This window comes from Actinopolyspora lacussalsi (genome assembly GCA_030803735.1).
In the GTDB taxonomy this organism is placed as follows: Bacteria; Actinomycetota; Actinomycetes; order Mycobacteriales; family Pseudonocardiaceae; genus Actinopolyspora; species Actinopolyspora lacussalsi.
Genome location: JAURUC010000001.1, coordinates 3,337,726 through 3,566,054, shown reverse-complemented (window position 1 = coordinate 3,566,054; position 228,329 = coordinate 3,337,726). Strand labels below are relative to the sequence as shown.

207 protein-coding genes, 1 tRNA gene and 5 pseudogenes (2 of these 213 only partly in view) are annotated in these 228,329 nt (G+C 67.2%); 128 read left to right on the top strand and 85 right to left on the bottom strand.

All coding sequences use genetic code 11. The features are described 5' to 3' along the window. The 10 genes and pseudogenes from leuS to J2S53_RS15965 all read left to right on the top strand — a co-directional run. Positions 1-1,169, top strand: the end of a protein-coding gene (gene leuS / locus J2S53_RS16010) for a leucine--tRNA ligase (protein ID WP_456241657.1). It extends 1,744 nt beyond the left edge of the window; 1,169 of the gene's 2,913 nt are visible here — the last part of the coding sequence; its start codon lies off the left edge, out of view; it ends in the stop codon at positions 1,167-1,169. A 170-nt stretch (positions 1,170-1,339) separates the two neighbouring features. After that, positions 1,340-1,573, top strand: coding sequence for a hypothetical protein (locus J2S53_RS16005; RefSeq protein ID WP_456241655.1), 234 nt, complete (start codon positions 1,340-1,342; stop codon positions 1,571-1,573). After that, positions 1,570-1,914, top strand: a complete 345-nt coding sequence (locus tag J2S53_RS16000) for a type II toxin-antitoxin system PemK/MazF family toxin (RefSeq protein WP_456241656.1) — start codon at positions 1,570-1,572, stop codon at positions 1,912-1,914. The genes J2S53_RS16005 and J2S53_RS16000 overlap by 4 nt, the downstream gene beginning before the upstream one ends. 14 nt (positions 1,915-1,928) lie before the next feature. Beyond that, positions 1,929-2,219, top strand: a pseudogene (locus J2S53_RS15995) (class I tRNA ligase family protein); the annotation flags it as partial. Positions 2,220-2,389: 170 nt separating this feature from the next. Further along, a complete protein-coding gene (locus J2S53_RS15990; RefSeq protein ID WP_456241655.1) occupies positions 2,390-2,623 on the top strand; it encodes a hypothetical protein in 234 nt (77 codons plus the stop codon). Next, entirely contained in the window at positions 2,620-2,964 is a 345-nt protein-coding gene (locus tag J2S53_RS15985; protein ID WP_456241656.1) for a type II toxin-antitoxin system PemK/MazF family toxin, read from the top strand. Before J2S53_RS15990 ends, J2S53_RS15985 begins: the two co-directional genes overlap by 4 nt. A gap of 14 nt (positions 2,965-2,978) precedes the next feature. After that, positions 2,979-3,269 (top strand): annotated as a pseudogene (locus J2S53_RS15980) (class I tRNA ligase family protein); the annotation flags it as partial. A gap of 170 nt (positions 3,270-3,439) precedes the next feature. Further along, positions 3,440-3,673, top strand: a complete 234-nt coding sequence (locus tag J2S53_RS15975; protein ID WP_456241655.1) for a hypothetical protein — start codon at positions 3,440-3,442, stop codon at positions 3,671-3,673. Between the two features lie 153 nt (positions 3,674-3,826). Further along, positions 3,827-5,701 (top strand): DUF262 domain-containing protein, encoded by a 1,875-nt coding sequence (locus J2S53_RS15970; RefSeq protein WP_456241654.1) that lies wholly within the window; start codon positions 3,827-3,829, stop codon positions 5,699-5,701. A 759-nt stretch (positions 5,702-6,460) separates the two neighbouring features. Next, positions 6,461-6,958 carry a calcium-binding protein gene (locus tag J2S53_RS15965; protein ID WP_456241653.1) on the top strand — a complete coding sequence of 166 codons (498 nt, stop codon included), beginning with the start codon at positions 6,461-6,463 and terminating at the stop codon, positions 6,956-6,958. 115 nt (positions 6,959-7,073) lie between these two features. Here J2S53_RS15965 and brnA read toward each other — a convergent pair. Together brnA and J2S53_RS15955 are read right to left on the bottom strand one after the other, a co-directional pair. Further along, positions 7,074-7,286: pseudogene (gene brnA / locus J2S53_RS15960) on the bottom strand (type II toxin-antitoxin system BrnA family antitoxin); the annotation flags it as partial. A 128-nt stretch (positions 7,287-7,414) separates the two neighbouring features. After that, positions 7,415-8,143 (bottom strand): CPBP family intramembrane glutamic endopeptidase, encoded by a 729-nt coding sequence (locus J2S53_RS15955; RefSeq protein WP_456241652.1) that lies wholly within the window; start codon positions 8,141-8,143, stop codon positions 7,415-7,417. 196 nt (positions 8,144-8,339) lie between these two features. Between J2S53_RS15955 and J2S53_RS15950 the strand changes: the two genes are divergently transcribed. From J2S53_RS15950 to J2S53_RS15930, 5 genes are all read left to right on the top strand, one after another. After that, positions 8,340-9,080: a MerR family transcriptional regulator gene (locus J2S53_RS15950; RefSeq protein ID WP_456241651.1), complete on the top strand. Its 741-nt coding sequence runs from the start codon at positions 8,340-8,342 to the stop codon at positions 9,078-9,080. 149 nt (positions 9,081-9,229) lie between these two features. Beyond that, positions 9,230-11,194, top strand: coding sequence for an acyl-CoA dehydrogenase family protein (locus J2S53_RS15945; RefSeq protein ID WP_456241650.1), 1,965 nt, complete (start codon positions 9,230-9,232; stop codon positions 11,192-11,194). A 266-nt stretch (positions 11,195-11,460) separates the two neighbouring features. Further along, positions 11,461-11,793, top strand: a complete 333-nt coding sequence (locus J2S53_RS15940; RefSeq protein WP_456241649.1) for a hypothetical protein — start codon at positions 11,461-11,463, stop codon at positions 11,791-11,793. Between the two features lie 5 nt (positions 11,794-11,798). Continuing rightward, positions 11,799-12,419 (top strand): DUF3558 domain-containing protein, encoded by a 621-nt coding sequence (locus J2S53_RS15935; RefSeq protein ID WP_456241648.1) that lies wholly within the window; start codon positions 11,799-11,801, stop codon positions 12,417-12,419. 72 nt (positions 12,420-12,491) lie between these two features. Beyond that, on the top strand, positions 12,492-13,805 hold the full coding sequence (locus J2S53_RS15930; RefSeq protein ID WP_456241647.1) for a hypothetical protein: 1,314 nt from the start codon (positions 12,492-12,494) through the stop codon (positions 13,803-13,805). Between the two features lie 126 nt (positions 13,806-13,931). On the opposite strand, the gene J2S53_RS15925 is transcribed toward J2S53_RS15930, so the two are convergent. Then, positions 13,932-14,696, bottom strand: a complete 765-nt coding sequence (locus J2S53_RS15925; RefSeq protein WP_456241646.1) for a TetR/AcrR family transcriptional regulator — start codon at positions 14,694-14,696, stop codon at positions 13,932-13,934. 125 nt (positions 14,697-14,821) lie between these two features. On the opposite strand from J2S53_RS15925, the gene J2S53_RS15920 reads away from it, so the two are divergent. The 3 genes from J2S53_RS15920 (at position 14,822) to J2S53_RS15910 (ending at position 20,110) form a co-directional block, all read left to right on the top strand. Beyond that, positions 14,822-16,972 (top strand): MMPL family transporter, encoded by a 2,151-nt coding sequence (locus tag J2S53_RS15920; RefSeq protein ID WP_456241645.1) that lies wholly within the window; start codon positions 14,822-14,824, stop codon positions 16,970-16,972. Between the two features lie 292 nt (positions 16,973-17,264). Further along, a complete protein-coding gene (locus J2S53_RS15915; RefSeq protein ID WP_456242806.1) occupies positions 17,265-17,600 on the top strand; it encodes a glutaredoxin family protein in 336 nt (111 codons plus the stop codon). An 872-nt stretch (positions 17,601-18,472) separates the two neighbouring features. After that, on the top strand, positions 18,473-20,110 hold the full coding sequence (locus J2S53_RS15910; RefSeq protein ID WP_456241644.1) for a phosphoenolpyruvate--protein phosphotransferase: 1,638 nt from the start codon (positions 18,473-18,475) through the stop codon (positions 20,108-20,110). 47 nt (positions 20,111-20,157) lie between these two features. On the opposite strand, the gene J2S53_RS15905 is transcribed toward J2S53_RS15910, so the two are convergent. Next, entirely contained in the window at positions 20,158-20,835 is a 678-nt protein-coding gene (locus J2S53_RS15905) for a response regulator (protein ID WP_456241643.1), read from the bottom strand. A gap of 11 nt (positions 20,836-20,846) precedes the next feature. After that, complete coding sequence (gene macS, locus J2S53_RS15900; protein ID WP_456241642.1) at positions 20,847-22,076, bottom strand: MacS family sensor histidine kinase; 1,230 nt, start codon at positions 22,074-22,076, stop codon at positions 20,847-20,849. 553 nt (positions 22,077-22,629) lie between these two features. On the opposite strand from macS, the gene J2S53_RS15895 reads away from it, so the two are divergent. Then, positions 22,630-23,826, top strand: coding sequence for a GGDEF domain-containing protein (locus J2S53_RS15895; RefSeq protein WP_456241641.1), 1,197 nt, complete (start codon positions 22,630-22,632; stop codon positions 23,824-23,826). A 386-nt stretch (positions 23,827-24,212) separates the two neighbouring features. On the opposite strand, the gene J2S53_RS15890 is transcribed toward J2S53_RS15895, so the two are convergent. After that, positions 24,213-25,364 (bottom strand): AI-2E family transporter, encoded by a 1,152-nt coding sequence (locus tag J2S53_RS15890; RefSeq protein ID WP_456241640.1) that lies wholly within the window; start codon positions 25,362-25,364, stop codon positions 24,213-24,215. 930 nt (positions 25,365-26,294) lie between these two features. Here J2S53_RS15890 and J2S53_RS15885 point away from each other — a divergent pair. Continuing rightward, positions 26,295-26,972: a hypothetical protein gene (locus tag J2S53_RS15885; protein WP_456241639.1), complete on the top strand. Its 678-nt coding sequence runs from the start codon at positions 26,295-26,297 to the stop codon at positions 26,970-26,972. 221 nt (positions 26,973-27,193) lie between these two features. Continuing rightward, entirely contained in the window at positions 27,194-28,651 is a 1,458-nt protein-coding gene (locus J2S53_RS15880) for a hypothetical protein (RefSeq protein ID WP_456241638.1), read from the top strand. A 217-nt stretch (positions 28,652-28,868) separates the two neighbouring features. Here J2S53_RS15880 and J2S53_RS15875 read toward each other — a convergent pair whose 3' ends face one another. Further along, positions 28,869-30,230, bottom strand: coding sequence for a glycosyltransferase 87 family protein (locus tag J2S53_RS15875; RefSeq protein WP_456241637.1), 1,362 nt, complete (start codon positions 30,228-30,230; stop codon positions 28,869-28,871). Positions 30,231-30,729: 499 nt separating this feature from the next. Here J2S53_RS15875 and J2S53_RS15870 point away from each other — a divergent pair, with 499 nt between their 5' ends. Beyond that, positions 30,730-31,581, top strand: a complete 852-nt coding sequence (locus tag J2S53_RS15870; RefSeq protein WP_456241636.1) for a GGDEF domain-containing protein — start codon at positions 30,730-30,732, stop codon at positions 31,579-31,581. Between the two features lie 238 nt (positions 31,582-31,819). On the opposite strand, the gene J2S53_RS15865 is transcribed toward J2S53_RS15870, so the two are convergent. Then, positions 31,820-33,997 (bottom strand): putative bifunctional diguanylate cyclase/phosphodiesterase, encoded by a 2,178-nt coding sequence (locus J2S53_RS15865; protein ID WP_456241635.1) that lies wholly within the window; start codon positions 33,995-33,997, stop codon positions 31,820-31,822. Positions 33,998-34,355: 358 nt separating this feature from the next. Between J2S53_RS15865 and J2S53_RS15860 the strand changes: the two genes are divergently transcribed. Continuing rightward, on the top strand, positions 34,356-35,174 hold the full coding sequence (locus J2S53_RS15860; RefSeq protein ID WP_456241634.1) for a lysozyme: 819 nt from the start codon (positions 34,356-34,358) through the stop codon (positions 35,172-35,174). Between the two features lie 180 nt (positions 35,175-35,354). Here J2S53_RS15860 and purL read toward each other — a convergent pair whose 3' ends face one another. The 5 genes from purL to J2S53_RS15835 form a co-directional block, all read right to left on the bottom strand. Continuing rightward, positions 35,355-37,688, bottom strand: coding sequence for a phosphoribosylformylglycinamidine synthase subunit PurL (purL, locus tag J2S53_RS15855; RefSeq protein WP_456241633.1), 2,334 nt, complete (start codon positions 37,686-37,688; stop codon positions 35,355-35,357). After that, positions 37,685-38,371: a phosphoribosylformylglycinamidine synthase subunit PurQ gene (purQ, locus tag J2S53_RS15850; protein WP_456241632.1), complete on the bottom strand. Its 687-nt coding sequence runs from the start codon at positions 38,369-38,371 to the stop codon at positions 37,685-37,687. Before purQ ends, purL begins: the two co-directional genes overlap by 4 nt. Further along, positions 38,368-38,607: a phosphoribosylformylglycinamidine synthase subunit PurS gene (purS, locus tag J2S53_RS15845; protein WP_092929888.1), complete on the bottom strand. Its 240-nt coding sequence runs from the start codon at positions 38,605-38,607 to the stop codon at positions 38,368-38,370. The genes purQ and purS overlap by 4 nt, the downstream gene beginning before the upstream one ends. A gap of 127 nt (positions 38,608-38,734) precedes the next feature. Next, positions 38,735-39,634, bottom strand: a complete 900-nt coding sequence (locus J2S53_RS15840; protein WP_456241631.1) for a MaoC family dehydratase — start codon at positions 39,632-39,634, stop codon at positions 38,735-38,737. Between the two features lie 207 nt (positions 39,635-39,841). After that, the gene (locus tag J2S53_RS15835; protein ID WP_456241630.1) at positions 39,842-41,179 is read right to left on the bottom strand and encodes a 3-oxoacyl-ACP reductase; all 1,338 of its coding nucleotides are present in this window, start codon (positions 41,177-41,179) and stop codon (positions 39,842-39,844) included. A gap of 125 nt (positions 41,180-41,304) precedes the next feature. Between J2S53_RS15835 and J2S53_RS15830 the strand changes: the two genes are divergently transcribed. The 9 genes from J2S53_RS15830 (at position 41,305) to J2S53_RS15790 (ending at position 51,777) form a co-directional block, all read left to right on the top strand. Beyond that, positions 41,305-42,582: an acetyl-CoA C-acetyltransferase gene (locus J2S53_RS15830; protein WP_456241629.1), complete on the top strand. Its 1,278-nt coding sequence runs from the start codon at positions 41,305-41,307 to the stop codon at positions 42,580-42,582. Between the two features lie 698 nt (positions 42,583-43,280). After that, positions 43,281-43,514, top strand: coding sequence for a hypothetical protein (locus J2S53_RS15825; RefSeq protein ID WP_456241628.1), 234 nt, complete (start codon positions 43,281-43,283; stop codon positions 43,512-43,514). A gap of 477 nt (positions 43,515-43,991) precedes the next feature. Then, entirely contained in the window at positions 43,992-44,882 is an 891-nt protein-coding gene (locus J2S53_RS15820) for an ornithine cyclodeaminase family protein (protein ID WP_456241627.1), read from the top strand. A 164-nt stretch (positions 44,883-45,046) separates the two neighbouring features. Then, on the top strand, positions 45,047-45,457 hold the full coding sequence (locus tag J2S53_RS15815) for a YunG family protein (protein WP_456241626.1): 411 nt from the start codon (positions 45,047-45,049) through the stop codon (positions 45,455-45,457). 19 nt (positions 45,458-45,476) lie between these two features. After that, on the top strand, positions 45,477-45,623 hold the full coding sequence (locus tag J2S53_RS15810; protein ID WP_456241625.1) for a PIN domain-containing protein: 147 nt from the start codon (positions 45,477-45,479) through the stop codon (positions 45,621-45,623). A gap of 64 nt (positions 45,624-45,687) precedes the next feature. After that, complete coding sequence (locus tag J2S53_RS15805; protein ID WP_456241624.1) at positions 45,688-47,556, top strand: NHL domain-containing thioredoxin family protein; 1,869 nt, start codon at positions 45,688-45,690, stop codon at positions 47,554-47,556. Positions 47,557-47,639: 83 nt separating this feature from the next. Beyond that, complete coding sequence (locus tag J2S53_RS15800; RefSeq protein WP_092632434.1) at positions 47,640-47,960, top strand: GroES family chaperonin; 321 nt, start codon at positions 47,640-47,642, stop codon at positions 47,958-47,960. Positions 47,961-48,125: 165 nt separating this feature from the next. Further along, entirely contained in the window at positions 48,126-50,603 is a 2,478-nt protein-coding gene (locus J2S53_RS15795) for a VanW family protein (RefSeq protein WP_456241623.1), read from the top strand. Between the two features lie 136 nt (positions 50,604-50,739). Next, positions 50,740-51,777, top strand: a complete 1,038-nt coding sequence (locus J2S53_RS15790) for a zinc-dependent alcohol dehydrogenase family protein (RefSeq protein WP_092978240.1) — start codon at positions 50,740-50,742, stop codon at positions 51,775-51,777. 214 nt (positions 51,778-51,991) lie between these two features. On the opposite strand, the gene J2S53_RS15785 is transcribed toward J2S53_RS15790, so the two are convergent. Beyond that, positions 51,992-53,836, bottom strand: coding sequence for an acyl-CoA dehydrogenase (locus J2S53_RS15785; RefSeq protein ID WP_092978242.1), 1,845 nt, complete (start codon positions 53,834-53,836; stop codon positions 51,992-51,994). 247 nt (positions 53,837-54,083) lie between these two features. Here J2S53_RS15785 and J2S53_RS15780 point away from each other — a divergent pair, with 247 nt between their 5' ends. From J2S53_RS15780 to J2S53_RS15725, 12 genes are all read left to right on the top strand, one after another. After that, entirely contained in the window at positions 54,084-55,115 is a 1,032-nt protein-coding gene (locus J2S53_RS15780; protein ID WP_456241622.1) for an ATP-binding cassette domain-containing protein, read from the top strand. After that, on the top strand, positions 55,112-55,912 hold the full coding sequence (locus tag J2S53_RS15775; RefSeq protein ID WP_456241621.1) for an ABC transporter permease: 801 nt from the start codon (positions 55,112-55,114) through the stop codon (positions 55,910-55,912). The genes J2S53_RS15780 and J2S53_RS15775 overlap by 4 nt, the downstream gene beginning before the upstream one ends. A gap of 119 nt (positions 55,913-56,031) precedes the next feature. Further along, positions 56,032-56,820 carry a MerR family transcriptional regulator gene (locus J2S53_RS15770; protein WP_456241620.1) on the top strand — a complete coding sequence of 263 codons (789 nt, stop codon included), beginning with the start codon at positions 56,032-56,034 and terminating at the stop codon, positions 56,818-56,820. Positions 56,821-57,023: 203 nt separating this feature from the next. Continuing rightward, complete coding sequence (locus J2S53_RS15765) at positions 57,024-58,118, top strand: hypothetical protein (protein ID WP_456241619.1); 1,095 nt, start codon at positions 57,024-57,026, stop codon at positions 58,116-58,118. A 235-nt stretch (positions 58,119-58,353) separates the two neighbouring features. Further along, complete coding sequence (locus tag J2S53_RS15760; protein WP_456241618.1) at positions 58,354-58,869, top strand: hypothetical protein; 516 nt, start codon at positions 58,354-58,356, stop codon at positions 58,867-58,869. A 43-nt stretch (positions 58,870-58,912) separates the two neighbouring features. Beyond that, a complete protein-coding gene (locus tag J2S53_RS15755) occupies positions 58,913-61,660 on the top strand; it encodes a M48 family metalloprotease (protein ID WP_456241617.1) in 2,748 nt (915 codons plus the stop codon). Positions 61,661-61,966: 306 nt separating this feature from the next. Beyond that, complete coding sequence (locus J2S53_RS15750; protein ID WP_456241616.1) at positions 61,967-62,926, top strand: CPBP family intramembrane glutamic endopeptidase; 960 nt, start codon at positions 61,967-61,969, stop codon at positions 62,924-62,926. Between the two features lie 261 nt (positions 62,927-63,187). Next, a complete protein-coding gene (locus J2S53_RS15745) occupies positions 63,188-63,661 on the top strand; it encodes a FluC/FEX family fluoride channel (protein ID WP_456241615.1) in 474 nt (157 codons plus the stop codon). Further along, positions 63,661-64,044 (top strand): fluoride efflux transporter FluC, encoded by a 384-nt coding sequence (locus J2S53_RS15740; protein ID WP_456241614.1) that lies wholly within the window; start codon positions 63,661-63,663, stop codon positions 64,042-64,044. The genes J2S53_RS15745 and J2S53_RS15740 overlap by 1 nt, the downstream gene beginning before the upstream one ends. A 223-nt stretch (positions 64,045-64,267) precedes the next feature. Beyond that, entirely contained in the window at positions 64,268-65,251 is a 984-nt protein-coding gene (locus tag J2S53_RS15735) for a mechanosensitive ion channel family protein (protein ID WP_130468647.1), read from the top strand. 208 nt (positions 65,252-65,459) lie between these two features. Beyond that, positions 65,460-65,789, top strand: a complete 330-nt coding sequence (locus tag J2S53_RS15730; protein WP_456241613.1) for a PadR family transcriptional regulator — start codon at positions 65,460-65,462, stop codon at positions 65,787-65,789. After that, complete coding sequence (locus J2S53_RS15725) at positions 65,786-66,148, top strand: DUF1048 domain-containing protein (RefSeq protein WP_456241612.1); 363 nt, start codon at positions 65,786-65,788, stop codon at positions 66,146-66,148. The genes J2S53_RS15730 and J2S53_RS15725 overlap by 4 nt, the downstream gene beginning before the upstream one ends. A 931-nt stretch (positions 66,149-67,079) precedes the next feature. Here J2S53_RS15725 and J2S53_RS15720 read toward each other — a convergent pair. After that, positions 67,080-67,493, bottom strand: a complete 414-nt coding sequence (locus J2S53_RS15720) for a hypothetical protein (RefSeq protein ID WP_456241611.1) — start codon at positions 67,491-67,493, stop codon at positions 67,080-67,082. 315 nt (positions 67,494-67,808) lie between these two features. Between J2S53_RS15720 and J2S53_RS15715 the strand changes: the two genes are divergently transcribed. Continuing rightward, on the top strand, positions 67,809-68,780 hold the full coding sequence (locus tag J2S53_RS15715) for a bile acid:sodium symporter family protein (protein WP_456241610.1): 972 nt from the start codon (positions 67,809-67,811) through the stop codon (positions 68,778-68,780). 206 nt (positions 68,781-68,986) lie between these two features. Here the strand turns inward: J2S53_RS15715 and J2S53_RS15710 are convergent, their stop codons facing one another. Then, the gene (locus J2S53_RS15710; RefSeq protein ID WP_456241609.1) at positions 68,987-70,786 is read right to left on the bottom strand and encodes a glycoside hydrolase family 9 protein; all 1,800 of its coding nucleotides are present in this window, start codon (positions 70,784-70,786) and stop codon (positions 68,987-68,989) included. 370 nt (positions 70,787-71,156) lie between these two features. Between J2S53_RS15710 and J2S53_RS15705 the strand changes: the two genes are divergently transcribed. The 3 genes from J2S53_RS15705 (at position 71,157) to J2S53_RS15695 (ending at position 74,311) form a co-directional block, all read left to right on the top strand. Then, the gene (locus tag J2S53_RS15705; protein WP_456241608.1) at positions 71,157-72,335 is read left to right on the top strand and encodes a metallophosphoesterase family protein; all 1,179 of its coding nucleotides are present in this window, start codon (positions 71,157-71,159) and stop codon (positions 72,333-72,335) included. 164 nt (positions 72,336-72,499) lie between these two features. Then, positions 72,500-73,300: an SDR family oxidoreductase gene (locus J2S53_RS15700; protein ID WP_456241607.1), complete on the top strand. Its 801-nt coding sequence runs from the start codon at positions 72,500-72,502 to the stop codon at positions 73,298-73,300. Between the two features lie 90 nt (positions 73,301-73,390). Continuing rightward, positions 73,391-74,311, top strand: a complete 921-nt coding sequence (locus J2S53_RS15695; protein WP_456241606.1) for a DNA-processing protein DprA — start codon at positions 73,391-73,393, stop codon at positions 74,309-74,311. A 9-nt stretch (positions 74,312-74,320) separates the two neighbouring features. Here J2S53_RS15695 and J2S53_RS15690 read toward each other — a convergent pair whose 3' ends face one another. Further along, positions 74,321-75,553: an oxygenase MpaB family protein gene (locus J2S53_RS15690; protein ID WP_456241605.1), complete on the bottom strand. Its 1,233-nt coding sequence runs from the start codon at positions 75,551-75,553 to the stop codon at positions 74,321-74,323. A 59-nt stretch (positions 75,554-75,612) separates the two neighbouring features. Here J2S53_RS15690 and J2S53_RS15685 point away from each other — a divergent pair, with 59 nt between their 5' ends. Continuing rightward, complete coding sequence (locus J2S53_RS15685; protein ID WP_456241604.1) at positions 75,613-76,257, top strand: TetR/AcrR family transcriptional regulator; 645 nt, start codon at positions 75,613-75,615, stop codon at positions 76,255-76,257. An 18-nt stretch (positions 76,258-76,275) separates the two neighbouring features. Here J2S53_RS15685 and J2S53_RS15680 read toward each other — a convergent pair whose 3' ends face one another. The 5 genes from J2S53_RS15680 to J2S53_RS15660 all read right to left on the bottom strand — a co-directional run bounded on the left by J2S53_RS15680 (position 76,276) and on the right by J2S53_RS15660 (position 80,680). Beyond that, on the bottom strand, positions 76,276-77,040 hold the full coding sequence (locus J2S53_RS15680; RefSeq protein WP_456241603.1) for a DUF2182 domain-containing protein: 765 nt from the start codon (positions 77,038-77,040) through the stop codon (positions 76,276-76,278). Between the two features lie 41 nt (positions 77,041-77,081). Further along, the gene (locus J2S53_RS15675; protein WP_456241602.1) at positions 77,082-77,741 is read right to left on the bottom strand and encodes a DUF1326 domain-containing protein; all 660 of its coding nucleotides are present in this window, start codon (positions 77,739-77,741) and stop codon (positions 77,082-77,084) included. Between the two features lie 117 nt (positions 77,742-77,858). Then, the gene (locus J2S53_RS15670) at positions 77,859-78,323 is read right to left on the bottom strand and encodes a GNAT family N-acetyltransferase (protein WP_456241601.1); all 465 of its coding nucleotides are present in this window, start codon (positions 78,321-78,323) and stop codon (positions 77,859-77,861) included. Between the two features lie 96 nt (positions 78,324-78,419). After that, positions 78,420-79,865 (bottom strand): MFS transporter, encoded by a 1,446-nt coding sequence (locus J2S53_RS15665; protein ID WP_456241600.1) that lies wholly within the window; start codon positions 79,863-79,865, stop codon positions 78,420-78,422. Between the two features lie 218 nt (positions 79,866-80,083). Then, positions 80,084-80,680 (bottom strand): TetR/AcrR family transcriptional regulator, encoded by a 597-nt coding sequence (locus J2S53_RS15660; protein ID WP_456241599.1) that lies wholly within the window; start codon positions 80,678-80,680, stop codon positions 80,084-80,086. A gap of 152 nt (positions 80,681-80,832) precedes the next feature. Between J2S53_RS15660 and J2S53_RS15655 the strand changes: the two genes are divergently transcribed. The 12 genes from J2S53_RS15655 (at position 80,833) to J2S53_RS15600 (ending at position 95,146) form a co-directional block, all read left to right on the top strand. Then, on the top strand, positions 80,833-82,440 hold the full coding sequence (locus tag J2S53_RS15655; RefSeq protein WP_456241598.1) for an AMP-binding protein: 1,608 nt from the start codon (positions 80,833-80,835) through the stop codon (positions 82,438-82,440). 19 nt (positions 82,441-82,459) lie between these two features. Further along, complete coding sequence (locus tag J2S53_RS15650) at positions 82,460-83,641, top strand: acyl-CoA dehydrogenase family protein (protein ID WP_456241597.1); 1,182 nt, start codon at positions 82,460-82,462, stop codon at positions 83,639-83,641. Continuing rightward, entirely contained in the window at positions 83,631-85,598 is a 1,968-nt protein-coding gene (locus J2S53_RS15645) for an alkyl/aryl-sulfatase (RefSeq protein ID WP_456241596.1), read from the top strand. Before J2S53_RS15650 ends, J2S53_RS15645 begins: the two co-directional genes overlap by 11 nt. Before the next feature lie 134 nt (positions 85,599-85,732). Then, positions 85,733-86,107, top strand: a complete 375-nt coding sequence (locus J2S53_RS15640; protein WP_456241595.1) for a hypothetical protein — start codon at positions 85,733-85,735, stop codon at positions 86,105-86,107. Continuing rightward, positions 86,104-87,015 (top strand): hypothetical protein, encoded by a 912-nt coding sequence (locus J2S53_RS15635; RefSeq protein WP_456241594.1) that lies wholly within the window; start codon positions 86,104-86,106, stop codon positions 87,013-87,015. Before J2S53_RS15640 ends, J2S53_RS15635 begins: the two co-directional genes overlap by 4 nt. Positions 87,016-87,029: 14 nt before the next feature. After that, the gene (locus tag J2S53_RS15630) at positions 87,030-87,518 is read left to right on the top strand and encodes a hypothetical protein (protein ID WP_456241593.1); all 489 of its coding nucleotides are present in this window, start codon (positions 87,030-87,032) and stop codon (positions 87,516-87,518) included. Beyond that, positions 87,515-88,045 carry a DUF3558 family protein gene (locus J2S53_RS15625; protein ID WP_456241592.1) on the top strand — a complete coding sequence of 177 codons (531 nt, stop codon included), beginning with the start codon at positions 87,515-87,517 and terminating at the stop codon, positions 88,043-88,045. Before J2S53_RS15630 ends, J2S53_RS15625 begins: the two co-directional genes overlap by 4 nt. Positions 88,046-88,165: 120 nt before the next feature. Next, a complete protein-coding gene (locus J2S53_RS15620) occupies positions 88,166-89,209 on the top strand; it encodes a S66 family peptidase (protein WP_456241591.1) in 1,044 nt (347 codons plus the stop codon). Positions 89,210-89,572: 363 nt separating this feature from the next. Beyond that, the gene (locus J2S53_RS15615; RefSeq protein WP_456241590.1) at positions 89,573-89,767 is read left to right on the top strand and encodes a hypothetical protein; all 195 of its coding nucleotides are present in this window, start codon (positions 89,573-89,575) and stop codon (positions 89,765-89,767) included. Positions 89,768-90,485: 718 nt separating this feature from the next. Next, complete coding sequence (locus J2S53_RS15610) at positions 90,486-92,489, top strand: ATP-binding protein (protein ID WP_456241589.1); 2,004 nt, start codon at positions 90,486-90,488, stop codon at positions 92,487-92,489. A gap of 726 nt (positions 92,490-93,215) precedes the next feature. Continuing rightward, complete coding sequence (locus J2S53_RS15605) at positions 93,216-93,902, top strand: hypothetical protein (RefSeq protein ID WP_456241588.1); 687 nt, start codon at positions 93,216-93,218, stop codon at positions 93,900-93,902. Positions 93,903-93,943: 41 nt separating this feature from the next. Continuing rightward, positions 93,944-95,146, top strand: coding sequence for a DNA adenine methylase (locus tag J2S53_RS15600; protein ID WP_456241587.1), 1,203 nt, complete (start codon positions 93,944-93,946; stop codon positions 95,144-95,146). A gap of 378 nt (positions 95,147-95,524) precedes the next feature. Here the strand turns inward: J2S53_RS15600 and J2S53_RS15595 are convergent, their stop codons facing one another. Both J2S53_RS15595 and J2S53_RS15590 read right to left on the bottom strand, forming a co-directional pair. After that, positions 95,525-95,674, bottom strand: coding sequence for a hypothetical protein (locus J2S53_RS15595; RefSeq protein WP_456241586.1), 150 nt, complete (start codon positions 95,672-95,674; stop codon positions 95,525-95,527). Between the two features lie 1,751 nt (positions 95,675-97,425). After that, entirely contained in the window at positions 97,426-98,793 is a 1,368-nt protein-coding gene (locus tag J2S53_RS15590; RefSeq protein ID WP_456241585.1) for a hypothetical protein, read from the bottom strand. A 114-nt stretch (positions 98,794-98,907) separates the two neighbouring features. Here J2S53_RS15590 and J2S53_RS15585 point away from each other — a divergent pair, with 114 nt between their 5' ends. The 4 genes from J2S53_RS15585 (at position 98,908) to J2S53_RS15570 (ending at position 101,358) form a co-directional block, all read left to right on the top strand. Then, positions 98,908-100,146: a helix-turn-helix domain-containing protein gene (locus J2S53_RS15585; RefSeq protein ID WP_456241584.1), complete on the top strand. Its 1,239-nt coding sequence runs from the start codon at positions 98,908-98,910 to the stop codon at positions 100,144-100,146. Next, on the top strand, positions 100,143-100,721 hold the full coding sequence (locus J2S53_RS15580) for a flavoprotein (protein ID WP_456241583.1): 579 nt from the start codon (positions 100,143-100,145) through the stop codon (positions 100,719-100,721). Before J2S53_RS15585 ends, J2S53_RS15580 begins: the two co-directional genes overlap by 4 nt. A gap of 80 nt (positions 100,722-100,801) precedes the next feature. Further along, positions 100,802-101,104, top strand: a complete 303-nt coding sequence (locus J2S53_RS15575) for a hypothetical protein (RefSeq protein WP_456241582.1) — start codon at positions 100,802-100,804, stop codon at positions 101,102-101,104. Then, on the top strand, positions 101,101-101,358 hold the full coding sequence (locus J2S53_RS15570; protein WP_456241581.1) for a hypothetical protein: 258 nt from the start codon (positions 101,101-101,103) through the stop codon (positions 101,356-101,358). Before J2S53_RS15575 ends, J2S53_RS15570 begins: the two co-directional genes overlap by 4 nt. 219 nt (positions 101,359-101,577) lie before the next feature. Here J2S53_RS15570 and J2S53_RS15565 read toward each other — a convergent pair whose 3' ends face one another. Continuing rightward, positions 101,578-101,970, bottom strand: a complete 393-nt coding sequence (locus J2S53_RS15565) for a GntR family transcriptional regulator (RefSeq protein ID WP_456241580.1) — start codon at positions 101,968-101,970, stop codon at positions 101,578-101,580. A gap of 144 nt (positions 101,971-102,114) precedes the next feature. Here J2S53_RS15565 and J2S53_RS15560 point away from each other — a divergent pair, with 144 nt between their 5' ends. From J2S53_RS15560 to J2S53_RS15520, 9 genes are all read left to right on the top strand, one after another. Next, entirely contained in the window at positions 102,115-102,615 is a 501-nt protein-coding gene (locus J2S53_RS15560; protein WP_456241579.1) for a hypothetical protein, read from the top strand. A gap of 11 nt (positions 102,616-102,626) precedes the next feature. After that, the gene (locus J2S53_RS15555; RefSeq protein ID WP_456241578.1) at positions 102,627-102,965 is read left to right on the top strand and encodes a WhiB family transcriptional regulator; all 339 of its coding nucleotides are present in this window, start codon (positions 102,627-102,629) and stop codon (positions 102,963-102,965) included. A gap of 196 nt (positions 102,966-103,161) precedes the next feature. After that, a complete protein-coding gene (locus J2S53_RS15550; RefSeq protein ID WP_456241577.1) occupies positions 103,162-104,775 on the top strand; it encodes an FtsK/SpoIIIE domain-containing protein in 1,614 nt (537 codons plus the stop codon). A 43-nt stretch (positions 104,776-104,818) separates the two neighbouring features. After that, entirely contained in the window at positions 104,819-105,241 is a 423-nt protein-coding gene (locus J2S53_RS15545; protein WP_456241576.1) for a hypothetical protein, read from the top strand. Beyond that, positions 105,241-107,001, top strand: coding sequence for a replication initiator (locus J2S53_RS15540; protein WP_456241575.1), 1,761 nt, complete (start codon positions 105,241-105,243; stop codon positions 106,999-107,001). The genes J2S53_RS15545 and J2S53_RS15540 overlap by 1 nt, the downstream gene beginning before the upstream one ends. Positions 107,002-107,024: 23 nt before the next feature. Continuing rightward, positions 107,025-107,240 carry a helix-turn-helix domain-containing protein gene (locus J2S53_RS15535; RefSeq protein ID WP_456241574.1) on the top strand — a complete coding sequence of 72 codons (216 nt, stop codon included), beginning with the start codon at positions 107,025-107,027 and terminating at the stop codon, positions 107,238-107,240. Further along, the gene (locus J2S53_RS15530; RefSeq protein WP_456241573.1) at positions 107,240-108,439 is read left to right on the top strand and encodes a tyrosine-type recombinase/integrase; all 1,200 of its coding nucleotides are present in this window, start codon (positions 107,240-107,242) and stop codon (positions 108,437-108,439) included. The genes J2S53_RS15535 and J2S53_RS15530 overlap by 1 nt, the downstream gene beginning before the upstream one ends. Before the next feature lie 31 nt (positions 108,440-108,470). After that, on the top strand, positions 108,471-109,382 hold the full coding sequence (locus tag J2S53_RS15525) for a hypothetical protein (RefSeq protein WP_456241572.1): 912 nt from the start codon (positions 108,471-108,473) through the stop codon (positions 109,380-109,382). Between the two features lie 21 nt (positions 109,383-109,403). Further along, a complete protein-coding gene (locus J2S53_RS15520) occupies positions 109,404-109,529 on the top strand; it encodes a hypothetical protein (protein WP_456241571.1) in 126 nt (41 codons plus the stop codon). A gap of 92 nt (positions 109,530-109,621) precedes the next feature. On the opposite strand, the gene J2S53_RS15515 is transcribed toward J2S53_RS15520, so the two are convergent. Next, a tRNA-Gly gene (locus J2S53_RS15515) sits at positions 109,622-109,695 on the bottom strand. Positions 109,696-109,775: 80 nt separating this feature from the next. On the opposite strand from J2S53_RS15515, the gene dcd reads away from it, so the two are divergent. Together dcd and J2S53_RS15505 are read left to right on the top strand one after the other, a co-directional pair. Beyond that, a complete protein-coding gene (gene dcd / locus J2S53_RS15510; RefSeq protein WP_092980713.1) occupies positions 109,776-110,357 on the top strand; it encodes a dCTP deaminase in 582 nt (193 codons plus the stop codon). A gap of 208 nt (positions 110,358-110,565) precedes the next feature. Continuing rightward, positions 110,566-111,972, top strand: a complete 1,407-nt coding sequence (locus J2S53_RS15505) for a sugar porter family MFS transporter (RefSeq protein WP_456241570.1) — start codon at positions 110,566-110,568, stop codon at positions 111,970-111,972. A gap of 173 nt (positions 111,973-112,145) precedes the next feature. Here J2S53_RS15505 and J2S53_RS15500 read toward each other — a convergent pair whose 3' ends face one another. Next, complete coding sequence (locus J2S53_RS15500; RefSeq protein ID WP_456241569.1) at positions 112,146-113,174, bottom strand: hypothetical protein; 1,029 nt, start codon at positions 113,172-113,174, stop codon at positions 112,146-112,148. Beyond that, the gene (locus tag J2S53_RS15495; protein ID WP_456241568.1) at positions 113,167-113,739 is read right to left on the bottom strand and encodes an RNA polymerase sigma factor; all 573 of its coding nucleotides are present in this window, start codon (positions 113,737-113,739) and stop codon (positions 113,167-113,169) included. Before J2S53_RS15495 ends, J2S53_RS15500 begins: the two co-directional genes overlap by 8 nt. A 181-nt stretch (positions 113,740-113,920) precedes the next feature. On the opposite strand from J2S53_RS15495, the gene J2S53_RS15490 reads away from it, so the two are divergent. Next, positions 113,921-114,781, top strand: a complete 861-nt coding sequence (locus J2S53_RS15490; protein WP_456241567.1) for an alpha/beta fold hydrolase — start codon at positions 113,921-113,923, stop codon at positions 114,779-114,781. 71 nt (positions 114,782-114,852) lie between these two features. Here J2S53_RS15490 and J2S53_RS15485 read toward each other — a convergent pair whose 3' ends face one another. Beyond that, positions 114,853-115,062 carry a hypothetical protein gene (locus tag J2S53_RS15485; RefSeq protein WP_092980843.1) on the bottom strand — a complete coding sequence of 70 codons (210 nt, stop codon included), beginning with the start codon at positions 115,060-115,062 and terminating at the stop codon, positions 114,853-114,855. Positions 115,063-115,224: 162 nt separating this feature from the next. Here J2S53_RS15485 and J2S53_RS15480 point away from each other — a divergent pair, with 162 nt between their 5' ends. Together J2S53_RS15480 and J2S53_RS15475 are read left to right on the top strand one after the other, a co-directional pair. Next, positions 115,225-116,061 carry a helix-turn-helix domain-containing protein gene (locus J2S53_RS15480; RefSeq protein ID WP_456241566.1) on the top strand — a complete coding sequence of 279 codons (837 nt, stop codon included), beginning with the start codon at positions 115,225-115,227 and terminating at the stop codon, positions 116,059-116,061. Next, positions 116,058-116,357 (top strand): DUF397 domain-containing protein, encoded by a 300-nt coding sequence (locus tag J2S53_RS15475; RefSeq protein ID WP_456241565.1) that lies wholly within the window; start codon positions 116,058-116,060, stop codon positions 116,355-116,357. The genes J2S53_RS15480 and J2S53_RS15475 overlap by 4 nt, the downstream gene beginning before the upstream one ends. A 51-nt stretch (positions 116,358-116,408) precedes the next feature. Here the strand turns inward: J2S53_RS15475 and J2S53_RS15470 are convergent, their stop codons facing one another. The 7 genes from J2S53_RS15470 to J2S53_RS15440 all read right to left on the bottom strand — a co-directional run bounded on the left by J2S53_RS15470 (position 116,409) and on the right by J2S53_RS15440 (position 128,878). Next, complete coding sequence (locus J2S53_RS15470) at positions 116,409-117,014, bottom strand: Uma2 family endonuclease (RefSeq protein ID WP_456241564.1); 606 nt, start codon at positions 117,012-117,014, stop codon at positions 116,409-116,411. 83 nt (positions 117,015-117,097) lie between these two features. After that, the gene (locus J2S53_RS15465; RefSeq protein WP_456241563.1) at positions 117,098-118,483 is read right to left on the bottom strand and encodes a TIGR02679 family protein; all 1,386 of its coding nucleotides are present in this window, start codon (positions 118,481-118,483) and stop codon (positions 117,098-117,100) included. Beyond that, the gene (locus J2S53_RS15460) at positions 118,480-122,520 is read right to left on the bottom strand and encodes a TIGR02680 family protein (RefSeq protein ID WP_456241562.1); all 4,041 of its coding nucleotides are present in this window, start codon (positions 122,518-122,520) and stop codon (positions 118,480-118,482) included. Before J2S53_RS15460 ends, J2S53_RS15465 begins: the two co-directional genes overlap by 4 nt. After that, positions 122,517-123,752 (bottom strand): TIGR02678 family protein, encoded by a 1,236-nt coding sequence (locus tag J2S53_RS15455; protein WP_456241561.1) that lies wholly within the window; start codon positions 123,750-123,752, stop codon positions 122,517-122,519. The genes J2S53_RS15460 and J2S53_RS15455 overlap by 4 nt, the downstream gene beginning before the upstream one ends. Beyond that, positions 123,749-125,263 carry a TIGR02677 family protein gene (locus tag J2S53_RS15450; RefSeq protein ID WP_456242805.1) on the bottom strand — a complete coding sequence of 505 codons (1,515 nt, stop codon included), beginning with the start codon at positions 125,261-125,263 and terminating at the stop codon, positions 123,749-123,751. The genes J2S53_RS15455 and J2S53_RS15450 overlap by 4 nt, the downstream gene beginning before the upstream one ends. Positions 125,264-125,477: 214 nt before the next feature. After that, positions 125,478-126,347 carry an NmrA family NAD(P)-binding protein gene (locus J2S53_RS15445; RefSeq protein WP_456241560.1) on the bottom strand — a complete coding sequence of 290 codons (870 nt, stop codon included), beginning with the start codon at positions 126,345-126,347 and terminating at the stop codon, positions 125,478-125,480. 272 nt (positions 126,348-126,619) lie between these two features. After that, positions 126,620-128,878, bottom strand: a complete 2,259-nt coding sequence (locus tag J2S53_RS15440) for a (Fe-S)-binding protein (protein ID WP_456241559.1) — start codon at positions 128,876-128,878, stop codon at positions 126,620-126,622. Between the two features lie 556 nt (positions 128,879-129,434). Between J2S53_RS15440 and J2S53_RS15435 the strand changes: the two genes are divergently transcribed. The 3 genes from J2S53_RS15435 to J2S53_RS15425 all read left to right on the top strand — a co-directional run bounded on the left by J2S53_RS15435 (position 129,435) and on the right by J2S53_RS15425 (position 130,964). After that, positions 129,435-129,935 (top strand): DUF1707 domain-containing protein, encoded by a 501-nt coding sequence (locus tag J2S53_RS15435; RefSeq protein ID WP_456241558.1) that lies wholly within the window; start codon positions 129,435-129,437, stop codon positions 129,933-129,935. A 121-nt stretch (positions 129,936-130,056) separates the two neighbouring features. After that, positions 130,057-130,380 carry a DMT family transporter gene (locus J2S53_RS15430; RefSeq protein ID WP_092929643.1) on the top strand — a complete coding sequence of 108 codons (324 nt, stop codon included), beginning with the start codon at positions 130,057-130,059 and terminating at the stop codon, positions 130,378-130,380. Then, the gene (locus tag J2S53_RS15425; RefSeq protein ID WP_456241557.1) at positions 130,377-130,964 is read left to right on the top strand and encodes a TetR/AcrR family transcriptional regulator; all 588 of its coding nucleotides are present in this window, start codon (positions 130,377-130,379) and stop codon (positions 130,962-130,964) included. Before J2S53_RS15430 ends, J2S53_RS15425 begins: the two co-directional genes overlap by 4 nt. 15 nt (positions 130,965-130,979) lie before the next feature. Here the strand turns inward: J2S53_RS15425 and J2S53_RS15420 are convergent, their stop codons facing one another. The 6 genes from J2S53_RS15420 to hisG all read right to left on the bottom strand — a co-directional run bounded on the left by J2S53_RS15420 (position 130,980) and on the right by hisG (position 134,955). Continuing rightward, the gene (locus tag J2S53_RS15420; protein ID WP_092980680.1) at positions 130,980-131,468 is read right to left on the bottom strand and encodes a MarR family winged helix-turn-helix transcriptional regulator; all 489 of its coding nucleotides are present in this window, start codon (positions 131,466-131,468) and stop codon (positions 130,980-130,982) included. Between the two features lie 241 nt (positions 131,469-131,709). Further along, positions 131,710-132,225, bottom strand: coding sequence for a nucleoside deaminase (locus J2S53_RS15415; RefSeq protein ID WP_092980678.1), 516 nt, complete (start codon positions 132,223-132,225; stop codon positions 131,710-131,712). Between the two features lie 33 nt (positions 132,226-132,258). Further along, the gene (locus J2S53_RS15410) at positions 132,259-132,672 is read right to left on the bottom strand and encodes a DMT family transporter (protein WP_456241556.1); all 414 of its coding nucleotides are present in this window, start codon (positions 132,670-132,672) and stop codon (positions 132,259-132,261) included. 53 nt (positions 132,673-132,725) lie between these two features. After that, positions 132,726-133,046 carry a DMT family transporter gene (locus J2S53_RS15405; protein WP_092980676.1) on the bottom strand — a complete coding sequence of 107 codons (321 nt, stop codon included), beginning with the start codon at positions 133,044-133,046 and terminating at the stop codon, positions 132,726-132,728. A 74-nt stretch (positions 133,047-133,120) separates the two neighbouring features. Continuing rightward, complete coding sequence (locus J2S53_RS15400) at positions 133,121-133,720, bottom strand: DsbA family oxidoreductase (protein ID WP_456241555.1); 600 nt, start codon at positions 133,718-133,720, stop codon at positions 133,121-133,123. A 368-nt stretch (positions 133,721-134,088) separates the two neighbouring features. Further along, entirely contained in the window at positions 134,089-134,955 is an 867-nt protein-coding gene (hisG, locus tag J2S53_RS15395) for an ATP phosphoribosyltransferase (protein WP_092980672.1), read from the bottom strand. A 301-nt stretch (positions 134,956-135,256) separates the two neighbouring features. Between hisG and J2S53_RS15390 the strand changes: the two genes are divergently transcribed. The 5 genes from J2S53_RS15390 (at position 135,257) to J2S53_RS15370 (ending at position 141,037) form a co-directional block, all read left to right on the top strand. Then, positions 135,257-136,039, top strand: a complete 783-nt coding sequence (locus tag J2S53_RS15390; protein ID WP_456241554.1) for a DUF4097 family beta strand repeat-containing protein — start codon at positions 135,257-135,259, stop codon at positions 136,037-136,039. Positions 136,040-136,617: 578 nt separating this feature from the next. Beyond that, positions 136,618-138,495, top strand: coding sequence for a molecular chaperone DnaK (gene dnaK, locus J2S53_RS15385; protein WP_456241553.1), 1,878 nt, complete (start codon positions 136,618-136,620; stop codon positions 138,493-138,495). 80 nt (positions 138,496-138,575) lie between these two features. After that, positions 138,576-139,241, top strand: a complete 666-nt coding sequence (gene grpE / locus J2S53_RS15380) for a nucleotide exchange factor GrpE (protein WP_456242804.1) — start codon at positions 138,576-138,578, stop codon at positions 139,239-139,241. 138 nt (positions 139,242-139,379) lie between these two features. Beyond that, complete coding sequence (gene dnaJ, locus J2S53_RS15375; RefSeq protein WP_092929733.1) at positions 139,380-140,576, top strand: molecular chaperone DnaJ; 1,197 nt, start codon at positions 139,380-139,382, stop codon at positions 140,574-140,576. Continuing rightward, positions 140,573-141,037: a heat shock protein transcriptional repressor HspR gene (locus tag J2S53_RS15370; protein WP_092929651.1), complete on the top strand. Its 465-nt coding sequence runs from the start codon at positions 140,573-140,575 to the stop codon at positions 141,035-141,037. Before dnaJ ends, J2S53_RS15370 begins: the two co-directional genes overlap by 4 nt. Positions 141,038-141,104: 67 nt before the next feature. Here the strand turns inward: J2S53_RS15370 and J2S53_RS15365 are convergent, their stop codons facing one another. The 4 genes from J2S53_RS15365 to J2S53_RS15350 all read right to left on the bottom strand — a co-directional run bounded on the left by J2S53_RS15365 (position 141,105) and on the right by J2S53_RS15350 (position 144,834). After that, positions 141,105-141,869 carry a YwqG family protein gene (locus J2S53_RS15365; RefSeq protein WP_456241552.1) on the bottom strand — a complete coding sequence of 255 codons (765 nt, stop codon included), beginning with the start codon at positions 141,867-141,869 and terminating at the stop codon, positions 141,105-141,107. A gap of 64 nt (positions 141,870-141,933) precedes the next feature. Next, positions 141,934-142,788 (bottom strand): YwqG family protein, encoded by an 855-nt coding sequence (locus J2S53_RS15360; protein WP_456241551.1) that lies wholly within the window; start codon positions 142,786-142,788, stop codon positions 141,934-141,936. Between the two features lie 19 nt (positions 142,789-142,807). Next, positions 142,808-143,575 carry a YwqG family protein gene (locus J2S53_RS15355; protein WP_456241550.1) on the bottom strand — a complete coding sequence of 256 codons (768 nt, stop codon included), beginning with the start codon at positions 143,573-143,575 and terminating at the stop codon, positions 142,808-142,810. 77 nt (positions 143,576-143,652) lie between these two features. Further along, on the bottom strand, positions 143,653-144,834 hold the full coding sequence (locus tag J2S53_RS15350; RefSeq protein WP_456241549.1) for an FAD-binding oxidoreductase: 1,182 nt from the start codon (positions 144,832-144,834) through the stop codon (positions 143,653-143,655). Between the two features lie 240 nt (positions 144,835-145,074). On the opposite strand from J2S53_RS15350, the gene J2S53_RS15345 reads away from it, so the two are divergent. From J2S53_RS15345 to J2S53_RS15290, 12 genes are all read left to right on the top strand, one after another. Beyond that, positions 145,075-145,962: a pyridoxamine 5'-phosphate oxidase family protein gene (locus J2S53_RS15345; RefSeq protein ID WP_456241548.1), complete on the top strand. Its 888-nt coding sequence runs from the start codon at positions 145,075-145,077 to the stop codon at positions 145,960-145,962. A gap of 259 nt (positions 145,963-146,221) precedes the next feature. Continuing rightward, positions 146,222-146,791, top strand: coding sequence for a MarR family winged helix-turn-helix transcriptional regulator (locus J2S53_RS15340; RefSeq protein ID WP_456241547.1), 570 nt, complete (start codon positions 146,222-146,224; stop codon positions 146,789-146,791). A 976-nt stretch (positions 146,792-147,767) separates the two neighbouring features. Beyond that, positions 147,768-147,998 carry a hypothetical protein gene (locus tag J2S53_RS15335; protein WP_456241546.1) on the top strand — a complete coding sequence of 77 codons (231 nt, stop codon included), beginning with the start codon at positions 147,768-147,770 and terminating at the stop codon, positions 147,996-147,998. 136 nt (positions 147,999-148,134) lie between these two features. After that, a complete protein-coding gene (locus tag J2S53_RS15330; protein WP_456241545.1) occupies positions 148,135-149,172 on the top strand; it encodes a YihY/virulence factor BrkB family protein in 1,038 nt (345 codons plus the stop codon). Between the two features lie 465 nt (positions 149,173-149,637). After that, positions 149,638-149,778: a hypothetical protein gene (locus J2S53_RS15325; RefSeq protein WP_456241544.1), complete on the top strand. Its 141-nt coding sequence runs from the start codon at positions 149,638-149,640 to the stop codon at positions 149,776-149,778. After that, on the top strand, positions 149,775-150,386 hold the full coding sequence (locus J2S53_RS15320; RefSeq protein ID WP_456241543.1) for an RNA polymerase sigma factor: 612 nt from the start codon (positions 149,775-149,777) through the stop codon (positions 150,384-150,386). Before J2S53_RS15325 ends, J2S53_RS15320 begins: the two co-directional genes overlap by 4 nt. A gap of 697 nt (positions 150,387-151,083) precedes the next feature. After that, a complete protein-coding gene (locus J2S53_RS15315; RefSeq protein ID WP_456241542.1) occupies positions 151,084-151,575 on the top strand; it encodes an Asp23/Gls24 family envelope stress response protein in 492 nt (163 codons plus the stop codon). Further along, on the top strand, positions 151,572-151,937 hold the full coding sequence (locus tag J2S53_RS15310) for a hypothetical protein (RefSeq protein WP_456241541.1): 366 nt from the start codon (positions 151,572-151,574) through the stop codon (positions 151,935-151,937). The genes J2S53_RS15315 and J2S53_RS15310 overlap by 4 nt, the downstream gene beginning before the upstream one ends. Before the next feature lie 2 nt (positions 151,938-151,939). Beyond that, a complete protein-coding gene (locus tag J2S53_RS15305) occupies positions 151,940-152,128 on the top strand; it encodes a DUF2273 domain-containing protein (protein WP_456241540.1) in 189 nt (62 codons plus the stop codon). Positions 152,129-152,262: 134 nt separating this feature from the next. Further along, on the top strand, positions 152,263-152,604 hold the full coding sequence (locus tag J2S53_RS15300) for an Asp23/Gls24 family envelope stress response protein (RefSeq protein WP_456241539.1): 342 nt from the start codon (positions 152,263-152,265) through the stop codon (positions 152,602-152,604). Then, positions 152,601-153,152 (top strand): DUF6286 domain-containing protein, encoded by a 552-nt coding sequence (locus J2S53_RS15295; protein ID WP_456241538.1) that lies wholly within the window; start codon positions 152,601-152,603, stop codon positions 153,150-153,152. Before J2S53_RS15300 ends, J2S53_RS15295 begins: the two co-directional genes overlap by 4 nt. Next, positions 153,149-153,721, top strand: a complete 573-nt coding sequence (locus tag J2S53_RS15290) for an alkaline shock response membrane anchor protein AmaP (RefSeq protein WP_456241537.1) — start codon at positions 153,149-153,151, stop codon at positions 153,719-153,721. Before J2S53_RS15295 ends, J2S53_RS15290 begins: the two co-directional genes overlap by 4 nt. 263 nt (positions 153,722-153,984) lie before the next feature. On the opposite strand, the pseudogene J2S53_RS15285 reads toward J2S53_RS15290, so the two are convergent. Then, a pseudogene (locus J2S53_RS15285) lies at positions 153,985-154,298 on the bottom strand (helix-turn-helix domain-containing protein). Positions 154,299-154,770: 472 nt separating this feature from the next. On the opposite strand from J2S53_RS15285, the gene J2S53_RS15280 reads away from it, so the two are divergent. After that, positions 154,771-155,016 (top strand): hypothetical protein, encoded by a 246-nt coding sequence (locus J2S53_RS15280; protein ID WP_456241536.1) that lies wholly within the window; start codon positions 154,771-154,773, stop codon positions 155,014-155,016. Between the two features lie 224 nt (positions 155,017-155,240). On the opposite strand, the pseudogene J2S53_RS15275 reads toward J2S53_RS15280, so the two are convergent. Beyond that, positions 155,241-155,944: pseudogene (locus J2S53_RS15275) on the bottom strand (site-specific integrase); the annotation flags it as partial. Positions 155,945-156,106: 162 nt separating this feature from the next. On the opposite strand from J2S53_RS15275, the gene J2S53_RS15270 reads away from it, so the two are divergent. The 5 genes from J2S53_RS15270 (at position 156,107) to clpB (ending at position 164,247) form a co-directional block, all read left to right on the top strand. After that, positions 156,107-156,616, top strand: coding sequence for a MarR family winged helix-turn-helix transcriptional regulator (locus J2S53_RS15270; RefSeq protein WP_456241535.1), 510 nt, complete (start codon positions 156,107-156,109; stop codon positions 156,614-156,616). Then, entirely contained in the window at positions 156,613-159,324 is a 2,712-nt protein-coding gene (locus tag J2S53_RS15265; RefSeq protein WP_456241534.1) for an MFS transporter, read from the top strand. The genes J2S53_RS15270 and J2S53_RS15265 overlap by 4 nt, the downstream gene beginning before the upstream one ends. Before the next feature lie 157 nt (positions 159,325-159,481). Next, positions 159,482-160,342 carry a YceI family protein gene (locus J2S53_RS15260; RefSeq protein WP_456241533.1) on the top strand — a complete coding sequence of 287 codons (861 nt, stop codon included), beginning with the start codon at positions 159,482-159,484 and terminating at the stop codon, positions 160,340-160,342. Positions 160,343-160,595: 253 nt separating this feature from the next. Further along, positions 160,596-161,411 (top strand): NAD(P)H-binding protein, encoded by an 816-nt coding sequence (locus J2S53_RS15255; RefSeq protein ID WP_456241532.1) that lies wholly within the window; start codon positions 160,596-160,598, stop codon positions 161,409-161,411. Between the two features lie 253 nt (positions 161,412-161,664). Further along, complete coding sequence (gene clpB, locus J2S53_RS15250; RefSeq protein WP_456241531.1) at positions 161,665-164,247, top strand: ATP-dependent chaperone ClpB; 2,583 nt, start codon at positions 161,665-161,667, stop codon at positions 164,245-164,247. Between the two features lie 303 nt (positions 164,248-164,550). On the opposite strand, the gene J2S53_RS15245 is transcribed toward clpB, so the two are convergent. The 5 genes from J2S53_RS15245 to J2S53_RS15225 all read right to left on the bottom strand — a co-directional run bounded on the left by J2S53_RS15245 (position 164,551) and on the right by J2S53_RS15225 (position 170,575). Then, a complete protein-coding gene (locus J2S53_RS15245) occupies positions 164,551-166,893 on the bottom strand; it encodes a heavy metal translocating P-type ATPase (protein WP_456241530.1) in 2,343 nt (780 codons plus the stop codon). Then, positions 166,890-168,038, bottom strand: a complete 1,149-nt coding sequence (locus J2S53_RS15240; RefSeq protein ID WP_456241529.1) for a cytochrome c oxidase assembly protein — start codon at positions 168,036-168,038, stop codon at positions 166,890-166,892. The genes J2S53_RS15245 and J2S53_RS15240 overlap by 4 nt, the downstream gene beginning before the upstream one ends. A gap of 24 nt (positions 168,039-168,062) precedes the next feature. Further along, positions 168,063-168,698, bottom strand: coding sequence for a DUF5134 domain-containing protein (locus tag J2S53_RS15235; RefSeq protein WP_456241528.1), 636 nt, complete (start codon positions 168,696-168,698; stop codon positions 168,063-168,065). A gap of 273 nt (positions 168,699-168,971) precedes the next feature. Next, positions 168,972-169,589: a hypothetical protein gene (locus J2S53_RS15230; protein ID WP_456241527.1), complete on the bottom strand. Its 618-nt coding sequence runs from the start codon at positions 169,587-169,589 to the stop codon at positions 168,972-168,974. Positions 169,590-169,654: 65 nt separating this feature from the next. Continuing rightward, complete coding sequence (locus tag J2S53_RS15225) at positions 169,655-170,575, bottom strand: LysR family transcriptional regulator (protein ID WP_456241526.1); 921 nt, start codon at positions 170,573-170,575, stop codon at positions 169,655-169,657. A 70-nt stretch (positions 170,576-170,645) separates the two neighbouring features. Here J2S53_RS15225 and J2S53_RS15220 point away from each other — a divergent pair, with 70 nt between their 5' ends. Further along, a complete protein-coding gene (locus J2S53_RS15220) occupies positions 170,646-171,773 on the top strand; it encodes a TDT family transporter (protein ID WP_456241525.1) in 1,128 nt (375 codons plus the stop codon). Between the two features lie 282 nt (positions 171,774-172,055). Here the strand turns inward: J2S53_RS15220 and J2S53_RS15215 are convergent, their stop codons facing one another. From J2S53_RS15215 to J2S53_RS15190, 6 genes are all read right to left on the bottom strand, one after another. Beyond that, on the bottom strand, positions 172,056-172,325 hold the full coding sequence (locus tag J2S53_RS15215) for a PucR family transcriptional regulator (protein WP_456241524.1): 270 nt from the start codon (positions 172,323-172,325) through the stop codon (positions 172,056-172,058). Between the two features lie 15 nt (positions 172,326-172,340). Next, positions 172,341-173,438 carry a transaldolase family protein gene (locus tag J2S53_RS15210; RefSeq protein WP_456241523.1) on the bottom strand — a complete coding sequence of 366 codons (1,098 nt, stop codon included), beginning with the start codon at positions 173,436-173,438 and terminating at the stop codon, positions 172,341-172,343. Between the two features lie 198 nt (positions 173,439-173,636). Next, positions 173,637-174,890, bottom strand: a complete 1,254-nt coding sequence (locus tag J2S53_RS15205; protein WP_456241522.1) for an IS701 family transposase — start codon at positions 174,888-174,890, stop codon at positions 173,637-173,639. A 285-nt stretch (positions 174,891-175,175) separates the two neighbouring features. Next, positions 175,176-176,726: an FAD-binding protein gene (locus J2S53_RS15200; RefSeq protein ID WP_456241521.1), complete on the bottom strand. Its 1,551-nt coding sequence runs from the start codon at positions 176,724-176,726 to the stop codon at positions 175,176-175,178. 48 nt (positions 176,727-176,774) lie between these two features. Further along, complete coding sequence (locus J2S53_RS15195) at positions 176,775-177,992, bottom strand: MFS transporter (RefSeq protein WP_456241520.1); 1,218 nt, start codon at positions 177,990-177,992, stop codon at positions 176,775-176,777. A 397-nt stretch (positions 177,993-178,389) separates the two neighbouring features. Next, complete coding sequence (locus J2S53_RS15190) at positions 178,390-178,842, bottom strand: carboxymuconolactone decarboxylase family protein (protein WP_456241519.1); 453 nt, start codon at positions 178,840-178,842, stop codon at positions 178,390-178,392. A 47-nt stretch (positions 178,843-178,889) separates the two neighbouring features. On the opposite strand from J2S53_RS15190, the gene pdxR reads away from it, so the two are divergent. Continuing rightward, complete coding sequence (gene pdxR / locus J2S53_RS15185) at positions 178,890-180,359, top strand: MocR-like pyridoxine biosynthesis transcription factor PdxR (protein WP_456241518.1); 1,470 nt, start codon at positions 178,890-178,892, stop codon at positions 180,357-180,359. A 105-nt stretch (positions 180,360-180,464) separates the two neighbouring features. Here the strand turns inward: pdxR and J2S53_RS15180 are convergent, their stop codons facing one another. The 14 genes from J2S53_RS15180 to J2S53_RS15115 all read right to left on the bottom strand — a co-directional run bounded on the left by J2S53_RS15180 (position 180,465) and on the right by J2S53_RS15115 (position 199,063). Further along, complete coding sequence (locus tag J2S53_RS15180; RefSeq protein ID WP_456241517.1) at positions 180,465-182,039, bottom strand: FAD-dependent monooxygenase; 1,575 nt, start codon at positions 182,037-182,039, stop codon at positions 180,465-180,467. Between the two features lie 31 nt (positions 182,040-182,070). Beyond that, entirely contained in the window at positions 182,071-183,648 is a 1,578-nt protein-coding gene (locus tag J2S53_RS15175) for a class I adenylate-forming enzyme family protein (RefSeq protein ID WP_456241516.1), read from the bottom strand. A 96-nt stretch (positions 183,649-183,744) separates the two neighbouring features. Then, positions 183,745-185,694 carry an anthranilate synthase family protein gene (locus J2S53_RS15170; protein ID WP_456241515.1) on the bottom strand — a complete coding sequence of 650 codons (1,950 nt, stop codon included), beginning with the start codon at positions 185,692-185,694 and terminating at the stop codon, positions 183,745-183,747. Next, positions 185,691-186,314, bottom strand: a complete 624-nt coding sequence (locus J2S53_RS15165) for an isochorismatase family protein (RefSeq protein ID WP_456241514.1) — start codon at positions 186,312-186,314, stop codon at positions 185,691-185,693. Before J2S53_RS15165 ends, J2S53_RS15170 begins: the two co-directional genes overlap by 4 nt. A gap of 106 nt (positions 186,315-186,420) precedes the next feature. After that, positions 186,421-187,197, bottom strand: a complete 777-nt coding sequence (locus J2S53_RS15160; RefSeq protein ID WP_456241513.1) for a 2,3-dihydro-2,3-dihydroxybenzoate dehydrogenase — start codon at positions 187,195-187,197, stop codon at positions 186,421-186,423. Further along, positions 187,197-188,429 (bottom strand): 3-deoxy-7-phosphoheptulonate synthase, encoded by a 1,233-nt coding sequence (locus J2S53_RS15155; RefSeq protein WP_456241512.1) that lies wholly within the window; start codon positions 188,427-188,429, stop codon positions 187,197-187,199. Before J2S53_RS15155 ends, J2S53_RS15160 begins: the two co-directional genes overlap by 1 nt. 47 nt (positions 188,430-188,476) lie before the next feature. Next, a complete protein-coding gene (locus J2S53_RS15150; RefSeq protein WP_456241511.1) occupies positions 188,477-189,106 on the bottom strand; it encodes a flavodoxin family protein in 630 nt (209 codons plus the stop codon). Positions 189,107-189,402: 296 nt separating this feature from the next. Beyond that, a complete protein-coding gene (locus J2S53_RS15145) occupies positions 189,403-190,647 on the bottom strand; it encodes an NAD(P)/FAD-dependent oxidoreductase (protein WP_456241510.1) in 1,245 nt (414 codons plus the stop codon). Continuing rightward, on the bottom strand, positions 190,644-192,038 hold the full coding sequence (locus J2S53_RS15140) for an FAD-dependent oxidoreductase (protein ID WP_456241509.1): 1,395 nt from the start codon (positions 192,036-192,038) through the stop codon (positions 190,644-190,646). Before J2S53_RS15140 ends, J2S53_RS15145 begins: the two co-directional genes overlap by 4 nt. Next, positions 192,035-194,149, bottom strand: a complete 2,115-nt coding sequence (locus J2S53_RS15135; protein ID WP_456241508.1) for a molybdopterin oxidoreductase family protein — start codon at positions 194,147-194,149, stop codon at positions 192,035-192,037. The genes J2S53_RS15140 and J2S53_RS15135 overlap by 4 nt, the downstream gene beginning before the upstream one ends. Then, the gene (locus J2S53_RS15130; protein WP_456241507.1) at positions 194,139-195,527 is read right to left on the bottom strand and encodes a nitrate/nitrite transporter; all 1,389 of its coding nucleotides are present in this window, start codon (positions 195,525-195,527) and stop codon (positions 194,139-194,141) included. The genes J2S53_RS15135 and J2S53_RS15130 overlap by 11 nt, the downstream gene beginning before the upstream one ends. Positions 195,528-195,632: 105 nt before the next feature. Then, positions 195,633-197,216 (bottom strand): class I adenylate-forming enzyme family protein, encoded by a 1,584-nt coding sequence (locus J2S53_RS15125; RefSeq protein ID WP_456241506.1) that lies wholly within the window; start codon positions 197,214-197,216, stop codon positions 195,633-195,635. Between the two features lie 146 nt (positions 197,217-197,362). Further along, positions 197,363-197,908, bottom strand: coding sequence for an SRPBCC family protein (locus J2S53_RS15120; RefSeq protein ID WP_456241505.1), 546 nt, complete (start codon positions 197,906-197,908; stop codon positions 197,363-197,365). 174 nt (positions 197,909-198,082) lie between these two features. Beyond that, positions 198,083-199,063, bottom strand: a complete 981-nt coding sequence (locus J2S53_RS15115) for an NADPH:quinone reductase (RefSeq protein ID WP_456241504.1) — start codon at positions 199,061-199,063, stop codon at positions 198,083-198,085. A gap of 109 nt (positions 199,064-199,172) precedes the next feature. Here J2S53_RS15115 and J2S53_RS15110 point away from each other — a divergent pair, with 109 nt between their 5' ends. Further along, a complete protein-coding gene (locus J2S53_RS15110; RefSeq protein ID WP_456241503.1) occupies positions 199,173-199,619 on the top strand; it encodes a GNAT family N-acetyltransferase in 447 nt (148 codons plus the stop codon). 103 nt (positions 199,620-199,722) lie between these two features. Here the strand turns inward: J2S53_RS15110 and J2S53_RS15105 are convergent, their stop codons facing one another. After that, positions 199,723-200,952 carry an MFS transporter gene (locus tag J2S53_RS15105; protein WP_456241502.1) on the bottom strand — a complete coding sequence of 410 codons (1,230 nt, stop codon included), beginning with the start codon at positions 200,950-200,952 and terminating at the stop codon, positions 199,723-199,725. Positions 200,953-201,036: 84 nt separating this feature from the next. Here J2S53_RS15105 and J2S53_RS15100 point away from each other — a divergent pair, with 84 nt between their 5' ends. The 4 genes from J2S53_RS15100 (at position 201,037) to J2S53_RS15085 (ending at position 204,851) form a co-directional block, all read left to right on the top strand. Continuing rightward, on the top strand, positions 201,037-201,666 hold the full coding sequence (locus tag J2S53_RS15100; protein WP_456241501.1) for a TetR/AcrR family transcriptional regulator: 630 nt from the start codon (positions 201,037-201,039) through the stop codon (positions 201,664-201,666). Between the two features lie 119 nt (positions 201,667-201,785). Next, positions 201,786-202,508, top strand: a complete 723-nt coding sequence (locus J2S53_RS15095) for a type III secretion system chaperone family protein (RefSeq protein WP_245755626.1) — start codon at positions 201,786-201,788, stop codon at positions 202,506-202,508. A 389-nt stretch (positions 202,509-202,897) separates the two neighbouring features. Continuing rightward, the gene (locus tag J2S53_RS15090) at positions 202,898-203,671 is read left to right on the top strand and encodes an SDR family NAD(P)-dependent oxidoreductase (RefSeq protein WP_092928811.1); all 774 of its coding nucleotides are present in this window, start codon (positions 202,898-202,900) and stop codon (positions 203,669-203,671) included. A 313-nt stretch (positions 203,672-203,984) separates the two neighbouring features. Further along, a complete protein-coding gene (locus J2S53_RS15085) occupies positions 203,985-204,851 on the top strand; it encodes an SAM-dependent methyltransferase (RefSeq protein WP_456241500.1) in 867 nt (288 codons plus the stop codon). A gap of 295 nt (positions 204,852-205,146) precedes the next feature. Here the strand turns inward: J2S53_RS15085 and J2S53_RS15080 are convergent, their stop codons facing one another. After that, positions 205,147-205,644, bottom strand: a complete 498-nt coding sequence (locus tag J2S53_RS15080; RefSeq protein WP_245755625.1) for a GNAT family N-acetyltransferase — start codon at positions 205,642-205,644, stop codon at positions 205,147-205,149. 155 nt (positions 205,645-205,799) lie between these two features. Between J2S53_RS15080 and pyrE the strand changes: the two genes are divergently transcribed. From pyrE to J2S53_RS15065, 3 genes are all read left to right on the top strand, one after another. Beyond that, positions 205,800-206,378, top strand: coding sequence for an orotate phosphoribosyltransferase (pyrE, locus tag J2S53_RS15075; protein WP_456241499.1), 579 nt, complete (start codon positions 205,800-205,802; stop codon positions 206,376-206,378). Between the two features lie 269 nt (positions 206,379-206,647). Further along, entirely contained in the window at positions 206,648-207,247 is a 600-nt protein-coding gene (locus J2S53_RS15070; RefSeq protein WP_342752758.1) for a TrmH family RNA methyltransferase, read from the top strand. Positions 207,248-207,436: 189 nt separating this feature from the next. After that, on the top strand, positions 207,437-208,402 hold the full coding sequence (locus J2S53_RS15065) for a DUF368 domain-containing protein (protein WP_456241498.1): 966 nt from the start codon (positions 207,437-207,439) through the stop codon (positions 208,400-208,402). A 332-nt stretch (positions 208,403-208,734) separates the two neighbouring features. On the opposite strand, the gene J2S53_RS15060 is transcribed toward J2S53_RS15065, so the two are convergent. The 3 genes from J2S53_RS15060 to J2S53_RS15050 all read right to left on the bottom strand — a co-directional run bounded on the left by J2S53_RS15060 (position 208,735) and on the right by J2S53_RS15050 (position 211,165). Further along, complete coding sequence (locus J2S53_RS15060; RefSeq protein ID WP_456241497.1) at positions 208,735-208,962, bottom strand: hypothetical protein; 228 nt, start codon at positions 208,960-208,962, stop codon at positions 208,735-208,737. 46 nt (positions 208,963-209,008) lie between these two features. Further along, positions 209,009-210,187: an N-acetylglucosamine-6-phosphate deacetylase gene (gene nagA, locus J2S53_RS15055; protein WP_456241496.1), complete on the bottom strand. Its 1,179-nt coding sequence runs from the start codon at positions 210,185-210,187 to the stop codon at positions 209,009-209,011. A gap of 393 nt (positions 210,188-210,580) precedes the next feature. Continuing rightward, the gene (locus tag J2S53_RS15050; RefSeq protein WP_092928806.1) at positions 210,581-211,165 is read right to left on the bottom strand and encodes a SigE family RNA polymerase sigma factor; all 585 of its coding nucleotides are present in this window, start codon (positions 211,163-211,165) and stop codon (positions 210,581-210,583) included. 96 nt (positions 211,166-211,261) lie between these two features. On the opposite strand from J2S53_RS15050, the gene J2S53_RS15045 reads away from it, so the two are divergent. The 5 genes from J2S53_RS15045 (at position 211,262) to J2S53_RS15025 (ending at position 215,539) form a co-directional block, all read left to right on the top strand. Next, positions 211,262-211,543 carry a YciI family protein gene (locus J2S53_RS15045; RefSeq protein WP_456241495.1) on the top strand — a complete coding sequence of 94 codons (282 nt, stop codon included), beginning with the start codon at positions 211,262-211,264 and terminating at the stop codon, positions 211,541-211,543. Positions 211,544-212,445: 902 nt separating this feature from the next. Beyond that, positions 212,446-213,150, top strand: a complete 705-nt coding sequence (locus J2S53_RS15040; protein WP_456241494.1) for a hypothetical protein — start codon at positions 212,446-212,448, stop codon at positions 213,148-213,150. Between the two features lie 4 nt (positions 213,151-213,154). Then, positions 213,155-213,388, top strand: a complete 234-nt coding sequence (locus J2S53_RS15035) for a hypothetical protein (protein WP_456241493.1) — start codon at positions 213,155-213,157, stop codon at positions 213,386-213,388. Positions 213,389-213,765: 377 nt separating this feature from the next. Continuing rightward, positions 213,766-214,176, top strand: a complete 411-nt coding sequence (locus tag J2S53_RS15030) for a DUF3151 domain-containing protein (RefSeq protein ID WP_456241492.1) — start codon at positions 213,766-213,768, stop codon at positions 214,174-214,176. Positions 214,177-214,399: 223 nt separating this feature from the next. Beyond that, positions 214,400-215,539, top strand: coding sequence for an FUSC family protein (locus tag J2S53_RS15025; protein WP_456241491.1), 1,140 nt, complete (start codon positions 214,400-214,402; stop codon positions 215,537-215,539). Between the two features lie 105 nt (positions 215,540-215,644). Here J2S53_RS15025 and J2S53_RS15020 read toward each other — a convergent pair whose 3' ends face one another. Together J2S53_RS15020 and J2S53_RS15015 are read right to left on the bottom strand one after the other, a co-directional pair. Then, positions 215,645-216,301: an HNH endonuclease family protein gene (locus J2S53_RS15020; RefSeq protein ID WP_456241490.1), complete on the bottom strand. Its 657-nt coding sequence runs from the start codon at positions 216,299-216,301 to the stop codon at positions 215,645-215,647. A gap of 153 nt (positions 216,302-216,454) precedes the next feature. Continuing rightward, positions 216,455-217,159 carry a hypothetical protein gene (locus tag J2S53_RS15015; RefSeq protein WP_456241489.1) on the bottom strand — a complete coding sequence of 235 codons (705 nt, stop codon included), beginning with the start codon at positions 217,157-217,159 and terminating at the stop codon, positions 216,455-216,457. 145 nt (positions 217,160-217,304) lie between these two features. Here J2S53_RS15015 and J2S53_RS15010 point away from each other — a divergent pair, with 145 nt between their 5' ends. Continuing rightward, positions 217,305-218,591, top strand: a complete 1,287-nt coding sequence (locus tag J2S53_RS15010) for an adenylosuccinate synthase (protein ID WP_092928803.1) — start codon at positions 217,305-217,307, stop codon at positions 218,589-218,591. 322 nt (positions 218,592-218,913) lie between these two features. Here the strand turns inward: J2S53_RS15010 and J2S53_RS15005 are convergent, their stop codons facing one another. Next, entirely contained in the window at positions 218,914-220,002 is a 1,089-nt protein-coding gene (locus J2S53_RS15005) for a glycerophosphodiester phosphodiesterase (RefSeq protein WP_456242803.1), read from the bottom strand. A 221-nt stretch (positions 220,003-220,223) separates the two neighbouring features. On the opposite strand from J2S53_RS15005, the gene purD reads away from it, so the two are divergent. Next, positions 220,224-221,507: a phosphoribosylamine--glycine ligase gene (purD, locus tag J2S53_RS15000; protein WP_456241488.1), complete on the top strand. Its 1,284-nt coding sequence runs from the start codon at positions 220,224-220,226 to the stop codon at positions 221,505-221,507. 265 nt (positions 221,508-221,772) lie between these two features. Here the strand turns inward: purD and J2S53_RS14995 are convergent, their stop codons facing one another. Together J2S53_RS14995 and J2S53_RS14990 are read right to left on the bottom strand one after the other, a co-directional pair. Beyond that, positions 221,773-222,159, bottom strand: coding sequence for a VOC family protein (locus tag J2S53_RS14995; RefSeq protein WP_456241487.1), 387 nt, complete (start codon positions 222,157-222,159; stop codon positions 221,773-221,775). Further along, positions 222,156-222,449, bottom strand: a complete 294-nt coding sequence (locus J2S53_RS14990) for an ArsR/SmtB family transcription factor (protein ID WP_456241486.1) — start codon at positions 222,447-222,449, stop codon at positions 222,156-222,158. Before J2S53_RS14990 ends, J2S53_RS14995 begins: the two co-directional genes overlap by 4 nt. 238 nt (positions 222,450-222,687) lie before the next feature. Here J2S53_RS14990 and J2S53_RS14985 point away from each other — a divergent pair, with 238 nt between their 5' ends. Then, on the top strand, positions 222,688-222,891 hold the full coding sequence (locus tag J2S53_RS14985; RefSeq protein WP_092626714.1) for a hypothetical protein: 204 nt from the start codon (positions 222,688-222,690) through the stop codon (positions 222,889-222,891). Positions 222,892-222,985: 94 nt separating this feature from the next. Here the strand turns inward: J2S53_RS14985 and J2S53_RS14980 are convergent, their stop codons facing one another. Further along, positions 222,986-223,630: an HAD family hydrolase gene (locus J2S53_RS14980; protein ID WP_456241485.1), complete on the bottom strand. Its 645-nt coding sequence runs from the start codon at positions 223,628-223,630 to the stop codon at positions 222,986-222,988. A 47-nt stretch (positions 223,631-223,677) separates the two neighbouring features. After that, positions 223,678-224,697, bottom strand: a complete 1,020-nt coding sequence (locus J2S53_RS14975) for a threonine aldolase family protein (RefSeq protein WP_456241484.1) — start codon at positions 224,695-224,697, stop codon at positions 223,678-223,680. Between the two features lie 168 nt (positions 224,698-224,865). Between J2S53_RS14975 and J2S53_RS14970 the strand changes: the two genes are divergently transcribed. The 5 genes from J2S53_RS14970 to purB all read left to right on the top strand — a co-directional run. Then, entirely contained in the window at positions 224,866-225,384 is a 519-nt protein-coding gene (locus J2S53_RS14970) for a SigE family RNA polymerase sigma factor (protein ID WP_092626710.1), read from the top strand. 13 nt (positions 225,385-225,397) lie between these two features. Further along, positions 225,398-226,087 carry a hypothetical protein gene (locus J2S53_RS14965; protein WP_456241483.1) on the top strand — a complete coding sequence of 230 codons (690 nt, stop codon included), beginning with the start codon at positions 225,398-225,400 and terminating at the stop codon, positions 226,085-226,087. A gap of 148 nt (positions 226,088-226,235) precedes the next feature. After that, positions 226,236-226,559: a DMT family transporter gene (locus tag J2S53_RS14960; RefSeq protein ID WP_456241482.1), complete on the top strand. Its 324-nt coding sequence runs from the start codon at positions 226,236-226,238 to the stop codon at positions 226,557-226,559. A 149-nt stretch (positions 226,560-226,708) separates the two neighbouring features. Next, positions 226,709-227,296 carry a TetR/AcrR family transcriptional regulator gene (locus J2S53_RS14955; RefSeq protein WP_092980584.1) on the top strand — a complete coding sequence of 196 codons (588 nt, stop codon included), beginning with the start codon at positions 226,709-226,711 and terminating at the stop codon, positions 227,294-227,296. 180 nt (positions 227,297-227,476) lie between these two features. After that, positions 227,477-228,329, top strand: the 5' portion of a protein-coding gene (purB, locus tag J2S53_RS14950; RefSeq protein WP_456241481.1) for an adenylosuccinate lyase. It continues 581 nt past the right edge of the window; the window shows 853 of its 1,434 coding nt (coding positions 1-853); it begins with the start codon at positions 227,477-227,479; the stop codon falls past the right edge of the window.

Sequence of the window (228,329 nt, the reverse complement as noted above, 5' to 3'; positions counted from 1 at the left end):
TGTCCAAGGCGTCCGACTGGGCCGAGGTGGAACTGGATCTCGGCGACGGGCTCAAGCACTACCACCGCGACACCAACGTGATGCCGCAGTGGGCGGGGTCCTGCTGGTACCAGCTGCGCTACATCGATCCCGACAACGACGAGCGGTTCGTCGATCCGGAGAACGAGCGGTACTGGATGGGGCCGCGCCCCGACCGGCACGGCGCGAACGATCCGGGCGGGCTGGATCTCTACGTCGGCGGTGTGGAGCACGCGGTGCTGCACCTGCTGTACGCGCGGTTCTGGCAGAAGGTGCTCTACGACCTGGGGCACGTCTCGGCCGAGGAGCCGTACCGCAGGCTGTACAACCAGGGCTACATCCAGGCCTACGCCTACACCGACTCGCGCGGTGTCTACGTGCCCGCCGAGGAGGTCGTCGAGCAGGACGGCAAGTACTTCTACAACGGCGAGGAGGTCAACCGCGAGTACGGCAAGATGGGCAAGAGCCTCAAGAACTCGGTCTCGCCCGAGGAGATGGCCGACGCCTACGGCGTGGACACGCTGCGGCTCTACGAGATGTCCATGGGGCCGTTGGACGCCTCGCGGCCGTGGGCGACCAAGGACGTGGTCGGTTCGCACCGCTTCCTGCAGCGGTTGTGGCGCAACGTCGTCGACGAGCGGACCGGCGAGGTGCGGGTCACCGACGAGGAACCCGACGTCGAGCTGCTGCGTGCGCTGCACAAGACCATCGCCGGGGTGCGCGAGGACTACGACGGGCTGCAGTTCAACACCGCGGTGGCCAAGCTGATCGAGCTGAACAACCGGGTGACCAAGGCGTACTCGGGTGCCGCCGGTCCGCCGCGCGCGGTGATGGAGCCGATGGTGCTGCTGGTGGCTCCGTTGACGCCGCACCTGGCCGAGGAGCTGTGGTCGCGGTTGGGGAACGAGCGGAGCCTGGTGCATGGGCCGTTCCCGGTGGCCGACGAGGAGTACCTGGTCGATGACACGGTCGAGTACCCGATTCAGTTCAACGGCAAGGTTCGTTCCCGGATCACCGTGTCGACTTCGGCCGAGCAGGACGAGATCCGCGCTGCCGCGTTGGCCGACAGCAGGGTCGTGGAGCTGTTGGGCGGTGGTGAGCCGCGCAAGGTGATCGTGGTGCCCGGGCGGCTGGTCAACGTGGTCGGCTGAGCGGGTTTCCCGTCGTGACGGGCTCGCCCGCCACAGCGTCCTCGCCGGGGCTTCGGTTCCTCGTGCGGGAGCCGAAGCCCCGGGGTGCTCGTCGGTGATGAGCGGGCACGGGTGACCGTGCCGGAGCACTGCGGGTGGTCACGGCTTCGCCACCGGCGTATGCTTGAGGTATGCAAACGAGTATGCGGATCGACTCCGCCAATCGGGACGCGCTCGCACGTATCGCCGAGCGCGACTACGGCGGTGCGAGCCTGGACGAGACGGTGGCTCGACTGGCCTTCGAACACGAGTCCTTCGCCGCGCTGGCGCGCTTGTCCGACGAGGAACTGCGGGAATACCGGGACGAACAACACGCTTTGGCCGAAACCGATGTGGCCGTGTCCGACGTGCACGAGTCCGAATGAGCGAAAAACAGCCGCGTCCTTGGCAGGTGTGGTGGACCGACTTCGATCCTCAGGTCGGACACGAGCAGGCGGGGCTCCGTCCCGCCGTGATCGTCTCCACCTCGTTCGAATGCGCGTTGCCCAACGGGCTGACCATCGTGGTGCCCTGCACCACCGCGGATCGAGAACTGCCGTACCAACCACAGCTGAGTAGCCTCAATCAGCCCACGTTCGCCATGTGCGACCACGTGAAGTCCATCAGCCAGCAACGACTGCGGCGACCTCATCGTGCGCGGCTGACTCCCGACGAGATCAACAAGATCAAATTCGTGCTCCGCGGAATCATCGACATCAACCAGTAGAGCGGCTCCGTGGGGTGGCCCCGCACCCGGTGGAAGAATTGTGGTCGCGGTTGGGGAACGAGCGGAGCCTGGTGCACGGGCCGTTCCCGGTGGCCGACGAGGAGTACCTGGTCGATGACACGGTCGAGTACCCGATTCAGTTCAACGGCAAGGTTCGTTCCCGGATCACCGTGTCGACTTCGGCCGAGCAGGACGAGATCCGCGCTGCCGCGTTGGCCGACAGCAGGGTCGTGGAGCTGTTGGGCGGTGGTGAGCCGCGCAAGGTGATCGTGGTGCCCGGGCGGCTGGTCAACGTGGTCGGCTGAGCGGGTTTCCCGTCGTGACGGGCTCGCCCGCCACAGCGTCCTCGCCGGGGCTTCGGTTCCTCGTGCGGGAGCCGAAGCCCCGGGGTGCTCGTCGGTGATGAGCGGGCACGGGTGACCGTGCCGGAGCACTGCGGGTGGTCACGGCTTCGCCACCGGCGTATGCTTGAGGTATGCAAACGAGTATGCGGATCGACTCCGCCAATCGGGACGCGCTCGCACGTATCGCCGAGCGCGACTACGGCGGTGCGAGCCTGGACGAGACGGTGGCTCGACTGGCCTTCGAACACGAGTCCTTCGCCGCGCTGGCGCGCTTGTCCGACGAGGAACTGCGGGAATACCGGGACGAACAACACGCTTTGGCCGAAACCGATGTGGCCGTGTCCGACGTGCACGAGTCCGAATGAGCGAAAAACAGCCGCGTCCTTGGCAGGTGTGGTGGACCGACTTCGATCCTCAGGTCGGACACGAGCAGGCGGGGCTCCGTCCCGCCGTGATCGTCTCCACCTCGTTCGAATGCGCGTTGCCCAACGGGCTGACCATCGTGGTGCCCTGCACCACCGCGGATCGAGAACTGCCGTACCAACCACAGCTGAGTAGCCTCAATCAGCCCACGTTCGCCATGTGCGACCACGTGAAGTCCATCAGCCAGCAACGACTGCGGCGACCTCATCGTGCGCGGCTGACTCCCGACGAGATCAACAAGATCAAATTCGTGCTCCGCGGAATCATCGACATCAACCAGTAGAGCGGCTCCGTGGGGTGGCCCCGCACCCGGTGGAAGAATTGTGGTCGCGGTTGGGGAACGAGCGGAGCCTGGTGCACGGGCCGTTCCCGGTGGCCGACGAGGAGTACCTGGTCGATGACACGGTCGAGTACCCGATTCAGTTCAACGGCAAGGTTCGTTCCCGGATCACCGTGTCGACTTCGGCCGAGCAGGACGAGATCCGCGCTGCCGCGTTGGCCGACAGCAGGGTCGTGGAGCTGTTGGGCGGTGGTGAGCCGCGCAAGGTGATCGTGGTGCCCGGGCGGCTGGTCAACGTGGTCGGCTGAGCGGGTTTCCCGTCGTGACGGGCTCGCCCGCCACAGCGTCCTCGCCGGGGCTTCGGTTTCTCGTGCGGGAGCCGAAGCCCCGGGGTGCTCGTCGGTGATGAGCGGGCACGGGTGACCGTGCCGGAGCACTGCGGGTGGTCACGGCTTCGCCACCGGCGTATGCTTGAGGTATGCAAACGAGTATGCGGATCGACTCCGCCAATCGGGACGCGCTCGCACGTATCGCCGAGCGCGACTACGGCGGTGCGAGCCTGGACGAGACGGTGGCTCGACTGGCCTTCGAACACGAGTCCTTCGCCGCGCTGGCGCGCTTGTCCGACGAGGAACTGCGGGAATACCGGGACGAACAACACGCTTTGGCCGAAACCGATGTGGCCGTGTCCGACGTGCACGAGTCCGAATGAGCGAAAAACAGCCGCGTCCGCGGGCGAGCAAGGACATCTGTCGGCGCGCTGCTCGTAAGTGACGACGGCTCGCGAAGGCCGACGTGGTGAAGTGGACCATGATGCGGTAACCGTTGCCCGGGCGAACGTGCCTGTCTGCCGCAGGGGAGAAGCATGAGCATCACGCCGCACTACCGCACGATCAAGGAGCTGCTGCAGTCCCGTTCCTTCGCGATCGACGAGTACCAGCGGGAGTACAAGTGGGACCGGGAGAACATCGAAGAACTGGTCACCGACCTGCAGAACAGGTTCTCGACGTTCTACCGCACCGGCGACACACCGAGGGACGCCGGTGATTACGGCGACTACTTCCTCGGTTCGATCATCGTGACCAGGCGTGGCAACAAGAGCTACCTGGTCGATGGTCAGCAGCGGGTCACCTCCCTGACGTTGCTGCTGATTTACCTGTACCGGGTGGCGCGGGAGCGCGGGCTCAGGGTGACCTCCACAGTGGAGCCGTTGATCTTCTCCGACGACTACGGCGAGCCGAAGTTCAACCTCGATATCGCCGAGCGCGTGCCGGTGCTCCGGGCGTTGTTCGACGGTGCGGAGTACGACGCCGAGGGCAAGGACGAGTCGATCAAGACGATCGTCGCTCGGTACAACGACCTCGTGTCGATCGATCCGGCGGACGAACTCGGCGACGGGCTGGAGCCGTTCATCTATTGGCTGATCGGCAATGTCGGATTGATCGAGATCGCGACCGAGACCGACGCGCACGCTTACTCGATCTTCGAGACGATGAACGACCGGGGCAAACCGTTGAGCCCGGTGGACATGCTGAAGGCGTATCTGCTCGGTGCGGTGGAGGACGCGGGTGAGCGGGCGAACGCGAACCGTATTTGGAAGAGGACTCTGCTGGAACTGACTTCCTGGGAGCCCGACCCCGACGCGGAACGCGACGCCACCTTCGTCAAGGCATGGCTCCGTGCCAAGTACGCCGAGTCGATCCGGGAGCGTCGTGCGGGTGCCCTCGACCGTGACTGGGAACTGATCGGTTCCACGTTCCACCGCTGGGTCCGTGACAACACCAGCCGCGTCGGAGTGGGCGACGCGGGGCGCAACCTCGCCCTGATGACCAACGAGGTGCCGTTCTTCGCGCGGGCGTACCGGAAGGTCCTGGAGGCCTCGCGCGGCTACACCTCGGGGCTGGAACCGGTTTTCTACAACGCGCACAACGAGTTCACCTGGCAGAGCACCGTGCTGCTGGCGCCGCTCAGGGTCGGTGACGAGGACGAGACCGTACGCCGCAAGCTCGCGGCGACCGCGACCTACCTCGATATCTGGATTATGCGCCGAGCCGCCAACTACATCCGGATCAGCTATTCGAGCGTCAACTACGCCATGTGGTTGCTGTGCCGCGACATCCGCGGCATGTCGTTGCCGGATCTGATCGACACCCTGCGGTCGAAGCTGGATCAGGACGAGGACGATGTCTCGTTCGACGGGAGTCCGAGCCGTTATCGGCGCGGCATCGCGGGACTCGGGCTGAACCAGTTCAGCAGGCGCTACATCTACCATCTGCTGGCCCGGCTGACCGCCTACACCGAGCGGGAGGCCGGTAAGCCCGATCGCTTCGACGAACTGGTGGACCGGACGTTGCGTAACCCGTGGGACATCGAGCACATCTGGCCCGATCACCACGAGCGCTACGCCGACGAGTGTCCGACCCGCGAGGATTTCGACCTGTGGCGTGACCATGTCGCCGGTCTGGTGCTGCTGCCCGCCGACGTGAACCGCAGCTACCAGGACAAGCCGTTCGAGCAGAAGGCGCCGCACTACGCGAAGCAGAACCTCTACGCCGCGAGCCTGACCAGCGCCGCCTACCAGCACCAGCCCCAGTTCAGCTCTTTCGTGGAGCGGTCCGGCCTGCCGTTTCGGCCGTACGACCGGTTCGGCAAGGCCGAGCACGAGGAGCGGAGCAAGCTGGTTCGAGCCCTGGTGGACCGAATCTGGGACCCGGCCCGACTGGAGGACTACCGGCCATGAGCGATGTCGGGCGGGCCTGACGCAAGACACAGGCCCGCCGCGTGGTCGCCCGGTTCAACGAGCAGTTGGGACACCGCTCCCGGACCACTGGGCGCACCGTGCGGATAACGCTGACATCGAGGAAGCCTCGAAGAACAAGGGGCGGTTCCGTCTTCCGGTGGTCGGAGCTCCCCTTTTCGCGGGTGTTTCCGTCCCTCGGACGATCCCCGAATCGGTCCGATCGGGTGAGGTCCGGTCGTTCCGTCCGATTGCCCGGTGAACGTGTGCTGGTGGCTTCGGTTCGTTGGAAAATCCTTTATCGAATCCAGTGTTTTTTGTCCAGAAAACTCACTCTTGGGTGGGAGGCGTGTTTCCGGTTTGAGGGAATGTTGTTTTGTGTGCTGTTTCCCGGAATGCTTACACCTTCGTGTGATTGAAGTGATCGCGGATCGGGAGTAAGTTGATCATAGGCGAGGCCGAGGATGATTTTTCCCTTGGAGGGTTGTTGGCGGGGAAAACCTGATAAAGAATTGGCGGTTCGAGAAAAAGTCGCCGCCTCCGTCCGATCGATCGTGGTCACTACGGAAGGGAGGCGGGAGCCGGTCCCGGGCGGCCGCCGCTCGTGGGAACGGAGTGCACTGTGGTTTCAAATCGTCCGGATCCGACACTCAACCTCCGGTGGGGTACTACGTCACCAGGAGTGGCATACGGAAACCGAATCGTGGGATCAGCCCCAGGGGCTACGGAGGGCTGATCGCACGGCGAAAGGAGCGAACCGCTGTGCGTACCACGCGTACGAGAACCGGCCTGACCGGACTGGTGGGAACCGGAATCGCCGCGGCTGCTCTGGTGGTAGGCGCGCCGTTGGCCGCGGCGACGCCTTCCCAGACCCAGCCTACGCTCACCGCCGCGGCGGACGAGGAGAACCATCAGGAAGGGACCGAAGGGCCGGATGGCCTGCACGGCACGCCCGGTCAGGACGTGATCAAGGTCCGGGGCGGCTTCGACGTCATCTTCGGCGAGGCCGATGACGACAGCCTGTTCGGCAACTCCGGAAATGACGTCATCCGGGGTGGCAACGGTGACGATTTCTTCCACGGTGGACAGGGTGGTGACTATCTCTACGCCGGTCCCGGTGACGACACCGTGATGTCCGACGAGCTCGGTTCCGACGACGAGGCGGACGTCGTCGACTGCGGTCCCGGCACCGACCGCTACAACGCCGATCTCGACGACAAGGTCGTCAACTGCGAGATCCTCTACTACGGCAGGGGCTGACGCCTGCACTTCCTCGTGCGAGCGTCAAGTTCGAACAGGGTTCTGGGCGGGCAGGGCTTCGGCAGGGCGTCGAGTCCCGCTGATTCGCGGGCTCAGGCAGCGTGCGTGGTGTGTGTTCCAGCCGGTCGGCGAGCCAGACCTTGATGACGGACTGACGCGTCACACCCAGCCTCCTGGCTTCACGATCCAGCGCCGCGATCATCCAGGCGGGGAAATCGACGTTGACGCGCCGCTGCTCCTCACCGGGACGTTGTGCCTTGGCGAGATCGAGCGTCGAGGTGATCTCCTCGCCGCGATCGAATTTGTCGTCGAACTCAGCAGCCCTCATAATCCCTAACTCCGCAGCGTGAGACCTACGCACCGAGATGATCCCGATGTTCTCCGGACGCACAGTCCGGCTGAGCGCCACTTGCCGCCGAGGCGGCCGATCGGGTCTTCCGGCAGTGTGCCGCGAGCTCAGGCGGGCCCGACCGCGCCGGTGAGCAACACGTACAGCGGCAGCCCCAGGTTGTTGACGGTATGGACGGCCACCGCGGGCCAGATCGATCCGCTGCGGCGCATCAGCTCGGCGGCGATGACGCCCACCGCGATCGCCGCGGGCAGCACGATGTTGATGCCGTGGAACAGGGCGAAGATCACCGTGCTGCTCAGTACGCCGGTGACGGGTCCGTAGCGCAGCAGGGCGTTGGCGACCACGCCACGGAAGAGGAACTCCTCACCGATGGGAGTGAGCAGGGACAGGAAGACGAACGTCAGGATCAGGTGCAGCACCCCGCCGTTCGCGGCGTCGTAGTACGCGCCCTGCGGATTGGAGTCGAATCCGGTGATGCCGATGATCGCGTAGCTCAACAGGAGATTGGCAGTGAGGACGACCACGCCCCCGCTCACACCGATGAGCATCCAGCGCCAGGTGGTGCGGCGCACGCTGAAGGCTGCCAGGGAACGGATGCGTAGCAACGCTGCCACGCCGAAGCCGACGAGGCCGACCACGCCCGACCAGGCGGTCAGGACCAGCCCGTACGCCGTCGGGCCCAGTTCCAGCCCCCACGGGCCGAAGAACGGCACCAGGGCCGTGGCGGCGATCATCGCGAGCAGGCCGACCACGATCTCGGGCCATCCCGGGCGCTTCGGTGAGGTGGTATCCGCCGATGTCGGCTGCTGTAGTTCGGCTTGATCGGTGGACATGGTGGTTGACTCCTCGTGCTCGTTGTTTTCGGAGGGGCGTCGCACCGATGCACCGCTTCCGGCCGACGCGAGTTATCGCAAACCGTGCCGTTGGGGCATGGTCAAGCTCGCCCGGTTCTGCTTGACTGTGTCCTCGGGCACACGACCCACCGTCGAGGACAGCGGTTGCCGAGGAGCACGAGAGGTAGGCGGTCCGGTGGCCTGGAGCACGCGGCAGTTGGCAGAACTCGCGGGCACGACGCTGAAAACCGTCCGCCACTACCACGAGGTCGGACTGCTGGACGAGCCGGAACGGGCGGCGAACGGGTACAAGCGGTACCGCATCGGGCACCTGGTCCGACTGCTGCGGATCCGCAGGCTCGTCGACCTGGGCGTGCCGCTTTCCGAGATCGCTGTGATGGAGGAATCGGAGGAGAACACGGACCAGTCGCTCCGCGCTCTGGATGACGAGCTGGCGGCGAGCATCGAACGGCAGCAGCGGATGCGGGAGGAGCTGGCCGTGATCCTGCGGCATCGTTCCCCGGCCGACCTGCCCGCGGGCTTCGACGAGGTCGCTGCCGAGCGCTCGGACGCCGACCGGGCCCTGCTGCTGATCTATTCGCGGGTCTTCGGCGACTCGGCGATGGCGGCGTTGTGGGAGATGCTGTCGCGACCTCCCACTCCGGTTGAGAAAGAGTTCGACGCCCTGCCCGCGGACGCGAGCGAGGACACTCGGAGTCGGCTGGCCGAGCGCTACTTCCCGGAGATCCGACAGCACTACCAGAACCACCCCGCGCTGCTTGATCCGTGGGCGAAAGCCAGGCGGCGGGAAGAGACGTCCAGGGAGTCGGTCGTCGTCCAGGCGTTGCTGGAGTTGTACAACCCCGCCCAGCTCGATGTGCTGCGGCGCATCGACGCGCTGCACCCGAAGGACGGCACGAGCTCGGGCGGCGGGTGATCCGGGACGAGCGCGTGGCTGTGGGGCTGCCGGATGGCACTCGTCCGCCGGGGTGGGCACGCGCCGAAACCCCGGGGAGCGCCAGACTGGTTCGACAACTCCGTCACGGGGTAATCGAGCTGGCGGTAGTCGAATGAGCTGGAGGACGTATGCGGACCCCGAGTATCCCCGTGAAGTTCGATCCCGCGAAGCTGCGCGAGTCACTGGACGGCCGCTGGGGCGAGGTCCGGGACCGGGTGCGCGGCGTCCTGGAGAACGAACCCCTGCCCACCGGCGACGGGCTGGACACCGAGTCCCACCGGGCGCACACCTTCGAACAGCTGCGGCGGTTGGCAGGTAGCGAGATCGTCCGGATCGGTTTTCCCGTCGAGTACGGCGGATCCGGCGACCGCGGCGGTTCGGTGGTCGCCATGGAGATGCTGGCGGGCAACCTCTCGCTGATGGTCAAAGCCGGTGTCCAATGGGGACTTTTCGGTGGAGCGGTCACCGCGCTGGGCACCGAACGGCACCACGAGGAATACCTGCGGTCCATAATGGACCTCTCGGAGCCGGGTTGTTTCGCGATGACCGAGACCGGCCACGGTTCCGACGTGCAGCAGCTCGGGACCACGGCCGTCTACGATCCGGCCACGGCCGAGTTCGTGGTGCACACCCCGGACGAGTCCGCGCGCAAGGACTACATCGGCAACGCCGCGCGGGACGGGCGCACCGCGGCCGTCTTCGCCCAGCTGCACACCCCCACCTCCGACGGCGAGACGGAGAACCACGGGGTGCACGCCCTGCTGGTTCCCATCCGCGACGGGGCGGGAAACCCGCTCCCCGGAGTGTCCATTTCGGACTGCGGCCGCAAGGCCGGTCTCAACGGGGTGGACAACGGCAGGATCTCCTTCGACCGGGTGAGAGTGCCCCGGGAAGCACTGTTGAACCGCTACGGCGACGTGGCCGAGGACGGCACCTACAGCAGCCCGATCGAGGGGGTGAACAAACGGTTCTTCACCATGCTCGGCACCCTGATCACCGGGCGGGTGTCGGTGGCGGGCACCGCCGGGGCCGCGACCAAGCTCGCGCTGGAGATCGCACTGCGCTACGGCGACACCCGGCGGCAATTCACCAACCCCCGGACCGGCGCCGAGACACCGGTGCTGGACTACCTGGCACACCAGCGCAAGCTGCTTCCCGCGCTGGCCACCTCCTTCGCGCTGCACTTCGCGCAGGAGGAACTGGTCGCCACGCTGCACGACCTGCGGCAGGCCTCCCCGGAGGACGATCCCGAGGGACGCGCCCAGCGGGAGCTGGAGTCCCGCGCCGCCGGGCTCAAGGCGGTGACCACCTGGCACGCCACCCGCACCATCCAGGACTGCCGCGAGGCCTGCGGCGGATCCGGCTACCTGGCCGAGAACCAGCTGGCCGGGTTGAAGGCCGACACCGACGTGTTCACCACCTTCGAGGGTGACAACACGGTGCTGCTGCAACTCGTGGCCAAGGGACTGCTGACCGGCTACCGCGAGAGCTTCGACGAGCTCGGCACGCTCGGGATGGCACGCTACGTCGCCGACCAGTTCGTGGGAACCGTGATCGAGCGGACCGCCGCCCGCTCGTTGATCCAGCGCCTGGTGGACGCCTCACCCGGCAGGGACGACGAGGACGCGCTGTTCGACCGGGGCTGGCAGCTGCGGCTGTTCGAGGACCGGGAACGGCACGTGCTGGACGGGGTGGCCCGCAGGTTGCGCCGTGCCGGGTCCGGGGACGCCGACCCGTTCGAGGTGTTCAACGACGCGCAGGACCACGTGCTGCGCGCCGCGCGGGTGCACGTCGACCGCGTCGTGCTGGAGGCGTTCGTCGCCGGGATCGAACGCTGCACCGATCCGGCGGCCGCCGAGATGTTGGAGCGGCTGTGCGATCTGTACGTGCTGTCCGACATCGAGGCCGATCGCGGCTGGTTCCTGGAGCACGAGCGGATCAGCCCGCGCCGGGCCAAGGCGATCACCGAGGCCGTCAACGCGCTGTGCAAGGGGCTGCGTCCGCACGCGGTCGAGCTGGTCAGCGCATTCGGGATGCCACGGCAGTGGCTGAGCGCCCCGATCGCGACCGGTGAGCAGCCCGGTACCGGCTGAGATCGTGGTTCACGGCGGATTCACCACCGCGGCTTCGATTCTGTGAATTCGACACTGTGACTCCGCGTGCTGTCGCGACCGGCTCGTCCTCGTGGTGGCCACGGTTCACCCGACTCGGAATCCATTGTGGATATGAAGGCGCGATTCGGAACCGATTTCCGGTGTCGTGCGTCACATCGGCGTTGATTCGGGTTGGCTGATGTCGTGCGTGCTTATCGGGGAAGATATGAATCGGTTTCGGAGTGTGCGCTGTGTGGGAGGCAGGTATGGCCGGGGACGGATTCGTCGTCGACGAGGACGGGCTGCGCAAGGCCGTCGACAAACTGGAGAAGATCCGGGACAAGGCTCGGCAGTTGGCTGATGAGGCCGGGGATATGGAGCCCGGTGAACTGGTCGCCGGTGATCAGAACACCGAGGAGGCCCGGGAGCTGTTCCGGAAGCGCCTCACGGGCTCGGACAGTTCGTTGCGTAGCGCGGCGAACGACATATTCATCAAGTTGCAGGAGAGGATCGACGTCTACCGGGCGGCGCTGGGGGAGTACGGCCGGGCCGAGGACAACGCCTCGGTCGCGCAGCGGGACACCGAGAGGCGGGGCTGAGTGCCATGAGTGCCGAGTCTGGATTTCGTCGTGCTGGTGCGGTCCTCGGCTGTGTGGTCTTGGGTGCCGTGCTGATGGCGTGCTCGGGTGGTTCGGCTCCCGAATCGCCCGGTTCGGAGGAGCGGAGTGCGGAATCCTCCGCTTCGCGCAACGCCGCCGGACCGGAGATCGCGAACCCCAAGGATGCGACGACCGCGAAGGTGTGTGAGCTGCTTCCTGCGGAGGCGGCGCGGGAGTTGGGGTTGCAACCGCGCGGCGAGACTCCGGAAGGGAATTTGACACTTCCGGACGAGGCGGCTGATCGCTGTGTCTGGAAGAGCTCGTACGGAGCCACCAGTGTTTCGCTCACGCCGCTGGCGGGCCGTTCGATTCAGCAGTACTACGACAATCCACAGTCCTACGTGGATTTCAAGAAGCTGAACATCGCAGGATATCCCGCCGTGCGGGCCAACCGGGACGACCCGATGAGCGGTGGAAGCTGTGACATTTTCCTGGCGACCAAGCAAAACCAAGTCGTAAAGTCGTATTGGCGGTTGAACGCCGCGGACACGGGCGAGGTGGATCCGTGTGGCAATGCCAAGAAGGCGTTGCGGTTGTCCGTCTCGTCGTGGCCTGCGGCGAAGTGAGAGGTGGGGGTAATGTCTTCTGTCGTTCCGATGAAGTGTTATGCGAGTCAGGCGAAGGACATTCGGGCGAGTATGGCGGGATCGCCCGATGCGCCCAGCCTGCCTTCGGCTAGTAGCCAGGGGTCGAGTTCGCTTAGCGCCGCCGCTTCGAAGTTCAAAAGCATCGTCGAAACCGTCAACTCGGCGCTGGGCAAGGCCGAAGAGGCTCACGAGGGCCGTGCGGCCGAGATCGCCAAGGCTTCGGTATCCGCGGTCAAGCCGGTCGTCGACAACGCGGCCGATTTCTGCGAAACCGTGCAGGACTCGTTGGACGCTCAGGCCGGCACGCAGCACAAGACCTTCCAGGATCTCCCCGTCGAGGGTGGCAAGCTCTCCGATGGTGGTCCGGCTCAGTTGGAGGTTCCGGAGAAGAATTGGGCGGATGACAGTGGGGTCAGTGGTTTTCCCGGGTTGGGGTGGACCAGTGATTACGAGGAGAAGCAGGAGCGTTATCGGGCTACGAATGAGGAGGCCAACAGTGTGATGGTTCGGTATACGGAGCAGACGACGGCGGCCACGCGGGGGTTGCCGGAGTTCACGCCGTCGGAGGAGTCCGATACCGACGCGTCGCGGCAGGCCAGTTATGGCGGTAGTGCGGGCAGTGTGGTGGCGGGCAGCACCTTTGACAACAGTGTGGGTTCGGGCTATGCGGCGTCGGCTTCCTCGTCCTCGGCGTGGGCCGGGGGTTCTGGTGGTTCGGTTGGTTCGGTCGGTGGGTCGCATGTCCCGTCGGGTGGTTCCGGTGTGGGTGGTGGTTCCTACACGTCGCAGCCGGCTGGTTCGGGGTCGGCGTGGGTGAGTCCCTCGGGTGGTGGTTCCGCGGGCGGTGGTTCGCTTTCTCCGGGGGCGGTGCGTGGTTCGGACGGCACGGTCTACCGGCAGGGTCCTGATGGGGGTTGGCAGCGGCAGAATCCGTATAACGGCCGGTGGGCGCCGGCTCCGAACGGTCCGCCGGGGGTGTCCGGTGGTTCCGGTTCGGGTGGTCGTGCCGGTGGCGCGGGCGGTGTGGGTGGTGCCCGTGGTGGTGGTTCCGCTGGAGGTGTCGGTGGTCGTGCCGGTGGGCTCGGTGGTTCCGGTTCGGGTGAGCCGGCCGCTGGTGGTCGGTCCGGGACGGGTTCTTATGGTTCGAGGGGCGGTGGCTCGGTGGTGTCGGGTTCCAATGCTGCTGCTGGTGGTGCTCGTGGTGGGCCGATGGGTGGTGCCGGGGCTCGGCAGGGCGATGGTGGTGGTGAGGAGGAGCACGATCGTCCGAGCTGGCTGGTCGAGGACGAGGACGTGTTCACCAACGACATGCAACGTGTCGCCCCGCCGGTGCTGGGTGAGACCCCCTACGAGCAGGGCCGCTGACCAGCGGTATCACCGAAGCGAGGCGACAGGCCGTCCCGCCCCGACAACGGGACGTCCGTCCAATAGAGACCGTGGTGTTGCCGAGGGCCTCGTGCGATTCCCTCGGCAGCCGAATCGGCGAACCCGCTACCGGTACAGCCCGGCCTCCCGGCCGAGTTCCTCCAGCATCGACTCGAACAGCCGGTCGGCGTGGCTGACGTCGAAGGGGAACTTCTCGAAAACCTCCAGCGCGACCTGGCCGTAGAGCCTCGCCCACCAGCGCAGCAGCATGTGGACCGCCTCGGCGCTGAGCGCCTCCGGGGGCATCTCGATGCCGTGCGTGTTGAAGGCCGCCGCCAGGTCGCGCTGGCTGTCCGCCAGTCCGGCCCGCAGCTCTTCGGGAATCCGGGGTGGTGGCGAGTTGTTGGCTCCCTCCGCCATGAGCGGGCCGACCACACCCAGGAAGACGCTGCCCAGCTCGTCGCTGCGCGTGGCGGGCACTGCCGTCGCCGTGGAATCGGGCTCCCGCTCGTCGGCACCGGCGTTCTCGCCACCGTTGCCGCCCGGAGTGGCGAACACCAGCGCGAACTCCCGTGGATGTGTCAGCGCCCAGCTCCGGAAGCCCCGGCACACCGCGAACACCTTGCTCAGGTGGTCGTCCTCGATGCCGCGCATCGTCTCGTTCAGCTCCGCCGAGAGGTCGTCGCAGATGTCCTCGGAGAGCCGGTGGAGCAGGTCCTCGCGGGAGTCGTAGTAGCGGTACAGCGCGGGCGCGGTGATGCCGAGCTCACGTGCGATCGCGCGTAGCGTCACCGCTTCCTGTCCCTCGCGGACCAGCAGTTCGCGCGCGTGCCTGCGGATGTCGAGTTCCGTGGCAGCACGCAGCTGTTCACGTCGAGTGACTCCGTTCATGTGTCACTCCATCGGGTGCTCATCTCGGAGTTCATCGCTACAGTGGGGCGAAGTAAACGCCGTTAACTCGGGAATGGCAGGGTCGTAGCCACTCTACGGCCCCGACCGCACAGCCGGAGGTCCGTGTGTTCGCTTCCTGGGGATCCCTCGCGTATCGGCGCAGGCTCCCGGTGCTGGTGACAGTGCTGTTGGTGGTCATTACGGGTGGGATCTGGGGTTTCGGGGTGTTCGACCGATTATCCCAGGGCGGTTACGAGTCACCCGACAGCGAGGCGGCGGAGGCGCAGCGACGGGCCGAGCGGGTACTCGGTTCCAGCGGCGACGTGGTGGTGCTCTACAGCGTGGAGCGGGGGACCGTTGACAACCCCGAGCTGAGTGAACGAATCCGGAGCACGCTCGCCGACCTGCCCGACTCCGCCGTGCGGGAGGTCAACTCCTACTGGAGCACCCCGAACCCCGCGCTGACCGATGCGGACCACACCACGGGGCTGGCCACCATCCGACTCGCGGGTGACGAGGGGGACAAGACCGGCGCCTACGAGCGGATAGCCGATCGGCTCGACGTGGCCGGAGCGAGCACCGACGTCGCGGGGAGCGTCCCGCTGCAGGCGTCGATGAGCAGGCACTCCAAGCACGATCTGGCGATGGCCGAGGCCGTCTCGCTCCCCGTGGTGCTGGTACTGCTGGTGATCATATTCGGTGGTCTCGTCGCGGCGGCCCTACCCGTGCTGGTCGGCGGTGCCGCCGTGCTCGGTTCGCTGGGGCTGCTGCGCCTGATCACGCTGTTCGCCGACGTCAACACCTTCGCGGTCAACGTGGCCAGCCTGCTCGGGCTGGGACTGGCGATCGACTACGGCCTGTTCGTGGTCGGTCGGTTCCGCGAGGAGCTCGCGGCGGGCAACTCCACCGGGACGGCCGTGCGCCGTAGCGTGGCGACCGCGGGCCGTACCGTCGCGTTCTCCGCCACGCTGCTGGTGATCGCGTTGGGCAGCCTGTTGCTGTTCCCGCAGAGCTTCCTGCGCTCACTGGCGTACGGCGGGATGTCCTCGGTGGCGTTGGCCGCGGTGATCTCGCTGACGGTGCTGCCCGCCGTGCTCGGCATGCTCGGCTCCCGGGTGGACAAGCTAGCGGTGCCCTGGCGCCGCGAGCGTAGAACCGACGCCGAACCCGGGCGTGGCTGGTACCGGTTCGCCGACGCGGTGATGAAACGTCCGATGCTGACGGCTTTCCCGATCCTCGCCGTGCTGTTGCTGCTGGGAGCGCCGTTCCTGGGGACCAAGTTCGGCACCCCGGACGAGCGGATCCTGCCGAAGGACGATCCCGCCAGGCAGGGGATCGAGAGGCTGCGGGCCGATTTTCCCGCCATGAGCAGTGACAACGTTCGGATCGTGCTGGACGGCGGCCGGAACGCGCCCGCTCGGCAGCGGGTCGCCTCCTTCGGCGATGCCGTCGGCGGGGTTCCCGGTATCGGCCAGGCGCGTGTCGCGGGCGGCCGGGACGGGGTCGTGGTGCTCAAGGCGGGGCTGGAGACGGATACGTTCGGCCAGCGGGCGAACGACGCCATCGACGAGATCAGATCGTTGCCACCGCCACCCGACACCGAGGTGCTGGTCGGCGGTACCACCGCGCTGAACCTGGACAGTCTGCGCGACACCGTGGAAACCCTGCCGTGGGTGGCGGGGCTGCTCGTCGGGGCGACGTTGGTGCTGATGTTCCTGGCGTTCGGCTCGGTGCTGCTGCCGATCAAGGCCGTGGTGCTGAGCGTGCTCAGCCTCTCCGCGACCTTCGGGATGCTCACCTGGATCTTCGTCGAGGGACACGGTGCCGGACTGATCAACGTCACTCCCGCCCCCATGTCGGTAGGCATCGTCGTACTGATGGCCTCGGTGGTGTTCGGGCTGTCCACCGATTACGAGGTATTCCTGCTCTCCAGGATGGTCGAGGCGCGCGCCCACGGTGCCGACACGTCCGACGCGGTGCGCACCGGGCTGGCCAGGACCGGCCGGATGATCACCGCTGCCGCGCTGCTGCTGATAGTGGTCACCGGAGCCTTCGCGTTCTCCAGCGTCACGATGATGCGGTTCATCGGGGTGGGGATGATCGTGGCGCTGCTGTTGGACGCCACCGTGGTGCGAATGATCCTCGTACCCGCTTTGCTGCGGTTGCTGGGTGATGCGTCATGGTGGGCACCCGGAAAGCCGCGCCGGTCGTGGCGACGGGGCGGCCGCTCCGGAGCGGAGGCCGGGAACGAAGCGGAACCGGAATCGGTGCGCTGATCGGAGTGTTCCAACCGTGGAGCGGGGCGTTCGGTGGTCGAAATCCGCCGCCGGAGTCGGCCCACGGTGCCGAGAAGCTCGAGTGAACATCACGCCGCGTCTCCGGTGATCTCGCGAGAGCGTGACGCGGGGAGCCCGAGGCGGTGCCGAAGAAGGACGACGAGTGAGCCGGAGGTGGCCGATGTCGTGGCGACAGAACCCCAGTGATTCCGACGAGCGGGCCGTGCGACCGAGCGGGGAGAGCCCGAACCACGCTGCTGAGGGGGACCACGCTGCTGACGGGGAGCACCGGGTGAACGGTGAGGCCGGGAAGGACGGCAACGTGCTGGTCTACACCCGCCCGGGCTGTCCGTTCTGCATCTCGCTGCGCGCCGGACTGCGCAGACACGGCGTGAGCTTCGAGGAGACCGACATCTGGCAGGACGAACGGGCGGCCGCCGCTGTCCGGGAACTCGCCGATGGCAACGAGACGGTTCCCACCGTGGTGATCGGTTCCTGGTCGGCGGTCAACCCTTCGGCCGAGGCCGTGCGCGAGGCCGCTGCGACGCACGCTCCCGCAGCGCTACCGGAGAGTGAACCGGGCCTTGTGAACGGTGCGCTTCGGGCGTTGCGGTTGCGTGACTCCTGATCGCGGCCTCCGCCCGGTCTTCGGGAATGCTCGGCCGGGTCCTCCCGCTGGCTCTCACCGTGGGAGGACCGGCGGCGTTAGTTCGTCACGGAGCCGAGGACCGGGGTCGGCCGTACGGGGGGCGTTACGACCGACCCCGGCTGTTGCCATCGCCGATGGCGCGATATCGACGAGCTGCAACCATTCCAGTGTGACCCCGAGGAACCCGAAAACGGTGCGATTCCGCTCCCAATAACCCCCGAACGGGGGTGTGGTTAACGGGTGGATTCGGTTCGAAATACGCGAATCGTGCGAGAGCGCTCAGCCTGATCCGCCGGGTGAAGGGCAGACTCTCCGGTGCCTTCCGTCCGCGTGGTATCTGCGTAACCGTCCGGTGCGGTACGGGAGCCGGGTCACGAGTGTCAACCTGGTGTTCTTCGGTCCGGTGGTGACCGTGCGCCCGCTTTCCCGGCTCGAGTGGTCAGCCGTGGTGGCCGCCCTCGGGACGGTTTCCGGGGGGACGAAGCTGGTGTCCACCGGTTCACCCAGCGAGAGCCGGTGAACCCGCCGTGCCGGGCCGGCGAGGTGTGCTCGGGAGTGTTCGACGGTTCGCGAGTGTGTCACGTTTCGTTGTGTCATGTCTCCAGCCTGCTGGTCAGTACGAGGGACAGGGATCCGTGCGGCTACTCATGAGTTACCTATTGTCGGCAGCCCGCTGGTTCGTTCGAGTGAAGTAAGTTCCCTCGCACACAGAGTCGTGCTTGTCCGAGTCGTTCCTGTCCGGGCGAGTGGTCACTGTTTCGTTCGAACGGGTTTCGTGATCCCGTGAGCCCGTACGACGTCGGGAGGTTCGGCGTCGCGGGAACAGCTAGCCGAAAGGTATGGTCTAGACCATGTTGCGATTGAGTGGTGTCGGCGTCAGCAACGGTCAGGCCGCCGGCCCGGTGGTCCGGGTCGCCGAGCCCCTGCCCGAACCCCCCGCCTCCCCCGCCGTGACGGATCCGGGAGCCGAGGCCGCGCGGATCTCACCCGCCGCCCAAGCCGTGGCCGACGGACTGTTCGCACGCGCCGCGGGCGTCGAGGGAGACGCCAAGGCCGTCCTGGAGACCACCGCCGCGATGGCGATGGATCCCTCGTTGAGCTCGCGCGCCGAGCAGCTCGTGAGCCAGCGCGCGGTGCCCGCACCACGGGCAGTGCTGGAAGCCGCCGACGAGTTCGCGGAGTCCCTGCGGGCCACCGGTGGTTACCTGGCCGAACGGGTGCGTGACGTGCACGACGTGCGGGACCGGATCATCGCCGAACTGCTCGGTGTGCGGCCTCCCGGCGTTCCCACCCTGCTGGAGCCCAGCGTGCTGCTCGCGCGGGACCTGGCGCCCGCGGACACCGCTGATCTGGATCCGGACCTCGTGCTGGCCCTGGTGACCGAGGAGGGCGGTCCCACCAGTCACACCGCGATTCTCGCCCGCTCGTTGGGAATCCCCGCCGTGGTGGCGGTACGCGGACTGCTCGCCGGGACCTCCGCGATCGCTGCCGAGGTCGACGGTGACAGCGGGGCGGTCGGACTGTCGGAGGAGCGGGTCGAGGTCCGCGCCGCCGAACGGGCCGACACGGCGAACTGGACCGGCAGCGGCGGCACCTCGGACGGGAGCCGGGTCAAGATCCTCGCCAACGTGGGCGCGGCCGCGGACACGGCGGCAGCCGTCTCCTCGCGGGCCGAGGGAGTCGGGCTGTTCCGTACCGAGTTCTGCTACCTCGCGGCCGAGGACGAACCGGACGTCGCCACCCAGCGGGCGGCTTACGCGGAGGTGCTCGAACCGTTCGCCGGAAAACCCGTCGTGGTGCGCACCCTGGACGCGGGTGCCGACAAACCGTTGGGATTCCTGGAAACCGGTGCCGAGCCCAACCCGGCGCTGGGTGTGCGCGGGTTGCGGGTGGCGTTCGACCGGCCGGAGGTGCTCGACCGGCAGCTGGCCGCCATCGCGGCGGCCGCCGGGGACTCGGGGGCGGACGTCTCGGTGATGGCTCCCATGGTGGCCACCCCGGAGGAGGCCGCCTGGTTCGCCGAACGTGCCAGGACGGCCGGGATCGCCCGCGTCGGTGCGATGGTCGAGGTGCCAGCGGCGGCGTTGGTCGCCGGAGAACTGCTCGAAGCGGTCGACTTCGTCAGCATCGGTACCAACGACCTGGCGCAGTACGTGTTCGCCGCCGATCGGCAGCTCGGCGCGCTGGCGGGGCTGAACGACCCCTGGCAGCCCGCCCTGCTGCGGTTGATCGCCATGATCGGTCGTGCCGGGGGCGAGACGGGCAAGTCGGTCGGGGTCTGTGGTGAAGCGGCCGCCGATCCGCTGCTCGGCCGGGTACTCGTGGGGCTGGGCGTGAGCAGTCTTTCCATGGTCGCCACGGCCGTTCCCGCCGTGGGGTCGGCGGTTGCCGGTGCCTCGTTGCGAGCCTGTGAACGAGCCGCCGAGGCAGCGCTCGCCGCGTCGGACGCCGCCGGAGCCAAGGCGGCGGCGCGTGCGGCGTTCGAATGAACCCCAGCGGCTACTCATGGTGTGCACGAAGCTCCACCGGGGAGGCTTCAATCCGGTGGAGCCTCGCCCTCCTGGTCGAGCCCGTGCTCGATCGCGTAGCGGGCGAGTTCCACCCGGTTGTGCAGCTGCAGCTTCCGCAGTGTGGACTGCACGTGGTTCTCGACCGTGCGGTGCGAGATCACCAGCTTGTTCGCGATCTGGCGTGCGGTCAGGCCCTTGGCGACCTGCCGTAGCACGTCCGTTTCCCGTTCGGTCAGCCGCGGCGGGTCCGGATTCGAGTCGTCCGGGGTGACCGCCATCCGCCGGTACTCACCGAGCACCAGGCCCGCCAGACCGGCGGTGAACACCGCGTCTCCCACCGAGGTGCGTCGTACCGCGTCCACCAGCTCGTCCACGGAGGCCGACTTGACCAGGTACCCCGAGGCCCCGGCCTTGACGGCCTCCAGCACGTCGGCGTGCTCGCCACTGGCCGACAGCACCAGGACCCTGGTTCCGGGTATTTCCTGGGTGATCTGGCGGGTCGCCTCCACCCCGGAGGTGTCGCCCAGATTGAGATCCATCAGCACCACGTCCGGGTGCACGGTCCGTGAGATGCGCAGTGCCGAGACCGCGTCGCCGGTGGTGGCGCTGATGCGGAATCCCCGTTCGGTGAGGTCCCGCGCCACTCCGTCTCGCCAGATCGGGTGATCGTCGACCACCATCACCGAAATCTCCGATCCCGTCATGTTCTCGCTCCTCAGTAATTCCCGCGTTCCCGTGCACCACTGTGCACGGCCCGGTCCCGCGAATCGGCGCGAGTGAGATGGATTTCCCATTCGGTGCCCTCACCGGCCGAGGTGTCCAACGTGACAGTCCCACCGAGACTCTCCACCCGACCACGGATCGACTGCGCTACTCCCATCCTGCCCGCGGCGACCGCTTCCTCCAGTCTGCCTTCCGGAATACCGGGACCGTTGTCCCGAACGCTGAGTACGATCTCTGAACCCAGATCCTCCAGCAGGATCCAGGCGTGTGCTTCCGGTCCCGCGTGCTCCGCGACGTTCTGGAGGGCCTCGCTGGTGACCGAGTACAGGGTGGTGACCGTTTCCGCGGGCAGCGTGACCTCGGTGGCCGGTACCGAGACGTTGACACCCGTGCCCTCGAACGCTCGGAGGCGCGCGGCCAGGTCCGTGCTCGTGCCGCCGCGTTCGGCCGGGCCGGTGGAGACCAGGGCGCGCAGCGCCGTCTCCTGCTCACCGGCCATGGTGGCCAGTTCGGCGGCTTCGCCGCCGAGCTCACCACCCCGGCGTCGCACTCGTGCCAGCACCTGGAGCACGCTGTCGTGGATGTCGCGTGCCAACCGCTCGCGTTCGGCCGTGGCCGCCTCGGCGCGCAGCGCTCTGGCCAGCCGCCGGGTGGAACGCTTGGCGGTTTCCGAGGCGAGCCCCAGCAGCAGTCCGATCACCAGGTGCAGCGCCGTGTCCATCCACATGTTGGGATCGATGTAACCGCGCATGGCGAAATTGGCCGACGCCGCGGCCGCGCCGCTCACGAACCCTCCCGGCATGCCGCACCGTACCGCCGCGGCGGTGACCATCGAGGCGTGCCACATGGTGACCACGGTCGGCAGGCCCTGTTCCAGCTGGTGCTCGGTGAGTACGAAGTAGCAGAGCCCGAACAGTCCCGTCGTGACGAACTGGTCCAGCAGCACCAGTCGTTTCGTGCGGCCCGACGGTTTGCTGTAACGCCAGATGGTGAACGCGGTCCAGGCCACCATCGATGCCATGATCAAGGAACCCAGCACCGGTTCGCGGTAGTCGGGCAGCATGACCAGGAACCACACGAAAGCGTAGATCAGGGTCATCACGCGTAGTCCGTTGTGTGCCCGCCAGAGCGGGATGCGACCGTCCGGGACCGCTTCCAGCTGTCCGTCCCGGTTCGTCGTGGTGTGCGGGGATTCGCCTGTCGTCGTGAGTGTTCGCCACATTCTCGGCCACAGGGTTCGGTTTCGGTGTCCGTCCGTGCTGTCGCTGGTCGTGCTGCCCACTCTTCGGCGTTCCTTTCCGGCGAACTTGCCAGGGCCATACGTATCGACGAGCGCGCCGGGCTCCTCGTTCCAGCCTTCGCGGAGTTCGCTCCAGGACCTTCGCGCCGGTTTTCGCCCCGCGCCGTGACTCTTCTCCGCACGTCGTGACGTGCGAACCAGCCAAGCGTGAATCTTATTCGCCTTAGTGCGGCGTGGGCGAACCGATTATCGATCGCACAACGGCGCTTTCCCCGCGGCCACGACAGACCCTTCCCAGCCCGAGGCTCGCTTCCGGAGTGACAACGACGTTCGGAACGGGCTCCCGAAGGCCGCTGTCGACGCCGTCAACGGACCGATGGGTTCACCGAACGGAACCAGTCGATCACCTCGGACATCCAACGGGAAACGGGGTTCCGCGTGTGATCGACGCTTCGGATCGAACGCGGCACAGGGTGTGGCTTCGAACCCGACCGGATCTGTGCGAGGCTCCCGGCAGGGGAGGAGTGAGAGTTTCATGGGGTACTGGCCATTGTGGAGGCTCAGGCCCGCGGCGCTGGTCTACGTACTCGCGGTGCAGGTCGTGGCCGTGTCGTTGGTGTTCGCGGTCATCCTGACCACCGCTCCTCCGACGTCCGACACGCTGCACCGCTTCGGGATGCTCGCGTTCACCGCCGGCGTCGTGATCGTCGGCACCTCGTTGTCCATCCAGCTGCGCGACGAGGTGCGCCGGGACCCTTGGACGATCCACATCTGCTATCTCGTCACCGGCATGCTCACGCTGCCGCCGAACATGCTCGTGCTGTTGTTGCTGGGCCCCGCCCTGCACGGGGTGCTCGACGTGCGCGGCGAGTCGTACCGGTGGATGTTCGTCACCGCCGCCACCGTTTCGGCCACGTTCGCGGCCCGCGCGGTTGTCGGATGGCACGAGCCGCGGTGGAACCCCCTGCTGCTGGTCGCCGGTTCGGCCACCCTGCTGCTGCTTCGGGCCGCGATCGTGGCACTCGGGCTCCGACTGCGCAGACCACGGGCGACCAGGGCCGAGTTCCTGGGGGATCCGATCGATGTCCTGCTCGGCATCGTCGCCGCCGCCCTCGGCATCCTGCTGGCGGTGGCGATGGAGCTTCACCCGGCCAGTGCGTTGCTCGCCGCACCACCGATGGCGTTGCTGGACATGGCCGGTCAACTACCGCAGTGGCGGCGCTCGGCGCAACGGGACGGCAAGACCGGACTCGTAAACGCGGTCCACTGGGACAAGCTGGCACGCGCGGAACTTGGCAGGGCGAGCTCCCGGCAACAGCGGGCCGCGATCCTGCTGCTCGATCTCGATCACTTCAAGCGCGTCAACGACGAGCTCGGACACCTGGCTGGAGACGCCGCGCTGGCCTCGATGGCGTTGATGCTGCGTGGCAGTGTCCGCAAGGGCGACCTGGTGGGGCGCTTCGGCGGCGAGGAGTTCGTCGTGCTGTTACCCGACGCCGACATCCCGGCCGCTTGCGAGATCGCCTACCGCATCCGGAGTTCCACCGCCTCGCTGTCCGTACCCGCCCGGGACACGCGAGGAGTACACCGTGAACTCGACGATCTCACCGTCAGCATCGGTGTGGCCGCCACCGAGCGGGTGGGCTACGAGCTGGAGGACCTGCTGGTGGCCGCCGACGCGGCCCTCCTCGCCGCAAAGGCGGGCGGGCGCAACGCCGTCAGCCTTGCGTAGTGGTTTCGTATGGTCCCGTTGCATAGCTGGTCGGTTAGCCGGCACGTGAGTCGGCGCCTTGCTTCGTTGGGCCGGCTCTTGAGTAGCGACCTACGCGGCGAGCGGCCCGGCCTTGCAATGCATCCGACTCACGCACCGGGGACACCCGCGCTGCTCAGCCGCATGGTTCCGCCTCGACAGGCGGTACCGGTGCGACGGCGATTTCTCGAGAAATCGACGCCCACGGGGCCACACCGCCGCACCGGGCGTCAATTTCCCAAGAAATCGCGGGGCGGTGGGACGACGCGGTACTTGAACCCCCACCACCCGCTCGGCGCCACCGCACCAGAGTTTCCGCCGCGCCACCCGCTACGGCGATCGAGCTACGGTAACCCTTGATTTCCGAATCATTCGGGTGCGGGCTCTTCGCCATCGCTCTCGGGGGGTTCCCGACCGCCTTCCACCGCGGCGGTGGCCGGTTCCGCTTGCCCGTCGCCCTCGTAAAGCGCGCGGACGGCGGAGTTGAGCATCGCCAGCACCGGTACGGCCAGCAGCGTACCGATGATGCCCGCCACTATGGCTCCCACGCTGATCGCCAGCACCACGGCGAGCGGGTGCAGCCGCACCGCACGGCCTATCAGCAGTGGCTGCAGCACGTTGCCCTCGAGCTGCTGCACGCCGAGCACCACCCCGAGCGTCAACAGCGCGGAGATCGGTCCATTGGCGACCAGGGCGACGAGTATCGCGACCGCTCCGGACGCCACGGCACCGACGATCGGGATGAACGCCGCGAGGAACACCAGCGCCGCCAGCGGCACCACCAGCGGGACACCTATTATGGCCAGCCCGATTCCGATGCCCAACGCGTCACCGACGGCCACCAGGCCGGTCGCCCGGATGTAGCCGATCAGCGAGTCGAATCCCCTCGTGCCCGCCAGATCGAGCCGGGAGCGCAATGGTTCCGGCATCGGGCCCAGCAGGAACAGCCAGATCCGCCTGCCGTCGTGCAGGAAGAAGATCAGGGTGAACAGCATCAGCAGCATCCCGGTAAGGAAGCTGCCGAAGGTGGTGGCCGTGGCCAGCGCTCCGCTGGTGATTCGCTGCTGGTTGTCCTGCAGCCAGTTCCCGACCTGGTCCACGTATCTGTTGATCTGCGCCTCACCGAGGTGCAGCGGACCGGTGGCCGCCCACTCCCGGATGGTGTCCAGGCTGGCCATCAGTTGTCGTTGCAGGTCGGGCAGGCCCGCGATGAACGCGTTGATGACGAAGGTGAGGATGCCTCCCACGGCGGCTAGTCCGCCGACCAGTACGACCGCGGTGGCCAGTCCGCGCGGTACGCGCAACCTGGACAGTGCCGCCACGGCCGGAGCCAGCAGCGCGGACAGCAGCAGCGCGATGGCCACCGGGATGACGACCACGGACAGCCTGCCCACCAGCCAGCCGAGGGCGTACAGCATGCCGAGAATGACCAACACCCGCCAGCTGAGGGCTGCCGTTGTGCGTATCGCGACCGGAACCCTGGCGGCTTCGTCCGAATCCGTGACCTTGAAGACGCTCACACCGCAACCGTATACGCATGTGGTGGATCACGGTGGTGACTCACGGCTCCGGTTGTGCCGTGTCCGGTTCGGGACGTACGCGGAATACCGTTCTGTCACACGATGTGACGAACCGAGCGCTGAATGAATGCGAACCGGGGGATGTCTTTGGAAGAGTGATCGTCGGCAATCCGCTGGGCGTGCTCCGGTCCGGTTGTCCGTCGGCTCGACGGAACGTTGTTCCTCGACCGGCGTGGCGATGGACCGCACGCGAGGATCGGCAGGTGCTCGACCGCCTTTCCTCGTCCGGGCCCGTCCCGGCGGGAATGTCGTTCCGAGGAGGCTGCGGAGTTCATGTTCGATGGCGAGCAGTGGGTGACGGCCGACCGCCAACGGCGGTGGCTGTCCCGTGCGCTGGTCGCTGTCGGGGGAACCGTGGCCGGTGTCTCCGCTGCCTGGCTCTTCGGATCCGCGCAGGCGGTGGCGGTCGAGCAACCTTCCGAGGACGGTACGCTCCGACAGGTCGGGGCGCTGATCCGACACGTCGACGACCGCTCTCCCGGCTCGGGAACGGGTGGTTCCGAGGCGCACGACCGCTACGACGCCGAGCGGGCGGAATCCCGCGCGGAGCCGGGTACGGGCCAGTCGGGTCCGGTGTCGACACTCCCCCGGGCGCTGGGTCCCGAAGCTTCCGCTCGAACGACCACGGTGGATCCGGTCGGCGGTGCTGTCGGGAGCGGTACGGCGACCCGAGTATCGGGCGAACCGGCCGAGGCGGACCGGGCCGAAACCGGCCCATCCCGAACTGATCGAGCCCGGAGTGATCGAGCCCGGAGTGATCGAGCCCGGAGTGATCGAGCCCGGAGTGATCGAGCTCAAACCCCCCTGGCCGTTTCCGCGGAATCGGACGGCGGAAAGGTAACCGGAAAAGAAACCGATCCACTGGGGACTGTGCTGGATCGCGACGGGCTCCGGGGAACCACCGACCGGCTGTCCGACTCGGTTTCCGATGGGCTGCGGACCGCGCGACGTGAGGTCGATCCGTTGCTGCGCCCCGTCGAACGAGTGACGGGCACCGTGATTTCCGGGACAACGGGCGAGGAATCGCTCACCGGAGCGGTCGAGTCGGGTCTGGGGGGACTGCACGACTCGCTACGCGAAACGGTCTCCGGGGAAACGCCGGGCGATATTCCGGACGAAGCCTCCGGCGGCATCGGTGGTACGGCGGTACTACCCGACGACGGTGTGTCCGCCGCACATCCCGGCGACACCTCCGACGAGACCGGGTCGAACGACTCCGGCGCGTCCGGTTCCGAATCCGACTCCCGGGAAGCGGCGGCGTTCGCCGCGATCGACCGGAACATCGCTTGGCTGAACCACGAATCGCGCTCCGAACGCGACGGTTCGCCCACGGAAGATCGTGGCGGGAAACTTCCTTTCCCGTCCGGTGACTGCGGCTGCGACACGGATGCCAACACCTCCGGCGGCGGCTCGCACGGCGGCTACGGTCTCGGGGACTCGCTTCCCGTTTCGCGGTCCGCCGTCCCCTCCCCCGGCGCCATAACGCGCGCCAATGTTTACGACCCCGCGAGCCCCGAGGGGCCGCAACCGGGTACCACTCCCGACTGATTCTCGGTCCGCCGTGGCGGACCGCCTCGGGCCGGTTCGAGTGGTTTCCACTCACCGTCACACCCGAGCAGTGTTTTTCGCCCTCCGCGACTTCGACCCCGAGTGTTACCGGAACCGGAATCCGGGCTCGCTCGATCGGGTCATTCAGCAATCGCAGTTCTCACAAAGCTTGCGTGCAGGGGCACTCCTGTATCGCGGGAAAGGAATCGGAGGAGAGTTCCATGCAGACTTGGGCAAGGCGAGGCGTGCAAGCAGCGCTGGTGACCGGCGGAATGCTCGCGGCCGGTACCGGCGTAGCCGCGGCGTCCGGGAACTGCCCGGATCGTCCCACCTCACCGCTCGGTGACCCGCTGACTCCCGCGGAAGCGGCCGGAGACGGCACTCCCAGCCGCAGTGGGCTGTGCTTCGCCGGTGAGTTGTTCCCGGAGGACGGCAAGGATCCGTTCCGGGACACGGTCGCCAACGCCACTGCCGACACCCTCGTCGGCGTCATCGAACCCATACGCGACGTTCCACCCGAGGTCGACAACGAGCGCACCCAGCGGCTCCCCCGCATCACCGATGCGTCGGAGCCCGATGTGGAACGGACCGTCGAGCGGACCGTCGAGCAGACCGCCCGGCAGCACTGGATCCCGCCTCGTGCGGAATCGGCGGAGCGCCTGCCGGTGGAACCTCCCCGCTCGGGGCCGTCCACCGGGTTGCCCGAGTTGTCCTGGCGCACGGATGTGGCACGTTCCGCTCCGCTCGGAACCCCCGACCGTGTCGAGGCTCAGCCCAGGGAACGCTCCCGGGGGAGGCACGCGGCGCAGGAGACCAAACCGGCGGACGGCTTCCACCGCTCGTTGAGCTGGTCCGGGCCGATCGGCGGGGTCGTCGACACGCTCGTCGACGCCCGGAAGCGAGTCGATGCCCAGCCGCACGTCGACGAGAGCACCACCGAGACGCTGCCCCTCGCACTGGTCACACCGCACACCGATCCCGCCGTGGCTCCCGAACTGGCCGCCCCACGCGGCGAGGGGATCGTCCAGGCCGGTCCGGCCGTGCGGTCGCGTAACTCGCCGGGGCTGCTGCTCACCGATTCGGTCGATCTCACCTCGTCCGGGCTGGACACCGGGCCGGATCTGCGCGCGGTGCCGCGTGAGCTGCTGCGCTCGGCGCTGTCGGCGAGTTCCGGCGTTGAGCGCCCAGCCGAGGAGGCCGAGCCGCTCCGGCTGCCGAGCGAGGCGCATCAGCGAGCCGAGCAGATCCCCACCCTGGTGGCGCCGGAACTCCTGGTCGCCACTCCGGATTCGGCGAGCGGTCCGGACGGTGCCGAGCTCGCCGAGCCGCTGGGCGAGTTCAACGCCTTCGACGGCAACGTCGAGACCGGCGGCTTCTCCCGCATCGCACGCGAGTTGAGCATCGAGGCCACCACCGTCATCCCGGCGTACGAAGCCGAGGAGGACGAGGTCTTCTTCAGCGAGCGTCCCGAACTCTCGCGTGTGGTGGTGCGCGAGCTGGACGAGTTGGCCGCCGCGATGCCGGAGCGCCAGCAGGTGGTTTCCAACCCGTTCCGCGAGCGGCCCACCGCCCGTGGTGCCGCACCGGCGACGATGATGGCGCTGCCGCTGCTCGACGGGCACACCTATCCACTGCCCGCCCTGGATGCCAACGGTATGCCGAAGGTCGGTGCCGTGTGAGCGTCATGGCGGGGTCGCCGCACGCGTACGCCCGGGACTGACCACCCCGGAAGTACGCGTCCTGCCGCCCTCGCGGAGCCGCTTGGCGATTGTCGGTAGCCGCGGGGCGGCGTTATCGGGGCCGGGGAGTTGGGAACTCCCCGGCCCCGATTGTCGTCTCGGACCAGGTTGCCGCGTCAGGGAGCCTCACGTCCGGGATCGCCGCTCTGGTGGCTATTCAACCGCCGTGTCCGTCCGGCGCGGTCGAGCTCGTGCTCCCCGCCGGACCGGATCCCTCGGAAACCGGCCGTTGACCGGGATTCGCCGCACCGGGATTCGCCGCCTCGGAAATCGATGTCCTCGCCTCGGAATTCGAGTACCGGCCTTTCCAGCCGAGAAACGCTTGGTAGACCAGGAAACCGACTCCCAGGTACACATAGGCGTTGCCGATCAGGTGTTCGAAGAAGTTCCACGTGAGCTCCTTGCCGTCACCCTGCGGAACCAGCCAGTGCGGACCGATCAGGTAGAGCTCCACCGCGAGACCCAGCGAGAGCAGCAGTGGCCAGTCGCGCCGCGTGTACCCACGTCCGAACAGCAGCACCAGCCCCGGCACTATCCAGACCCAGTGGTGCGACCAGGAGATCGGCGAGATCAGCAGGCCGAACACCGCGTTGATCACCAGCGCTGTCGAGTGGTCCCGGCGCTGTCCCTCCCGGGCGCGCAGTGCCGACAGCATCCCGAACACCGCCAAGCCCGCCATCAGCAGGATCAGTATCCCGAGACAGACGCTCAACCAGGGTTCCGGCACGGTGAGCTTGCTCAGCAGCGAGCGCAGCGAGACGTTGCCCGCGTAGATCGAGGCATCCCCCGTGAACCGCGGTCCGAACGAGACGTCGCTACTGGCGAACACCTCGCGCAGCCAGAACTCACGCGCGTCGTCGAATGCGAGCAGGAAACCGAGTGCCACGGTCACCAGGAAGGTCAGCACCGTGGTCACGATCGCGCGCAGGTCCCGGCGCAGCAGGAAGAACAGCAGGAACACGGCGGGTGTGAGCTTGAGTCCCGCCGCGATGCCGAGCAGTATCCCCCTGGGGTAAGGCAGCTTGCGGTGGCCGTCCGCCCGCCACAGGCAGTCGACGGCCACCAGCGCCATGAGCACCAGGTTGATCTGTGCGTAGGTGAGGGTTTCCCGTACCGGTTCGGCGAGGGTGGCCAACGGCAGCACCGCGGCGGTGACCAGCAGGACGGTTCGTCGGTTCGACGGGGAGAACTCGGCGGTTCGTAGTATCACGTACAGCGTGATCAGCAGGGCGACGTGGCTGACGAACATGATCAGTGCGACGGCGACCGTCTTGGAGACCAGTGCCAGCGGTGTGAACGCGACGGCCGCGAACGGTGGGTAGATGAACGGGAGCCGCAGCCCCACTTCGGTGGGCGGTAGGTCGTGATAGATCGGTTGCCCGTTCAACCACGCCTGTGCTCCGAGCCGGTACACCTCGCCGTCGATGTGTGCGTGCGGGTCGATGGCCGAGACGAGGACCACCGCGAGGAACTCGCACAGTGCGATTACACAGAGTATTTTTCGGTGTTCGTACACCATGCTGACAAGTGATCCCCGTTCGGGGAATTGTGTTGTCGGCCGCACGCTGCCACCGTCCTGTTGGTCCTGCTGGTTCGTCGGGCGATCCGGGAACCGCGTCCGTTCCCACTCGGCCTCCGGGAACTCCGAGTCGCCGAGTGCCCGTGTCGCGGGATCCGCCACGCAGCACGACGGAGCCCGTGGCACGGGTCGGTGAGCCGGACGACTCCATCGGCGGGCCGATCGTTCGGGAGGGAACGTGTTCCCGGACAGCAGTCGAGATGTCAACCAGAGTAGGAGGTCGGGGCACGACGCCGGAGGACCGCCACGGTTCATCTCGATGTCGCCGAACCGTCGCGAAAACATCACCTCGGGTATCCGGGGTTCGACAGTGCTCACGTTGTGTTAGTGACTCAGCGAAAAAACACCATGACGTGTGGTGTCGGAACCCTTGAATTCGATCCCGCTACGAGGGGAGGCTCAAATTCACTGCTCCATCTGGTGGGGAGGGTAGCTCCGAATGAGTGTTGTCTATGCCACTGGCGTATCCCAGTTCACCGGGGTGTGGGATGAACTCATCATGAGTCTGACCGCCGGATTCATGCTCACCGACGAGCGGGGTCAGGTGTTGGCCACGAACGACGCCGCCGCGGATCTGCTGCGGCTGGATCGCACGGATCTGCTCACCGGTTCGCGCCCGGCGGACTGGGCGATGCGGGACAGTACCGGAGCGCGACTGCCCGACTGGACCGATCTGACCAGCCAGGTGCTGCGTACCGGCACCCGGATGTCCACGCCCGTCGTGATCACCCGGGAGGGCAAGCCGAGCGGACACCTCTGGATGGACTACCAGCCCACCCGCACCTGTTCGCAACAGCGGGTGTTGATGTTCCTCCAACCGGTGGATTCCGACGTGTCGCACTCCCGTGGAATGACGGATCCGTTGACGGGCCTGCCGGGGCGGGTGCTGCTGCTGGACAGGCTCGACCAGGCACTGGCGCGGGCCCGTTGTCGGACCACCCTGACCACGTTGGTGCTCGTGGATGTCCGCAGGCTCGAACAGTTCAACGTCGACCACGGCTTCGCCCAGGGGGACGAGCTGTTGACCATGATCGCGGGGAGGCTGCGGCAGAGCGTCGCCGACGAGCACACCGTGGCCCGCTTCGGTGGTGACGAGTTCGCGTTGGTCGTGGAGCATCCCAGCGGGACCGGTGACGAGATCGCGGAGGGGGCCCGCAGCGCGGTGGTCCGGCCCATGCGGCTGCAGCGCAGACAGGTCCGACCGAGCGTTCAGGTCTCCTGGGTCACGAGTGACGGCAACGCCTCGGTGCATTCGGTGATCAGCCGTGCGGAGCGGCAGTTGAAGGACTGACGCCTCCCGCTGGACCGACTTCGGTCCGCGGCCGTCGCGAGTCGGCACGGCGTATCCGCCGTGGCCGGCTCCCGGCCGCGACCACGTCCGGCCCCCACGGCAGGGTCGGCGACGTGGTCCGGGAGTTCGGTTCCGGGAGCTCATCCCGACAACGTCGGGGAAGCTCGATCGACACGGGGAAGCCGGCCGCACCGGTGGCGTCCTCGGGACGCTCCGGTGTCACTCGGACGCTCCGGTGTCACCGGTGCTGTTCGGCGGTCAGCAGTTCCCGTACCGCGTCCGGGGAACCCGGTTTCGCGAAGAGCCAGCCCTGCCCGGTTTCACAGCCGATCTCGTTCATCCGCTTGGCCTGGGCGCGGGTTTCGACGCCCTCGGCGGTCACGGTCAGCCCCAGGGTGTGTGCCAGGTCGACCAGGGTGCTCACGATTCGGGCGTCCACCGGATCGATGCACTCGCTGTCGGCCAGCCCCTCCATGAACGAACCGGCGATCTTGAGTTCGTGCACGGGCAGGTGCCGTAGATAGGCCAGGTTGGAGTAGCCGGTGCCGAAGTCGTCGATCGCGATGCGCACTCCCATCCGGGACAGTGTGCGCAGGGCCTCGAGCGGTTCGTCGGCGGTGCCCATGATCGCGCTCTCGGTCAGCTCCAGTTGCAGTTTGGCCGGGTCCAGACCGGTCCGGTCGAGGATCTCGGTGACGTCGGAGACGAGGTTGGGGTCCCGGGACTGTCGCACGGCCAGGTTCACGCTCATGAACGGCGCGTCCCGCCCGAACTCGTCCTGCCAGGCCCTTGCCTGCTCGCACGCCTTGCGGAGCACCCAGCGTCCCAGCGGGACGATCATGCCGGTCTCCTCGGCGAGGCCGATGAACCGGTCGGGGCCGAGCCTGCCCAGCTCCGGGTGCCACCACCGCACCAGCGCCTCCACGCCGGAGACGGTGTACTCGCCGAGCTCCACCAGCGGCTGGTAGTCGACGTAGAACTCCTCGCGTTCCAGCGCCGCGGGCATGGCGGCCGAGAGCCGGAACTGCGCGACCTCGCTCGCGTTGCGTTCGGTGTCGAACAGCGCCCACTGGTTCTTGCCCTCGGCCTTGGCCCAGTACAGCGTGACGTCCGCGTCGCGCATCAGTTCGGCGGGTGTCTGTCCCGCCGTGGAGCGCTCCAGAATCCCGATGCTGGCCGAGACCGCGAGCTCCTGGTTGCCGACCCGCATCGGGGAAACCAGGGTTTCCAGCACGTGGTTGGCCACTTCGATGGCCTGCTGCGTGCCCTGCGATCCCTGGATGAGGATCACGAACTCGTCCCCGCCCATCCGCGCGACGAGCCGGTCCTCCCCCCGCACGGCCTCGTCGAGGCGCTGTGCCACGGTCACCAGCAGGTCGTCACCCACGTGATGTCCGAGACTGTCGTTGATGACCTTGAAGCCGTCCAGGTCCATGTAGCACAGCGCCACCCGGTCGGTTCGCTTCGTGTTCTCGGAGTCCTCGCGCAGGGCCTCGGTGAGCCGGTCCAGGAACAGAGCACGGTTGGGCAGGCCGGTCAGCGGGTCGTGCAGGGCCTGGTGCCGCAGCCGGTCCTGCAGCATCTTGCGGTCGGTGACGTCCTCCATCATCGCGACCTGGTAGAGCGGCAGGCCGTCCTCACCGCGCACCAGCGACACGATCAGCTCGGTCCACGACTTGCTTCCGTCCGGGCGGGTGAAGTGCTTCTCGACCCGGTACTGCTCGCGTTCGCCGCGGACGAGCTCCTCGTAGACCCGCCAGACGGTGTCGTTGTCCTCGGGGTCGACCAGGTCGTAGACCATCAGACCGCGCAGTTCCTCGGAGGTGCGTCCCAGGATCCGCCGCAACGAGGCGTTGGCCTCCATGATCCGCCCCTCGGTGTCGGCGATCCCGATACCGATGGCGGCTTCGGCGAAGATCGCCCGGAACCTGGCCTCGCTGGTGCGCAGCGCCTGCTCGACGGAGTCACGTGCGTCCAGCACGGCCTGGCGGATGGCTTCCTGCTCGTCCAGGGTCCGCTTGCGGGCCGCCTGCATGAATCCCGCCGAGATCGCGGACTGTATCGCCGAAACGCGCGTTCGCATCTCGGGGCTCTCCGCGATGCCGAACGCGGGGAGCATGTGCTCCCCGACGTTCTCGATCGTCCTCGCGAGGGATTCGGCGCCGGTGAAGTGCACGGACACCAGCTCGGAACCGATCTCGCGAGCGGCGTCGGTGTTCTGCGGCTCGCTCAGCAACGCTTCGGCCAGCTGGTCGGTGTAGCCCTCCAGCAGCTCTTCCACTTCCGCGCCGGTCATCGGCACGTAACTGGTCCCCACGAGCGCCCGGCTCCAGGCAGCGGCGAAGTCCCGTTTGCGCTGTCCGTCCACACCCGTCACCTCGTGAGCGCTTGAAACAGGCGCTGTCCAGCCGGTCATGCCCGCGGCGCCCTCCGCTTCTCGTAGTCGCCCGCGCAAAGTACGTGGGGAGCATACGGCCGATGCCACCCGTCGGTCGAACGCGGAACCTGTTGCCGCCCAGGGTAGCTAGCCGCTGTGAATTGGCGGGAAGTGCTGACAAAGATCGAATCGGCTGATCATGTCACCCGAACGGGTCGAGTTTTGCGAAACGCGCGTTGTCCGATTTGCCTCGTTGTGGTGAAAAGGTAACACGATATCTAGTGGTGCGGTGGAACGATCGCAGTCTTTCACGCACGACCGGAATGCCACAACGGCGGTTACCCGTGGGGACCGACGCCACGCCCCCGGGCCGCGGGACGAGCACGAGGGGACAATCATGCACCGTTCGAGGGGATGTGGTCGCGCCCGAGCGCTGACCGTTGCCTTATCAGCGTTGTTCGGCGCGGTACTGCTGCTGGGCACCTCCGCGCAGGCCGTGAGCGACTCGTCGTCGGCACAGCAGCGGGCGGGCCACGAGATGGGCTCGCAGATCCGTGAAAACGAGGGCGGTGATCCGTCCGCCGATCCCGCCGCGGCACGCAATCCCTCGGTCAAGGGGATGGACGTGAGCGGCCACCAGAACTGGGTCAACTGGCGACACTGGTGGAACAAGGGAATGCGGTTCGCCTACGTCAAGGCCACCGAGGGGACCGGCTACACCAGTCCGGACTTCAATCACCAGTACACCGGCTCGTACAAGGTCGGAATGATCCGGGGCGCCTACCACTTCGCACTGCCCGACCGTTCCGGTGGAGCAGCCCAGGCGCGCTACTTCGTCGCCAACGGAGGTGGCTGGTCCGCCGACGGCAAAACCCTGCCCGGCGCGTTGGACATCGAGTACAACCCGTACGGCCCCACCTGCTACGGCAAGAGCAAGGCGGCCATGACCGACTGGATCCGGGACTTCAGCGACACCTATCGGAAACTGACCGGCAGGAATCCCGCCATCTACACCAGCACCAGCTGGTGGAACAAGTGCGTGGCCGCTGACTTCAGCGACACCAATCCACTGTGGGTCGCGCGCTACAACGACTACATCGGTCCGCTACCGCACGGCTGGGGGTTCCACACCTTCTGGCAGTACACCTCGTCCCCGTTGGACAAGAACCTGTTCAACGGTTCCTACGACCAGCTCAAGCGGATGGCTCGCGGGTGAGTCGGACGCGTCGCGGGGCGGGACCGCTCGTCGCTCGAGGGAAACCACGAGAACCGGGCGCGACACCGTGCGACGCCGACTCACGTACCGAAACCCGAGTACGCGAACAACCACCGCTGCGGATTCCGGCGCGAGTGCCGCCGACAGGCGTCGGTGTCGACGGCACTCACCCGGAGACGATCAGCCGAACAGTCGGGGAAGCGTGCCTTCCCACACCTCCCGCAGCTCCGACAGCGGGATGTCGCCGACGCCCTGGATCTCCAGCGCCCGCGACTCGTCGTCCACCACGCCGATCTTCGAGCAGGGCAGACCACGCGCCGAGCAGAGCTCGGTGAACTTCAGTTCCGCACCGCGCGGCACCGACACCGCGACCCGACCCGCCGACTCGGCGAACAGCCACACGAACGGGTCCGCCTCCTCCGGCAGCACGATCCGCGCCCCGGTCTCACCGATCAACGACATCTCCACCAGCGCCTGGGCCAGTCCGCCCTCGGAGAGATCGTGCGCGGCCGAGATCAGCCCGTCCCGCGATCCGATCCCCAGCACGTCGGCGAGCAGCCGTTCCCGTGCCAGATCCACTCGCGGCGGGGTACCGCCGAGGTGGCCGTGCACCACCCGGCTCCACTCCGAACCGCCGAACTCCTCGCGGGTGTCTCCCAACAGCAGCAGCGACTCACCCGGCGCCGCTCCGATACCGGTGGGGATCCGGGCGGTCACGTCGTCGATGACCCCGAGCACCCCGGCGACCGGTGTCGGCAGGATCGGGTCACCACCGGTCTGGTTGTAGAAGCTCACGTTGCCGCCGGTGACCGGGATGCCGAGTTCGGCGGCCGCATCGGCCAGCCCCCGCACCGACTGCTGGAACTGCCACATCACGCCGGGATCCTCGGCCGAGCCGAAGTTGAGGCAGTTGGTGACCGCCACCGGCTTGGAGCCCGTGACCGCGACGTTGCGGTAGGCCTCGGCCAGCGCCAGCCGCGCACCCTCGTAGGGATCGAGCCTGGTGTAGCGGGCGTTGCAGTCGGTGGCCACGGCGATGCCGCGGCCCGTCTCCTCGTCCACCCGCAGCACGCCCCCGTCGGAGGGCTGCGCCAGCACGGTGTTGCCTCGCACGTAGTGGTCGTACTGGCCGGTCACCCACTCCCGGGAGCACAGGTTGGGCGAGGCCGCCATCCGCAGCACGGTCTCGCGCAGCTCGGCAGCCGTGGCCGGGCGCGACAGGGTGTTCGCGTCGTCCGCGGCGATCAGGTCCTGTTCCGCGGGGCGCCGTACCGGGCGCTGATAGACCGGCCCCTCGTCGGCCACGGTCCGGGGCGGGACGTCGACCACGCACTCGCCCCGCCAGTCGATCCGCAGGTGTTCCTCGTCGGTCACCTCACCGATGACCGTCGCCGTCACGTCCCACTTGCGGCAGACCGCCATGAAGGAGTCCACGTCCTCGGGGCGGACGATCGCGCACATCCGCTCCTGCGACTCGCTGGACAGGATCTCGGCCGGGTTCATCCCCTCGGCCCGCAGCGGCACCGTGTCCAGATCGATCCGCATGCCGCCGTCACCGGCCGCCGCCAGCTCGGAGGTGGCGCAGGAGAGCCCGGCGCCACCGAGGTCCTGGACCCCCACGACCAGGTCCGAGCCGTAGAGCTCCAGACAGCACTCGATGAGCACCTTCTCGGTGAAGGGATCGCCCACCTGCACACTGGGCAGCTTCTTGCGACCACTGCCGGTCTCGTCGCCGCTGAAGGTCTCCGAGGCCAGCACCGAGACACCGCCGATACCGTCCAGACCGGTGCGGGCACCGAACAGGATCACCTTGTTGCCCGCCCCGGTGGCGTGTGCCAGCTGCAGCTCGTCGGACTTGAGCACGCCGACGCACATCGCGTTGACCAGCGGATTCCGTGCGTAGGACTCGTCGAAGACCACCTCGCCGCCGATGTTGGGCAGCCCGAGGCAGTTGCCGTAGCCACCGACTCCCTCCACTACGCCGGGCAGTACGCGGCGGGTGTCGTCGGCGTCGGCCGGACCGAACCGCAGCGGGTCGGCCACCGCCACGGGACGCGCGCCCATCGCCATGATGTCGCGCACGATGCCTCCGACACCGGTGGCCGCGCCCTGGTAGGGCTCCACGTACGAGGGGTGGTTGTGGCTCTCCACCTTGAAGGTGACCGCCCAGCCGTCGCCGATGTCGACGACTCCCGCGTTCTCACCGATGCCCGCCAGCATCTTGGCGCGCATCTCCTCGGTGGTGGTCTCACCGAAGTACTTCAGGTGCGTCTTGGAGGACTTGTAGGAGCAGTGCTCGCTCCACATCACCGAGTACATCGCCAGCTCGGCCTCGGTGGGGCGTCTCCCGAGGATCTCGCGGATGCGCTCGTACTCGTCGTCGGCGAGGCCGAGCTCGCGGTACGGCTGGTCGAGTTCGGGGGTCCGTGCGGCCTGCTCGACGCTGTCCACCGGTTCGGCGCCGTTCGGCGTGGCCGGGTCCTGCGTCGCGGCTTCGCGGGTGGGGTCGGTCATGCTGCCACCAGGGTGTCGAGGGCGGACAGGAACATGCCGAGGCCGTCGTCGGTGGGCCCCGTGAGTGGATCGACGGCGTGCTCGGGGTGGGGCATCAGCCCGGCGACCCTGCCGCGTTCGTCGGTGATTCCGGCGATGTCGCGTCGCGAGCCGTTCGGGTTGCCGTCCACGTAGCGGAACAGCACCCGGCCGTCGCCCTCCAGGCGGTCCAGCACCGGTTCCTCGGCCACGTAGCGGCCCTCGCCGTGCTTGATCGGGATCAGCAGCTCGGCGCCGGGTTCGTAGCGGGTGGTCCAGCTGCTGGTGTTGTTGTCCACGCGCAGCCACTGGTCGCGGCAGACGTAGTGCAGCCCCGAGTTGCGGGTCAGCACGCCGGGCAACAGCCCGGCCTCGCACAACACCTGGAACCCGTTGCACACCCCGAGCACCGGCATGCCCTGCCCGGCCGCGCGCACCACCTCGGTCATGACCGGCGCGAACTTGGCGATGGCGCCGCAACGCAGGTAGTCGCCGTAACTGAACCCGCCGGGGACGATCACGGCGTCCACTCCGTGCAGGTCGGCGTCACCGTGCCACAGCGCCACGTCCGAGGCACCCGCCCGGCGCACCGCGCGGCGGGCGTCGCCGTCGTCCAGCGAGCCCGGGAAGGTGATGACCCCGATCCTGGCCCCGGCGGCGCTCACGATTCCACCCGGCGCACGGCCCAGTCCTCGATCACGGGGTTGGCCAGGAAGTTCTCCGCGATTCGGGCGAGCGTGTCGTCGTCGACGCCGTCGTCGACCTCCAGCTCGAACCGCTTCCCCTGACGGACTTCCGAGATTCCCTCGAATCCTTGCCGGGGCAGCGCGTTGGCAACCGCCTGTCCCTGCGGATCGAGGATCTCCTGCTTCGGCATTACGTCGACAACGACTCGGGCCACGGGCGTCGCTCCGGAAACTGTGCGGATCCGTCCCGCTACCGCGGGCGCGGATGGTCGGCGTTACGAGCAAAGCGTAACTGACCTGCGAGTTCCCTCACGGGCGGCCGGGGACCACGTGGGAGCTGGGTCACTCGGACAGGCCGTGCAGGTGCCCCTTCAGGTGTGGTTTGCCCGAGGCGGAGCGCAGCGCGAAGAGCTTCGCCGCGTCCGACTCGCCGGGTCGTTCGGTGCGGGGTTGTTCGGTATCGGGTTGTTCGGTGAAGTCCACCTTGGAGGGAAGCAGCACCGGCTTGGCGAACTCCACCTCGACCGTGCAGGCGTCGGGCAGTCTGCCCTCGAAGGCGGCGAGGCAGCGGGCCTTGGACCACATGCCGTGCGCGATCGTCCGGGGGAAGCCGAACGTCTTGGCCGTGAGCGGGTGCAGGTGGATCGGATTGCGGTCACCGGATACGGCCGCATAGCGCCTGCCGAGGTTCGCGGGCAGCCGCCAGACCGCGGTGGGAGTCTCGGCGGTCACCTCCGGAACTCCCTCCGGCCTGGGGACGGAGTCGTCCGAGGCACCCCGTCGCAGGTACGTGCTCGTCTCGCTCCAGACGAGCCGATCGTCGACGCTGGTCTCGGTGATCACGTCGAACTGCTGCCCCTTCGGGTGGCGGCGCGGATTCGCCAGCCGCACCCGCTGGGTCATCGAGTCGGTCACAGACACCGGCTCGTACCGCGTGATGCGGTTCGCCACGTGCACCAGGCCGACCAGCGGGTACGGGAAGTCGCGATCGGTCATCAGCCGCACGGCCAGCGGGAACGAGATGATGTGCGGATAGGTGATCGGCAGCTCGTCGCGGGTGCCGAACCCGCACAGCCGGTTGTAGTCCGCCAGGTGCTCGCGGTCGATCGTGATCCCGGAGCGGACGTACTCGATGTCCGGGAGCTCGGCGTCCCGCCCGGCCCGCCGCAGCGGTGCGGTTCCCGCTGCCTTCAGGTAGAGCGCGCCCAGGTTCGGTGACTCGCTCAGTTCCTCGGTCGGCATCCTAGTCTCACCTTCCTGCGGTAATCCGCCGGGACTTGTCGTAATCGGGCTCGTCCGTCCTGCTACGGATGCTGCTGCTCGGGGCCCTTACACAGGACTTGCCCAGGTCCCGGATTCGTTTCCTTCAGTCATCCCGAGCCGAACTCCCACCACTCACGCGATCGGCACCGCCACCGAACCACCCACGCAGCCCGTTCCGCAGACGAACTAGGCCCCCAACAGGCTCTGTCCGCACACGCGGATCACGTTGCCGTTCACTCCGGCCGACCCCGGATCCGCGTAGTAGGCGATGGTCTCGGCGACGTCGACCGGCAGCCCGCCCTGCGAGAGGCTGTTCATCCTGCGGCCCGCCTCGCGCACGAACAGCGGTACGGCCGCCGTCATCGCGGTCTCGATGAATCCGGGGGCCACGGCGTTGATCGTCACGCCGCGTTCCGCGGCGCGCGGTGCGAGGCCCTGCACGTGGCCGATCACCCCAGCCTTGGAGGTCGCGTAGTTCGCCTGCCCCACGTTGCCCGCGATACCGCTGATGGAGGCGATCCCGACCAGCCTGCCGCCGTTGCGGAGCGGGGAGGAGTCGGCCAGCAGCGCGGTGTTGATCCGTTCCTGGGCGGCGAGGTTGACCCGCAGCACCGCTTCCCACTGGTCCCGGCTCATCCGGCCGATGGTCTTGTCCCGCGTGATGCCCGCGTTGTGCACCACGATGTCGAGCCCGTCGTGCCGTTGTTCGACGTGTTCGATCAGCTGCCGGGGTGCGTCCTCGGCGGTGATGTCGAGTTGGAGCGTCGAACCGCCGATCCGGTTGGCCACCTCGGCCAGGTCCTCACCCTGTGCGGGGACGTCCAGGCACACCACGTGGGCTCCGTCCCTGGCCAGGGTCTCGGCGATGGCGGCGCCGATGCCTCGTGACGCGCCGGTGACCAGCGCGACCTTGTCGCGCAGCGGTCGCGCTTCGTCGACGGTGGGTGCCTCGGCCGCTCCGACGCGGATCACCTGGCCGGACACGAACGCCGACTTCGACGAGAGCAGGAAGCGCAGCGTGGAGTCGATCGCCCGCTCGCCGCCCCGGGAGACGTGGACCAGCTGGGCGGTGGCCCCGCGTTTGAGTTCCTTGCCCGCGGTGCGCACGAATCCTTCCAGCGCGCGCTGCGCGGTTCGCTCCGCGGGGTCGTCGATCTCCTCCGGCGGGGTACCCAGCACGAGCAGCCTGCCGCACTTGCCCACTCGCCGGATCGTGTCGCCGAAGAACTCGTGCAGTTCCCCGAGTTCCGTGCTGCTCGTTATTCCGGTGGCGTCGAAGACCAGCGCCGCGTACTCGGCGTCGTCGTCCCGACTCCGGTGCGTCTCGGCGTTCGCCTTCCGCAGGGTTCCGGACACGGCTTCGCCGAGCCTGCCCCCTTCGGTCTCCCCGAGCAGTACGGGGCCGGAGACTAGCGTGTCACCCGGTCGGTACCTGTGCAGCGGGGTGGGGGTGGGCAGCCCGAGACGGTTGGCCAACCGCCGCCCGTACCGGGATGTGACCAGCTTGCTGTACGGATCCGCCATTACGAGCAACTCCTCCATGCGTGACCGGCACTCGACGCATAAGCTACCCGTCGGTAGGTTAAGTTTCCAGTCATGCCCGGCGCCGTTCCGGGTGTTCGTCGACCAGCTGTGCGGAGGAATCGGCCATGTCCACAACTCGCCGGGTCGCCATCGTCGGAGGCAACCGAATCCCGTTCGCACGTTCGGGTGGTCCCTACGCGCGTGCGTCCAATCAGGACATGCTCACCGCCGCCCTCGACGGTTTGGTGGCTCGTTACGGACTGTCCGGGCAGCGCGTCGGTGAGTTCGTCGCCGGTGCGGTACTCAAGCACAGCCGTGACTTCAACCTGGCGCGCGAGGTCGTGCTCGGCTCCGGTCTCGATTCGCGGACTCCCGCGCACGACGTGCAGATGGCCTGCGCCACCGGCCTGGAGTCGGTCGTGTCCGTGGCGAACAAGATCGCTCTGGGGCAACTCGAATCCGGCATAGCCGGCGGAGTGGACTCGGCCAGCGACGCACCGATCGAGCTCAACGACGAGCTGCGCAGGGTGCTGCTGCGCGCCAACCACGCCAAGGGCACCGCTGCCAAGCTGGGGGCGCTGACCGGCCTGCGGCCGAAGCACGTCGTACCCGGTATTCCCCGCAACGAGGAACCCCGCACCGGGCTCTCGATGGGTGAGCACGCCGCCAGGACGGCGGAGGCGTGGGGCATCGAGCGGGCGGAGCAGGACGAGCTGGCCGCCCGCAGTCACCAGCGGCTCGGGGCCGCCTACGAGCGGGGATTCTTCGACGATCTGGTCACCCCGTTCCAGGGACTCACGCGTGACCAGAACCTGCGGCCGGACTCCTCGACGGAGAAGCTCGCCAAGCTCAAGCCCGTGTTCGGCCGGGGCGAGGGGGCCACGATGACGGCGGGCAATTCCACCCCGCTCTCCGACGGCGCGGCCACGGTGCTGCTCGCCAGCGAGGAGTGGGCGCGGCGACACCAGCTGCCGGTGCTGGCCTACATCGGTGACTTCGTCTCCGAGGCGGTGGACTACGTCAGCGGTGACGAGGGGCTGTTGATGGCTCCCGCCTACGCCGTGCCGAGGCTGCTGGAGCAGGTGGGCGGCTCGCTCGGGGATTTCGACTTCTACGAGGTCCACGAGGCATTCGCCTCGCAGGTGCTGTGCACGCTCCGGGCCTGGCAGGATCCCGAGTTCTGCGCCGAGCGACTGGGCCGGGGCGAACCACTGGGCGAGATCGACACCGACCGACTGAACGTGAACGGTTCCTCGCTCGCCGCCGGGCACCCCTTCGCGGCGACCGGTGGGCGGATCGTGGCGACCCTGGCCAAGCTGCTGGCGGAGCGCGGTTCCGGCCGTGGACTCGTGTCCATCTGCGCGGCCGGTGGTCAGGGGCTCACCGCCGTCGTCGAACGGTGAGCGGGCCTCCGCTCGGGTTCCGGTGCTCGTCCGGTCGTACCGGACCCGGGCGGTTCCGCTCCCCGCGCGGCATTGGTCCGAAATGGACTATGATCGGCGTTTCGCGAGGTGAGCGGGGCGGTGTGCTTCGCCGTGCCCCGTGCCGTGAGCCACGCTACATTGGTTGCCCCGCTCGGGAATTCGCACCGGTCCGGTTTCCGTTCGCCAGCCGGGGACCAGCACGGTGATCAGGTGTTCTCTGATTCCGTCCGAACAACACTTTCCCCTCCGGGTATGACTGTCCGTATCGTACTGAGCCCGGTTCGTGTTCCCGATCGATCGATATCGTGATCCGATCGCAAAATGTGATCCGAGACACACCATATTGAGGGTGTAACGCTTTGATGTACAGGCACGATGAACGGGGTGACTCCGCGATGCTGTCGGACCCCCGACCTGGCAGCATCGCGGAGCTCACCCCCCGGTGTTCTGCTTGTCGGTGAACGGTAGGTAGGCACCTTCCATACGTCCTCGCCCAACGGGTGGATTCCCACGCGCCGGACGAGGTGTCTCTTCGTCGCGAGAGCGACGAGTCCGATAACGGCATCCCTGTATGACAGGAAGACCTGTACGGCAGGGTGATGCCATAGCCCCATACTGATCACCCTGAGTGATCGAAAAATCACTCAGGGTTTCGGACAGCCTTAAGGAGAGGCACCATGAACATTGCCATCGTGATGATCGGTGCACTGCTTCCGATCTTGGCGGCAAGCGTGTTCTACGTAAGCGACCACCGTACTCCGCAACGCATCAATCGCTCCCCTCCGAATTCCGAGGAGAGCGATGAGTACGACATGTCGACTTCCGGTGACCTCACCCAGCTGACTCCGGTGAATCACGTCATCCCGGCGGATCACGGATCTCTGGACAGGCGGATGTCCGAGGCGGCCTGATCAGCCGAGTCCGATCACCCGGGGCTGATCCGTCGAGGTCGTTCCGGTCTGTCGAGGCCGTTCCGGCCTCGTGCTTCGTTCCCGGTGGCCGCGTCCGGGTACGTGTGCGAAGTGAACGCGGTGATGCGGTGTCGCCGGCGAAGAACCGGAAACACCGAACGGTCGTGCTCTGTCCCCCGGAGCACGACCGGCGATATCGCGGAAACCGCGAATGAAATCGATTCCGATATCGCGTGAATCGGTTTCGATGCGGATCGTTTCCCGGCGCGTACCGACGACCCCCGACGTTCGGTGCGCGCCGTTCTCATTTTCCCGACAGTCGGATACGGTTCTGTCGTTACGAAAGTTCACCGGTCCTCGCACCCGATGTTCCGGGGCCGGTGACTCGTAGTCGGAGCCATCGGCCGGGACGCGGCACCGCCCGTGTGTAGTCACGCGACTGATGATCGGGGCCGGGCGCGCTGCGAACATCGGCACATGCGCGTACTCACCGATTCCGATGTCGTCACCGTTGATCCCGAAGTGGCCGTCGACGCCGCGCGAGAGTCCCTCCGCCGGTTCGCTCGTGGTGAGCTCGCCGCACCTCCCCGGGTCAGCGCCGAGCTGGGCGATCTCGACTACTACTACACCACCGGTGGCCTGCCGGGCGGTGTCAGCGGTTTCCGCGCCTACCGTGCCGGTGCACCCGCCGGAGATCAGCTGGTGGCGCTGTGGGACGCCTCGGGAAGTCTGTTCGGCATCGTTGTCGGGGACGAACTGGGCGCACGCCGTACCGGCGCCCTGGGTGGCGCCGCCGTGGAAGCGATGTCCAACGAACGAGCGAGCACGCTCGCCGTGATCGGAACCGGCAAGCAGGCATGGACCCAGGTCTGGGCCGCCAGTGCCGTCCGCTCCCCGGGACTGGTCCGGATCCACAGCAGGGACGAGCGCAACCGCGAGGCGTTCGCGGCCGAGGTGCGGGACCGGCTGGGGCTGCGCGTCGAGACCGTCGCGAGCCCGGCTTCGGCGGTACGTGACGCCGAGGTCGTCGTACTGGCCACCCGCTCGGAGAGCCCGGTGATCGACTCGGCGGACATCGCTCCCGGCGCGCACGTAACGACCGTGGGGCCGAAGGGGCGAACGAGGCACGAGATGCCCCCTGAACTGCTCGAACGGGCGGCGGTCGTCAGCTGCGACTCGCCGCCGCAGGCGGCGGCCCTGCCCGACTTCCTCGCCGATCCGGCGAGGCTGGTGTCGCTGGGCGATGTCCTGATCGGCACTCACCCCGGTCGGGAGAACTCCGATCAGCTCACGGTGTACTGCTCGGTCGGTCTGGCCGGTTCGGAGGTGCTGTTCGCCGATCGCCTGTTCGGCACGATCACCGGGTGAGATGCTCGCCTTAGGACGCCGGTGGCACCACGCCGCGACTCGCCGAGCGGCGCGGGAAGTTCGTGCTGCTGGACTTCCGGGCGTTCCGGAGCGGGGTACCAACTGCCGGGGGGACCAACTGGTCCGCCGTCGGTGTGGGCGGCTCGAACGGCTGAGGACGCGGAGTGTCGGTGGTCCTCGGCAGGCTGTGCCACATGATCCTCTGGTCCCTGAGCGCCGTGGAGCGCGCGATCCGAGCTTCCTGGGGGGTTGACACCTGTGCCCCGGAAGACATCCCCGCCTGGCACTCCGGCAATCCGGCCCGCGGCCAATGCGGCACCACCGCTCTGGTCCTCAACGATCTCTTCGGTGGCGATCTCGTGCGGGGCGATGTTCGCCGCCGGGGTGAATGGGTGGACTTCCACTGGTGGAACCGTCTCGGCGGCGGCCCGGAACTGGATCTCACCCGAGGCCAGTTCACCTACGACGAGCTCGTCGGCCCCGGTGAACCCGTCTCTCGCCCGACCGGCAGGACCCGCCTCGACACGGAGTACGAAACCCTCCGAAAGCGAGTACTGACATACCTTGAGCGCTAGCCCGCGCGACGACAGTTGAATGCGGCGCGCGGACGTGCGGCTGCTCGACGCGCTCTACATCGCGCTGGCCGAGCACCTCGGGCTTCGGATACTGACCACTGACCACAAACTGGCGAAGGTATGCCCCAAGCTGACCGAGACGCCGCATCCACCGAACGAACAGTGAGACGTGACTCAGGATCACCTCTCCTGCGGAACACCGCGCCGTTCGGGTGTTGTTGACTGGGGACGTGAGTACTTCGCAGCAGAACCGCCGTGCCCGTGTCCGAGCCCCGGAACCCTCCGGGCGCGCCTGGCTGAACACCGGTGGAACCACACCACGACTCGCCGAGCGGCGCGGGAAGTTCGTGCTGCTGGACTTCTGGGCGTTCTGCTGCGTCAACTGCCTGCACGTCCTCGACGAGCTGCGCCCGCTGGAGCGGGAGTTCGCCGAGGAACTGGTCACCATCGGCGTGCACTCGCCCAAGTTCGAGCACGAGGCGGACCCGGACGCGCTCGCCGCCGCCGTGGAGCGTTACGGCGTGGACCACCCGGTGCTCGACGATCCGGAGTTGGCGACCTGGCGCGACTACGCGGTCAAGGCGTGGCCGACCCTGGTACTGATCGATCCCGAGGGCTACGTGGTGCACCAGGCTGCCGGTGAGGGGCACGTCGAGGCGCTGCGCCGGATACTCGGCGAGCTCGTGCCCGAGCACGAGCGGCGCGGCACCCTCCACCGTGGTGCCGAACCCCGGGTCGAGGCCCCGGAGCCGGAGACCACGCTGCGTTTCCCCACGAAGGTGCTCGGTCTGGAAGGGGGAACCCTGCTCGTCGCGGACTCGGCGCGACACTCGCTGGTCGAGTTCGCGGCGGACGGCGAGACCCCGCTGCGGCGCATCGGAACCGGTCGCAGGGGCGACGCCGACGGGGACGCCGAGTTCGCCTCGTTCAGCGAGCCCGGCGGCATGGCGCTGCTGCCCGAGCGGGTCGCGGCGCGGGTCGGCTACGATGTCGTGGTGGCCGACACGGTCAATCACCTGCTGCGCGGGCTGCGGCTGGCCGACGGCGCGGTCGTCACGGTCGCGGGAACCGGTGCGCAGTGGCGCGACGAGCCGGACTCCGGTGCGGCGTCGCGAACGGCGCTGACGAGCCCGTGGGACGTGACCTGGTGGGAACCGGCGGGCGGTGTGGTCATCGCGATGGCCGGGAACCACACCCTCGGGCTGTTCGATCCCGTGGCGGAGAGCATCACCCGGTTCGCGGGCACCACCGTGGAGGGGTTGCGCGACGGCCCGGCGACCGAGGCGTTCTTCGCCCAGCCCTCCGGCCTCGCCGTCGCGGAGGCGGGCGAGCAGGAGCGGCTCTGGTTCGTCGACGCCGAGACCTCGGCGTTGCGCTGGGTGGAGCCCGCGGCAGACGCTTTCGAGGTGCACACCGCGATCGGCAAGGGCCTGTTCGACTTCGGCCACTCCGACGGCCCCGCCTCGGATGCGCTGCTGCAACACCCGCTCGGTGTCGCGGTGCTGCCCGATGGCACCGTCGCGATCTGCGACACCTACAACGGCGCGGTACGGCGTTACGAACCAGCCACCGGGGAGGTCTCGACGCTGGCGACCGGTGTCGCCGAGCCGTCCGGCGCCACCACATCCGAAGGCGAGCTGGTGGTCGCGGCGAGCACCGCGCACCGGCTGGAACGCCCGGTGCCGCCAGGGGTGACCGCGCGGCTGATCGAGGGCGGGTCCCAGCGGGTCAACCGCCCGGCGACCGAGATCAGTCCCGGTGAGGTCGAGCTCACCGTGGTTTTCGACCCTCCACCCGGGCAGAAGTTGGACGAGCGCTACGGCCCTTCCACCCGGCTCGAGATCAGTTCCTCCCCGGAGGACTTGCTGGTCGAGGGAGCCGGTGTCGGTACGGAGCTGAGCAGGCGGCTCGTGCTGGCCGAGGGGATCGAGCACGGGGTGCTGCACGTGGTCGCGCAGGCGGCCAGCTGTGACGACGACTCCGAGGTCGAGCATCCGGCTTGTCGACTGACCAGGCAGGACTGGGGAGTGCCGGTCCGGCTCGACAGTGGTGGCAGCCGGCGGTTGCCGCTGGTCATGGGTGGTATGGACGAGCAGTGACCGGCTCGTCGCGGTTCCGTGGCTCGGCTCGGCGGCCTACCCTGCGCCTTCGGCGGACTCGACCGGACGCGTAAACTTTCCGGGTGACCGATGCCAAGCTTGAGATCCAGATGTTGCATGACCGGGTCATGGTGCGGGTCTCCGAAGAGTCCGGTGAACGTCGCAGCAGCGGCGGCATCGTGATACCCGCGACCGCCCAGGTGGCCAAACGCCTGCTCTGGGGCGAGGTTTTCGGTGTGGGCAGCCACGTGCGCAGTGTCCAAACCGGGGATCAGGTGCTGTTCAATCCCGAGGAGCAGTACGAGGTGGAGGTGCAGGGCGAGATCTACGTGGTGCTGCGGGAGCGGGACCTGCACGCCGTCGCCTCCGAGCGGACCGAGCAGGGTACCGGTCTGTATCTTTGACCGAGGTGCGTGTCCGGTTCGGCGTGGCCGCTGTGTGCTGTGGCGCACGTGATACCAGTTCGGAAGCCGTGTGAGGCCTCCCCAGCCGGGCTGTACCGGTGATGCCGGTCGGCAGGCCCGAGCGTGCCGCCGACCCCGCCGCAAGACCGAGAAGAAGGGGACGCGGTGCCGGAAGACCACGAACGTCCCGATCGCACCGAGGGCGGTCGGGATCGGCGAGCGGACGAACCGACCGAGCGGATTCAGTTTCTCACCGGTGATCTGAGCGGCAGTGGTGCTTCGAGCGGCGGCGCGGCCGCCGAGGGGACGTCGGAGTCGGCCGCCGGTGGAGGATCGGACGACGACGAGGCCGTCGACGAGTCCCGCCGGAGCACGAAACCGAGTATGACACCGCCGCGCGTCGCCGGATCGGAGACCGCGGCGGCAGCGAACACCGAAACGGGAAGCACCACCACCGGCGGTTCCGCCACCGGGAACTCCGCCACCGGCGGTTCCGCCGACTCGGGGACCGGTACCGGAAGTACCGGTGCCGCGGGAACGGGCACCGGCAACGGTGTCCCTCCGGAGTCGGACACCGAGAGTACCGATGTCATCCCTCCGATCGCGGAGGAGACGACGGCGGTCCCCTTCGAGGGGGACACCGAGCGCACCGACACGATTCCCGCCGTAACCGAGAGCGTGCGGCCGGTCGACCCCGGCGCGGTCGCCACCTCTTACGTACCGGCTTCGCCCGAGCACTACAGCGGCAACGCGACCGCTGGGTTCGGCTACCAGCAACCCCAGCAGGTCCCTTACGGGCAGCCCCAACAGGCCCCGTACGGGCAGGACCAGCGATTCGGGACGCCGACCGGCTATCCGCAGCAGCCTCCGTTCGGAATGCACGTGGACGAATCGGGTTCTCCGGGCGAGTCGGGCGGCTCGCGTTTCCGACGCGGTCTTCCCAACAACAAGTCCTTACTTCGAGCCGGCCTCGCGGCCGGCATCACGATCGGCGTGCTGGCGCTGCTCTACATCGGTGATCTGGCATTCAGCAGTGGGCAGGTGCCGCGCGGCACCACGGTGGCCGGTGTCGACGTCGGCGGGCTCGATCCAGCGGCGGCCGAGCGCGAGCTGCGTTCCCGGCTCGACGATTCGCTCAGCGAGCCCATCCAGCTCCAGGTCGGCAAAGCCACCAGCAGCATCGAGCCCCAGGCGGCCGGGCTTTCGATGGACTGGGACGCCACACTGGACAAGGCCGGTTCACAGCCGTTGAACCCGATCACGAGGCTGACCTCCTTCTTCACCACCCGCGAGGTGACCCCGGAGAGCAACGTGGATCGGGAGAAGCTCCGTGCGCAGCTGAAGCAGGTGCACAACGACCTGCATCGCGAACCGGTGGAGGGAACCATCCGGTTCGAGGGCTCCGAACCGGTACCGGTCTTCCCCGTCACCGGCAGGAACGTGGACATGGATCGGGCGATGGACGTCGTGGTCCGCGACTGGGTGGGCAACCAGCCGGTCTCGCTGCCCTACACCAAGAAGGACGTCCGAACCGACGAGGCGGGTGTGCGCCGGGCGCTGGAGGGGGTCGCCCGTCCCGCGGTCTCGGGGCCGGTGACCGTCAACGGCGACGGTGTGCAGGCGACCCTGGCGCCCGCCGACATCGCCGCGGCGCTGCGTTTCGAACCCAACGACTCCGGTGGTCTGAACTGGCATCTCGACGTGCCCGCGGCCAGGGATGTCGTCAAGCCGCAGCTGAAGTCCACCCTCAAGGAGGGCGAGAGCGCCTCCTTCGTGTTCGAGGACGGCCAACCCACCGTCGAGCCCTCCGAGACCGGACGCGGCATCGACTGGAAGAAGACGTTCGAGCCGCTGCGGGAGAAACTCACCAAGTCCGGTTCGGACACCATCGAGGCGGTATACAAGGACGTTCCGGCGGAGCTGACGACCGAACAGGCCAAGAAGCTCGGTATCGAGGAGAAGGTCAGTACCTTCACCACTGGTGGGTTCAGCGAGAACTCCGGGGTGAACATCAAACGGGTCGCCCAGGAGGTCGACGGCGCGCTCGTCGAACCGGGTGAGACGTTCAGCCTCAACGGCCACACCGGTGTCCGCCAGAAGGAACAGGGCTACATCGCCTCCGGAATCATCAAGGACGGGCGCCCCGACGAGGCCGTGGGCGGTGGCATCTCCCAGTTCGCCACCACGCTCTACAACGCCTCCTACCTGGCCGGTATGAAGGACGTGGAGCACAAGGCGCACAGCTACTACATCAGCCGCTACCCGATGGGGCGGGAAGCGACGGTGTTCCAGCGTCCCGACGGCACCAGCGTGATCGACGTCAAGTTCAAGAACGTCTCCGACAGCGGGATCCTGATCAAGACCGCGTGGACCCCCGAGTCGGTGAGCGTGACCTTCTGGGGGACCAAGCAGTACGAGGTCAAGTCCGAGACCAGCGACAAGACCGACGTCACCGAACCCGAGAAGGTGACCGTGCCCGCGGACGAGGAGTGCGTGGCCACCAGCGGCAAGAAGGGGTTCACGGTTCAGAACACGCGGATCAGGAAGGATCTCGAGACCGGCGAGGTGACGAGGGACCGGCAGAAGACGGTTTACGATCCGCAGCCGATCGTCGAGTGCGCGAAGAAGAAGGGCGAGGAGTAGTCGCCCGAGCACACTCCGGGAGCGCGCCGGGTGTGATGCCGCACGTTTCGCGGATGTGCGCCGGTTCGCCGGAATCCCACGACTACTCCATACGTGTGACGGGATGGAAGGTTTCCATCCGAAACGGAGTGGTTTCATGCGCGCCACCGTCATACACGGTGCGGGCGACGTCCGGATCGAGGACGTCGCCGACCCGGTGCTGGCCGAGCCCACCGACGCGATCGTGCGGGTGAGCCTCACCTGCATCTGCGGCAGCGATCTCTGGCCCTACAAGGGAATGGAGCGGGACGGCGCGGGCAGTCGCATCGGTCACGAGTTCGTCGGGATCGTCGAGGAAACCGGCTCCGAGGTCGACGGGTTGCGTGCCGGTGATCTGGTGGTTTCGCCGTTCACCTGGTCGGACGGCCACTGCACCTACTGCAGGGAGCGACTGCAGACCTCCTGCGTCAACGGTGGCCTGTGGGGCTCGCCCGGTTCGGACGGTGCCCAGGGTGAGGCGGTACGGGTTCCCCATGCAGAGGGCACCCTGGTCCGCCTGCCGGTGGAGCCGGACAGCGAGCTGCTGCCCGGTTTGCTGACACTGGCCGACGTGCTTCCCACCGGACACCACGCCGCCGTCTCCGCCGGGGTGCGTCCCGGCGGCACCGCCACCGTCGTCGGCGACGGTGCGGTCGGGCTGTGCGGGGTGCTCGCGGCCAACCGGCTCGGTGCCGAGCGCATCATCGTCATGGGCAGGCACACCGATCGGACGGACCTCGCCGTGGAGTTCGGCGCCACCGACGTGGTGCCCGAACGCGGCGACGAGGCGGTGGAACGCGTCCGCGAGCTGACCGGTGGCGAGGGCACGCACTCGGTGCTGGAGTGCGTCGGCACCGGCGACTCGTTGCGAACCGCGCTGCGGCTGGCCCGCGAGGGCGGCCGGGTCGGTTACGTCGGCGTCCCGCAGGAGGGCGACGGCGTGGACGTGCGCGAGATGTTCATGCGCAACGTCGGCATCTCCGGCGGGGTGTGCCCCGCCCGCGCCTACATCCCCGAGCTGCTTCCCGACGTGCTCTACGGCAAGCTCGACCCCGGTCGGGTGTTCGACCAGCGGACCGAACTGGACGGTGTTCCGGACGGGTACCGCGACATGGCCGACCGGAAAGCACTGAAGGTCCTCGTCGACCCGAGCTGAGTTCGAGGAGTGCGTTGCCGGTTCCCGGGCGCGGCGATTTCGCGAGAAATTGACGGGGCCCGGGGTCGTATCCGCCGTCCCGCGCGGCGATTTCGTGGGAAATTTACGCCGCGCCGAGAGACACCGAACGGACGAAACCGCGCCCACCGGTCCCGCCGGGTTTCCCGGTGGTGCCGGTGGGCGCGGGTGAGTCGTCACGAGCGCGATCCGGGGATCAGAACGCGGTTTCGTCGATCTCCATCAGCGAGTTGTCGGTGTTCTCCACGATCTTCCGCCGCGAGGAGAGCTCCGGCAGCACGTTCTTGGCGAAGAACCGGACCGCGGCGACCTTGCCGTTGTAGAACGCAGCCTCCCTGCCGGTGGCCCCGCCGTCCAGCGCGCGCAGCGCGATCTCGGCCTGGCGCAGCAGCAGCCAGCCGATCAGCACGTCGCCCATGCTCATCAGCAGGGTCACGGCCTGCTGGCCGACCTTGTAGATCTCGTTGACGTCCTCCTGCGCGGAGGTCGCGAAGTTGAACAGCGCTCCGAGGATGCCCTGCGCGTCGTCCAGCGCCTGCCCGAGCAGCTCGCGCTCCTCCTTGAGCCGCTCGTCGGCCTCGGCGGAGTTCAGGGTCCGCTGGATCTCGTTGGCCACGTGGCCGATCGCCTGACCGTTGTTCTTGACGATCTTGCGGAAGAAGAAGTCCTGCGCCTGGATCGCGGTGGTGCCCTCGTAGAGGCTGTCGATCTTGGCGTCGCGGATGTACTGCTCGATCGGGTAGTCCTGCAGGTAGCCCGAGCCACCGAGGGTCTGCAACGACAGCGTGAGCATCTCGTAGGCCCGCTCCGAGCCGACACCCTTGACGATGGGCAGCAGCAGGTCGTTGATCTGCTCGTACAGGCTCACGTCCTCACCGGAGGTCTTGGCCTGCGCGATGCGGTCCTGGTAGTCGGAGGTGTAGCAGTAGACGGCACGCAGCCCTTCCGCGTAGGTCTTCTGCAGCATCAGGATGCGCCGCACGTCCGGGTGGTGCGTGATCGTGACGCGGGGTGCCGTCTTGTCCGTCGAGCGCGGCATGTCGGCGCTCTGCACCCGCTCCTTGGCGTACTCCAGCGCGTTGAGGTAGCCGGTGGACAGGGTGCCGATGGCCTTGGTGCCGACCATCATCCTGGCGTACTCGATGACCTGGAACATCTGTGCGATGCCGTCGTGCACCTCGCCCAGCAGCCAGCCCTTGGCCGGGGCGTCGTGCTGCCCGAAGGTGACCTCGCAGGTCGCCGAGGCGTTGAGCCCCATCTTGTGCTCGACGTTGGTGACGTAGGCGCCGTTGCGCTCGCCGGGTTCACCGGTGCTGTCGTCGAAGTGGTACTTCGGCACCAGGAACAGGCTCAGCCCCTTGGTGCCGGGCTTGGGCTCCACTCCCGGGCCCTCGGGCCGGGCCAGTACCAGGTGCATGATGTTCTCGGTCATGTCCTGGTCGCCCGAGGTGATGAAGCGCTTGACCCCTTCGAGGTGCCAGCTGCCGTCCTCCTGCTTGACGGCCTTGGTGCGGCCCGCGCCCACGTCGGAACCGGCGTCGGGCTCGGTCAGCACCATCGTCGCGCCCCAGCCGCGATCGATCATCAGCTCGGCCCAGCGCTGCTGCTGCTCGGTGCCGTTCTCCCACAGGATGGTGGCGAAGCTCGGCCCGGCCATGTACATGAATATCGCGGGGTTGGAGCCCAGCATCAGCTCGGCCGCCGCCCACTGCACCGACGGCGGGATGCCGTAGCCGCCCAGCTCGTCGGGCAGGCTCAGCCGCCACCACTCACCGTCCATGACCTGTTGGTAGGACTTCTTGAACCCCTCGGGCAGGGTGACCGAGGCGGTCTTGGGGTCGAACTGGGCCGGGTTGCGGTCACCCTCCTCGAAGGAATCGGCCAGCGGGCCGGTGGCGAGGGTGTTCAGCTCGGTGAGCACGCCCCGGGCCGAGTCCTCGTCGGCCTGTTCGAACGCACCCTTGCCCAGCCGATTCTGCACTTCGAACAGCTCGAAGAGGTTGAATTCGAGGTCGCGGATATTGCTCTTGTAGTGGCCCATGGCGTGGCTCCCTCGTGCTGAATCGTGCGGGCGGGCCAGGCACCACGCCCTTACTCATCGGTAACCCAAGTATATTACCTAGTAGTAACTTCTGCCAAGGAAAGACCGGACGTAAGACACGAATGTCGGCACTTTTCCCGGCTCAACGGCCGGTTCGGGAGCTCTCGGCCGCGTGCGGTCGCGCGTGACACGGCCGCCCCGCTTAGAGTTGCCACGTATCCCACCCGAGCGGATGGAGGCTCCCGCGATGACCTCCGCTACGGCGATCAACGCCGAATCACTGGTCAAGAACTTCGGTACCAACCGCGCGCTGGACGGGGTGGAGTTCTCGGCTCGCGAGGGGCGGGTGCTCGGGCTGCTGGGGCCGAACGGGGCGGGCAAGACCACCGCCGTGCGCATCCTGACCACCCTGCTGCGTCCCGACGCCGGAAGCGCTTCCGTGGCCGGGCACGACGTGCTCACCGAGCCGAACGCGGTGCGGCGTTCCATCGGTCTCTCCGGGCAGTACGCCGCCGTGGACGAGAACCTCACCGGTCGCGAGAATCTCTACATGGTCGGCAGGCTCTACGGCATGAACCGCCCGGACGCGCGAACGCGCGCCGGTGAACTGCTGGACGGTTTCCGACTGCGGGAGGCCGGTGACCGGACCGCCAAGGGGTACTCGGGCGGGATGCGCAGACGCCTGGACCTCGCGGGCGCGCTGGTGGCCAGACCCCCGGTGGTGATGCTCGACGAGCCCACCACCGGGCTCGACCCGCGCGGGCGGATGGACACCTGGCGGCTCATCGCCGAACTGGTCGACGACGGCACCACCGTGCTGCTGACCACCCAGTACCTGGAGGAGGCGGACGCGCTCGCCGACACCATCGCGGTCATCGACCACGGCAGGGTGATCGCCAACGGCACCTCGAACGAGCTGAAGGCGCTGGTCGGGGGCGAACGCCTGGAGCTGGTGGTCGACGAGACGACCGAAATGGACACCGCCGCCGAGGTGCTCGCCGGGATCGGCTCCGACACCCCGCGGGTCGACGCGCAGAGCCGCCGGTTGCAGGTGACCGTGAACGACGGCTCGAAGTCGTTGATCGAGGCGGTACGCCGGTTGGGCGAGTCGGGGATCGAGGTGCACGACGTGGGACTGCACCGCCCCACCCTCGACGACGCGTTCCTCAGCCTCACCGGTAAGCCCACCGAGGCGTCCGGCAACGGCGGGACGGCCGATGTCGCCGAGCCCGAAGGGGTCGCCACCGCCGAGCGCGCGGATCGGGGAGGCCGAGAGTGACCGTCGTTCCACCGAGCCTGCGGGACAGTTCCGTGGTGGCCTGGCGCAACCTGCTCAACATCAAGCGCAATCCCGACTGGCTGTTGTCCGGAACCGTGCAGCCGATCATGTTCGTGCTGCTGTTCGCCTTCGTGTTCGGCGGCAGCCTGGGCGGCGGTCGCTACCGGGAGTTCCTGATCGCCGGGATCTTCGTGCAAACAGTGGCCTTCAACTCCTCGTTCACCGTGATCGGCCTGACCAACGACCTGCAGAAGGGCATCGTCGACCGGTTCCGCGCGCTGCCGATGTCGCGGGTGGCGGTGCTGCTGGGCCGCACCAGCTCCGATCTCGCGGTCAGCCTGCTGTCCGTGGTGATCATGTCGCTCTGCGGCCTGCTGATCGGCTGGCGGCTGCGGGGAGACCCCACGGACGTGCTCACCGGCTACCTGGTGCTGCTGTTGTTCTCGTTCGCCATGTCCTGGGTGGGGGCTTTCATCGGGCTGATCTCGCGCACCGTGGAGGTGGCGCAGAGCGCCGGACTGCTGTGGCTGTTCCCGGTGACCTTCATATCCTCGGTCTTCGTCTCGGCCGAGTCGATGCCCACGCCGCTGCGGGTGTTCGCGCGGTGGAACCCGATCACGGTCAACGCCGACGCGCTGCGGGAGCTGTTCGGCAATCCGATCCGGGTGGGGATGCCGCCACCGAGCAGCTGGCCCGCCGAGCACGTCGTCCCTTACGCCGTCGGCTCCTCGCTGGTGATCATCGCCGTGTTCGTCCCGCTGTCGGTGGCGCGCTACCGGCGGGTGGCCAGCCGGTGACCGGTACCGCTCGACGTTCCCCGGCAGCGGTGCGGTCGGGCCCGCTGGAACCGGGGACGAACTCGTACTTGAACCTCACGCCGCGTGAGGGAGCAGGGTGGTCGGCGAGGTGAACGAACATGGGTCATTCGGCAGCGGGGAAGGGCCGCGGTGTCGGCGAGGTGGCGCGGCTCTCCGGAGTCACGGTGCGCACGCTGCACCACTACGACGAGATCGGACTGCTGTCGCCGAGCGGGCGCAGCACGGCGGGGCACCGCGAGTACTCCGACGCGGATCTCGAACGGCTGCGGCGCGTCCTCGCCTACCGCGAACTCGGGTTCGGCCTCACCGACATCGCCGAGATCCTCGACGGCGGTGACCCCACCGACCAGCTGCGGCGGCAACACCGCCTGCTGACCGAGCGGATAGCTCGGCTGCGGGCGACGCTCGCCACCGTGGAACTCGAACTGGAGGCGAACACGATGGGAATCGACCTCTCCGAGGAGGAGAAGTTCGAACTGTTCGGCGGGTTCGATCCTGACGAACACGCCGAGGAGGCCGAGCGGCGCTGGGGCGGCACCGAGCCCTATCGGGAGTCGCGGCGCCGCACGGCCTCTTACACCAAGGACGATTGGGCCCGCATGGCCGCGGAGCAGCGGGAGCTGCACCGGGAGTTCGCCGCGGCGCTCGCCGACGGCGAGTCCGCCACGAGTACCCGCGCGATGGAGCTGGCCGAGCGGCACCGGGGGCTGATCACCGGCTGGTTCTACGAGTGCTCCTACGGGATGCAGCGTTCGTTGGCCGAGATGTATCTGGCCGACGAGCGCTTCACGGCCACCTACGAGCGCGAGGTGGGTACCGGTGGTGCCCGGTTCGTGCACGACGCGATCCTGGCCAACGCCGAGCGCGCCGAGCGGTCCGACGTCTGAGCGGTGCTGTGGGGTAGCGGTGCGCCGAGCCGTCGGTGTCACGGTCAGTTCGGCAGGAGATACACCAGTTCGGCGGAGTGATCACCACCGCGGGGATTATCAGAATGGTGGTGTGTTCCGGTCGTGGTGACCGCGATCGGACTGGCGATTCTCCGGGGGACGGTGTGATCAGGCGGCAGCGGACGGGACGACGGATTCGACGGGTGGCCGGGCGCAACCGGCGTTCCGAGGCGGAACAGCCGGAAACGGACGCCGAGGCCCCCTCGTCGGATTCGGATGTCGCGCGAGTGTGGTGGCGGCTGCGGCGGGTGTGGGTGGCGGTCGGATCGGTGCTGGCCGCCGCCGGGGCGGTGGCCGGGATCCTGGCGCTGTTCGAGGCTCGCCGGGCCAACGAGGTGGCGACCCAGCCGGACCTGGGGGTGGCCGAGTACCGGGTGACCACCAAGGGGGATGTGGAGAAGACGAACAAGAATCCGGATACCGGTTTTCACGAGACGGAGCTCGTCGACGCCGCCGCGGTCGACGTGTTGCTGGAGAACCGTGGCGATCAGCCCGCGCTGGTCACCGAGATCGAGGTCGTGGTGCGTTCCGAGCAGCAGCTCCGCCCGTGCCAAGCGAGTGGGGGAGTCTTCGTGACCACGGCCTACGACGTCCGCATTCCGCGAGAGCTGAAGTCCCGCACGGTGCGGGAGTCCGTGCTGTACGAGCTCGACGGCAAGTCCAGGGAACGCGTGCTGCTCAGCATCGGCCCGGATGGGGACACCGGCGCGACCGGCTGGGGAACGATCTACACCGTCGACGTGCGGCTCAAGCAGGACTCCGGGAACGTACTGACCATTCCGGATCTGGTGCTGATGCAACCCTGGCGTCACGGCGTCACCGTCAGCGGCGTCGTCTCGACCACGCTGGGCGAGTCCGGACATCCGGGGTTCAAAGAGTGCGCGGCCGAGCACACGCGCACCCTCCAGCGAGCTATCGAACAGCCCGGCACCCACTCGCCGAGGATGCTGGAGCTCTACGACCGGCTGCGCGCCGCCGGGGCCCTCGGGTCCGTCGACGGGATCTGGGGCGCCGAGCTGATCACCCTGCCTCCAGGCAGGCCGAGTGGGCGGTACGCCCAACGTCTCGAGGAGAAGATCAACGCTACGGTGGCACAGCGGTCCACCGAGCGCGGTACCGTCCTGTTCCATCCCGGCCCGTTCGACGGTCCGGAGCAGGCCCGCACCTGGTGTCGCGAGCACGGACTGGCGGATTCCGAGCTGTGCGAACCCCGGTACTTCACCGCCGACGATCAGTAGGGTCGGTTGTCCCGTGCTCAGGAAGATCGGTGTCGTCTCTTCCGGACATCGGTGAATCGTCGCGTTGTTCCGTCCGATTCTTTCCGCGTTTCCGTTGTGCTTCGTCGGCGATTCTCCGCACACGTAATCCGAACGGCCGAGTGACAGTGCGAGTCGTCGTCGATGAGAATCGGTTCCCGGGCTGAACGTTGCTGGGGGCTGACTGGTGGGCGAAGACGAGCGGCGGGAGTTCACGGTGACCACGGCGCGTCGCGTCGTCGAGTCGTTGGCGCCCGAGGAACTGCCCTTCTTCGAGGCCGCGAGCGAGGAGTTCCTGCGCGATCCGGAACGGGCGACGGCGATTCGGCGGCGCGGCGACGAAGCCCTCGGCTCCGGGATCGACACCGTGGTGGCGTTGCTGTCCCCTGCTGCTCTGGCGGTGGCCGCCGCGATCTACGACCAGCTGGTCGACAGAGCCGGGGACGCGGTGGTGCGTGGCGGTGACCGGGTGCTGTCCCGGATCCGCGCCAGGTTCCGTCGACGTGCCGAAGTGGAAAGCGACGACGGGACCGTGGCGGAAGGGTCGACTACGGAACCGGCGACGGCGGAATCGTTGACGGCGGAATCGTTGACGGCGGGGCCGCTGACCGACGAGCAGCGGGAGCGGGTGCGCGAAGTCGCCGAGGCCCGCGCCAGGGCACTCGGCCTGTCCGAGGACCGGGTGCGACTGCTCGTCGGCGCCATCGTGGACTCCCTCGACCGGACCGATTGATGGAGTCTTCGTCGCGGGGCATGAACCCGCTCGGAAGATCCCGGTGGTAACGAGTACGGATCGGAGCACGCGGCCTTCCGTGGCGGGGCTGCGGACTCCGAGCGGCACCACGGTCCACTTCGGTTCGCTGATCGCCCTGGCGTTCGGAACAGCGGCGACGATCCACTGGGTGCTGCTGCCTTCCGGCCTGGCCGGCTGGTTTCGCGAGTTCGAACGGTGCCAGGTGCGTTCTGGGTACTACCCGGGGCAGCATCCCCTGCCACGGCCCGATGCCGAACAGCGCTACGACGGTTTCGCCGGATGCCTCGCGGAGCGCATGTCGGATCGTCTGTTGTGGACTTTTCTGGCGCTGCTGGGGATGCTCGCGGTCGCGGTGCTGCTCTACCGGCTGCAACCGTGGTGGTGTATCCGGCGGCAGCGGCTGGTGGAGCTGCGTTCCGCCGACAGCCCGGAGCTGGCCGCGTACCTGGAAAGTCTCGTGGCCGAGGCGGGACTACCCCGCGCTCCGGTCTTCCTGGTCGATCCGCTCAACCCGCGTGCGGGCGGGCTCGCCTTCGGCGACGGGCGCAGGCGCTACGTCCGGCTCGATGCGGGGCTGCTGACGTTGTTCCGGACCGATCCCGCGTCGTTCCGAGCCGTGGTGCTGCACGAGTTGGCGCACGTGCGCGACCGGGACGTGCCGACCACCTACTTCGCCCTGGCGGTGTGGCGGTCTTTCCTGCTCACGGCTCTGGCGCCGATGGCGGTTGGCCTGCTGTGGGTGTCCTGGCAGGACGGTTCGTTTCGGAGTTCGTTCGATATCTCCTGGCGCGTAGCCGGTCTGGTGCTGCTGGTCCACCTGTTCCGCGACGCCCTGCTGCGGACGCGGGAGCACCACGCGGACGTGCGGGTCTCGGCCTGGCTGGGCTCTGCGGACCCGAGCCTGTGCCTACCCGCGTTGTCGGGCACGGTGACCCGATGGCCACCGGTTTGGCTGCGCAGGCATCCGACTCCTTCGAGCCGCGTCGCCGCACTCGCCGATCCGACCGCGCTGTTCCGGCCCGGAGTCGGTGAGTACTTCGCCGCCGGGGTCGTGCTGCAGCTCGGCTTCGTCCAGTTCGCCATACCCATCGTCACCGCTGGTGCGCCGCTCGATGTTCTCCGGTCGCTGAGCGCGGTGTGGGGAGTCTTCGTCGCGCTGCTCGTGGGTTTCGCGGCGGTGCGCGGGGCGGCGGTCGCCAGGGCCGGCGGCAGGGCACGGGGTTACCCGGCCGGAATCGGTGTCGGTGTGGTCGTCGGTGCGCTGCTGGGGGAACGACTCTCGCTGCCCACCCTTCGCGATCCGCTTCCGGGGGCCGTCGTCCTCCTCGCGGGTGGTTTGCTCGCCGTCCAGCTCGTGCTGTTGTCCCGGTGGGTGCACCGGTGTTCGCTCCTGCTGCATCGCAACCGGCTCGCGTGGGGCCGAGCTGTCGGTTGGTCCGCCATCGGTACTGCCGTGTCGCTGATCGGCTGGTCCTGGTTGGAGTTGTGGGCGTTCTTCGAGAGCCTGAGCCCGGCACCGTCCGTGTTCGGTCAGTTCGGTGCTTCGATCACCGGTTTCGCCGCCGAGGCGGGGTGGACCGGCCTGGATCACGCGCTGCTCTCGGCGACGTGGAATCCCGTGGTGATGGGGTTCGGCGCCCGGAACCTGGCGCTGTGCGCGGGCCTGGTGCTGCTGTGGGCGGTTCCGCTGCTGCTGGCGCACCGCACGCGGATTCGATTCGCGCTGCTGAGCGGGCTGCTCGGTGCCGCGGTGTGGCTGGTCTTCGATCTCGCGGTCAAGGCGGCGATGCGCGGCACCGTCCCGCTGTCGGAGCGGAGCACCGACGCGTTCCGGGCGGTGCTCTCCGGGTGGGAGTTCGCGGGAGCGGTTGCCGTGCAGTTCGCCGTGGCCGCTGTCGTCGCCGCCGTGCTGTTCCGGAGGTCCGGCTTCGCGCACGCGCTGTTCGCCGCCGCGACCACGGGGCTGACTGTCAGCTGCGCGATGTGGGCGTTCGGTCGCCTCGGTGCTTGCGTGCCGCTGCTGCACGCGACGGCGACCCGGTGTCCGGGAACGACGAGCGGCGAGTACGCCGCGACGGTGCTCGGCGTCGTCACGGTGGAGGGAACCGTCGCGGCCCTCGTGGGATATCTGCTCGGCAGCACCGTCCGCCGGGGGCTGCGGAGGTGGAACCGCGCCCGCGCACCGAAGATCGTCCGGACACCGGTCGGTGCGGGGATACCGAAATCCGGTCGCGCGGGGCGAATCGTCGCGGTGGTCATCGCGGCTGCTTCGGTCGTCGTGCTGGCCCTGCCGAACGCGCCCGGTACCGGCGAGGAATCGTCGGTCCCGGTGGCCGAAGCGGAGCGCAACGGGTCGGAGAGCACCGAGTCGGCGAGCGGCACCGAGCCCGGACGTGTCTGGCTCCGGCGCGGAGGCGCGAGACACCTCCGAGCGGTGAGCTCGGCGACGGTCGAGCTCGGTGACGACATCAGGTCGAACGCCGAAGTGCGCGAGGTGCGCGGGAGCTCCGTCCGGCTGGCCGAAGCCGTGACCGAGGCCGGTGGGTTCCCCGAGCCACCCGACAGTCGGCGGGCCGAGACCTGGGGCGAGGCGCTGGGCACGCTCGACGACTCCGCGCGGCGGCTCGTCGAAGCGCTCGACACCGGCACGCTCGACCGGGAAGCCCTGCTCGAAGTCGTCGAATCGCTGGCGCGGGGAGTCCGACTGTTCGAAGAGCTGATCGACCTCTGGTGTACCGAGTACGGGGACCGGGTGCTGGAGGCGTGTTGACACGCCCTTCGTGCTCGGCGCTGCCGCGTTTTCGACTCACAACGGCCCGGTCATCCGGAACTCGTTCAGGCCTGTGCATCCACCCCCGTCCGAGCGCTATCTGTCGGACGTAGCCCCCGGTCAGCCAGTGCTCAGCACGCGCCGGGGGTATTTTCTTCGGTCGGTACCCGTGATCACGTCTTCCCGCAGTGCTGGTGTGCGAACGGTGGGTTTAGCCGTCCGACACGACCGGCACGGTGCTTTCCCGTCCCTCGCCGCTCCACGGGACAATGTCGTCACCGCGTTCCCGATCCAGGTTGAGGCACAGTGGACACTTCAGAAGCCGTAGACGGAGCAACCCGCCCGGCATCCCCGCTGCTCCGGGGAATACTGCGTGCACGCCGCCCGACCGGCGCGGTGGTCGGGATCCTGGTGGTGCTCGGCTGTTTCGTGCTCGGGCAGATCGTCAGCGCCATCGCCTTCGCGATGGCGGTGGTGTTCACCGGTGATCTGTCCCTCCTGACCAGCATGCGCCTCGGTCTCGCCTCTCAGGTGGCCCTGACCTGCGGATTCATCGGTTCCGTGCTGGGGCTGGTGCTGTGGTTGCCGCTCAAGGAGGGCAGGCCGTTCGGCAGCGTCGGGTTCCTGCCCTCCCGGAGTCCGGTTCGTTCCGCGTCACTGGGTGCGGGGGTCGCCCTGCTGGCGATCAGCGTGCTCGTGCTGGGCAACGTCGCGGCGGACCAACTCGTGTTCGAGAGCTCGGGGGCGGGCTACGCGATCGTGGGCGTGCTCGCGCTGACGTTGCTGGGCTTCGTGGTGCAGGCGAGCACGGAGGAGATCCTCACCCGCGGCTACCTGATGCAGGTCACCTGGCGAAAGTGGGGGCTCACGGCCGCGCTGGTCTCACAGGCGGTGGTGTTCACCCTGCTGCACGGCCTCAATACCGGTTTCGGTCCGCTGCCGCTGCTGAACCTGGTGCTGATCTCGTTCGTGCTGGCGTACTGGGCGCTGGCCGAGGGCGGCTTGTGGGGTGTGTGCGCCTTCCACACGGTGTGGAACTGGTGCCAGGGCAACGTCTACGGCGTCGAGGTGTCCGGCATGAACCTCACGGCCACGCTCGCCGACACGCGCCCCGCCGAGGGCGGCAGCGCGTTGCTCAACGGCGGTGCCTTCGGCATCGAGGGCGGGTTGCCCACCACCGTCGTGCTGCTCTGCCTGCTGGTGATCGCCGTGCTGGCCTACCGCCGCCGTCGTTCGGGCTTCGCGGCCGAGCCCACGCCGTCCTGAGCGAGCACTTCGTGAGTAAGTACCCCCGTGAGTAAGTACCCCCGTGAGTCAGCGCCTCGCCGTGAGTCAGTCCGACTGTCCCGTTGTTCGTCGGTTCCGCTGTGTGTCACGTCGCTTTCCGAGGTGTTCTAGCGCTCCGGATCGCTACACTGGCCGTGGTCCGCGCGAGCGGATCCCGGCGGTGGGGCCCGCCGGAACCAACCGCGGGGTTCGCTTCGCCGACGGTCCCTACCCGTTCGAGAACCTCCGGGTAGGGAGTCCGTGTTGCCCAACGCCCTGATCGCGCACCGGTCGCGGGTACTCGCCGCCGTCGCACTCGGCGGAGCGCTGGGATCGTCGCTGCGCTACGGCGTCTCGCTCGCACTGCCGCACGCCGACGGCGGTGCCGTCTGGCCCACCCTGACCGTCAACGTGCTGGGGTGTCTGGTCATCGGTGCCTTCACCGTGTTCCTCGAAGCGGGCGAGCCACACCACCTGTTGCGGCCGTTCTTCGGAGTCGGGTTGCTGGGTGGTTTCACCACCTTCTCCAGCTATCTGGCCGATGCGGGCGGCCTGCTGGCCACCGGACAGCCGCTCCACGCCGCGCTGTACCTGCTGCTGACGGTGCTGCTGGCGCTGCCCGCGGTGATCTGCGGCGCGATGCTGGCCAGGACGGTCGTCGCGCGTGCGCGGCGACGCGGTCCCGGTGCCGCCCCCGACAACGTCCCCGACACCGCCCCTGGAACGGAGTCGTGATGACCCTGCTGCTGGTGGCGCTCGGCGGAGCGGCGGGCGCGGTGCTGCGCTACGGGATCGACCTGGGCGTGCGGCGCGGTCACGGTTCCGCCTTTCCCTGGGGCACGTTCACGGTCAACGTGGTGGGCTCGTTCCTGATCGCGCTGTTTGCGGGCGGTGCTGCCGTGTTCGACGGTTTCGGTTCCCCCGGTCTGCGCACTCTGCTGGTGGTGGGGCTGTGCGGCGCGTTGACCACGTTCAGCACGTTCGGGCAGGACACCGTCCGGCTCTACACCTCCGGCGCGCGTTCGCACGCTGCCCGGTACGTGCTGGGGACGGTTCTCGGTGGTGTGGCGGCAGCGGGGCTCGGGCTGGGAACCGTCGCGTTGTTCGCGCAGCTCTGAAGCACGCCCGACTTCGGTGGATGTTCGCTTTTCGCGTGGTGAATCCGGTTTTCGGTGCGGCGATACCGGTTTTTGCCATTTCGTGATGTCCTTGGCAGGATGAACGCCGCTCGATCGTGAAAACGGCTCAGGATGCGCTCCTCTGTTCAGGTGCCGCGCTCCGCTGTTCGGGTGAGTCGCGCGAGCCGTCACAGCTGTCTCACACGCGAGAAAGGTCGTTTCGTTGCTGATCGCCGCGAATGCCACGACGCGTTTCGCCGCCGCGCCCGCGGCGAGCGTGACCGATCCGGTGGTGAACTGGTTCAACAACAATTCCGGGGCGCTGTTCTCCGGATTCGTCAACGTCGTCATCATCCTGCTCGTGGCGGTGGTGCTGCGTGCCGTGCTGGGGCGGGTGATCACCCAGGGCGTGCGGCGGATGGTGAGCTCGCACCAGCGGATCAACCAGGCCACCGCCAGGGCGGGGAATCTCGTCGGGCGCAACGGCGCCGAGACCGACAACGCGGGCGAACGGCAGCAGCAGCGCGCCCAGACCATCGGTTCGGTGCTGCGCAGCGTGGCCACGACGATCGTGTTCGGCGTGGCCTTCGTGATGATCCTCGGCGAGTTCGGCATCAACCTCGCGCCGATCCTGGCCAGCGCGGGCGTGCTCGGGCTCGCCATCGGTTTCGGCGCGCAGAGCCTGGTGAAGGACTTCCTGTCCGGCGTGTTCATGATGGTCGAGGACCAGTACGGCGTGGGTGACGTGATCGACGCGGGCGACGCCGTCGGCACCGTCGAGGCCGTGACGCTGCGCATCACCAAGATCCGGGACCTCAACGGCGGGCTGTGGTACGTGCGCAACGGCGAGATCATGCGGGTCTGCAACATGAACCAGGACTGGGCCAACGCGGTCATCGAGCTCCCGCTGGACTACAGCGTCGACATCGCCCACGCCGAGCGCGTGATCGAGTCGACCATCGAGGACTTCGCCGCCAACAGCGACTTCCGCTCCAAGATCCTGGAGAAGCCCGACCTCAGCGGGGTCATCGGCATCGGCAACGGTTCGGTGACCGTGCGGATCATCGTCAAGGTCAAGCCCGGCGAGCAGTGGGCGCTCGGCCGCGCGCTGCGTGCCCGGCTCAAGCACAGCTTCGACCAGGCCGGGGTGCGGGTGGCCTACCCGGTGCTGCCCAGCAACGGAATGGGCGCGGTCAAGCAGGGCTGATTCTTCGGTCGCGCTGTCGCGCCGAAGAGCACCGACTCGCTCACCGCGAAGTCCAATCCCGGACTCATCGAGTCCCTTCCCGACCGCGGGAGGGGACTCGATTCGTGTCCGGTCCGGGTTCCCCTCGTCGCGAGGGCTTGCCACTTCGCTATTCAGTGTTACTATCTACTGGTAGTCAGTATCACTGAGTAGACAGAGGGGCGTTGCCGTGGGCAAGCAGACGACGGAGATGCTCAAGGGCACGCTGGAAGGTGTCGTCCTCGCGATCCTGGCCGGTCGACCCGCGTACGGCTACGAGATCACCGCGTGGTTGCGGGACCAGGGGTTCTCCGACATCGCGGAGGGCACCGTCTACGCGCTGCTCGTCAGGGTCGAGAAGCGCGGCCTCGTCGACGTGACGAAGGTTCCCTCGGAAAAAGGTCCGCCGCGCAAGGTGTATTCCCTCAACGACCAGGGCAGGGAATACCTCGAAGAATTCTGGACGGCCTGGCGATTCCTTTCCGAACGTCTCGAACAGCTCCGCGAAGGGGGCAGATGATTATGATTGTCTCGAAGTTGATCGGAGACAAGCGGCGCTACCGGCAGTACAAGGCGCGCATCAGGCGACTTCCCGAGGACTACCGCACGGCGGTCGAGGCGATCGAGCGGTACCTGATGCATTTCGTTCCCGCCGACAACGAGAGCGCGATCTCGGAGTTCGAGGATCTCGCCGAGCTGTTCGAGCGGGCCGCGTCGGACGGAACGCCGATCCGCGAGCTGGTCGGGGACGAGCCAACGGAGTTCGTCGAGGAGTTCGCCCGCAACTACACGAAGGGCGGCTACGCCCCCGACAAGGAGCGGCAGCGGCTGCTCCGTGGCATCGAGCGGGCGATCGAGGCAGAGCGAACCGGCCGATGACGTAGCCGCGCACGCGATTCGTTCGCCGTGTCGCCGGGTACTTCACCGTCACCGGTACACAGTGCTCGGCATTCCTCGACGCCGTGAAGACCAACCGTTTCGCCTGACAGCGGCGAACGACGAACGCGCTCCGCGAAACGACGAATTCGAGGAGCGCCAAACACGATCGCCGATTCCCGGCGGTCGTGAATTGTTCGGAACGCTCGGCCGGAACGCTCCGGTCGGGCGTTTTCGTTCGCCCGCCTCGCCGTGCACGGAACGTGAGATACGAGAAGACCCCCGGTGATCACCGGAGGTCAACCGTGTTATATTCAATCCGCCAAGATGAAAAATAACAGTGCCGAGTGTAGCACGGAATGCGCTCTCCGCCGTGGCCGATCCAGGCAGGTCACGGGTCGGATACGTCCTGGAGACGGTTCACAGCCGTTTGCCCCCGGTTAGAGCGGGTGAAGTCCGCGTGTCAGGCAATGCGGGATCTAGGCGGACCCGGCCCCGTACTTGGTAAGCCCTGGCACTCATGCTCGCGCATTATCGGCCCATCATCGCCGCGCTGCGCGTAACCCCCGGACCGGCGAGCCCTTAATCCGGCTCGCGGGGTGAGCTCCGAAGTCACAATTCCGGTATACGGAGAATCCGGCTGTCGGTTGAATCGTTCCGGCGAGACAACCCCCGCCGTTTCCCCTGCGGGGATGAACGAACCCCGGCAGCGAAACCAAAGCTGTCTCACCTCCCCCACGACCACGGGAGAGGTGTGCCGTCAGCGGCGCTCCCCGTGATCGAGGGGGCTCACAGCCTTACGGGTCCACGCGGGACCGGAAGGGGGACCCGCTGGTCGGCAGTGCTCGGGGCGTTCCCGGTGAGCATCAACGACGGGTTTCGCCGAAGTGTTCCGGCAGTCCGCTCGGAAAATCCCGAGCGGCGTACCGCGCGATCAATGGCCCCGCCTGCTCATGATTCGCAGGATCACCAGCGCCAGCAGCCCCAGCAGCGCGCCGCCCAGCAGGTTCGCCAGCACGATGCTGGCGATCGTGGGGCCGGGTAGTGGCGCCGTGCTGCCGTAGAAGACGATCCACACGATCCAGTTGAGCACGATCGTCAGCACCCCGTACAGCGTGCCGACGATGGTCAGCGTCAGCACCGGACGCGCCGTCCTGCGCAGCACCACCACGGCCACCCAGACCGCCGCGACGAGCACGGTGACCGCTATCGGGCTCCAGGGCCTGCCCAGCGTCTCGTAGACCCGGAGGATGCCCAGCGCCGGTTGGATCAGTCCCAGAATCCCCAGCGCCACGATGGTGCCCCAGTGCAGCCCGACGAAGGGCGAGTTGCGGGCCGGTGTGCTCATCTCTTCCTCGACCGAATTCCTCTCGAAACCGTTGCGACGAGATCAGCATGCCGCCGATCCCCCGCGTCGGCATCCGCACCAGCCCCGAAAGAAGGACATTTCCACTCGATCGGTCACCGGTCGAGCACGAATCGAATTCCGCACCGTGGCGGATCGGACGGTTTTCCACGGGGTGAGCCTCGTCGCTTTCCGCGCATCGGGATCGGCGTTTACACCGGTCACCCGCCCTGCTAGGAAAGTCGTGGATTTCTCGGTCGAGCCCGACGAACGGTGCCCGGCCGTGGTGCGCTTTCACGGTGGGGAGGTTTCGGCGACATGAGTGTGCTGCGTCGCGCCGCGGATTTCGTCGGCAGTTGGTTCGCGTTGCTGGTGCTGCTGGGCGGTGTCGTGGGGATGCTGCTTCCCGGCGCCACCAGCACGCTCTCCCCCGCCATCACCCCGCTGCTCGGTGTGATCATGTTCGGCATGGGGCTCACGCTGCGCGCCCGGGACTTCTCGTTGGTGCTGCGCAGGCCGTGGGCGGTGTTGATCGGGCTGGTGGCGCAGTACCTGGTGATGCCGCTGGCCGGTTGGGCCATCGGCAGCGCCTTCGGCTTCTCCGCCGCGCTGCTGGCGGGCATGATCCTGGTGGGGTCCACCCCGGGCGGCACGGCGTCCAATGTGGTCGTCTACCTCTCCAGGGGGCACGTCGCGCTGTCGGTGACCATGACCTCGGTGTCCACCCTGCTGGCTCCGTTGCTCACCCCGCTGCTGGTGCTGTGGCTGGCCGGTTCCAGCCTGCCGGTGGACTTCATCGGCCTGTTCTGGTCGATCGTCAAGGTCGTGCTGATTCCGGTGGTGCTCGGCATCGCGATCCGTGCGGCGCTGCCGAGGTTGGTCGAGCGGGTGTTGCCGCTGCTGCCGCTGGTCTCGGTGCTCGGCATCGTCGTCGTGGTGGCGGCAGTGGTCGGCGCCAACGCGAGCACGCTCGCCTCGGTGGGTGCGCTGCTGCTGTTGGCGGTGGTGCTGCACAACGCCTTCGGGCTGCTGCTCGGCTACGGCGCGGCCAGGCTGGCCGGGTTGGACGAGGCGTCCCGCCGCGCCATCGGCGTCGAGGTCGGGATGCAGAACTCCGGGCTGGCCGCGAGCCTGGCCACCGCGCACTTCACCCCGCTGGCCGCGTTGCCCGCCGCGCTGTTCTCCGTCTGGCACAACCTCTCCGGTGCGGCGGTGGCGTCGTTCTGGTCCCGCAGGCCCAGCGGCAGCGAGGACCCGGACACCGAGACGACCGAACCCGCGCGCGGGTGACCCCCACCGGGGCGGCGGCGATTTCGCGAGAAATTGACGCGGCCGCGGTGTTCGCGGTGCCGCACTCCGACCACTCTCGCAGTTGGCGCCGCCGCGGGTTCTGCCGTGCGGCTCTCGCGATGGTCGCTACTCAAGAGCCGGCCCAACGCGGCAAGGCGCCGACTCACGTGACGGCTACCCGACCAGCTACGAAACAGGTGAAGCTCTCATCCGACGCTGACCGCGAACAGGTACCAGGTGGTGTGCGGCAACCACTGCTCGGTCCAGCGCCAGTCCCAGTCCTTGCCGGTCTCGGCATATCCCCGATTCCAGCTGATCCCGCTGCCGTCGGCGTTCTCCCCGGTGATGCCGTTGACGATTCCGCCCGCCGTGTTGAGGAACTGCCAGGAGCCCTTCCACATGTAGCGGGGGTTGTTCCGGCCGCTGCCGCCCAGCATGCACACCCCGAACGGGTTGCGTCCCAGGATCCAGTCGAGCTGGTCGGCCGCGTAGCGCCGCAGCCGCCCGGCGAACTCGCCGTCGAACCGTTTCGCGGCCAGCCGGGCGGCGGTGGCCAGCGAGGCGATCCGCGCGTTCTCGCCCTGCCACCACTCGTCGCCCGGACGCGGGGTGACGTCGTGCGGGAAGAAGAACGAGCTGTGCCGGTCGCCCGTGCCGTCCTGCACCAGGTTGCGCGCGTAGCCGTACGGGTTGGTGACCTCGGCGGTGATCGACATCTCGAAGGACAGCGAGCGGCGCACCACTTCCAGCACCCGCGCGGTTCGCGCGGAGTCGGCGATGTCGAGGTAGCTCAGCAGGCTCGTCACCGGCAGTCCCGCGTCGGAGGGGTGGAAATAGGGGCGGTCGCCGTCGTCGGCGCGCCAGTAGTCCCGATAGGAGCGCCAGGAGCTCAGCCGGTCGAGCAGGTTGTCCGCTCGCGCGTCGGCGACCTCGCGGTAGGTGCGCTCGCCGGTGGCCCGGTGGAGTTCGACAGCGGCGATCAGCGCGTTGTAGTCGTCCTGGATGTTCTCAACGCCGTCGTTGGTCAGCTCCACGTTGTGCTCACGCAGGTACTCGAAGGCCGTTTCGGCGGTGCGCAGGTACTCGGCGGAGTCGTACTCACCGGAGTCGTCGGAGCTGCTGGCCAGCGCCAGCGCCGCGATGGCGGCCCCCGCGCCCTCTCGGTGGTTGACCTGCCGCACCTCGCCGTCTTGTTCGGTGGTTTTCAGGAATCGCAGCGCCGGGTCCTTGGGCGGTCCGGGCTGCATCACCGAGTGGCAGAAGGTGCCCTCGGGACGCTTCACCCGGTTCAGGTAGTCGGCGCCGTACAGCCCCTCGTCGCACAACCAGGTGCGCAGCTGGGTGAACTCCTCGTTGTCCCGTGCGGTGAGTTGTTCGTGGGCCTTGAACAGCACCCAGGCCGTCAGCGGGACGGACAGCGTGTTGAAGTAGCTGTGCCGCGAGAGCTGGGTGAAGTGCTTGCCGAAGTCGCCGGTCGCGTCGTACCAGCCGCCGTGGGCGTCGATGTTTCCCGAGCCGTTCTCGCCGACGGGCAGCGAGTGGTCGGCCCGGTCGAACCGGCCCGAGCAGCGCGCCGACTTGAACCAGTGCACCACGTCGGAGAGCGTGTCCCGCTCCAGCGCGAGGGGTTCGATCCGGAACGGCACGGATTCGCCGCGCGTGTGGTTCCCGGCGCCGACCCGCAGCACGTACTCGCCCTCGACCGTGAACTCCGAGAAGTCGACCGTCCAGTAGTGGGTCTCGCCCCAGTCCCGGACCCGGCCGGCGTGATGTGGCCTGCGCCGGGCAGCGATTTCGCCGGTCTCGTTGTCGACCAGGAAGCACCAGGCGATGGGTTCGCGGTCCCCGGCCGCGAGCACGGCGGTCTTGGGCGATTCGGGGTCGTGGCCGACGTTGTTCACGTGCACCAGCACCTGGTCGTGACCTCGTTCCTGGCCGGCTTCCGGTCCGAGTTCGGCGGCGGCGCTCGTGCCGGTGAGGGCACCAACCGCGGTTCCGCCACTCACAGCCGCGGAACCCGCGAGGAAACGACGGCGATCCATGCCTGACATAACCACCCTCCGATTTGGTCTATACCTATTCGGAGGCTAGGTGCCGGTGGTCGGATCATGGCAAGAGTGAATTCCCGAGTGCCGATGTTCGCGGTAGCCGGTTACGACCGACGCGTCCGGATGACTGCTCCGAACGGAGCCGAGTCGGGTTTCCCCGCGGACCAACCGCTCCGAAGCCCTCCTCCTCGCCCGGCGATTTCGCGAGAAATCGACGCCGTGGTGGGCACGCGGTTTTCACCCGGCGTTTCCGCGTTTCCCATCGAGGGGTCATCCCGCACACCTAGGTTCGACCGGGTCGAGGTGAAACCGGACTACGGGGACGGGCATGAGCGAGGAAACGGGCACTGTCGGGCGACGTGCGTTGTTGCGGGCCACCGGGGCGGGAACCGCTGCCGCCGTGGCCGCACCGGCGATGGCGGGGGCGGAAGCCCGGCGCGGTTTCGAGGCACCGGAACCGAAACTGCGGTTCCGCTCGGACGGCACGTTCCGGATCGTGCAGTTCAACGACACGCAGGACGACGAACGCACCGACCGGCGCACCATCGAGCTGATGGAGCGCACGCTCGATTCCGAGAAACCGGACTTCGCGTTGATCAACGGCGATGTAATCACCGGGGGCTGTGATAGCGCACTGCAGGTCAAGCAGGCCATCAACAACGTGGTCATCCCGATGGAGTCGCGCGGTATTCCGTGGGCGATCACCTTCGGCAACCACGACGAGGACTCCGAGCGACTCTCCGGCATGTCCGAGGAGGACATGCTCGACTTCTACATGACCTACCGGCACAACCGGAACGAACGCGGCCCGCGCGACGTCACTGGTACCGGCGACATGGTGCTGCCCGTGAGCGGGTCGCGCGGCGGCAGCCCGGTGTTCGCGCTGTGGCTGCTGGACTCCGGTCGCTACGCACCCGAGTCGATCGCCGGTCAGGACTTCCAGGGGTATCCGGACTGGGGCTGGGTGCACCCGGACCAGATCCAGTGGTACTCGGAGACCTCACGGCACCTCGAACGCAGGGCGGGCGGGAAGGTCCCCGGCCTGATGTGGATGCACATCCCGCTCTGGGAGCACCGCTTCATGTGGTTTTCCAGTGTGGACGGCCGTTCCGATGCCGATCACGAACGGGCCGTCGAGAAGCACGGAATCGTCGGCGAGCGCAACGAGGCCGAGTGTCCGGGTCCGTTCAACAGCGGTGTGTTCACGGCGATCCAGCAGCGCGGTGACGTGCGCGGTGTGTTCTGCGGCCACGACCACGTGAACTCCTACGTGGGCGACTACTACGGGGTGCTGCTCGGCTACTCCTCCGGAACCGGGTTCGGCCCGTACGGGCTCGGCGGGGATGAGGAGCACCGGTTGCGTGGAGCGCGGGTGTTCGAGCTCGACGAGAGCGTCGAAGGAATGATCCGTGACACCCGCATGGTCTTCGCCAGGGACTTCGGCATCGACATGACCCCGAACGACCAGCCGATCGATCCATTGCCGCTGGGTCCGGACCAGCGCTGAGCGACCCCGCGACTGCCCTCCCGGCCCGGCGATTTCGCGAGAAATTTACGCCGGGGCGGGGCTGTGGCGTAGCCGGGGCGCGGGCGGCCGTGGATTTCGCGAGAAATCGACGCGCCACCGGAAATCCAGTTGACGCCACGCCCGTACCCGGCGAGGCTCCCCGCATGGGGTTGGCGGGACGTACGGCGGTGGTCACCGGTGTCAGTCGGCGGCAGAGCATCGGCTTCGCGATCGCGCGGCGGCTGCTCTCAGCCGACGTGCGGGTCTGTGCCCAGGGCTGGTCGCCGCACGACGCGGAGCTGGAGCTGAGCGGCGGGGCCGAGACCGCTGCGCCGGATTTCCGCGCCGAGCTGGGCGGCACCGGCGAGACGTTCTCCCACGTGGAGCTGGATCTCGCCGAGCCCGAGGCCCCGGGCGAGCTGCTGCGGCAAGCCACCGAGCGGTTCGGCTCCGTGGACACCCTGGTGCTGGCGCACGCCCGCAGCTCCGATTTCGACCTCGACGCGCTGTCCGCGGCCGAGCTGGATCTGTGCTGGGCTGTCAACGTCCGGGCGAGTCTGCTGCTGGTGCGGGAGTTCGCGCGGCGATACCGGGAAGACGGACACGAGGAAGGTCGGCACGAGGGTCGGGTCGTGCTGTTCACCTCCGGCCAGCACCTGGCGCCGATGAGCGGCGAGATCCCCTACGCGGCCACCAAGGGCACGCTGCACCAGCTGACCCCCACACTCTCGGACGCGCTCGTGGAGCGCGGCATCACGGTGAACTGCGTCAATCCGGGGCCGACCGACACCGGCTGGGCCACCGAGGAGCTGACCGCCTCGGTCGGCCGGGCGCTGCCGCGCGGGCGCTGGAACACCCCCGAGGAGGCAGCCGGCGTGGTCGAGCTGCTGCTCGACGAGCGGGCCACGACGATCACGGGACACGTGCTCGACGCCGAGGCGGGCTTCCGCCGCTGGGTGCGGTGAGAGGTCGATGGCAGGGCAGGGTAGACAGCTTGTACTTCGAACGGTGGCACCGATGATTGTCCGAGGCCGGACAGCTTTAGGGTCCGGGACATGGGTTCCTGGGACGACGAGGAACGGGCCGCGTTGCTCGCCCTGCTTCGTGTACGCCCGGAGAACACGACGTGGTCGCGGATCGCCTCCGACGTGGCCGATTCCGGGAGCGCTCGCGCGATTTGGGAACGCTGTGCTGCGCCTACCCTTTTCGGCCCAGCCACAAGCGGAGTCCACGATGCCGAATCGGAGACAGAGTCCGCGAAGAAAGACATAGCCGCCTGGCGCTCCGCCGAGTTCGACTTCATCACTTTCCGGGACGACGAGTACCCGCAGCAGCTCAGGGAAGTGAACCAGTTTCCACCGTTCGTGTTCGTACGCGGCACGCTCGTCCCCGGCGAGAACGCGGTTTCGGTGATCGGACCCCGTAAGGCATCGCAGGAGGCGCTGGACACCGCCGTCGACATATCGGCCAGGTTGGTGGGGGTCGGATTCACCGTGCTTTCCGGATTGGCTTCGGGGGTCGACACCGCCGCGCACACGGCGGCTCTCGAGAGCGGCGGTCGGACCGTCGCCGTGATCGGAAACGGTATCCGGCGGGTTTATCCGGCTGCGAATCGGGAGCTGCAGGAGCGAATCGTCCGCGAGGGCATGGTGTTGTCCCAGTTCTGGCCCGATTCACCACCGGCCGAGCACACCTTTCCCATGCGCAACGCCACGATGAGTGCGTACGGAATCGCGACGATAGTCGTGGAGGCCGGTGAGCACAGCGGCGCTCGTATCCAGGCACGTACGGCCGTGGAGCACGGCCGTCCTGTCATTCTGCTGGATTCCGTGACCCGGGGAACCGATTGGGGAGCCGCGCTGCGCGGACAGCCCGGGGTGTTCGTGGTCGACAGCCCTCGAGCCGCTGTCAGCGCCGTGGAGCAGATCGTTTCCGGAAAACAGCAGGTGGAACGACTGCTCGCCGCACCACGATGAAGCCGAAGTTCACGCGGGTAGCGCACCGATCCGCTTCGGCGCGGAGCCGAAGGTCCGGTCGAGGTCGCGCGCCACGGTGCGGTCGCCCGCTCGCTCCAGGTACCTCCGACCGGCTCGGGTGCGGCCGACCAGTGCGGACTTGAGCACGTTCCCCACCATGATCTGCGGGATCACCCACGGCGGAGTCACCGGCAGCTCCAGGTCGCGCAGATCGCGCTTGCCCAGGAAGTAGCGCAACATGCTCAGCAGCCGCAGCCGCGAGTAGTAACCCCGCACACCCGCGAACCGACCGTTGCCGAGCGTGCGTTGCCCCTCCACCAGCGCTGTCGACAGCGCGGCTCCGGCGGGCGTCACGTCGTCCTGGGCACGCAGCACGTGGTAGTTGAACACGTTCTGCTCCCGCTCGCTGTCGAACAGCCAGTCCTCGTCGACGCCCATCAGCCACCCCACGTACTTCCACAGGTGCATCACCGTGCGGGACTCCTCGCGCGTGACGATCCACCCCAGCGCCCGCACCCCCAGCAGCAGGGTGCTGTTGAACAGCCCGAGCGTGGCGGCCTGGTCAGTCCGGTTGATCGGCAGCCCCCAGCGCGGGGTGTCCCACCGGCCGTTGCGTTCGAACCGGTCGTTGACCAGCGCGTGCATCGCGCGGACGTGCAAGGTGAGTTTGAACCCCTCACCGTCGAACCGCATCCCACCCGGTCGCGAGACCGCGGTCGCCCACTTCTTGGTCTCTCCGAGCCTGCGCATCGCGGTATCCCCGGTCAGACCGCCGGTCTCCACCAGCAGGTCGGGTGGTCCGCCGAAGCGGTAGCCGCCGATCAGCGACAGTTGCAGCAGCACGTCGTCGGCGCTGCGCCCCATCCGGCGCATCGCGCGTGCGCCGCGCTCGACCAGTTCGAAGTCCACCCACTCCGGAGTCCGGGTCACCTCGGTGATGAAGTTCCGCAGCGCGGTGGGGGCTTCGGGAACGTTCGCGATCCCACCGTCGAGGGCCTGGTGGAACAACGCCATCGTCACGCGCTCGCCGTCCGGAGTGTCCCGCCGCATGGCCCGGACCAGTTCCGCGCCGAGCTCGTCGCGGGTGAACATGCGGCGTCCGATGCGGTCGAGCAGCTCCTCGTCGAGCTCGCGAGTACGGGTGGTTATTCGCAGCACGCGCCCGATCCGTTCTCCCCGTTCCGGTGCGCCGAAGAACCGGCCCGGATAACGCGGTGCGTCGTGCGGTTCCTGTGCGATCATGCGGCGGAGATTGACACGAATAATTATTCGCATTCAATTCGCGTTGGTCGGAGGCGAGCATGACTTCCGGGCCCCGGCGGCAGATGCGCCGTGAACCGACTCAGGAGCGTTCCCGCGCGATGGTCGAACGCATCATCACCGCCGGATACGCTGTGCTGCTCGAACACGGCTACGAGCGGTCCAGCACCGCCCGCATCGCGAATCGGGCGGGCATCAGCCCAGGCTCGCTGTACCAGTACTTCCCGGACAAGCACGCGGTGCTGGGCAGGGTCATCGACCGCTACACGGATCGACTGCGCAATCGCGTTTCCCGTGCTTTCGTCGGCAATCTCGTGCATCCCTCGCCCGGCGAGAGGGTGCGCGGCAGCGTGCTGGCACTGCTCGACGCGCTGGAGGACAACGCCGGGCTGATCCGGGTGCTCTACGAACAGCTGCCGCCCACCGCGGACACGCACCGGCACGACTTCCGGAACCGCATCGACGAGCTGGTGACCACGGTGCTGCTGTCGCTGAACGTCGATCGGGAGACGGAACCCGTCGACGCGATCGCCTGGGTGCTGGTGCGTTCGGTGGAGAACCTGACGATCAGCTACGTGCTGGACCGGCCGGAGATTTCGCGTGAAATCCTCGTCGAGGAGCTGACCAGGCTGATCACCGGTTATCTGGCGGAGCGGATCGAGTTCGGCGAGCGGCGGAACGACTGAGCGCCGAGCACCGGCGAGCTACGCGACCGTGCCGACCAGCCCGGGCAGGACCAGCAGGACGAGACCGGCCCCGATCAGGAGCGCTCCGACCGCGTAACTGGCCTGCCTGCCGTAAGGCAGTACCTTCTCGACGGTGATCACGGCGGTGACACCGGCCATCCAGACGAGGCTCATCATGCCCGCGGCCAGCAGCACGACCATCAGGGCCCAGCAGCAGCCGATGCAATAGGCACCGTGCCCGCAACCCACCAGCAGCGCACCGCGTCTGCTGCGGACAGCCCGCTGCCCGTGCCGCATCAGCAGTGCCATCGGTGACCGGCAGTGCACCAGGCACCACTGCTTCAGCGGGGTGAACTGGAACAGCCCGGCAGCCACCAGCACGCCGGCTCCCGAACGTGCCGCCGTCGCGCTGCCCGCCATCGCCAGCGCGTCGAAGGCACGCAGGCACGCGTAGGCCGCCAGCCCCGTCAGCAGCCACGCGAGCAGGTAGCCGATGACCAGTGCCGGGACGCTGCCAGTGCCCGCGCGTCGGTTCCGGAGCAGTCTGCTCACGCCGATGGTGAACGGCGTGATGCCGGGCAGCATCATCGCCGTCATCATGATCAGCCAGGTGAACAGGAAGAATCCGAACCGGGTCCATTCGAAACCGGAAGGGGCCATCGGCCGCATCCCGGTCAGGATGCCCAGTCGCATCCCCGGCGTGGCCAGGTTGTGCGTCAGCAGCCAGGCCAGCGCGGTGAAGACGAGCAGCACGACCGCCAGCAGGACTTCCGTTCCGGACAACCAACCCGGTCCCGGGAAACCACGAGACCCGGCCCGGCTCGTCACTTCGCGTCCGGTCCCGACCACTCGAAGGGGATGAGCTTGCTGGAGTAACCGGACCGGTCCCACTGGAACCCGAAGGCGTCGGCGTGGTCGCTGACGGCTTTGCCCCAGACGGCGGGTGGTTGGCCGGGCCCGACTTCGGCACCGGGCAGGTTGTGGACCTCCACCAGGCTCCCCTCGCTCGTCGTGGGGCCGGTCAGCGCCTCCACTTCCGCCTCGGCCCTGCCGGGTACGCGCACGCTCCACCGGGCGAAGTTCTCCTCGAACGATGCTTCGATGGGGGAGAACTCCATGCCGAGGATCTCCGGGCCGAACATCGCGCCGAACTCGGCGGGCCAGCCGCCGGCCTCGCCGCCGAAGATCAGTTGCAGGGCCTGCCGCTGGTCCTCGTCGCCGCGCTCGTCGATGAACACGGCGGCGTAAGGGTCGGTGTGGGTTCCTTCCCAGGGGTTTCCGGTGAAGGAGCCGAGCATCGTGACGTTGAGCCCGTCCAGCGCGGTGTCGCCGTAATTGCCCTCGCTGACGTGCCAGAGCAGGATGCCGCTGCAGTCACCGTAGGTGGGAGGTTGGGCGAACGAGCAGGGGCAGGGGATCGCGCACTTGCACGCGTCGAACCACACGCCCTTGAGATGCCAGTTCTGAATGGTCGAAGTAGTCATGATCGTCTCACCAGCCTTCGTGGCGGACTACTCACCCGCAGTTTCCGCTCCTGGCGAGGGCGGCTGTCAATACGCGGTGCGCGGTATTTCCCCTGGGAATGTGCGAGCGGCCCTGGCTCACAGCCGTTTCTCGAACCAGTGGTCCGCGTACAGCGCGTCGGAGTACGGTTCGATCTCCTCGTAGCCGTTGGCCGCGTAGAGCTTCCGGGCTTCCACCAGGTCGCCGCGAGTGTCGAGCCGGATCGCCCGCATACCCAGCTCCACGGCGGTTCGCTCGGCGGCGCGCAGCAGCGACACGCCCAAGCCTTGTCCCCTGCTCGGCTCGACCACGAACATCCTGGTGAGTTCCCCGGTGTGCTCGTCGTGGTGCCGGAGACCGACACAGCCCACCGCGCGTCCGTTCTCGCGCGCTACGAGGAAGCGTCCGGTATCGCCCGAAAGGTCGGCGCTCGGATCCTCGGCCATCGCCGATTCGATCTCGGAGTCGGTGGGCCGCCTACCGATATAGCGGGCGGTCATCTCCGCGAAGTACTCGCGCAGCAGAACCACGCTTTCCGGCGCTTCGACGTCTGCCGCGGACACGGTGATCCCGCTGTTCGGTGGTCTCGACAATTCAGCCCTCTCGTCGGATGTCGTGGGTTGTGAAGCGCGACGGTCGGTCGTCGCGCCACCGCGCTGTCAATTTCTCGCGAAATCGCCGGGCCGGGAGCGCCCGGGCGCCTCCAGACCTTCGAGGCTTCGTCCCGCCGTGCGCAGACCGAACACCGCGAGTATCACGGAACCGAAGAACAGCAGGCCGCAGAGCATCGCGAACACCCCGCCGAAACCGAGATCCGCCTGGACGTAACCGATCACCACGGGCGCCAGGATCGCTCCGACCCGTGCCATCGCGCTGGCCATGCCCATACCGCTCGTCCGGATCCCCGTCGGGTAGATCTCCGTCGTGTAGGCGTAGAGCGGTGACGCCACCCCGTTCATGCAGAACGACAGCGCGATGTTGAAGCAGAAGATGCTCGTCGCGTCACCGGCCGTGCCGAGTGCCGCCGCGCAACCGACACTGCCCATCAGGAAGATCACGATCGTCCACTTGCGATCCAGGCGTTCGCTGATCGACGCCGCCAGGTAGTAACCGGGAATCTGGGCGACCGCTCCCGCCATCGCGAAGGCGAAGCTCGTGGAGATCGTGAAGCCCTTCAGCACGAGCAGGGTGGGCAGCCAGGTTCCGTAGCCGTACTGCGCGGCTTGAAAGGCGAACCACAGCAGGCACACCACCGTGCTACGCCGCGCCATTCCCGGACCCCACAGCGCCGCCATGCGGCGGAGCGGGTTGGTCCCGTGGTACGAGCGCTCGTCCTCGCCTCCCCCGGCCCCTTCGCTTCCGATGGCTCCTTTCTCCGGTGGCGCGGGTACCGCGTCCCCGGCTTCGGCGGTCTCCCGCTCGATCCGCTCGACGATCTCCCGGGCCTCGTCGATACGTCCCTTGTCGATCAGGAACCGCGGTGACTCCACCATCGTCCGGCGCCACCACAGCAGGAGCAGCACCGGCAGCGCACCGCTCAGGCAGGCGATCCGCCAGCCCGGTTCCGGCTGGGGGCTGATCACCAGGACCGCCGTCAACCCGGCGAGCGCGTGGCCGACGCCGAGGAACATCATCGTCCTGCCGATGCTGCGACCCCGGTTGCGGCGCGGCAGGAACTCCGAGATGTAGGGCACGATCGTCGTGGCCTCGGCCCCGATCCCGATGCCGCTCAGCACGCGCCACAGGATCAGCTCCCCGGGGCCGGAGGCCGTGGCCGCCAGCAGCGTGAACACCACGTAGACGAACAGCGCGTACATCAGCACCCGACGGCGCCCGATCCAGTCCGCGAGCACTCCGGCCAGCAGCGAGCCGATCAGGTAGCCGATGAACACCGACGCCAGCAGCCATCCGGCCACAGTGGAGTCCAGTGCCCAGATCGTCACCACGGCCGATGCCGCGTAGCCGAGCAGCACCCCGTCGTATGCCTCGAAGAGGTGTCCCATCCCGCCCTGCAGCATGAGTCGGCGGTGCGGTTTCGACTGGGGAAGACGATCGAGCCGGGCGAGCAACTCGGCCGCGGAGGGACCCCGGGCTGATGCGGTCATCGGCCGCTCCTTACTGAACCACGGTGCGCGGAACTTCCAGCACCGTTATTGGACAGTTTGTCCATTAAGTGACGACGCGCACATGACTGTAGAGCGCATTGCCCGTTGGTTCAAGAGGTGCGGATCCGGCGATGAACGAGCACCGATCTCGGGACCACCTTCGGTGCCGGTGCGCGGCCGGGGTCGAGTTCTCCGCGTTTTTCCCGGTCGTAGCCGGTTCAGGTGGGGGTGTCGAACCCGCTGGCCCAGTAGCGGCCGTGCACGGCGAGTTCGAGCAGCATCCGGGTGACCTCCTCGGCGGGCATCGGCGGAGCGTCGTGCTCGACCCACCAGCGCAGTACGGCGAGTTGCTCGCCGACCCACACCCGGGCCAGCAGCTCGGAGTCGATGCGCGGGGTGACCCCGTTGCGTTCGGCGCGCAGCCGGAACTGCTCGCTCGTGGCCCGCGCCAGCGAGTCGGTGAACATCTGCAGCGGTTTGCCGTCGCCTTCCCCGCGCAGCACGATCCGGTATCTGTCCCGCTCGTCCCTGGCGTGCCGCAGCAGTTCGAGCAGTGGTTTGCCGGTGAAGCCGATCGCGCTCTCGGTGACGGCCGGCTGCATCCGTTCGGCCAGTTCCGTCACCAGGTCGGAGGTCACTCTGCTGAACAGGTCCTCCTTGCCCTGGAAGTGGCTGTAGAAGGTGGCGCGCGCCGCGTCGGCGCGTTCGGCTATGTCCTCCACGGTGATCGCGGTGAAGCCGCGTTCCAGCACCAGCGCCACCAGTGCGTCGCTGAGTGCGCGCCGGGTTCGCTTGGTGCGCCTGTCCTCGGCCATCGGTTCCTCTCGTCCCCGTCGTCCGCGCGGCGACTCCACGTCGGGACGCCGCGCACAGCCGGACCAGTGTAGGAAAGCTTGACAGCCGCACTGTTTCTGAACAGAGTGTATGAAAATATTCAGAATGTCTTTTAACGAGAGTGGTGGTGTCGATGAACCTTGGCACGTACCTGAGCCGCAGCGCCCGGTACTGGCCGGACAGGCCGGCGCTGGTCTGCGGTGATCGCGACTGGACCTACCGGGAGTTCGAGGACCGGGCCAACCGGCTGGCCGCCGCGCTCGCCGGAGCTCTCGGCGTGGGCAGGGGCGAGGCGGTGGCCGCACTGGCGTGGAACCGCGGCGAGCTGGTCGAGGTCGAGTTCGGCCTCTACAAGGCGGGAACGACCCGCGTTCCGATCAACGCGCGTCTCGGCCGGGACGAGATCGGACACATCCTGCGGGACGCGTCGGTGCGGGTCCTCGTCTTCGACGCGGCGCACCGGCAGGTCGCGCTCGACGCCGTCTCGGACGCCGGTAACGGGTGCGTCCCCGTCCAGCTCGACGACGATCCCGGTGACACCCCCGACACGGCGGGAACCATCCCGGAAACCACTCCGGCAACCGGAGTGTGGTCCTACGAGCAGCTCATCGCCGAGGGAAGCGCCGATCCCGTGGCCGTCGAGGTCGATCCGGACGAGGTCGCGGTGCTGAACTTCACCTCCGGCTCCACCGGCACGCTCAAGGCCGCCGTGCAGACCTTCGGCAACCGGCTGGCCAACATGCGCAAGCAGCTGATGAGCGGGGATTCCCGCCCCGGAGGCGACACCCGCTACCTGGCGTGCGGACCGATCACCCACGCCACCGGGATGGGGTTGCTCAGCGGAGTCTTCGGCGGCAGTACCACACACATCCTGCCAGCGTGGAGTCCGGAATCGTTCCTGGACACGGTGGAGCGGGAGCGCATCACCGCCACCTTCCTCGTGCCCGCCATGCTCGGCATGGTGCTCGAACACCCCCGAGCGGCGGAGCGCGATCTGTCCAGCCTGACCAGTGTCCGCGTCGGAGGCGCACCGGTCTCACCGCGAACGCTGCGGGAGGCCGTCACCCTGTTCGGCCCCGTGGTGGCGCAGGGATACGGCCTGGCCGAGACCACCAGCGTGATAACCGGCCTGACCAGCGAGGAGATCGCGGCGGCCACCACCGAGGACCCCGAACTGCTGCGCTCCTGCGGCCGCGCCGCCTACGACACGGAGATCCGCGTCGTGGACGAGCACGGCGCGGAACTCCCCCCGGGCGAGATCGGCGAGATCGTCGCCCGCGGTCCCGACTGCGTGCCCGGGTACTGGAACGAGCCCGAGCTGTCCGCACGCACCTTCCGCGACGGCTGGGTGCACACCGGCGATCTCGCCTGGATGCGCGAGGACGGCTACCTGTTCATCGTGGACCGCAAGAAGGACATGATCATCTCCGGCGGGTTCAACATCTACTGCACCGAGGTGGAGGCCGCCCTGCACGAACACCCCTCGGTCGGCGAGGTGTGCGTGGTCGGTGTTCCCGACGAGAAGTGGGGCGAGGCCGTCAAGGCGGTGGTGGTCCCGCGCGCGGGCCACGATCCGAGCGCCGACGAGCTGATCGAGTTCTGCGCCGAGCACCTCGACCGGTTCAAGAAACCACGATCGGTCGACTTCCTGCCCGAACTCCCCCGGAACCGCAACGGCAAGACCGACCGCAAGGCGGTGCGCGAACCGTACTGGGCCGCGGCGGAACGTCGGGTCAACTGAGCGGAACAGGAGAGCGAGCATGACATTCTCACTGCGTCCCGACTACGGCGACACCGAACTGTCCGCGCTGGTCGAGCGGCTGCGGGACTACCTGGAGGGGGAGCTCGCCGAGTACGAGCACCACCGCGGCATCACCCGTGAGGGGCGACTCACCCGTGCCGACCTGGAACCGGTGTGGCGGCGCAGCCGTGAACTCGGCTTCTACGGCATACACCTGCCCACCGAGTACGGCGGTCAGGCGCTGAGCTTCACGGCGCTCGCCGCGCTCAAGGAGGAGGTGGGCGCCAGCGAACGGCTGCTCGGCCACAGCGTGCTCGGCGACATGGGCGGTCCGCTGCGCGCCGGGGACGTGCTCCGGCACGCGACCGAGCACCAGCTGCGGGAGTACCTGCTTCCCGTGGTGCGCGCGGAACGGGCCTGCTGCTTCTCGCTGACGGAGAAGGAAGCGGGCTCCGACGTCCGCTCGATGAGCACGACCGCGGTGCCGGAGAGGGACGGCTACCGGATCACCGGGCACAAGGTGTTCAGCTCGGCGGGTCCCTTCGCGGACTTCGCCGTCGTCGTCGCGCGCATGAACGACACCGAGAACTCCTTCTCCGCGTTCCTCGTCGACCTGGACAGCCCCGGCTGCACCGTGCTCGACGGTGATACCCCGATGTCCGGGGAGCACATCGAGAGCGACGTCGTGCTGCGGGACTGCTTCGTGCCAGCCGCGAACCTGCTCGGCGCGGAGGGCGAGGGCATGCGCATCGCGCTCGGCCGCGTGACCACCAACAGGTTGTTGCACTGCCCCACCGTGCTCGGCGCGACCCGCCGCGTCATCTCGCTCACGCGACAACGGGCGCTGACGCGGAAGGTCGCCAATGGACAGACACTGCTGGAACTGCAGGCCATCCAGCACAAGCTGGCGGACATGGCCGCCGAGTTCTACGCCGCGCGCTCCATGACCTACGAGGCGCTGCGGGCGCTGGACAACGGCGCGGACGTCCGAACGGAAGCGTTCATGTGCAAGCTGTTCGTCGCGGAGTCGGCCTTCCGAATCGCGGACGAGGCCGTGCAGATCCACGGCAAGGAGGGGCTCACGCAGGGCAGCGAGATCGAGCACCTGTTCCGGAAGATCCGGATGTTCCGCGTGCTGACCGGAACCTCCGAGATCCAGCGCAACGGCATCGCGAAAGGCCTGGCCCGACTTGAGCACTGAGCAGTCCACGCAGGGGAGCCGTTCTCCGGAGCGCGCGCCGAAGCCGCCCAGCGAACACGTGATCGCCGCGCACCGTCGCGCGGCCGGGACACTGCCGTGGTCGAACCGGGAGGACCTCGCCGACGCCGAGCGGGGACTGCTGGCCGAGCCCGAGCAGCGCACCGTCACCGACGACGAGGGGCGCACCGTGTGGGACTTCGAGCGGTACCGCTTCCTCGAAGCCGAACCGCCGGACTCGGTGCACCCCTCGCTGTGGCGCCAGGCGCGGCTGCTGGCGAGGGCCGGGCTGTTCGAGGTCGTGCCCGGTGTCTACCAGGTGCGCGGCTTCGACCTGTCCAACATGACCCTCGTCGAGGGGGAACGCGGCGTCGTCGTGGTGGATCCGCTGATCAGCGTGGAGACCGCTCGCGCGGCGTTCGAGCTGTACCAGCGGCATCGGGGGCCCCGGCCGATCACCGGTGTGGTGTTCACCCACAACCACGTCGACCACTTCGGCGGGGTGCTCGGGCTCACCGCTTCCGGCGCCCGCGAACTCGCGGATGTCGAGGTCATCGCGCCCGAGGGCTTCACCGAGCACGCCGTGGACGAGAACGTCTACGCCGGTCCGGTGATGTCGCGGCGCGCCGGTTTCATGTACGGCTCCGGCTTGCCCACCGGCCCACGTGGCCAGGTGGGGGTGGGGCTCGGGCTGGGCACGTCCTCCGGGCGGGTGAGCCTGGTCCGGCCGAACGTCCACATCGAACGGACGGGGCAGCAGCACATCGTCGACGGGGTGCGGATGGTCTTCCAGCTGGTCGCCGACACCGAGGCCCCGGCCGAGCTGAACTTCCACCTCCCCGACTTCGCCGCGCTGTGCGTGGCCGAGACCGCCACCCACACCCAGCACAACCTGGGGACACTGCGCGGCGCCCCGGTGCGCGACGCCCGCGCCTGGGCGCGGGCGCTCACCGAGACCATCCGGCTGTTCGGCGCGGATTCGGAAGTGCTCTTCGCGGGACACAACTGGCCCACCTGGGGCTCCGAACGGATCGTGCGGTTCCTCGGGCTGCAGCGCGACCTCTACACCTACCTGCACGACCAGACCCTCCGGCTGATGAACCGGGGACTCGGACCCGCGGAGATCGCCGAGACTCTGGAACTGCCCGAGACGTTGCGGGACAGCTGGCACGCACGCGGCTACTACGGCTCGACCAGCCACAACGTCAAGGCCGTCTACCAGCGCTACGTCGGCTGGTTCGACGGCAACCCCGCCAACCTGTGGCCGCATCCACCCACCGCTGCCGCCACCCGGTACGTGCGTTTCATGGGCGGCTCCGGGCACGTTCTGCGCATGGCCGAGCGGAGCTACTCGGAAGGCGACTACCGGTGGGTCGTCGAGGTGGTCAACCACGTCGTCCACACCGAACCCGACAACGAGCGGGCGCGACTGCTGCAGGCGGACGCGCTGGAGCAGCTCGGCTACGGCGCGGAGAACGCCACGTGGCGCAACTTCTTCCTGACAGCGGCGGCCGAACTCCGGACGGGAGGACCCGCCGCGCAGCCGCGTTCGGGAGGCGGCGGCATGCTGGCAGCACTGAGCCTGCCGCAGCTCTTCGACAGCATCGCGGTTCGGGTGAACGGCCCCCGGGCCGCGCGCGGCCGGGCGCACATCGTGTGGGAGGTCGAGGACGAGAACGTCCGGCGCCACACGGTGCTGTCCAACGGGGCGCTCGTGCACGACGAGAGCAATCCCGTGCCGGGCTCGGCACCCGGACTGACGCTGCGGCTGCCCCGGGCCGTGCTGAACCGGATCGCCGCGCGCCCGGCCGACTTCCGGGAGCACGTGGTCAACGGTGCTGTGCACGTCGAGGGCGACCTCGCGGCCCTCGAAACGCTCGCGGACCTCGTCGAGCAGCCCAGGCGGGACTTCCCCGTGGTCACGCCCGTGGACACCGGCGATCCGGAGACCGGTCGCTGATTCCCGGCACGTTCCGCTGTGTACTGCCGGCTTCCATTGCTCGGCTGGGTTTCGGGCTGAGTTCCGCGAATGGGCCAGGCAGCGCTCGTTCGGCTGGTAGCTTGCCCTGGTTGTAGCCGATACGAGGAGCGAACATGACGGGCAGCGGATCGGGTTTCGGCGTCGACCTGTACCGCCTGGAGAAGGTCGCCAAGGACTACTTGCCCACGGTGTCCGGGGTCTACGACAAGGCGCTCGGCCAGTGCGAGGACGCACAGGGCGCGGTGAACGGCTTGTCCGGCGTGCCGGAGCAGTTCCAGGGTTCGGGCGGTTCGATGGCCCAGGCGTACGGCCAGCTGCACGGCGCGATCACCGGCGTGCTGAAGTCGACCAAAACCAGCCTGGACGAGACCGCGGACGCGTTGCACGAGACCGTGCGGATGTACGCGGAGGCCGATCAAGGAGTTTCGGACGAGCTGGATCGGTTGATGGAGGAGCAGGGCACCCCGAAGCCGGAGGGGAACTCATGAGTTTCGACGAGCTGATGTCCAAGGCGAAAGAGATCGAGGAAGGCGCCGTCGACGCGGAATACCGCCAGCTGGCCCAGTACGGCGGCAGGCCCGACTACGGCAGGATCAAGGAGAAGTACCAGGACTGCGCGACACCCCTGTTCGAACCGTTCACCCGAATTCCGGATCCGGGGAACTACCAGGGGATCATCGATCAGCTGCACGGTGCCATGAGCTCTCTGTCGAACGGTGCGCAGATGAGGGACCCCATCAGCGGGGACTCCATCGGTGCGAACGAGGACCTGCGGTCGATCGAGACGGCGGCCGATGACCTGAACGACTGGAGTGGGAGGGCCGCTCACGCGTTCAAGGCCAACTTCCTCGACCCGTTCCCCGCCATCGCGAGCAACCAGTTCCTGGTGCTGGGGATTATGAAAGGTGCGGTCGAGGCGGATCAGGAGGTTTGGGAAAAAACTAGAAAAGATATCGAAAAAATTGCAGACGACACTCTTGCTGGATTGGACAACGTGGCCAGCTGCGGCAAGAGCGACATCTCCTTCACGCTGTCGGTGGCCGGTGCGGTGGCAGCGATCGGGGCCATCCCGTTCACCGGCGGTGCCTCGGTGGCCTTCGCGGCGGTGGGCGCCGCCTCCGCCGTGGGAGGCGCGGCGCAGAAGGGCTACGAGGTGGTGAAAAAGAGCGGCGGTTCGGCGGAGCAGGTCATCAACTCCATGAAGGAGACGATCGGTGAGGCCACCACGTATATCCGTAAGGAACAGGGCAAGATCACCAAGGCGCTGAACGATTACGCCGGTGAGGTCGATCGGCAGAACAAATCGGATTCCCCGTTCGTCTCGGCGCGGCCGAAGCTCGCGGGCATGTCGGGCAGTGTACTCACCAGCGACAAGGGCGTCGGCGGTCACGACTAGGAGGAGTGAGAGCAGTGGGCGAGCTGGCCGAGCGGCTGGACAACATCCGGGTACGGGCGAGCGCCCCGGGGATGGACGTTCACGCCGAGTTGCGCAACCGCACCGAGTTCTCGCTCTCGTTCGGCGAGAGCGTGTACGAGTTCGCCGACGAGCGCGCTCTGGAGCGGGCGCTGGCGAGTATGGCGCGGCTGTTGTACGCGGGGTGGCAGCGGCAGTATCAGGACGCGATCAGCTGGACCAACCTGGACATCGAGCCGCGTGATCAGCACGACTCCGATTTCCAGGCGGAGTCCCGTGCGGTGAAGTCTCACGGCGAGTCGAGCGACGGCCGCTTCGCGTTGTCGGCCGTGGGCATGGACGAGTTCACCGCGCGGATCAAGCGCGGCAGCCTGCGCGAACTGCGGGAGGAGGAGTTCGCCGCGCGGGTGGTCGAGGCGGCTACCCGGTTGGTGCAGGATTACCAGGCGAGGGCGACCGAGTTGAAGCTGAGGTATTTCGGATGATCGGGCGGGCGTTACGTGTTGCTGCCGTGTTGTTGGTGGGGTTGGGGGTGGTCTCGGCGTGTGGTTCGTCGGACCGTCCCAGGGAGTTGTCGGTGAGTGATGTGAAGCCGTGCGACCTGATCAACAGCGAGTCGCTGCAAGGGATGCGGATAACTCAGGAAGTGCAGAAGGCTGATTCCGTTCCCGGGATCGATACCGAAGGTAGTACCTGCTTTTACAGTATCAGTACTGGGAATAGTATATACGTGAGTACTGTAACGAATCACGGCATCGGCCGGTGGACTGATCCTCCTTTTGATCGTGCGAGATCCGAGGAAGGTTCCCGGATTCAGGGATTTCGTACGATCAAGGTGTGGTATGAAACCGAACGCCCGAAGCCGGATGGCAGATGCAGGGTGTATGTCGATGTGGCCGGTGGGCAGTCGCTGCGAGTCGAGGTTGATCAGTCCTACAGTGATGAGGATCCGTCGACCTGCACCACGGCTCGTCGGTTCGCGGAGGCCGCGATGCGGACGCTCGCGGCCTGAGTTGTTCGTGGCTGTGCGCCGAGCACCGGTCGCATTCCGAGGGGCGTGCTGAATCGTCCGGATGTGAGCCCGCGTCACCGCTGCGGGAAACGAGGTGACAGCACTCCTAGAGTCGGTCACATGGCGTTCGTCCACCCCCGGAAGGCCCGGCCCGGCGACAGGATCGCTGTGCTGTCGCCGTCCTTCGCTGCTCCCGCGGTCGGTTCCGCCGTGCACGAGCAGGCGTTGCGACGGCTGCGGGACATCACGGGTCTCGTGCCCGTCGAGTTTCCGACCACTCGGAAGCTCGACGCCACCGCGCGCGAACGCGCGGCGGACCTCAACGCTGCCTTCGCCGATCCGGAGATCCGGGCGGTGCTGACCACGAGTGGTGGGGAGGACCAGATCACGGTCGTGCCGCACCTGGACGCCGAACTCGTCGCCAACGATCCCAAACCCTTGCTCGGGTACAGCGACAACACGAACCTGCTGAATCGGCTCTGGACGCTCGGGGTGCCCGGTTACTACGGCGGCTCGACCCAGGTTCAGCTGGGTCCGGGACCACACGTCGATCCGATCCACGAGCGGTCGCTGCGGGCCGCGCTGCTCACCGGCGAACGCATCGAGCTCACCGAGCCGGGTGAGTCCGAGGACATCGGGCATGACTGGAACGATCCCCGCGCACTCGGCGAATTCGGCGAGCGCGAGCCGACCGAGTCCTGGACCTGGGCCGGTCCTGCCGAATCCCGCACCGGCAGGACTTGGGGCGGGTGCGTCGAGGTGCTGCAGTGGCTCCTCACGGCCGGGCGTTTTCCGGTTGATCCGGCCGTACTCGACGGAGGTGTGCTGCTCCTGGAGTCCTCGGAGGAATTGATCCCCGCGCGGGAGTTCGGTTGGATCCTCCGTTCCCTCGGGGAACGCGGGATCCTGCGTGCGGTTGACGCGGTAGTCGTCGCCCGTCCGCCGACCTCGAACTTCACCGTGCGTCCCACGGCCGAGCAGCGGCGGGAGAACCGAGCGGAGCAGCGCGACACCGCGATTTCCGTGGTGCACGCCTACAACCCGGACGCGGTCGTCGTGGTCGGCCCGCCCTGCGGACACACCAGACCACAGTGGATCGTCCCCTACGGCGGCTTCATGACGGTCGACGGCGTGAACGGACGGCTGTTCGCCGACTACGGCTGAGCCGTGCGCGCACGAGCGAGAGGCGGCGCCTGCGGATTCCTGCTCGGCAAGCCGATACTCGTGTTCGCGCTTGGCTCCAGTCCTGCGGTTCGAGGTGGCCCGCTGGGAGCGTCATTGACCGGGGTCGAGCGAGCTTAGTGGCCCGCGTGTGGCCCGGAAGCTCACCGCGAGCCTGGTCAGAATGGAACAGATCACCGCGAATGGCACACAAGGTCATGCCTGGAAGCGCACTATGGGGCCATGTCGTCTGGTGAGTCTCGCTGCGAGCGATGCGATCTGCCTGTCGGGCAGTGTGAACACACTCGGAAACCCAAGCCTGCCGGGCAGCCCGCGCCTGCTCTGATCCTCATCAGCCCGGCGGGGATGGCGCATATTCCCGGCTGCTTCCACAAGGGTGACCATCCCGATTTCTCCAGCTGGGGAGAGATCCGCGACGTGCCGCGTGCCTGGGAGCGCATCGGAAACGGCGACGTCATCGCCGCGAACGCCGGCGCCAACGTCGAGCTCCGGGCGAATCAACGCTGCAAGCACTGCGACAACCGAGCCCGTCACCCGTAGCGAGATCCCGGTTGGTGACACGGTTGATGTGTGGCAAGGTTGTAGTCAGTGCGGCTCGCCCCGATCGTGCTCACGATGAGCCGCACCAACCTGTTGCGGCTCAAGGAAACCGTGGACACTGCGGTTTCCGAGCTCGCGATCCAGCCGGAGTCCTCGCCTCTCGCGGACTGAAAGCCGCTTCCGGGGTAGCCGACCGACGAGCTTCGGCGCGTAGCCGCGCCGGGGCCCACTGCCGGAAGCCGCCAACCCCCGCGCACGAAAAAGGCCCAGGCGGAACCCGGAAATTCCTGGCCTGGGCCTTCACCGTTGGAGCGGGTGACGGGAATCGAACCCGCGTTCTCAGCTTGGGAATCCGACGGACATGTCAGGACAGCCGTTTTGACCTGCGATGCGGGTGTACACGTGTTGTCCGGCGTTGCCCCTGTTTGACCGCCCAATGTTGTTGGGATGTTGTTGGCTGGATCGATCTCGGGTTGACCGCTCGTCGTCAACCCCAGGCCGTGCTCGTTCCCGAACTTGTGCGGCAGAAACAGGGATCTTACCTGACAGTTGCAGACCTTCGACGCTGTGCGTCAGCAGTGTATAAAGCGAGGTGAGCGCCTCAACTCTCAGCGAGTAACGACAGCATAACCTAGTGCGACAAGCCATCAGACTTATCGGTGCCTGGTGATACTTTCGTGGGGAGAGTCAGGGCACATGCTGCACAGACGGGAGATGCATGAGCGCGGGGATTGCAGACGCGGTTCAGACCACCACACAGCTGCGAAAGCCACTGACTGCCCTGGTCAACAAGGGATGTATCCCCGTCGGCGGCATCTTCCGCCTAGATTATGACTCCGCGGTGGTCCTGACTGATGACTTCAAGAAGCAAGCAGCAGGCGGTGTGCCAAGGGGTGGCTTCCTGCTCGCCGTGGCTGGGGAGAACACCGAATCAGGCTTTGTCCTCGAAGATCAAGAAGTTATCTTGTTGCGCGTGCGCAGCACTGCCGACCTCCCGAACGAGTCTGAGCTGGTCCAGACTCGGCTCGCCGTAGTTCGTGATGCAGCTGCATCGGGTGTTAGCTTCGACGACGTCACAGATGATTTGACCCGCAACGAGTTACAGCAGTCCGCCTTCGATTGCGAGGTACTCGGCACCTTTTACACGGAATCCGACGCGCGCGACGCCACGATCGAGTACGGCGCTGATATCGACAACGTTCTCGTGTCTGCGCGATATCAGGTATTCTTGCCTTCGACCGAGGTTCTCTCCTGGCTCGCGTCCTACCCCGAGCCCGCTAATTCTCGCGATGCGCTCGCGATCGGCAAGGTCCGATTCTCTGCCACCCGTCGTAAGGCCCTGGTCGCTGGAACCGACAAGGCAGATGTACGGATTGACGTAGCCGACTTCATCAGTCGCAAGACCGCAGTATTTGGCATGACGCGCACGGGAAAGTCCAACACAATTAAAACCCTGGTCACTGCTGTCCATCGCTATGGGTCAGAACACAGCCAGTCAATCGGTCAGTTGATCTTTGACCCGCAAGGGGAGTACGCCAACGTCAACGATCAGGATGGGACTGGTCTCCGCCTACTTGGCGATGATGATAACACTGTCAGAATATACAAGGTATATCCAGATAACTCTGATTCTCGCGAGAAATCGCTGCGCCTGAATTTTTATGATCGAGACGTTCTAGATGCAGCCTGGGGACTTGTTAGCGATGCCTCGGTTTCGGTTAACACAAACTATGCTAAGCGCTTCCGGGCGGCAGACCTCACCGAGCCCGATCGCAATGATCATAGTGCACACAGTCGATGGGGATGGGCGCTCGTCGGTTTCTATGGCCTGCTAAAAAAGTGCGGTTTCGAATCATCAACGCTGCCACAAGATCTTCGAATCGCGTTGTCCGAGGATAAGGCGCAGGAGTTCCTAAAAAAGAACCCAAACCAGCTTACGAAAGCCGGAGCAGGGAAGTACAAAGTTCCGTCACCTGGCGCAGCACTTGCTCTTGCCAACTGGGTGGGCAAACAACCAGACGAATTCCCAAAGTGGCACGATGAAAACTGTCGATTTGCCGATATATATGGAGTTTATAATTATACTGGGATAACGTCCGCAATAAGTTCAATACGCCCGTTTCACTCCTCCCAATCGGTGGGAGATGTTGCAGAGTCGCTATGGAAAGACATGCTTGCTGGTCGTCTTTCTATTGTCGATCTGTCGAGCGGCAACGATATCGTCGGTAAAGTTATGTCCGAACGTATCGTGACACATCTCCTGAATCAAGCGGGAGAACGTTTCCGCTCAGATGAAAAACCGGTGCGTATGCAGATCGTCGTTGAGGAGGCACATAATTTATTCGAACGCGGCGGGCGTGAAGTAGCTGACGACCCGTGGGTGAGGCTCTCTAAAGAGGCAGCTAAGTATAAGATGGGCCTCATCTATGCGACTCAGGAAGTCACCTCTGTTGACAAGCGCATCTTATCGAACACATCAAATTGGCTAGTTGCGCACCTCAACTCTGACTTCGAGACCAAGGAGTTGGCGCACTACTACGATTTTAAGGTGTGGGCCTCCAGCCTGATTCGTGCCGAGGACGTTGGTTTCGTCCGCATGAAAACCTACTCAGGTAAATACATCATCCCTGTGCAGATTGCGAAGTTCGACCACGAAATGGTTAACCTCGCACGTAATGCAGCAGGTTTGACCAGTTATGATTTCCATGTTGAGGGCGAGTAAGGGATGCCATACTCCGGAGAAAAAGCCTCTCGGCTCGGACATGTAGATACGGTTCGAAATCAGACGGTCAAGGATGCGCTACAACGCTGGGAGATTACCAGTAGTCGCCCCAGGAGCAAGGACGACATCGAGGATCTCTGTATCGCTACCGACGATCTACCGCTTGTTAGCGATCCCAATGACATCGACTTCTCAATCACGGTGGATGGTTCTGATACCGAGGTTGAAGCCACACGAGAACACCCCACAGTCAAGGTGGGCTATCTTCGTGTAGCTGGATCCATGGTTCGGCTAGATGTCTTCCGGTCCCTTTCGACTATGAGGTATATTGATCCTCGCATGGTCAGGCAGTCTCATACCGAGTATGCTTTCCACGCAGCCCTTCCTGGATCACAACTCGCGCAACCAGGCATGAGCGGGGTCGACACTTGGCGAGCCGAACTAGACGCGTTTCTTCAGCGTGCGCGATTTGACTCAAGTACCGAGATGACCCTCGCTGATGGCTTGCTGACTCTGCATGGGACGCGTGGTGTACCGGCCACTGAGCTCACTCTTCGAGTCTGTCCGGGTTGCAACCTAAAAGCATCGACCGGTTTGACTTTAACAGTTCGCAAGGATGGGGGGAATTGCCCCGCGTGCAATGAACCTCTGTATCTGGCCGATGCGCTACGCACTCATGAGGAATATAGCGACGAAGGATCCAATTTCACACCGTTGGGTCGGGTCATGACTGCGTCCGAGAGACTCATGTCCCTATGTTACCTGAACTTCTTCGCGGATAATGCTCCCGAAGTTCTGCGACACACGTTGTTTATTACAGATGGTCCGCTTGCTCTTTTTGGCCCTCTCGCTCCCCTGAAGCGCCGCTTTCACGAACATCTTGCGGAGCTCGGTGAATGGTGCATGAATCAGGGTATCGCCGCGCCTCTAATGGTGGGAATTGAGAAGTCAGGAACGTTCGTCGAGCATGCTGAGCAGATTCAAGATCTGATTCCACCAGGTCACGTGATGCGATTAACAAATGACTACATCAATCGAATATCAGGCAGGCCCGAAACAAACCAATACGGCATCGATGAATTTTACGGTCGCCGCTTTATTTACCGCACTAAAACTGGTGATCCACTCGTCATAAGTGTGCTGCCCAGTCCGGGGCTACTGCCGTATGAAGGCGATTCTGAGATCGAGGGTTGGGATGCTTACCCCTCGCTCCGAGTGATCTGTGAAGTCCTTGACGCACTGCGGACTAGGATGTACCAGCACGCCGTGATCCCCGTTGCGCTCGCCCACTCCGCGGCTGCGCTCCCGCTCGGCGTTGGGAGATCGGTTCTGACGATGATGGCGCAACAGAATGTACCGGGTCTTAACCTCGACATGCAGGCTGTTCAGCCTCCGACTTACTTCAAGAGGTAGACCGTGCACACCGCCCCTGTCTCATCCACCGGAATACTAGCATGCCCACACTGACGCCGTCGACCGAGACTGATGCGAATCTGGCGGGCGCGGCCGAGGTATTCGGTTCCACGCCTACGATCAACGATCAGGAGAGGCCACTCGTTCGGAGCCTTCAAGCCGTCTCGCACGATCTCGCCCATGGTCGCTACCAATCGCCGTTGCGTTACCCAGGTGCCAAATCGTCGCTCTCACCGATCCTCTCTCGTGTGATCACCTCGGCGACTGCCTCCCGCGAAGTTCCTGAGATCAACCTGCTGGTCGAACCCTTTGCTGGCGGAGCGTCGGCCTCATTGCGCATGATCGGTGATGGCACAGTGGACCGAATCCTGTTGGCTGACGGCGATCCTCTTGTAACGGCTTTTTGGCAAACGGCAGCTGACGATACCGAACGGCTGATCGATCGCATGCACGACGAGTGGACGACCTATATTCGCAAAGGTGGGAGCGACGCCGTCGCACGTTGGGACTACTGGAGGGCCTGGGAGCCTGAGCGCCAAATGAAGCATCGGAATCGACGTCTAGCTACCGCCATACAGTGCCTCTTCCTAAACCGAACGACCTTTTCGGGAATCCTTCATGGTAAAGCGGGTCCCATCGGTGGGAGAGCCCAGAGCAGCGCCTACCCGATCGGGTGTCGGTGGAACCCAAACGCACTAGAGGAGCGGATTGCTTACGTTGGTCATCTATACGATAGCGGGCGGCTTGTCGATGTCTGGTGTAAGGACTGGCGGCGGACACTTGCTGACGTTCCAGAGCACTACCCGCAATTACTTCCGTCGCGCGTTGTTGCGTATTTGGACCCTCCCTACATTGAGAAATCTTCGCTACTGTATCGGACATCGTTTGACCCGCAGGGCGGCTATGGTGGTGACGGGCTCGGTTCCGCGCGGCCCATGGACGGTACCCTCCATCTCAAACTCGCTGATTACCTACGTACGAAGGCGCAGTTCAGGTGGCTCCTGAGCTATGACAACCATCCTGCCCTTACAACAAACCCTTGGCTCTATGCGAATGCGCGCATGACACCATTAGAACAGGATCGTTGGCTACTTGGAGTGAAGCGTTGGCGAATTAGTAAACGCATTGTCTCTACCCGATATTCGGCGGCGGGCAAAGTCGGAAAACGGTCGGCGGAAGAGTTGTTGATCACAACCTTGCCGCCTTCGACTGTTCCAGTCGACGACCAGTTGCGTCTTCCGTAGGCGCGGCGGACGGGTGATTCTCGCCGGGCGGCGCAGGCAGGCGGTCCGAAGGGGCCACCCTTGACGAGACAAGTGGAGTTTTGGCAACACGCGCGTTTAGGGTAGCAATGGACGCCGATGCTGAGTGGCGAGTCTGTTGGCTTTGCACTTCTGCGTAGGTCCGTACGAACTTGAAACAGACGAACAATACGCACTTACGAACTTGACCCGCTCCAGGTAAGTCGGGTCAAGGCAGAGGGCTCGGCGCTGCTCGCGACGCTGCTGCCGCTCAGCTCGGCAGTGACGGCCAGCGGATAGTGACGGCGATGGAGTTGCCGAGAATCCAGCAGCAACGCTCGTCTCCATCGTCGGCCGCGTTTCCGGTGTACCATTGGTCGGTCATGACTGGATCTCCCATTTGATCGCGGGAGCGTTGATCCGCGAGCTGTCCAGCTCGGACAGCCACCGAAGTCCCTGTAGGAACGCGAACAGCCCCTCGTTGCTCCAAGCCACGTCGGCCGACAGCTCGGTGAGTAGCTCGCGGCCCATACTGGATAACTGCCGGAGCTTGCCGGACTCCCAGTTGGCCTCGATCTGACCGCCGAACCGCTGCCAGAACTCCTTGAGTGGATGATGATCAGGCCGGCAAACTCGTAGTTGCCGCTGACGAGGTTCAGGCCGAGCCCGGTGCACTCCATGGCCCACTGGCCGTTCTCGCTGTTCTCTGTCAGCCATCGCATAGGCTCAGACAGCCTGCTCGGGTTCATCGGGTCGGAGCTGCGCTGCGGCGAGACCGTGTTGTCGACCTCGTCGTGTCCGAACGGTTTTTCCTCAATCTTTCGCTGAAGCCTGGCGCCGTACTGGGCCTCTTCTCGCTGGTGGATGAGCGGTTCATGGAACCACCTTAAGATGGACGCGAGTCGCCAGGATGATTTCAGCACGTGGCCACCCCGCTCCTGAACGAGCAATACGTTGTCCGAAGGGCGGCTGCACGCGCCCTGAGCGCGGATCGCACACAGCGCGAGCGGGCCGACAGCACAGAGAGGCTGACGCGTGTTGAGCATGGATACAGCATCAGGAAGGTAATGGGGCGCCCCATGTTGTTGACCCCGTTGAACGCCCCGACACGGTGAAGGCCCAGGCGGAACCCGGAAGTTCCTGGCCTGGGCCTTCACCGTTGGAGCGGGTGACGGGGATCGAACCCGCGTTCTCAGCTTGGGAATCCGATACTCGTCTCCGCGCACGACTCCTGACCTGCGGCGCAAGGTGGCCAGTGGTGACCGTCATTGACCGTGGTTGACCGCCCTTAATGGCCCGCGTGTGGCCCGGGCAGCTACGTGGCTTTGCCTGCTTCTACAGCTTCGTTGACGTCGAACAACGGAGTCCCGCCTCCCACGAGCAAGACTCCTCGGACAGGTCCGCCGGGCACCTTCTCGTGCTCTGCTGCGAGCTGGCGCTGTGTCTTCAGGTGTTCCGGTGCGTTCCCGCTGGAATAGAGTTGAACGGCCTCGTCGGGTTGGTCTGGCGTGGTGGAAGTGTCGCTCATGCTTGGGAGCATATGAGGGCCGACCGACATGAGAAGCCGTTTCAGGCTTGGTGGCAAGACTGTGGTCAGCGCGGCTCGGTCAACGAGCCCCGATGTCCACAGGCGCGGCAGCGATCGCCGGGCTCAGCGGTACACGGCTGCGGCAGACACGGCGATCGACGCGGACGGATTACGAGGCAACGGCTGACAGCACGCCGTTGCCTCTCGAACGCCGCGCTTCTCCTCCGCCGTCTCCGGGCGGCTGGCTGGCGCGCGAACGGCCGCCAGGCCGCACGCGCAAGCGCCATGCCAAGCCGTCCGGAGCGCGCCGCCGCAGGCGGCGCGCCTTGATTCCGTAGAGCGTAATTCGGCAACCCCGTTGAGGGCTGTTCTATCTGACTTTGGGAGCACCTGACAGTACATATGATCTGACCGGTGACCATCCGAGCTTGACCGTAGCTTACTCAGCGGTCCGATCATGATATTTGAGTATTGTGAGTCGCGATACGAACCTAGGCAGATATAGTGGAGATGAGTTAATGTGTGGATCTGCTCCTTTATCGATCTTTCTAATTTACTCAGAGTCAACTATCTGGCAACAGTGCCGATTTAATACAATAGGGAATTCCGGTGTTGTTTCGCTTTGATATGTCTGGCCTAGGAGCAGGAATCCCTTGTTTCAAGGAATCTTCCAATCGTTAGCTGATACCTGGCTTTGATCAATATTCTGGCTTCGGGTTTTTGACTTTTTGATTGGGTATTATTGGTAGTTTGGTTAAATGCCAAGCTTGCTTTCAATGTAAGCTTGAAGAGTGGAATAAGCTATCTCTGTAATTCGGTCTTTGGCTAAGAATAGAAATCCTTTTATTTTGTTTCCTGCCGTTCTCCTGTCTTCGTCGCTCGCATCTTGATCCTCGATTTCATGTACTGCTGTTTCAAGTTCCGGCTTGTTGGAGGGTGACAGTTTATCTATGAGTTCGAGCAATTCGTTGGCCTGGGTGCCGTAGTTTGTAGTGCCATTTAGCTCACCTGAAACTAAGTGCTGAACTGATCCGAATATTTGATTGATAGTAACGTTGTTAGGCGATGAAGTGTTTTGCGCCGGAAGAGTGTGGCTAATCACACTGCTGTCCCTGATGGATGCTCTAGAAGGAACCATAGAGTTAGCCATATCTAGAGCTTCGTTTAGATCTTGATCGGAGTTAATAAATTCCGACTCGAGGCGGTGCCTTATGCTCAAAAGTTTGGTTTCTCGTGCTTGCCGAAGATCAACCTCGATTCGCCGCGCTTCTTTTGCGTATTTTTCAATAATCTGAGAGCTCTTTGTGGGATCTATGTGGTTCCCCTCTAGTATGGTACTGGCGGCAGCAGGATCCTTGATGCATAGGTCAAGAAAGTCCGAAAATTCACTTAGTTCGCCTGAAAGGGAGTTCAATTCATTGCGGTCGTCGCTGAAGAACTCATAGACTTCGCCGTTTGATGTAGCGTACCCATCCTGTCGTATGCTTTTCCTTTTGATTCGCGAAATCCAGTCGCGGAATAGATTTAGGAGCTTGTCGGCCTCACTGGACCACATTTTTCCGCTAGGTATATAAACACGGAAAAGCAGATGTTTGTCATTATCGTCAACGAACCGTCTTGCGAATGTTCCAAGCTCTGCGTTTGTGTTATATGGAATCAGGTTAATCTCGTAGTTATTAAAAAGGTTGCGCACATGTTCTATGTCGGCTTCGGAGGGAGGGTCAATTGGATCATGGTCAAATAAAAATATGAAGTCTTCGTCAAATTCGGGTTCTTTTTCTGTGTGGCTTTTGGGGGTTGTTTGTTTAAGAATGGAGTCGTGGGCAAAAACTACATGCGGCGTATGTTCAAGATTTCCGAGTAATCTTGCGATTTGTTTTGCATGCATCTCGGAGGTGAACATCTCCCATGTTCGGGCGCTTAGTTTGATAATGGCGCCTTTGAGGAATGGGGATTCGAGTAGAAGGTTAATTTTGTCCCAGTTGTCGGGTCCCGAGTCGAGTCTTTTTCTCTTGTATCGGGTACCCACTGTCTTTAGTTTGCTTGTGGCTTCGGGGGTCTCGGTGCTTCCGATAAAAAGGAAAAATTGTTCGTCTATCTTCGGCGTTGCTGAGTCGTTCATGTGTGCGTGCCGACAATCTGTTATGGGAACCTTGATAAATTTGAAGTGATTTTTATTTGTTACGTAATGTGTGATCTCGGACTATACAGTGGTCATGATTGCTATACTAACCATGTGCGTGGTGCAGGCGAAGAGCTGAGCGTCGGTGAGCGGGTGTCGTTCTACCGGCGTCGGCGTGGGCTGTCGCAGGCGGTGCTTGCCGGGCTGATGGGTAAGTCCGAGGACTGGGTGAGCAAGGTCGAGCGGGGCGATCGGCAGGTCAACCGGATTGACGTGCTCGTCGAACTCGCTCGGCAGCTTCGCGTCACGCTCAACGACCTGATGGGCGAGCCGGTCCTGTTCGAGGACGACGAGGACAACGACGACGTTCCCGCCATTCGTGACGCGCTCATGTCGCCGGAACGGCTCTCGCGCACGCTGTTCGGCGGTGCGATGCAACCGGAATACGTCGATCCCGAACCGGTCGCGCGCGTCGCCGAGGAAGCCTGGCACCAGTACCAGAACGGCAGCGTCGGTCACGTCGTCGGCGTGCTTCCCGGCCTGCTGAAATCAGCGCAACAGCTCGAACGCACCTCCTCCGGGCATCCCTCCTACTACCGCCGCGCACACGCCGTCTCGGCTCGGGTTCACCACCTGGCGGCCACCACGCTGAGCAAGGTCGGTGAGTCCGACCTCTCCTGGATCGCCGCTGAACGGGCCATGCAGGCCGCCGATCGCTCCGAGGACCCGCTCGTGCTCGCCTCCGCCTCCCGCGCGGGCACCCACGCCCTGCTCGCGGTGGGACGCTTCGACGACGCCTTGAGTCTCGGCGAAACAGCGGCCCGGTGGCTCACTCCACAGGTCCGGGAGGCGGAACCGGAAGCCCTGAGCCTGTACGGGATGCTGTTCCTGCGCACGGCGGTCGCCGCCGCTCGTCGGCAGGACCGTCAAACCACCCGCGAACTGCTCGGCCAGGCCGACACGGCCGCGCGACGGCTCGGTGTCGACGCGAACTACTGGCAAACCGGCTTCGGACCGGCCAACGTCGAACTGCACCGGCTGTCCGCCTCGCTCGACCTCGGCGACGTGTCCAACGTGGTTGAACGGGGCGAATCCGTGCATCCCACGCACCTGCCGGTCGAACGTCAGGTCACGCACTCGATCGACCTCGCACGCGCGTTGAGCATGCTGGCGCGCGACGACGACGCCACCCGCGTGCTGCTCGACGCCGAGTCCAAGGCACCCCAACTGGTCACGCACAGCTCGATGGTGCGCGAAGTCGTGCGCACCATGTACCGTCGTGCCCCGGTGACCAACGGATCGAAGTCTTCCCCGCTGCTGGGACTCGCCGAACGCTGCCGGGCGGTGCGATGAGTACGCACACGCTCGGCCTGATCGGGTCCGCGGCCGGTGGACTGGAGAACATCCGAACTTCCCTGGTCGAACCCGCGATCGCGCGCGGGTGGCAGGTGGCGGTCACACTCACACCCACGGCAGGAACGTGGCTGGAGGACACCGGGGAGCGGGAACGGATCGATGCCGCGACGGGGCTGCCGTGCCGGGTGGCTCCGAGGATGCCGCGTGAGGCCAGTCCGCACCCGCCGATCGACTGCTTCCTCGTCTGCCCCGCGAGCGCGAACACGGTCGCCAAGCTCGCGCTCGGGCTGGCCGACAACCAGGCACTGACAACCGTGTGCGAAGCGATCGGTACTCAGTCCGTGCCGATCGTGGTGTTCCCGAGGATCAACGCCGCGCACGCCCGGCAACCCGCCTGGGACTCCCACATCTCCGCCTTGGAGCGTGCGGGCGTGCACCTGCTGACCGGCGACGAGTACTGGCCGCTGCACGAACCGCGCGGCGCACCTGCTGGCAAGGACCTTCCCTGGGCGAGGATCCTCGATGCGGTCGGTTCCGTAACGCCTGGTCAAAGCACGTCCAGTAGGGATTGATGTCGGCCCCGGACAGTTTGTCCGGGTAGGTCCGCCGATTCCGGGTTCTCCTTGAATCAGCGCCCCAAAAGGTGGGGCTGGTGAGAAAGGACGAACCTGTGGGTACGTACTACATCGTGCAGCCGGACCCCGGCGACGGTGCCGAAGTCGTCGAGCCGATGCCGGGGGTCCGTCAGCTCGTGGCGGGCGGTCCGTCCGGAACCCTGTCCGTGCAGGTTCCCGGACGCATGGGTGGCCCCGGCGACGCTGCTCGGTTCGCCCGGAGCCTGGCCGGTGCCGCACTGGATTTCGCGCAGTGGTGCGAACAGCAGACCGGTGGTGCTCACAGGCTCCGCGAGGACTCCCGCGCGCACGGCTACGGCTCACCGGAGGAACAGGCATGAGCGAACAGATCCGTCCCGCCGCCAAGCAGCAGCTCGAAGGTGTGGCGTTCCCGCTGGACCGCGCCAAGCGGCTGCTGATCGTCGATCGCACCTCGTTGATTGGTGAGACGTGGCCTCGGTTCAACCTCGCCGATCTCTACATCGGCGCGCGAACCCCGATCGTGCTCACGATGAGCCGCACCAACCTGCTGCGACTCAAGGAAACCGTGGACACAGCGGTATCCGAACTCGATCACGTGGACGTGAGCGGCTGATTCGGTCCGCTCACCGCCCTTGATGCACACCTGAAGGCCCGGCCGGTCCTGCCCCGAAGCGATCCGGACTGGCCGAAGGTCGGCGGGGCGGCTTCCCCGTTCCGCCCCGCCGACCACCTAGGAACGGGAGCAACATGGGAAACGCACGGACGACCGCCGCTTCCGACCTGGCGGAACTGCGTCAACTGGCGAGCACGATCCTGGACCGGGTGACCGACCTCAGCGATCGCGTCGCCGTGCTTGAGCGTCGCCTTCCGGCTGATCGCCGGGAAGACGGGCCTCAAGCGCCCGCACACGAGAACTGAGGTCTTCCACGGCGTCATTGACCCGGTGAATCAGCTCGGCCAGCTCGTCGACGCTGGCTTCGGTCCTGGAACCCGCGCCTTCGAGCACGAACGCTCCCTGCCCCTGCCGAACGATCACCAGACCGGCGTTGCTCAGCTCCTTGATCGCCGCGCGTGCGGTGACCGCTGATATGCCGTACTCGCTGGTCAGGGCGGAGAGGGATGGGAGCTGGTCACCCGGCGCGAGCTCGCCGGAGGCGATCCGCCGACTCAGCTGGTCGGCGACCTGTCGGTAGGCGGGTCGGGTGTCTGCCGGGTCCAATCCCATGCCTGGACTCTATCGCAACAGCTAGCTAAGCCAACTGTCACTGGGATGGAGTAACTTATCTGGTTGCACTGTATAGACACAGCTAGCTAAGCTTTACGTGTAAACAGGGTGCGGCAAGCACCGAACCGAGGAGAGGAACAACCGATGACGATCGAGCGCGGCACTCGCTTCGACGTGGAGTTCGACCAGGTTTTCCCGCAGGGCGCGTTGATGCAGGGCGAGGTCATTCCCGACATGGAGTTCGTCTCGAACGAGGACGCGGCCCGGGGCAAGAAGGCCAACCAGCGCAAGGACGAGCACACGGGCCTGCTGCGGTGGAAGGTACTGGTTTCCGACCCGAGCGCGGAGAAGGAACGCGATGCCTCGGTGACGGTGGTCGTGCTGTCCGAGGTGCAGCCGGTCCCGCCGGAGTCGGTGCAGGTGGTCCCCGGGCTGTCCGTTCGACCGGTGGAGTTCACGGGCATGACCGTCGAACCGCGCGTGATGGGCGACAAGTTCAAGTACCTGGGCTACACGGTGCGGGCCAGGGACATAACCGCACCTCGCCAGGCAGCCGCTCCCAGTGGTGCTCAGAAGCCCGGTGCCACGGGCAAGTCCACCGCCGCGAGCGAGAAGCCGGCGGCCGACGAGAAACCCGCCGCGTGAGGTGATCGAACATGCTGATGGGCAGAGCGGCCACAGCGACGTCGTTCGGATCCGTTCACACGGCCACCGGAGAGTTCACGGCCTGGCACGAGCTAGCCGCGTGCCGGGACGAGGATCCGGCGCTGTTCGACGGCGGCAAGAACACCTCGGCACGTGCCAAGAGCATCTGCGCGAGGTGCCCGGTAACGGCGGAATGCCTGAGCGAGCAACTGGATTGGGAGCGGAACCGGTTGACCCGGCACGCCCCGATCGGCGTCTTCGGAGGCAAAACCGCTGGCGAGCGGCAGGCGATGTTGCTGTCCGAGTCCCGTGGCGAGGGAAAACCTCGTGAATCGAACGGAACGGACTGACCACGATCACGTGGTCCCCGGATACCGCTCACTTCGGGTGAGCTTCGACTGAACTACCGCTCTCGACGAGAGCTGACGATTTCCCCGGTGTGGCCAGGACCGCGCGTGTACCTGTCGGGCTTCGCGGCCAAACGATCTCCCGACGACCGCGTGGTTCCTGGCCCGTGGGGCTCCCTGTCTCGGAGGTATTCAGGATATGCAAGCGCAACAGGCCGCGTCCAGCGTGGTCGAGTGGTTACCCGCGATCGTGATCGGTCTGCTCGCGGTTCTGGCGGGCGTCCTGCTGGTTCGGTTCCTGCGGGCGGTCGGCCGGGCGTTGAGCGCGCTCGGTCAGGCGGTCTCGGTGCTGGTCACGCTGGGCAAGGGCGTGTTCTGGCTGTTGAGGATGATGGCTCGGCTGCTCGGTCTCGCCGGTCGGTTCTGGCGCAGCACGGCCGGTCTCGTGCTGCTGGTGGCGTGGTTGTCGTTGTGGGGATTCCGGCTGGGCGTGCTGCTGCTGTGCGGGTTGGCCGTGGTTCTGGTGAGCACGGCGATCGTGTGGCAGATCCGGGCACCGGAGTCGTTCGACGTCTACTGTGGCCGGTTCGTGCGGTCGTGGTGGCTGCGGTGGGGTTACTACCAGTGGCGTTGGTCGACGTGGGTGCGCAACCTGGCGTTGAGCGTCCGCCAGCCGGATGAGGCTCAGGTCGCCTACGAGGGCTCGCGCACGGGAGCCGGTGCCGCCTCCTTGGTGACGTTGGATTCCCCGGAGATCTACCGGGTGCGCTCGGGACCGGCGTGGGACGAGGTAGTGGTCAAGCTCGCGGTCGGGCAGACGGTCGAGGACTTCGACGGGCAAACCGAAGCACTGGCCGCTGCCAGACGATCCCGGCGGTGCGTGGTCCGGGAACTGGATCCGGGATTCGTGGCGCTGGACTTCGAACGACGCGATCCGCTGGCCGACACGGTTCCCGCCCCCGTCCTGGCGGACGTCCCCGGTGACGCGGTGGATCTGTCGGCCGTGCCGGTGGGATCGACCGAGTACGGCTCGCCCTGGCTGCTGCCGGTGCTGGGCTCGCACACGCTGACTGCGGGCGTCACCGGCGCGGGCAAGGGCTCGCTGATGTGGTCGCTGCTGCGCGGCCTGGCTCCCGCGATCCGCGACGGCTTGGTGCGGGTACGCGGCATCGATCCCAAGGTGCTGGAAATGGAGTTCGGTCGCGATCTGCTGCATCGCTACGCGACCACTCCTGCCGAAGCGGTCTCGTTGGTCGAGGAGTACAGCGCCGACATGCACGCCCGTCAGCAGCGGGTGCGCGGCAGCACGCGCAAGGTCGAGCCCACCACTGATGAGCCGTTGGAGCTTCTGCTGGTCGACGAGCTGGGCGCGCTGACGAAGTACCTCGGCGACAAGCAGAGCCAACAGAGGATCACCCAGCTGTTGGGGCACGCGCTCACCCAGGGACGTGGCTTGGCGTTCTCGGTCCTTGGCTTCGTCCAGGACCCGACCAAGGAAACCGTGCCGATGCGGGACCTGTTCCCCACGCGGGTGTGCCTGCGTACCCAGACCGAGTCGCAGACGGAGATGGTGCTCGGTGACGGCGCGGCGGAACGAGGCGCGCTGTCGGACCGCGTCCCCGAGGACGGCGCGGAAGGCACCGGCTACGTGCTCGGGGAGGGACGTAAGCGTCCGCTGCGGGTGCGGGCCGGATGGGTTCCCGATGACGGCGTGGGTGCCCTGACCGAGTTCTGCGCCCCGAACGGTCCGCTGACCGGGCCGCTGCCGGACTCCTCGTCCGAGCCGTCGAAGCGGCGCCTCAGAGCCGCTTGATCTTCCCTCTTCCCGAACTCAACTGACCCCGGAGGTTGTCGTGGTGACCCTGCGCGTCCTGGACACGACCGAGAACCCGAGCCTGGCGGCACGACTGGCCGCCCTGTTGGAACACGTGGACTGTCACGAGCTGCCCGAGCCCGCTTCGCTGACGTGGAATCGCTCGTTCGCGGTCCTGGAAATGCAACCGCACCACGCTGAACCCGTCGCGTTGACTACTGAGCTTCTCCGGTGGGCGGAGTCGTTGACCGGTCCGGTGGTCGAACTCGTTCCGGTGGTCGACCGTAAGGCGCACCTGAGCGTGGCCGGGCTGACCGGAGCGGGAATTCCGGTGCGGCTGTACACGCGTCCCCCGGCCTGGCTGACGGCGCGGCACCAAGGGCCGCTCGACGCGGAGGAGCGCGTCTCGTTGTCACTTTCCGTGCTGCGCAGCTGGGCCGTCGCCGAATCGGGGGTGATCCACTGATGAGTACCGACCAGAACCAGCCGACCACCGAGAACGGTGAGCCGCAGAGCGGTCACGAGTCGCGGGCGGAGCGGATGCGGCGACCGAAGGCGGTCGACGTCGCCAAGGCCACGGCGGAGCAGCACGGGGTGTGCATCAAGCCGATCGCGCGGGAACGTCTGGACAAGCGGACCGGCAAGGTCGACGTGGTTCCCGTGGCCTGCGGCGCGACTCGTTCGACGGTGTGCCCGCCGTGTGCCGAGAAGGCCAAGAAGCTGCGCATGGCCCAGTGCCGCGAGGGCTGGCACCTCGACGAGGAGCCGGACTTCACGCCCGATCCGCCCTCGGAGCGGATGCAAGAGCTGCTGTCCGAGCGGGCGGAGCTGCACGCGGTTTACCAGGAGACACGCGGCACGGGACGTCCGGACGTACTCGACGAGATCGCCGAACAGGTCGCCGAGATCGACCGCGAGCTTCGCGAACTGGGGATGCGTGGCAGCCTGCCGCCGCTGGAACCACCGGAGAACAAACCCGCTCGGAAACGCTCCACGCGCAGGCGGCAGGACATGCCGAACCTGCCCCGGCACAAGGTCAGCGAACACACGGTGGGTGCGGTGTACGCGGGACGCTACCGCCCGTCGATGTTTCTCACGCTCACCCTGGATTCGTACGGGCCGGTGCACTCGCGCAAGGTCCGCGACGGCCGCGTGGTTACCTGCGGGTGCGGCGAGATGCACCACAAGGACGACCCTCGTCTCGGCATCCCGCTCGATCCCGAGAACTACGACTACAGGCGTGCGGCGCGGGACGCCGTTCACTTCCCCAAGCTCGTCGACCGGTTCTGGCAGAACCTGCGGCGCTGCGTCGGCTGGGACGTGCAGTACTTCGCCACGGTCGAGCCGCAGAAGCGCGGGGCACCCCACATGCACGCGGCTATCCGCGGTGCGATTCCCCGCGAGACGCTGCGCCAAGTGGTCGCGGCTACCTATCACCAGGTGTGGTGGCCACCGCACGACGAGCTGCTCTACTCCGGGGAATCGGTGCCGGTGTGGAGCATCGACGCGGACGCCTTCGTCGATCCGAACACCCGCGAGCCACTGCCCACTTGGGACGAGGCGCTCGACGAACTCGACGAGAACGATGAGCAGGAACCGGCGCACCTGGTGCAGGCCGGGCCGCAGCTCGACGTTCAAGGAGTGCTGGCCGGGTCGAACCGGGCGGACAAGGCGATCGGCTATCTGACCAAGTACCTGACCAAGTCCGTCGACGAGTGCCACGAACCGGACAGCGCGGCCGAGTGGGACCACGCCGACCGGCTGTTGGCCGAGCTGGAAGTCACGCCGTGCTCACCTCGGTGCGCGGTGTGGCTGCTCTACGGCATCCAACCGCAGGGCGTGCGCTCCTCGGCCACACCGGGCCACTGCAAGGGCAAGGCGCACAAGCCCAGCACGCTGGGCATCGCCGGGCGGCGCGTGCTGGTCTCCCGGAAGTGGTCCGGCAAATCGCTGGCCGACCACCGGCACGACCGGCGCGAATTCGTCCACGCCATGCTCTCCCACCTCGGTATCCGCAAGACCACCGATGACGACGAGCCGGACCGGTACCAGTGGCAGAGCCTGCGACCCGGTGATTCCAACATGCCGCCGCGTGACGCGCTGCTGCTGCACGCGGTGTCCGAACGGATGCGATGGCGTGCCGAGTACGAGCAGGCCAAAGCCGCAGCCAACGGCGATCTCGAACCACCCGGTGACGAAACTTCGGCAATGGAGGTGGCCGCGTGATCGTCGGAAGAGGAAGCAGTCGGATGGATGGTTACCTGAGCGTCGCCGAAGCGGCCGAACACCTCAACACCTCCGAACGGTTCGTGCGACGGCTGGTCTCCGAACGGCGCGTGCCGTTCCACAAGGTCGGTCGTCACGTCCGGTTCGCGAAGTCCGATTTGGACGAATTCGTGCGACGAGGACGGGTTGAGCCGATCAGCGGCGAATCCGTGGCGCGTGCCGTGGCGAGGGCAGCGTGATGGCGAACAGGAGTGGAAAGCGCGGCTTCGGCAACGTGCGCAAACGTCCATCGGGACGGTGGCAGGCTCGTTACCGTGGCCCGGACGGCCGGATGCGCAGTGCCCCGCACACGTTCAGCACCAAGCGCGAGGCCGAACAGTGGTTGACCCGCACCGAAGCGACGATGCTCTCCGGCGACTGGACGAGCCCGGAGCGGACCAAGGTCACGCTGGACGACTACGCGACGCGGTGGATCGAGGAACGCGCTGATCTGCGTCCGCGCACCCGCGAGCTGTACCGGTGGTTGCTTCGTCGGCACCTGGCGCCGCACCTGGGCGGCGTCGAACTGGGCAAGCTCTCAACCGCGATGGTCAGGAGCTGGCGGGCCGATCGGCTCTCGGACGGAGTTTCGGCAACGATGGTCGCCAAGTCGTACCGGCTGCTGCGGTCGGTGCTGAACACGGCGGTCGAGGAGGACCGGATCCTCTCGCGCAATCCCTGCCGCATTCGGGGCGCCGATCAGGAGAACGCCGCCGAAAGGCCGGTGCTCACCGTGGCGCAGGTCTTCGACCTGGCGAACCGGATGTCGTACGACCGGTTCCGGGCGCTGGTGCTGCTGGCGGCGTTCTGCACGCTGCGGTGGGGCGAGGTCTCGGCGCTGCGTCGCAAGGACATCGCGGAGGACGCCAGTTGGGTGCGGGTGTCGGTGACGCACACGGAGGTGCGGGGCGAGGGGCTCACGGTCGGCCCTCCGAAGTCCCGCGCGGGCGCTCGCACCGTGACGGTTCCGGAGGCGATCCGAGCGGAAGTGCTGAGGCACCTGGAGGCCTACGTCGGGCAGAGCCCGGACTCGCTGGTGTTCACCGGTCCGCGAGGGGCCGCGCTGCGGCGAGGCAACTTCAACCAGCTCGTGAACTGGCGAGCCACAGTGGACAAGCTCGGTGTGCCGGGGCTGCACTTCCACGATCTCCGGCACACCGGTAACCACTTCGCCGCTCGCTCGGGTGCCTCGACCAAGGAACTGATGGCGCGCATGGGGCACGACGACATGCGGGCGGCGTTGATCTACCAGCGGGCCACGAGCGAGGCGGACCGGCAGATCGCCGATCGCGTCAGCGGGATGGTCGAGCGGTACCGCTACACCGGTTCGTCTTCGTATGATTCTTGCGGGGAGGATTGCAGTGACGGGTATTTCGACGATTCGTATTACAGTGAATAGTGTGCGATAGATTATATCTGATGTTTCTAGGGTGAAGACAAAAGGAGTTTTGTTTATGGTTGCGATAGATGAATCTTGGAATTCAAATGATTCTCCGTGGTGGGCAAAAATGCGCCGGGCGTCGCGGCACATTGAAGAGGTTCGCAAGTTGGTTGATGATATGGAGTCAGGTTCATACTGGTGGATCGAGGAGGAAGAAGGTAGGCATGAAAATGAATCTGCTTATCGTCTTAGGTTGAAGGAGTCAGTGCCTGCAGAGCTTGCAACAGCTGTAGGTGATGCAGTGCATAACATGCGCTCCGCGCTTGATTCTGTGGCGTACGAGTTGGCTCGCAAATATAAGGGGGGGACTTTAGATAATAGCATGGAGAGGGCTGCTGTGTTTCCGATATGCGAAGAGCCGGAGAGTTTCGATAGATTTTTCGCTAAAAGTCCAAGAAAAAACATGTATGGACCTCAAGAAAAGTTGGCGCTGCGTTCTGTGCAGCCCTTTTCGTTGATTGAGGAGGCTGAGAGTTATGGAGCTCAAGTTTCGCGAACATACGAAAATGAACTAAAAAAAGATGAGCTATTCAGGTTGAATCGTCTTTCTAATATCGATAAGCACCGCAGGTTGCCGATTTTGGGATGGTTTCCGGAAACTGTTTCATGGAGTGATGCAAGTTCGCGAGATGATTTTCAAGGTAATTTTAAATGGATCCCAGGTGGTAGTGAATTTTTCGATGGATCCATTGTTGGCTACTTGTCGTACTATGGTGATATGGATCAGCGTCCAAAAGTTAGCGTATTTCACAGCATGAAATTGTTTTTTGCGGATGATACGGTTCTTGGTGGTGACATAGAAGTTTGTCTTGATAGATGGCATCAAAAAATCACGGAATGGATACTTCCCCGAATTTTTATCGTAGCTGCTGGAAATCAGCCTCCAATGATGATCGGCTGACTGAATCGCAAGGTGGGCGACATGCGGGCGGCGCTGATCTACCAGCGGGCCACGAGCGAGGCGGACCGGCAGATCGCCGATCGCGTCAGCGGGATGGTCGAGCGGTACCGCTACACCGGTTCGCCGGACGACGACGCTGACGGCTAATGGCCCGCGTGTGGCCCGAACGGGCTCGGACACAGCAGAAGGGGCGCCCCCGACTGATCGGGAGCGCCCCTTCTGCGCTGCTAAAACTCTGTTGGAGCGGGTGACGGGGATCGAACCCGCGTTCTCAGCTTGGGAAGCTGATGTTCTGCCATTGAACTACACCCGCATCGCCCTCAATGCGACACGAGCAAGCCTAGCACGGCGGCCAACGGCGATGTTCACCCACCCACCCGATACGCTGTTTCCGTGTTGCTCAGTGACCGCGACCTGCGTAAAGAGCTCGACGAGGGCCGCCTCGAACTCGATCCGTTCGACGACGCGCTGATCCAGCCGTCGAGCATCGACGTTCGGCTGGACCGGTTCTTCCGGGTCTTCGACAATTCCAAGTACACCCACATCGACCCCTCGCTGCAGCAGGACGACCTGACTTCGCTGGTCGAGCACTCCGACGACGACGCGTTCGTCCTCCACCCGGGTGAGTTCGTGCTCGGCTCCACCTACGAGACGGTTCGCCTTCCCGACGACCTGGCGGGCCGACTGGAGGGCAAGTCCTCCCTGGGCAGGCTCGGCCTGCTCACCCACTCCACCGCCGGATTCATCGATCCCGGCTTCAGCGGGCACATCACGTTGGAGCTGTCCAACGTCGCGAACCTGCCCATCACCCTCTGGCCGGGGATGAAGATCGGCCAGCTCTGCCTGTTCCGCCTCTCCAGTCCGGCCGAACACCCCTACGGCAGCAAGGCGGCCGGTTCCCGGTACCAGGGTCAACGCGGCCCCACGCCTTCGCGCGCGCATCTCAACTTCGGCAGGGTCGACACCAGCCGCTGATCCCGATCGAGACCCATTCGTTACCAGGTCAGACGCAGCTCGCTTCGATTCAGAAGCGGTACGCATCTGAACCCGTCACAGTGGCGAGCGTCACCCTGAATCGTGGAAGTCAAGCGGGTCGGGTGTGACTTACGTTGTCGCGTAACCCGTCGTTAACGAGCGATGTGCGACATGGCACATCGGCGATCGGGGGCTCAGGAGTACTTCGATGTCGGTAGATCAGACGAGAGGTCGTTCCACCGATCACCTTGCGCACGTGGTGATGATTGCCGGGGCGGCAGCCCTGGGAGGCTTCCTGTTCGGCTATGACACCTCGGTCATCAACGGTGCGGTGGGAGCCATCCAGGAGAACTTCGGCGTCGGCGCGGCACTGACCGGTGTCACCGTCGCCGCGGCGCTGCTCGGATCGGCACTCGGTGCGGCCATAGCCGGTGGCATAGCCGACCGGATCGGGCGCACCAGGGTGATGCAGGTGGCGGCCGTGCTGTTCATCATCAGTGCCATCGGTTCGGCGCTGCCCTTCACGGTCTGGGACCTCGCCTGGTGGCGAATAGTCGGTGGTGTCGCCGTCGGTATCGCCTCGATGATCGGCCCCGCTTACATCGCGGAGGTCGCGCCCGCCGCGTATCGCGGCAGGCTCGGTTCGCTACAACAACTCGCGATCGTGCTGGGTATCGCGGTTTCCCAGCTGGTCAACTACGCGCTCGCCTCCTCGGCGGGTGGCAGTGCCTCGGCTCAGCTCGGCCCGCTGGACACCTGGCAGTGGATGCTGGCCGTCGAGGCCGTTCCCGCGTTGATCTATCTCGTGCTCGCCTCGGTCATCCCGGAATCCCCGCGGTTCCTCGTCCGCGCGGGCAGGATCGACCAGGCTCGTGGGGTGTTGCAGCGCATCGAGTCCGAGGACGCGGACACCAAGATCGAGGAGATCCGGAACGCGCTCGGTGGCGAACGCAAGACCAGGCTCAGCGACCTGCGCGGCAAGTTCGGCGTGCTGCCCATCGTCTGGGTGGGTATGGCGATCGCAGCGCTGCAGCAGTTCGTCGGCATCAACGTGATCTTCTACTACTCCTCCACGCTGTGGCAGTCCGTCGGCGTCGAGGAGAGCAACTCGCTGCTGCTGAGTCTGTTCACCTCCATCGTGAACATCATCGGTACGATCGTCGCGATCGCGCTGGTCGACAAGATCGGCCGCAAGCCGCTGCTGGTCGTCGGCTCCCTGGGCATGACCATCGCGCTGACACTGACCGGCTGGGCGTTCAGCTACGCCAACGTTGTCGACGGCGAGACCACGCTGCCCTTCGCGTGGGGTGCTCTCGCGCTGGTTTCGGCGAGTGCCTTCGTGTTCTTCTTCGCGGCATCCTGGGGTGTCGTGATGTGGGTGCTGCTCGGCGAGATGTTCCCGTCGCGCATCCGCGCCGCCGCGCTGGCCCTCGGCACGGCGACCAACTGGATCGCCAACTGGGTGGTCACGGTGACCTTCCCGAGCATGCAGGCCTGGAACCTGCCGGTCACCTACTTCATCTACGCGGCGTTCGCCCTGATCTCGCTGTTCTTCGTGGTGCGCTACCTCAAGGAGACGAAGGGTCGTTCCCTGGAGGAGATGGGCACCAGCTGATCGAGGTCAGCCGTTCGACCTACGGAGTACTCGGCCGGCGGGATCTCCCGCCGGCCCTCGCTCCAGTAGGGGCTGTCCACTTCGGTGCATCACCGGGAGGGGCGTCGTGCCGCACGACGCCCCTCGCTTCGTATGCGCGGGCGGATTCCCGCGAGCGGATTCCACGAGGCGGCTCAACCCCGCCTGTTCGTCCGCCCGTACTCCTCGAAGACCACGTAACCTGTCAGTTCGCCCCGGTCCAGGTTGAGATTCTCGAACGAGCGCAACACCCCGGTCGCGCTGTCGAACAGCAGCACCTCGGAGACCTCGCCGACGGACGCCGAGCTGGTGAGCCCCACCGCGAACACCGGGTGACCGCGCACCTCGCTCTCACCCCGGAAGCGCACGCCCGGAGTGCGGGCGAGCACCCGCAGCAGCTCCGCGCGGACGTCGTGGGGAAGCAGCTCGTGCTTGAACAGCGATACGGCGCTCCGGAACACGTCCCGGGAATCGTTCCCCCGTACGTTCAGGCACTCCGCGACCCTTTCGGCCCGTTCGGGAACGCACCGCGCCAAATGGACACTGTTCGGGCCGATCCGTTCCTCGTGGGTTCCGCGGTGTCCGGTCCAGCCGCTCTGCCGCTTCCAGAAGTTCCGGTCCGAGTTGGAACCGAATTCGGGTGGCCGCGGAACAGTCCGCGTTGTTCCCACGGCCGGCTCCCGCAACCAGGTCTCCCGCTGCCGCGGGTAGTGCGCGCAGTGCTCCACCTCCGAGGAACACAGCGACCCGGACCACTCGTGGGTGCGGATGTAGCCGAGCTCGCCCTCGGCGGTTTCGTAGGGTGCGGTCTCCAACCCGTCCGCCCTGTTGAGCAGCTCGTTGGTGGCTGCTCGTCCGGAGATGTCCGTACCGAGTTCGGTGGCTTCGCGCACCGGCCCGACCTCGGGAGGGCTCTGCTCGGATACGGCGGTCGTGCCGCTCAACAGCGGAACGCTGCCGAGTAGCGCGGCTGCCAGGATCGACGCCGCCACCACTACGAGACGGCGCGGTTTCCCGCCTCGGCGGGTGGGTGAGTCGGGCGATGTGGATTCGGTTCCGGCGTGCTCGCGCAGTTCCGCCCGTGCGATCAGATCCGCGGCGCTGGGCCGTTCCGGACCGGACTCGGTGCTTTTGGTCGGGTCGGCGTGGCCGACGAGTTCGCGGACGGCATCGACGTCACGCATGGGACTCCTCCAATGGTTCGATAACTGCCGGGGAGGGAGCTGGAGCGCCGTTTTCCCGGTCCGAAGCGGGGTTTTCCAGGGCTTTCGCCAACCGTCGTCGCGCGCGGAACAGCCGAACCCGTACCGTTCCCCGCGCGCGGCCCAGCACTCGGGCCGCGTCGCTGACGTCGAGGCCCTCCCAACCCACCAGCCGGAGAATCTCCCGGTCGGTCTCGGAAAGCGCGTCCATCGCTCGGTGCACGTCGACGTGCTGTGCCCCGCGCGCCGGGTCCTCCCGCCGGTCGCGCAGCACGTCGTCGCCGGGAAGGGCCACCGCTTCCGGTCTGGCCCTGACCGCGCGGCGGTCGTTGGCCAGTACGCGGCGTGCGATGCCGTACAGCCAGGGCAAGCAGTGTTCCGGGGCCCGGGTGCGACGCCGCCAAGTGATCACGAAGACCTCCTGGGTGAGTTCCTCCGAGGTGCTCGGATCGCGCAGCCTGCGCAGTACGTATCGCTGGACCGCGTCGTAGTGCTCCTCGTAGACAGCGGTGAACCACGCGACTCCCCGTTGGTCGACAGCTCCCACATCAATCAATCCCGCCTAGTCGTTGCGATTGCCTACGTCCCGGTCCGTGTCGCGTGAGCCGTCGGCGTTACCGCCCGACGTCGATTTCTCGGGTGTGTTCTGGGGGTGGTGCGTGCAAGGGTGGCGGCGTGGCGGGGAAATTCCGTGGACAGCCCCGACGCAGCTCCGTAGGTTTTCGACCGTGCGGCACACGGTGACGGTCGGCCCGGACTACGAGCTCTGGGTGGAGGAGCGGGGCGACGCGGATGCCCCGCCGCTGCTGCTGATCATGGGGGCGAACTACAGCGGCTTGGCCTGGCCCGAGTCCTTTGTGGAGCGGCTGACGAGCAGGTACCGGGTGATCCGCTACGACCACCGCGACACCGGGCGATCGTCGCGGGCCTTCGACGTCGCCCCGTACGCGATCGCGGATCTGGCGGAGGACGCGGTGGCGGTGCTCGACGCCCTTGGCATCGACAGCGCGCACGTGGTGGGTATGTCGCTGGGCGGCGTCCTGGTTCAGCTGCTGCTGCTCGACCACCCGGAGCGGCTGCGCAGCGCGACCGTCTTCGCGACCTCCGCGCTCGGCGGAGCAGCCCCCGAGTCCGGCGAGCTGCCGGGGCCCGATCCCCGAATCCTGAGCCTGTGGCAGCGGATGGGGGAGCAGCGGGATCCGGCAGCGGAGCTCGCCTGGCGCGTCGAGCACTGGCGGATGCTCAACGGTGACGTCCTGCCGTTCGATCCCGAGGAGTTCCGGGCCCTCGAACAACACCTGGCCGAGCACGCCGGAACCCACGTCGCCGACACCGCACACGCCCGGGCCGAGGTCGGCGGCCTCGACCGTGCGGCGGAGCTGAGTGCGGTGACGACCCCGACACTGGTCATCGAGGCTCCGGCGGATCCGGTCAACCCGCCACCGCACGCCGAGCACCTGGAGACGGTGATCGGCCGAAGCCACCGGGTGGTCGTCCCCGGCATGGGGCACGCGCTCAGCGGCGCGGTGCTCGAACCGCTGGCCGAGGCGATCCTGCGGCACACGGCGGCGGTGGACCGGGACGCCTGAGCTCGGTCGCCGACGGCGCCGTACGGCCCGGGCGTCATTTCTCGCGAGATCGCCGGGCGGCCGGGTGGGAGTCACGGCCGGTAGAGCACCAGGTCGAACAGCGGACCGAACCGTTCGGCCGCGCGATCGGCGTTCTCGAACACCGCGAACTGGCTGCGGCCGCCCTCCTGCCAGTACAGGACCGCGCCCTCGGCGGTTTCCATTCCCCACAGCAGCACCGAATCCGGGTCGGGCGTGCCGGTGTCGTCCTGCCGGGCGAGGCCGAAAACGTTCGGGATCACGTGAACCTCCTCGAAAGTTAGCTGTTTCACCGAGCACTGTCCGAACGGGAATCGCCCACCGGGAGAAGGCTCAGCGGGATCACCGGATGCGGGAATCCCGATCACGGATTCCCGCTGGGATCATGGTGTGGGTCACGACCGTTGTCGGGGAGGTCTTTTGCGGTGGTTCGCACCAGCCCCACGTTTCGGCGCCGCAGGCTCGCACGCAGGATCCGGTATCTGCGGGAGCGGGCCGGGCTGACCCAGGAGCACGCGGCCTGCGAGCTGGACATGTCCACCAGCGCGCTGAGCCGCAAGGAGAACGGCGATGTGATCACCTCGGTGCACGAGGCCAGATCCATGATGGACCTCTACGACATCCGGGACCCCGAACTGCTGGACCTGGCCAGAGCCGCCAGGGAACGCGGCTGGTGGCGGGCCTACGGCGTGGAGGATCGCGGCTATGTGGACCTGGAGACCGAGGCGTGTGCTGTCCAGGAGCTCTCGTTGATGTACATCCCCGGACTGCTGCAGACCGAGGATTACATGCGGGCGATATTCGATTCGGACAGCTTCTCGTCGGGTTCGCAGAGTGTGGAAAATGACGTTTCAGTGCGGCTGATCCGGCAGCATCGGTTGACCGATCCCGAGCATCCGCTGGAGCTGACGGCGCTGGTGGATCAGGCCGCGTTGGAACGCTCGATCGGCGGCCCACAGGTGATGCGCGATCAGCTTCGCCACCTGCTCGAAGTGGTTCAGCTGGATCGGGTGGAACTGCGGATACTGCCCAAGTCGACCGGCTGGCATCTGGGTCTGGAAGGTGCGTTCATCGTTCTGGATTTCCCGGAGCCGGAAGACAACGACGTACTGTTCGTCTCCCACCCCGTGGGGTCGGTCCACGTGGAGAAGGCCAGGGAGGTTCAGCAGGCTAGGGTGGTATTCGAGCGGCTGTTCGCCCAAGCCTTGCCTGCCGAACAGTCGATGAGGCTGATCGAACGGGCCGCTGCCGAACTCCAGTGACGCGATTGCCGAAGTGGGGCGCTATGTACGCGTTGGATCTCTCCGCGGTGCGGTGGCGCAAGAGCAGCCGCAGCGGTGGCGGAAGCAACGACGCTTGTGTGGAGGTTGCCTTCCCGGAACCCGCAGCGGTGCCGTGGCGCAAGAGCAGCCGCAGCGGCGGCGGAAGCAACAATGCTTGCGTCGAGGTCGCCTTCGCGGGGCCTGCCGTGGCGGTGCGGGACTCCAAGGTGCCGGACGGCGCGGTGCTCGCCTTCGATCAGCGCGCCTGGACGTCCTTCCTCGCCAGCCTGCGCTGAGAACCGCTGCGCTGAGAACCGCAGCGGCGCTGGGTTCTTCCGCTCGCCGCCTCAGTCCTCCAGCAGTTCGGCGGGATCGAACCGGAGCGGGAACGGCTCCCGCGTCTCGAAGGTGTCGCCCGCCAGCGCCTTGGCGTGCACCTTGTAGGCACTGTTCTCACCGAGCCGCAGCAGTACGACCTCGGCGTACTTCTTGGCGTAGGAGACCTCCACGCGCATGAAGTACTCGATGCCCGCCTCGGCGCACACGGCGGGTTTGTCGATCCGGTCGGCCACGTGGCTGAACGACGAGACGCACTCGCCCACGAGCAGCGCCCGGGTGGCGGGTATCCACACCCGCCCGCGCGCCGGTTCGCGCAGCACCGCGAAATCGGGCTGCGTCCAGCTTTTCGGGCTGAGCTGGATGCTCAGGGTGGTGTAGGTGCTACCGCCCAGGGCTCTCGCGTGTGGCTTGAGGATCTCGCGCAGCTCGTCGGCGGCGTGGACGGTGTCGGCTCCTTCTCGGCGGCTGAACAGCAAATGTCCGTCCTGGCACTCGTACTTCACCGGTGGCATTCCGGGAATCGGCAGATAGCGGTCGGCGAGCTCCGGAGTCCAGAGGCCGTGAAGTTCGACCAGCGGATCCCATTCCCCGGGGGTGTGAAGGGACTCGCGCACTACTGGCGCTCCCCGAATCTCGCGGTACTCATACCCCGAGCCTGCCGCGAGCGATCGACGGTGTGGGGTGTCGCGACGATCTTTCATCCCATCGGGGAGGACGGCAGCGACGCGGCTTTTCCCGCCAGCTCGTCCAGCAGCGTCTCGGCCAACCGTTCCTCGGGGACGGCCACCCCGTGCTCCCGCACGGCCGCCGCGAGCTCGGGCTCCCACGGGGTGTCCGGTACGGAACCGGTGGCCGGTCCACCGCGTCGTGATCCGGCCCCGCCCGATGCTGTGCCATCCGAACCAGCGCCGTCAGATCCAGCCCCGCTCGATCCTGCCGGGGCAGCCAGGTAGTCGGCCGCGAACATCCGCCAGGGCCGCACGCCCACCCGCTCCACGAGGTGGCCGGTGATCCGCAGCCCCTCGCCGTCGAAATCGCCGTGATAGCGCGGAATTACCCCGTGCGCGGTGAGTTCCCGCAGCAGCAGGATCGCCGCACTGTTCGGCCACCCCGACACGCACACCATCGGCGGGCAGCGCGAACCGAACCGCAGCAGCGCCAACGTCAGCACCGCCGGGTTCTCCACCACGTACACCTCGGTCACGTCCTCGGCCGGGACGATCCCGCCACCCTGAACTCCGCCACCCTGGGCACCGCCGCGCAACTGCGCCAGGGTCAGCGCGACGGCGCAGCCGTCCTCGGCCGCCACCCGCAGCATTCGTGCCGCGGTCCCTTGCCCGCCGAGCACCGGTCCGGCCACCAGCACCGTGGCGGAGAGTTCGTCCTCGGCCACCCCGGCGCGCTCCCACAACTCCCGGCGCTGCTCGGCGTACTCCGGCACCGGGAGGCCGTGCAGCACGGCCAGCGCACGCAGCACCAGTCCCGCCACTCGCGTGTCGGCGTCCAGCGCGTGCGGATCGTGCAGCTCCCCCTCCGCCAGTACCGGCAGCGGAATCCCGGCCTCGGGGAGTCTTGCCAGCACCCGCAGCGCGTCGCCGAGCAGTTCACGGGTGCGGGAGACCGAACCGTCCACCAGCCCGCTGCGCCGGACCTGCGCGACCCACTCGGCCAGCTCCGGACGTGCCGCCACCACTTCGTGCTCGGTCAGCCAGCGCCACAGCTCGGTCACCTCGTCGGTGTGCCGCTTCCGCCGCGCCGCCTGGTCGTCCAGTGGGCCGACCAGCTCGGCGACCACGGCACGGCTGTCCCGGCCGCACACCTCCCGCAGGACCGCGTCCAGTTCGGCCAGCGCGATCCGCTCGTACTCCCCCGGCAGCCGGGTCCTTCCCAGCAGGTCGGCCAGCCGGGAGCGCTGCGTCTCGTCCAACGGCCCCACCCGAACCCCGCGCACGGTGCGGCCGGAGGACAGCCGCTCGTGCACCGCACGCCAGAGCGGCGTCAGCTCGGCGTCGCGCAACGAATCCGGCAGGCTCTCGCGCGGCGAATCGGGGCGGTCCCCTCGCTCGGAATCCGGCGGACTCATTCGCTCCACCCTTCGCCGTCCCACACGAACCGGGTCGTGGTGACCGCGTCGTCGCCGTCGCCGGTGGTCAGCGCGTGGATCGCGATGCCGTCCAGTTCCCGGTAGGTCCCCCACTCGTGGTCCGAGGTCAGCATCAGGTCCAGGTCCAGCGAGTTCAGCAGCTCGAACACCTGCCCCCGGTTGGCGCTGTCCACACCGACGAACACCTCGTCGAGCAGGATCAGCCGGGGTGCTCCGGTCATCGACTCGTAGTGCGCCGCGATGGCGGCGAACAGCGGCAGGTGCAGCGCGATGGCCTTCTCCCCGCCGGAGAGCGCCCCGTGCAGCTTCTTGGTCAGCAGTTCCCAGCCGCGGTCCCGCCCCCGGTCGATCCTGACGTCGAACCTGTGCCACTGGGTGTAGTCGAAGACCTCGCGCAGCTGCTCCTCCCAGGACGTGGCGGTGTTGTTGGCCTTGGCGTCCTCGATGCGTTCCCGGAAGAACCGGTGCAGCGATTCACGGTCCTGTTCGGACAGCCGTACCGGGTCCTTGAGCAGCAGGTCCCGCGCCGCCTGCGTGCCCACGGGAAGGTCCCGCCCCACCTGCCACACCAGCCGGACCGCCACGTCGGAGGCGGTGCGGACTCGTTCCAGGCGGTCGTTCATCGCGTCCACCAGCTCGTTGGCGCTCCTGATCCGCTCCGCCAGGTGTCTGCGCACATCACCGGTCAGCGTCTTGTCGAACAGCTCGTGCTCGCGTTCGGTGATGTCGGTGCGCTGCCGATCGTGTTCCTCGCGCAGCGACTCCAGCAGCCGCGTCGCGCCCAGCCGGACGCCGTTCATCGTCGCCACGAACACGTGGACGTCCTCGTCCAGCTCCAGCGCCACGGCGGCGTGCTCGGCCAGTGCCTCCCGGTAGCCGTGCAGGGTCTCGTTGAGCCGGTCCAGCGAGTCGTTGATGTTCTTCGTCGTGTGCGGGGTGTTGGGCCACTTCTCGGTGACCGATCGGGCCGACTCCAGGTTCGTCCGGATCGCGTTCGAGCTCGCGTCCAGCTCGATTCCGGCGTCGCCCGGGATGCTCGTCCCGGTGATCCGCCGGAACCGTTCGAGCTTGTCGTCGCGCAGCCCCACCGCGCGCTCGTGGTCCTGCTCGGTGGAAACCCGCGAGCTCTCCAGTGATCCGATCCGGCCCGCGAGCTCCTGCAGCTGTTCGTTCAACGACTCCGAGTCACTCCGAGCCTGCCGCAACTTTCCCCGGACGTCCTCCAGCGCACGCAGGATCTCGCTCTGTTCGGTGCCGAGCGCGCGTTCCCTGGCACGCAGTTTCGTGGCCAGCGCCGCCGCACGCTGCTCGGCACGCTCGGCCTCGGCCTCGCGCTGTCGCGCGACGATGAGCGAGCGTTCGGCCTGTTCCGCCCTGTCCCGCGCGGTGTGTTCGGCCGTGGTGGCGTCGCGCATCGCGTCGATCCAGGTTTCCCCGGCCCGTTCGAACCCCTCCAGCGCGTTCTCGAACTCCCGGAGCGCGGTTCGCTCCCTCGGCAACCCGTACTCGTCGGCCTTGGCCGCCAGCGAGTTCCGGGTCCGTTCGACCGCTTCGGCGGACTCGGTGACCTGACGCTCGCCGCGACCCACGGCGTCCTGCCGTACGGCCACCGTCGCGGTGGCCGTGTCGAGCTCACCGCGTGCGGTGTCGATCTCCTCGGCGGACGGCAGCGAGTCCCGTTCGGCGCGCAGTCGTTCGCGGCGCCGTTCCAGCTCGGTCAGGGTTTCGTCGATTTCGGACAGTGACTCGTCCAGCACGGTCACCAGCTCCGAAAGCTCCGCGATCCGCCGTTCGCGGGCTCGCTCCCGTGCCGTCGTGCCGATGTGGGCCACCGCCGGTTTCGCCCAGCTCCCGGTTGCCGGGCCGAGTCGCCAGTGCCCGTCCGCCCCGATCGCCACCGGGTGCTCGCCGGGCAGTCGCTCGTCGAAGGCGATCGCGGCGAGTATTCGCTTCAGCCGCCGCGCGGGCACCGCGTGCTCGGGTTCCGGGCGCAGCACCTCGGCGAGTGTTCGCCCGCCCGCCGCTTCGGCGGACTCGGTTGTCAGGAACGTGTCGTGGCCGTCCGGGGTGAGCTCGCCCTCCGGGGTGACCCAGGCGTCCAGCAGGCCGCTCGCCTGCAGCGCCGCCTCGACGCCCGCCCGGGTCGCCTCGTCGGTGCGCTCGGCGAAGTCCACCAGTTTCCACAGCGGCGCACCGGGCAGTGTCGAACGGTCCGCGTCGCGGGTGGCCGGTGCGGTCGGCGGCAGGTCGGTCTCGTGCCGGAGCCGTTCGATCTCCGCCGCGTGCGCGGCGCGGCGTTCAGCCAGGTCGTCGCGGCGCGCACGCGTCTCGGTTCGTTCGGTGGTGAGCGTTTCGGCGGCCGGTTCGCCCGCGTCCCACACCAGTCGTTGCACCGCCGAGTGGTCCGCCGCCGCTTCCGCGAGTTCCTCGACGTCGTCGATCCGCAGCTCGACGTGGCCACCGGCCCAGTCCCGCAGCCGCTGGGCCTGTCGCAGTACCGCGGCCTCGTGGTTCCGCTCGGCCGCGTCGCGGCGTTCGGTGGCCTCGGCCAGCTCGGTTCGTGCCTGTTCGGTCCGCTGTTCGGCCTGCTCGTGGTCCCGGAGCGCCGTCTCGTGAGTGTGCAGCGCGGTGTGCAGCTCGTCGAGCGCCTTGCGTTTGCCGCCGACCGCCGCGCGCAGCAGTGCCCGCGCTTGTTTCGAGTCGTGCTCGGATCCGGCCATCTCCCGGTGAGTGGCAGACATGCCGAGTCGCCGCGCCGACTGCCCGGCCGCCTCGGCTGCTTCCCGCCGTTCGCCCTCCGCCCGGCGGGCGTTCTCGGCCGCCTCGACCGAACTCCGCTCGTTCTCCTCGGACCGCGACCGGGCGTCGGTGGCCTTGTCGCGCAGTTCGGTCGCGTCGTTGTGCGCGCTCTCGCTGTCGGTCGCGAGTTCGCTCAGCTCGCTGTTGCGGTTGTTGAGCCCGTCGAACTCCTCCCGCAGGTTCGTGATCGTGCCGTCGGTCTCGCTCTTGCGTTGCCTTAACCGCTCGCGTTCGGTGAGCGAGTCGTCGTACTCCCGCTGGGTTTCGCGGGCGATGCCGCTCGTCCTGTCCACCTCGGAATTGGCCGAGGTCAGTTCGGTGGCGGCGTTGTAGAGCACGCGCCGTGCGTACTGCCGCTGTCGTTCGGCGAGTTTCTCGGCCGCCTCGACCTCCGTTTCGAGCCTGCCGACCCGTTCTCGTTGCCGGTCCAGCCGTTCGAAGCCGTCCGCGAGCTCGCTGATCTCGGCGTCGTCGAGCGGTGGCAGCGCGTTGGACAGCAGTTTGGACAGGAAGTTCGGGTCGAGCCGCTCGGACAGCTTCGGGGTGCGAAGCTGCAGCAACGCGCTGATCAGCGACTCGTAGCGCTGTTGCCCGATGCCGCCGAAGAGCCTGCCGCGCAGCTCGGTGCGGTAGTCAGCCGGACTCTGGTGCACCTGCCCGGACTCCCCGAGTACTTCGCCCAGGGCGGCCTGGGACAGCGGCTGGCCGGAGTCGTTGAGCAGCGGCAGGGTTTCCACCGCCTCGTTCGCTGTTTCCGTCGCGTCGTACATGGGGGAGTCGGGGGCGTGTATCCGGCGCGTGGTGGTGAAGTAGGCGGTGGTCACGTTGCTGGTGCGGCTGCTGGCCTGCAGTCGGGCGCCGCAGCAGAACCACTCCGTGCCCGCCTCGGTCTCGCGGGTGAACTCCAGCCAGACGTAGCCGACCCGCGTGGTTCCGCCGGCTCCCTCGCCCATCAGGTTCCAGTGCATGCCCCGGTCGGAGCCGAACGTGGACAGCCGCCGCGGGGTGAGCCGCGCGTCGAACAGGAACGGCAGCAGCAGTTCGAGGGCCTTGGACTTGCCCGTTCCGTTGGGCCCGCGTAGCAGCAACCTGCCGCGGTGGAACCGGAAGGTCTCCCCGTAGTAGCGCCAGATGTTGACGATGCCAGCCCGGTTCGGCTGCCAGCGGTTCCGCGAGGTGTCGGCGCTGTTCCGCGTCGGCAGCTCGGTGACACTCAATCGTGGGTTCCTTCCGAGGGGGACGAGACTTTCACGCCGTCGAGGCGGTAGCGGGCGGCGGCCGGGCGGGGAACGACCCGATCCTCGTACCGAACGACCAGGTCGAAGTCGGCCAGTATCCGCAGCGCGTCGTCGACCAGGCGGGAGGTGCCGTCCTCGGAACGGTAGGACTTCGCCCAGCGGGGCTCGCGCGCCAGCATCTCCGCCGTGGCCTCGTGCAGCCGCTGCGTCGTCACGCCCTCCGGGTGCGCGTTGAGCTCGTCCAGCAACCGCAGCGCGGCGATCTTGGCGTTGCCCGAGTCGTCCGGGAAGGTGCTGTCGGTGGCGATCTGCTCCCGGTCCACCAGCAGCACGCCCTCCGCCCGTTCCTCCAGGACGAACCCCGCCTCCTCGGCGGCCTTGCGGATCAGCTGGCGACCGGCCTGCGAACCGGCGTAGCCGCGCTGCTGCTCGGTCAGGTCCTCCCAGTACACCACCGGATCGTCGAACAGCCTGCGCAGCACGGAGTGCCGTGCCCAGAGGTTCCGCTGGTTCCGCGAGGAGTGCTCGGCGGTGGTCCCGTAACGCGGATCGGTCGAGATCTTCCCGATCAGTTCGTCGGGGTCCGTGTAGTCGGTTTCCGCGTCGGCGATCCGGGAAGGACCGGTCACCGTGCTGAGCAGCCGCATCAGCAAGGTCGAATCCACCCGGTAGAGCACCTGGGCCAGTTCCGTCTCGACGAAGTTCTCGGTGCTGCCGTCCACCGTGACCAGCACCGTGTACGACTCCAACAGCCGGAGCACATCCACGTAGGCCATTCGTTCGGAGCGGACCGAGGTGTCGAAGGTGGGCACCACGGGATCGTTCCCGGTGCTGTGGCGGACCCGCTCGGCGAGCATCCCGATGGTCGTCGTGGGAGTCGCCAACAGTTCGGCCGCCACCACGCACAGCAGCGCGTAGCGGCGGCGGTCGAACGGTGCCCTGCCCGAACGGAGTCTGCGGGCCGGTCTGCTCGCGTCCACGTCGCCGCGGCTCTTGTGCAGCCGGGCGTATCCGGCGCGGGGCATGACGGTCAACGTCCAGCCGCAGTAGTAGTCGAACCAGGAGCGAAGTGCCTCGTGGCGACGCCTGGCCGTGTCGAAGTCCTTCGGGGCGTCCTGTTTGGTCAGCAGTGGATTCGCCAGCAGCACCCTGATACAGCGCGCCAGTTCCTCGCGCTCGGTGACCACGAGCTGGTTGTTGAGATTGCTCAACTCGCCTCCCGGGCGGGCTCTTCGAGATCACGACCCACGATGCGGATGTCGACCGCGAAGTCGGGGCCGGTGAACATGCCGTGCGGGGTGCGCAGCGTTGTTTCGCCCCGGTTGTCGGGATCGCGCAGTTCGATCTCGGCACGGCCGTCCGGGGTGCTCGCCCGGCGCGCCCCGGACTCGTCCCGCCCGGCGGCCAGTGCTCTGCCCAGCAGTTCGAGAAGTCGTTGGAACACCGTGTGGTCCAGCTCGGCGAAGTCGGACAGCCGTGCCCGCCCGTCGGTGGCCAACCGTTGCCAGGCGGCTTCGAGCTGGGCGCGCTCGGCACGCGCCCGTTCGGCGCGTTGCCGTTTGAGTTCGGCGACGTCGCGGACCCTGCCGGTGCGGGCGAAGCTCTCCTTGCGGCCCCCGGTGCGCAGCGTCGCCGAAACCCCCACCGCCGGTGCCTCGGCCCAGGGGGTGGAGGGGGCGATGACCTCAGGGTCCTCGTGGATCAGCTGGGCGTGCCGCGCCGACCCCAGGCCGAACGCGGCGGCGAACATCCGGTGCAGGTCCGCCTCGTCCGGGGCGCGGGTGAACCAGCGGGCCAGTTCCCGGAAGTCGGAGGCCACGCTGGAGGAACGTTTCCGCGAGTCGTCGATGCGTTCCAGTACCTGCAGCAGGGTGACGATCGCCTGTCGCGCCACGGACAGCAGCTGCTCGGCACGCGGCGCTGAATCGTCCTCCGGGTGGAACCAGATCCGCAGTCCTTGCCAGCGGGTGGCGCGATGCCCCAGCCACTCGGTGCGCCGCTCGTCGCCGGCTCCGGGTGGTAGTTCCGCGCCCCGCAGCGCACGCCGGTGCAGCTCCGCCACACCCTGCTCCTCCACTTCGGTGATGCCGGAGGCGATGGCGTGGCAGCGCTGTTCGAGCTGGTCGCAGAACTCCTGCAGGTAGGCGACCGTGGCCGATTTGACCTCGTGGAACGTCGTCAGGTCCACGCCCTCGGCGCGCAGCAGCCGCTGCAGTTCACCGTTGAACTGCTTGGTGTTGTTGCGCAGGGCCTCCAGATGCCCCTCCAGCTCCTGCAGACTGCTGAAGATCCGACGGTCCGCGGCAGCCGTGTCGCGCAGCAGCTCGTTCAGCTCGCCGAGCCGGTCGGCTATGGCGTCGAGCACCGCGGTCTGCAACGCGCCGCTGGAGGCGAGCGTGGTCATCGCGTGCTGCACTCCGGCGAAGGCGGCCTCACCGAGCTTGGTCAACGAGTACTGCAGGTTGCGGCGTTCGTACTCGGCGGCGGTGCGGTAGTTCTCCGCGTGGTTCTGGACGTTGTCCAACAGTCCCCAGTCGCCCAGCTGCTTCAGCGCGGCGTGCAGGTCCTCGTCGGAGAGCGCGTCGAACCAGCCCACCGAGCGCAGCCTGTCGCGCACCTCGTCGATGCCCAGCGCTGTTTCCAGCCGTTCGTTGGCCTCGCCGAAGGCGTGCAGGATCGCGGAGTAGAGCTCGGAGCGGTCACCGGTGGTGAACCTGAACATCTCGCTCGGGACGCGCAGTGGCTGCACGGCACCTCCCTTCCCGGGCCGCTGGAACCGCCTCGGGGGAGCGGTCACCCGGCGCCACCATAGGAGACGTTACCGACACTTCCGGTGCCCGTGGTCGATTTCCCGCGAGATGTGCGGAACGCCGGGCGAACCCGGGAGGTCGTTTCCGGCGACGGGCATCCGACCCTCGACCGGGATCGCCGTGGGGCTACGGCCTCGGGCGGAGGTTCTCCCAGGCCCAGGATCCGAGTGTGGTCGGCGTGGTGGTGACCGGATCACGTCGCTGCTCGGGAGTGAAGTTCTCGCGCATCCCCGCCGACATGCCGACGATGCCCTCGATCCGTCGCTCGGAGAGTTCCGCCGCCGACAGCGAGGCGCGGAGCCGGTCGTCGGAGATCCGTTCGGGAACCACGTCGTGTCCCAGTGCCTCTCCCAGTATCCCGGCCACGCGCGAGAAGGTCAGGTCCTCGGGACCGTGCACGGCCTGCACCCGCTGTCCGGACCATGCGTCCGACAGCAACCTGGCGGCCGCGACCTCGCCGATGTCCCGTGGATCGACCCACGCCATCGGGAAGTCGAGCGGCCACGGTGTTCGCAGCACTCCGGCCCGGATCTCATCAGCCTGCGTGAGCAGGTTGGTGAAGAAGTAACCACACCGCAGCCGCGACACACTCGCACCGGTTTCGTTCAACGACCGTTCCGCCCGTGCGAGCCCGTCGATCTCGCCGACTCCGGAGCCCTTCTCGGCACCGATGCTGCTGACGAACACCGTTCTGCCGATGCCGTTCTCGGTGACGGCTCGGGCGGCGTTGGCCCCCATACGCGCATGGCCCGCGATCGGGTCGTCGTCCGAGTCCGGCGGGTTGATCCAGAGCAGGCGTTCGGCTCCCCGCGTGGCCCGAACCACCGCTTCGGGATCCCCCTGGTCACAACGGTGGACCTCGACCAGCTCGCGGGTCGCCCGGTCGAGGTTGCCGGGTTCGCGCAGCAGCACCCTCGGTCGAACCCCCGCCTGGACGAGTACGCGCACCACGCGGGAGCCGATCTTTCCCGTTGGAGTGGTTACGACAGTGGTCATGGGGCACCTCCGGGACTGCTGGACCGCGATTCCGCGGCGGAGTATGCCCGGTGGGACCGACAACGACGGCTTTCGCGGGGCGGGGCGATCCGCGCGTGGGACCGACGTCCGCCGATTTCTCGCGAAATGTACGCGGTGAGGGGCGAGACCGCTCACGAAACGGGGCCGGACTCCCGAATGGGAATCCGGCCCCGTCCACCGAACGACAGCCCCTGGCCGGGAAGTCGGGCCCGAGCGGGGAACGTCACCCCGTGAGGGCAGTACGGCCTCGGTCAGCCGCTGGACTCGGCGCTCGCCGCGACACCGTCCGAGTCCTGGGCCCCGTCACCGCCGGAACCGTCACCGTCGGTGCCGCGCTTGACCGACTGCAGCAGCAGCTGCGCCACGTCGACGACCTCGACGTTCTCCGAGGCGACCTGCTCGTTCTGCCGCGTGGTCATCCCGTCGGTGAGCATGACCTTGCAGAACGGGCAGCCGGTGGCGACCTTCGACGACGCGGTGCCCAGTGCCTCGTCCACCCGGTCGAGGTTGATCCGCTTGCCGGTGCGCTCCTCCATCCACATCCGGGCGCCGCCCGCGCCGCAGCACATCGCGCGGTCGGCGTGGCGGGGCATCTCGCGGAACGAGGCGCCCGAGGCGTTGACCAGGTCACGCGGGGGTTCGTAGACCTTGTTGTGCCTGCCGATGTAGCACGGGTCGTGGTAGGTGACGTCCTCGGTGACCGGGGCCACCGGGACCAGCCGCTTCTCCCGCACCAGCCGGTTGAGCAGCTGCGTGTGGTGCACCACCTCGTAGTTGCCGCCCAGCTGGCCGTACTCGTTGGCCAGGCTGTTGAAGCAGTGCGCGCAGGTGGCGACGATCTTGCGCTTGCCGGGCTCGCGGTTCTCGAACACCGAGTTCAGCGTTTCCACGTTCTGCTCGGCCAGCGTCTGGAACAGGAACTCGTTGCCCGCGCGTCGCGCCGGGTCACCGGTGCAGCCCTCGTCCGGGCCGAGCACGGTGTACTTCACGCCCGCGATGTGCAGCAGTTCGGCGACCGCCTGCGTGGTCTTCTTCGCGCGGTCCTCGAACGCGCCCGCGCAACCGACCCAGAACAGGTACTCGACGTCCTCGTCGAGTTCACCGTCGAAGACCGGGACCTCGAAGTCGAGGTCCTTGGCCCAGGCCAGCCGGTCCTTGTTGTTCTGGCCCCACGGGTTGCCCTTGTTCTCCAGGTTCTTGAACATCCCGCCCAGCTCGGTGGGGAAGTTCGACTCGATCATCACCTGGTAGCGCCGCATGTCGACGATGTGGTCGACGTGCTCGATGTCCACCGGGCACTGCTCGACGCAGGCACCGCAGCTGGTGCAGGCCCACAGCACCTCGGGGTCGATGATCCCGGCTTCCTCGGGGCCGCCCACCAGCGGTTTCTCCGACTCGGCCAGCGCGAGGGCGTCGATCTTGCCCATACGCTCGTCCGCGTCGTCACCGGTGATGCCTGCCTCCTCACCGGTCATCGGGTCCTTCTTGCCGCCCTCCAGCAGGTAGGGCGCCTTGGCGTAGGCGTGGTCGCGCAGGCTGGTGATCAGCATCTTCGGCGACAGCGGCTTGGCCGTGTTCCAGGCCGGGCACTGCGACTGGCAACGCCCGCACTCGGTGCAGGTGGTGAAGTCCAGCCAGCCCTTCCAGGAGAAGTCCTCCACCTGGCCTGCCCCGAAGGTGTCGCTGTCCGGTTCGGCCTCCTCGAAGTCGATCGGGGCGCCGTTGCTCATCATCGGCTTCAGCGCGCCCAGCGCGGTGCGCTCGGGATCGCGCTTGAAGTAGATGTTGAAGAACGCGGTGAACCGGTGCCAGGCCACGCCCATGGTGATGTTCGAGGCGATGACGATGACCCAGATCATCGCCGAGAGGATCTTGAACGCGGCGAACAGCGAGACCGCGAACGCGCTGGCGGGCAGTATGCTGCCCAGCGCGAAGCTCACCGGTGCCGACCACACCGGGGCGTGGAACAGGTCGGAAGAGACCTTGAACGAGCGCAGCCCCATGATGCCCACGCCTTCCAGCACCACCACGGCTTCGACGAAGTAGGCCTGCCAGAAGTTGGAGCCCGCGAACCGGGAGACCCTGCCCGCGCGGCGCGGGTGGTTGAGCTGACGTATGGCGCTGAGCCAGATGCCGCCGAGGATGGTGGTCACGCCCAGGATCTCGACGATCAGGTTCCAGGGGCCGAACGATCCCAGCCATGGGATCTCGAACGGGGCGTGGAAGACTTCGCCGTAGGCGACCAGCACGCTCAGGCTGAGTCCGCCGAAGCCCAGCATGACGAACCAGTGGGCCACTCCTACGTGGCTCCACTTGAGCATCCTGGTGTGCCCGAGGACTTCCTTGAGCATGTTGGAGAATCGGGTACCGAACGGCCCCTTGCGGTTCGGATCCGGTTGTCCGAGCCGGATGGATCGCACCATCCGTCGAACGGTCCTGACCACCATGACCACCGCGACCGCGGTCACGGCAAGACAGATCAGGCCCAGGACGAGCTGCAGGGCTACCATGCTCGTGGCCTCCTGTTCGCGGGTTTGGACGCTGAGCTTAGCCTCTATTACTCGTCGGTAACCATAGGGGCGTCGCTCGTGGTGGGAACAGTCGGTGATTGTGCGAGACGGCGACACGAAAGACTAGCCGGGCGTGGGGTCGTCCGCCTGCCGTCAACGCGGAATCCGGGGAAGCGTAACAGAACGCTACGCTGTGCTGTTCGCGCTGCGCAGCGCGGGTTTGCTTGATTCTTCGCCGCTCGTCGGGGCCGTGCCGACCGAGGCCGCGGTGGCGGCGCGACGGCGCTGTCGAGCCCGAATGGGTCGAGGTCATGGCGGGTGCGATTTTCGCCACTCTCGTGGCCCGAGTCCGGCTTTGATCGATCCAGTCGGAACCATCGCGGTGCGGTCCGGTGTCGCCGTTGGGGTCCGGTGTCGCCGTTGGGGTCCGGTGTCGCCGTTGGGGTGAAACGGTCCCGTCATGACCGGTACTTCGGTATCATTTTCGGATACCGCGCAGGGGTGTGATCACCGCGCCGCGTGGTGAGACCTCGGGAACGGCCAGTCGGGAGGCGTGATGTCCGGACCAGCAGCGAGTGGCCCGGATGCGAGCGGCCCGAACGAGCGGGGAGTGCGCGCCTCGGACGCCGAGCGGGAGGCGGTCGCCGAGCGACTGCGCCTCGCGATGAACGAGGGCAGACTCGACATGGCCGAGTTCGACGAGCGGGTCGGGCAGGCCTACGCGGCGGTGGCCCGCGCCGAGCTGGAACCGCTGACGCGGGATCTTCCGACCCCTTCCGAGCCCGCCCGGCGGACGCGCTCAGTAGCTCCGGAAACCGAGGAGGACGAGGGCCAGCGACCGGCCGGACGGAAACGCGGGCAGCCCCGGAGCCGGGGCGCCGAGTGGCGGGACTGGGCGGGGACCTCCTTCGTGCTCGTCGGTATCTGGCTGATCACCTCGATCGCGTCCGGTGGCCCCAACTTCTTCTGGCCGATCTTTCCGATGGGCATCTGGGCCGTGATCCTGTTGTCCTCGATGATCTTCGGCTCCGGTGAGGAAAAGCGCGGCGGTCGGTAGCCCTGAACGGACACATCGACACTCCGGATCGGCGGCGGTATATTAAAGAAGTAGTACAGTCGTTCAAATTTCGGGCGGTTCGCGGTAGCCGCGACGATCCGTACGGGAGTTCGGAGGTCAGTTGGCCTACATCGTGTTGGTGGCGGCGATCCTGTCGGAAGTGATCGGCACCATATCGCTGCGGTTCGTCGACGGGCTGAGCAGGCCTCTTCCCCTGGTGCTGGTGGTGCTCGGGTACGGCTCCGCGTTCGTGGCGCTGGCGAACGTGCTCAAGATGGGCATCCCCGTCGGGGTCGCCTACGCCATCTGGTCGGCCGCGGGAGTGGCACTCGTGGTGCTGATCGGCGCGTTGTTCCTGAACGAGACCATGACCCTGACCCAGATCGCGGGGATCCTGCTGATCATCGGTGGTGTGGTCGCGCTGGAGGCGGGAGGCGCGCATTGACCCACGACGGCAATCCGACCGAGCACTCCGACGGGCGTCGCGCCAAGGGGGAACGCAGACGCAGGGCGATCATCGACGCCACCCTGCGGGTGATCGAACGGGACGGCATCGCGGGGGTCAGCCACCGCAACATCGCTCGGGAGGCGGCCGTGCCACCGGCTTCGGTCGTCTACTACTTCGAGAGCATCGACGGGGTGCTGATCGCGGCCCTGCTGGAGAGCTGCGAGACGATGATCGCCGAACTGCGCGAGCTCACCGAACACGTGGTCGACGACCCCGAGGGGTGGGTCACCGCCACCGCCGAGATGCTGTCCCGCATGGTCCGGGAGCAGCGCGGCCGGACACTGGCCGAGTACGAGCTCTACCTGCTCGCCGCGCGCAGGCCCGCGCTGCGCCCGGCCGCCCGCCGCTGGATCGAGGTGGCCACCGGATACGTGCACGACACGGGGACGAGCGACACCGGCGCGGTACGCGCGCTGCCCGCCGTCATCGACGGGCTGCTGATGCAGGCCCTGATCGCCGAGGAACCACCCGGCCCCGAGGAGTTCCGCCCGGCGCTGGCCCACCTGATCCCCGAGCGCTGACGTCCGGAGAAGCGGTTACTCGCCTTGCCCGCTCCGCTGCGAGCGCAGCGCGTGAAGGATCGGTTTGAGTTCCGGATCCAGCTCCGCGTGAGCCATCGCCTCGGCCAGCGCGTTCTCGTAGACGGGGACGGCCTCGCCGAGGGTCTTGAGGCCGTGTTCGGTGATACCGGTGTAGACACCTCGGCGGTCGAGTTCGCACAACCGACGCTCGGTCAGTCCGGAACGTTCCAACCGGGCGACGAGGCGACTGACGGAGCTCTGGTTCAGGTAGACCGCCTCGGTCAGTTCCTGCATTCGCATCTCGCCGTCGTCGCTCGCGGCGCACGCCGCGAGCGCGAGGAACTCGGACAGGCCGAGAGCGCAGTGCCGGTGCAGTGCCTTTTCGATCAGCCCGTCGACCTGTGCGTGCAGTGCGACCAGGCGGGTCCACTGCTTTCCCTCGACGGAGAGCCCTCGTAGCGGGGTCGTGGCGGGGCTGAAGCCCTCCTGCTGCGCTTCGGTCATGACCTACTCCTTTCGCTGCCGGGAGCCGGGAGGTGCTGTTCACCTCCCGGCTCCCGGCGGCACTTGTCATGTTCCGGACAAGCACCCATCACCGTTAATAGTACATGATATGTACATACAACCAGTTATCCAACAACGGTGAACAATTACCCGGATTCGTTTCGCCGCCCGCCTCGCCGAGGGTTGCGGCGTGTCGCGTGAACGGGCATGTCTTTCGGAGCCGTGGTTTGCTCATACGGGATCATTTCCACCGTCGTTCCGGGGCTTGGTCCCCCATGTGTAGCTCGCGCCAAGCGGTGAAGGGAGTCAGGGCGTTGTCGACGGACCAGTGTCGGGTCGACAACCCCTGCCACTTCTCCGGCGGTTTCGCGAACAGGTCGTAGGAATCGAGGTAGTTGAAGCCGTTCCGGGCCGCTTCGTGGCGATCGACGGCGGAGACCACGTGGGTGATGTTGGAGTACAGGGCGCTGGTGTAGCACAGGGCGCAGGGTTCGCCGGAGGCGATGAGCACGCATCCGGCCGGCCGGAAGCGGTTCCGGGAGCCGCACGCGTCGCGTAGTGCCACGACCTCGGCGTGGGCCAAGGGGTCGCGATCGGCCATGACCCGGTTGACTCCGGAGCCGACGATGCCGTGTTCGGGGTCGACGACCAGCGCCGCGAACGGCACTCCGCCGTCGTGCACGTTGGCCAGGGACAGCTCGACGGCTTGGTGGACGTAGTCGGTGAGCTGGTCGGCATCCAGCGTTGTGGTGGGCATGGTGCCCTCCTCGTCGGTGTGGTGCGCTGGAGGTCACGCGGGGGCGGGTTCGGAGGTTTCGGCGAGCTTGGAGCTGGAAGCCAGCTTGAGCCCGACGACGCCCGCGATGATCACGGCGAGCCACAGGATCCGCGTCGGTGTCAGTGCTTGGTCGAACAGGAAGGCACTGACCACCGTTGCCCCGGAGGAGCCGATACCCGCCCAGATCGCGTAACCGATACCGACGTCGATGCTTTTGAGCGCCAGCGTGAGTGTGAAGACGGTCAGCAGGAAGAACACGCCCGCGGAGATCGACCAGTTCAACTTGGTGAATCCCTGGCTGCCGCCGGTGCTCACGGCGTAGCCGATCTCGAAGAGCCCGGCGATCAGCAGGACGATCCAGGGTCGGGCACTACCGGATGACGTGGCGGCCGGGGTGGTTTCGGAATGCGTTGTTGTCGCGGTCATTTTCTCACGTCCCATTACTCGTTCGTGGCTTGTCGGTCGGTTCTGAAATCTCGTCAGGCGGATCCGCTGAGTTCCAGGCCCACCACACCGACGATGACGGTGGCGATGCCCAGGAGTTTGCGCCAGTCCAGGCGTTCCTTGAACAACACGGTGCCGAGCAGCACGATCCCGACCGAGCCCAGACCGGTCCAGATGGCGTAGCCGACCCCGACGTCGATGCTGATCAGCGCCATGCTCAGGAAGAAGGTTCCTCCCGCGCCGATGACGAGAGTGAGAATGGAATATCCCAGGCGGGTGAATCCCTGTGAGGCGTTGGCACACAACGCGAAGGCGATTTCGAAGACCGTGGCGATCGCGAGATAAACCCATGCCATGACGATTCCTCTTTTCGTTACGTGAGACGGATGGCCGTTGTTGTCGGCGTTCTGGTCCGCGTGGGGACGTGGGGTCAGGAAGTGGCACTGAGCGTGCTGGACAGGGCCGTGCGCAACCGCTCCTTGTCGGGTACGCCGTTGATCCGGTGTTCGCCGGTGATCACGGTCGGGACAGCGGTGATTCCCACTTCGTCGCGGGCGTGCTCCAGCGCCCTCCGGTGGGTTTCGGCGTAGCGCCGGTCGGCCAGAGCCCGACCGAATTCCGCGCTGTCCAACCCGAGTTCCGCGGCGAGCTCGGTCAGGACGTCGATACGTCCGATATCGAGATCCCGTTGGAAGAAGGCACGCAGCACCCGGTCGTTGTAGTCCTGCCCGAGCCCGTGTTCGCGGGCGTACTGGTATCCCTCGAACGCGGTGTGACTGTAGGGCTGTGGCGAGACCGAGGGCAGTGTGATCTCCACACCCTCGCGTCGGGCCATCGGGTAGACCGCACGCTGCCAGATCGCGGGCAGGTAGTCGTCTTCCGGCCGGAGCGTCTCGGCAGGGTAGGGGCGAAGCTCGAACGGGTGCCATTCGACGTCGACGCCGTACTCGGCGGCGACAGTGGTGATGTCCTCATTGGCCAGTAGGCAGAACGGGCATACGTAGTCGAAGTAGACATCCATCGTGGCCATCGTCGGCTCCTCGTTTCCTGGCGGACCATGAACTTGCATTTAAATTGTATGCACATCAATGTATCTGTCAACAAAAATCTGCCTCGGTGGGAACCCTGCTGAACATCGGGGTCGGGGCCGCACTGGTGCGCCCCCGTCCGGAACGTTCGGCAAGCGGTTGTCCGCCGCGTCGGAGATTTCTGAGCTCGACGACCCTGACGAGCGTGTTTGACCAGGTCGTTCGGGCCGAACGATCCGAGTGCTCCTGGTGCCGCGAGTCGAACGCATCGCGGGAGAAGAACGCGCGACCATCTACTCACGTCCCTGTCCCCGAAGCGGAGTCGGATGGGATTCAGCACCGCGAACCCCATCCGACTCGACGAGTCAGGTCAGAGCCTGCAGGCCTCCAGCCGTGTCACCAGGATCTCGGTGGCCCCCACCTCGGCGAGCTTGTCCATCACGTCCTGCACGTCCGCCCTGGGCACCATCGCCCGTACCGCTACCCAGCCGGGTTCGGTGAGGCTGGAGATGGTGGGCGACTCCTTGCCCGGCGTGATCGCCGTCGCCGTCTCCAGTGCCGAATCCGGACAGTTGTAGTCCATCACCACGTAGGAACGGGCGTCGAGCACTCCTCGCAGCCGTTGCCCCAGCACCTCGACGGCGTGCTCGCGCTCCTCACCCAGGGAGGCGCCCGCGCCGCGAACCAGCACCGCCTGCGAGCGCAGGATCGGTTCGCCGAGGGTTGTCAGCCCCGCCGCGCGCAGCGAGGAGCCCGTCTCGACCACGTCGGCGATCGCGTCGGCCAGCCCGAGTTCCACGGCGGTCTCTACGGCCCCGTCCAGTTCGACCGGCTCGATGCGGATGCCGTGCCGCGCCGCCGCCTGCTCGGCGAGTTTCGGGAACGAGGTTGCCACCCGTTTGCCGTCCAACTCGGGAACCGAGGTGATCGGACCGTCGTTGGCGACCGCGAAGTAGAACCGGGAGCTGCCGAATCCGAGCCGCAGCAGTTCGGTGGTGCTCTCCGCCGTGCCCGCGCCCGCCAGCAGGTCCTGCCCGGTGATACCGACGTCGAGCACCCCGGCGCCCACGTTGCGCGCGATGTCGCTGGCCCGCCAGAAGATGAATCGCACGTTGTTGCCCCTGTCCTCGGCGAACAGGGCGCGATGCTCGCGATGAAGCCGGTAGCCCGCCTCCTCGAGTAGCTGGGTGGTCGGACCGTGCAGCGATCCCTTGTTCGGGACGGCGACGCGCAACATCAGGCATCCTCAATACGGCGTATGGCCTCCGGGAACGATTCTAATGGTTGCCTCCCCGACGGGGTTCCGGCGCATCCCGCCCCACGGGCTCCGCTGTCCGTCAGGGCTGTCCGTCGAGGCTGTCCGTCGGGTTCCGGAACCGCTCCGGACTCCGACGGGTGGGTGCCCCGGATTCGCACTTTCGGAGTCTCCGGGACCGTTCCGGGTAAATCACCGATACCCTGCCGCCGCGGTCGGCGGTAATTTGACCTCGTCGGGTGACCGGGCAAGCCCCTGAGATCCAAGCCCCGAGATCGGAGTGATGACGATGCGCACGGGACTCGCGGTGGGTGGCGCCGTACTGGTTCTGCTGGGTGGAGCCGTGCTCTCCTGGGGAGGGCCCTCGGACACCCGGACCGGCTCGCCCTCCGGTGTGTCGGCCGTGGAGCTGCGTTCGGGCCCGGGCGCGGTGGAGATCAACTACGAGGCCGGTGCCGAACCGAGGGTCCGCGAGGAACGCGACGGCTGGTGGGGCGGCTGGGGGCGGAACTCCGAGACGAATTACCGGGTCGACGACGGCAGGCTCGTGCTCGAGACCGATTGCGGCTGGGGCTGTGACGTCGAGTACGAGGTGACGCTGCCCCGACGCGTTCCGGTGACCGGCGGACTCGGTTCCGGTTCGCTGGAGGTCACCGGGATGTCCTCGACCGACGTGCGGGTGGGCTCGGGGGCGCTGGAGCTGCGCGGCATCGACGGGGAGGTGCGTGCCGAGACCGGTTCCGGTGGTATCGAACTCACCGACATCGGCGGCCCCGTCAACGTCTCGACCGGCAGTGGACAAATAGAGGGGGAGGGCATCGACTCCGCCGACGTCACGACGCGGACCAGTTCGGGCGGGATCTCGCTGGAGTTGTCCGATCCGCGTTCGGTGCGTGCCGACACCGGTTCCGGCGGCATCGAACTCACCGTTCCCGCGAACAGCTACAGCGTCCGTGCCGACACCGGCAGTGGCTCCACCGACATCGAGGTCGCCCGGGACGCCGACGCCGAACGCTCGCTGCGGCTTTCCACCGGCAGCGGCTCCATCGAGGTCGAGAACTCCTGAGCGAGCCGACCCGTCGTAACCCCACCCGCTCCCTGCCGGAGGGGCTGTTTCTTCCTGGGGACGCCCGTTCTTCCCGGGGCACCCGTTCTTCCCGGGGGCACCCGCGTGTTCTCGGGGACCGTCCGCGTGTTCCCGGGGAGTGATTGCCCGCTCGGGTAGCTGGGCATCCCCCGGACGCGGCCGCTCCTGTTTCGTCGATGCCGCGGGCAGGCGGCCCCCGGCCAGCCCCCCGGCCAGGCGAGTGCCCGTCGGTGCCGTTCGCGGAACGGCCTCCCGGCGCGTCGACCCGTCCGGTGTCGGCTCGTCGATTCGTCGGAAACGGGATCGCGCCCGGTGTTCCTGCCGCCCCGGATGCGGGGCCGCCGCGAGAACCGCCCCGGCGACACGAATCACACCCCTCACGGCGGGGTGCTCGGGAACACTCGTGGCTGGTCACGCGTTGTGCGGGCAGGAACCTTGAGCCGCTATGACTCAAAGCCGGTTTGACGGATCGGATGCGGTTCGAGTACTACTTGAGTCAGTAGGGCTCAGGAGTTATAAGTCCTAAGCAGAGAACCAATACGCTGGAGGAGACTTCAATGGGGCGAGCGGTCGGTATCGACCTCGGGACGACAAACTCCGTCGTTTCCGTCCTGGAGGGCGGTGAGTCCACGGTCATCGCCAACTCCGAGGGTGCGCGCACGACGCCTTCGGTCGTCGCGTTCGCGAAGAACGGCGAGGTGCTCACGGGGCAGCCCGCCAAGAACCAGGCGGTGACCAACGTCGACCGCACCATCCGGTCGGTCAAGCGTCACATGGGCACCGACTGGAAGACCACCATCGATGACAAGGAGTACACCCCGCAGGAGATCAGCGCGCGTGTGCTGATGAAGCTCAAGCGGGACGCCGAGTCCTACCTCGGCGAGGACGTCACCGAGGCGGTCATCACCGTTCCGGCGTACTTCGAGGACGCCCAGCGGCAGGCCACCAAGGAAGCGGGCCAGATCGCCGGACTGGACGTGCTCCGCATCGTCAACGAGCCGACCGCGGCCGCGCTGGCCTACGGTCTGGACAAGGGCGAGAAGGAACAGCGCATCCTGGTCTTCGACCTCGGCGGCGGCACCTTCGACGTGTCCCTGCTCGAGATCGGCGAGGGCGTGGTCGAGGTCCGCGCCACCAGTGGTGACAACCACCTCGGCGGTGACGACTGGGACGAGCGCATCGTCGAGTGGCTGGTCGAGAAGTTCAAGAGCGCCAACGGCATCGACCTGACCAAGGACAAGATGGCGCTGCAGCGGATCAAGGAAGCCGCCGAGAAGGCCAAGATCGAGCTGTCCAGCTCCGCGCAGAGCAACATCAACCTGCCCTACATCACCGTCGACGCGGACAAGAACCCGCTGTTCCTCGACGAGACCCTGACCAGGGCCGAGTTCGAGCGGATCACCTCGGACCTGCTGGAGCGCACGCGCAAGCCGTTCGAGTCCGTGCTGCGTGACGCCGGCATCAAGGTCGGCGACATCGACCACGTGGTGCTGGTGGGCGGTTCCACCCGCATGCCCGCCGTCACCAACCTGGTCAAGGAGCTGACCGGCGGTCAGGAGCCGAACAAGGGCGTCAACCCGGACGAGGTCGTCGCGGTCGGCGCCGGGCTGCAGGCCGGTGTGCTGCGTGGCGACGTCAAGGACGTGCTGCTGCTCGACGTCACCCCGCTGTCCCTGGGTATCGAGACCAAGGGCGGCATCATGACCAAGCTGATCGAGCGCAACACCACCATCCCGACGAAGCGCTCGGAGACCTTCACCACCGCCGATGACAACCAGCCCTCGGTGCAGATCCAGGTCTTCCAGGGCGAGCGCGAGATGGCCGCGGAGAACAAGAAGCTCGGCATGTTCGAGCTGACCGGCCTGCCGCCCGCGCCGCGTGGCGTGCCGCAGATCGAGGTCACCTTCGACATCGACGCCAACGGCATCGTGCACGTCAACGCCAAGGACCAGGGCACCGGTAAGGAACAGTCGATGACCATCACCGGCGGCTCCGCGCTGCCGAAGGATGACATCGACCAGATGGTCAAGGACGCCGAGGCCCACGCCGAGGAGGACAAGAAGAAGCGCGAGGAGGCCGAGACCCGCAACCAGGCGGAGTCGATGGTCCACCAGACCGAGAAGGTCCTCTCCGACAACGACGAGAAGCTCCCCGACGAGACCAAGCAGAAGGTCCGCGGCGCCATCGACGAGGTCAACGAGGCGCTGAAGGGCGAGGACTCCGACGCCATCAAGTCGGCGGTGGAGAAGCTGGCCACCGAGTCGCAGTCGCTGGGCCAGGCCCTCTACAGCGAGGGCGACGCGAGCGCCGCCGCCGGTGCCGCCGGTGCCGCCGGTGACGAGACCGGGCAGGCCGCGGGCTCCTCCGAGTCCTCCGGCGCCGAGGATGTAGTGGACGCCGAGGTCGTCGACGACGAGGACGAGAAGAAGAAGTGACTCCGAACAAGCCAGAACAGGACCGGGGGCCGCAGCAGGCCTCCGGCGCACAGGACGAAGGCGAGCAGGAGCCCGTCGTGGTGCGGGACCGGCGCAGGATCGACCCGGAAACGGGCGATCTCCGGTCCTCGGACGACAGCCAGTCGGATGCCGGTGAGGTGACCGACAGCATGTCCGGATCGTTGGACGACGAGCTGGCCAAGGTGGCGGCCGAGGCCGACGCGGTGGAGACCGCGGCGGAGGCCGAGGCTCCCACTTCGGACGCGGAGACCGAGCTGCGTCGGCAGGTGGAGGAACTCACCGCGGACGTCAAGCGTGTGCAGGCCGAGTACGCCAACTACCGCAAGCGCGTCGAGCGCGACCGGGACTCGGTGATCAACAACGCGAAGGCGTCCGTGGCGGAGTCACTGCTCACCGTGCTGGACGATCTCGAGCGAGCCGAGTCGCACGGCGATCTCACCGGCCCGTTCAAGGCCGTCGCGGACAAGCTCAACGCCGCGCTGGCCGACGCCGGACTGGAGGGCTTCGGCCAGGAGGGCGACGAGTTCGACCCGAGCGTGCACGAGGCGGTCCAGCACGAGACCTCCTCCGAGGTCTCCGGGCCCACGGTGACGACGGTGCTGCGCCGTGGTTACCGCTTCGGTGAGCGGGTGCTGCGTCCGGCGATGGTCGGAGTCACCGACTACGAGCCCGACGGGAACGGTTCCGAGCCGGAATCGCAGGGCGAGACATCCGAACAAGGCTGATTCACGAGACTGCTTAGGAACCACCGTGTTCAGTAACCGTTACGGGCTCGCACCCGCGTTCTCGCGAGGAGGTTCACCGCTTCCCGGTGAACCGTCGTGGCGCACGTCAACGGATCGAGACGGAAGGAGGGGCGTCCGGTGAGTGCCAGGGAATGGCTGGACAAGGATTTCTACGCCGAACTGGGCGTCTCCTCCGACGCTTCGGCCGACGACATCAAGAAGGCGTACCGGAAGCTGGCCAGGGAGAACCATCCCGACGCCAATCCGGGTGACACCAAGGCCGAGAACAAGTTCAAGGCCGTTTCCGAGGCCTACGGCGTGCTCTCCGATCCGGAGAAACGCAAACAGTACGACGAGGCCCGCAGGCTGTTCGCCTCCGGAGGCGGCGGCCAGGGTGGCTTCGGCGGCTTCGGCGGCGGCTTCGGTGGCCAGCCCGGTGGTGCGGGTGGCCCCGGCTTCGACGTCGGTGACCTGTTCGGTGGCCCCGGTGGCCAGGCCGGTGGCGGGATCGGCGATCTGTTCGGTGGCCTGTTCGGCAACCGCAGAGGTGGTGCCGGCACGGCCAGCAGAGCGAGCAGAGGGTCCGATGTGGAGACCGAGGTCCGCATCGACTTCACCGAGGCGGTGAAGGGCGCGACCGTCCCGTTGCGCCTTTCCAGCCCCACCACGTGCTCCACCTGCCACGGCTCCGGTGCCCGGCCGGGTACCAGTCCCCGGAAGTGCTCGACCTGCTCGGGGCAGGGAGCGGTCACCCGCAACCAGGGCGCGTTCGCGTTCAGCGAGCCGTGCCCGGACTGCCGCGGTCGTGGCAGGGTCGTCGACAACCCCTGCCAGGAGTGCCGCGGCGAGGGCGTCAGCACCAGGACCAGGACGCTGACCGTGCGGATCCCGCAGGGCGTCTCCGACGGGCAGCGAATCCGGTTGGCGCATCAGGGTGAGCCCGGCCGCAACGGTGGCAACTCGGGCGACCTCTACGTCGTCGTGCACGTCAATTCGCACCAGGTGTTCGGCAGGTCGGGGCACGATCTCACGATCACCGTGCCGGTGACCTTCCCCGAACTGGCGTTGGGCGCTACGTTGACCGTGCCGACTCTGGAGAGCAAGGTGTCCGTGAAGGTGCCCGCGGGCACCAACAGCGGCCGTACCCTCCGGGTGCGCGGCAAGGGCATCGGCAGGAAGGACGGCAGCAGCGGGGATCTGCTGGTGACGTTGCAGGTGGCCGTTCCGAACAAGTTGGACGGCAAGGCCGCCGAGGCGTTGCGGTCCTACGCGGAGGCGACGGAGCAGCACGACCCCAGAGCCGAGCTGAACGAGCTGGTCCGGAGGGCGGAATGACCGCGCGTGAGTCTCCAGCGGAATCCGGCGGTATGGCCGGATTCCCGCCAGGTGCGTCCGAGGACACCCCGGTTTTCGTGATATCCGTGGCAGCGGAGCTGTCCGGGCTGCACGCCCAGACGCTGCGCAGCTACGACCGGCTCGGCCTGGTTTCGCCGGGCCGGACCCCCGCGGGTGGTCGGCGTTACTCCGCGCGCGACATCGCGGTGCTCCGCGAGGTGCAGCGGCTCTCCCAGGAGGAGGGCGTGAACCTCGCGGGCATCAAGCGCATCATCGAGCTGGAGAACCAGGTCGACGCACTGCGCGACAAGATCAAGGAACTCTCCGAGGAGGTCGCCGCTGCCTACGCGGCCGCCGAGCAGGCCGCCGCACGGGTGCACGCCTCCTACCGGCGCGACCTGGTGCCGGTGCGGCAGGAGACGGCGCTGGTGGTCTGGAAGCCGGAGCGGCGCAGGCGCTGACCGTCGACGACCTCGCGGCTGACGGTTTCGCGGCTCGCCTCGGTAAGCTCACCGAGCCGCGAGGCCGTCAGGAGCACTGCGTGAACACCTCGGCACGGCTGAACTCGCCCGCTTTCAGATCCTGCTCGCCGATGGTGAAGTACAGGCTGCCCATGTCCCCCCAGCACCAGTCCATCCGGTCGTCGGTATCCAGCTGGGCCAGCAGGAGGTCCTCGCCGGAAGGGGAGAACACGGAGCCCTGCACCAGGTTCGGCCAACCGCCGATCAAGTGATCCTGCTGGTTGTCCAAGCCGTGTATCTCCTCGTACGCGTCCACGTACTTCTCGCTCACTTCACCGCCATCCCGCTCGTCCTCGAACGGGTTGGGAATGGTGAGGACGGTTTTTCCGTACAGCGCCCGTTCACGATGACGCTGCACGCTTCTGGGAGGAGTACTCCGCACCGCCGTTTCCGGGTCGGCGAGTACGACCCGACAGCTCTCGTATTCGCCCGCCGCCACCGAGTCGCCGGACAGCGGGTTCTCGACGTAGAACAGGTTGAGCACCCCGTGCCGCGGTAGTGGTAGTTCGGGGTTGAGTGGTGCGATGGTGGTGAGGTCGAGCACGGCGAGCAGTTCGAGCGGTGTGGCCTCGTAGTGCGGCCATGCGGTGTCCGGTGGTAGTAGTGCGTCGCCGCCGAAGCGGGAGACCCCCAGTGGTGCTCCCGCTTCGCTGTCGGTGCTGAGCGCGAGGGAGGTGGCGGCCTGGGCCGTGATGCGTTCGGCCTCGGTGGTGCCCACGTGTTCGGTCAGGGTGTGTCGGACGCGCTCGCGTTGTTGTTCGATTCCGGACATGCGCGCACTCTCGCACCGACCCCCGACAACGGGCCGGTGGATCACCCGCCGCGTCGCGAGCCGGTTAGTCGCACTGGAGCATCAACCAGGTCCGGCCGAAGTCCGCCGCACGCAGGTCCGCTTTGTTGATCATGTAGTACAACGTTCCGGTGTGGCCCCATTCCCAATTCATGGTGCTGTCGCTGTCGAACTGCGCGAGCACGAACCAGTCGTCGGGATTCGCCTCGATGTGCTCGACCTTCGACGGTGCGGTGTCCGGGACGGTAGCTGCGGCCATCCGCCGCATCCGTTCCCACATGGTCTCCTGGATCGGTATCGGCCAGCCACCGATTTGGTGCAGTGCGCGAAACTCCCCCGCGTAGCCCGTCTCGTCGTACAGCGCCTCGTAGGCGTCCTGATATCGCTGCGGTGCGTTTTCCGGAAGCACGCCGAGCACGTCCTGTTCGCACGGAATCGTGAATACGGAACGAGCCCGCGGTCGGCGGCACGGATAGCGGTGGACTCCGTCGGGCGGTGACGCCGTCACGGCGGTGTCCGGGTCGGCCCTGATCACTCGGTAAGTACCGGTTTCCTCCGGTCCGAGCCCCACCAGCTCCGTGTCCGAGCCCGGGTGGAAGAAGTTCAGCAGGCCGGTTGTCGGCAGGATGCCGGACGGTTCGCGCTCACCGATCTCGGCGAGGTCCAGCACCGCCACCAGTTCCAGCGGTGTGGCTTCGTCGTAGCGGGGCCAGGGTGTTCCCGGCGGCAACGACGCATCGCCGCCGAACCGGGAGCGCGCCAACGGATCACCGTGCCGCGTGTTGACACTGAGCTCCAGAGCAGCGCTGCCCGACGCCGTGATCCGTTCGGTCTCGTCCTCGTCGAGGTGCTCGCGCAGCGTCCGCGCGATGCGCTCCCGCTGCTGTTCCAGGTCGGTCATGGTCCTGTTCCCCTGTCGGTCAGCAGCACTGCATTTCCAGCCGGACGCGGCTGAAGTCGCCGGCTTTCAGGTCCCGCTCGTCGATGAGGAAGTAGAGGCTGCCGCAGTCGCCCCACATCCACTTCATCCGGTCGTCGCTGTCCAGCTGGGCGAGTAGACGCTCCTCGCCGGAACTCCCCAGTACCGAGCCCTGGATCAGATCCGGCCAGCCACCGATCCGATGCGAGGGCCCGACCTCCTCGTCGCGGAGCTCTCGGTAGCCGTCGAGCAGCTCGTCCGGCAGCTCTCCCGCCTCGTTCGGAGGCAGGTCCTCCAAATCCGGGACGCTGAGGAGGGGGCGGCCGTGCAGCGCTCGTTCGCGGTGGCGGGTCGTTCCCTCCGGTGGCGAGGTCCGCACCGCTGTATCGGGGTGGGCGTGTATCACCCGCCAACCGTCCGAATCCCCCGGATCGAGCCCGGTCACTAATTGCTCGGCAGGGGCGTAGTAGAGGTTGAGCACCCCGTGCCGCGGTAGTGGTAGTTCGGGGTTGAGTGGTGCGATGGTGGTGAGGTCGAGCACGGCGAGCAGTTCGAGTGCTCTCGATTCGTGTTCCGGCCATGCGGTGTCCGGTGGTAGTAGTGCGTCGCCGCCGAAGCGGGAGACCCCCAGTGGTGCTCCCGCTTCGCTGTCGGTGCTGAGCGCGAGGGAGGTGGCGGCCTGGGCCGTGATGCGTTCGGCCTCGGTGGTGCCCACGTGTTCGGTCAGGGTGTGTCGGACGCGCTCGCGTTGTTGTTCGATTCCGGACATGCGCGCACTCTCGCACCGACCCCCGACAACGGGCCGGTGGATCACCCGCCGCCGCGTCCTGGGAATCCCGCGAGCACTCAGTCCAGAGTGAACGGATCGTAGTGGATCCGTTCCAGCGGGGTGCCCGCCACCATCATGCCGGAGACCGTGTTCCGGATCATTTCCGGCGAGCCGCTGACCAGCACGTCGTGATCCTGCCACGCGCCGTAGCGGGTCACGGCCTCCGCCAGCGTGCCGTGCTCGGCTCCCTGGGCGGAGGGATCGTTCTCCAGCACCGGGATCACCTTCAGCCACGGGTTGCTCATGGCGACCTGCCGCAGGTTGCGCAGCTCGTACAGGTCATCCCGGGTTCTTCCTCCGTAGAACAGGTGGACCTCGGGGTTGTTGCCGTACTGCGCCAGGTCCTGGATGATCGATCGCATCGGCGCCAGCCCGGTGCCGCCCGCGAGCATCACAACGTCGCGCTCGGAGTCACGATCCACGCCGAGCCTGCCCATCGGGGAGCCCATGCGCCACTGGTCGCCGAGCTGGGCGTGTCCCACGATGGCACGGCTCACCCAACCCGTCGGCACGGCACGTACGTGGAACTCCATCGTGCCGTCATCGGAGGGTGGGTTGGCCGGTGACAGGTAGCGCCACAGCCTGGGGCGCTGCGGCACCTCGACGCTGACGTACTGGCCCGGCTGATACGGCACGGGATGTTCCGGTCTGATGCGCACCATGGCGACGTCCCAGCTCAGCCGTTCGTGCTGTACGACCTCGCCGTTGTACCAGGCGGGACCGTCGTCCTTGGATGCCGCGTCGGTCATGGTCGTGGCCATCACCGCGTAGGCCTCGCCCCACGCCCGTTCCACGGCATCGTTCCAGGCGTCGCCCGCGTACTTCTTGATCGCTGCCAGCAGCGCGGTTCCGACCGCCTCGTAGTGCTCGGCGACCACGCCGAACTTGCGATGGTCCCTGCCGAGCTGCTGCAGGAACGGGGTGAGCTCGTCCGGCCGGTCCACCATCTGCACCACGTGCACCAGCGCACGCAGCAGCCTGCTCCGCTGTACTTCCATGTTCACCGGGAACAGTTCCCGAGTGGCGGGAGCCAGACTGAACAGCATGCTGTAGAAGAACCGCGACACGTCCTCGGCTTGCGGTTCCACCACGGCCCAGCTGTCCCGGATCAGCCGAACCGTGTCGTTCACGTCGGTCGGGCGCTCGCGATCAGCTGAACCGCCGGGGCGCTCGGAGTGTAAAGCGGCGTTGGCTGTCATGGTTCGGGCGATTCTCTCCACATAGGCGGCCGTGTCGGTCCGGCACGGTGTCCGTATACCTGGTATCCGTATACATGTCCCCCGACTGTCCGAAACTCTAACCCCTTTTTGGGCTTGTGTGACCCTTGATGCCACCTTCGAGTGGTTGTTTAATACTCATCGTCATGAGAGCTCACACACTCGTGTTCAATCCGTTTTGACCCACTTGCATCCATATCGCGGCGTGACACGGTGAGGCGCGTGATCGCGGACTGGTTACCTTCCCCCGAATCCCGCCGTCCCACCGGCATGGCGACGGCGGATCTGTTGGAGCTCGAACTCGCGGATTCGTCACCGAGCGTTTCCGAACGGACGCGCACCGAGTCGTCCTCCGGTGGGCGGAACCGCTACGACGACGGTCCGACGCGGCCCCAACTGCGTCCCGTTCGTCCCTTTCAGTCCACTTCGGACTCCACGGCCGAATCGCGGCGGCCGGAGGATCCCTTCGCACCGAACGAGCGGAGCGCCATGCCCGGCTCGGCGGGTGAGCACCTGCTGCAGAGCGCCTACGAGACCGAGCGCCGTGCCCACAAGTTCTACAACGACCAGGTGCTCGATCACCTCAACGAGCGGATGAAGGAGTTCATCGTCTCGATGAGCATGGCCTTCATCGCCACCGCGGACGGACACGGCGAGTGCGACTCCAGCCTCCGGGCAGGCCCCAAGGGATTCATCGAGGTGCTGGGGGACCGCCACGTGGCCTATCCCGAGTACCGGGGCAACGGAGTCATGGCGAGTCTGGGAAACATCAGCGAGAACCCGCACGTCGGTATCCTGCTGATCGATTTCGTCGACGAGCTGATCGGGCTGCACGTCAACGGCAAGGCCAGGATCCTGGAGGACTCCGACCTCAGAGCCATCCACCCCGGGCTCCGCTCGGATTTCGAACGTGGCCGCAAACCGGAACGTTGGGTGGTCGTGCAGGTCGAGGAAGCCTACATCCACTGCCGCAAGCACATCCCGCGAATGGCTCCCGTGTCGCGGGAACGCTCGTGGGGGACCGACGACGTCAAGCGCAAGGGCGGGGACTACTTCGCGGCGAAGGGAACGGCACGCCCCTGGCACGAAACGCAACCCCAACACGACTGAGCACCGGGTGTCAGCTCGATTTGCGTGGTGGTGCGGGTGGCGGAACCTCCCGCACGGCTCTCGCTCCGGGGTCGGAGACATCGGGTAGGTACTACACAACGTCTCCGACGTCCTCGCGGGAGCCGCACGGGAGAACCCGCGGGTGGCCGGGTCGCGTTGGTGGTTGTTTCGGCGCTGCCGCGCCGAAGACGTGGTTGGTTCCTCCGCCCTGCCGTGCACCGATGGTGCTCTCGTTCATCGGAGGAGGCCGACCCGTCGTATGTCGAGGACCGCCCTGCCCGCGCCCGGTACGACACCGTCACACTGGGGACGTCGGCGATGGGAGGGCGAGCTCGTGACCGAGGACATTCCGGACGGGGCAGGCGAGGTGGCCTCCGAGTCGTGGGGTTCGGCCGGCACCGAGCGCGAACAGGCGGCTGCCGAGGTCGAGCGTGAACTCGCCATGATGTTCCGCCGTGCCCGCAAGATGTCGTTGGAGGTGGCCGCCGAGGTCCACCCCGAGCTCGACCCCGCCTCCTACAGCCTGTTGCTCATGGTCGCCGACGCGGGTTCCATGCGTGCCATCGAGATGGCCGAACGCATCGGTCTGGACAAGTCCACCGTCAGCAGGCAGATAGCCAACCTGGAGCGGTTGGATCTGCTGCGCCGCGCCCCCGACCCCCAGGACGGCAGGGCCAGGCTGATCCAGCTCTCCGAGTCCGGCAGGCAACGACTGGACGGGGCGCGGCAGCGTCGTTCCCGCCATCTGCGGGAGGACTTCGTGCAGTGGTCCAACGACGATCTGCACCAGTTCGCGAGGCTGCTCGGCAAGCTCAACGCGATGTACTGAGCGAGGTTTCCCACCGCGTTTTCCGCCCGCGCCGTCGGAATACCCGGCCCGCGGGATCTCCCGCCCGGACTCGCGTGGTGGTTGAGTTCTCCGCGCCACGCCGGATGCCCCGGCCGGAGGACGTGACGGAAGCCCCGCGCCGCGAAAATCCGCTCAGGCCGGGACGTGTCGCCCGATTGATCCCGAAAGGGTGATTTTCGCAGCTCACTTCGGGAGGGGCCAGTTCCCCCGAATCTCCCGCGGGCCGCGAGGTAGCGCAGTCAAGCCGGTCGCCCTGGACGCAAAGAACGCCCGAGGCGCTTGCTGACCGGGCGAATTTAGTAACCCGGCGTTGTACTGCTCGATGGTCCGCTGCATGTGCTCATCGCCGCAGGCCGTGAGGAACCGGTGGCCGTCCAGCCGTGGATCGAGGAGTGGAGCACTGAGGAACCCCGCGTGAAAGCGTACGGCTCGGAGCCGTCAGCGCTTACCGTGCCGCACCAGTCGCACAGTTCACTCACGCCTCCAGTCCTCTTCGCCGCCTGGTCAGCTGGCTTGAGGGACGGGGCCGGGGTCGATGGACATCAAGATCCGGACCAGTGCCTCGTCGCCCCTTGGGCTGCGCTGAGCTCGCGGCCGGGGGCGGAGCCGACCCGGTTCGGGCCGCCGAGCTCCAGGGCGGCCCGGCGGAGCCAGTCGGTGTTGACCGGTGCCCGCGGATTCTCCGAGCGGCCCTGGTCTACGTGAACACGCTCATGCTCCAAGACGTGCTCACGGCCGACGGATGGGTCCTGACCGGCGCGGGCCGACCCCTCTGTTCCGGTCGCACTCCTGCCCTACGGCGAAGTGAAGCTGAACACGGATGCCCGCTTGCACCTCGGCGACGCCACCGGTTGATCCGGGGTACCGTGCCGAGGTCGTTTCTCACGCGCGGATCTGTCGGCTTCCGGCGGGACACTGCTGTCCACATGCCTGGCCACTCCACGAGGAGTTCCTCATGAGCGAACCGATTCGCCCGTCCCAAACCGCCGTGCTGGACGAGCCGGTGGACGCCATCGGCGTCACCGCGGGTGATCACTGCGTCGAGCGCGTGATCGCGGCCCGGACGCTGCGTGCGATCGCCGGCGACCTGCCGCGCGGGGGTGATGCGTCCACCATCCGTGGCGAGATCGCCGACTGGCTGCGCCAGCGCGCCAACGTCATCACCCACGGGCAGTGGTCCGTCTGAGTTCGGCGGGCCCAGCCTGTGCTGATTGCCGGGGGCATCCAAGCACGGGGCACGGCGTCGAGGAATGTGGGCGTGCTCTCGTGGGCACGCCCTTCTACGGGAGTTACAGAAGTTCTGTGGCGGAAGGGAGGTCGTGATGGCCCGGGACGAGGCGGCCGAGCAGGCGGATCGAGACGGGCGCGTCGATTCGAGGTCCCGCTCGGGCGGGGAGGCCGACTGGCCGTCGCAGATCCCGGCCCGGGGCTGGCACCAAATTCTGGTGCGCGCGTGGAAGGCCGGTAGTGCCGACAACATCTACATGCTGGCCGGCAGCGTCGCGTTCTTCGCGTTCCTCGCGATCTTTCCCTCGTTGATCGCGCTGCTCACGGTCTTCGGGCTGGTCGCCGATCCGGCACAGGCCACGCGCCAGATCGGCGAGTACACCTCGTCGTTGCCGCAGGAGTCTCAGCGGCTGGTCAACGAGCAGCTCGCCTCGGTGGCCCGGGGCCACGGTGGACAATTGGGTTTCGGGTTGGTCGTCTCGCTCCTCATCGCGCTCTGGCTGGCCTCGACGGGGACGCGGAACCTGATCAGTGCGGTCAATCTCGCCTACGGTGAGAAGGAGAGCCGCGGCTTTCTCAAGCTGGAGGCTCTCGCGGTCGGGCTCACTCTGTGCGGGGGTGTGTTCGTGCTGCTGGCGTTGGCGCTGGTCGCGGTCGCCCCGGCAGTCCTGGATGGTTTCGACATCGGCCCCGTGGGCCTGATCATGGCGCAGGTGGTGCGCTGGCTCCTGCTCGTCGCTTTGATCGTGGTGGCGCTCGCGGTCGCCTATCGCGTAGCGCCCGATCGGGTCGCACCGCGTTTCCGCTGGGTCAGTATCGGCTCGATCACCGCGACCGGGCTGTGGCTCCTCGGCAGTATCTTGTTCAACCTGTACATCACCAACTTCGGCAGCTACAATAAGATCTACGGGGCGCTTACCGGAGTGATCGTGCTGCTGCTGTGGCTCTATCTCACCAGCTACGTCGTGCTTCTGGGCGCAGAGATCAATGTCGAATCCGAACGACAAACCGACCGAGACACCACCCGCGGCACCCCACAAACCAACGATCACCGCAGTGCCAGCCCCGCCCACACGGGACCTGCCGAGCAGGAGCACTCCGCGGCCCGCGACGATGACGAAGTCCGGGGCTGACTCCACGGTCAGGTCGGAAGGCACCGGGACGAACCTCGAGCAGGATTTCTGTACTCGATGCTGTAGGCCTCGTGTCGTGGTCTGACGAGCTGGCTCGCGATGTGAACACACTCCGCTGGAACGAGGCCACCGCTTACCGCGAGCACCCCGATCGGGCCTGAATTGTCGTGACCGGCATGCCGCTGTCGGCCCCTCTCTCCCTCGCACTGACGCCGAAGAGCTGAGGTGGATGCTGGAACGCATCGAAGTCGTTGATCCCGACTGTACCGCCGAGCTTGCCTGGCGACCCGAGATGCTGCACCCCTTAAACCCGGGTACTCGGTCGCCGACCCTCTCGCCGACCCAGCCTTGGCCGCGGGCCTCGCCGAATTCGCGGGCGCCGTCACCAACCGGGTGTGCGCGTCGCCATGATCCCCGCCGCACGCTCCGCGCCAGGTACGTGCTGATCCACGTCCTCGAGGAGGGGTGCCCATCCCGACGCTGATGAGCGAGTCCGGACACCTCTCGATCCGCGTCCTGTCGCGCTATGCCCGGCCGTCGGTCGACGTGCTGGACGGGTGGCACGCCGAGCGTGATGCGGCCGTCCAGGAGGTGGGCGCGCGATGACCCACGAGGACGGCCCCGCGCTCACGGCCAGCGGCGGCCGGTTCCGGCGGCAGTCGGCGGGGGCGCCGGGCTGGGACGGTGAAGCGGACGCGTGGCTCGCCGGTAAGGCTCGTGGCGGTGATCTCGACGCTTTTGAAGTGCTCATTGGTCGTCATCGCGGCCGGATCTATCGGATCGCGCTGCGCATGCTCGGCAACTACCACGATGCCGAGGACGTCGCGCAAGAGGTGATCATTCAGTTGTGGACGGCGCTGACGAGTTTCGCCGGCGCCAGCGCGTTCACCACGTGGCTGTATCGCATCGTGGTGAACCGGTGTTGGAACGCTCAGCGCCGTCAACTGCGCACCAGTCCGCTGGACGAGCGGAACGTGCCCCCGGCCGCGGCGGGGCCGGAAGACACCGCGGTCGCTCGCCAACACGTCCACGCCGTGTTCGAGGTGATGGCTGCTCTTCCTGTCGAGCAACGGGGTGTGCTGGTGTTGTACCAGTTGGAAGGACTGAGTTATCGAGAGACCGCCGCGGTCTTGGGCATCACCGAAGCCGCGGTGCGAAGCCGGCTCTTGCGAGCCCGGAGAATGTTGGTGAACCAGTTGAAGGGTTGGACATGATCTTTGATTCCGGGCCTGCCCGGTCCGGCACTCGACTGGTGTGCGGCGCGGTTACCGAAGACCTCCTCGAGCAGATCGCCGACGGCCATGCCGTACAGCGCACCTCCCATCAGGCCGGCTGTCCGCATTGCCAGGCCGTCCTGGTCGAGTCGGCTGTCTGTGGTCCCCAGTCCGGGAGGCCGCCAACGAGCCGGTGCGGGCCCCGAATCGATCCTGCGGACCGCGCTGGGGCGCATCCGTGGGAGACCCGGACCACCCCACCCCGGCGTGTTGGACAGCGGTCTCGGCCAGCCCCGAGTCGCCGCCCGCGCTCACGTTGCGGTCGCGCGGCGGGTTCGTGCCGTGGCCGGACTGGAACCCGTGAGCATCACCGTCGTCATTGACGACGTGTTCGCCAGCAGGGTGGCCTGACCGTAGGTGGGCTCAAAAGGCGTACCGGAGTTGGCGGTACGGCCACTCGTAAACGGTGTCCCCACAGCACGCGACCGGCGTGGCGTCAGCGGTCGACACTCGGAGTCGGGCCTGCTCCTCGTCCCTGACCCACTGTGATGTCATCCATCCGGGGGATTCTCAAAGAATCTAGCGGTGGGGGCGCGAGGAATCGGTGCGCGCCAGTGTCCTACAGGAACAAGCATCATCACTCCTCGGGCGCACCACTGCGGCCGAGACCAGGCGATCTCGAAGGAGCCCCACAGCGATGAGTACCCCCACCGGTGAACAGAAGACTCAGCAGAGCCAGGACACCACCTCCGGCACGGCGTCCCGCAGCCCCGCGGTCTCGGACAGCGCGCAGCTGGATAACACCCAGGGCAGGACCACCGTCGCCGACGTGGTCGTGTCGAAGATCGCCGGGATGGCCGCCCACGACGTGAGCGGAGTCCACGGCTTCGGCGGCGGCGCCTCCCGCGCGTGGGGTGCGATGCGGGAGCGCATCCCGGGCGCGCGGTCCTCGACCAGCCAGGGTGTGACGGTCGAGGTAGGCGAGAAGCAGGCCGCGATCGATGTGGTCATCGTCGTCGAGTACGGCGTGTCGATCGTGGAACTGGCCCGCGGGATCCGCCGCAACGTCATCAGCGCGGTCGAGCAGATGACCGGGCTGGAGGTGGTCGAAGTCAACATCGACGTCACCGATCTACACCTGCCCGACGAGGACGGCAACCACCCCTCGCAGCCCACGCGCGTGGAATGAGCGTCGATCCCGCCTGCCGCCGGGGCGAGGCCCCCAGCGGGCAGAACGTCGACCGGCGGGTCGCGGCGATCGCCGCCGCTGTGGCGGCGTGTCCGCTGGTGGCTCGTCCGCACAGCGGCCGATACGGCCAAGTCGCCACCTATCTGCCCGGGCGCCGGGTGCCGGGGGTCCGGCTCACCGACACCGAACTGGTGATCCACGTCGCCGCCCGCTATCCCGCCACCATGACCGCAGTCGCCGGCCAGGTCCGCGACGCCGTCGCGGACCTGGCCGGCGGTCTCCCGGTCGCGGTGGCCATCGACGATCTGGAACTACCCGACGAGACCACTGGTTTGCCGGGCGGTCCGGACAAGGAGTTGTGATCATGAACGCCACCATCATCGGCCTGGCCGTGGGACTCGTGCTCGGTCTGACTGCCGCCTTCGGCGGTTTCCTCGCCTTCATCATCGTGGCACTGTTCGGCGCCGCCGGGTTCCTGGTCGGACGCTTCCTCGACGGCCAACTCGACCTCTCCCGCCTCTCCGGGGCCGCCCAGGGGCGGGGGCCGCGATGACCGCTGGCGCGGCGGGGGAGACGACCGACCGCACCGCACCCCTGTCTGCCGCCGCTTCCGCCTCGGTGGGCTCCGCACCAGCCGGCCGGCCCACGCCCGCGCACCACGGGCACGCGCCACCGGAGGAGCGGGGCGTGACCACCCTGCACGACCGGGTTGTCGAACGGATGGCGGCCCGGATCGTCGGCGAGGTCGACCAGGTCGGGGGCGCCGCTCACCGCGTGCTCGGCGTGAGCACCGGAGGTGACGAGGCCGAACAGATTCCCCAGGTCACGGCCGAGGTACACGGCAGGGTGTGTGCGCTGCGGGTGCGGCTGTCGGTCGACTATCCGGCCCCGGTCGCCCAGGTCACCGACCACGTGCGGCGCGTATTGATCGACCGGCTCGCCGAACTCGCTGACGTCCGGGTCCGCACCGTCGACATCACCGTGACCGCGCTGCGCCCACCCCGCCCCGCCCGCCGGGAGATTCGATGATCCGCCGTTCCCGCCGCAGCCTGTCCGCCACGCTGGCCGCGCTCGTGCTGCTGGCAGCCGCGGTACTCGTGAGTATCGCCAGCATCCAGCATCTCTCCGGACACCCCCCGATCGTGTCGACCACCACCCTGGCCGCGGACGTGCTGGGCCGAACCTGGGACGACCCGATCGTGGTCACCACCGGTGTGCTCGCCGTGCTACTCGGGCTCATCCTGCTCGTCGCCGGGCTGCTGCCCGGAAAGCCCACCGTCCTGCCGCTAGCCAACGATCCGGCAGGAACCGGGGCGGAGCACACCGATGCCGGAGTCTCCCGCCGCACCTTGGGTAAGGACCTGACGACCACCGCCGCCGCGGCCGACGGGGTCAGCTCCGCCGCACTGACCGTGGGCCGCCGTCGCATCACCGCCACCGTGCGCACCCCCGGTGCCGACACCCGCGAGATCGGTGAGCAGGTCCGCGCTCTGCTCACCGACCGGCTCGCCGAGATCGTCCCAGTACGCACACCGACAGTGCGCGTCAAGGTCACCGCGGACAGGAGGAGCCGATGACCAGCCCCAACCGGCCCGCCCGGCTCAACCGCGCCCTGCTGGCCATCGCCGGTGCCGTACTGCTCGCCGCTGGCGCGTTCGTCCTGGCCACCGGGTTCGGGCTGCTGCCCTTGCTCGCAGGCGACGGCCCCATCCTGTCGGCCACACCGCGGCTGGCCGGATGGATGCCCTGGGTCGCCGCCGCGACCAGCATCATCATCGGGCTGCTGTGCCTACGCTGGCTGCTCGCCCAAACCCTGCGTCGCGCCCACACCGGCACCTGGCAACTCAGCACCACCCCCCGCCGCGGCAGCACCCACCTCGATGCCGACACCGCCGCCACACCACTGGTCGACGAGATCGAAACCTATCCCGGGGTGCGCACAGCCCGTGCCCGCCTTGCCGGCGACCGCAGTCACCCCATCCTGCATCTCGTCGTCTCCACCGAAGACCGCGCCGACATAGGCCGGCTGCGCCACCACATCGACACCGAAGCCCTCCCCCGGCTCCGCCAGGCCCTCGAACTCGAACACCTCCAAACCAACCTGCTGCTACGCCTCGACGACGCCCGAGGCCGCCGCACCCACTAAGGGCAGGATCGGAATACGCCAGATTCCTGCCGTATTCCGAAGACGCGGAATGCCAGTACTGCGGCACCCACCGCGTCCTCAACGTCTAACGGACCACCCGGCGACAACCCCGTCATGGTGACTGGGCGGGCGCGCATACCCCACCGAGGCCCCTGAGACATCCCCAGCTGTCCGCGCGCGAGCCCGTACGGGCAGCGCAGGGAGGGGGAGCCGCGTGCCGCAACATCCTCGGGCCGCAACACCCTCGGGCCGTGCCTGGTGGTTTAGGCGCCGGTGTCGGGATATGACTGGTTGGTGTGGTCGGCGAGTTGGTCTTCGAGGGTGATGATGCGGCAGGCCGCAGTCACCGGGGTGCCCTGGTCGACGAGTTCACGGGCGCGGGAGGCTCGACGTAGCTGGGCCCGCGAGTAGCGGCGATGCCCGCCGGTCGAGCGTTGCGGGGTGATCAGGCCGGTTTCTTCCAAGGACCGCAGAAAAGGCTGGGTCACCTCGAGAATGGCCGCGGCCGGCCCATCGTGTAGGCGGGGTAGTCGGCGTCGTCGAACTTCTCATCGGGTTCGGTGTGGTGTTGGTTCATCGATGCTCCTGGAACCCCGCAAAAACCCCCGGCGCACCAGCGGTGCGCCGGGGGAAACAGGGACTTTTCTACTCACAGCGGCCGCTGACCTGTCCAAAGGAGAGAGACGCGGCCTTCGTTACGGCGAATCGACGACCCCCTTCTCTCGCGCGGATCCCGGACGGATTCTTCGTTACCCGGGCGGGAGCACTTCCAGTCCTTGCCCGGGGCCTACCACTGCACTCACTCGCCGCGCCGATTCGTCGATGATGGCGCCTCGTATCCTACCGTCTGCTGACAGCAATACTAACAACGCCACCAACACATGTCTACACTGGTGACCACAAAAATTTCCCCCGGGCCAGATACTCGAATTTGCAGAACCCGGACAGAGCTCACCGCCATACCGGAGACACCGTCCGCGGCTGATCCGCCCGGTCCGCGGGGTCGCCCCGTCACGTACGCCTGAGCGTGCCTCTTCGGTGGTGAATACATGCCGGGACATGGTCGGCAGGACCCGCTGGAGCCGTTCGGAGGCGATCCGCCGATGCTCGAGCCGCCGATGCTCGAACTCCATCCGTGGCAGGGCCTGTACGAGGGCGGTGAGCACTTCGGCGACTCGTGGGGTGGAGGCGTGCCGCGATATTCGGGTGCGGACGTCGGTGAGCGTGACTCGTTGACCAACGGGGAGGTCGTGCAACACCACTGTCAGGTCATCCAGCACCAGTCTGAGCGTTGATCCGGTCCAGCCGTGGGTCTGGCCGAGTTACTTGGAGTGGGTTGCCGCAGCATGCGACTCGGGATTGCTTGACTGCGGCGCGGGGTATTGCCCTCACTGCGGAGGCAGGAATCGGCCGGTGCGGGGCCGAGGGGTGACGGCACGAACCTCACCGACAGTGGCGCACCATGTCAGGTGGAGTCAGCGTCGAACTACCCAAGCACATCCTCGACGAATCACCACGGGCTGCGATCCGCACCGTTGATTAACGGCCCCAGCCGCGCTTTCGGCCCCTTGTGGCGCGCTCCCCTGCCATGGCGCACGTTGAGCTTGCCGAACCGGCCCAGCTCCCGCCGAACGTCGTCCAAGTCGAACATCCGGGCCTCGTTGATCCGTAGCCCAACGTCGGCGGCCAGCCGGGCGACCGCATGGTTGCGGGCCGTCGGAGCGAACTTGCGGCAGGTCACCAGTTCCTCGCGCCATCCGGCGAACAGTTGCTCGATCTCACCTTCAGTCGGCGGGATAGCAACTGCGGCTCGACTGAGCCTCTCGGACGGTTCATCTCATCCAGCGGGCACTCGACCACCCGGCCGGTCAGGTTGTGGATCTCGACCTGATACCGCGACTCCAAGAACTGGAAGAACACCCTGAGAGCGGCCGCCCGACCGGTACGCGTCGACGGCGCGGCGCCGCGCAGAACCTTGCCGAAATAGGTATCGGCATCAGCTGGCTGCATCTCCCACAGCGGCCGGCCGGACCATGCCCGGATGAGCTCCAGGCGGTTGGTGTCATCGGTGCTGTCGACCAGCCCGGCTGAAGCTCGCGCCAGGACAAACCCGTCCAGCACACCAGTCTCGAACTCGGCGAGCTCGTCCTCACCCGCCTGCGTCCGACGCTCGCGCGGATCGCGCACCGCAGCCAGCGCCCACTCACGCCTCCTTGGCTTCATCCACACTGAAGGACTTGACTGCTCCGCCTCGCGGCCCGCGGGAGATTCGGGAGAACCGGGCCGAGAGGTCGAGTGTGACCTCCGTCTCCGCCTCCGCCAATCAAGTTGCTTACTGAAACTAAGGATTCTTATGGTTGGTTGTACCAACCAAAGGAATGCCCGATGGGATCGCACTTCGAGTCCTGCGAGCGGTTACTGGAACCGCTCCGCAAGTTGCTGGGAATAAGGCAGCTCGCGCTGCAGCGGGCGCAGCACGGCAACGAACTGAGCACGTCGGGGACCGGTCTGTTGTCCGAGCTGGTCCACGGTGGCGAGTCCAGGGCGTCCGATCTGGCGCACCACCGGGTCGTGGACACCTCCGTGGTGAGCAGACAGCTCGGTCAGCTCGAACAGGAGGGGCTGATCGAGCGCAGACCCGATCCGACCGACCGCAGGGTCTCGTTGCTGCGAGCCACCGAGCGGGGACGGGCCGCACTCGAGGAGCGCGAGCGGCAGAAGGCGCGCTGGCTCAGCGAGGCGGTGCTCGACGACTGGGACGAGAGTCGGCTCGCCGAACTGGACGAACTGCTCCGCGCCCTTTCGGAAGACTTGCTGACCGCTTCCAGACAGCTGCTCGCGACCCCGGAAGACCTCGCGAACCCGGAAGGCACGGCCGAGGAAGGAAATCGATGACCACCTCGAACGTCGCGGGAGCCGGGGCGGGGCTCGCTTCGTCCGGCGAGGCCGCCGACGACCGGGCCCCAGCGCGGGACACCTCGCCCCCCGGTGCCGGTGACCAGGGAGGGGTCGGCGGCCCCATGACGCACCGCCAGGTGCTCAAGGCGCTGACCGGGCTGCTGTTGGCCCTGCTGGTGGCGATCCTGAGCTCCACGATCGTGTCCAACGCGCTGCCCAGGATCACCGCGGAACTCAACGGTACGCAGGGCCAGTACACCTGGGTGGTCACGGCCATGCTGCTGACCTCCACGGCCACCACCCCGATCTGGGGCAAGCTCTCGGACCTGTTCAGCAAGAAACTGCTGTACCAGCTCTCGATCACCATCTTCACGATCGGTTCGGTGCTCGGCGGTTTCTCGCAGTCGATGGGGATGCTCATCGGTTTCCGCGCCATCCAGGGCATCGGTATGGGCGGGATGCAGGCGCTGATCCAGGTGGTGCTCGCCGCGATGGTCGCGCCGCGCGACCGCGGTCGCTACACCGGCTACATCGGTGCCACCTTCGCCGTGGCCACCACCAGTGGACCGCTGGTCGGTGGACTCATCGTGGATTCGCCGCTCGGGTGGCGCTGGTGTTTCTGGGTGACAGCGCCGATCGCGGTGATCGCGTTCCTGGTGCTGGGACGAGTCCTGCGGTTGCCGGTGATCAAGCGCGATGTCTCCATCGACTGGTTCGGCGCGCTGTTCCTCGTCGGCGGAGTGAGCCTGCTGCTGGCGTGGGTGTCGTTGGCGGGCAAGCAGTTCGACTGGCTTTCCTGGGCCACGTTCGGGTTCTTGGCGGGCGGTGTGCTCGCCGTGATACTCGCGGTGTTCGTGGAGACCAGGGTTCGCGAGCCGATCGTGCCGCTGGGAATGTTCCGCAATCCCACGGTCTCGCTGGCGATCGTCGCCATGGTCGCCGTCGGCACGGCCATGTTCGGCGGTGCGGTCTTCCTCGCGCAGTACTTCCAGCTCGGGCGCGGCTACACCCCCACCGAGGCAGGACTGATGACGCTGCCGATGGTGCTCGGCCTGTTCGTCTCCTCGACGGTGACCGGACAGATCATTTCCCGGGTCACCGGCAAGATCAAACCGTTCCTGATCGGGGGCGGTCTGGTGCTGACCCTGGGGATGGGGCTGCTGAGCACGATCGACTCGGACACGCCGCTGCCGCTGGTGGACGTCTACCTCGCCCTCATGGGGATCGGGGTCGGCGCCCTGATGCAGAACCTCGTGCTCGCGGTGCAGAACAGCGTCGACATCAAGGACATGGGCTCGGTCACCTCGGTGGTGACCTTCTTCCGCACCCTCGGCGGGTCCGCCGGGGTCTCGGTGCTCGGCGCCGTGCTGGGCAGCAGGGTCAGCGAGTACGCCCGGGAGGGGATGGCGGAACTGCCCGGACCGACCCCCTCGCTGAGCGGCGGGAACGGCAGCGTCTCGCTGGACATCAACAGTCTCCCCGCCCCGATCGAGGCGATCCTGCACGATTCCTACGGCAGGGCCATCGGGGACCTGTTCCTGATCACCGCCTGCGTCTCGGTGGTGACGCTGCTCGCCGTGCTGTTCATTCGCGAGGTGCCGCTGCGTACCACCGTCGAAAAGCACGACCAGTCGGCGGAGGGCGGTAAGCACCGGGCTGTGGAGAACTTGAGCAAATCTGTGGATAACTCGTCGAGTGGTGGTGACGGATCGGTGGCCGGTTCACCGAGTTCGGCGCAGCCGATCACCCGCGAAGGCCACATATCGGAGGCAGTGGAGCGCCCTGTGAACACATCGGTCGACCCTGTGGACAACTATGTGGAAAGGTCTGTGGACAACGTTGGGGAGAACTCGACGGGTGGCAGGTCAACCGCATTGTCGAACAACGGGTTCGGAGCGAACGGGCACGGCGCGAACGGCGCCAGTCTGGCCGGTTCGCTCTACCCGGACGACGGTGCTCCCACCGTGTGCGGCGTGGTCCGAGGTTCGGCTGGGGTCCCCCTGTCGGGGGTGGTGCTCACGCTCACCGACTCGGTGGGAAATCAGGTCGATCGCACCCACTCGGATGACCAGGGAAACTATCGGGTGAAACCCGCCGGTGGCGGCACCTATGTGCTGATCGCCGCGGCCGACGACTACCAGCCCGCGGCGGCCATGGTCGCGGTATCCGGGCGCACGGTGCGCCACGACGTCGAACTCTCCGGCGGTGGTGGACTGTCCGGCATGGTCCACAGTGGTCCGGTACCGGTGCCGGATGCCACGGTGGTGCTCACCGACGTGCGCGGCTCCGTGGTGGCCGCCGCGCGCACGGGCGGTGGGGGCGGCTACGAGTTCAATGATCTGGTCGGCGGTTCCTACGCCCTGACCGTCACCGCCGAGGGATACCAGCCCACCAGCACCGAGGTGGCGCTGCCCGAGGGGCAGCGCGCCACGCTGGACGTGTCGCTGGAGTCGGGTGCCGAGGTGCGCGGCGTGATCCGCTCGGCCCGGCTCGGGCACGCCGTGCCGGAGGCCCAGGTGACCCTGCTGGACTCCTCGGGTGGCGTGGTCGCGGCCACGGTCACCGGTCCGGACGGGGAGTACCGGTTCACCGACCTCTCGCACGGCGACTACACCGTGATCGCCACCGGTTACGCGCCGACCGCGAACAACCTCAGCGTGCGGGACGAGCACGTCGAGCACGACATCGCCCTCGGTCTGGAGTAGCGGGCGGGCCGGCCCGCCGCGGGTGGCCGGTCCCGTGGGCCGATCGCCGACGGCGCGTTCACCGACCGCGTGTTCACCGACGGCGCGATTCTTCGAACCAGACCGGCGGATCCGGCTACTCCCGGCTCCGCGGTTTCACGCAGGGGAGGACACTCCGATGAGCCTCGGCCAGGGCGAGGTCAGCGAACGGCACGATCCGACACCGAGCGGAGCGGTCACAGTGCGGGTCCGCACGCTCGGTGGTTGGCCGCTGCCGGAAGCGGTGCTCACGGTCACCGACGCCTCGGGAACCCAGGTGGGACGCGTTCCCGCCGACTCGGCGGGGGAAGCCACGGTGCAGGCGCTGCCGCCGGGACGCTACACGGCGATCGTCACGGCGCTGGGGCACCGGCCGCTCGCGCGCACCGCGATGGTGCGGCAGGGCAACGTCGTCGAACTGGACGGGGTGGAGCTCTCCCCGGTGGGAGGCGGTGACGAGCTGCCCGAGCCCGGGTTGTGGCACATCGATCCGGCGCACTCCGCCATCCGTGCCACCGCGAAGCACCTGGGGATCAGCAGCATCCACGGTCGGTTCAACGAGTTCGGTGGTGAGATCCGGATAGCCAGGCCGGTGGAGTCCTCCTCGGTCGACGTCCGGATCGACGCCGCGACCGTGGACACCGGAAACGCGCAGCGCGACGAGCACCTGCGCAGCGGTGACTTCCTCGACGTCGCGAACCACCCCCGGATCGGTTTCACCTCCACCGGGATATCGCGCGGGCACGACCGCTGGGATCTCGACGGCGAACTGACGCTGTGCGGGGTCACCCGTCCGGTGCGGTTGGAGACCAGGTTCACCGGGGTGGGGGCCGACCCGTGGGGCGGCACCAGGGCCTCAGCCTCGGCGAGCACCATCCTGCGGCGCGAGGACTTCGCGATGACCTTCAACCAGTCGCTGAGCACCGGAATCGCCGCGATCGGCACCACGCTGCGGATCGAGCTGGACGTGCAGGCGGTGTTCTCCGAGGGCGCGAGCTGAGCGGGCCGGGCCTCTCGCGGTCTCCGGGATGATGTTTCACGCGAAACAATGCCGTCGCTCCGGTCCCAGGGGCCCCGCCGCGCGGTGGTGCGCGGCGTCGTGCTCCGGGCATCGTTGACTTCGAGTGCGCTGGAAGATCCAGACTCGTCCGCGTGCCGCCCTCGGGGCGCGAACTCCCGGCGGAGTCCCCCGGCGGGGTTCGCCGCACCCGGCGGTTTCGCCCGTTGGTTTCGAGACGAGGTTCGGAGAGCGCATGATCCTGGTGACTTCGGCGACCGGCAACATCGGTCGCTGCCTGGTACGTGACCTGCACGACGCGGGAGTCGCGGTGCGGGCGACCACCCGTGATCCCGGTGGGGCGGAGTTCCCCGACGGGGTCGAGGTCGTATCCGGTGACCTCGAAGATCCGGACTCGCTCCGGGACGCCTTCGCGGGTGTTACGGGGTTCTTCCTGCTCGGTTCTCCCGGCGACGTCCCGGCGATACTGCACCGGGCCGCCGAGGCAGGGGTGCGGCGGGTGGTGCTGGTCTCCTCGCTGCTCGCCGAGACGCAGCCGGACTCCTACATCGGCAGTGGGGCGCTGGCCGGGGAGAAGGCCGTCCGGGACAGCGGGCTCGACTGGACCGTGCTGCGTCCCTGGGAGTTCACCTCCAACGCGTTCCGGTGGATCTCCTCGATAACCGAGCACGGCAGCGTGTACGCCCACGAGACCCCGGAGGGTTCGCAGGTCGTCGATCCCGCCGACATCGCCGCGGTCGCGGCCAGCGTTCTCACCGAGTCGGGCCATGAACAGCGAATCCACTCGCTGACGGGGCCCGAGAAGCTCACCGTCGCGCAGCGGGTGGCCGTGCTGGCCGAGGAACTGGGGCGCCCCGTCGAGTTCGTGGAGCTGAGCACCGAACAGGCCCGGCGACGGATGTTGGAGTACATGCCCGCCGGGATCGTCGAGGACATGCTCGCCACGGAAGGTGGGGATCCGGGGTTGCCGGACACGGTTCGGCGGATCACGGGAAGGCCCGCGCGTACTTTCCGGCAGTGGGCCAGGGGGCACATCGCGGCCTTCGGCTGAGGCCGGGTGCCGCGACATCAACCACCAGCGGGGGACGTTTCGTACGCGAGACGTCCCCCGAACTCGTGGTTGCCCCCGGTTCGAGCGTGTGCGGATGACGAGAGTCGGATCGTGTCTGTATAGTTGAGTCATACAGGCTCAAGTTTGTTTCCATAGTCGCTGTGGTGCGGCTGTTACGTCGGGCGGCCTTCGGGGTATGGCGGGAAGACATGCCCTCGCCGGGGCGACGAAGCCGCTACGAGAGAGGTGAGGAATGGACGCGTTCAACCCGACGACCAAGACCCAACAGGCGATCTCCGCCGCGGCGCAGGCCGCGACGATGGCGGGCAATCCCGACATCGCCCCCGCACACCTGCTGGGTGCGCTGCTGTCGCAGAGTGACGGACTCACCCCCTCGCTGCTCTCGGCGGTGGGCGCCGATCCGGCACGGGTGCGCGAGGAGTGCGAACAGCTCGCCAACGGGCTGCCCTCGGCGAGTGGCTCCACGGTGTCCACGCCGCAACTGTCCCGCGAGTCGATCAAGGCCCTTACCCACAGCCAGCAGCTGGCGACGGAGCTCGGCGACGAGTACGTCTCCACCGAGCACCTGCTCGTCGGGTTGTCCGCCGAGGGAGGGCAGGTCGGTGAGCTGCTCAACCGCTACGGCGCGACCCCCGAAGCGCTCAAGGACGCCTTCACCAAGGTGCGCGGCTCGGCACGCGTCACCAGCCCCGATCCGGAGAGCACCTACAACGCGCTGGAACAGTACGGCCTCGACCTGACCGACCGCGCGCGCAACGGCGATCTCGATCCGGTCATCGGCAGGGACGCCGAGATCCGAAGGGTCGTGCAGGTGCTCTCCCGGCGCACCAAGAACAACCCGGTGCTCATCGGCGAGCCCGGCGTGGGCAAGACCGCGATCGTCGAGGGCCTGGCACAGCGGATCATCGCCGGGGACGTGCCCGAGTCGCTGCGCGACAAGCGGGTCGTCGCGCTGGACATGGGCTCGATGGTCGCCGGCGCCAAGTACCGCGGCGAGTTCGAGGAGCGGCTCAAGGCGGTGCTCAAGGAGATCACCGAGTCCGAGGGGCAGGTGATCACCTTCATCGACGAGCTGCACACCATCGTCGGTGCCGGTGCCACCGGTGAGGGCGCCATGGACGCCGGGAACATGATCAAGCCGATGCTGGCGCGCGGCGAGCTGCGCATGGTCGGCGCGACCACGCTGGACGAGTACCGCAAGCACATCGAGACCGACGCCGCGCTGGAGCGCAGGTTCCAGCAGGTCATGACCGGTGAACCCACTCCGGACGACACCGTGGCGATCCTGCGCGGCCTCAAGGAGCGCTACGAGGTGCACCACGGCGTGCGGATCACCGACGGCGCGCTGGTGGCCGCCGCCACGCTCTCCGACCGCTACATCACCGACCGGTTCCTGCCGGACAAGGCCATCGACCTGGTCGACGAGGCCGCCTCCCGGCTGCGGATGGAGATCGACTCCCGGCCGGTGGAGATCGACGAGGTCGAGCGCGCCGTCCGCAGGCTGGAGATCGAGGAGATGGCGCTGTCCAACGAGGACGACCCCTCCTCGCGGGAGCGCCTCGACTCGCTGCGCCAGGAGCTGGCCGACCAGCGGGAACGGCTGTCCGAGCTGACCGCCCGCTGGCAGCGCGAGAAGGAGTCCATCGACAAGGTCCGCGACCTCAAGAGCAGGCTGGAGTCGGTGCGGGGCGAGTCCGAACGCGCCGAGCGCGACGGCGACCTGGGCAAGGCCGCCGAGCTGCGCTACGGACGCATCCCCCAGCTGGAGAAGGAGCTGGAGCAGGCCACCGAGGAGCAGAACCGCTCCAAGGCGATGCTGCAGGAGGAGGTCACCCCGGACGACGTCGCCGAGGTGGTCAGCTCGTGGACCGGGATCCCGGCGGGCAGACTGCTGGAGGGCGAGACCGAGAAACTGCTGCGCATGGAGGACGCCATCGGGGCGCGCGTCATCGGCCAGCAGGAGGCGGTGCGTGCGGTCTCGGACGCGGTGCGCCGTGCCCGTGCCGGGGTGGCCGACCCGGACCGCCCCACCGGTTCCTTCCTGTTCCTCGGTCCGACCGGTGTCGGCAAGACCGAGTTGGCCAAGGCGCTGGCCGAGTTCCTGTTCGACGACGAGCGCGCGATGGTGCGCATCGACATGAGCGAGTACTCCGAGAAGCACTCGGTGGCACGCCTCGTGGGCGCGCCGCCCGGTTACGTCGGCTACGACCAGGGCGGACAACTCACCGAGACGATACGCAGGCGGCCCTACTCGGTGGTGCTGCTCGACGAGGTGGAGAAGGCGCACCAGGACGTGTTCGACGTGCTGCTGCAGGTGCTCGACGACGGCAGGCTCACCGACGGCCAGGGACGCACCGTGGACTTCCGCAACACCATCCTGGTGATGACCTCCAACCTGGGTTCGCAGGCCATCGCGAATCCCGACCTGTCGGAGTCCGAGCGGGACGAGGCCGTCATGTCGGTGGTGCGCAGCCAGTTCAAGCCGGAGTTCCTGAACCGGCTGGACGGCACGCTGGTCTTCCACGCGCTGTCCACCCAACAGCTGACCTCCATCGTGGACATCCAGGTGGACCGACTGGCCAGGCGGCTGGCGCAGCGGCGGTTGACCCTGGACGTGCGGCAACCCGCGCGGGAATGGCTGGCGGTGCACGGTTTCGACCCGGTGTTCGGCGCCCGGCCACTGCGGCGGCTGGTGGAGTCGGCCATCGGTGACGAGCTGTCCCGCAAGCTGCTGGCCGGTGACATCAAGGACGGTGACAAGGTCACGGTCGATGCGGCCACCGAGGACAACGGGCTGACCGTGAGCTCGGAGTGACGTTTCCCGGCAACCGGTTGCCACGGCTTTCGTGGGTGGTTCCGGGGCGGAACCTCTGGCACGGCTCTCGCTGCGGGTCCCCCGACATCGGGTAGCGATCTACACAACGTCGGGGGCGTCCTCGCGAGAGCCGCACCGGAGAACCCGCGGCGGTGCCGATGGCCAGGGTGGTCGGAGCTCTGCCTGCGAGGGTGGTGGGAGTTCGTCCTGCGTCGATGGCGCGGCGATTTCGCGAGAAATCGACACCGCCCCAGGGTGAGTGCCGTTACGGGATGACTGCGCCGTTACTGGGCGGCCGCGCCGTTACGGGGTGGTTGCGTTGCCGGCCCGGGTTCCGTCCACCGGCGAACCGTCGGTGGAAGATTCGTCCGGAGTCGCTTCCCGGCGGGACGATTCGGTGCCGAACCTGCGCAGCCGCAGGCTGTTGGTGACCACGAACAGCGAGGACAGCGCCATGGCCGCCGCGGCGATCAACGGGTTGAGCAGTCCGAGGGCAGCCAGGGGAAGGGCGGCCAGGTTGTAGCCGAAGGCCCAGGCCAGGTTGCCCCGGATGGTGCGCAGCGTCCGGCGGGCCAGCGTGATCGACTCGGGGACGACCTCCAGCCGGTCCCGCACGAGCAGCAGGTCGGCCGCGTCCAGCGCCACATCGGTACCGGAGATGACGGCGATCCCGAGATCGGCACCGGCGAGTGCGGGAGCGTCGTTGATCCCGTCGCCGACCATGGCCACGGTGCGGCCCTGCTCCCGCAGCCCCGCGATGGTGGCGGCCTTGTCGGCGGGCAGTACCTCGGCCAGCGTCTCGTCGATGCCCACCCGTTCGGCGACCGCTCGCACCGTGGCGGTGTTGTCACCGGAGAGCAGCACCGTGCGCAGCCCGAGCCGGTGCAGCTCACCGACCATGCGAGCCGCCGAGGGCTTTACCGTGTCGGTCAGGGCGAAGATCCCCCGCGCTTGGCCGTCCACAGCCACGGCGACCGTGGTGCGCCCCTGGCTCTCCCACGTCACACGCCTGGCTTCGAGCTCCTCGGGCAGTTCGCTGCCGCGCTCCCGCAGCAGCCTTGCCGAACCCACCAGCACGGAACGGCCCGCCACCGTCCCGGCCGCGCCCAGTCCGGAGAGGCTGGTGAAGTCCGTGACCGGCTCCGGCCGTCCGAGCTCGTCCCCGGCCAGCGAGCTGATCGCCCGCGCCACGGCGTGTTCGCAGGCGTCCTCCACGGCGCCCGCGAGCCGCAGTACCGTGGCGGTGTCGGTGTCCGCGGTGGTGCGCAGGTCGACTACGGCCATCCTGCCGGTGGTCAGGGTGCCGGTCTTGTCCAGCACCACGGTGTCGATCGCCCGGGCGGATTCCAGGGCCCGGTGCCCCTTGATGAAGATTCCCAGCTGCGCACCGCGCCCCGTGGCCGCCAGCAGCGCGGTGGGAGTGGCCAGCCCCAGCGCACAGGGGCAGGCGATGATCAGCACGGTCAGCGCGGCGCTGAAGGCCCGTTCCGGAGGGGCATCGAGCAGCCACCAGCTCAGCAGGGTCAGCGTGGCCAGCACGCCGACGGCGGGCACGAACCAGCCGGAGATCCGGTCGGCCAGCCGCTGCGTCCGGGCCTTGTCGTGCTGCGCCCGCTCGACCAGCCCCCGCAGCCGGGCGAGTTGGGTCTCCTCGCCGACGCGTGTCGCCCGCACAACCAGTCGGCCGCTCGTGAGGATGGTGCCTCCCACGACCGCGTCACCCGCCGAAGCCTCTACGGGGACCGGTTCGCCGCTCATCGCGCTGGTGTCCACGGTGCCGTGCCCGCGCAGCACCTCGCCGTCGGTGGCCACGGTCTCACCGGGGCGAACCGTGAAGTGGTCCTCGCGCCGCAGCCGCTCGACCGGCACCCGACTCTCGTTGCCGTCCCGGTCCAGTACCGCGACGTCCTTGGCACCGAGCGCGGCCAGCGCGTGCAGCGCACCGCCCGCCCGCTGTTTGGCCTTGGCCTCGAGCAGCCGTCCGGCGAGCATGAAAATGGTGACCGCCGCGGCCACGTCCAGGTAGACCGATCCGGCGGGCTCCAGCAGCAGTCCCGTCAGACCCTGGTCGCCGGTCGTTGCTTCCCGATAGGCGAAGATCGTGTAGCCCGACCAGCAGGCGGACGTCAGGATGCCGATGGAGACCAGGGTGTCCATGGAGGTGGTTCCGTGGCGGGCCTGCACCAGGGCCTGGCGGTGGAAGGGCCAGGCACACCAGGTGGCGACCGGCAGCGTCAAAGCCAGCAACACCCACGACCACCCCGGGAACCGCAGTGAGGGGGTCAGGGCCAGCGTGATCGACAGGTCGGCCAGCGGCACCCCGCACAGCAGCGCCACCACCAGGCGGCGCCACAGGTAGCGGACCCGGTCGGCCGGGTCACCGTCCTGCTGGCTGTCGGGTCGGATCACCTCCGCGCCGTATCCCGCTGTCTCGACCTGCCGAAGCAACCGTTCCACCGCTACACCGCTCGACGCCTCGACGGTGGCCTTCTCGGTGGCGTAGTTGACGCTGGCCGACACGCCGTCGAGCTTGTTGAGCTTGCGCTGCACCCGCGTCGCGCACGCGGCGCAGGTCATCCCCGTGACGGCCAGGTCCACCGAGTAGCCCTCGGAGTCCGACTCCTCGGACGGTGCCACCGAAGTCATCGGCTCCCCCGCTCCGGCCGGTCGTGCCACGTGTTCCCGGTGCCGTACTCGGCCGCGGCGGGATCCGCCGGGGCGGCCTCGCCGGTGGAACCGCCCGGGGAGTGCGGCTCCGTGTCCTGGTATGAATCCGTGTCCTGGTATGAATCAGTGCCCTGGTGCGGTCCCGAACCCTGGTGTGATCCCGAGCCCTGGTGCAGCCGGGCGAGCATGGCGTTGTAGTCGGCCAGCGCCTGCTCGTCGGCGTCCACATCGGCGGAGTCGCGCAGCGCGGGAGCCGCCCCCGACGCGGTTTGGGTCAGCGCGCTGCGGCGCGCGGACTCCAACCACGTGCCGAAGCCCGCTTCCGGGCCGCGCGAGCGCAGCCACACCCCGACGGTGATCAGTGCCAGCACGGCCATGGTGGCGTCGCCGAAGAACCACATGATCGCTCCGGCGAGGTGCTGGTCGTCCAGCAGCGTCGGTCCCCAGTCGGGGCGGGCCAGGCGATAGCCCGGCGCGATGGGGTTGGGAGCCATCATCAGCACCACGCCGACCAGGGTGTCCGGCAGCATTCCCGCCATCAGCAGCACCACGCGCAGCGGATGGGGGAAGTGCCGCCACCGGAGCGGTTCGCTGCCGAGAACGGGAAGGAAGAGCAGGTAACCACTGGTCAGGTACAGCACGATCTCGAAGTGCCGCAGCCACTCGTGCTCCAGTCGCAGCTGCGCGAACACCGTCAGGTGAGTGACCACTAGCACGACGGTGTAATACACGAACGAGGTCGCCGGGTGGGTGAGCGCGTTCACGGTCCCGCTTCGCAGCGCGTTCTCCAGACGCCGTGATGCGGTGGTTCCGCTCGCCGCGACCCAGAGCTCCAGCGGACGCCCCACGATCAGCAGGATCGGCACCGCCATGATCAGCACCAGGTGCTGGACCATGTGCACCCAGGTCAGGGCTTCGCTGTAGACGCCGATCGCGCTGTTGACGGCCACGACCAGTGCGAGCAGCCCGCCCAGGAAGGCCGCGGCGCGGCGGATCGGCCAGCGGCCGAGGTGTCGGTACCGCAGCAGTCCCGCGAGGTAGGTCACGGCCAGCAGCACCACGAGTACGTCCCAGGGCGAGAGCTGCCAACTGGTCAGCGCGTTCGACCAGGTCAGGGGGTCCACCGCCGACATCCTCCTCGTTTTCCGCTACATGACCGCGAACATGTAGGCCATGCTCGCCGCCATCACCGCCAGCGTCACCCGCACTCCCACGGTGGAATGCGCGACCAGCCCCACCACCGGCCCCGCCGTCGGGTCGGGCGCGGGTTCGGCCGTCAGCGGTGTCACCCCGTGCTCGTGCTGCCGGACGGGTTCCGCCGCCGGGGTGGACGTGGTGGCGACGGTGGCCGGAACCCGGTGGTTGAACACCGGAAGTCGGTCCCATGCTCCCACGCCGTAGGCCACCGCCTGGCAGGTCAGGTAGACCACGAACACCCAGTTCAGCCAGTCCGGGCGTGCCGTCGGCGCCAGCAGCATGTAGGCCATCGCCGCCATGTCCACAGTGGACAAGAACCACAGCGGGTTGAGCGCACCCTCGCGGACGCGGAAAGTGACGGTGATGGCGGCCTGTGTGAGTGTCACGAGAACGAACAGGGCCAGCCCGACCCGGTACAGCTCCGGGTTCGTCATGCGGGGGAACAGATACATCAGGGCCATACCCGCCGCCATGACCGTGTGCCCCGTGTGCCATGCGCGGTGTTGCCCGGACATCGCGATCAGGTGGCCGGCGTGCACCAAGATCACCACTAAAAGTGCCAGCGCCCACACGATTCGTAACCACATGGGTAAAAGTGGCATGTGCATTGCCGCCATCTCACCGTGCATGCCCGTTTCCGTTTCTCGACCGTCGAGTCGTGGGACGAACCGTGTTCGCCGTGCACGTCGTCCGGAGGGGCCGTTCGGTTCCCGGGGTTCGTCCGAAGCCGCACCGGAAGTGGACAACGTCACACCGGGCCGACGATTTCGCGAGAAATCGACGCCGCCGGTGTCACCCTCACCCGGCCGTAGATTTCTCGCGAAATCTACGCCGGGGTGGCGGGATCCGGTCGAGTTCGGTCAGCGGTGTCCGGAAACGGCGGCCGAGGTGACCTCGATAATCCTCGCGACGCCGACGGGCGGTCGACTCTCGTGCATCGTGATCGCGTCGCCCGCGCCCAGGTGCCGCCACTGCTCCGGGCTGAGCGGGGCGAGCCGGACCGTGGCGCTGTGCCCCGGTGGCAGTTCGGCGAGCCCTTCCGACCAGAGCCCCGCGACGTTGAGAGGCCGCTCACTTCCGGGAGCGCGGTTACCGATGTTCCAAAGCGGTCGGAGTCGTCCGTCGCCGGGAACCGGGATTCGTCGTCCACCCTCACTGGTCGGCAGCAGGCTCAGCCGTGCCCGGACCGTGCCGTGTCGCGTCTCGTAGTCGCGCAGCACACACCACGCGGCCGTTTCCGTGAGCCTCAGTTGTCGTGCGCTCTCGGTGAGCATCCGCCAGAAGTCGACGGGGACCGGATGTGACTCGCCGATCCGCAGCAGCAGGTCGAGTGCCAGTTCCCAGTCCCCAGCCCGCTGACAGTCCCGAACGTCGTCCGGGAGTGCCCCGTTCTCGGCCCGCGCGTGTTCCGGCAACAGCTCAGTAGCCCGGCGGATGAGCGTGAAGGCGTCGTGCACCCCGAACATCCTTCCCGGCACGGCGCATTCCCAGCTACGGTCCCCTCACCCGGCCGTCGTTCTCTCGCGAAATCGCCGCGCCGGTATCACTCCCCCCGGAGTGCGATGGCGAGCAGATCGCGGGCCGGGCCGCGCAGCGGCGTTCCTTCGGGCCAGACCGCGCGCAGGCTCCGGGTCAGATCGAGTTCGGCTACCCCGACCCGCACGAGCGTTCCCGCGGCGAGTTCGGTGCTCACGGCACGGGCGCTGAGTACGGCGGGACCGATCCCGCCGGTCACGGCCGCCTTGATCGCGGTGGTGGAGGAGACCTCCAGCAGTGGCTCGGCGGTTTCGAGCCCGGCGTGTTCCCGCAGTGCCCGTTCCAGCGCCCAACGGGTTCCGGAGCCGCGTTCCCGGCTGACCAACGAGGTGGCGGCCAGTTCCTCGGCCCTCGGCTCACGTCGGCGGTTGGCCCAGGGGTGCGCTGGCGCGACGACCAGTGCCAGCTCGTCCCTGGCGACCTCACGCGCGGACAGTCCACTCGCCACTTCCGGGCTCTCGACGAATCCGATGTCGGCCGTACCGGCTAGCACGCTCGTCGCGACCTCCGCCGAGTTGCCCGAGTCCAGCGCGACAACGGTCTCCGGGTCGGCGGCCCGCAGCGCGATCAACCAGCGGGGCAGCAGGTACTCGGCCACCGTCAGGCTCGCCGCGATCCGGACGTGGCCGTGGCGATCGGCCCGCAGGGCGGCGATGCCCGCGGCCAGGTCCGAGGCGGCTTCGACAGTGGCCTGCGCCCAGCTCGCCACGAGTTCTCCCGCCGTGGTCAGCCGGGTTCCGCGCGCGCGACGTTCGAGCAGGGCGGTGCCGACATCGGCCTCCAACTGCCGCAGCCGCGCGCTGGCGGCGGGTTGGGACATGCCGTGCGAGCCTGCCGCCTGCCCGATACTGCCGAGTTCGGCCACGCTCAGCAGCAACTCGTAACCGGTCAGATCGCGTACCGACCGGGGTAACGGCCGAGAAGACATAGGCACAGCTTATGCACTCCCAATCGACGAGGGACTACTCGGCCGCGACGAATCGAACGAGGGTGGAAGCATGACCGGCACCGCCCTCGCCGAGGAACCCGCGACGTCGCGACGCTTCGTCCCGTTGCGCGAACTCGACCATCCGGCCCGGGTCTTCGCCCGACTCGGTCCCAACTGGTTCGCCTCCGTGATGGGGACCGGCATCGTGGCCAACGCCGCCGCGACCCTGCCGGTGTGGTTGCCCGGGGTGCGTACCGCGGCCACCGTGGTCTGGGCGTTCGGTGCGCTGCTGCTCCTCGCGCTCTGCGCCGCGTGGGCGGTGCACTGGACCCGCCACACCGGGACGGCGCGTGGTCATGCCCACGATCCGGTCATGGCCCAGTTCTGGGGCGCTCCTCCGATGGCGCTGATGACGGTCGGTGCGGGCACCCTGCTGTTGGGCAGGGACTGGATCGGGCTCGCCCCCGCGCTCACCGTGAACTGGATACTGTGGACGGCCGGAACCCTTCTCGGGCTGTTCACCACCGCGTGGATCCCCTACCGGATGATGACCACGCACGACATAACGCGTGACAGCGCCTTCGGCGGCTGGCTGATGCCCGTGGTTCCCCCGATGGTCTCGGCCGCCAACGGCGCACTGCTCGTCGAGCACCTGCCGGCGGGGCAGCCCCGCCTGGCCATGCTGCTGGGCTGCTACGCGATGTTCGGCATCAGCCTGTTCGCGACGCTGTTCATCGTTCCGCAGCTCTGGCAGCGCCTGCTGCGCCACAAGATCGGCGCCGCGGCGACCGTACCCACCGTGTGGATCGTGCTCGGCCCGCTCGGGCAGTCCGTCACGGCGGTCAACCTGCTGGCCCGTCCGGCCGGGAGCGTCCTGCCGGCGCCCTACGGGGCGGCCGCCGACGCCCTCGGTCTGTTCTACGGGGTGGCCGCCTGGGGATTCGCCCTCGTCTGGCTGACGCTGGCCGCCGCGCTCACCGTCCGCACCGCCCGTTCCGGGCTGCCCTTCGCGCTGACCTGGTGGAGTTTCACCTTCCCGGTGGGCACCGTCGTAACCGGCACCAGCGGCCTGGCCGCCCGCACCGGTTCGCTGCTGTTCACCGTTGTCGCCGTGGCGCTCTACCTGCTGCTGGTGCTCGCGTGGCTCACCGTGGCCGTGCGCACGGCACACGGCAGTTACCGGGGTGGGCTGTTCTGACCGACAGCCGGGACCCACCGGGGGTCTGGTCGGGGCCGGGGCGTCGATTTCCCGCTTGGTTTCAAGGGGTGGGTGCAACACCTTTGGAATGATGTTGGTGGAGGTGTTGCGGGTGTCCTCGGTGGTGGCGATTCGGCCATTGATCCCGCCGGAACGAGATCGACGCTCCGGATGGGGCAGCGCTCCGGATGGGGCAGCACCGCGACGCCGCCTGCCTCGAATCGTTGCTTCCCGAGTCCCGCCGCCGATGCCCGCTTCGAAGGCAGCCCCACGATCTCCCGCTCAAATCTCCACGAGATTGTGCAGCCGGAGCGCGAACCTTATCTCCGCCGCGGGCCTGCCCGACTGCCAGACGGGTCCGATCAGCTCGCTTATCCGGTCGATTCGACGTTCGACGGTGTTGGGGTGCACACCGAGAATCTCCGCGGTGCTGGTCGGTTCTCCCGAGCACATCAGCAGAACTTCGAGGGTTCTGGTCAGTTCGGCACGGCGCAGCCTGTCGTACTCGATAACGGGACCGATCGTGTCCTCGATGAAGCTGTCCCTGAACATCTCCTGCTCCCTCCGCTATGTTCCGACTCCGTGACGTGCGGTTTCGTACAGCTCGTCCCAGGTGCTGACATGATCGTGCGTCAAGCGGTCACAGACCGCCTCGTTGACCGCCTCGTGGTTCACACCGAGGCTCTCCAAGGAGTCGAACACTCGCTCGGCTTCCCGTTGGGTGTCGGTCACCGCGTCTCCTCGCGGCATCCCCCGCTCGGCGAACCGCCGCAGCGTTCGTCGTCGCATGGAGGCGATCGCGTCCCACACGACGAGCTCCTCCACGTAGCGGTACTCGTTCTCGGACAGGAACGTGGCCGGCTCCAAGTGGGTCCATCGGATTCGTTGCGGTTGCGCACCCAGATCCGCCAGCTCGCGCCATCGACGGTCGGTGAGCCGCTCCTCGTGGTTGCGGAACAGCAGTCTCGCCTTTGCCAGCGCGACTTCGCTGCCCAACCTCGGATGCCGTGTCGACGACGCCGCGTCCAGCTCCCGCACGCACTCGCTGCCGACGGGCTCGATCGGTACCGAGACCACCGCGAGCAGTCGTGACAGATCCCTACCCGCTTCGTGCGCTCTGACCAGACCCGCCAGCCAGCCGTCGGTGACCGCATCGTGCTGTTCGAGGGTGATGACCGGACCGGAATCCACGCCGATTCCCCGCGCCAGCAGCTCGGTGATGGCACCAAAACCGTCCTCGGTCGGTGGCAGGCGCACCAGTAGATTCGGCTGGTCGACGCTGTGCCACAGCGTGATGGCGGCATCCACCATGTCGTTACCCCACCTGGGGTCCACGCTGATCGTGACGTAGCCGTCCCGAGCCCGGCTCTGTTCGTACACCGGTCGCAGTATCGAACAGGCCCGCCGTGCGTCCGTGGCGAGCAGTTCGGTCACAGCGGCGGCGGGCGTGATTTCGTGCGCACGCAGTTCGGACAACTGCTTCCGATGACGTCTGTTGCTCGTCACCCGCTCCAGTAACGACTCGGGTCCGTGGACAGCCCCGGTCACCTCGCCCGCGCGGACGCTGTGGCGCAGTGACTCGTCGCTCCCCTCGGAGCCAAGATCGGTCAGCCATCGGGAAACCCCTTCGTTCCCGAGCTGCGTGAGCGGGTCGATCGTTCGCACGGTTACCTTCTTCCGTTCGCGGACGCCCCGGCGCGATCACACGCGAACCGGGGACGGCTGCCTTGTTCGGCACGCCGTCCGTCCGGTCCTCGCGGCAGTACATAGGCGTCGATAATGAACTCCGCGGACATGATGAGCCAGTTCCACGGAGGACTGTTCGGAAATTCGATTGCTTGGCCCGGGCGTGGACGTGGCGGGCTACGGCAGCTTCGACGGACGCGTGCCACGACCAGCCGGTTCCACATCGGGGCGATAGCTGGAAAACACCGACGTCTGTCCGTGCCTACCCAGCTCGTATAGGACGTGTGCCGCCGACACCAGGGTGAAGTGTCGGTGCCACCCGGCGAAGGATCGGCCCACGAAATCCATGATCCCGAGCTGTTCCGCCCCTTCACCGCTCTTGCGCTCGACATATCGGTCGAGCCTGGCCAGCCGATACAACGCGTTGGTGTGCGCGGTGGTCAGGTCGGTCAGCCAGAGCTCTTCGGGCCAGGTGCCGCCGCCTCGGCCGATTCCCATCAGCAGGAAACGTCCGCCCCGCTTCGCGTGTCCCGTCGTACCGGGACGTCCGAGCGTGCTTACACGCGTGGTCGCGGCGAGCTCGACCGTGCCCGTGCCATTCGGCGGAGTGGGGGCCACACGAGTTCGGCTGTCCCGGATCGCGCGTATAATGTTGCTCGCCAGCGCGGGCTCCGTCCCCCAACCGGACAACGACGGATCGTTGGGAATCAGTGTGGTGTCACCTGTGATCCGCGTCATCTGCGGAACCCCCTCGGCACGCAGTTCCTCGACCATCTCGGTGGTTCCCAGTCCGCGGGCGTCGACCACAACCGGCCGTTGTTTGAGCTCGTGGCGTGCGGGAAGGTCCAGATACGCCCGCACGGCGGTTGTCGCCATGCTCTCGGCCACCGAGTCGTGCGGGACCGAGGCGCACTCTCGCTTTCGCTCGTCCTCCAACCAAGCCTGGGGAAGGTTGAGTCGCCAGTTCACCGGGTTGCAGACCGCTTCGGAAACTCCCCAAACGCCCACGGCCTGTTGGGCGTTGAGTACTTGCCCCCTGTTGGGGGAGAAAATCCTGGTGACGCCGACCGAGTGCTCGCCTGACTTCGGAATGAGCATCGGCCGCAGCACCCAGGCACGCGGTGGATCCCGATGAGCCAGATAGCGGAGCAACGCCTCCCGCAGTGGTTTCCAGTCCCAGGTGGAATCATTGATGAAATGATGCAGACTCTGCTCGTTGACATGATCACCCAGAAAAGCCGCGATGTTTCGAACCGTTTTCCGTCCCGGTGCGCGTAAGAGGCCGAGCAGATAATTAATGCCCTTTCGTCGCTGGTCCGAACGGGCCAGTGAAGCGAATAGTATCGGGCACAGGTCAGCGAGAAGCTCGTCCGAACATAACTCGCCCGAGCCGTCCTCGGTCCTCTTTTCCTGATGATCCAATGGAAGCATCGATACCCCAGTCTCTTCGTGACTACGGGTTTTCCGAAGCGACGCGCCCACCGTTACCGGCTTGTCGCCTCACCCTCACATGCTGTACGTATCCGCTTCTCCTCGACGAGGGCTCGGATACAAAATCGTGGAACATGCTGATCTTGGTTGTCCCGGTGCCAGGTTCGCTCTCGGGGGCCGAAAAATTCCAGCCCCCAAGAGCCGCAATAAACTTCTCATTGCTTGCGCCGGAAGTGCTACGGTTTTCCTGCTCCCGGCGGACCGACTCCTGGTCGACTGATCGGATCAGTCGTTCGGCCGGATCGACAGTGCGTGCCGGAACACGTTTCCGGGGTCCCATTCCGCCTTGACGCGCCGCAGGGCGGCGTGGTTCTCCTTGAAGTACAGCTCCTGCCAGGGAACTCCGGAGGTGTTCCACTCCGGATCCGACATGTCGGTGTCGGGGAAGTTGACGTAGCACCCGTCGGTGATCTCGTCGGAAACAGGTGCTCCGCCTGTTCCCGCGTGCAGGTCGCGGAACAACCGGCGCATCCAGTCGAGCCCAGCCTCGTCATTGTCCTCCTCGTGCCAGGTGTTCATGAAGAACGCCTGCATCACCGAGTCGCGCTGCGCGGAAGCGGTGGCGTGCGGGGGAACTTCGTTGATCCGGCCGCCGTAGGACTGCAGCGCCACCAGGCTGGTGTCATGGCTGTGCTCGGTGCTGTTCAGGTAGTCGTACAGCACACCGGCCTGTTCGTCGGTGTAGGCACTCCGCAGGAATGCCGACTTGGCCTTCTGTCTCCCGACCTCCCCGTCCTGCGCGGCGGCGAGCGCCTTCTTGGCCGCCAGGTAGGACACCGTCTCGGTGGGCACCGTCACGGGTTCGACTCCCAGGCCGTCGGTCAGTTCGGCCAGATAGTCCCGCAGCAGTCCTTCCGCGTTGGGCAGGCTCGCGTCCACGTGCGTGAACGCCACGGCCGCCATGTCCTCGTCGGACGTCCTACCCGGTAGCACGATGCCCGCGAACAGGCCGTTGTAGGGCGAGTCCGGTGCGCTGTTTCTCTCGTGCCAACGCCCGAAATTCCCGAGTAGCTTCTGCAGCACGCCCTTGTCCACCACGGAACGGGGGAACAGCAAAGTGGAGCTGAGCAGACCGGCAGGCGGTCGCGGGAGTAGCCGGGTCGGATCGGCTCCCTCGGCGGATGGGGAACGGAACCAGTAACGTGTGACCACACCGAAGGTGCCGCCCCCACCACCGGTGTGCGCCCACCACAGATCTCGGTTGGGATCGTTGGCCTCCCTGGTCGCGACGACCGAACGTGCGTGACCGGAAGCATCCACCACCACGACCTCCACCGCGTAGAGGTGATCGGCCGCCAGGCCGTGGGCGCGGCTGAGCGAACCGTAGCCGCCGCCGACGACGTGCCCGCCGAATCCGACCGTGGCACTGTCACCGGCCGGCACGGTGACACCCCAACCGTGATACAGCGTCCGGTACACCTCGGCGATTCTGGCACCGGCCCCGATCTCGAACGCCCGCATCGTGGAGTCGAACCGGATGGTGTTCAACTGGCTGAGGTCGATCAGGAGCAGGTCGTGGGTCTTGTCCCCCACCAGGTCCTCGTAGCCGTGTCCGCCACTGCGTACGAACACGCGCTTGTCCGCACGAATGGCGTCCTCGACCGCTCGGACCACCTGCGCGGTGTCGCGTGCGACGCGGAACGAGGCGGGGCGAGGGGTCAACCTCCTGTTGTTGGCCTGCTTGACCAGATCCTCGTAGCGGGGATCCGTCTCGTCCACGTGCCCGGACGAGTGGTCGGTGTCGGCTTCGTGCTCGTCGATACCGAGGACAGTCATGATTCTCGCTTTCGAAAACTAACGGGTAACTCGCGACGGAACGTCTGATCAGGAGTCGGCCCGATTCGGCTCGCTCCTGTTGGAGTTCGTGGTGCGCAGGACGACGAGCAGGCACACCGCTGCCATAGCGCCGCCGATCCAGAGCACGCTGCTGGCCGCGATTCCGTCCACTGCCATGCCGCCGAACAGCGCGCCCAGCGCGATGGAGAGGTTGAACATCGACACGTACAGCGAGGAAGCGGCTTCGGTGGTGTCCGGGGCCTTGGTGAGGATCCAGGTCTGCATCGTGACCGGCACGGCGCCGTACCCCAGGCCCCACAGAATCAGGATTCCCGCCGCGGAGAGCGTGTTGGTGTCCACCACGGCCAACAGCGTCATCGCGACGGCCAGCACGACCGACAGGCCCATGATGGTTTCCCGCAGCCGGGTGCGGATCAGTGCGCCCGCGATGAAGTTGCCGCAGATGCCCGCGACGCCGAAGACCAGCAGCAGTCCGCCGATCAGCTCACCGCCGATTCCGTCCTCCAGCAGCAGCGGTCGGACGAACGTGTAGGCCACGAAGTGTCCCGTGATGATCAAAAACGTCATGGCGACGCCGACCCGCACTCCGACGTTGGAGCGGAACACCCGGGGAAGCTCCGAGAACCGGAGCGTCTGCTCCGCGGGCAGGCGGGGGACCAGGAACACTATGAACGTCAACGAGACCAGTCCGAGGATGCCGACGACCGCGAACGCGGTGCGCCAGTTGCTGAGATCGCCGATGAACGTTCCCGTGGGTACACCGAGTACCGAAGCGGTCTCGACACCCCCGAAGATCACGGCGGTGGCGCGCGCGACCTGGTGCTCGGGAACGAGTCGCAGTGCGATACCGCCCGCTATGGACCAGAAACCGCCGACGCTGATCCCGATCAGAAAGCGGGCGACGAGCACGATTCCGAAATTGGTGGCGAAGGCGGAGGCGAGGTTCGCCGCTCCCACCAGGCCGATCAGCACGGCCAGCACCAGTCTGCGGTCGATTCGCCCGGTCAGTACGGTGACCACCGGTGCGGAGAACGCGGCGACCAGTCCTGGGACGGTCACCATGAGTCCGGCGGTCCCCTCGGAAACCCGTAGTGCGTCACCGACCGGGGTGAGCAGACCGACGGGTAGCAGTTCCGAGGTCATCAATGCGAAAATGCCCAGAGTCACCGCGAGGACCGCCAGCCACCCCTTGAGTGGTGAGCGGCCGGTACTCGTAGTGGCGGGCGTTGATGGGGCGGTTGTCACGACGCCATCAGCCCTTCCGACAATGGATACGACAATACCGGGTAGGGACGGTGGCCACGGGGATACGGCCACCGTCCTTACCGTTTTCCGTCGTTCGGCGACGAATTGTTGTCGTTCGTCGCCGAACTTTTTCGGTCCACACCGTTCGGCGCGCGCCGAGATCGGGTGACGAACCCTCGTGGCGAATCGCGTCGGGAATTGTGGACTTCGATCCGGTTCCGTTCCCCCGCTGTTCCGGGGCACAGCGAATCCGGATCCGTGTCCGGGATCGGCGGGCGGCCGCGCGGTACGGAACCGCCCGGAGAGCGGATCCGTCCGCCGTGCCTGCCGGTATGCCGATCCCGGGGCCGACCGGCTTTCCGGGTGTTGTTCCGGACCGGTTGCCGGGGATCGGTCCTTACTGGGTACCGGGGGTCTTGCGGGTGGTGACGTTCATCCGGTTCCAGGTGTTGACAGTGAAGATCAACGCGATGAGCTGGGCCAGTTCCTGCTCCTCGAAGTGCTTGGCCGCCTGGTCGTAGACCTCGTCGGACACGCCCTGCGGAAGCAGGGTCACCGACTCGGTCAGCTCCAGGGCGGCCCGTTCCTTCGCGGTGTAGAGGCTGGACTCGTGCCAGGCGCTGAGCTGGTAGATCCGGTCCTCGGTCTCACCGGCCTTGCGGGCGTCCGTGGTGTGGTAGTCGATGCAGTAGGCGCAGTGGTTGAGCTGCGACGCGCGAATCTGGACCAGCTCCAGCAGGACCGGGTCGAGTCCCTCCCTGGCCGCGGTGTCGAGGGCCACCACTGCCTTGAACACCTTGGGCGCGACCTTGGTCAGGTTCATCCGTTCGGGAATCTGTACTTTATCCATGGCCATGACTTTAAAGGGGATTTCCGGGCTGTGTATGGTTCATTTCCGTGATGGATTCTTGGGTCAATTCCACCGATGAAACGGCGCGCTCCGCGACGGAGCCGAACGTCGCGGGAGAATCGGGTTCCGGGGCGGACCTGCACCTGGAACTCGACGGCACGGGCAGTCGCCGGGACCAGTTGATGCGAGCGCTCCGGGAATCGATTCGCTCCGGTAGGTTGACGCAGGGAACGAGGTTGCCGCCGTACCGGTCGTTGGCCACCGACCTGGGGATCGCCCGCAACACTGTCGCCGACGCCTATGCCGAGTTGGTCGAGGAGGGGTGGCTGACCTCGAAGCAGGGGTCGGGCACGCGGGTGGCACCTCGGGCGGTTCCACTGGAGTCCGAACGTTCCCGACTCTCGGCGCGCCGCTCCCCGCGCAGGCCGACACACGACCTGCAACCCAGTTCGCCGGACGCGGCTGCCTTCCCGCGTTCCGACTGGATGAGGTCGGCGCGGCGAGCCATGACGAACGCGTCCAACGAGGCGTTCGGCGTAGGCGATCCACGTGGCCGTGTCGAACTGCGCGACAGCCTGGTGGATTACCTCGCTCGTGCGCGCGGTGTGCGGACCAAACCGGAGCGCATCGTCATCTGCGCCGGCTTCGCGCACGGCCTGCGGTTGTTGAGCACGATTCTGGACGGCGCCGTCGCCGTGGAGTCCTACGGATTGGCCTTTCACCGCGAGATCGTGTCCGAGACGGGGTCGCCGACCGTGCCGTTGACGATCGACGAGCACGGCGCGCGTGTCGACGAGATCCCGGACAGCGGGTCGGGGACCGCGCTTCTCACACCCGCACACCAGTACCCCACGGGGGGTCCGCTGCATCCCGAGCGCCGCTCGGCCGTCATCGACTGGGCGCGCTCGACCGGCGGACTCATCATCGAGGACGACTACGACGGCGAGTTCCGCTACGACCGTGAACCGGTGGGCGCGCTACAGGGACTGGATCCGGAGCGAGTGGTCTACATGGGGTCGGTGAGCAAAAGTATCTCCCCGGCGCTGCGGATAGGTTGGATGGTGCTGCCCGAGCGCCTGGTGGACGACGTCCTGGACGTCAAGGGGCCGCGTGAGCTTTCCACCGGGGTGACCGGGCAGTTGACGCTCGCCGATTTCGTTTCCTTCGGTGCCTACGAGCGACATCTGCGTCGGATGCGGCGGGTGTATCGCCGTCGACGTGATCTGCTCACGGGAATGATCGCCGAACGCGCCCCGCACATCCGGGTCAGCGGAATCGCGGCCGGATTGCACGCCGTGCTGGAGCTGCCCCCGGACACCGAACGGATGTCGGTGACGGCCGCACGGAGACAGAGCCTGGAACTGGACGGGTTGAACGCGTACCGCCATCCCGACAGCACCATGCCGTCCCGGGAGGGGCTGGTGGTGGGCTACGGAACGCCCCCCGAGCACGCTTTCTCCGGCGCGTTGGAAGCTCTGTGCCTGGCGCTGCCCGAAGCGCCGGACGGCGCGGATTGAACCATCGCAGCCACGGTGTGGCTTCTCGTGCGAAGCGCGATGCGCCCATCCCCGGGGACGGGCGCATCGGGTATTCACGAGTACCGCGACGACGGGGCCGTGCCGTCAGACCGGGTTCGGGGTGGCCGCGTGCTCGAACACGAGATCCAGTTCCGAACGCAGGCTGTCCAGGTCGTCGGTGTGCCCGTGCGCGGCGATGTGCCCATCCGGACGAATCAGGTGGTATCCCGCTCGTACGCACATCCCGCTCGCACCGGACCCGGATTCGTCCGGACCGAGAACGGTCAACCGAGGGAGCCGTTCGGTCATCCGGTGCAACTCGGTCGTCCAGGACGGGTCGTTCTCCGGCGGTCGGACGAGCAGTGTCCACCCCCGGGGGTCCGCTGCCGACTCGGCAACCCCGAGCGCTTGCCGCACATGCCGCGGTACGGCGGCTCCGGGGCGCCCGCGGAGCCGTGTCCCGGCATCGGTGCGGCACGACGGTCCCGAGGGACGTTGCGTGTAGCGGTTCGGGGTGTAGGTGAGCCGGACCCCGGCCAGTACCGGAGCGATGAACCGGGACGCGATTCCGGAACGTCCCAGCAGCCGCAACGCCGTGTCGCGAACCACGGCCTTGCCGCGCGTGCGTGCGGTGAGCGCACGTGTGTGCAGGTCGGTGTCGCGCACGATGCGTGTGGTCGCCTCCTTGCGTTCCGTGTCGTAGGTCGAGAGCAGCGTGCTCGGGGAATCCCCCCGTAGTACGGCGGCGATCTTCCAGGCGATGTTGTGCGCGTCCTGCAGCCCGTTGTTCATTCCCTGGCCGCCTGCCGGGCTGTGTACATGGGCCGCGTCCCCGGCCAGGAAGACGCGGCCGCGCCGGAACTCACCCGCTCTTCGGGCGTGCACCCGAAAAACGGTTTCCCAGACGGGATCGGTGATGCTGACTCCGCGCGGTCCCTGAGTGTCGATCACCGACTGCATCCGACTCCGAGTCATCTCGGAGCCTTCCGGCAGCACGGAGAGGAATCGGAAAACCCCTCCCGGCTGCGGAACCACCACCAGGGTCCCGCCGGTACTCTGATAGTAGGAGATCTCGTCCGGTGGCAGCCTTCCGTCGACGTGTGAGTCGATGAGCGCGAAGGACATCGGGTAGGTGTTGCCCTCGAATCCCACGCCGAGTTGGCCCCGAACGGTGCTGCCCGCACCGTCGGCCCCGATCACGTAGTGCGCGCTGCTCCGGTGGACGGAACCGTCGGCGGATTCGAGGATCGCCGTGACGGTTCCCCCGGGGTCGTCCGTCGCCGGTTCCGAGTTCTCCAGTGCGAGAAGCCGTACCTCGCGTTCGACGGTGCCGCCGAGCTGCCGCAGCCGTTCGGTGAGAATGCGCTCCGTCTCGTACTGCGGCAGCTGACGGGCCGCCAGCTCCTCGGTGAAGCTCATCGAGGCCACCGGAGCCCGTTCGGAGAAGTAGCGAAATGCCCGAACGGGTACGGAAACCCCTCGTACCTGGTCCCCCGTGCCGAGTTCGGTGAGGATGTCCATCACCCTCGGCCAGACGGACAGTGCCTTGGGCACGTCGGTCGGGTGCGGCGATCGGTCGACGAGCCGTACCTCGATTCCCCGGCGCAACAGCTCGCACCCCGCGAGCAACCCGGTCGGTCCCGCTCCGACGATCAGCACCTCGTCGTCGCTGTTTCGCACGATGCTCTCCTCCAGGTCGGTGGCCGCGATTTCACTCGGAGACCGCGGTGTTCGCGCGTCGCAGCCGAGCGGAAAGCTCTATGCGCTGCACCTTCATCGTCGCCGTTCGGGGTAGTTCGGAGATCTTCATGTGGACCGGTTCGGCGAGTTGGGGCCATTCCGCGGTGGCATCGGCCCAGCGCTGCCGATCCAGTGGGGCGTCCTCGTCGGTGCAGACCACCGGGACCGGCTTCTCGTCGGCACCCGGTACGACCACCAGTTCTGTGAGCTCGTCCAGTCGGTCCAGCACCGCGTCCTCGACTTCCAGGGTGCTGGTCAGGCCCGGAATGCTGTCCACCTCGCGATCCAGCAGATGCAGGCACCCCTCCTCGGTGCGGTACCCGATGTCCATACCGCGCCACCAGCCGCCGTGGATCTGGGTGTCGTAGCGTTCGCGCTCCCCGAGGTAGCCGAGCACGCGCCCCGCGGCCTTCACCTCGATGTAGCCGGGGTTCTCCCTGCTGACCTCTTTACCGTTGCGGCTGACCAGCCGGAACTTGGTGTCTCCCGGGAACGCGTGGCCCTGGCAGCGCCCGTCGGCGTCGAGCGCCGTCTCGCGGGTGAACCCGCGCCCGACCAGCGGTCCAGTCTCGCTCTGGCCGTAGATCTGGTAGAACAACGGCGAGCTTCGCTCGCTGGCGTGCAACAGCTTGTGCATCGTACTCGGGTGAATGGCATCGAACGTGCTGCTGAAATATTTCACGTTCGCCAGTGGTCGACTCGGGTGCTCGGCCAGTTCCTCCCACTCCATGAAGGAATTGGGGTGTGATTCGATGAATCCGGGCTGCGTTTCCTCCCACAGTTTCGCCGCCTTCGCCGGGTCCGAATCGTTCATCACGACCATCGGGTTGCCGCGCGGCATCAGCACGGCGAGCGCCAGTGGCATCCGCGAGTGCACATAGGAGACGTGCATCGCCACGGTTTCCCGCTCGCGGATCATGTCGAACAGCTTCGCCTGCGGACGATAGCGACCGTGCAGTGTCCGCGCCGAATGCATCACGAGTTTGGGCAGTCCGGTGGTTCCCGAGGTGTGCGTCATCAGGGCGGGATGGTCCGGGTGGATCAGTACCGGTTCCTGTCGAGGAGCGCCCGCGTACTCGTCCAGGGACACCGAACCGGGACGGGAATCGGACACGCTGACGACACGTTTGGTGATCGAGCTCAGTTCGACGTTCCGGAACGGACCGTCCAACTTGGGCACATCGGTGACCATGAACGGCTCGCCGAGCCTACGCAGCAACGCGACCACGCTGTCGGCGTCCAGTGCCGAGGACAGCTGTACCGGTACCGCGCCGATGCGGGAAACCGCGCACGAGACGATGTTGATGTCGATGCCTTCGGATTTGTGGATCGCGACGTGATCGCCACGCCGAACCCCGATCGCGTGCAGCCGCGCCGCCGTGTCGTCCACGTGCTCGGCGAACTCCGCGAAGGTCAGTCGTCCCCCGCAATTCGGAAGCAATTCGGGTGTGTGATCGAGAATGATCGTCTTGTCGCCGTGCTCGGCCACGGAACGTTCGGCGACGAGTCCCATGTAAAGACCTTTGTTGCTCTGCATCACCGGAAGCATGGAAATATCCCCTAAAGCTGCGAAAGAAATCCTCGGAAACTTTTTCGAGGGTTGCACGGGCGTATTCGTGCCCGCGAGGGCGGTCAGAAGAGTATGTCAGTTCGCGACCGTGGTGATGGTTCTTTGGAATTCTTCGAGGTTTGTTTCGCCGTGGTGGCGCGGCCGACGGGGCACGAGACCGGTAAGCAGATCGCGGACGATGCGCACGCCGTCCAGGGTGAGCACCGATTCGGGGTGGAACTGAATCGAAGCGAAATCCCGACCGCACAGCGCGTGCACTTCCCCGGTCTCGGGATCCCGGCTGACGTCGACGACTCCCCAACTCGGATGGTCGATCCGGTCCGCCGCGCAGTAACCCGCGAAAGTGTTGTAGAAGCCGACGACCTCCGCGGCTCCGAACAGGTCGATCCGACGCTGTGTTCCCTGATTCGGCACCGGTCTGCGTTTCGTGGTGATTCCCGCGGCCATGCCGACCACCTGGTGGCTCAGACATATGGCGAGGAACGGTTTCCCGGTGGCGAGCAGTTCCCGGGCCGTCTCGTGCAGCCCGTTGATCTTCGGGTGCTCCGTATCGGTCGGATCTCCCGGGCCGGGTCCGAGCACCACCAGGTCGTACTCCCCAGGCGAGTGAGTCTCGTCGAATCGGCGGACGGTCACGTGCAGCCCGAGACTGCCGAGCTGATGGCGCAGCATCGCCGTGAACGTGTCCTCGGCATCGATCACCAGCACACTTCTGCCCGCCAGGTCCGACATCTCGCCCGAATGCCCCATCCGCTCCGACAGCCAGAAATCGGCGAGATTGTCGTTGCGTCGACGCAGCGTCGCGCGCACGTCCGGATGCGCGGCGAAGCCCCTGGTGCTCTCGGTGCGCAACGCGTTCAGCAGCCCCGCGGCCTTCGCCCGCGTCTCCGCGACCTCCGAGACGGGATCGGAGTGGCGAACCAAGGTGCCGCCCACGCCGATGCTCATGCGCCCCGTGGCGTCGATGTCGGCGGTGCGGATGAGTATCGAGGAGTCCAGGAGGTGCCGTCCCTGTGCGTCCCTGCCGATGAGGCCGACTATTCCGCTGTAATAACCGCGTCCCCTCGGCTCGTGCCGCGCGATGACACGACACGCGCTTTCCAGCGGGCTGCCCGTCACCGTGGGCGCGAACATGGTCTCGCGCAGGATCTCCCTGGGATCGCTGTCGGTGCGTCCCTCGATGAAGTACTCGGTATGTGCGAGCCGGGCCATCTCCTTGAGATAGGGCCCGATGACGCGTCCTCCCTCGTGGGAGATGCGCGCCATCATCTTCAGTTCCTCGTCGACGACCATGCAGAGCTCGTCCGATTCCTTGCGGTCGCCAAGGAATTCCATGATCTCCCCGAGCTCGGGGCCGGACTCCGGATAGCGGTAAGTGCCGCTGATCGGGTTCAGCACGGCGGTGCCGTCCTGCACGCTGATGTGCCGTTCCGGGGTGGCACCCACGAAAGTTCGATCCCCGGTGTGCAGCATGAACGTCCAGTAAGCGCCGGTTTCTCCTTCCAGCAGTCTGCGGAAGAAGGTGAGCGCGCTCCGTGATGTGTAATCCTCCAGGGTCGCCGTGAAGGAGCGCTTGATGACGAAGTTCGCTCCCTCACCCGTTCCGATCCGGTCGTTCACGATGTCGCGCACGATCTCGGCGTACTCGCCGTCGTCCGTGTCGAACGATTCCTGCCCGAGGTGTATCGGCTCGTCCGGCAACCGCCGCATGGCCTCGGGCAGGCCGATGCGGTGGTGCTCCTCGACGCTCATGGCGAGCAGCGGTTCCCCGTCGTCCAGACACTCGTAACCGCGTTCGGAGATCTGCCGGAACGGGACCATGACCAGCGTGTCCGCGCGTGGTTCGCCAGGTGCTTCCTCGCATTCGGGCACCGGTATCTCCGCCAGTTCGGCGAGTCGGGAGATCTCGCCGGTGAATATCTCCACCACACCCGGCGAGCTGTCAGGGCGATACAGCAGCGCGAACGGCGGGGGGTGGTCGCCGGTGATCTCGTCCAGCGGGTCGACCGAGTTCCGGGAAGTCATGCGAGGGCCTCCTTGACCGTAGTGACGACGGCGCAGCAACGGGCCGCGTAGTCGAGGGCCATGTGATGCCGTTCCCACGAGAAGTCAGCGACGGCGTCGGCGGCGAGGAACGTCTGTACGTCGTTGCTGTAGGACTCGACCGCGGTGATCAGCACACCGATGTGCGCGTAAACGCCGCACAGGATCAGCTGGTCCCGGCCGGCGGAGCGCAGCTCCGCCAACAGTCCGGAATCGAAGAAGGCGCTGTAGCGCCACTTCGTGAGGATTCGGTCGTTGTCACCGGGGGCGAGCTGGTCCACGACCTCCCGGTCCTCCGGTGAGGTGCGCATGCCCGGACCCCAGAAGTCCCGCAGCAGTCCGCGCTGCTCGGCTGTCATGTTCCCCGGTTGCGCGGTGTAGACGACCGGGATGCCGAGTTCCGCGCAGTTCTGCCGCAACCGGACCGCGTTGTCCACCAGCTCCGTGCGCGGGTTCGGGGGAAGCGGTTCGAGGAAGTATCGCTGCATGTCGTGTACCAGCAACACCGCGCGTGTCGGATCGACGGTCCACGGCGCGGTGTTGCCGGGAAGTTCCACGGCTGTCGGCATCCGATAGGCGTGGGTGGTCGGAATTCCGGCCATGATGTCCTCTCTGGTATGTCCTCGCTGACTCACTGGTCCGTGCGAAAGCCGTCTCACCCGGGGTGATCCGCCTTTCGGTCATCCCGGTCGGTCGGGGAACGGAGTCCTACCAGGAAGCGCCGAGTGCGGCTCCGCCGTCCACCGTGAGGGTGTGCATGGTGATCTGGGAGGCGGAATCGGAGAGCAGGAAGCCGACCGCCTCGGCGACGTCCTTCGTGGCCCCCAGCTTTCCCAGCGGGATGCCCACCCGGAACACCTCGGGACGTCCCTCGATCGTCGAGTCGGCTCCGGACGAGTCGTGCCACATCGAACGGAGCATCGGTGTGTCGGTCGATCCGGGCGCCACGATGTTGCACCTGATGCCGTGCCGGGCTACCTCCAGCCCGAGACTTTTCGTGAACATCGTGGCCGCGGCTTTGGACGCCGCGTAGGCGGCCATCTCGGCACGCGGTGTGGCCGCGGCGTTCGAGGCGACGGTGACGATCGAACCACTTCCGCGCGGAATCATTCGGTCGACGACTTCCCGAGAGAGTCGGAAGACTCCGCCGGCGTTGACCGCGAAAGCGCACTCCCAGTCCTCATCGGACAGTTCGGTGACCCTTCCCGTGCGGAGGACACCGGCCGCGTTGACCAGATGCTCGATCGCCCCCAGGGAGCCTTCCACCTCGTCGACGGTGGAGCGGACCTCCGATGTTCCGGTTACGTCGGAGGGAAAGGCCGTCACGGGCAGTCCCTCGGCGGTAAGCTTCTCCACCGTCTCCCGCAGCCGTTCACCGTCCCGGTCCAGCGCCGCCACCCGGACGCCCCGCAGGGACAGCTCCTGTGCCACGGCCGCTCCGATGCCGCCTGCTGCTCCGGTTACCAGTGCTACTCCGTGGTGCATCAGTCAGCGCTCCTCGCGTTCAACAGGGGAGACAGCGTCCCGTCCGAGAACAGCGGCCGTCGACTCGGCCACGAAGAGACCACCGAGATAGCCTGTTCCGGCGTGAGCCGGGGATCGCAGTGGCTGGTGTAGATCCGCCCAGCTGCCTCGGCCTCGCCGGGCCCCGCGACGCATTCGGTCACCGAGTCCGGTGTCGTCTCCAGGTGCACCCCTCCCGCTGTGCCACCCGCCTTCGTCACTGCCTGGTGGAAGGCGGCGATCTCCCGTTCCAGAACTTCCACGTACCGCGTCTTGTGGCCGTTCGGCGCGCTGATCGTGTTGCCGTGCATCGGGTCACTGAGCCAGATGACCGGGTGTCCGGCGAGCCGTACCGCTTCGACTAGTGGCGGCAGTCGGTCCGCCGTACGGTCCGCGCCCATTCGAGCGATCAGAGTGAGTTTGCCCGGCTGTCCGGCGGGGTCGAGACGCGAACACAGCGCGAGCAGCTCGTCGATGTCCATGTTGGGGCCGACCTTGCAGGCCACCGGATTGGCCACCTCGGCGAGCAGCGAAACGTGCGCACCGTCCACCTGTCTGGTGCGTTCGCCTATCCAGGGCCAGTGTGTGGAGGTCAGTACCCGGTTCCCAGCGGCGTCGGTGCGTACCATGGGAAGTTCGTAGTCCAACAGCAGCGCTTCGTGGCTGGTCCACACGAGCGGCTCGATCCTGGGATCGCCGGATCGCACGCGCCAGCCCAGATGCCGCATCACACTGTCGGCACCCATGTAGCCGGTGAGCAGACGCAGCGGATCCGCCCGTCGGTTCTCGGAGTCGGGTTCCGGGCTGTTGACCATGTGTCCGCGAAACACCGGTAGTTCGGTGTCACCGACCCGCTCGGTGGGGTTGGAACGTGGTTTGCCGTACTGCCCTGCGATACGGCCGACTCTGATGGTGGGCGTGTGCGTGATGAACCGAAGCGTTCCCGCGAGCAGATCCAGCACCGCGGACTTGCGCGAGACGTGTTCCGCGGTGCTTTCCGACGGATCCTCCGCGCAGTCGCCCGCCTGGACGACGTGGGCCTCGCCTCTCGCGACGTCGGCGAGCTGGGATCGCAGCAGATGTATGTCGGTGGGGTCCACCAGCGGTGGCCGGGCGGTCAGATCCTCGCGCACCCGCTCCAACTGGGAGAGGTCCTCCCACGGCGGTTGTTGCAGCGCGGGACCGAGTCCTGTGTCGAACATGGAATCGTCCACTGAGGGCTCCTCGAAAGTCGGTGAGTCGAGCGAATTCGCGGCGCGAATCACTCGGTGCGCATTCCACGGACCAGGGCGTCGGCGATTTCCACCGTTCGTCGGGCCTGTGATTCGATCGCGGCGATATTGTCGTCGGCCACATTTCCCGCCTCGTTCCGCGATACGCTGCTCACGCCGTACGGATTTCCGTTCTCGGGGGCGAGCTGAACCGGATCCACGACACCGGGAGGAACTATAATCGCTCCCCAGTGGTAGAACGCGTTGTTGAGGGCGAGAATGGTGCTTTCCTGCCCACCGTGCAGTGTGGCGGTCGAGGTGAAAGAGCTCATCACCTTGTTCGCGAGGCCGCGCCGCGAGTGCAACGGCAGCGTGCGATCGATGAAGTGCTTGAGCGGAGCGGCGGGCATTCCGTACCGCCCGGGGGTTCCCCACAGCACCGCGTCCGCCCACTCCAGGTCATCGATCGTGGCCTCGTCGATGTCACCGGTCTCGGCGACATGACGGGCCCATGCCTGGTTCCACTTGTCGTTTCCGGGAACGATGGTTTCCTCGGTCAGTTCGGCCGCTTTGCGCAACCGCACTTCCGCTCCCTCCTTTTCGGCGGCGGCGGCGCCCGCCACCGCGAGTTTGTGGAGGTTTCCGTGTGCCGAGTAGTAGATGACGGCGAGCTTGGTCATGGCTGGTTTCCTCTCGAATCGTCCTGATAACGCCCTCGATCCTGCTGGTGTGATCGAATGCGGGCCAATCCGTGAACGACGATCTGTCAGATCCTTCAAAAGGGATGATTTTTCGTGCGGCTTGCGAGTGGAACCTGATTTATTTGCGCGTGTTTTCTTGTGGATCGTCGCCGGCCCGTTTCCCGGTATTCGTCCCGACCGGCCGGGACCTCCGCTCCCGCAGTCGGGTACCGGTGGGTTCCTGTCGCCCGGAGTCCGGCGCGCGCCGACCACGCGCACCCGGCGACTGTCTCTCTCTACACACCGGCCCGGGGGCGGTCACCGAGTTCCGGGGAGTCCAGGATCCGTTCGGGGCTTCGCGGCAGTCGTCGTCCGAGCAGCGTGCGTAGCAGGGGATAAGCGCGGGCGTCCCCGGCCAGCACAGCACCCAGCAGGGTTCGGCCGTCCGAATCCAGCACGAACTTCGCGTACGTTCCGGCCTCCCGGTTCTCCCGCACGAACTCCATCGCGCCCTCGGTGCGGCCGTGCACGTCCCCCACCCCAGCGACGTCGACCCCCAGCGACTTCAACTTGGCCGACATGTCGTAGCCGGAGAATCCCGTCGTCGGGCCACCGGGTTTCGTGAGCTGCTCGGCGACCACCTCGGCCATGCGATAGCCGGGAGCGACCAGCCCGTAGCAACGTCCTTCCACCGCCGCGCACTCACCCACGGCCCAGATGCGCTCGTCCGCGGTTCGACAACGATCGTCGACGAGGAACCCGCCCCGCGTGCCGCGTTCCAGCCCGCAGCTTTCGGCGAGCTCATCCCGTGGCCGGATTCCGGCTGAGAACACGACGAGATCGGCTTCGAGCGTGCTGTCGTCGGACAGCCGCACCTCGGCGACCCGCCCCGTGCGATCGGCGTGCACCGAGCGCACGATGGTGCCGCAGTGCACGTGGACGCCCAGCTCTCCCACCATGTTCGCCAGCACGCGCCCACCACCGCGGTCGAGCTGCACCGGCAGCAGATGCTCGGCGGTCTCGACCACGTGCGGCCGCATCCCCAACAGCCGCAGTGCGTTGGCGGCTTCCAGCCCCAGCAGTCCGCCTCCGACGACGATTCCCGGACGGTTCGCACGGGAAGCACGTTCGATCGCTGTCAAATCATCCAGGGTGCGGTAGGTGAAACAGCCCGGAAGCTCCCGCCCCACCACCGGTGGCACGAACGGCAGCGAACCGGTGGCCAGTACCAGCGCGTCGTAGCCGATCGTGGAACCGTCCGCGCAGGTCACCGTTCGCGATTGGCGATCGATCGTGCTCACGCCGGTGTCGAGTCGTAGCTCGACGCGCGGATCCGACGCGATGCCCGAGTCCGCGAGGGTCAGATCCGCCGCTCTTCTGCCGTCGAAGTAAGACGAGAGTGACACTCGGTCGTAGGCGGGACGGGCCTCCTCCCCGAGAACCACCACGCGCCATAGGCGCTCCGGATCACGTCTGCGCATTTCCTCGACCAGCCGGTGACCGACCATGCCGTACCCGATCGTGACCAGCGTGCGTGTCATGCCGCGTCCTTTTCGGTCTCGGGGTTCGGAGCGGGCATCGCCGCGCAGAAGCTCCGCACGCTGCTCTCGCAGGTACCGCAGCCGGTTGTGGCGCGCGTTGCCGAGATCAACGAGCCGAGCTCCCTGGCCCCGTCCGCCCAGGCGCGGGAAAGGTCGGCCCGGGTGACGTTGTTGCAGTGGCAGATCACCGCGTTTTCCGGGAGTTCGTCGGACTCGGCGTATTCCGTGGTGTCTCCCGACAGCAGTACCAATTTGTCGGTGGGTAACTCGGTCCCCCGGTGGTGCAGTTGTCGCACCGCCGCGATCGCCGAGTCGAATCCCAGCAGCACGGCGGAGTGGATGCGATCTCCTCGCAGCACCAGTCGTGCGTACCTCGTCCGCGCGGGGTCGGAGAGCGTCACTTCCTCGTAGTCGTCATCCGGGGAACGGTTCGGTGAACCGATCACGAGCAGCTCGATCCCCGCGGTTCTCGGGCGGATCACCGGTTCTCCCCGGTGGTACCCGGTTTGCCCTCCGGTCAGCAGCTCGGCCAGGACATCTGCCTGGTGCCGTGCGGCGTCCGCTCCGTGCGGTACCTCGCCGTGCTGTTCCACGCAGTCGCCGATCGCGTGAATACACTCGTCCGAAGTGCGCAGCTGTTCGTCGACGACGATTCCGAGACCGGTTTCGAGACCCGCCGCTCGCGCGAGCGACGTCTCACGAACGGTTCCCGTGCACAGCAGAAGCTCGGAGTACGGCAGCCTGGTTCCGTCGTCCAGCAGCAGTTCGCCGTTTTCCACGGCTTTCGCTCGCCGCCCCGTCAACAGGGTCACGCCCGCCCCGCGCACTGCCTCGGACAGCGCTTCGCCCGCTCGCTCGTCCAGCACGCGGTCCAGCGGGTGCTCGCCCGGGTGCACCAGCGTGGTATCCGCACCGCACCTTCCGAGCGCCGAAGCCGTTTCGAGGCCGTGCGGCCCCCCGCCGAGCACCACGAACGGACCCTCGCCCACCCCGGGAGGGGATTCGATCCCGCGCACGCCGCGGACTCCTTCGCAGAGCCCCCCTTCATGGTCCCGAATTCCCGCCATGTCCGGTATCGCCGTACGCGCGCCGGTGGCCAGCACGAGAACGTCGTAGGGGTGGGTTTCGCCATCCTCGCCGCGTACCACGCGGTTCGAGCGATCGATTTCGGTTATGACGGTGCTGTTTCGCGCCGCCACGTCGTCGGGCAGCCGAGGCAGCCAGGGGACCCCGGCCGCGGCGAGCTCGTCGATCGCCGAGCCGGGCATCGCGCGTTTTCGGGAGGGGTCGGCACCGAGGACGGTTATTCCGCCCTTGTGGCCGCGATCACGTAGCCGTCGTGCCAGACGTCGCGCGGCGAACCCGTTGCCGACGATCACGATGCGGTTCATTCCCGCTCCTCACACGGTGCGATGCGTGCGGGACAGACCTTGAACTCGGGCATACCGCTGATCGGGTCGAGCACGGGGCTCGTCACCGTGTTGGCCCGTCCGCTGCCGGGAAAGTGGAAGGGTAGGAATATCGTATCCGTTCGCATCGAACGCACCAGGCTCACGCGCGCGATCGCACTGCCCCGCGTCGAGGTGATCTGCGCCGGCTCGTCCCGAATCAGCCCGAACCGATCAGCGGTATCCGGGTGTACCTCCACGTACGGTTCGTGAGCCGTTTCGGTCAGCTCCGCCACGCGACGGGTCTGTGCCCCCGATTGATAGTGGCTCGCCAGTCTGCCGGTGGTCAGCAGCAGCGGATACGCGGGGTCGGGGACGTGTTCCGTGCCGTCGACCGCCGCGAACCGTGCCCGTCCGTCCGGATGGGCGAATCGTTCCAGGAATGGTCTTGGGGTGCCCGGGTGCGACTCGTCCGCCGTGCTCGGGCACGGCCAGTACAGGGCTTCTCCCGAGTCCAGTCGTTCGTAGGAGATCCCCGAGTAGTCCGCCCGACCGCCACTGGAAGCCCTTCGCAGTTCCTCGAAAACCGCGCGCGGTTCGGTGGGGAACCGCCAGGCGGGCTGACCCAGCCGTACGGCCAGTTCGTGCAGGATCTCCAGGTCCGAGCGGGCGCCCGGCGGGGCGGACAGGGCCGCGCGCCTGCGCAGCACGCGGCCTTCCAGGTTCGTGAGCGTTCCCTCTTCCTCGGCCCATTGGGTCGCGGGCAGGACCACGTCCGCCAGTACGGCGGTCTCCGATGGCACGAAGTCGGACACCACGAGCAGGTCGAGTGCTCGCAACCGTTTCGCCACGTGGTCGGCGTTCGGCGCCGATACGACCGGATTCGAGCCGTGCAACAGCAGCGCTCTCGGACCAGCGGGTTCTCCGAGAGCGTCGAGCAGTTCGTAGGCGCCGCGGCCGGGACCGGGCAGTGATTCGGGTGGGACTCCCCAGACCTCGGCCACGTGGGCACGCGCGGCGGGATCGGTGATCATCCGATAACCGGGAAGCTGATCGGATTTCTGCCCGTGTTCCCGGCCACCCTGTCCGTTTCCCTGACCGGTGAGGCATCCGTAACCGCTGCCGTAACGTCCGGGCAGTCCCAGGGCGAGCGCGAGATTGACGAAAGCCGCCGCCGTGTCGGTGCCGTTGCGGTGCTGTTCGACACCGCGTCCGGTGAGCAGGTGCGCGCGCGAGGCGGTCGCGAGCATCCGTACCGCGCGTCGTAGGGCGTCACGCGGCACACCCGTTACGCGTTCCACGCGCTCCGGCCACCAGTCGAGGACGACCGCCCACATGTCTTCGAAGCCGTTCGTCCGCCGATCGATGTAGTCGTGGTCGACCAGGTTCTCCGCCACCGCCAGGTGCAACAGCCCGAGCGCGAGGGCGAGGTCGGTCCCCGGTGCGGGTTGCAGGTGCAACGCCGCCTGTTCGGCGGTTCTGGTTCGGCGAGGATCAACGACGATCAGATCGGGATGTTGCAGGTGCCGCATCAGCGGTGGCATCGTTTCGGCCGGATTGCCCCCGGCCAGCAGCACCACCTCCGAATTCGCGAGGTCGGTCACCGGGAACTGCAGTCCGCGGTCGACACCGAACGCGGCGTTTCCGGCCGCGGCCGCGGCGGACATGCAGAATCGCCCGTTGTAGTCGATCTGACTGGTACCGAGCGCGACTCGGGCGAATTTGCCCAGCATGTAAGACTTCTCGTTGGTGAGCCCGCCACCACCGAAGACCGCTGCCGCGTCCGGCCCGTGGGTATCCCGGATATCGCTCAGCCGCGAAGCGATCAGATCCAGCGCACTCCGCCAGTCGGTTTCGACCAGGGTGCCGTCCCGTCCGCGAACGAGCGGCGAGCGCAGTCGGTCCGGTGTGTTCAGCAGTGCCGGAGCGGTCCAACCCTTGCGGCACAGCCCGCCGCGATTCGTGGGGAAGTCCGTGGGGCGAACCGTGAGATCGCCGTCGGTGGTGGGCGTCAGCCGGGTGCCGCACTGCAACGCGCAGTACGGGCAGTGCGATTCCGCGCCGAGTCCGTGGCCGGACGCGGTGGCGTTACGGCCGTGCGAGTCATCGGACATCGGTAGTCACCACTCGTTCCGTGCGGTGCGGTTCCGTCCTGGGGTCGATATGAGTGCCCCGTCGGGAGTAACAGCGACTGATCAGCAGTACGCACAGCGCGTAGAAGGCGAGAAACGCGCAGAACGCGGGAATGCCGCTGCCCGTTTCACCCGCGTAGGAGATTCGGAACGCGAGGTTGATACCCACGCCTCCCAGTGCCCCCACCGCACCCGCGATGCCGATGACGGCGCCGGACACGCGCTGTGCTCGTCGGAACGCCGCCCCGGCGTCCCCACCAGCTGTCACCTCGCGTTCCGCCTGTTCGGCGAAGATCGTGGGAATCATCTTGTACGTCGAGCCGTTGCCGATGCCGCTGAGTACGAACATCACGGTGAACCCGGTGACGAACAACGGCAACGAGTGTACGCCCGACGCGATCAGTAGTACCGCGGTTCCCGCCGCCAACCCCCCGAACGTCCACGAGGTGATCCTGGCACCACCGCGCAGGTCGGCGAGCCTTCCTCCCAGCGGGCGTGCCAGCGATCCCAGCAGCGGTCCCAGGAAGGTCAGTGATGCCGCTTGCAGCGGTGTGGATCCGAACTGGTTCTGCAGTACGAGCCCGAAGGCGAAACCGTAGCCGATGAAGGAACCGAACGTTCCCACGTAGAGCAACGACACTACCCAGGTGTGCCTGTTGCGCGCGGCTTCGGGAAGGGCGCTCGAACGCACCCGCACCGCGTCCACGTTGTCCATCCTGAACGCGGCGAGGACCGCGACCGTAGCGATCAGCGGCAGGTACGTGACGGCGATGTAGGACGGATGCGAATCTCCCACCGTGGCGATCACGAGGAGACCGAGGAGCTGTACCACCGCCACACCGAGGTTGCCGATCCCCGCGTTCAACCCGAGAACCCACCCGTGGTGTCTGCGGGGGAAGAACGCGGCGATGTTCGTCATCGACGAGGAGAAATTGCCGCCGCCAACACCCGCGGTGGCACCGATCAGCAGGAACACCCACAGCGGGGTTCCCGGCTGCCGCACGAAGTACGCCGCCAGGACCGTCGGAACCAGCAGCAGTGCGGACGAGGTCATCGTCCAGTTCCGCCCGCCGAATCTGGTGACCGCCCAACCGTACGGCAGTCGCAGGATCGCTCCCACCAGCGTGGGAACCGTGACCAGCAGGAACTTCTCCTCCGGGGCGAAGTCCAGCCCGATCTCCGGCGACATGAACAACACCAGCACCGACCACATGCTCCACACCGAGAACCCGATGTGTTCGGCGAGGACGGACAGCGCCAGGTTTCGGCGTGCGATGGGTTTTCCGGTGCTTCGCCAGAACTCCTCGTTCTCGGGGTTCCACCCCGTTATCCAGCCTCCGGAGGCGAATTTCCTGTTCATCACGTCTCCCTGGTAGAGCGTCGGAGCGCACGCACCCGCCCGGACCCGTGGTGGATCCGGACGGGTGGCGACGGCATCGGCTTTCCGCGGCCGTCGGATCACGCCTCACCCGCTCGTGGCACCCGTGCCCGCGGGCTGCTCGATCAGCTTGGCGAGTTCCAATCGCTTGATCTTGGTGGTGGATGTCTGCGGCAGATCCTCCAGACGCCAGTGCACGGGCTCGCCCAGTGGCGGCAGATCACGTAGCGCCGCCTCCCAGGCGTTCCGATCCAGTGGCTCGTCGTTCCTGGTGCACACGACCGGAACAGGTGTACCGTCTCCGCCCTGGATGATGATCACTTCGACGAGTTCGGGGACGGAGGTGAACAGTTTGTCCTCGATCTCCAGGGTGCTCTGCACGCCCGGAATCTCGTCAACCTCGCGGTCGAGCAGGTGCAGGCAACCCCAGCGGGTGCGGTATCCGAGATCGCCCATGCGCCACCATCCGTCGTTGACCTGCTTTTCCCACCTGTGGTGCTCCTCCAGGTAGGTCACGATGCGGCCGTCGCTTTTGACCTCGATGTAGCCGGGATTGCTCCGTGTGGGGGTGTTGCCGTCGCGACTGACAACGCGCACACCTGTCATGCCGGGGAAAGGTGCCCCGACGCAGCGTCCGTCGAAATCAGCACCGTCCTTGTGCGAATACGTACGGGCCGCGATCGGGCCGATCTCGCTCTGTCCGTAAGCCTGCGCGAACCGGGCATGCTTGCGTCGCGATGCCGAGAGCAGCCGATTCACCGTTCGCGGATGAATGGCGTCGAACGTGCTGCTGAAGTACTTGACATTCGCCAGCGGCCCGCGGGAGTCCCCGGCGAGCTCCTCCCAACGGAGGAAGGTGTTGGGGTGCGCCTCGATGAATCCCGGTGGTAACTGCGTGAACAGGTCACCGACTGTTTCCGGATCGTCCTCTTTGAGTACCACGAGCGGGTGCCCCTGCAGGATCGAGATCGGCATCGCGGTGAACATGCGCGAGTGCACGAACGAGACGTGCATCGCGACGGGTTCGCGTTTGCGCACCCCGAGCGATACGAGCGTTGCCTGCGGCCGGTAGCGGGCCTGGAAACTCCTGCCGGTGTGCACGGCCAGTTTGGGAAGACCGGTGGTTCCGGAGGTGTGCGTAACGAGGGTGGGCCGATCCGGTGGCGATTCCACCGGCTGGACCCGCTTGGCCTCGGAAAGCATGTCGAACGAGGTCGCGCGGGGGTGGTTTCCGCTGGTGAGCAGCACGTGGCGGGAGATGTCGAAAACTTCCGACGGTAACGATTCCTCGATTTTGTGCTGGTCGGTGATCAGGAACGGCTCTCCCACCCGACGCGACAGCTCGGCGACCGTGGAGCCATCCAATTTGGATGAGAGCAGTACGGGGACCGCACCTACCCGCACTATCGAGCAGGCCAGCAGTGAGATGTCGAAACCGTCGCTCTTGTGGACCACGACGTGATCACCGGGGCGGACGTCGATCGAGGCCAGCCGAGCGGCGAAATCGTCGATCAGGTCGGCGAGTTCGCCGAGTGTGGCTCGCCGCCCCAGGGCGGGGGCGATGTCCAGGTCGTGATCCAGGACGACGAAATTGCCGGGATGTCGCGTCGCTGCCCGCTCGAACAGCGTGCCGAGCCGGATACCCTTGTTGCCCAATCGCTGCAGAAACATTCGCGCGCTCTCTCGTTCGTGGTCGTCCCGCCTCGAACGGCGGCATGTGGTGCTGTGGAGTTCTCGGCGGGGGCTATCGGGTCCTTATCGCCGCTTTCGGTGCTGTGACGCGACCGACGAACCCCCGAAGCCGGGTCGTCGGAGGGCTACGGTGTCTTCTCGATCACGTTCTTGATGCGTCGCAGGGTGTCGTCCAGATCCTGCTCGAGTTTCGCTGTCCAGTCCGTTATGAACTTAGCCCGGTCTGATTCGTCCATATCGGCCACGATCTTGTGAATCCCGGCGGTCGCCTCGCCCATGCGGAAATTGTGCTCGAGCACCGAACCCGCGCCGTTTCTCTCGATGTCGAATCCCCAGACGCTCTCCTGGTCCTCATTCGCGTGGCTGAGCATCATCCACCGGAAGGAGCTGCCCGGATCGGCGCGAACGATCCGGCATTCGGTGTACCATGTTCCCCGCACCAGCGGTGCCCACGCCACTACTTCTTCCTTGCGAAGATTTTCGCCACGAAATACTGACCCCACCGCTGACGGCTCCCCCGAAATCCATGTCCCGCCCATGCACTCCGGGCTCCACTCGTAACTTCTCGGCAGATCGCTGATCACGTCGTAAACCGCTTTCGGGGAGGCGGCGACATCGATCCTCGCACTTACTTCGAACAGTGGTGACTGGTCTACGATGCTTTTCGTCATGACTGTGATTCTTTCGATTTCGATCGCGGTGAACAACTGTTCGTGCCGGTGTCAGTCAGGTATGCGGTCGAATGCGCGTTCCGATTCCGGATCCCTGGGTGATACTTCTTCGGCGCCGGTGTCCGCCGAAATCGCTCCCGCTCTGCTTCGGTACGTGCGCTCTCGTTGTTCTGATTATTCGTCGGATATCCGCAGGACGAGCTTCCCCCGCACCGAGCCCTCTTCCAGCCTCCGGTGCGCCGTGGCCGCGGAGTCCAGGGGCAGTTCCTCCACGCGGTTGGGACGCAGCTCGCCCGCACCCGTCAACCGGTTGATCTCGGCCGCGGCTTCGGCCAGCTCGTCGCCTCGCGCGTGCGAGATGGCGAAGCCGTGCACCGAACGATCTCGCAGGTAGAGCTCACCGACAGGCAGCTTCGGTCGGGTGCTCAGACCGGACATCAGCACTACACGGCCACGCCCCGCCAACAGGGGGATCGCGGAATCGAGATCGTTCCTCGCTGAGGTGTCCACGTACAGATCGACTCCGTCGGGAGCGCACTCGCTGATCCGGTCCGCCATGTCTGGCGACCGGTAGTCGATCACGTGTGCGGCTCCGAGTGAACGGCAGTGATCCGCGTCGTGCTGGGCGGCGACGGCGATCACCTCCGCGCCCGAAACGGCGGCAAGCACCACCAGTGCGCTGCCGACATTACCCGCGGCCCCGGATACCAACACCGTTTCACCGGAGCGCAGTCGACCGTGGGTGAACAACCCGAGATAAGCGGTGGTGGCGGGATGCGCGACTGCCGCGGCTTCCGTCGCGTTCACCCCGTCCGGCAACCGGTACAAGCGTTCCTCGGGGACCGGTACCAGTTCGGCGGCGGCGCCTCCTCGGCCGGCGTGCCCCATGCTGTTGCACCAGACCGCCTCTCCCGCGCGGAATCCGGTTACCGAGCTCCCGGTTGCGACTACCGTTCCGACGAGGTCGCGCCCGATGACGAACGGGAACGTCACCGGGGTGCGCCACGCGCCGGAACGGACGAACGTGTCCACGTGGTTCACCGCCGACGCGATTACCCGGACGAGCACCTCGTGCGGCGCGGGGGAGGGATCGGGCAGTGACCCGTACCGGATGATCCCGGGGGGACCGAGTTCTTCGATGTAAGCGGCACGCATGGGGCAGGAGTCTGGCACCGTTCACGGTGAAACGCCTTTTCGGGCGCGAGAGTCCGTCAATTTCGTTTCGGTCCTGAGCGTTCCGGCCTCTACGATGACTCGCGTGTTGATGACCACGAGCGATATCGAAACCGATGATGTCCGCATGCGTACTGATGTCCAGCCGCTCATCCGTGCGTTGCGGACGAGTCTGACCGAAACCGGCTTTCTCGAATTCGCGCACCGGGCGAGTGAGCAGGGGCTGGTTTTCACCGGTGTCTACGACGAATACTCCCGTTGTGTCGCGGTGGCCACCCATCGCGTGCTCGAAACCAGTCGGGGCAGGTTGTTGTTCGTCGACGATCTGGTCACCGATCCGGAGCTGCGTTCACACGGGGTCGGCGGATACCTAGTGGACCAACTGGCCGAACGTGCTCGTGAGGCGAACTGTGCTCGCCTCGAACTGGATTCGGGAGTGGTTAACAACCAGGCGCACCGCTTTTACCACGCTCGTCGCATGGCGGTTTCGGCGTTTCATTTCGCTTTGGAACTCGAGCACGGAAAATCGGCTTCGTAGCCGATTCTCACGGTGATCGCGAGGCCTCGGGGAGGTATGGGGCCTCACTCGAGTTGCCCCGACTCTTCCGGACCATGCCTCGGGCGAGTGGTACCGCTGCCGGTCAACGGATCCTGCCGCTGCCGAGCCGGGCCAGCACGGCGAACGCTCCCGCCGCGACGGCGAACACGATCGTGGCGTTTTCCAGCCCGAACAGCGTGGTCAGGTAGCCGAGCAGGATGCTGGAGAGTCCGGCGGACAGGTAGGCGACCACGTAGATCATCGCCGAGGTGCCCGCCCGTTGTTCGGGCCTCGCCAGGGCGCTGAGCAGTCGGAAACCGCCCATGAACATCAGCCCCCACCCCGCGCCGAGCACGATCGAGCCGCCGAACAGCAGCACGGCGTTTCCGAGGATCACCGCCGCCGCGACGGCGGCCAGACCGACCAGCAGCAACGGGACCGCCAGCCGTACCGCACGGGTGCCGTGCCACCCCGAGGCCAGTACCTGCCCGATGCTGCCGACCCCGGCCAGCACCGTCACGGTCAGACCACCGACGAAGTGCGAGTTGCTCTCGACCAGCCCGCTGGCCACCGAGGGCCCCAGTGACATGAACATCCCGCCGACCGTCCAGGCGGCCAGCATCGTGGCGGCCAGCAGCGTGAACGTCCGCCCCTGCCCCTCGGGCACGGTCGGCCGCTGCGGGCGCAGCATCCGCCGCGCCTCGACACGGCCTCGTTCCACGGGTTCGGGTATCGCCAGCACTCCGAGGAACAGCACGACCAGCGCGGCGATCAGCACCAGGTAGCTCAACTCGGTCGGTGCCGGAGCGAACTGCACCAGCGCACCCGCCATCGCCGATCCCACCGCCATGCCCGCCGAGGCGGCGATCCCGTTCACCAGCGGCCCGCGCCCGCTTCCCGGCGGTTGGAAGTCGAGCAGCGTGGCGCTGACCGCGCTGGTGACGGTACCTGTCGCCAGTCCCTGCAGAACCCGACCGGCGCACAGCCAACCGACGCCCGGGGCGAACGCCAGTACGAGCAGCGAGACCGTTTCGAGCGCTATCGATCCCAGCAGCACGGGGCGTCGTCCCAGGTGGTCCGACAGGGAACCGAACAACAGCAGCGCTGCCAGGATCCCGACCATGTAGACGGCGAAGACGAGCGTCAGCACCGTGCTGGAGAAGCCCCACTCCCGTTGGTAGATGGCATACATCGGAGAGGGCGCGGTGGAAGCCATCAGGAACACCGCGAGAATCGCTCCCGCGAGTGCGAACGCCCTGCCGGACGAGAGACTGCGGCCGTGGGGATTCTCCGCGACCGGTGGGGAAGTGACGGGGTTCGGCTCGGGCGGCATGATTCTCCTCACCGGAACGAGTTATTCCGCGCGGAGCAACACGGTATCGGAGCGGATCATTCCGCTCCGAGGTACGCTGTGGTCATGACCACAGCCCAGCACGCCGTGGACTACGACGAACGCGTGATCAGCGCGGCTCGCGAGGTGTTCGCGCAGCAGGGATTCGCCGCCCCGGTCTCCGAGATAGCCGAGCTCGCCGGGGTCGGGGTGGCCAGCATCTACCGGCGTTACCCGAACAAGCGACGCCTGGCCGAGCGAGTTCGGATCGCCGCCATGAGTCGTGTCATCGCCGAGGCGGAGTCCGCCGGGGAGGCCGAGCCCGACGACCCCTGGGCCGCCTTCGTGCGGTTCGTGCGGGGATGTCTGCGCGCGCACACCGGGATCGGCGTCGTGCTGCCGCCCTACGAGGAGTCCGAGGACGTCTCCGAGGAGCTCACCCGGCTGCGGCGACGCATGATCGAACGCATCGAGGAACTGGTGGTCACGGCCCAGCGTGCGGGGCAGCTGCGCGGTGATCTGCGCTCGGCCGATGTGTTCCTGCTGTTCAAGCACCTCAATCCGCCGCTTGCCACCGAGGAGGACCGCCGTGCCGAGCTGCGGCAGCGCTACCTCGAACTGCTGCTTCCCGGGCTCCGCGAGCGGGCGGACCGGCTACCCGGGGAGGCACCCGACTGGGACGAACTCTTCCGGATGTGCGTTCCCGGTGGACAGTGATACCCCGGCTCGACCCGGTCGGTCCGGCCCACGTCTTTTCGGGTGTTCTCCCGGCGCGTTACGCGATTCGGGGAGCAGGTGATCTTCGCACCGCTCCGGTGGCCGACTACCCTGCGCGTGTGGGCATACCTGCATGGGTCTGGTTCGCCGTGGCGGCGGTCGCGACAGCGGCGGGCGTCACGCTGCTGATCACCGACCACGCGCGGCGAACGGCGAAGAACCGGGAAAGAAGACGTTGGGCGGCGCTGCGTGGCTGGCAGTTCGCCGAGTTCGACCAAGTGCTGCCGACCAAGTGGCAGCGGGGTCTGCTGCCGCAGTACAACGGGGCGGTGGCCACCGACATCGTGGCCGGGTCCACCTTCACCGCCGACGGGAGGCGCCAGGTCTCGGTGCTCGACCTCGTGGTCGGCGGCAGGACGGTGGCGGTGCTGCTCGGGCTCCGCTGCCGCCGGTCGGCCGCCACCACGCTCGAACTGTGGTTGCCGGAGGTGCCGGTTCCGCCGGAGTCCGAACTCGACCTGCTCGGCCCGGTCGGCTCGCGCTACGCGTTCGTGGGTGATGTCGCCACGGCTCGGCCGCTGGTCACTCCGGACGTGGTCGACGCCGTCGAGGAGTTCGGCGACGACGTGACCGTGGCCTGGGCGGAGAACGACTGGGTGCTGGCGGCGCTGGAACCCGCCGCGGCCGAACCGGAACAGCTGGAGAGCGCGCTGCGGGCGTTGGGCCGGTTCGCCGATCTGCTCGATCCGTTCGAAGTGGATCCCAACGGCGAGACACCCAGCGCGGAGCGTCCCGACGACGAGATAATCCCGAGTCCCACCACCGAGGACGACACCGCTTGAGCCGAACCCCGCCGCACCGCGGGCGCCCCTCGTGATGGCGGGGTGTACCCGGGTGCGGGAGGCCGTGGTTGGGCACCGCCACGTGTCCGACCCGCACTGCCCGTCGATTTCGCGAGAAACCGCCGGGCCGGAGCACCTCACGCACCGGGGCCCTTCGCCCAGCCGCGCCGCGATTTCGCGAGGAATCGACGCCGCCCGAGGAATCGACGCCGCCCGAGGAATCGACGCCGCCGGTGGCTCCGCACGCCCTCGTGCGGGGCCGGGGCGGAAGCACGCCGGAAGCCCCGGGACTTCACCGACCCAGTTTCCACCCCCGAGTCTTCCGTGGACCGACCGGAGAACTTCGGTGGTGGAGGGCATCGAGGAAACTCGCGGGTAGGGTCCGAAACATGTCTACCGCTCTCGTAACCGGTGCTACCGCCGGTATCGGCCGGGCTTTCGCCCGCAGGCTCGCAGCAGAGGGCTACGATCTGGTGCTCGTCGCCCGTGATTCCGAACGGCTGGCCTCGCTGGCCGAGTACCTGGGGGATCGCTACGGTACCGTCACCGAGCGGTTGCCCGCGGATCTCACCCGGGACGAGGAACTCGCGGAGGTCGAACGTCGCCTCGGCGACGCGACCAGGCCGATCGACCTGCTGGTCAACAACGCGGGTTTCGGCACCTCCGGTGCTTTCTGGGACACCGACCCCGAGACGCTGCGGCAACAGGTGGATCTCAACGTCACGGCCGTGCTGCGGCTGACCCGCGCCGTTGTTCCGGTGATGCGCGACCTCGGCCGGGGCGATGTGATCAATCTGTCCAGTGTGGCCGGATTCTTCGCCATGTCCGGTTCCACCTACTCGGCGACGAAGGCCTATGTCACCACGTTCTCCGAGGGGCTTTCCGCCTCGCTGGCGGGCACCGGAGTACGAGTCATGGCGCTCTGCCCCGGCTTCACCCGTACCGAGTTCCACCAGCGCGCCCGGCTGGAGATGAGCTCGTTGCCGAAGGCGTTCTGGCTGGACGCCGACACACTCGTGCACGAGGCACTGCGCGATCTGCGCCGCGGCCGCACCGTGTCGATTCCGGGAGCTCAGTACAAGGCCGTGGTAGCCCTCGGCAAGCTGATACCGAACCGGTTGCAGCGGTTCGTCGTCAGCCACGCCGCGCCGGGGCGTACCTGACCCGAGTCCCGGTCCGACGATTTCGGCTCGGTGTGGTTCCGGCGTGGCCACGTCGAGTCGTATTCCTCCGGGAACAATGCCGAAAAATGAAAATGTGTCACGTCGTGCTCGCTCGGACGGGGTAACACCACGGGCCGGAAGTGCTGCTACTTTCTTCGCGGTGACACCCTGTCCGGAAGGCACCGGTGTTCGGTTTCGGATGAGCGTCCCGGGAGATGTCGTCGATCACCGACAACGAACACGGTTTTTCGGAAAGTGGCAGTCCTGTCAGAAGTCATTCGAAAACGAGTTCACCGAGAACCGGAGACACGACATGTCAAACCGAGCGGCATTGGGATCCTCGCTTCCAGCGACCGGTATCGAGAATGCCTACGAACGGTTCGCGCCGTTGGCCGAAAAGTACTGGGGTCCCGATCTGCACAACGGGTACTGGTTCGACGGTGCGGACGACAGTTCACTGGAGGAGGCCACCTCCAGGCTGGCGGGACTCGTGATCGACAAGCTGCGCGTGTCGTCCGGAGACCGGGTGCTGGACGTGGGGTGCGGTAACGGCCGTCCCACCGTAGCGGCGGGGATCCGTACCGGTGCCGACATCACCGGTATCGACGTCAACCGCCGTGCGCTGCGAGAGGCGGCCACCCACGCCAGCTCGAACGGTGTGTCGCACTATGTCTCCTTCGAGTACGCCGACGCGCTCAACCCGCCGTTCCGCACCGAGAGTTTCGACGCGGTGATGTCCGTCGAGTCCTCGCCGCACTTCGAAACGGGCGAGCTGTTGTCCAGCATGGCCCGGTTGCTGCGCCCCGGCGGACTTCTGGTGCTGGAAACGCCCTACGCGCGAGTTCGAATGACCGAGCGGCTGCGCGCCCGCACCGCCGAGTACTACGAACTTATCCAGGCGGTGTCGCTGGACACGTTGCAACGACACTTCGAACTCGCCCACGCCGCGGGACTGGCGCCGGTGGAGTTCCTCGACATCACCGAGAACACCGCCCCCACCTGGCCGACGGCGCTACGTCGGTTGCGGGACGACTGGGGCGAGATCGAGCGTTCGCTCGGCTCCGAGCTGCCGGAGCGTGCGATCGCCACGACAAGCGCGTGGCGCGAACTCCCCGAGCTGGGAATCATGATCCTCACGTTGCGTCGGGACGACGCGCTGTCCGCTTCCCGGGGTGCGTGACCCCGAGGCGTGTGGCGGGCCTTGCGCGCCGGATCCCGAGTCGGCGCTCCTGGTCCGTGATTTCCGTGTCGCGGCCGAGTGGGACGAGCACAACGGGCGACGCCGTTCGGGGGAGTTCGCTGTTCGCTCTCCCCGGGGCTCCGGCCGTGCGCGATTCGTGGTTTCCGGCCGGCCGGAAACCACGAATCGCGCCCCCGGGGCCGTGGTCGCTACCCGATGTCTCCGCCCTCGGAGCGAGAGCCGGTGGGAGGTTCCGCCAAGCGAGTAGCTCGACAACCCGACCGGAACACTCCGATCAGGCGTCGCTGGTGGCGAACTCCTCCTCGGGAGCCACGGATTTGATCCAGTCCAGGCTGGGGGCGGCGAACAGGGTCATCGTGGTCAGCTCGGTGAACCCCATCGAACGCGCGAGCAGCTTGGATTCCCGGTTGGACGTGGAGATGTCACCCACCACCCGGGTGGCGCCCGCTCGGTAGAGCGCCCGGATGGTCGCGTCGGCCAGTTTGGTAGCCAGCGCCTTGCCCCGGAAATCCCTTCGCAGTCCTATCCATTCGACGTGCCCCCAGTACTTCTGGTCGAAGAACGGCATCGATGCCAACACGAATCCCACTTTCCGCGAGCCCACCTCCGCCACGTGGCAGGCTTCCGGTTGTTGGTCGAGATGTTTGGCTATGGCTCCCAGCGACCACACGCTGTAGGGAAATACCGAAACGTCGAAAATCTCGTTGCCGAGTTCAAGTATTTCCGGGACGTCGCTGTTCTCGATCGGGCGTACTTCGGCGATTGATGTCATGGCGGAAATAGTAACCGTTGGTTCCTTTTCGGGACGCATCCCTATTTGCTCACACGATCAGGTGAGATTTTTCGTTCTGACTAAAATTGACCTCGGTTTCGGGTAATATCCCCGAAACTCGTGCCAGGGCGAAAATGATCACCAGCCGGAGCGGTATGCTGCCGCTCGTGGAGGAACCAACCGCGCACACTACTGTTGACCAGCGACGTCGAGACCACCTCGCCCGGCTAGTCCGGGACCTCACGGTCGTGCACGAGCCGGTCACGCTGTCCTCGGGACGCCGTGCCGACTACTACGTGGACCTGCGCAGGGCCACGTTGCACCACGAGGCGGCGCCGCTGATCGGAACGCTGCTGCGGCAGCTCACCTCGGACTGGGACTACACGGCCGTTGGCGGGCTCACGCTGGGCGCGGATCCGGTGGCCACCGCGGTACTGCACTCCTCCGGCACCCCACTGGACGCGTTCGTGGTGCGCAAGAACGCCAAACAACACGGCATGCAGCGTCGGATCGAGGGGCCGAACGTCTCCGGACGTCGAGTGCTGGCCGTGGAGGACACCTCGACCACCGGTGACAGCGTGCTCACCGCGGTCGAGGCCCTGCGAGAGGCCGATGCCGAGGTGCTCGGCGTGGCCACCGTGGTCGACCGCGACACCGGAGCCCGCGAGGCCATCGAGGCCGCGGGACTGCCGTACCGCTCGTTGTTGGGGGTCACGGATCTGGGGCTGGACTGAAGGAAGCCGACAACGCACTACCAGCAGGAGTCTTGGTGATTCCCAACGACAGCACCGGGGTACACCGGAGCGCGTCCGAGGACGAGAACCCGGCCGACGACTCCCGGGACGCCGACCGGCAGCAGGCCGGGTCGGGAGCTTCCGAACACGGAGCTTCCGAACACGGATCGTCCGAGCGAGGGACATCCGAGCAGGGGCAGTCCGAGGTCGGGCCGACTGAGGTCGGGCCGACTGAGGTCGGGCCGACCGAGTGGGGCACCCAGGTCGGGGTGGGCCCGTGGGAAGGGGAGTGGCCCGCGGACGAGCACTACGATCCCGAACTCCTGGAGCACGGTGATCGTCGCAACGTGGTCGACCACTACCGCTACTGGAGTCGGCGGGCCATCGTGGCCGATCTGGACCGTAGGCGGCACGGTTTCCACGTCGCCATCGAGAACTTCCAGCACGACCACAACATCGGAACGGTCGTACGTACCGCCAACGCCTTCGCGGCGCGGGAGGTGCACATCGTCGGCCGCAGACGCTGGAACCGGCGCGGCGCCATGGTCACCGACCGCTACCAGCACGTGCGTCATCATCCGGGGCTGGACGAGCTGCGTGCCTACGCCGAGGAGCACTCGCTGCGGGTGGTGGCCGTGGACAACACCCCCGGAGCCACCCCGATAGAGCGGGTCGAACTGCCGGCCGACTGCGTGCTGCTGTTCGGGCAGGAGGGGCCCGGTCTCGGTGACGACTCCCGTCGCATAGCCGATCTGGTGGTCTCCATAGCGCAGTTCGGTTCCACGAGGTCGATCAACGCCGGGGTGGCCTCCGGGATCGTCATGCACACCTGGATCAGGCAGCACGCCCGGTTGGAGAACGCCTGGTGACCTCGCCACTCCGGGGCAACGGGGCGCTGGGGCCGGGGCCGCTCTTACGATCTCCGGCGAGCTCTCGATCACCGGCGGGTGGCACCATGAGGGCGATCGGTAGTGTCGTACTCACGTGAACCGGCGACTCCCCTCCGCCGGAGCGTTCGGCACGGGCGGGCCCGGTGGTGCCGCCGGTTGGTTTCTCCAGTGTCCGACAATGAAAAGCAGGTCATGGTCAACTCATTGCGTGCGTATCTAGCGAACCTGTTCCGCGGTGCTCTGATCGGTACCGCCGAGATCGTTCCCGGTGTCAGCGGTGGAACGATCGCACTGGTCACCGGGATATACGAAGCACTGATCGGTTCCGCGGGGCATCTGCTCAGCGCGTTGCGGCTGGCCGTGGCCGACGTGCCGCGTGGCGCCGGTTTCACCCGCGCGGGCGCCGAGTTCCGCAAGGTGCGTTGGGACGTGGTACTTCCCGCGCTCATCGGGCTGGTGTGCGCCGCGTTGATCGCCGCGAAACTGCTGGAACCGGTGATCGAGGAGCACCCGATCTCCTCCCGCGCGGTGTTCTTCGGACTCGTGCTGGCCTCGCTGTGGGTTCCCATATCCATGATCGGTCGGGCCTGGCGGGGTGCCGACGTCATCACGGCCGTGCTGGCCGCACTGCTCGCGTTCGGGCTCACCAGCCTGCCCCCGACCACTGTCTCACCCAACCCGCTGATCGTGGCGCTGGCAGCGGCGGTGGCGGTCTGTGCCCTGGTGCTGCCCGGGGTTTCCGGATCCTTCTTCCTGCTTTCCTTCGGGCTCTACGAAACGACGCTCTCCGCGCTCAACGAGCGGGACATCGGCTACATCGCGACCTTCGCAGTGGGTGCGATCATCGGTCTCTCGCTGTTCGTCAAGCTGTTGCAGTGGCTGCTGGAGCACCGCAGGCGGATCACGCTGGTCGTGATGACCGGGATCATGGCCGGTTGCCTGCGCGCCCTGTGGCCCTGGCAGACCGAGGAGCACCGCGAGCTGCTCGCCCCCTCGGGCAACGTGGGTGTGACGGTGCTGTTCTTCCTGCTGGGGGTGGCCCTGGTGACGGCGGTGCTGGTGATCGAGCACCTCGCGCTGCGGAACAGGCCGAACGACGACGAACCCACCGAACAGATCTCCAGGGTCGGCTGACTGAGGGTTTCGGCGGCTCGGTTGGCGTAGGGGCTCGGGTGGCGGAACCTCGCGCACGGCTCTCGCTGCGGGTGGCCCCGACATCGGGTAGCGACCTACACGACGTCGGGACCGTCCTCGCGAGAGCCGCACCGGAGAACCCGCGGCGGCGCCGACTGCGGGGGTGGTTGGAGTGCGGCCTGCGGAGGTGGTCGGGGCTAGGTTCCGCGTCGAAGTGGCGCGGCGATTTCGCGAGAACTCGACGAGCCCCCCGCGAGTCGCCGCCGTGGCGTCCCCGGGGACAGGAGCTCGGTCGTGCCGCCAAAGCTCCGTTGCCGAGTCCCGCACCGAGCTCATTGCAGTGAGATCATGCCCGCGATGCCGCCGACGAGGATTCCCAGCAGCAGCGCGTAGAGCAGTACACCCAGCACCGGCAGCCCCCGCGGTTTCGGCTGCCGCGGCGGCCGCTGGTTCGGTGCGGATTCGGGTTCCGCGTTCCCGTTGCCGGTCGCCTGGGCGCGCAACGCGGCGGAGAGCATCCGTTCCGGATCCGGGTCGCCACCCGTCGAGGACGTACTCATGCCCTTCAGCGTAGGTATCCGTGCGGTTTCCGTGTGGGAGTGGTGTTCATCCCACCAACCTGGCGGTGTCGTCCGGTGCCGTCGGAACCACCGACCCGTCCTTGAGCACGTGCTCGGGCCGCAGCCGCTCGTCCAGTACCACGAGGTCGGCGGCCAGTCCGGTGCGGATCGAACCCAGCCGATCGGACAGGCCCAGCAGCTCGGCCGGTTTGGTGGAACAGGCCGCCACCGCCTCCGGCAGGCTCAGTCCGCAGCGTTCGACGAGGTTGCGCAGTGCGGTGTCCATTGTCAGCGTGCTGCCCGCCAGTGAGCCGTCCGCCAGCCTGGGTTCACCGTTGGTGACGGTCAGCGGCAGGCTGCCCAGTTCGTAGTGCCCGTCCCCCGCCTCCGTGGCGCTGATCGCGTCGGTGACCGCGACAGTGCGCGAGGGGCCCGCGTGCCGTGCGACCAGCCGCGCCACCGTCGGGTGCAGGTGCACCATGTCGCAGATCATCTCCACGGTGATCCGCTCGTCGTTCAGCAGGGTGCCCACCGGCCCCGGCTCGCGGTGGTGCAGCGGCCGCATCCCGTTGAACAGATGGGTCGCCACGGTGGCTCCGGCGTCGATCGCCGGGCGCACCTGCTCGGCCACCGCGTCGGTGTGACCGACGGCGGCTATCACGCCGGCCTCGGCGAGCTGTTTGACCGCTTCGACGGCACCGTCGAGTTCCGGTGCCAGCGTGACCATCCGGACTTCGCCCTCGCCGGCTTCGAGCAGTTCGGCGACGCTTTCCGGATCGGGGGCGCGCAGCATGTCGGTGTCGTGGGCGCCGCACCGCACCGCCGAGAGGAATGGGCCCTCCAGGTGGATTCCGGCCAGCAGTCCCTCGCGCGCCGGTCCGAGCAGCGAGCCGATCTGTTCCCGGAGCTGTGGTACGGAGGCCGTGACCAGGCTGGCCAGCATCGTCGTAGTGCCGTGCGCGCGGTGCGCGGCCACGGCGGTGCTGATCTGCCGCCTGTCCCGGCTGGTCAGTGATCCGCCGCCTCCGCCGTGGCAGTGGATGTCGACGAATCCGGGCACGATCCAGTGGCCGCTGAGCTCCGGCCGCAGTCCGCCGGGGGCGGGGCCTTCACCGATCTCGGCGATCCGTCCTTCCTCGACGCGGATCCAGCCGTCCCGCGGCGCTCCCTCGTCGGTGACGATCCGCCCGCCGATCAGCGACGGCTCGGTTGCTTCGTTGCTCACAGTCTCGGCGTTCCTTCCAGGAGCGGCTGCGGTCGGTGCCGCTGGAGTCGCCCCGTGTTGCCGGGCGAATGTTTCGGGTTGCTAATCCGATCCTGCGACATCGACCCTACTTTGGTCTACACCACCTGTCGGAGACGTGGTGTGTGCCGCCCTTTCGGGGCAATCGGCGAAGTGAATCGATTCAACCGGTGATCGTGCTGACACGAAACGTGACGAGCTGGCGGCATCAGGGCCGAAACCACGCACGCGGCCCGGATGTCCGCGTACGCTCCCGCGGGGGACGGCCCCGACGTGGTGCGGAACGCCACCCGAGACCGGGACACCCGCGGGTGAGAGCCTGCGGGAGGCTCCGCCGCTCACGTCGTCGAGCGAGCCGAGGTGCGGAACTTCCGGTCAGGCGTTGCCGAGCTGCTTCTGCAGCGCTTCGAGCGCCCGGCTGGCCGTGGATTTCACCGTCCCCTTGGACACGCCGGTCGCCTCGGCGATCTCGCCCTCCGACATGTTTCCGTAGTAGCGCAGTACCAGCACCTCGCGCTGCCGCCGGGGCAGATGTCCCAGCGCGGCCACGATCGCCTGGTGCTCGCTGGAGAGCATCGCCAGTGACTCGGCGGAACGCGCGTCGGGCTGGTGCGGCGGCTGGTACTCGCGTGCGGTCTTGCGCCGTCGCAGCACCGATCGGCTGCCGTTCACCACTGCCGTGCGCAGGTATCCCACGGCGGCCTTGGAGTCCCGCAGCTGCGACCAGTTGCGATACAGCCCGGTGAACGCCTCCTGCACCACGTCCTCGGCGGTCGCCGGGTCGTCGACGAGCAGTATGGCGAGCCGCACCATCCGCATCTGCTGGTTGCGGTAGAGGTCCTCCAGTGTCATTGGTGCCTGGGGCTGATCGTCCTGTTCGTCCGATCCGTCCAGAGCACGTAGGTGGCCGAGCGTGCGCTCGACCGAGCGTTCCACTCCGCTGGTTCCGTCCCCGATCACGATTCAGCAAGGTACCGGCTCAGCCCCCGGTTCGTCTGCTTACCCGGTAATCTCCGCAAGAAACTTGTGACCAACACATCGTCAGAAAGGGTGGAAATGGCCACTTTCGTCGTGCACATCCGATACGGCGAGGACCGTGAACTGCTCGAACGGGTACGCCCGGAGCACCGGGACTACTCCAAGGCCCTCTCGGACCGAGGGGTGCTGCTGGCCGGTGGACCGTTCGTCGACGGTGACGGCGCGATGCTGGTCTACGAGACCACCGACCGTGCCGAACTCGACCGCATCCTGGCCGAGGACCCCTACGCCAAGGAGGGCGTGCTGGCCGAGACCACCGTTCGGGAGTGGAAAGCGGTCGCCGGGAGCTGGCTCGGCTGAGCTCGGCTGGAGCTCCTCGGGTCGGTCGTCCCCGGGAGCCGTGTAGGCCTCTCGGGGGTGGCCGGGCCGAGTACGAGGCCGCTTCGACGTCGGGCGCGTCGAATGACACCGATGATTCGGACCGAACAGGCCGATCCCCGAGACCGGAGCACGAGACCTCGCACAGCCTCTCGTCTCCTCATTCGGCCGCTGTTGCTGTTGTTGCCCCGGAGCTCGGTGGAAGAGCCCTTGGTTGATCGCGCTCCTCTTGCGGGGCTCGCTGCGGATGGGGTCGCTACCTCCGCTGCATCCAGGAGATCCGGATACAGATATCCGCTAACATCCCGTGGACACCGTTGCGCCGTTGTGTCCAGCTCTCACACGTTGATGTCGGTGAGTTCACCGTGACCGAATGCGTTCGAACTCGGTGGTGCATTCCAACGGCGCGTGTACACGTGGCTGCTATGGGGACGATGCCGTGCTGACCGATCGCCGGTCGATGTCATACCGGTAGTCGCATTCCAACCGTACTGAACTGGCCGAGCTCATCAGTCGACTTCGGGATCAGTGGTGGAGCACGCCCCGGATGTCGTTGTGGTTGGCGATCCCGTTGCAGAGGGCCGGGGCGACCCGTCGCCGACTACGTCCCGGAACCCTGCGGCGACCGTCCCCGTGGGGCGCCCATAGGTGAGGTCATTGGGTCAGTGTTCGTTTTCTGTTGCTACGTGAAAAAGAGTTGGATGTGTCGCGAAAACACGAATTTTCGCGAATAATAAAAATGTTATCCAAATTGCTGGATTTTTCCTGAGTTGATTGTCTTGTGTCTTTTGTCGCTGGCGTGACGGTTTACCGAAAGAAGTGTGCATGGGTAATTTTTGATTTGACCGAATCGAGTTTCGGTTAAATTTTTTCCGGAGGAAAGGATGCGTGCTGCGGTGTTCTCGATCGGGGCATCGCGCTACATTGGCGCGGCAACTTTAGGGATTGTGGCTTTCGTGGGGTCTGGTGCGGTCGCTTGTGCTGATGATCGCTCGAGTGGTGTGAATTCAGGTGTTTCCGCTCGGGCGGTTGTTCGAGCAGGCGACAGCCAGGAGCAACGCCAGCTTGTTTCCAGTGATACGCTCAATCGAGTCAAACCATACGTGTCCGTCGACTCAAACGGTGTGACGATGACTGTCCCCGAGGAGGTCGAGAAGAATCTTCCTCGGAAGGAAATGGAGCAGCTCCGGGATTACCAGAGTAAGATCAACCAGTTGATCGCTGACGGTGCAGCGGAAGTTCGGCCGGATGGAACCATTGTCCCGTCCGATTCTGCTGAAGGGAGGAATAGCGAACTTCTTCGGGCGCCGACAGGGCATGGTTACGTGAAAGCGCACTGGTACGGACTGGAGGTCGCCTTCGATTCCTGGGTGCGGAACAAGATCAACGCGACCGGCGGGGTAGGTGCCTTGGTCGGAGCCATCGCTACGGGCCCGTGGGCTGTCGTTATTGAGGCAGCGTCCGGTGTCATCGTTGCCGAGGCCAACGCGTGTGCGCACGAGGACGGCTATACGTACATGTACTTTGTCGGAGTGACCGCGCCTGTCACGGGCGGAATTCCCACTCCTGTTTGCAATCCCTTCGGGTGATCGAGTGACTATGCCATTGAAGACGGATGGACTCAAAGAATCGTCGACCTTTCGCTGGACCGGTTTCGTGGTTTCGCTGGTGCTGGCATTGGCAGCGGCGATCGCCGGGTTGGTCGCCCTTTTCACGGGAGTGGGCAGCACACCTGTGGTAGTGCTGTTGTTCTGCTATCTGGCGTGCAAGCTGGTGCTCTACGTCTTGGGCTGGCGGACACCGTTGTACGACAACCCGTCCCGGTAGGGATTGTGTGGAAGGTGTCGAGGTCATCCCGCCCGCGACGGCGGAAGACCTCGATACAGCCGCTGGTCGCGAGGTGCTCCGGGCCGGACGGTCGAGTCGCCGAGGACGAGCCCTCCACTCGGTCTGGGCGACGACCTCCTCGGACACCCCGGGCCGGGCCGCCTCCGGCCAGGAACGTGCCCGGGCGGAACGGTCGTCGGACAGGTGGGACGCGGCGGGTCGTGGTCGGCACCGAACACCACCGGCGCCAGTGGTTCACCGGAGTCGGACTCCCACAACCGCCGGACCGGTGTGGCTCCTCCGGTCGTGCCGCGTTCGGCGCACCGGCGCCCGCGACCGGCGACCTTCCCCGATCCGGCTGGCAGGATGAGACCATGATGACGCGAGGAAACCTGCTGGAACCACCGGAGACGCTGCTGCCCGAGGACAGCGATGCGCAGGCGGAGCTGGACCGGGGTGACGACCCCGCCGACGTCGCGGCCCGACACCCCACCTTCAGCGCCGCGTGGGCCAGGCTCGCCGAGCTCGCCCTGGAGTCCGACAGCCCGGTGGCCGCCTACGCCTACGCGCGTACCGGCTACCACCGGGGACTGGACGCGCTGCGCAAGGCGGGCTGGAAGGGATTCGGCCCCGTCCCGTGGTACCACCGTCCGAACCAGGGTGTGCTGCGCTCCGTGGCGATGTTGGCGAAGGCGGCCCGGGACATCGGCGAGGACGAGGAGTACCAGCGTTGCAGCCAACTGCTCGCCGACAGTGATCCGGCATCCCTGGAGGCCAACGGCATCTGACCCGAGCGGGCCGGGCCGCGGGAGCGGTCCGGCCGCCGGTCACGCCGGTGCCCGCGGGGGAGTGGTTCCGTCCTGCCGTAGCCGCTCACCAGCCGGGCCGGACGTTTGGGCCGCCCACTCGTGTGCCCGCGACCGACCCCCGAACGGGTTCCGCCAGGGGCTCTTGCCGGGAACGTGTCCGGGCTGTCCGGATCACGCGCCGTGATTGTCGCAGAATGACAGCGTGCAGCGATTTCGCCAGGAACTCCTCCGACGAACGCAGCGTCTGCTGCGGACCGGCATCCCGATCGTGCAGTGCGCGATCTCGGCCGGGCTCGCCTGGTTGATCGCCCGGCACGTGGTCGGCCACCCCGAGCCCTTCTTCGCGCCGATAGCGGGTGTGATCGCACTCGGCATCTCGTTGGGACAGCGGCTGCGCCGCGCCGCCGAACTGGTCGTGGGGGTCAGCGTCGGTGTGGGGATCGGCGACGTACTGATCTCCGTCATCGGGACGGGGCCGTGGCAGATCGCGCTGGTGGTGGCGCTTGCCATGAGCGCGGCCGTGCTGCTGGACGCGGGCGGCGTGATCGTCATGCAGGCGGCTTCGTCCTCGGTGCTCGTCGCCACCCTGCTGCCGCCCGCCACGATGGGTGGGCTCAACCGCATGGTCGACGCCGCGATCGGCGGTGTGGTCGGTCTGATCGTGGCCGCGCTGCTGCCGCAGAACCCGCTCGCCGTGGCCCACCGCTACGGCAGGACGGTGCTCGGTTCGTTGGCCGACGCGCTGCGCGGCATCTCCGCCGCAATGGCGGGCGAGGACAGTGCCGCAGCCTCCGACGTGCTCGTCGCCGCACGCAAGAGCCATCGCTCGGTCGAGGAACTGCGTTCCGCCCTGACCACCGGCGACGAGATAGCCAGGTATGCCCCGATCCGCTGGCGCAACCGCGGGGAGCTGGAGCACTACCAGACCGCCGCCACTCCCGTTGATCGCGCGTTGCGGAACACCCGGGTGCTCGCCCGCCGCGCGCTGGCCGCGTTGCGCGACGAGGAGCCGGTCCCCGATCCGGTGCCGGGCATGTTGGAGGAACTGGCCGGGGTGGTGGTGCTGCTGCGGGACGAGCTCGCCGACGGCTCGGAACCGTTGCGCACCAGGGAAGCGGCCCGCTCGGTCGCGCGCCGCACCACGGTTCGACTGGTGTCCGAAACGGACTTCTCCATGCAGGTGGTGGTGCTGCAGATCCGTTCCATCACGGTGGACCTGCTGCAGGCTACGGGGCTGAGCCGTTCCGAGGCGCTGGCCAGCCTGCCCTCGCTGCACCCGGATTCCGGGGACGATTCCGCCGAAACCCCCTCCGACCAGTCCCGGAGTGACCCCCCGGAGTGACCCGCGCCCGCGCCACGGCCGCTCTCTCGCCACCGGAGGTCTCCGGAGCGGGATCCCCGGGAGGTTCCGAGCGAGCATCTCGACAGCCCGACCGGAAGGCTTCGATCAGCAGCCGTCCAGCACACCGCGCAGCGTGGTCCGCTCGGCTCCGGTGACGGTCAGGTCCCAGTTGTGCTTGGTGCCGATCCAGGACCTCACGTACTCGCAGTGGAAGCTCTCGTCCGGCGGTAGCCACTCGTCCGGGGTGTCGTCACCCTTGGACTGGTTGACGTTGTCGGTGACGGCGAGCAGCTGCGGGCCGGACAGGTCGTTGGCGAACCGTTCGCGTTTCCGCTGTGTCCAGTCGGAGGCCCCGGAGCGCCAGGCCGCGGCCAGCGGAACCATGTGATCTATGTCCAGATCGGAGGGGTCGCTCCAGCTGCCGTCGTCGTAGGGGCTGTCCCAGGTCCCGGAGGTGGGGTAGCAGTCCGAGCCGGTTCGCACGTTCTCACCGTCGCGAATGAGCACCCGTTCCCGGACGTTGCAGTTCTCGCCCTCGGCCTTGCCCCAATGCGGGAACTCGTCGCGGTCGTACCCGTCCATCGAACCCTCCGGGGCGGTTCGGAGGTCGGCGAGCATTTCCTCCGCCCGCGCGGTGTCCGGTGCGCCCGGTGGCCCGGCGCTCGATTCGGTTTCCTCCGTCGGGGTGAGGGTGGCGCATCCCAACGCGACGAGGACGGGTAACACGGCTGTCGCCGTACGTAGTGCTCTTCCGGCGGGCATGACTGGCCTCCAGGGCGAATCCGGCCGAGGGGCGGCCGTGTGGGGTGTGAGGACTCGTGAGGTGCGGAAGGTATCTGATCTCGGCATACGGGTGGCGAGCCGGACCGCGCAATCCCCTGTCCGATGATTGTCTTCGGCGTGGAGTGCTGGGAGTCACGGGCGGGCGAGCAGCAGGTCCCGGGTGTGCCGGTACCAGGCACAGCGGTGCAGCGGCCGGGGATGCGCCACCCCGTCCCGATGGACCGTGGTCTCCTCGAAACTGGCCTGCATCGCGCGGCCACGTGCCGATTCGCTTCGCTGCCACAGCAGTTTCCGCCTGGTCACCACGGTCACCAGGCCGGTCGTGACCGGTGCGGGTTGGGTGGTGAGCGGGTCGTCGGTGGGCTCGCTCAGCGGCGGCGCGTCCGGATCGGGGAATACCTCGACCGAGCGTGCCGAACCGTGCAGCATGCGCTGGTCGTCGCAGTACACCTGACCGGTCATCGGTGTGATCGCGCCGCGCCCCAGCAGCACACCGCCGGAGTCGTCCCTGATCAGCGGAGTGGCCCTCGCCGGTGCCGCCAGCGCCGTGTCGAACTCCCCGACCGGGAGGGACCACACCGAGCTCGCGGGCGAACGGGTGACCGGGACGTAGCCCACGGACAGCTCCGCTAGTAGATTCTTACGCAGCAGCCGCAGCACCACGGCGGCCAGATCCGCATCCGTACCGTGCACAACCACGCGGCCTTCGGCCTCGAGGAGTATCGGGTCCACGTCGGTGCGTGACGGCTGGGGCGGTAGGTCGAACCACCGCACGTCGGCACGGGCCGGGCGTGCTTCGCGTTCGATGTTTCCGCAGGATAGTGCGGTGGTAGTCACGTTACGCTCCTGGTTTACCCTGATCGATCGGCATTCGCAGGTGCCGGGCCTTCCTCGGTGTGGCGGCGCACCCGTGGCCACCGACAGCGATGACCCGCCGTTACCAGTTGCACAGACCGCCTCCAGTGACAGGTTGGAGTTTCACATGCCGGCAATCGTGTTGATCGGCGCCCAGTGGGGTGACGAGGGAAAGGGTAAGGCGACCGACCTGCTCGGTGAGCAGGCGCAGTGGGTTGTCCGCTACCAGGGTGGCAACAACGCGGGTCACACGGTGGTTTTGCCGGACGGGCAGGACTTCGCGCTGAAGTTGATCCCCTCGGGGATCCTCAGCCCGGAGGTGCACAACGTCATCGGCAACGGTGTGGTGGTCAGCCCGGAGGCCCTGCTGGAGGAGCTGGACGGGCTGGAGTCCCGTGGCGTGGACACCTCCAAGCTCTCGCTGTCGGCCGACGCGCACCTGGTGATGCCCTACCACGTGGCGATGGACCGGGTCACCGAGCGTTACCTCGGCAAGAAGCGCATCGGGACCACCGGTCGGGGCATCGGTCCCTGCTATCAGGACAAGGTCGCCCGGGTCGGGGTTCGGGCGCAGGACGTGCTGGACGAGAAGATCCTCCGGCAGAAGGTCGAGGCCGCCCTGGAGTACAAGAACCAGGTGCTGGTCAAGGTCTACAACAGGCGTGCGATGGACCCCGAGGAGGTCGTCGACACGGTGCTGGCGCAGGCCGAACGGTTCGCGGGCCGGGTGGCGGAGACGAAGCTGATGCTGGACCAGGCACTCAGCCGGAACGAGACGGTGCTGCTGGAGGGGTCGCAGGGCACGCTGCTCGATGTGGACCACGGCACCTACCCGTTCGTCACCTCCTCCAACCCCACGGCCGGTGGTGCCTGTGCCGGAGCGGGGATCGGTCCGAGCAGGATCGACTCGGTGATCGGCATCATCAAGGCCTACACCACCCGTGTCGGGGCGGGGCCGTTCCCCACCGAGCTCACCGACGAGGCGGGCGAGAACCTGCGCAAGGTCGGCGGTGAGGTCGGGGTGAACACCGGCAGGGACCGCCGCACCGGCTGGTTCGACGCGGTGATCGCGCGTTACGCGACCAGGGTCAACGGCATCACCGACTACTTCCTGACCAAGCTGGACGTGCTCTCCGGACTCGAGACGGTGCCGGTCTGCGTGGCCTACGACGTGGACGGGATGCGCACCTCCGAGATGCCGATGACCCAGACCGGTGTGCACCACGCCGTGCCGGTCTACGAGGAGATGCCCGGCTGGCGCGAGGACATCAGCGGGGCGCGCACCTTCGAGGACCTGCCTGCCAACGCCCGTGCCTACATCGAGCGGCTGGAGGAGCTCGCCCAGGCGCGGATCTCGGCGATCGGGGTCGGTCCCGGGCGGGATCAGACCATCGTGCGCCACCAGATGGCATAGATACTTTCCTGGTTCTTGGTCTGCGTGGCGGTGCTGGTGACGGAACCTCGCGCACGGCCCTCGCTCCGGGGAGGCCCGACATCGGGTAGTCACTACGCCACGTCGGGGCCTTCCTCGCGAGAGCCGCACCGGAGAACCCGCGGCGGCGCCGATTGCTTAAGCGGTGGGAGTTCGGCTCGCGGGAGTGGTGGGAGCTCGGCGCCGCGCCGTCCCACCGCCCGGCGATTTCGCGAGAAATTGACGGAACTGGGGTCGCACCGCCGTGCGGGGGCGTCGATTTCTCGCGAAATCGGCGCCCCCGGAGGTTCCGCCAAGCGACCGACTACGCCGGATGAGTTCCCCACGACTCCCGTGCGTGGTGGGCGAGATCGGGCTGATCGGCGAACACGGCATCCACGCCCGCGGCGAACAACTTCCGGAGGAAGCCGAACACGTCGCCGTAGGCGCCGTCCACGTCGGAGCTTCGGAACTCCGCGGGCAGGAAGGCGTTCTCGGCCCGCACCGTGTAAGTGACCACCCGCAGGCCTGCCTCGTGGGCGTGCGCCACCAGGCTCGTCGGCTCGGTGAGGCGACCGTTCTCGTCCTCGGGCAGGATCATGGTCGTGACCGGTGCCACCCAGTCGGCGTACTCGGACATCTCGCGCAGTCCGGCAGGGGTCACCATGTCGGCGTACTCGCGCGGATCACCGCTCTCGACGAAGTCGCGCGGCGCGCCGCTGCTCCACACCAGCTGCACCAGATCGACGCGCAACCGCCGGTCCAGCCACCGCAGGTTGCCGACCTCGAAGGACTGCACCGCCACCTTCGCGTGCGGGTGGTTGAGCCCGTTGCGGTCGAGGGCCCGCACCACGTCGGGCTCCATGCCCAGTCCCACGGAATCGAAGTAGCTCGGATGCTTGATCTCCGGCGCGATTCCGATCCGCCTGCCCAGCTCGCGGGACAGTTCCCGCTCGAGATCGATGATCTCCTGGAAAGTGGGGATCTCGAACCGGCCGTCGAAGACGGTGTTGTGCTGCCTGAGCTCGGGGAGCCGTTCGGTCGCCCGCAGCGTCTTGAGTTCGGCCAGGGTGAAGTCCTCGGTGAACCAGCCGGTCACCCGTTCCCCGTCGATGACCTTGGTCGTCCTGCGGTCCGCGAACTCGGGGTGCTCGGCCACGTCGGTGGTGCCGCTGATCTCGTTCTCGTGCCTGGCGACGAGCACCCCGTCCTTGGTGGGAACGAGATCGGGCTCGATGTAGTCGGCGCCCATTCGCGCCGCCAGCTCGTAGGAGGCGAGGGTGTGTTCCGGGCGATGGCCCGGTGCTCCCCGGTGACCGAAGACCCGGATGGTCTCGTCCCCCTTCGGGTGTCGTTTCGCGTCCGAATGCCTCGGGGCGGTGGTGTCCGGTTCGGCGACCGAGGACACGCCCATGACGGGCAGCGCCGCGAAGGTGAGCGTACAAAGTACCGCGATCTCGCGTATCCGGTTCCGTGGCACGTGAACCTCTCCCGTCAGTGAGTATGTTCGGGGTGATCGTCGATCACGGTCGCGCACCTCGCGGCGAACTCGGGGTGAACGCTCGACGTCGTGTCGGCCACTTCTCGGCGGGGGGCGGGACGTGGCGGCTCCGGCAAAGCTTTACGCTGCGGGGCGTGCGCATCCTCGTGATTGGTGCAGGCGGCAGGGAACACGCGATCCTGCGGGCGCTCTCCCGCGACCCGGAGGTGACGGCCCTGGCGTGTGCTCCCGGTAACGCGGGCACCGCGACGATCGCCGAGTCGTACTCGGTGGATGTCGCCGCCCCTGATGAGATCGCCGAACTCGCGGTGAAGTGGTGGGCCGACCTGGTGGTGTTCGGCCCCGAGACCCCGCTGGTCGTGGGCGCGGCCGACGCGGTTCGAGCGGCGGGCGTCCCCTGCTTCGGGCCGTCCAGAGCCGCGGCACGTATCGAGGGCTCGAAGGCCTTCGCCAAGGACGTGATGCTCTCGGCCGGTGTGCCGACCGCGCACAGCGAGACCGTGGACAACCCGGCGAAGCTGGATGCCGCGCTGGTCAATTTCGGCCCCACCTGGGTGGTCAAGGACGACGGGCTGGCGGGCGGTAAGGGAGTGCTCGTCACCAGTGACTTCGACGCCGCCCGGGCCCACGCCCTGAAGTTGTTGGAGGATGGCCACCCGGTGCTGCTGGAGTCGTTCCTGGACGGCCCGGAGGCGTCGTTGCTGTGCCTGGTCGACGGCACCACGGTGCGTCCGTTGCTGCCCGCGCAGGACTTCAAGCGGGTCGGTGACGGCGACGCGGGCCCCAACACCGGCGGGATGGGGGCCTATGCCCCGCTGCCCTGGGCTCCGGAGGGAATGGTCGACGAGGTCGTCGACACCGTCGTGCGCCCCACGGTGGAGGAGTTGGCGCGGCGCGGCACCCCCTACTCCGGCCTGCTCTACGCCGGGCTGGCGCTGACCTCGAACGGTCCGCAGGTCATCGAGTTCAACTGCCGCTTCGGTGATCCCGAGACGCAGGCGATCCTGGCCCTGCTCCGCACCCCGCTGTCGACCCTGCTCGCCGCCGTCGCCAACGGTGAACTGGCCGAGGCACCCGAGCCCGAGTGGGAGCCCGGCGCGGCGGTGACCGTGATCCTGGCGGCCGAGGGCTATCCGGGCAGGCCGCGCGTGGACGACGTGATCGGCGGCAGCGACGGCCCCGGTGTGCTGCACTCCGGCACCCGCAGGAGAGAAGAGGACGGTGCCGTGCTCGCCGCCGGAGGGCGGGTGTTGTCGGTGGTCGCCACGGGCGAGGACCTGGAGTCCGCGCGTGCGGAGGTCTACCGGCGCGTGGACGGTGTGCACCTGCCCGGTGCGCACTACCGCACCGACATCGCGGCGCGTGCCGCGCGCGGTGAGATCGCCGCCCCCGGAAACGGTGACCTCACCCGGAACTAGGAACCGGCACTCGGTGCACTGTGCTCGGGTGAGTGCTGTGGCGGAACCTCTCGCACGGCTCTCGCTGCGGGTCCGGAGACATCGGGTAGGTACTACACAACGTCTCCGGCGTCCTCGCGAGAGCCGCACGGGAGAGCCCGCGGCGGTGCCGATGGGCAGGGTTGGTTCTTCGGCGCTGCGCGCCGAAGGGACACCGGACCGGACGGCTGTTCGGTCGGTGGTGCCGACGCGCAGGGTTGGTGTCAGTCCCTTGTGCCGGGAGCCTTCAGTGGTGTTGGGCGATCTGGATGAGGTTGCCGCAGGTGTCGTCCAGCACCGCCGTAGTGACCGGCCCCATGTCCACCGGTTCCTGGGTGAAGTGCACCCCCAGTCGGCTGAGCCGGTCGAACTCGGCCCGCACGTCGTCCACGGCGAAGGAGGTCGCCGGGATGCCGTCGTCCAGCAGTGCCGCCTTGTACGGCTTGACGGCGGGGTGGGCGTCGGGCTCGAGCACCAGCTCGGTGCCCTCCGGTTCCTCCGGCGAGACCACGGTCAGCCAGCGGTGCTCGCCGAGCGGGACCTCGGTCTTCTTCACGAAACCCAGCACGTCGGTGTAGAAGCGCAGGGCCTTTTCCTGGTCGTCGACGAAGACGCTGGCCAGGTGGATCTTCATTGGTTCTCCTCCGCTGCGTCGGTCCTGAGCCACCGGGTCGCGATGCGCTCGAGGGGTGCGGTGTTCAGGTCGTGGAACTTGTAGCGGCCCTGGCGCCGTGTCCGGACCAGTTCCGCGGCTTCCAGCACGGCGAGGTGCTGGCTGATCGCCTGGCGGGACATCCCCAGGCCGTGCTTGGTCGCGAGCCGTGCGCGGATCTCGAACAGGGATTGGCCGTTCCGGTCCGCCAGCTCGTCGAGGATGTGTCGACGTGTGGGGTCGGCCAGCGCCTTGAAGACATCTTCGGGCACACCCCACAATAGGCAAGTGGCGGCTTGCATGACAAGCCGGGGGAGAATCACCGCATTGGCGTCGCGGGAGGCTCCGCCACGCGAACTCCCCGCCAACCGAACCGAATACCCCGGAAGTGGTTCACGGCCGCCGGAGTTGTGGGAGGCTGGAGGTGTTGGCTCCGGATCCGCGGTAGCCGTTACGCGATCGGCTTCCGCTCAGCCGCGGGGCCGTGCACTCGTGGTGAGGTGAGCAGCGATGTGGTGGAAAGTAGTTCTCGGGCTGCTGGCGTTGTGGCTGGTGCTCTCGGTGGCCGGAGCAGTGATCGGTTTCGTGGTGAAGGGGCTGTTCTGGCTAGCCGTGATCGGCGGTGCGTTGTTCCTGATCACAGCCGCCGTCGGCTGGGCCAAGCGGGACAGCCGGCAGGTCGGCGGCAGGGACCGCGGCCGACAGCTCCGCTGAGATCACCGCTTTCCGCCGGACGGGTCGGTGGCGGTGTACGGTGCGCGGCGGGGTTAGGTACGCTGCGGGGTTCGCCGTGCGGTGCGCTCTCGGTTCAGTCACCGCTCGTGGTGGGCAGCACCCCGTGCGAGCGGAGCACTTCCCGTCCGTGCTCGGGCCCCTGCCAACGCCGAGCGTGCAGCCCCACCGCACGGGCCGCCGCCACGTTGGGTTCGCGGTCGTCGAAGAACAGGCACTGCTCGGGTGAGGCGTCGAGCCGTTCCAGCAGGACGCGCCAGATCTCCTCGTCCGGCTTGGCCATGCCCAGATCGGCGGAGAACACCATGTGGCGGAAGTGCTCCGCCCACCTCGTGCGTTCGGCTTCCCGGGCGAACGAACCCGGGGCGTTGGACAGCAGCGCGAGTGGGATTCCGGAGGCGGTCAGCTCCCGCAACAGCAGCAGCGTTCCCGGGTCGGTCTCGGACCAGCCCGCCACGTCGAGCCGGGTCAGCTGTCGGGACAGCCGCTCGTCCACGCTCGTACCCAGCCGTGCGGCGACCGCGCTCCAGTACTCGTGGTCGTCGCAGCCGCGGTCGTACGCCTCGCGCTCGGCGAAGTAGGCCGCGCTCACGCTGTCCAGCGCGGCACCGTCCATCCCCAATTCGGCCGTGATCCGCGGCAGTGCCCGGGTGGGTTCGCTGATCACCTCACCGTAGTCGAAGACGACCCAGTACGGCCGCTCGTCGCCGGTTCCGCTCATTCCCACCGATTTCCCTCTCCGTTCCCACCGATTTCCCTCTCCGCTGGTCAGTCCGCTTTCCCGATCCGGCGCAACACCTCGTCGACGTCGCCGGAATCGACGTCGCGGTGCGTCACGAAACGCACCCGCCCGGCCATCGGTACCGCGAGCACACCGGCCTTCCGCAGCCGTTCCAGGCTGTGGCCGACGTCGGGGACCGTGGCCAGCACCATGTTCGTCCGCGGCGAGTTGACGTGCCAGCCCAGCTCGGTCAGCCCTGCCGCGAGACGGGCGGCGTTGTCGTGGTCGGTACGTAACCGCTCGGTCTCCTCCAGCGCCACCAGACCGGCCGCGGCGAGCACGCCGCCCTGCCGCACCCCGCCGCCGAGCATCTTGCGCATCCGACGGGCCTCGGTGACGAATTCGGCGGTGCCGGCCACAGCCGAACCGACCGGAGCGCCGAGCCCCTTGCTCAGGCATATCTGCACCGTGTCCACCCCGACCGTCAGCGCCGCGGGTTGCACTCCCAACGCGACCGCGGCGTTGAACAGCCGCGCACCGTCCAGGTGAATCGCGAGGCCGTTGTCGCGCGCCGCGGCCACCAGCTGCGCGTGTTCGTCCGGCGGGATCACGGCTCCGCCCGCCTCGTTGTGGGTGTTCTCCAGGCACAGCAGGCTGTCGCGCAGTGAGTCGTACGCCGCGCTTCCCCCGGACACGGAGCGCACCAACCCCGCGCTGGGTCTGCCCGGGCCCGCGTCCCAGTCCAGCGGCTCGGGCATCCCACCCGCCAGCCATGCCGCCGAGCCCAGCTCGTGAGTCAGCACGTGCGCTCCGCGCGGAGCCAGGAACCGGTCGCCGCGCCGCAGGTGCAGCGACAGCGCGATCAGGTTCCCCATGGTGCCGCTGGGAACCCACAGGGCGTCCTCGGTCCCCAGCACTTCCGCGACGCGGCGTTCCAGTTTTCGCATGGTGGGATCCCGGTCCAGCACGTCGTCGCCGACTTCCGCGGCCGCCATCGCCGCGGTCATCCGCTCGTCGGGACGTGTCACCGTGTCGGAACGGAGATCGATCGGGGTTGTTTGGGTCACGAAAGGATCACACCATATTCGGCCCGGTGAGCGGTATCGGGTACGCGGGCCTGCGGGATCGCCGATTTCCACCGGGGGTGTGGTGATCGTGCGTTACCGGCGTGCAACCTTGAACGGTGGACGTTCCGTCCTGATACGTGTCGGCACGCAACGAGCGGAGGCTTCCGCGTGGAGCAACGCGAGGAGCAGGAGTTCGCGGAGTACTTCGCGGCTCGGCGAGAGGCGGTGCGTCGGATGGCGTACATGATGTGCGGGGACTGGCACCGAGCGGACGACCTGACGCAGAACGCGTTCATAGCGGTGCACCGCAGGTGGCGCAAGATCCGCGACAAGGAGGCGCTGGACGCCTACGTCCGTCGCACCCTCACCCGCGCGGTGATCGACGACTCGCGCCGCCCCTGGCGTCGGGAACGGGCCGTGGACGAGCTGCCCGAGCACTCGGCGGACCGTGTGGACATGGACGACTCGGTCGTCACCCGTCGAACGCTGCTCGCGGGATTGCGGCTGGTGCCGCCGAAACAGCGGGCGGTGCTGGTGCTGCGTTATCTGGAGGGACTCGATGTCGCCGGTGTCGCCGAGGTCATGAAGTGCAGCGAGGGCAACGTGAAGAGCCAGACGGCCCGGGGGTTGGAGGCGCTGCGTGCCGCCCTCGGTGATTCGCTCGGTGATCTGCGGTCGATGTCGTGAGGAGGTGTAGGCAGTGCGAGAGCACGAACTCGCGGAACTGTTCCGCGACGCGGCCGATTCCGCCCCCGAAGCGACTTTCGACGCCGGGGACATCGCCAAGGCGTCGCGGCGTGTGACGGCGCGGCGCAGAGTCGGCGCCGCCGGAAGCTCGTTGCTGGCGCTGGCCGTGGTGGCGGGCGGCGTCGGTTTCGGGACGGGCTGGATCGATCCGCAATCGTCCAACCGGGCCGACTCCGCTTCGTCCGGCGTCTCGGAGCGAGCGAGCGAGCCCGCCCCCCGAGTGGGCACCGGCGGGCAGCAGGAGCCCTCGGTGCTCTCCGTGCCGGGCGACCGTCGTTCCGCGGGCTGCGGTCCACCGGATCCCGAGCTGGCCGACTCGCTTTCCGAGCAGTTACCCGCCGTCGGCGACGCCAGCGCGCCCGTGGCGGCCCGGCAGTGTCCCACCGGCGCGCGCACCGCGTCGTTCCAGCTGCGCACCGAACAGAGCAACGGCAACGTGACCGTGATCCTGGGCTCGGCGTCCTCGGCTCCCTCCGAGGGGGAGGTCGAACCGCGGCGTCGGGGTGACAACGGGGTGCAGGTGGCCGTGCGCACCGGCAGCGGACGCGAGCTCATCCTGCGCAGCAGTTCCGACTCCAGTGGCCCGCCGCCCTACGAGGGTGAGCTGGCCGGGATAGCCCAGCGGCTCGCGGGCGAGCTCTGAGCCGAGCCGGGCCCGGCTCCGTCGAGTCCCGGCTCCGTCGACTCGTGGTGGCGTCGCGCACCAGAGTGGTACGGCCGTACCACTTCAGGGGTAGTCTTCCCGGGGTGAGCGTGGTTCGTATCGCCGATCGCGGGAGGGCGTGCTCGTAATGGCTTGGCTGGTGTTGCTGTTCTCCGGAGTGCTCGAAGCCGGTTGGGCGATCTCGCTCAAGCTCTCGGAGGGCTTCAGCAGGCTGGTTCCCAGCCTGGCCTTCCTGGTGCTCGCCACCGGCAGTTTCGCGGGGTTGGCGTGGTCGATGCGCCTGCTGCCGGTCGGTCCCGCCTACGCGGTGTGGACGGGCGTCGGCGCTGCGCTGACAGCCGTGATCGGCATGATCTGGCTCGGCGACGCCGTATCGGTGATCAAGATCGTGTCCATCGTGCTGATCATCGCCGGGGTGCTCGGCCTCAACCTGGCCGGCGTGGGGCACTGATCCCGTCGGAACGATCCACCGCGCGGGTGGCTGCCGGCCCGGGGCTTCGAGGCGGTGCGGACACTGCCGGTCCCGGGCGGGGACGGACACCGCGAGAGCCTCGCCTCACGTCCCCCAGTCGAGTGGGCAGGGTGGCTAGGATCGACGCGATGACGGCGGCGAGTACTCCGAAAGGCGAACGGCGGCGGCAGCTGCTCGTGGTCGCGGCGGCGGAACTGCTCTCCGAGGGCGGCTTCGCAGCGATCCGGCACCGTGCCGTGGCCGAGCGCGCCCGACTGCCGCTCGCCGCCACCACCTACTACTTCGACTCGCTGGAAGAGCTGATCACCGCTGCGGTGCGGCACGAGGCCGAGGAGGAACTCGCGGCGGGCAGGCGCAGGCTGGAGGAGCTGTCCGAGCGGCCGCTCGGTACCGAGGAGATCGTCGAGCTGGTGCTGGACCTGCTGTTGGGCACGGACTCGCGCGACGGTGGTACCGAGTCCGTGCTGCTGCGGTACGAGCGGCTGGTGGGTTCGCCGAGACGTCCCTACCTCGCCGAGTCGATGCGCGACCTGCACTCGCGGTTGCACGAGCTGCTCGCCGAGATCTTCCGCCGCTCCGACGCGGACATCGGCCACGAGCGGATGTTGGAACTCATCGCGCTGGTCGACGGTGCGGTGGTCAACGCCCTCATCGAGAGCGACCCCGATCCCAGGGGCGCCGCCCGGCGGATGCTGCGCGCCCAGCTGCTCCGGTAGTTCCTCGCCGCTACGCCCCCCGCGCGCGGCGATTTCGCGAGAAATCGACGCCACCCCTGGTCACAGTGCCGTGCCCTGCCACTTCTTCCCGAAGGGCGCGGCGATTTCGCGAGAAATCGACGCCCGACCGCCGGGGCCGCCCGCCGCGTTCATCCGTTGGTGGAAGTATCCTCACCACTCGTGACGGACAAGCCCAGCATTCCCGACCCGCTCGCCTCCCGCTACGCCTCGCCCGAGCTGGTCCGGCTCTGGTCGCCGGAGCACAAGATCGTGCTGGAGCGCAAGCTCTGGCTGGCCGTGCTGCGTGCGCAGGCCGAACTCGGCGTCGAGGTGCCGGACGGCGTGGTCGAGGACTACGAACGGGTGCTGGAACGGGTGGATCTCGACTCCATCGCGGAGCGGGAGCGCGTCACCCGGCACGACGTCAAGGCCCGCATCGAGGAGTTCAACGCGCTCGCCGGGCACGAGCAGATCCACAAGGGCATGACCTCGCGCGATCTGACCGAGAACGTCGAGCAGCTCCAGATCCGCCGCAGTCTGGAACACGTGCGTGACCGCACCGTGGCAGTACTCGCCCGGCTCGGGCAGCTCGCCACCGAGAACGGCGAGCTGGTCATGGCGGGGCGTTCGCACAACGTGGCGGCCCAGGCCACCACCCTCGGCAAGCGATTCGCCACGGCGGCCGACGAGATGATCGTGGCCTTCCGGCGGCTGGAGGACCTGCTGGCGCGGTACCCGCTGCGCGGCATCAAGGGACCCGTCGGCACGTCCCAGGACGCGCTGGACCTGCTCGACGGGGACCAGGAGAAACTCGCCCAGCTGGAACGCAGGGTCGCCGGGCATCTCGGTTTCGGCAAGGTGTTGGGCAGCGTCGGTCAGGTCTATCCGCGCTCGCTGGACTTCGAGGTGCTGACCACCCTGTCCCAGTTGGCGGCCGCGCCCTCCAGCCTGGCCAAGACGATCCGGTTGATGGCGGGCCAGGAGCTGGTCACGGAGGGCTTCAAGCCGGGGCAGGTCGGTTCCAGCGCGATGC

What these genes read in the sequence shown, in the direction of transcription:
- J2S53_RS16005 (WP_456241655.1), top strand. Translation starts at nt 1,340, where the DNA reads ATGCAAACGAGTATGCGGATCGACTCCGCCAATCGGGACGCGCTCGCA.
- J2S53_RS16000 (WP_456241656.1), top strand. Translation starts at nt 1,570, where the DNA reads ATGAGCGAAAAACAGCCGCGTCCTTGGCAGGTGTGGTGGACCGACTTC.
- J2S53_RS15990 (WP_456241655.1), top strand. Translation starts at nt 2,390, where the DNA reads ATGCAAACGAGTATGCGGATCGACTCCGCCAATCGGGACGCGCTCGCA.
- J2S53_RS15985 (WP_456241656.1), top strand. Translation starts at nt 2,620, where the DNA reads ATGAGCGAAAAACAGCCGCGTCCTTGGCAGGTGTGGTGGACCGACTTC.
- J2S53_RS15975 (WP_456241655.1), top strand. Translation starts at nt 3,440, where the DNA reads ATGCAAACGAGTATGCGGATCGACTCCGCCAATCGGGACGCGCTCGCA.
- J2S53_RS15970 (WP_456241654.1), top strand. Translation starts at nt 3,827, where the DNA reads ATGAGCATCACGCCGCACTACCGCACGATCAAGGAGCTGCTGCAGTCC.
- J2S53_RS15955 (WP_456241652.1), bottom strand. Translation starts at nt 8,143, where the DNA reads ATGTCCACCGATCAAGCCGAACTACAGCAGCCGACATCGGCGGATACC.
- J2S53_RS15945 (WP_456241650.1), top strand. Translation starts at nt 9,230, where the DNA reads ATGCGGACCCCGAGTATCCCCGTGAAGTTCGATCCCGCGAAGCTGCGC.
- J2S53_RS15940 (WP_456241649.1), top strand. Translation starts at nt 11,461, where the DNA reads ATGGCCGGGGACGGATTCGTCGTCGACGAGGACGGGCTGCGCAAGGCC.
- J2S53_RS15935 (WP_456241648.1), top strand. Translation starts at nt 11,799, where the DNA reads ATGAGTGCCGAGTCTGGATTTCGTCGTGCTGGTGCGGTCCTCGGCTGT.
- J2S53_RS15930 (WP_456241647.1), top strand. Translation starts at nt 12,492, where the DNA reads ATGGCGGGATCGCCCGATGCGCCCAGCCTGCCTTCGGCTAGTAGCCAG.
- J2S53_RS15925 (WP_456241646.1), bottom strand. Translation starts at nt 14,696, where the DNA reads ATGAACGGAGTCACTCGACGTGAACAGCTGCGTGCTGCCACGGAACTC.
- J2S53_RS15910 (WP_456241644.1), top strand. Translation starts at nt 18,473, where the DNA reads ATGTTGCGATTGAGTGGTGTCGGCGTCAGCAACGGTCAGGCCGCCGGC.
- J2S53_RS15905 (WP_456241643.1), bottom strand. Translation starts at nt 20,835, where the DNA reads ATGACGGGATCGGAGATTTCGGTGATGGTGGTCGACGATCACCCGATC.
- macS (WP_456241642.1), bottom strand. Translation starts at nt 22,076, where the DNA reads ATGTGGCGAACACTCACGACGACAGGCGAATCCCCGCACACCACGACG.
- J2S53_RS15895 (WP_456241641.1), top strand. Translation starts at nt 22,630, where the DNA reads ATGGGGTACTGGCCATTGTGGAGGCTCAGGCCCGCGGCGCTGGTCTAC.
- J2S53_RS15880 (WP_456241638.1), top strand. Translation starts at nt 27,194, where the DNA reads ATGCAGACTTGGGCAAGGCGAGGCGTGCAAGCAGCGCTGGTGACCGGC.
- J2S53_RS15875 (WP_456241637.1), bottom strand. Translation starts at nt 30,230, where the DNA reads ATGGTGTACGAACACCGAAAAATACTCTGTGTAATCGCACTGTGCGAG.
- J2S53_RS15870 (WP_456241636.1), top strand. Translation starts at nt 30,730, where the DNA reads ATGAGTGTTGTCTATGCCACTGGCGTATCCCAGTTCACCGGGGTGTGG.
- J2S53_RS15865 (WP_456241635.1), bottom strand. Translation starts at nt 33,997, where the DNA reads ATGACCGGCTGGACAGCGCCTGTTTCAAGCGCTCACGAGGTGACGGGT.
- J2S53_RS15860 (WP_456241634.1), top strand. Translation starts at nt 34,356, where the DNA reads ATGCACCGTTCGAGGGGATGTGGTCGCGCCCGAGCGCTGACCGTTGCC.
- purL (WP_456241633.1), bottom strand. Translation starts at nt 37,688, where the DNA reads ATGACCGACCCCACCCGCGAAGCCGCGACGCAGGACCCGGCCACGCCG.
- J2S53_RS15840 (WP_456241631.1), bottom strand. Translation starts at nt 39,634, where the DNA reads ATGCCGACCGAGGAACTGAGCGAGTCACCGAACCTGGGCGCGCTCTAC.
- J2S53_RS15835 (WP_456241630.1), bottom strand. Translation starts at nt 41,179, where the DNA reads ATGGCGGATCCGTACAGCAAGCTGGTCACATCCCGGTACGGGCGGCGG.
- J2S53_RS15830 (WP_456241629.1), top strand. Translation starts at nt 41,305, where the DNA reads ATGTCCACAACTCGCCGGGTCGCCATCGTCGGAGGCAACCGAATCCCG.
- J2S53_RS15825 (WP_456241628.1), top strand. Translation starts at nt 43,281, where the DNA reads ATGAACATTGCCATCGTGATGATCGGTGCACTGCTTCCGATCTTGGCG.
- J2S53_RS15820 (WP_456241627.1), top strand. Translation starts at nt 43,992, where the DNA reads ATGCGCGTACTCACCGATTCCGATGTCGTCACCGTTGATCCCGAAGTG.
- J2S53_RS15810 (WP_456241625.1), top strand. Translation starts at nt 45,477, where the DNA reads ATGCGGCGCGCGGACGTGCGGCTGCTCGACGCGCTCTACATCGCGCTG.
- J2S53_RS15790 (WP_092978240.1), top strand. Translation starts at nt 50,740, where the DNA reads ATGCGCGCCACCGTCATACACGGTGCGGGCGACGTCCGGATCGAGGAC.
- J2S53_RS15785 (WP_092978242.1), bottom strand. Translation starts at nt 53,836, where the DNA reads ATGGGCCACTACAAGAGCAATATCCGCGACCTCGAATTCAACCTCTTC.
- J2S53_RS15780 (WP_456241622.1), top strand. Translation starts at nt 54,084, where the DNA reads ATGACCTCCGCTACGGCGATCAACGCCGAATCACTGGTCAAGAACTTC.
- J2S53_RS15770 (WP_456241620.1), top strand. Translation starts at nt 56,032, where the DNA reads ATGGGTCATTCGGCAGCGGGGAAGGGCCGCGGTGTCGGCGAGGTGGCG.
- J2S53_RS15740 (WP_456241614.1), top strand. Translation starts at nt 63,661, where the DNA reads ATGACCCTGCTGCTGGTGGCGCTCGGCGGAGCGGCGGGCGCGGTGCTG.
- J2S53_RS15725 (WP_456241612.1), top strand. Translation starts at nt 65,786, where the DNA reads ATGATTATGATTGTCTCGAAGTTGATCGGAGACAAGCGGCGCTACCGG.
- J2S53_RS15720 (WP_456241611.1), bottom strand. Translation starts at nt 67,493, where the DNA reads ATGAGCACACCGGCCCGCAACTCGCCCTTCGTCGGGCTGCACTGGGGC.
- J2S53_RS15715 (WP_456241610.1), top strand. Translation starts at nt 67,809, where the DNA reads ATGAGTGTGCTGCGTCGCGCCGCGGATTTCGTCGGCAGTTGGTTCGCG.
- J2S53_RS15705 (WP_456241608.1), top strand. Translation starts at nt 71,157, where the DNA reads ATGAGCGAGGAAACGGGCACTGTCGGGCGACGTGCGTTGTTGCGGGCC.
- J2S53_RS15700 (WP_456241607.1), top strand. Translation starts at nt 72,500, where the DNA reads ATGGGGTTGGCGGGACGTACGGCGGTGGTCACCGGTGTCAGTCGGCGG.
- J2S53_RS15695 (WP_456241606.1), top strand. Translation starts at nt 73,391, where the DNA reads ATGGGTTCCTGGGACGACGAGGAACGGGCCGCGTTGCTCGCCCTGCTT.
- J2S53_RS15690 (WP_456241605.1), bottom strand. Translation starts at nt 75,553, where the DNA reads ATGATCGCACAGGAACCGCACGACGCACCGCGTTATCCGGGCCGGTTC.
- J2S53_RS15685 (WP_456241604.1), top strand. Translation starts at nt 75,613, where the DNA reads ATGACTTCCGGGCCCCGGCGGCAGATGCGCCGTGAACCGACTCAGGAG.
- J2S53_RS15675 (WP_456241602.1), bottom strand. Translation starts at nt 77,741, where the DNA reads ATGACTACTTCGACCATTCAGAACTGGCATCTCAAGGGCGTGTGGTTC.
- J2S53_RS15665 (WP_456241600.1), bottom strand. Translation starts at nt 79,865, where the DNA reads ATGACCGCATCAGCCCGGGGTCCCTCCGCGGCCGAGTTGCTCGCCCGG.
- J2S53_RS15660 (WP_456241599.1), bottom strand. Translation starts at nt 80,680, where the DNA reads ATGGCCGAGGACAGGCGCACCAAGCGAACCCGGCGCGCACTCAGCGAC.
- J2S53_RS15655 (WP_456241598.1), top strand. Translation starts at nt 80,833, where the DNA reads ATGAACCTTGGCACGTACCTGAGCCGCAGCGCCCGGTACTGGCCGGAC.
- J2S53_RS15650 (WP_456241597.1), top strand. Translation starts at nt 82,460, where the DNA reads ATGACATTCTCACTGCGTCCCGACTACGGCGACACCGAACTGTCCGCG.
- J2S53_RS15640 (WP_456241595.1), top strand. Translation starts at nt 85,733, where the DNA reads ATGACGGGCAGCGGATCGGGTTTCGGCGTCGACCTGTACCGCCTGGAG.
- J2S53_RS15635 (WP_456241594.1), top strand. Translation starts at nt 86,104, where the DNA reads ATGAGTTTCGACGAGCTGATGTCCAAGGCGAAAGAGATCGAGGAAGGC.
- J2S53_RS15625 (WP_456241592.1), top strand. Translation starts at nt 87,515, where the DNA reads ATGATCGGGCGGGCGTTACGTGTTGCTGCCGTGTTGTTGGTGGGGTTG.
- J2S53_RS15620 (WP_456241591.1), top strand. Translation starts at nt 88,166, where the DNA reads ATGGCGTTCGTCCACCCCCGGAAGGCCCGGCCCGGCGACAGGATCGCT.
- J2S53_RS15615 (WP_456241590.1), top strand. Translation starts at nt 89,573, where the DNA reads ATGGCGCATATTCCCGGCTGCTTCCACAAGGGTGACCATCCCGATTTC.
- J2S53_RS15610 (WP_456241589.1), top strand. Translation starts at nt 90,486, where the DNA reads ATGAGCGCGGGGATTGCAGACGCGGTTCAGACCACCACACAGCTGCGA.
- J2S53_RS15605 (WP_456241588.1), top strand. Translation starts at nt 93,216, where the DNA reads ATGACTGCGTCCGAGAGACTCATGTCCCTATGTTACCTGAACTTCTTC.
- J2S53_RS15600 (WP_456241587.1), top strand. Translation starts at nt 93,944, where the DNA reads ATGCCCACACTGACGCCGTCGACCGAGACTGATGCGAATCTGGCGGGC.
- J2S53_RS15595 (WP_456241586.1), bottom strand. Translation starts at nt 95,674, where the DNA reads ATGGGCCGCGAGCTACTCACCGAGCTGTCGGCCGACGTGGCTTGGAGC.
- J2S53_RS15590 (WP_456241585.1), bottom strand. Translation starts at nt 98,793, where the DNA reads ATGAACGACTCAGCAACGCCGAAGATAGACGAACAATTTTTCCTTTTT.
- J2S53_RS15580 (WP_456241583.1), top strand. Translation starts at nt 100,143, where the DNA reads ATGAGTACGCACACGCTCGGCCTGATCGGGTCCGCGGCCGGTGGACTG.
- J2S53_RS15570 (WP_456241581.1), top strand. Translation starts at nt 101,101, where the DNA reads ATGAGCGAACAGATCCGTCCCGCCGCCAAGCAGCAGCTCGAAGGTGTG.
- J2S53_RS15565 (WP_456241580.1), bottom strand. Translation starts at nt 101,970, where the DNA reads ATGGGATTGGACCCGGCAGACACCCGACCCGCCTACCGACAGGTCGCC.
- J2S53_RS15560 (WP_456241579.1), top strand. Translation starts at nt 102,115, where the DNA reads ATGACGATCGAGCGCGGCACTCGCTTCGACGTGGAGTTCGACCAGGTT.
- J2S53_RS15555 (WP_456241578.1), top strand. Translation starts at nt 102,627, where the DNA reads ATGCTGATGGGCAGAGCGGCCACAGCGACGTCGTTCGGATCCGTTCAC.
- J2S53_RS15550 (WP_456241577.1), top strand. Translation starts at nt 103,162, where the DNA reads ATGCAAGCGCAACAGGCCGCGTCCAGCGTGGTCGAGTGGTTACCCGCG.
- J2S53_RS15540 (WP_456241575.1), top strand. Translation starts at nt 105,241, where the DNA reads ATGAGTACCGACCAGAACCAGCCGACCACCGAGAACGGTGAGCCGCAG.
- J2S53_RS15535 (WP_456241574.1), top strand. Translation starts at nt 107,025, where the DNA reads ATGGATGGTTACCTGAGCGTCGCCGAAGCGGCCGAACACCTCAACACC.
- J2S53_RS15530 (WP_456241573.1), top strand. Translation starts at nt 107,240, where the DNA reads ATGGCGAACAGGAGTGGAAAGCGCGGCTTCGGCAACGTGCGCAAACGT.
- J2S53_RS15520 (WP_456241571.1), top strand. Translation starts at nt 109,404, where the DNA reads ATGCGGGCGGCGCTGATCTACCAGCGGGCCACGAGCGAGGCGGACCGG.
- J2S53_RS15505 (WP_456241570.1), top strand. Translation starts at nt 110,566, where the DNA reads ATGTCGGTAGATCAGACGAGAGGTCGTTCCACCGATCACCTTGCGCAC.
- J2S53_RS15500 (WP_456241569.1), bottom strand. Translation starts at nt 113,174, where the DNA reads ATGCGTGACGTCGATGCCGTCCGCGAACTCGTCGGCCACGCCGACCCG.
- J2S53_RS15465 (WP_456241563.1), bottom strand. Translation starts at nt 118,483, where the DNA reads ATGAGTCCGCCGGATTCCGAGCGAGGGGACCGCCCCGATTCGCCGCGC.
- J2S53_RS15450 (WP_456242805.1), bottom strand. Translation starts at nt 125,263, where the DNA reads ATGTTCAGGTTCACCACCGGTGACCGCTCCGAGCTCTACTCCGCGATC.
- J2S53_RS15445 (WP_456241560.1), bottom strand. Translation starts at nt 126,347, where the DNA reads ATGACCACTGTCGTAACCACTCCAACGGGAAAGATCGGCTCCCGCGTG.
- J2S53_RS15440 (WP_456241559.1), bottom strand. Translation starts at nt 128,878, where the DNA reads ATGGTAGCCCTGCAGCTCGTCCTGGGCCTGATCTGTCTTGCCGTGACC.
- J2S53_RS15435 (WP_456241558.1), top strand. Translation starts at nt 129,435, where the DNA reads ATGTCCGGACCAGCAGCGAGTGGCCCGGATGCGAGCGGCCCGAACGAG.
- J2S53_RS15420 (WP_092980680.1), bottom strand. Translation starts at nt 131,468, where the DNA reads ATGACCGAAGCGCAGCAGGAGGGCTTCAGCCCCGCCACGACCCCGCTA.
- J2S53_RS15415 (WP_092980678.1), bottom strand. Translation starts at nt 132,225, where the DNA reads ATGCCCACCACAACGCTGGATGCCGACCAGCTCACCGACTACGTCCAC.
- J2S53_RS15410 (WP_456241556.1), bottom strand. Translation starts at nt 132,672, where the DNA reads ATGACCGCGACAACAACGCATTCCGAAACCACCCCGGCCGCCACGTCA.
- J2S53_RS15405 (WP_092980676.1), bottom strand. Translation starts at nt 133,046, where the DNA reads ATGGCATGGGTTTATCTCGCGATCGCCACGGTCTTCGAAATCGCCTTC.
- J2S53_RS15400 (WP_456241555.1), bottom strand. Translation starts at nt 133,720, where the DNA reads ATGGCCACGATGGATGTCTACTTCGACTACGTATGCCCGTTCTGCCTA.
- hisG (WP_092980672.1), bottom strand. Translation starts at nt 134,955, where the DNA reads ATGTTGCGCGTCGCCGTCCCGAACAAGGGATCGCTGCACGGTCCGACC.
- J2S53_RS15390 (WP_456241554.1), top strand. Translation starts at nt 135,257, where the DNA reads ATGACGATGCGCACGGGACTCGCGGTGGGTGGCGCCGTACTGGTTCTG.
- dnaK (WP_456241553.1), top strand. Translation starts at nt 136,618, where the DNA reads ATGGGGCGAGCGGTCGGTATCGACCTCGGGACGACAAACTCCGTCGTT.
- J2S53_RS15370 (WP_092929651.1), top strand. Translation starts at nt 140,573, where the DNA reads ATGACCGCGCGTGAGTCTCCAGCGGAATCCGGCGGTATGGCCGGATTC.
- J2S53_RS15365 (WP_456241552.1), bottom strand. Translation starts at nt 141,869, where the DNA reads ATGTCCGGAATCGAACAACAACGCGAGCGCGTCCGACACACCCTGACC.
- J2S53_RS15360 (WP_456241551.1), bottom strand. Translation starts at nt 142,788, where the DNA reads ATGACCGACCTGGAACAGCAGCGGGAGCGCATCGCGCGGACGCTGCGC.
- J2S53_RS15355 (WP_456241550.1), bottom strand. Translation starts at nt 143,575, where the DNA reads ATGTCCGGAATCGAACAACAACGCGAGCGCGTCCGACACACCCTGACC.
- J2S53_RS15350 (WP_456241549.1), bottom strand. Translation starts at nt 144,834, where the DNA reads ATGACAGCCAACGCCGCTTTACACTCCGAGCGCCCCGGCGGTTCAGCT.
- J2S53_RS15340 (WP_456241547.1), top strand. Translation starts at nt 146,222, where the DNA reads ATGTCGAGGACCGCCCTGCCCGCGCCCGGTACGACACCGTCACACTGG.
- J2S53_RS15335 (WP_456241546.1), top strand. Translation starts at nt 147,768, where the DNA reads ATGAGCGAACCGATTCGCCCGTCCCAAACCGCCGTGCTGGACGAGCCG.
- J2S53_RS15330 (WP_456241545.1), top strand. Translation starts at nt 148,135, where the DNA reads ATGGCCCGGGACGAGGCGGCCGAGCAGGCGGATCGAGACGGGCGCGTC.
- J2S53_RS15320 (WP_456241543.1), top strand. Translation starts at nt 149,775, where the DNA reads ATGACCCACGAGGACGGCCCCGCGCTCACGGCCAGCGGCGGCCGGTTC.
- J2S53_RS15315 (WP_456241542.1), top strand. Translation starts at nt 151,084, where the DNA reads ATGAGTACCCCCACCGGTGAACAGAAGACTCAGCAGAGCCAGGACACC.
- J2S53_RS15310 (WP_456241541.1), top strand. Translation starts at nt 151,572, where the DNA reads ATGAGCGTCGATCCCGCCTGCCGCCGGGGCGAGGCCCCCAGCGGGCAG.
- J2S53_RS15305 (WP_456241540.1), top strand. Translation starts at nt 151,940, where the DNA reads ATGAACGCCACCATCATCGGCCTGGCCGTGGGACTCGTGCTCGGTCTG.
- J2S53_RS15295 (WP_456241538.1), top strand. Translation starts at nt 152,601, where the DNA reads ATGATCCGCCGTTCCCGCCGCAGCCTGTCCGCCACGCTGGCCGCGCTC.
- J2S53_RS15290 (WP_456241537.1), top strand. Translation starts at nt 153,149, where the DNA reads ATGACCAGCCCCAACCGGCCCGCCCGGCTCAACCGCGCCCTGCTGGCC.
- J2S53_RS15280 (WP_456241536.1), top strand. Translation starts at nt 154,771, where the DNA reads ATGCCGGGACATGGTCGGCAGGACCCGCTGGAGCCGTTCGGAGGCGAT.
- J2S53_RS15270 (WP_456241535.1), top strand. Translation starts at nt 156,107, where the DNA reads ATGGGATCGCACTTCGAGTCCTGCGAGCGGTTACTGGAACCGCTCCGC.
- J2S53_RS15265 (WP_456241534.1), top strand. Translation starts at nt 156,613, where the DNA reads ATGACCACCTCGAACGTCGCGGGAGCCGGGGCGGGGCTCGCTTCGTCC.
- J2S53_RS15260 (WP_456241533.1), top strand. Translation starts at nt 159,482, where the DNA reads ATGAGCCTCGGCCAGGGCGAGGTCAGCGAACGGCACGATCCGACACCG.
- J2S53_RS15255 (WP_456241532.1), top strand. Translation starts at nt 160,596, where the DNA reads ATGATCCTGGTGACTTCGGCGACCGGCAACATCGGTCGCTGCCTGGTA.
- clpB (WP_456241531.1), top strand. Translation starts at nt 161,665, where the DNA reads ATGGACGCGTTCAACCCGACGACCAAGACCCAACAGGCGATCTCCGCC.
- J2S53_RS15245 (WP_456241530.1), bottom strand. Translation starts at nt 166,893, where the DNA reads ATGACTTCGGTGGCACCGTCCGAGGAGTCGGACTCCGAGGGCTACTCG.
- J2S53_RS15235 (WP_456241528.1), bottom strand. Translation starts at nt 168,698, where the DNA reads ATGTGGTTACGAATCGTGTGGGCGCTGGCACTTTTAGTGGTGATCTTG.
- J2S53_RS15225 (WP_456241526.1), bottom strand. Translation starts at nt 170,575, where the DNA reads ATGTCTTCTCGGCCGTTACCCCGGTCGGTACGCGATCTGACCGGTTAC.
- J2S53_RS15220 (WP_456241525.1), top strand. Translation starts at nt 170,646, where the DNA reads ATGACCGGCACCGCCCTCGCCGAGGAACCCGCGACGTCGCGACGCTTC.
- J2S53_RS15215 (WP_456241524.1), bottom strand. Translation starts at nt 172,325, where the DNA reads ATGTTCAGGGACAGCTTCATCGAGGACACGATCGGTCCCGTTATCGAG.
- J2S53_RS15205 (WP_456241522.1), bottom strand. Translation starts at nt 174,890, where the DNA reads ATGCTTCCATTGGATCATCAGGAAAAGAGGACCGAGGACGGCTCGGGC.
- J2S53_RS15200 (WP_456241521.1), bottom strand. Translation starts at nt 176,726, where the DNA reads ATGACTGTCCTCGGTATCGACGAGCACGAAGCCGACACCGACCACTCG.
- J2S53_RS15190 (WP_456241519.1), bottom strand. Translation starts at nt 178,842, where the DNA reads ATGGATAAAGTACAGATTCCCGAACGGATGAACCTGACCAAGGTCGCG.
- J2S53_RS15175 (WP_456241516.1), bottom strand. Translation starts at nt 183,648, where the DNA reads ATGCTTCCGGTGATGCAGAGCAACAAAGGTCTTTACATGGGACTCGTC.
- J2S53_RS15170 (WP_456241515.1), bottom strand. Translation starts at nt 185,694, where the DNA reads ATGACTTCCCGGAACTCGGTCGACCCGCTGGACGAGATCACCGGCGAC.
- J2S53_RS15165 (WP_456241514.1), bottom strand. Translation starts at nt 186,314, where the DNA reads ATGGCCGGAATTCCGACCACCCACGCCTATCGGATGCCGACAGCCGTG.
- J2S53_RS15160 (WP_456241513.1), bottom strand. Translation starts at nt 187,197, where the DNA reads ATGCACCACGGAGTAGCACTGGTAACCGGAGCAGCAGGCGGCATCGGA.
- J2S53_RS15150 (WP_456241511.1), bottom strand. Translation starts at nt 189,106, where the DNA reads ATGACCAAGCTCGCCGTCATCTACTACTCGGCACACGGAAACCTCCAC.
- J2S53_RS15145 (WP_456241510.1), bottom strand. Translation starts at nt 190,647, where the DNA reads ATGACACGCACGCTGGTCACGATCGGGTACGGCATGGTCGGTCACCGG.
- J2S53_RS15140 (WP_456241509.1), bottom strand. Translation starts at nt 192,038, where the DNA reads ATGAACCGCATCGTGATCGTCGGCAACGGGTTCGCCGCGCGACGTCTG.
- J2S53_RS15135 (WP_456241508.1), bottom strand. Translation starts at nt 194,149, where the DNA reads ATGTCCGATGACTCGCACGGCCGTAACGCCACCGCGTCCGGCCACGGA.
- J2S53_RS15130 (WP_456241507.1), bottom strand. Translation starts at nt 195,527, where the DNA reads ATGAACAGGAAATTCGCCTCCGGAGGCTGGATAACGGGGTGGAACCCC.
- J2S53_RS15125 (WP_456241506.1), bottom strand. Translation starts at nt 197,216, where the DNA reads ATGTTTCTGCAGCGATTGGGCAACAAGGGTATCCGGCTCGGCACGCTG.
- J2S53_RS15120 (WP_456241505.1), bottom strand. Translation starts at nt 197,908, where the DNA reads ATGACGAAAAGCATCGTAGACCAGTCACCACTGTTCGAAGTAAGTGCG.
- J2S53_RS15115 (WP_456241504.1), bottom strand. Translation starts at nt 199,063, where the DNA reads ATGCGTGCCGCTTACATCGAAGAACTCGGTCCCCCCGGGATCATCCGG.
- J2S53_RS15110 (WP_456241503.1), top strand. Translation starts at nt 199,173, where the DNA reads ATGACCACGAGCGATATCGAAACCGATGATGTCCGCATGCGTACTGAT.
- J2S53_RS15105 (WP_456241502.1), bottom strand. Translation starts at nt 200,952, where the DNA reads ATGCCGCCCGAGCCGAACCCCGTCACTTCCCCACCGGTCGCGGAGAAT.
- J2S53_RS15100 (WP_456241501.1), top strand. Translation starts at nt 201,037, where the DNA reads ATGACCACAGCCCAGCACGCCGTGGACTACGACGAACGCGTGATCAGC.
- J2S53_RS15090 (WP_092928811.1), top strand. Translation starts at nt 202,898, where the DNA reads ATGTCTACCGCTCTCGTAACCGGTGCTACCGCCGGTATCGGCCGGGCT.
- J2S53_RS15085 (WP_456241500.1), top strand. Translation starts at nt 203,985, where the DNA reads ATGTCAAACCGAGCGGCATTGGGATCCTCGCTTCCAGCGACCGGTATC.
- J2S53_RS15080 (WP_245755625.1), bottom strand. Translation starts at nt 205,644, where the DNA reads ATGACATCAATCGCCGAAGTACGCCCGATCGAGAACAGCGACGTCCCG.
- pyrE (WP_456241499.1), top strand. Translation starts at nt 205,800, where the DNA reads ATGCTGCCGCTCGTGGAGGAACCAACCGCGCACACTACTGTTGACCAG.
- J2S53_RS15060 (WP_456241497.1), bottom strand. Translation starts at nt 208,962, where the DNA reads ATGAGTACGTCCTCGACGGGTGGCGACCCGGATCCGGAACGGATGCTC.
- J2S53_RS15045 (WP_456241495.1), top strand. Translation starts at nt 211,262, where the DNA reads ATGGCCACTTTCGTCGTGCACATCCGATACGGCGAGGACCGTGAACTG.
- J2S53_RS15040 (WP_456241494.1), top strand. Translation starts at nt 212,446, where the DNA reads ATGCGTGCTGCGGTGTTCTCGATCGGGGCATCGCGCTACATTGGCGCG.
- J2S53_RS15030 (WP_456241492.1), top strand. Translation starts at nt 213,766, where the DNA reads ATGACGCGAGGAAACCTGCTGGAACCACCGGAGACGCTGCTGCCCGAG.
- J2S53_RS15020 (WP_456241490.1), bottom strand. Translation starts at nt 216,301, where the DNA reads ATGCCCGCCGGAAGAGCACTACGTACGGCGACAGCCGTGTTACCCGTC.
- J2S53_RS15010 (WP_092928803.1), top strand. Translation starts at nt 217,305, where the DNA reads ATGCCGGCAATCGTGTTGATCGGCGCCCAGTGGGGTGACGAGGGAAAG.
- J2S53_RS15005 (WP_456242803.1), bottom strand. Translation starts at nt 220,002, where the DNA reads ATGGGCGTGTCCTCGGTCGCCGAACCGGACACCACCGCCCCGAGGCAT.
- J2S53_RS14995 (WP_456241487.1), bottom strand. Translation starts at nt 222,159, where the DNA reads ATGAAGATCCACCTGGCCAGCGTCTTCGTCGACGACCAGGAAAAGGCC.
- J2S53_RS14985 (WP_092626714.1), top strand. Translation starts at nt 222,688, where the DNA reads ATGTGGTGGAAAGTAGTTCTCGGGCTGCTGGCGTTGTGGCTGGTGCTC.
- J2S53_RS14980 (WP_456241485.1), bottom strand. Translation starts at nt 223,630, where the DNA reads ATGAGCGGAACCGGCGACGAGCGGCCGTACTGGGTCGTCTTCGACTAC.
- J2S53_RS14960 (WP_456241482.1), top strand. Translation starts at nt 226,236, where the DNA reads ATGGCTTGGCTGGTGTTGCTGTTCTCCGGAGTGCTCGAAGCCGGTTGG.
- J2S53_RS14955 (WP_092980584.1), top strand. Translation starts at nt 226,709, where the DNA reads ATGACGGCGGCGAGTACTCCGAAAGGCGAACGGCGGCGGCAGCTGCTC.